Genomic DNA, 185,831 nt, shown 5'->3' on the forward strand with positions numbered 1-185,831 from the left:
CAACACTGTTGTATCGACGGAGAAACATAACTGATTGTTCTTGAGTTCTTCGCCGTCGGTGATTAACCCACAGCATTTATTTTTTGACCTGTCAAGGATGGCGGCAGGATGGCGATAACCTAAAACATTTGGGGCTAAACCCATAAGAAAAATGATTGACCCGAAACTGTTCGCATTCGCCGTGAGCATGATAACCATTTATGATATCATCATCGCTCCAGCCCAGATTGGTCCATATGGTATTGCACTCGATATCCGGAACCAGAAGAAACTGCCCGTTTTTATCGGTTGTTCGTTCAATCACCTCATATACAATGCGCATGGTAATGGTTTTTGATTCTCCTTCGGAATCTGTATATGCTACATCTTTCCATGAAGAACCAATGTAAACAGTTTTACCTTCACGGGGATTGCGGATGTCCTTACAGCATTCCTTTACTTTGGAAATCCAATCTTCTTTGGATTCGCCTCTACGAAGATTTCTTTTTACAATAAACCATGAGCCATCTTCGATAAGAATGCCCAGATTTTCAGCAGCATCATTACCTGCATCCATACGAACCAGCAGTTGCTTATCTGTCAGTTGATGTCCGAGCCTAAGTGTTTGCTTTAAAAATGCAGGTGTATTACACTGGCAATGCTGACTTCCTTCGCGTAGCTCTGTATTGGCAAGAAAACCCTCTGTGCCAATGTATGCCATCATTGGTGCATAACCATCAAACCCTTTGTAGGTATGTGCAACTCCTTCCTTATGAATTTTTGAATTATCCATAGGAGTGACATCAAGATCCAAGGGTACTAACTCAGACTCTAATGCTGAAGGCTGGACATTGAAGGTATTAAACATGTCAACATTTGCATTCAGGATTTCTTCTCTTAATGAAGAGCCTATGTCATCCATACGCTGACGTAAGGTCTCGGCAGATGGAATCGCCCTTGTGATACCAAGAGCAAGCCTGTAATACTCAGGATCATCAGACATCTCATTGATAGAATCATAAGAAGTCTTGCCCTGACAAAGAAGTCCTATATAAGAAAGAAGAATATCTCCATTTTTGATTTGGCTCTGGGAACGTTTGCCATCAACTTTCATGTTATTGCACTTCTTAATGAAGTTACTTTTGCCAAGCAGCTGTCCCACAAGAGATAATCCGCTGGGAGTAATTAGTCTTTCATTGGAAAATTCGATTACAAGCTTTTTCATAAGTATCCACCTCATATATTGATACTTGTATTATACTATATGAGGCTCGAAAAACATAGGAAATATAGGGAATTTCATATGTTTTTTATCTTCACCCAGTGGGTGAAAACAGAAACCGGAAATGAAACCGTGTTACACCTAGTATTTATAGGATATACGCCCGAAATAAGGTTATCAAGTTTCACGGATTAAGGTCTCTTCTAATTTTGTTGAAATCAAGTGTGTCAATAGCTGAGGTGTCAAATGATTTATTAAGTGTATCTGCTGAAATCGTCATATAAAATAAAAAGCATTTTCTAAACAAATCACGCTGTTCTTCAAAGAGACCCTCAGACAACATATTACACCAATCATACAAATCCCTGGCCGCAGCTCTTGTAATAAGAGCATTGCCTTTAGCTGCAAATATTTCCATAGGATTTACCATTCGTATTTTCAATCCATCATCAAATGCTGATGGAAGAATGCTTCTGTACACCGGTTCAAAGATATGCGCCCTCAAGGAATAGGTCAAACTCAGTCTGTGCATTAGCAACTTCATTAGCTGAATACACGCAAACCTTTACATCAACATCATAGTCCGGATAATCTTCCACAAATTTTTTATATGCTCTACAACACTGTTTTGTTGATTCTCCTACCGGATTAGCTAATGAACCTCCGAAGATTCCTGAACTAATCAGTGGAAAAGAAATACTATGATATCCGTTGTCCATCATTACCTTTAATGAATTGTAATATGCATCAAACAGTTCTTTAAATGCCTTCGGTGTTATTCCAAAATTTGGTCCAACTGCATGGATAATTGCCTTCGCATTTTTCATGTTAAAAGCAGGCGTAATAACTGCATCCCCATCATTTAGCGGAGTCTTATGCTTCTTGCAAGCAGCTGTAAGTTCATTCATCCCTGCCTTTCTGAATATTACTCCACATATTCCACCACCGGCCCAGAGACCGTCATTAGCTGCATTAACCACAACATCAACTTCCTGATCTGCACAGGAATCATTTATCAATTCAATCTTGCTCATATGGCTACTCCTTGAAAATATTGTTATTCGCTCGTCCCTCGGCTAAGCATCAAAAGATATCCCTCAAACTCAATAAGAATCACTTCAAATATCATTCCTATATAAAACTTTGAAAGGATATCATACCCCTTTGTTGCTCTGTAAAAGCCAATTGGTTTTCCCAAATAGTACTCGGTTCCTTCACAAAACAAAGCAAATGCATCGTGCCCCTTTCTTCCATGCATGTATTCAGGCATATGTTCATACATGCTCATGATAAATCCAGGTGCTTGGAAACTCTTAAAATCAGTCTCCTTTTCGAATTCAATTTTCATTTTATTTATTTTGTCTTCGATAGCTCCAGCATCTCCACCAATTGATTGAAGATATTCCTTCAGTCTAGCTGCAATGTATTTGTTAAAATCTTGGGATTCATCTATTTCAAATAGATCTGCCTCTACAATAGTGTATTGCGGGCACGCACTTACAAGGTATTCATCGCAAATTGTATCAACAACTCCAACCAAATATGCAGTTTTTCCGTTTATATTTTCAAATGTATATGCTTCTTTTGACAATGTAATCAGATCCTTTCTACCACAGGTATCAAAGTCAAATCAAAATACTTTCCATCTTAAAAGACATATCCTACTTTATTGATTCCAATTATGCCTCTTCTAAGTACATTGATATCAATAGTCTCATATTGCGATGTTTCAATACGATTTACTGTGTCTGTTATCTCAATCTCAGTCCTATTAACATCAGTTCTAGGAACTGGTATAGTATGAACCCCCATAGGTCATTTAGCAATCTCCATTCTAAGATTTAAAAATGCTTCATCTATTGTCAGCGAATCATCCGCTTTCGCCTGAGCTAATCCTGTTGCCATCATTTTATTAAACTCAGCTTCGGTTATACTATCCCTTGTCGCTATCTTTTGTGGTATTTCTAATGAAAACGGAACACCATCATGCATAATAACCTGTCTGTAGGTCATATCAATAAATACTGATACTGGTATTCCAAGCCTCTCTAATATCGCCTCTGCTGATTCTTTAATATCCGGTTGAATACGTGCTGTTACATTTGCTGTTTTTGCCGCTGCCATATAAACACCACCTCTCTGTTTTTCTTTATTGTGCCACTTTGTATAGCAATATGCAATACATTATTATTCTTCATCTGTTTCCCCATTTTTATTCCTCTTCTGCTTTTTCATTTTCTCTCCCAAATCATCAAATTCACGCTTCTTTAACTCTTTCGTCACATCCGTATAAATATCCATGCTTAAGTTCTTTCAGCAGATTATCTGCTATGTTTATTCTCATATAGTTTTCCTCAACTGCCAATGTGAATACCTGATACACTGCTCACAAAGACCTAGCATGAACTCGCCTTTTTCTCTTACCATTCCCTTGGAATCATTCAGATCAAGGCTCCATACATCCATCTCCAGCGGATTCACATAGTTATCCGTGTAAGTAGACATATTTACTACAGTTCCACCATAGGTCTCAGCAATATCAAAGTATTCGTTCATTGGATCTATGACGATTATTTCATCATCTCCCGACAATAATACGCTGCCCATTTCCATCTTGCAGAAGAAGGATTTACCGGAACCCGGCACACCAAATACAAAGCCATTTCCATTGATGAGCTTCTTTAATAACTTAAATCCGTCTGTAAATAAACCCATGTTTCTAACCTCGCTTTCTTTTTATCATGAATGCCTGCATTCATGCTGCGAAATGCACATCATGCAACGCATGATTTTCCTCTGTGCATTTCTGCAATCCTGCGGAGCATCTGCTCTGATTTTTCAGAGCACTGAAGCCCGCCGGGAACTTCACCCTGCGGGCTGTGTTCCCGACCTTACGGTCAGATACATATGAATAGTTGTGTTTATCCTGCTAACACTAATGGTATATCCATTGACTCCATAACAAAATTTGTGTATAATTTTGTTATCAAATGAGGAGGTGTTTTTATGCCAACAATCAAATCAAGTGCTGATTTAAGGAATAATTACAATGAAATTTCTACATTCTGTCATAATTATCCTGAACCAGTTTTCATCACGAAGAATGGAAAAGGCGACCTTGCCGTTATGAGCATTGAAGCCTACGAAGAACTGACCAGCCGCTTTGAACTTTACAGCCAGATCAAGGAAGGAATGGACGATATTGCCACAGGCAACACCAGACCATTTTCCGAAGCTATGGCTGATATCAGGAGCCGCCGCAGTCGATGAGCTATCATGTTCATATCACTTCCACCGCAGAACACGATATTGTGCGTGCTGCGGATTACATCGAATTTACCCTCAAAAATCCTGATGCCGCAGATAATCTGTTAGATGCTGCGACTGAGCAGATAGGCTCACTAGCCGACCTGCCACAGAAGTTTCGTCTGTTAGATGATCCGGTACTGGCAAGCTGGGGCATTCGTTTTGTAATAACCAATAATTACCTTGCCTTTTATACGATTGATGAAGAAAAGCAGACTGTAATCATAGTCCGATTTCTCTATCAGAAAAGTAACTGGACTTCCATTCTTCGACAGGGATTTTCCCTCATTTAAGGAATCTGTTTTTATGCAGGTTCCTTTTTAGTGCATTGCTTTATAAGCAGCCACACCCGCTACCGCCAGCACAAACACGGCTGCCAGTCCAAACATCATATTTCTTGTCTTTTTCTTCATTTCTTCAAATTCCTCCTGTTTCTTTACTGCCGACTCAGATGTTGTAATCTCTGATTGAGTTTTTTTCCATATACTCGTAAAAATTCATTCCATTAAAAGAATAAAATCCTCCAAGTGCTATCGGAGCTACACACGGAATTGCCACATAAGCAGAACCCGTAAGACCGATATACTTGTAAAGAAGAAGGACGATACCGCCACCGACTACTACGCTTGCAATGGAAAATATAAGCTGCCTTGCTTGTAAGTGTCTGTGCCCAGTCAGCATAACTTCCTGTAAATGCCGGAACGAATCTCTTCTTAAAGTGAATGAATCTGTTCTTCATGCCTTTCTCCTCCATCTGATTATTGTTTGTCGTAATAATCTGTTCTTTTCTCATGTTGTTTGTCTCCTTTTTGATAAAAAAATAAGCCAGCAGGGATAATCCCTAACCGGCTGTTGTAATGATTAAATCGGGCTTTTCCCGATGTGTTTAGCTATTACCACCTCCTTTCAAGGCGCAAAAAAGCACCTTAACCTTTATTAGCTAAAGTGCTTGTATTAGTTTGATATTAAATTGTTGTGAGTCAGCCAAACTTGAATTTGGTTATTAAAGATTTGCAAAATATTTTTCTAATGAATTCACAAACTCACCAATATGAATTCCATCTACAAAAGAGTAATACACCTGTACATATATTGGCAAGTTTTTACCTGAATTTCTTTTGGAAATATGTGTATATGTTATCCACAACATAGGGTAACAATGGGAAACTATCATTTCATAGTAATACTGTAAAAATAGGTTTACTGTTCATTTGTAACTTTCTTAGTGTCGACACAGTATTCTCAAAGTTTATTCATCATAGGAACATACACCACTTTGTCTAAATTCTGATAAAACGCATTTACTGATTTATTTTATAACCGGTCAGGATTTTCTCTCATAAAAATAAATTCCGCTACAGAGCGGTCATATGTTTTAATGTGTCCAAATAGCCAATCGATTACATTTTTCTGTACAAGTTCACTAAACTGTTCAGTTGGTCCTTCATAATCCTGAAGGTATTCTTGCAGTTCCTGAATTGTCTTTTTAAACTCTTCATGTTTTTCGTGATGTTTTTCATACTCTGGATAACCAGCATTTTCCTGAAGCTTTTCCTCTTCTTTGAAATGAAAGTTAGTATACTCATCCAGATAATCCAGCATTTTGATTGCTTTTACCTTGCTGTCGCCATTTTGACAGGCAGTTAAAAAGTTCTGGATACGGTCAATCAATTCTTTATGCTGTGTATCGATTGTTTTATTTCCTGTTATTAAATTGTCATCAAAAGTAATATTTAAATCATAAGTCATAATCTGGTCTCCATTTCTTTTATATATTCTCTTGGAATTATTTGTGTCTATCAGTTTCATATTAGCATTATCTGCTTAGTCTTCTACAGGAACAAAAACATCTTTTCACAATCCACAGAGTGGACAGACCCAGTCATCTGGAATATCCTCAAATACAGTTCCTGGAGCAATACCTCCGTCTGGATCTCCTACTGCCGGATCATAAATATAGCCACATGGTCCACATTCATATTTTTTCATAGTCATTTTCTCCTTTTCCTGTTGATTTATTTTTGTTATTAGATTTCCACCGTATTTTTCAGTGTTTTGTCTCTTTGTTTTCTACATATAGATTATATATAATAATTTCACTATTTTCAATAACAGTAATTGTTATTATTTTATGTTTTCAGATTTATTCATGTCTGCATCAACTATTACGCAACAAGTAGGTTCTACACGATTTCTGAAAACATAGCAGTGCATTGCTCTTTCTCATGCAGCATCATTTATTACCATATATTCATCCAAATTCCGTTCGGTAAAACATTCATTTCACATAGGCACAGTATACCACATTTTCTGTGCCTATGCTATATCATTTAATGCTTCTTCCGATATGAACTCATCCTAATCTTTTTTTGACTATGCCAAAAATTGGTCAAATCTTGGTCAAAACCCCTTGACCAACTATATATTTTAGTACATCCAAGCTCTGAAACCCTTGATTTTCCTGCATTCCTACTTATCAATAGACTTCATCGTCGGGAGCTTTTTTGGAAGTTTATCTTATCCTTTCATATCCTTGTAAACCCTTGTAAAATGGACTTTTCCGGATTTCATACTCTTAGTCACTCTTAGACGATTTTTTAACTTTTGTACGTCCAAAAGATGTCTTTCGAATTAAAATACGTCTTTTTATTTTGGTGCATGTATTGTTATGTCTAACACAACAATACATAAGGATTATATCATATTTTTTCAGTCTGAATAGGGCTATCTTTCAATCTTCAAAAGTTTCCAATCACAGGACTCTTTTCTAAAAAATATCCATATTCTTTGATAAGTTTTCAATTACTGATTTGGTAACATCGGGATTAGCTTCTGCATAGATATTCATAGTTGTTGATACATCTGCATGTCCCATTACCTCTTGAATTACTTTGATGTTGGTCTCATTCTCGCAAAACCTTGATGCGAACGTGTGCCTGAATATGTGGCAAGAGAATCTTGGAATCATAATCGGTTCTCTCTTCTCCTTCTTTGCAGCTACCTCTTCCTCAGAATTGTGTGTATCAACAATTCTCTTAATTGCTCGATTGACTGCTGCCGGATTGTGTGGCATACCGAAGCGATTTGTAAAAACAAAATTCGTCATACCATCTACATTCTCCACACAAAAACCTTCCTGCTTTTGCCTATCATATTCTTCCTGAAGTACATCATATACCTGTTGCATCATTGGTATTTTGCGATTTCCTGCTTCTGTCTTTGGCAACGACACTCTAAACTCACATCTATACGAATCATCTGCTCTCTGATAATAAGTTAAGCTGTGGTTGATATCAATAATTCGATTATCCAAATCAATATCATCCCATCGTATTCCGATTGCCTCTCCTATTCGGCATCCGGTTCCCAGTAAAAATACAAAAAATGGATACCAATGATAGAAAAACGGATTCTTCGCTACATATTCCATGAATTTTCTCTGTTGTTCCACAGTTAATGCCCGACGTGTTTTCCTCGCACCGCCATTACGTTTCTTCACTTCGCAATATGCTCCGTCTACTGGATTCTTCCTTATTATATCGTCTCGCACTGCAAGTTGAAATGTTGGTCTTAATACCGTATTGATGGTCTCAAGTGTATTAATCTGCAAACCCTGATTGTTAATCAAGTCCGTATAAAAGAATAATACATCTGAATACTTCACATCTCTTACTTTCTTCTTGCCAAATGTATCACGAATAAAGTGATTCCATGTATATAGATAATTACTGTAAGTAGTACTACGCAATTCTGTTTTCGTTGATATATATCTATCAAACAGAAAGTTCACATCCGCTTTTCCTGCAACATAGACATCAAGTCCATCCATCTGGTCTCTTTGCAATTGTTCTTCTCTTTCTCGAAGCTTCACTAAAGACTTTGCATAAATGGTTCTCTTCTTGCCTAATGGATCAATATATACATATGAGTATCTTCCGTCGCCTTTTCTGTAACCCTCACCCTTTCTTAATACTCTACCTTTACCATCTTTTCTACAAGCCATCTTTCTCTCCTTTCTGGAGAAAAGAGCCCGTTCTACTGATTGGACTGATGTTTCAGCTGTAACTCAACACCCAATCTAATCAATTGCGAAATGGATAGATTATGAGATTCAGCATACTCAACCATTATCTGATATTCCTCTTCTTTGAATTTAACAGTCACCTTATGATCAAAAGGTTTCTCTGCTTTTGGTCTTCCAGTTCTAGCCATTTGTATGCCTCCTTCATATCTTGTCTATATTATACTTTTGGTCTGACCGAAAGTCAATACATTTTTTCGTTTTAGACTCATTTTTCTCCATACCAATTCATATTTCTTCTATATAAAATGCGTCCTTTACTCAATTACTTGTAAAACTCGTCATCTACAATATGAAAGGTCTCAAGGTATTCATCAATGATATCCAAATTTACAAGCACAAGCTGATTGACTTTATAACAAGCTTTTGCATCCTTCGCCAGCTGCATGAATTTTGATACGCTCATAGAATACATCTCTGCACCTTCCGAATAACGAACAAATCTTTTGTTATTTGTTTTCTTAGTTCTGTTGTCCATTTGCCAGTTCCTCCATTACCATCTTACGAGCCACAGGTAACAGATCAAACTGTTTGATTAAAGCTCTATCAATTTCTTCTCTCATTCCAGAGTTTTCAATGACTGTTCCGCTTTTAGCTCTAATGCAGCTTTTTGAGATTGTCTGAGCATCCTCTGGCATAAAGTCTGACATTTTGCTAATTCCAAACCCACTAACATCCTTAGGATTAAGTATTACATGAACCGGAATGTCCTTTAACTTAGTACTTAACGGAACAACTGATACCTGTGGTGCCCCATCATGGTTGCTTGCATCACACGAAATGATTACGCCTGGTCTTATTCCTCCCTGGATACCATGCGGATTTCTTCCAAAATCTGCATACACTACATCAAATTTATTGTATTTACCATATTTTCTCTTACCCATAATTAAGATACCTCCTTAATATGCATATCCAGTCTTCCCTCATCTACTGTCGCAACAACTCCACCTGCTTCAATAATCAAACCAACCTTGTAATATGCATCTGCTAAACTACTTGATACTGCTGCCATATTTGCTACGACAACTCCACTAATCTGCTTTTTACGAATCATATTCACAATCTGCATCCACTGACGGTCAACATCTCTTTGCGAGAATCCATTTCTTCTAATCTTCCCGACAATATGAAATTCTGATTTCTTTGCAAAATCGTGTATATATCTACTCTGCTTATCTTCAAGCATATTTACTTTTTCTAATGGAGCCTGCACAGAAAGGTACTCGATGCAGTCCAATTTTTTTATTTTTCTTCTCATATTCTGCCTCCTATGCAGACTGCAAAGCCTGCTCTATCATAAAATCAAATGTTTTCCTTAAATACTCCTGCTTATCTACAGGCAATTCTCTTAACTTTGAATCTAACGAATCAGATGTAGTATCTATTGCTAACAGTGTATTTGCATCTGTATTATATACATCCATAAGCATATAAAGATTCTTCATACTTAAATTTCTTCCACCCTGTTCTACCTGTCCAAGTGTTGAAACACTTATTCCAGTTTTAGTCGCTACCTCATCAAGCAGAAGTCCTTTGCCCTTACGAACATTACGAATCACCGGACCAATTTTATATCCTTCATATTTCATCACTGTGACCTCCAATATCTTGTGCCATTTCTCGAATCATTTCCACAGCTGCATCTTCAGTTTCATACTGACCGAGCCACTTCCCACTTCGATCATGTACAACTGTTCCAAATGAAGTCTGTGTAAATCTACAATCTTTCACAGCCGGGACTTGCTTGTCCCGACCAGAAAGATTTCCAGCTTCCTCATCAATGTGGATTTCATATCCCCATTTTTTCAGAATATCCGTTAGCATCTGAACTCCTCTGCATGAGAAACTGTTATAGGCACTGGACCAACTTCAAGAAAATACAGCCATATTCCCATATCATTGATAGTTCTCACGAATTCCTCAAGATCCAGGATGTCGTCTGTGATATCGTTGAGGCTTTTTACTACAACAACCTTAAAATCAGCATCTTTCAAAACATCAAAGAGCCAACCAATTTCCTTTCTGTCATAATCACCTTCACTGGATGTATCTGCATACACCGTATCTATCATGACTCCGTTAGGAATTGTCTTTGCATTCATTTCCATAACCATCTGAGCTACATTTAATGGTGCTCTACGGGACTTCACAAAAGCAATGCCCTTTACAAGTTCCTGATTCTCGTTGTTTCCTACTACATTAAAATTTGCTTTGTTCATAATGTTGTTCTCCTTTACATTGTCTGTATTGGAGAGTTTTGGCGCCGCACTCTCGTGGTGTGCTGTTCTCAAGCACATGTTTATTGTAGCCTGTGCACCACCAAATGCCGACCGTGTGCAGACGACAATTGTGTCGTGTCTACACGACATTTATTTGGAATAAAAAAAGAACAGTAACAGACCTTTTATAATCTATTACTGTTCTTATGTTTTATAGAGTTACAATAATCCATCTGGATTAGGATGTGTTTTAAAGTAGATATGTAAATTAGTATGCCTCTCCAAAGAATGTAAACCTTCTTTGATATACCTCCATGATGCGCCCATATTATCAGGTACTTCATTTACAACATCTGACTCCAAGAATGCTGGAAATAGATATTCTTTTCCTATAAATTTCTCATAAAATTCATCCGCATATTCTTGCTTTAAATCTTTGTCTAAATTAATCTCATTGTACAAGGCATGATCCAGATTACAAGACATAAAATACATTTCATATGGAAATGATTTTATCATCGTCTGATTCAATAAATATTCCAATATATCTCTCTTACTTTTATTTCTTTCTATTGCACGCTGTGGGTAAGTACAGCTAATATTGGCAGTTGAATATTCAAATGCATATGTTGGTCCATTTACGATAGCGGAATCTGGAATATATGCTCCATCCATATCAAATATTTGAACAATTTGTATAACGTCCGAATTTTTTAATTTCTTATCTTTAATTACTTCTTGAACAGTTTCATATATTCTATTCTCAACATTAGCTATAGTTACCGTTGGATCACTTGTTATATCTCCATTTGTAAATCCAAAGTCAATTTCCTTATTCCTTCTGTATATTTTTTTGAAAATATTTTCCAAAGCCGCCTTATCCGACGAACCTTCAACAATAAAGATAATCGTTTTTTTCTCTTTTGCCATAGTTACCCCCTATTCTCAGACTCTTGAAGTCTCTTCTCAAAATCAGGGGAAAATGTCAATTTACCTTGTTCTGTTCCAACTTTTCCAGCTTTTCGGAATGCATATCCCATCGCAAGCAGATCATCCTCATCGTACAGCTCTTCGTTTTGTCCTCCCACTGTAATTGCGCGAATATAAAAATCTCTCTTATTATGATTCTTTTCAATCCCCTTCAATCTGATATAGCGATTTTCCGGATTGACAGTTGAACATACAATATTTTTTGCATCTAACTTTTCCAGTATACGCAGATTATGTGATGTAAATATCAGCTGACCTTTCATCTCGCTATGCATCATACCCAGCAATTCTCCAAGCAAATATTCAAATATTCCAGAATCCAGTTCATCAACAACCAGACAAACACCCTCATTATTGTATACAGATATAAGATAATTCAAAATAGATATGATACGTTTAATTCCTTCAGATTCATATCGCAACAAAAATTCTTTTCCGTCTCTAACAGAGTATACCTCTACCTGAATTGCCTTTGTTCCATCAGGACGTTCTAATTCCATTTTCTCTTTCAATCGAATCTGTAAATTAGGTATTACTGATTTAATTGCCATATTAATTGCATCAACAACTATCTTCACCTGTACATAATCTTCTTGCGGTATTTCTGTTACACCCGAAATGGCAAGTGGCATAATCGCCTGCATAATCTCTGTTTCGGTCTCTTTGTGCACATTGATTGGGATAATCTGATTATTATTGATAGTCCCTAACTGGTTAACTTTAATCACATTAAAGTCAACATAAGCAAACTGTAATATGCCTAAAATAACATTTCTAAAATCTCTAACTTCCATACTGTCTTCTAGTTTTTCAATATTGGCCTTTACAAGTTGATTAAAAAAAACAGAAATATTCTTCTGTGCACAAATAAGTGCTAAATTCTGCATATTTGTCAAAAAAGGAATAGCTCTTAAACTTGATAAATGATTAGATGTTACACTTATATTATGTGTTTCTAAAACATCCGTATTTCCATAATAAGGATTACAAAAAGAAATATCCCGTTCCGATTTCCAGGACGCCCCTCGCTTCCAATACCGCAATTCCTCCATATAAATTTGAATTGCCTTTTCTTTCTCATCTACCCGTAAATAAGCTTGATAGACCACCTTATATTTTTCTTCTCCAATCCAAACAAAGAATTCCGTACGGATACAGCTAGAACCATCTTTTGACAAAATGCCTTCATACATCTCGTAATTTATAGGACTTCCTGTAAGAATCTGTCTTAACATATCTAATGCTTCTACTAATGTTGTTTTCCCGGAACCATTCTGTCCGTAAATGCCTACAATGTCTGTTTTATCACACATCGCCTTTTTATTGATGCTTCCATAATTCATATACATAACATCTCCGTACGCAACGTTTTTTATATTACGTATTTCAGAGCGCATAATTCTTACTTTATATTTATTTTCCATGGTTATTCTCCTAACACATAAGCACTTTTACTTGCTCTACTATTTTATACCAATTCCGACATTTTGTCCATACTGATTATTGCTTTTCTTTCCTTTTAAATATTATTATATGTATAATCATACAAAATATTCATTTTTATCTGTTCCCTTCCATTTTTTCCATTTTTATTTCTTAATTTAATCAGTTATTTGAACATTTTTTAAAGCTCTCATCATTGCCAGACACTGTTGAATTTGAAGTTCACTCATATTTGAAAGAACATTAACTGCTTCCGATATTAATGAAGCTTTTGTATCCTCAGCTTTTCCATGCATAATATACTGTTCTGACACATCCAAAGATGAGACCAGACACTCTAAAGTTTGAACCTTAAACTCACCACCATTTTCAATAGCAGATAACGCCTGTCGGCCAATTCCTATACGATCTGCTAATTCATCCTGAGTTAACCCCAATTCTTTTCGCCTATCAGCTATACGTGTTCCTCTATCATAATCTTTAGCCTTTTCAGCCATCTGGTCTCACCTCCTTCCTTTTTCACGAAAAAACGCCCAACGAAAATATACTTGTAACCTGCATTACAAACATATCCTCGTCAGGCGTTGGTAGCTATAGAATCCTATGCTCCGATTTGCTCAGTACGATTCTCTTCTATAATTTTATTACTTGATGCTCGACCATCATGGAGGGAAACTGCCACAACGGATTTGCATATAGGACATTTTATTGAAACGATGCCCTTCGATCCTCGCAATAAATCAAACAATCGCTTGTTCTTACAGCAAGGACAGGCAACGTGAATGTACTCATCTTCCACACTTGCACCTCCTCTTGCGACGTAAGGCAACTGTTATTTTCCTGCTAAGATAGCGTAATTTAATTATAGAACATATGTTCTGTTTTTGCAAGTATAATTAATCTTTTTTCATTTTTTAAACTACAAAAAGCCGAAGCAGAACTCACGCATTCTCAAATGCATGTGCACTACTCCGGCTTTGTTTTCTTACAGTGTATACCTAAGAACTAGCTCGTCCAAGTATAAAATATTCTATTTGTTTGTCATATATCTATCCAGACATTCTCTTACTTGACTGCTAAGCGCATCTATATCGATATAATCAAGATGTCCATGTCGTCCATATATCAGTACAGCTTTTCCATCTCTTACACCAGGGGTTCCAATAAATAATCCATTTTCAGAACCTCCGTGTGTATATATTCTATCCTTTAAAGTAACATCTTCCATATACAATAGAATCCCTCCTTACATCTCAGCAGCATCAAGCTTACTTGATACTGCTGAAAGAATTGCTCCCCACTGGGATTCTAAATTATCAAACAGTAATCTATTATTTTCTGTATCTTTCATTGCTGCTCTTGCCTTCACATAACTTAAAATCAAAAGCATAATAGCATCTCTTGCCTTGGCTTTATCTACTGATTCGTCAGCCGAATCAGCTTTAAGAGCTTCTCCGCACAATGGTTCAATCACTTTTTGATAATATGGATGATTTGTATTCAATTTGATTACCATTTTATCCCCTAATAATGTTTCTGTTTCAAAAAGAACCGATGCGGGATAAGCAACAGTAAGAATCGAATACATATTATTATGAATTGATTCCTTGCGAGCTTCTCTTGAAGCAGCTGATTCTTCACCATTTCCAGCTGTTTCATCCAAAATCTGCTCAATTTTTGCATCTTCTTCCTCTTTTGTCATACCTTTCTTTGTCTGATTCATAGGAAGAATATCATCTAAATCAGTCATAATTCCAGCGACATTATCAAAATGATTCTTTGCCTGGTTTTTCTTTGCCTTTTCAATTGCACGATCTTCTTTTATTCGTTTTCTAAGTGATGTTATTGCACCTGTCAACTCAGATTTTAATCGATCCTTCAAGGCGCCTATTGGCTCTGCTCCTCTTTTAATATATCTTACCTGGAAGCATTCATCTAACTCTGGCGGGAAAGAGATCTCGCATCCCCACCATCTATCATTGTCCTGATATGAAAACTGACCTCTTTTCAGACCAATTAAATATGGAATCTTATCATACAAAACTTCTCTGTTAGCTCTAAGAATTGACACGCCTTCATTTTGATCAATTTTTCTTTTTCTTGCTTCAATATTTCCACCATCACCAATATTGGTACGCCATTCTAATGGAAGTAATGACAGTTTAATTCGAATGGTTGCTTTTTCCCCGGGTTTCCCAGGTATTTCCCAATCAAATGAATGTTCACTATATAGCTGTGCTTTTGGATCTTGCGATTCTTTTGTATCGAACTGTGTTGGTCCCGCCATATATAATGGATCATGTAAATATACAATTCGTCCATCAAGATAAATCTTAAGCCCAGCTTCAATAAACTTTCTGTAAGTTCTACCTAAATAATTTGCAATAAGTCCATTGAACTCATTCGGATCAACACGTCTTCCTGTTCCATCCATACGATCACAATTTGATAAAATCACAAGTGTTCCTGTATTTCCATCATAGAATTCTTTATATTCATCCGGAATCTCTTTTTTCTCAGGAGCGGATATGATAATCTTACCTGCTTTGATCTCATCCAAATCAATATATGTATAGAGGAAATCAGCCACCTCGTCCTCTCTGGAATACACTTCGATTCTTCTAGCAAGTGAAATTCCTCCCAAAGTCATTCCAACTCCAAATTTACCTATTCCAAGACGACCATTTTTATGGTCTCTCATAGAACACCCCAGCACTAAGCATCTTGCCAAAATATCCTCAGACATACCAACTCCATTATCTGCAACAGCAATTCTCTGAATTTCTTCAATCTGTTTTTTACCAACTTTTTCAGTTTTCTTATCAAAATCAATTCGGATTTCTCTTGCTCCAGCTTCTACTGAATTATCAACAATTTCGCCCAACCCATTTTCAACTGAATAATCATTGTATCGCAATGACTCATACATATGCGAGACATCAATAAGATCCGATCCACTCGGCACTTCAAACTTGTTACTAATAATTTCTACTGACATATAAACGTCCTCCTTAATTATATTTTCGGGCATAGAAAAAGACCTTACACCAACAAGTGAAAGGTCTCATTTATATCATTACACAATATACCAATAGAAATCTAACTGAAAATAATTACACTTATAGACTATTCCCTAGAATAATCCTATTTCCAATACTATTCGATTTACGTACACCGTCCTGATATCTTTTATTCCCACAGCATTTACCATGAGACTTTCCATCTTGTCCGATTCTTACATTAAATCATAATATAAATTGTTTTATTTGTCAAGCCATATTCGTTCATATTTATTCATATTGATTCACATATCGCTTTTCTGTTTTGTCTATCCATATAATTTTTGTTTAAACGCCTAGTCTATAATATATGATATCTGCTAATATCATGTTTCCAGCAAATAAACTTTATATATTTCCAAATATGCTCTTACAGCTTTTAGGTCTTTATTATCGGATTTACTGTACTTCCATCCCGACTACAAAAGCACTGTTATACTTATTCATGCTCTTCATCGCAATCTTCATTACGTGAACAGATTCTTCCATATTTTTTATCTGAACCTTTAGCTGTTTTTTTTCTTCCCTGGAAGCAACATTCTCCTTCAGTTTCAGCTCGACAAGATCTTTTTCGATACTTGCAATATTCCTTACATACTGCTCATATATAGTATTGGAATATTCTACATCCTTTTCATCATTTAAGAAGATTTCCCTTACAGATACCATCAGCTTTGCAGACTGTGAAATCGTTGTTTTCTTACCCATAAGTCCAACTGCTGATACTGCTCCGCCTGCTCCTATCCCGACTCCGGCACCAAGTATGGCACCACCACCCACAATAGCCATTGTGCCACCAGCCATTCCCAGTCCTCCAGCTGCTATTGCACCACCGCCAAGATATGCCAAACATGCATTTGTTAATGCTGCACCACTTAATCCTGGAAAACTTGAACCAACAAGTGCAACTGCAATTGTCGGTGCAAATGCTCCTGCTGTCACAACAACCGCGATGGTAATTCCAGCCGCTACTACAATACCCGTAATCGCTGTCTTTAACACTTCACTCATTTCTCTTGTTATTTTATCGTAGGTTTTCCTCAGTCTCTTTATATACCCCGACTGATAGTATTTACTTCCAAAGTTTTCTTCCAAATATTTGTCACCACGGGATTTGTTGTAACCATTAATTTGTAGTTGCAGTTCCTTATATTTTTTACTTGGAACATCATTTCCCTTTTTGTCTTTTTCGAGTGACAATGGATAATATGGTTCAAATAGCATTGTTTCCAATAATACTAAGCGAAACCATATGCCTGCAGGGTTCTGTTCTTTAATTTTTTCTTCCAATTCTTCCTCTGAATACCAGTGAAGGATAACATTTTCTTTTTCAATAAACCCAGAAAATCCCAATGACATATATTCTTTCCATTCATCAATCCAATCACTTTTTAAAGATATAATCTTTCCCTTCATGACCGGATTCACTGTACTTTCCATATCATTTATGGTTTTATATAATTCCAGATTATATAGAATCTCTGTCTGTTCTAACGACAAACCAAATTTTTCATAATCCATCGATTCTCCCAACCTTTCATAAATTGCTTCATTAGTCCTTGTATATGTATTCTTATCGATTTTCTCATACATATCTCGAATCGCTTTTACATCTCTTATCTTGAAATAGTTAACCATTTCATTCCCAAGAGCAACCGTAAACCTGCCTACACCAATAAAATTAACTGAAACAAAATATTTCTGTGTAGCAATAGCTTCTGTCACATCAATTGTTGTAAATACTCCTGTTGCAATTGCAAGCATCCTACTAATCGTAGCATTTCCAAATGGTTTTACTTTCTCCCAATCAAGGGACCTTATATCATCAAAGTTTTTAGGAGATTTTCCCTTAATTTCTGTAATAAAGCGTCTTATAAAATAGAAAGTACGCACAATACATTCATTCGCCATAACAGGGATAGACTGTCTTCCAAGCTCTACTACCGCTCCTAGTTCTCCTCTAAAGTCTAACTTGATTTCTGTACCCTTTATAATCCTTCCAGCTTCATCATGCTGTGCAAAAAAAGTACCATTAAACAACTTTGACAGAAATTTTGATAATGGCTCATCCTTAATTGTCATCTTCTGAAATATTGGTAGAGCAGACATTTCCTTTGCCATCGCTAGTATCGGTCCTGGTATACCTGTTCCACCAGACAGCCCTGCAGTAGAGCTTGAACCTGCAATATCACTGACCAGATGAAAAAACCATATGACAGTTCCCTTTAATAATTTATCGGGAATATCCTTACCGATAAACTGTTTGCTCTTCTCCGGTACCGGAACTACTATAAAATTTCCTAATGTATCTGTACCGTAAGACATACCGGTAAACTGTGTTAAAACAGAAAAAATTAGTCCTACAATAGTTGGATGATGTGCAAAATCCCTTAAATGATGCTGCAATCCACCACCAAAATCAGATGTATTTCCATCTGCTGCAAGCGGAAACATCTTCTCAAGAAATGCAACCGATCCCTTAAGACCATCATCCTTACATCCCAATACTTTGGCAACCCTTTTTACGAATTCTCCAACTTCCTTATCCGTTAATTCTCTTCCTCTGACAAGACTAAACTCACCCACCCACAGAATATCCATTAGTCCACACAAAACACCTGAAGAAACAGCGACAAAATAATCGAACTGATCTGCTTCACTTTTCATTGCTTCTATTCTATTGTTTAAATCAAACAGTGATTGTTCTATATCCAATCTTGCCATCTGAGACTTATCAATCACTGATACACTGATATTCTGCATTTTGTCAACCACCTTTCAGAAATATACACTTTCGTTATTCAACAGATATAAAACATTATTCGTCGTATATTTTATCTACCTCAGCTTCATAGACTAACTCTGTATTTGAATCAAATAATACCCATTCCACCAAGTCAAAACTATCTGGATTATCCTGCAAAAATCTATTAACTGTTCGAACAGCAATCTTAGCCGCCAGTTTTACTGGAAAACTATACACTCCTGTGGATATAGATGGAAATGCAATTGCTCGGATTTCATTATCCATTGCCAACTTCATAGAATTAAAATAACAACTTGCAAGAAGTTCCTCTTCCTTACTTTTGCCACCATTCCAAATCGGACCCACAGTATGTATCACATAATCGCATGGTAGATTATATGCTTTTGTAATCTTTGCCTGACCAGTCTCACAACCATGAAGTGTCCTGCACTCTGCTAAAAGCTCCGGCCCTGCTGCACGATGTATTGCACCATCAACACCGCCACCACCGAGTAGAGAGTTATTCGCAGCATTTACAATTGCCTGCACGTCTGTTATTTGAGTAATGTCACCTTTTAGCGTCTTTATTAAATACATTATTGCCATCCTTTCCAGATCTCTGGCTGATAACCGAGAGTAGACTTTTTCCCATTTCTGACTACTGGTGTCTTAATCACCTGCGGATTATCAAGCACTTTTTGTAGTTTATCCTCATCTGCTATATACTTGATAAGTGCCAGTAAATCCTTGTCCTTGCCATCCCAGTTAATCATATTTTCAAGACCGCCATTAGTCTGTGCAACAGAAGTAAACTCCCCCTTACTCATACCTTTTTCTTTCATATCAATAAACTGATATTTAATGCCACGCTCCTTGAAGAAGCGTTCTGCTTTCCTTGTATCATTACATTTCTTTGTTCCAAATATCTGTATATTCATATCAATATTCCTTTGTTATTTCTTCATTTATTCCATACATGGTCTTAAATTTTTCAAGATCTGACGGGCTCTTTATCAGCATTACCTCTTCTATCTTCCCTGTATGGATATCTTTAAAACCTGCAACCTGCTCACCATTACAGATACTTGCTTTGATTACCGGTTTCTTATTTTCCATATCATAAGACTGTGTTACTATTTTCTTTTTAAACAGTTCCATCATGTCCACCTTCTTTCGCCTGCACCATCAATACAAGCTTTTCAAATGACTGTGCAAAGCGTTTATCATCTTCTTCCGTCCGCTTTTTCGGTCCCTTAACATGATTCTTGTGAGAGCCTCGTCTTGCTTTCTTATTAAGGTGCCTCTCCATTAACATCTGGTCAATATTTTCATTCGTATACCACTTGCCGGATTGATGAATTGCATACGCCCCTTTGCCAAGAGCCATAGCTGCAACTCCATAATCCTGAGATACCACAACATCATCCTTATGACAAATGCTAATCAACTTATAATCTACTGCATCCGCTCCTGCTCCAATCACTATCACATCACTGTAATCTGAATATAACACGTGGTTTGTGTCACAAAGTAACGTAACTGGAATATTGTATTTTTCAGCAATCGACTCGACAATGTCCACAACCGGACACGCATCTGCATCTACAAATATCCGCATCATTTTCTCTCCAGTTCTTTTTGAATCCAAGTCATGATTACATCCACAAGATACTCCTGCTGCACTTGGCTCAATTCCTTGCCGGGTTGCATTTTATGCCACTTCCGTATGCACTCCCTACAACAAGTTGCAGTCGCATGTTGAGCAATAAATACCGGATGCCCCTTGGTCGGAGTCTGCTTTCCATCATTCGGGATAACTGCCGGGGCTTCCCTTTTTGCAATAAAGTCTCTTGCATGTTGTCTGATGGTATCAAGTCCCTTGTCATTTATGTAATCAATATCTTTCTGTTTCAAATGAAAACCACTTCGGAACTTGGAATTACCAAGTCTTTCAAACAGTTGTTTATACCACTCATCTTTAGTCATTAGAACTTCTCTACTTCCGGTTCATGTGTAAATGATGAAAATGTAGCGGTTGCATTTTTAAAATAAAACACCTCTGTATTACCATCATCTGCAGAATACATCTTCTGCAGTGATGGATATGCGTCAAGCATAGACTGTCTTGCTTCTCTGCGGTCATCTGGGATAAGTTCGCCAGCTACACGAAGCCACTCACCATTCTTAAATGCACATATTTCAGCCTTTGGATTGGCATGTAGTTGCCTTGACACATCCTTCACCTTACCTGTCTGTATATAAAGTTTTCCTTCAAAAATGTGAGCAGTTCCAAAAGGTCTTACTCTTGGCTGGTCTCCATCAACTGTTGCTAAATAATATGTTTCTGCATCTTTTAAAAATTTTACTACTCGTTCCATGATATAATCCTCCTGTCGTCTTATTTGATTAAATCAAAAATTCTGAAACTCGTCCTCTTATAGATTTTATTATAGGCTATTTTCCTTAAAGTACTGATTCAACCTATCAATTGCTTCAATGCTGACTACCTGACCAGTCCTTCAATCCACTAATTCTTGCATAATGCCACATTCTATTTAATAAATCCTGCGAATATCCCTCAAAGTCTTTTTGTACAACTATGTTATCCACAACTTGAATGTTCTTGTTACGTTTTTCTATTTTAATAAGAAAATTCCTGTCCGGAAGCTTGTTACTCTTTCGCTCATTACATGATGCACACGATAGAACAAAATTCCATAATTTATCATCTTTCACAAAAGACCACGGAATGAAATGATCCACATGTGTCACTTTTCCAAGCTTCTTTCCACAGTAGAAACAGGTATTCTCTTCAAATTCCTTTCTCAATATCTCTCGATATATAGACAGGTCTTCCCTCTTTGGTGTTGCTAATTCAAGCTTATCTATCACTCGAATCAAAACATTATCATCATTAATCTGTTCAAGAAACCGTGCCCATGCATAATAATTCAGCTTTTCTAGCTCAGCCTTATATTTCAGCATAAAATCATATACACAAGGATTAAGCACCAATTCAGCTTTTTTCGAGTCAAAAGAATATATTATTCCATCAAAATCATCATATAACGCGCCGATCACGTACCGTTTGCATTCAGCAGTAATTTGCTTGATCACAGCATCCTTTTTTCTAGGCTCTACAGCATCAAATTCCAAATTGCCCAATATCGAATCCTCTACAAGCGCTGATTTTAAAATCAGTTCGACCCGAGAGTATTCTGACTTACCATCTTTTCTCATCTGCCGCAAATTATATTTCACAACCAGATTCCAGTAATTGTATGTAAAGCGACTGAATAATTCCTCATAGCTATATCTGATACCAGCTTGTGTTATTTCTCCACTAAATGCGCTATCAAGCAGTGCCTTTATTAACCCAAATTTATATGTATTTCTCTTTTTACATGCGTCTGAAAACACAAAATTGAAGAGTGACCAAATTCGATCTTCGCTTACGTCATATTCAGTTATTGTTCCATTTTTTAGGTTCCACCCTGCCATAAGCGATATCCTTTCCTAATTTGCTCTTTTACTGTCGCCGGTAGTATAATCAATTTCTATACCTGGCTGAACATTAAATACATATGCACAAAAACATACTCCAGCTCCGGCATCTTCAACAGAATACGCTTCCATCAATACACCACTAGCCAATAAATTTTCTCCTTCAAAAATCGGAGTAACTCTATACATTACATGATTACCAGACTTCTTAACATAAGTTGCAACCTCATTTTCAAAAGGCAACATACCTTCTATATTCATATAGCGGGTACCAGTAATCAAATTTTTCTCGTTTGCATTTTCTCCCGCAAGTTGATAACCAATAAGGTGACAACGATTATATAAATAACAATCTTCTATGACTTCTGGATATTTTATTGTATGCCAACCAGTTGGCTTTATCATTCCAATTTCTTCTCTTTCAGCTGTTGGCATAAGATCTATGCAAATGTTAGCATATGCCACCCCACATCGACCTAACTCATCTAATTCACTATATGTCTCATAGACTTCTGTAGTAATCTCAGATGTATCCCAATACGGCTTATTCCCATTAATTTGTACATATGGAAGTCCGGTATACTTTGGAATTTCAAATTCTTCGTGAGATTCTACAATCAAAGATTGATTTTTTTCTTTGTATAATTTATCGCTGATTATCATTGCACTGATTGCAATAATACCAAGAAGAATAGATAAAATTATTTTCTTTCGATTCATCTGACACATCTCACTTTATTAAAGATCCAATTCAAAATTATCGTCATCAATGTCAATAATCTTTTTTTCAACTCGCTTCGGCTTTTTCTCCATATGTTCTGACACTTTCAAAGTTTTCTCTTCCTGCGCAGCACTTTCCTTAAATAGGCTATCCACAAGATTACTTAAATATGCTGAATCCTTCGGTTCCTCTTTATTATACTTTTCTGCATAGGAATCAGGTATTTTTTTTGCTCACATCTCTTCAGCACTACTATTCAAAGATTCCGCTAATACCATATTTTCTGTGGTATTTTTATTGTACCAACAAAACTTTTTAGGATTCCATTTCCACTTAAACATCTTAAGTGTTTCTCTCGTCATCTCATCCGGCTTTCCGTCAAAATACAGTTCTATTGAATTGTATTCATAATTGTTTTCTATCCTCATATAACTTCACCTTCTTCTGTCCAACACTTCATATTCCATATTTTGATTTCTTATTAAGTGAGAATCCAAGAATTCCACCAACAACACCGCCTAAAATATGCGCCATATTAGAAATGTTATCTTGTAATACAATCCCCTCATAGATTTGCTGTCCCAGATAAATCACAGCAACAAGTATGAATGTAATCGGAATTTCACCCTCTCGGAAACTTGTGAATGACGACATTAAGATAAATGCAAACACCACACCACTTGCTCCACATAGAGCTGTATTCCAAAAAAAGACATAGTTCACAACGCCGGTCACCAACGCCGTTACAACAATTACTTCTATCATTTTTAGAGCACCATGTTTTTCCTCTAGCATTGGACCCAGCAACAAAATGTATGCCATATTCCCGATAAAATGTTGCCATCCCTCATGTCCAAAAACATGTGTAAAAAGCCTTACATAGGTAAGAGGTGAAAATAATGATGAATGATATGTCATAAACACGACCTGATTACTTTTTCCACCTGTAAGATAATTTAACAATGTTGCCAAAAAACAAATCATAACAAAGCAGAGTACCACTGGGGAATTGAATGTTATTCTTATTTTTTTCTTCATCCGTAATCACACTCCCAACTTATCTGCTTCCTGCCTCCAGCAATGCACGCTTTAATTCTTCTTCGACTTTTACAAGTTCTACCTCAGCGTCCTGACGTTTCTTTGCTCCTTGTTCATGTATTTTTACAACTTCATTAATAGATGAAATGAGCTGTTGGTTACATCTCTTTAACGTTGCAATATCTACGACTGAACGCTCTGCTTCTTTTGCTGTTTCCACAGTAGCCACTTTTAATGTCTCTGCATTTTTTGTCAATAACTCATTTGTTTTCTCCGTTATCATGTTCTGTGCAGATAAAGCACGCTGTGTATGTTCAATACCAAGAGCCAATACCATTTGATGTCTCCAAAGTGGTATGGTGTTAATCAACGAGGACTGAATCTTTTCTAACATTTCTTGGTCATTGTCCTGCAATAATCTGATCTGTGGAGCTACCTGCATAGCAATTACTCTAGTAAGTTCCAAATCATGTAACTTCTTCTCAAAACGATTACACAGATTTACATACTTATTGTAGTTTTCAACATCTTCCTGCATCTGAGTCATTTCAGCTTTCTGACGTAAAACTTCAAGTTGTTCACCTCTTGCCTTATCCAACGCTTTTTTACCTGCAATTATATACATTGTAAGTTCTTTAAAATATTTCAAATTCAAATCGTACATCTGCTCAAACATTTCTACATCCTGTGTCAGTACAACTTGATGCTTTTCTAGATCTTTCTCAATTCTGGACACATTTGTTTCTGCTTTTGCATAATTAGCCTTAATAGAATCTATTCCTCTTTTTGCTTTCTGAAATATTCCTAAGAAACCTTTCTTTTCTGGTTCTGTTGTCGCATCTAAAGCAACAGTTAACTCCTTTAGTGCATCACCCACATCTCCCAATTCACTAGTTTTAACTTTTCCAAGTATATTAATAGAAAAATCAGAAATGCTTTTTTGTGCACTCGAGCCATACTGAATAACCTGCTTTGCATTAGAAATATCAATCTCATTTGCAAACTGCTCGACCATTTCTTTCTCATCGCTACTAAGCATACTTTCATCAATAGATCCTGCACTGTACTCACTCTGTGCTTGTACAACTGGCTGAACGGTTTGTCTTACAGGCATGGTTCCCTGTAAAATATCTGTTTTCTTTTCTTCATCTGGATTCAGTGTCAATGTTGGTTTTGTTTGATCTTCCATAGTTAGTCTCTCCTCTCAATTCACACATTAGTGCTTTAGCGGGCCGTCACCCTTTGTATATCCATCTTGTCCCATGATTTTTTGTAAGGCATTTGCTTTAGCAACTGTATCCATAGTTGCCACCTGATAAATATTATCAATCTTGTGTTCAACTGCAACTATAACCGTCTCAATTGATTCCATAACCTTATCATAAACCTTATCAATCTTATCTTTTGATACTCCAGCATATAAATATTGCTGGTATGAAAAAATTAATCTCAGTGTTTCAGGCAAATAATACGACGAAAATCTATGGGTGCCTTCAACTTTATCTGGATATTTTTCCAATGCTGCACTAAGCTTGTGCATCTTCTCTATGAGAATGCCTATTTGATTTTGCATCTCTTCGTCTATTTGACTATGCTGAACATCTTCGAAATAGAAAATATATGAATCAAGATCTGCTCCTTCAATCATCTCCTCTAACGTTGTCCCTGTCTGTACATAATCAACTTCACTACTATCTGTTAAGTTTTCTATGTTCTGCAATGCTTTGAACAAGATTTCTGTATTTGGAACTGAAATATAATAATTAGCATTTTCAGTAAGTATTTCAAGAATCTTTGGTGTGCCATCATACTCTAATACTGCTGCAATATCATCAATGAGCACCTCAAACACATCACTTCCGCCATAAAATCCTAACTTATTTGAAAAAAGATATACTTTTCCTTTTGTAGAAAGATACTGGTCATTGCCAACTTCCTTATAAAGAATCGAATGATCCACATAATGTATCAATTCATTTTCATCAATGGCTATCCCTAAATCTTCATGTGGAAATAAGGGTAGTTTACCATTCATAATAGTGGTAACGACTCCATCTGGTATAACACTTGAAATCTGTCTATCCATTCCAGAGTGCTCTGCAATATACTTATATAATTTTCTCGCTTTATCCATTACAACATCACTCTCCAATCCTAGTTGATTCTTTAGTGCTATCCTGACTCTAAAATATGGTCGACGCTTCTTTAAAACCATTTCATCTAAGTGAACCTTATTCGAACTATCCGAAAAACTCCACTCTTCAATTTCCAATTTGCTAAATCTTCTACAGTCTTTGAATGCCGATTTAGCTATCTCTGGCTCCTCTTCAAATTTAACTGTTTCCAAATAGATATCATGCATAAAACATTTATCTGGTATGAGGGTCGCTTTTTTCACAGATACAGATACTAATCTACTGCATAGCGCAAAGCTTTCTTCTTGCCAATTCTGTATAAATGCAATTTCTACTGTTTCAATACCTGATAACGTAAATGCATTTTTTCCTAAATAATCTAATTTTGAACGAATCTGTATGGTTTGCAACGATTCACATTCAGCAAATGCATTATCGCCTATGCTTTTTATACCAATTCCAAAATGAACAATCTTTAGATTACGGCATCCATAATAAGCATTATCCTTAATCGCTGTTACCGAATCAGGCAATTGAACATGTTCTAATATTAAATTGTCCGAAAATGCTCCCTCTCCAATCTCAATAACCTCTTGTCCTGAAATTTTTTCAGGAATCTCTACTCGATTGCTTTGCCCATTATATTTATCAATAGATATTTGACTTCGAGTAATGTTATGATAGGAGAACTCACCTGCATATGTATCGTTGTAATCCATTTAATTCATTCCTTTACTTAAAGCTAACCGCAAGTTTTGTTGTCATATTTTTATCTGTCAGCCAACTCAATACTACTGGAGTCAGATCATGAACACTTGCTTTTCCATCTGCTACCTTCTTGAGAAATTCTATGATTTGAGGTCCATCATCGCCAAGTCCCAAGTTATCAATAATTTCATCTGCTTCCTGCAACCCTTTTTTCATCTTATCCAGATTGTCTTGCTTAAACTCCCAGGATGCACCCATTTTAATTTTATTAGTAGCATAATCCACTTTTTCTCTCTCTGGGGCAATTCCCTTAACAGTCTGTAACATGTTAACTTTTTGTTCCGCTATCTTGTGGTAATGTTCAGACCATTCCTGTAAAATAGATTTCTTGATTGCCAAAACTTCTTTCTGTATGTAATTTGCTGTTGATTCCTGTACCATTCCACATGCTACTGCGTCACTTGATGATTTTAAAAGTCCAATGACTCTGCTTTTTGTTTCTGGCGAAACAGAGAAATCTAGCTGTAACATACTATTAGAAACTGCTTGTACAATAAAATGGCTCTCACTTACTGCTGTGGAATATATCTTGTCATTTTTTTCTTGCTTTTGAACATCATTTGAAGACTTCTCCAGCTCATGTATCTCCTTCATTGCGATGATACTCTGATCTAACAAATCTATCAGCATTACTTCACCTTCCAATCTGCAACTAATCTGCTATCAGCTTCAATCTTTTTACGCGACTCCTCGTATCTTGCACTTAAGTCTCCACCATTGTCTACAAAGATATTTTCTTTTCTCTTTGCAATGTCCCTGGCAACATACTCCACATCTTTCTGAACCGTCTGCAGTACCACAAGTAAACGTTCTAACTTGGATAGTGGGTCTTTTGAGAACATAAGTAACACATCTAATGCATCACCACTATCGATTCCTTTTTCAACTTCTCCAAATGCAACCGCAATGGTCTTAGCATCTTTCTTGATTCCATCCAATACTGGCATATTTCCATGAATATTGACGAGTGAAGAACTTGCCGTTTCATAAAAGTCTTTGATTTTATCAACAAGATCCTCAATATCCTCATCGTCAATATCTTCATAGTCCAGATAATTAGATATTTGCTTCAATAAACTATTCGCTTTTTCTTTTTCGGCATCTGCCACCTTTGGAATTCGTGTATATATTTTCTCATATATCTCTCGAATCTCTCGACGCTGTGGAATAGGATCATTCAACATAAGCTGGTCATCTGGAATAACCAACCTTGCCTTCTGCATTTTACGAACATCCGCATTAAACTCTGTTGCTCTTATAAATACCTGTGAAGATTTTAAATTACCCTGAATAATATTGTAATACTGAGTAATAACATCTTTAACCTTCTCATCATTATTGAGAACCATACTTACAAGAGAATTCCACTCTGAACAATGTGAATTCTGAACCGGCTTCTTCAAGTTCTTTGCCATCATGTTTGTTGCAGGGATTCCCTCTACCTTTGTTCCAGTGAATACTCCCTGAAGTATTTCTCTATACATCTCTGTTGCAAGTGCACAATCTTGATAATCAACTTGATGATTTTCAAACCGATTTACGGTATCAACAATAGTTTTTTTCCACTTTTCTACCCAAATCTGAACCCGGTATACCATCATTGAAGAGTTATCAAAATTCCAGCTTCCATTTCCAAGAGTAACATAAGCTAAAAATGCCTCTAATACTCCTTGTGTCTCTCTATCTGCCGGTAAAATTACTAGTGCATTCTTTGCTGCTCTTTTCTGACGCTCAAAACCAATAAAATCTTTTGTACCCTTGACTCTATTTAAATTATCAAGAGATACACCCTCTACCTGCCAATTTATTGCTGATATTAAGAATCTTTTATTAATCTCATCACGTGCTTTTGTGATATTCACTACATCCTTAGTTGTGGCACCAACATTTAAATCGCCACCATCGATCCATATCTGTAGAGTTCTCTGTCCCATTAAGAAATCTGCCATGGCAGGATCTACTGTAGGGGTAGAGTTTGGTGGTGTAACTGGCGGTACATTATCAGGAACATCATCAATTCCCACAGGTGGCTTAATCGTTGGCTTAATTGTTTTTTTACCACCTTTACGCCCTTCAAAAGTAGGTACTCCTAAATCTTCAAAGAATCCAATTGGCATTCCACCTAAATACTTAATACCATCTTCCTCATACTCTAAATCAGATGCGTCTCCCCATACTCTTATAAAACGTTCTACTCTATCAGCAGAATTTTCGTCAACATGCTGATGTATATAAGTACTTACATAGAGGCTTTCAAATGGAATATCATTGATTCTCTCGATTGTAAATTCTGGGAAACTATCCTTTTTAAAGAGATAATTTCTCATTGCTCTTTCAATAATATCTCTCAGCAAATATCTAGGTGTCCTATAATCAGGCTGTAAAATACACATATATAAATTAGTAATTGCTCGCTTAGTAAAAGGAAATAGTGATAATTCTTTTCCTTTTCCAACCGTGACTGTATCCCAATTTGCCTTTTCTTCGCCTTTATGTATTGGATATTCTTTCATTGAAGCACCATTTTTTGCCCATTCATCCAATACATCGCCACGCAAAGACATTGCGTTCAAATATCTTCCTACAAATTCATACAGAGAGTCTTGATTTTCTCCAAATACATCATTGGGAATATAGAAAAATTGTGTTACTCTATCTTTATGGTTATCCATAAAATTTACGTTAAAATACTTTTCTGTTGTTCCAACTATTGATGAAATCCTACATAACTCCTGACTTTCATACATTCCGGTATGCTCAGTTGTCAATACGTTCAACAGCGCTACATTTACTCCCGTAAATGCAGTAACATCTTCGATAAGTAATGTAAGATTTTTCCCCTGTCGTTTAATTTCTTTTCTAATTTCAACAAATACCTGTTCAAAATCGCCTGGCTCTAATCCTGCACATGTCTGAATAACCTTATTTACTAATGTATTCATATAATCTGCCAATCGCTCAGGCATTTCTTCATCCGCCAGTATAGCATTGGCCATTTTCATAGCATTTTTAGCAGCACCGTTAGTAATCATGTCATCGCAGAAATTAACATCCACCTCAAAGTCTGATGTTTCAAATAATGCCATAACATCTCTGCTATCACCAGTCTCATTTTCTGCAACTTTTTGATAAATACGATCAATAGCACCTTCTTCTCTCATAAGATTCGACTGAAACTGTTCATATTGCAGAAGCTCAACTAATCTCTTTTTCTCATTATTACTTAATATTTCATCATTTTCATCATTCTTTATTTCTACAATAAAGTTCTGATAAATCATATCCCTAAGCTTTTTATTATCTATTGTAGAAGTTGCTCGTACCAATCTATCATACACAGCCTTATTAGGAATGTTTGCAACTTCTGGAAGTTCAAGCAACTGTTTAATTGTCCCTTTTAAACTGTTATCACTTCTTCGAACAAAAAGGACAACCTCATTCTCTGGCACTGATTGCTCTAGTCGTGCTGCAAACCATCTTATTAAATGTGACTTACCTGCGCCACTCGAGCCAATGACTATAATGAACTGATGATTATTCTCGGAATTTAAAACATACTTATTAAATACTTGTTCCTCAGACATCACTTTATCTGATTTACTATCCCATTTTTTTCTTATATGTATATTATTTACTGGAACATGTGTAGCTAAAAAGTCAGCCTGTGTGCTTGTAACAGTATCTATACGAATCACTTCGCCAATTCTACTCTTTGCAATTTCCGAATTCATACGTTACCTCCTTACTGTGACATGTGTTACTGTCGATTTTATCGTATGTAATTCTGCTTCATATAAAAACCACATATCTCCACTATCCAATTTATGTGATAACTGAATAACGCCTTCGTCATGAAGAGCTCGTAATCCATTTGACATTGCCATATTAATTTTTTTATTACCATCAATGTCTGATAATCCAATTTCTGCATAAGGTTTAATCGCTAAAATGAAATCTGTAAAAGTATATTCTTCCCCCTTTTTTAATTTTGTAACAGCAAGCACTGATCTTAGGTATTGATGCATATTAGGCAGTAGTATCATGTCATGTAAATTTCCAAGTCCTAAATACGATGCCCAAAATCTCCAAGCACGCATATCATCCTCAAAAACCGGCACTCCTATTGTTTTAGACATATGTTCAACAAGTGAAGCTTCTGACACTGCCTTATATTTAAAAACCTGCTCATTCATTGATAAATACACTTTTGATACTTCAAAAAATAGTCCATCTGTGATTGCAGCAATGTTGCTAACAATATATTCTCTCAATGCGTCATATGATGCTACTTGTTTTGATTCAACAGCAAGAGAAATCTCTCCTTCTTTTACAGATATTAATCCTAGCTGTCTTGCTGCATCACGAACGGTTCCAAAATATTTTGTTGCACCTCCCAAATCTGATGGCTCTAACAATTCTCTCAAATCACTTTCCTGCATTGATCGACTTTTTACTGCTTGGCAAAGTGCATATACTCTTTCTGGTATTGCAGAAGTTTTCATTCTATCTTCAAACATATTATTACATCCTTTCAATCAAGTATTCTTCAATAACAGGTCCATCAACTATAGATGAAACTGTTTTATTTACTTCATTGCAATATATATCTTCTCGAAAGACATGCAATAAACGAACTTCTCTCGTTCCCAATGTCTTTCGTAATCTGCTCAGCTTTTTATAAATATCTTGTTCAGTATTTCCATATAAAACTACCGCATCTCCTGCAAAGTAATAATAATCACCATGTTCTACCAAACGCATAAACTCGTTCATACCTAATAAATTGACATCCGTCCATTCAGAAATACTATTTAATAGATTAAAATAACTGCTTTGCTCCTCATCGTTAATAATGACAGTTGAAAATCCTCTATTAATCACTCGTCCTATTAACTCGGTATTATCAATATCCGAAAATAGTATTGCTTCATTAGAACTTGCAAACATGTTATCCAGTTCAACGGAAAACTTACGAGTAGGTGCTGGTACCTTTTTAACCAACTCAAATCTCATAGGATCTGAATCAACAATATTTTTATGGTTATCACAGCCAGCACAATACTCTGAAACCATACTATATGTACTATTAAAGAACATCTCAGACCAACACATCCTTTTACCTTGCTTCACAGCACGACTCATGGTTTTAAAATCTTTTTCATTCTTGGTCCATTCTTTTGCGCGTACTTCCTCTATCAGTGCTTTTGTCTGATCTGTAATTTGCAACAATCTTTTATCTAAAATCGAAACTCTAATAAAATAAACCTGAGTTTTTGGATCAACTACCATATCGAGTATTTTTATTAGGTTGTATCTTCTTAATAATAGAATTACATATATATTCCATTTTTGATCAACCGTACTTGTATCCTCGGCATAATCTACGCTATTGTAATTTGGCTTTACTGATGTATCCAAAGTACAATAATCAATTCCTCTAGTAGATGTATGACTATTAAGCATACTATCCCATCTACCTAATATCTTGTCACTTCCTAAAACCTTATCTGTCATAACAAATGCAGATTCCAGATCTTCATCTGGATATACACACATTACACTCAAACAAGGGAGTCCATCTCTTCCACCTCTACCTAATTCCTGGTAATATGCATTCGGATTATCCGGCACATATAAATGCAATACGGTTCTTACATCGCTTTTATCTACACCAACTCCAAATGCAGATGTGGCTACAATGATATCAAACTCATTTTCGGACCACTCGTCAATGATCCTCGAACGCTCATCTGCTTTTGTTTTTCCAGTAAATGTTTCAACATTTGTGATACCGATCTCTGCTGCCATTTCTTTAACCTTTTCCGCTTGATCTGGTCTCATTACGTAGACAACCATTGGTCGAGGTAAACATCTCAGCAATTCTCTTGTCTTCTCATTTTTATCTCTAAAAGATGTAGCGGTAACAAGTTCAAATCTAGGTTCTCTTCTCAGTGCATCACATCTTATCTCAATCCACTTATCTCCCGTAGCGAACATACTCTGAAGAATCTTAACTGTATTCTTCTTATAAGTTGCAGAAAGCAATACTGTCTTTAGCTTAGAGTTTTTCTCATACAGATTGTTTCTCCAAGGCTCCAGGCATTGATAATCTACACGGAAGAAATTTCCCCACTCAATTACTATATGAGCCTCATCAATTATAAGATTTCTCAAATATCCAGAATCGTTAGCTACATCTATGACTTGCTTAAACACTTCGTTTTTAATCAATGCTTCTGGCGAAATAAAAAGCAGTCTAAGCTTTCTATTCTTGATTCTATCAATAATGCTTCTTTTTTCTTCTTTAGACAAATCACTATAATAGCATGCAATCTCTGATTCCATAGCCACTTTGATGTTGTCTTTTGCTACTCGTACCTGATCCATTGCAAGAGATACTGTAGGTACTACCGTAATTGTTAATCCATCCTTTTTTTGATATGCCATCGTTTGAGTAATCAAACTTTTTCCACCGCCTGTCGGCAACGACACTAACGCTGTATAACCTTCCGGCATATTCAATGCTCCATTAACCGCTAACTTCTGTCGTATAGATTTGAACTTTTTAAAACCTGTCAATCTATAGATGTTTGGGGTTACTCCTAAGAAATACCGTTCATCCTTTTTGGGTTCTATATAATCTTCCATAAATCCCTGTTTAATAATATCAGTATTCATATAGTCAGGCAGATTTAGAGTAGCATAACAAAGCCCTTCTGAATCTGTACGTAAACCATATGGATTATCTTTAATGTCTATGTCCTCTGGTAAATGTACTGATGTCTGAAAAACTAACAAATAATTTCTGAGTGAAATCAGCAAGTCATCTTTTGATATTCTTCGAGCTCTGTACATCTTTATAAATTTTGATAACCTGAATGCTGTCATGTATCTATATTTTTCAATACCATCCTTAGGGCAATTATCAGCACTGATTCCACCTAATTCATTATCTAATATTTTTTGTATGCACTCTTCAATCTGTTCCTTAATCATGTGTCTTCCTCACCATAACAAATGCTGCTGCCTCTAGCTCCACTTTTGTAGTTCTCAAAGCTTCCAATACGGTTTCATAGGTTTGTTTCTTTTGTTCTATTTCGCCCACATCGACTCCAAAGAACTTTGCTTGTGCCACTTCCGCATTTAATGTCTGTTCTATGCTTGCTGCTGCTAGTTTTAAATTATTGCTAGCTTTCATTTTTTCTTTTACTTGATTCTTTGCCATTTTCATAGAAATTGATACAAAGCTTGCCCACTTATCTTCCGGATAAACCTGTCTAAACCAATCTATATTTGCACATCCATATCTTTCCTTTATATGTAAAGAATCAGTTTTTGCTGTTCTTCGTCCAAGATGAACAACATCCTTTTGAATATGAGACGTAGACTCTTTTGAAATAGTCTCAAGCAATTTCAATACCTTATCTACTGGAACATGCTCATATTTTTGTGTGCTAATTGCAGTTGATATCTGATCAACTGATATATAACTTTTATATTGCCTTATTGCGGTAAGAGGAATCCCCTTTTCTAAAAGTATCTGTTCATTTGGATATAAGTTCCATGTATAAACAATTCCTCTCCATTCGAAATCCGCCTCTAGTGCAATCGCCGTACATGTCCCTTTGTAAGAATTCATTGCATTATCCACAATACAATCAAACACTTCATCACCAGGTGCAAAGAAATGCAGATAATCATTTTCTATTGCAATCTCACGGTTGAATGTACCAACGATTTCTCTGCTTCCCGTAGCATCCTTCTTACCGGTTCTTTCTTCGTACAATTCTCTTATTCTTCTTGAGAATGCATTTGAGGTACGATTAATATATTCCATCCAATTCGGTGGAATTAACATAGAATTCTCTGCTGACTTAATTGAAAATGAACTCTCATTAAATCGCACTATTCCATCTTTATTAAACTGACCTTTCAGACCTGCAAGACTTGCCCATCCCATCATTGTATTAGCAAATAACTCATTTTCATTTGATGTATAATAGCGCAATAATCTCTTCAGCTCTTGATTTAATGTTGCATATATGAATGCAGCTGAATCAAAATGCTGTTCCTCTCTTACCTCTTTTTCCATCTTCTGAGAAGACTCGATGATTTCAGATATCGCATTAGAAATTCCATATCTGAAATCGCTGGTTACTGCATGAATAATACTCTCATTGATTTCATTCATAATAATTTCTAGTCCACTTAGTGACTTAGTAAAAATATTAAGTCCTTTGTTCCAGAAATTATATAGTTCTTCTTCTAGTGTTTCCTTTGCATATATAACTACAGAACAAACATCTTTGTCCACCGGCCTTCCCAATCTATCGAGTCGTCCAATTCTTTGTTCAATAGCATTAGCATCCCAAGGTAAATCAATATGGATTACGAAGTCTGCACCTTGCAAATTTCGTCCTTCACCACCAGTTTCATCACAGAGTAGTATTTTACATTCATCCTCATTCTGGAAACGATATATGCTTAATTCCAATTCTTCTTCATCCATATTTTTATTGAAAAGCGCGATTTTTTCCTCCCCAAAATAGGTTTGTAATACATGTCCATATTTTTCAAAGGTCTCTGCATAGTTTGTAAAAACTACAACCTTTTCCCCATATATTTCCTGATCAATAAAATCGACAATACTGAGGATCCTGCTAGAATAGTTATATGGCTCTGCTAACACATTATCTAATTCTTTGAGCATCCATTCTTCTGCATTCAACCATTCCTTTGCATTTTCTTCTACATCTGGATCAACTGCTAAACCTTTATTCTTTTGCATCTGTATCTCTTTGTTAAACGCCCACGAAGAGCTAAAGAAAGCAGTCAATAAAGGAATGTAATACTTTTCAAAATCTACAGATGAAATTTCTTGTCCACTAATCCAATCTACAATTGCTTGATATGTAGTATGCTCATAAGTATTTTTATCAGGATCAAGTGTATACTCAATCTCTCTTACCGTTCTCTTAGGTAAATACTCCTCCATATACCTTCGTCTATTGCGAATAATATTTTTCTCTAACTGATAGTTCTCACAAATATAGAGCAGAGCTTCCTGAATCGCACTTTTTCCATAATCAGCACTATCAATATCTATCTCTGATAATATACTCTTAAATCCATCGTCTTCTATTAGTTTTGAAATTCTCTTTAGTCCGTTTATGACATCATCAAATAAATCTGTACACTCTTCATTGTGTGAAGGATTTTCACCATTTTCAATAGCATCTGCTATATTGTCGATATAATCATCAAAGTCCTGTAATACAAGATATGTACTTTTGGTAATGCTTTTCTGTTTATCTACAAGTGCTTGAAAATCATCAGGCGAGAACTGATCATACTTATCCGGCATAATCAACTGAAGTAATTCTAAATATGCTTCCTTCTTCTGCTGAACTGGAGTTGCAGAAAGTAATAGAATATTCTCCGTTCGCTTACTTAATGAGTGAAAATATGTATATAATCTTCTATTTGCCAGCAACTTGTGTGCTTCATCTGCAATAACAAAATCCCATCGAGTATTGATATGATTTTCGATATCTTCTTCTGCAATCAACTGAACATAATTATCGTTAATATTTTGTCCAGGAATTATTTCAAACTTGATTAATAATTCAGTTCTCCATTGTGCAACCAATGGACGAGGCACTGCTATAAGAATTTTCTTATTTGAATTATGAAGTAAATATACTTTTAATACAGATGCTGCTTCAATAGTTTTACCCATACCCACTTCATCTGCTAACATGACTCTGCAATTCTTTTCCTGAAGACATCTCATGATGGTCTTTAATTGATGCTCTTTCAAGAATATTTTGCATCCCGCTAACTCTTTAAAACCAAATACTGAATTATCTAAGACTTTAACTGTCTTACTTACTATGCTTCTGCCAAAGTACCATGCTGGATTTTGAAATTCATAACTTCTCAACTGCTCTGCTGGTGATATTCTTCCTCCATTAAACGGCGCATCTACAGCATCCTCTCTCACCTTAATTACCTTATCTGTAAATTCTTCTTTCAGATAATAGTAGTACCACTCATCTTCTTTTAGCGTTGAAAGAATTGTATATCTACCACCTCTATACATTACATATGACTCTCTATGTAATGTACATCTTTTTACATACTCATATGGTAACTCAGCTTTTTCCGGTATATTTTCATAGTAGTTTCTAAATCCAAATGGATCTAAAAATGCAACACTAACATTCTCTGTAAAGTCGTCAGTTTCTATAATTTTTCCAGTAATGAAGTTCCTTGGATCTTCAAAGTCTGCAACAGGACATCTGACATACATTCCTCTTTCCAAACGCTTCACCTCCATTAGATTTCAATTAATGATTTGTAGCTTTCGAGACATTTTTCTCTAACTGCACACCATTGACACCATATATTTGCTTCTTTACTATAATTTGCTTCTTTGAGATTTTCTGGAAGAAATTTCTTTTTCTCCGCTACTGTCAAATCATTAAATTTTCCTAGTAGTACATTCTCTTGATTCTCGTTCTCCAAATGAAGATATATAAATTCCTCCTTTTTTCTCATCATATCAGTATCAGTATCATCAAGTTTTGGAAACTGCTTAATTTTTCCATCTTTTAATGCTTGATGAATAATAGCGTTTTTTGTGTTTGTTTTTATATCTGTCATTTCAGATTCATTTAAGAACCTAAAATATCTACTCAAACGACTTGTTGCATCGTCCAATGCTTCATTCATAATTGCTTCTGTTGCAATTTGTCCTTCAAGTTTTCGCCGAACAATATTTGCCAACATTATTTCCATGTATTTAGACTGTAAAAACCTATCCTGATATATCGTTCCACCTTCTATCAATGATTCTAAAGCGAAACGATATCCACAGATTCTTCTTCTAAATCCATCTAAATCCACAAATTTACTTCTATTAACACCAAGATTCACCGTCAAGTCTAAATTCTGTTTTGTTGATGCTGTATTATGAATGTTTCTTTCTGTCTTAACACCTAATAACTTAAGGATATAGTACAACTCGTTTTGCTTATCATCATCATTTTTTATATAACTTAATTTAAAGTTGCATCTATTAAACTCTAGTCCATAAACCAGGGCATACCTCTTAAAATGCTTATATTCCTTTCTTGACTTAACATACACTTGATATTTCCAATCTAATGGCTCATATGCTTTCTCAAAAAACTCTATAGTAAGCGGCCACGGAAACTGATCTTCTCTTTTAACATTCATATCAGCGTCTGACACGCATGCAAAATGATAAATAATATCTGCTTCCTGGGTAGAACTTTTCAGTACATCACCATCTATTTGCTGAAAATCTCTGACTATCCAATTTGCGCTTTCACCTTTTTGACTTTCTTGCTTAAGATAATATGCCATCGTATCTTTTAGACAATCAAATGTGCTGGTTGTTTCTATTTTTTCTACTTCTTCTAATCTAGCTAACAGTCGTAGCAAAATGTCTTGAAACTCTGTTTCAGCATCAGCTGTCGGAAGAATTTGCGTCTCTACGAAATCTTTTATCTTCTCATAGAAATGTTTAAAATTATTGTTCTCATTTTCGAAATCTTCGTAAAACAATTTTGTTATCTTATTAAGAGTTTCCAATGCCTCAATCAATTCATCTATTGATTCTAAATCGACATTATAATAAGCAAGTCTATTTAATTGCTCTGCATATTCCGCTTTTCCCTTATTTAATTTTGAAATTTGTTTTCTCAATTTCTTCAGGAGGTCTATAACCCCCTCTGATTCATTGTCGCCCTCTAAAACAGTTGCTCTTGAAAAGTAGTTCTTAGTCGAATTAAAAGTTGTAATCAATGAACCTGGAATTTTCTCATACAAAGCACCTGAATATAAGCACTCTGCAATATCATTCATATTCTCAATTTTAATTCCGCCATTTTCACTATCCCACATATTGGTAACTGCCACAAAAAAATGTCCAATCGGATAAGCCAAGAAATGTCTCTCACCAAATTGTTCCGGGAAATATACCTTCAAAATATCATTCACTGAATTATTTGCAGAATAAAACTGTTCTCTCATATAAGATAATGCTGATCCTTTTTTATTTTCATCTTCGTGATATTTTCTAGATGCATCCTCAAATATCTGAGCAACATATGCAGAAAATTCAGTAATATTATTAAATTCTATTACACTTATATCATTAAGTACTCTACTCTTTTCCGTTAGAGTACCATCTGCCAGTTTACCAATTTGATCTGCTAGCACATTTCCTTTATAGCTTGCCTGTAATAACGTTGAAGGTATAAATTCATTATTGAACTGACTCTTTATGTTCAAATCAAAGCAAGAATACACATCAAGCCAAGTTTGATAGATTTCTTTGTACTGCTGCTGATAGTTAAATAGAAGTACAACCCTCTTGTATTTGGCAACCTCTTCAATCATTGACAATATAGTTGGAGTAAATTGGTGGATTCCATGAATCACTACCGTATTACAATCTATTTTTTCAACTGACTTTGCTTCTTTTCCTCTTCTTACATCTTTAGCAACTAATGCCGTTTTAACAGCTTGATCGATTTCTTTGTCACTAAAATTTCTTCTTAAAGTAAACTTTTTCGCATTCTCACCATTAAGAATTGCTTTGTAAGCCGCAACAAGATACAACTGTTCCTCTGTTATTTTCTTTATTTTAAGATTTTTTAGTGAAAGTCCCATCTCAGCCATCAACCGAATACTATCTAGTAAGCTGCTTTTGTTAAAACGTAATGACTGTTTTATTTTTTTCCATCTATCCGGTTCTATATTTGGTGTTACTGTATCCAGTGTATTTGTCAGTATCGTGTACTGTTCAATATACGTCTTTGTATCGAACCAATTCGGATATAAAGCTTCTACAAGTTCTTCTACAGTTGCCAATTGTCCATCATTCAGCTCACTATATACTGCTGACAATCCATTGACCATCGTCTGTGACACGCAAAAATGAGCGCAGTTTTTTATCGAATCCCAAAAGGGTTCGTTATTTATTTCATATGGATTGCTGTAAGTATATATTGATAAGGACATCTTATACCTCCATTAAATTCTGCCATGATATCTTACTCTTGGATTTTACGTCTTTCATCCAAACAACATTTCTTATGGCTCTGGTAAGTGCTACATATAATACTCTACTTTCTTCATTTACTCGCTCAGTTTGTTCCTGCGATATATCATAATTGGAATTATATTTTTTATTTGGTTCATCACCGATTCTGATTCCATATGCCAATTTGTCATTCTCAACATATACATCTAAATCCGCCTTCTTCATGGATGCAATATCCATACCCATATAAGGCATAATTACGCATCCATATTCCAATCCTTTAGCTTTATGCACAGTAGTGCATATCACTCTAATATCGTCGGTTTCATTTTCAACATTACGTGCTAATTCCTCTTGTTTTGTCACAATGTTAATATGCATACTGTGTTCAATTACATTTAGTGTCAAATAATCGACGCTATACGTTTTTATGATTTTCTCCAATACCAACTCATAATTTGCTTTATAGAATTTTTGTTCATTTTCATTATCTGAGTAACGGAACCATGGTTGGCAACCTTCATAAATATTTCTTAATAACATCAATATAGGTTGGATCTTGGTATCACTGATAATTTGTTCCCAATTTCTATTTAACTTGCCAATAAAATACTGATTTAAAACTTCTATTAATTTTGATACCTGATCTTCTCTGTCAAGTCCGTGTAATCCTTGTATATCTAAATCTATTCCTATATAATTTGAATCAATCAAATTAAACAAGCATACTGGATCTCTAGGATTCAATAATGCTAATACCAGCTTGTATAAATCCAACGCAGGTGTAAGTTGATACAAATCTCCACCTACTTGTGTTTCGATAAATTCACCGCGTACCTTTGCCTCTTCTAGAATGTCATGAATTTGCCAATTATCTCTAACAAGAATTGCAATCATCATATCCTTGCTTGTAAGTTTATGATGTGTTGAAAGATATTTGATAATGTCTTTCTGCCTCTCAATCTCTGCAAAAAGAACGTCCATTCTCTGTTCATCGCCTTCATACTCTAACTTAGTAATCAAATCATGTGCTGGAAGAAAAGTATCAATACTACTACTTAATGAATCTCGGCCTTGCAAGAATGGTAAATATCCTCTACTTCCCATTTTTGAGAAAATACCATCAAATTTATCCAACAATCTTTTATCTGTTCGATAGTTTATTGTAAGCGAAAATTCTTCCCACTGAGATTCATCCGTTCTGATTAAATCAAAAGCACTAATTGTTGCCCCTCTGAAACGATAAATACTTTGCTTTAAGTCTCCCACTACAAATAGCTTTACATTTTTTATTACATTTTGTAATTTCAAAAAAGAATCTATTTGTACATCATCTGTGTCCTGAAATTCATCAATAAACAAGTATTTATATCTCAAACCACATTTTTCCCTAAAAGCTCCATTCACCGCATCATTTAATAGCAACATGCTTTCTTTAAGATCAATCTTATTCTTAGAGAAAATTTGCTCTTCGTATTCTTTTTCTGCTGGTATCATAACTTCCATAATAACTTCATTGAAAAATGGCCATTCCTCAAAAGTACCTAAATTCTCAGCTTTTAATTCTTTTATTCCGTAGCTTTTGTTATAAAGCTGTTGTGAGAAATGCATCAGTAATTTTCGGAATTTATGTACTGGCATTCTTAGTTGTTGCGCAAAATTAGCTTCTTCTTTTTGCTTTCTTACTAAGAAATCATTCAAATATTTTTCATATACCTGCTCTTTAGCATATTCACTTGAAGAAATTGCAAATTCTGCACCCAATCCATACTCCATAGCTGTGCTTTGTAACACGACTTTTGCGAACTTATGTATAGTAGATATCTGCATCAAATCAACTGCTTCTATTTCATGCAATACCTTCTTATTCTTGGTGAGTATGTAACAATTCATAAAATATTGTTTTAGTCTCACCTTCATGTTATCAGCCGCTTCGTTCGTAAATGTTACCATTGCAATTTCATCTACAAGATTATTTACAAAGTGACTTCTACTTAAGCATAAATACGCAATGCGGGATACCATCGAATAAGTTTTTCCTGTTCCAGCACCCGCTTGAACAAGTATGTTTTTGTTCCCTTTAGCATGTTCTACTTTATATTGATCAAAATTCCAGTTTGTAGAATTTGCAACACCCTCAAGAACTGACTCCTGCTGTTCTGTGTATTGCCCCTCAACAACAATAAATTCATCCGTATCCAAATCAAGGTTGTGTATATATATTTCAAAATTAAATATTCTAAACGAGTTATCGTTACATAAAAACTCTGGCTGCACTTCATCAGCTTCGGCTAATCTAATATCTCCTTTATCAGATATAATACCTCTTTTTCGGAATCCATCTGCAATCTTAGAGGCAATCATGTTTAAATCATCTTCCTTCTTTACAAAGGCTATTACCTTTGTCCCCGAAAAATAGGAATTAACTAAATCATCTGTTTCTGATTCGGATAAATTTCCATTGAAAATTTTTAATATAGAATACGCATCAGCAACTTCTGTTATTTGTTCGTCTTTTGCTTTATATGACGGTTCAAAGTATTGTCTAACCACCGCCATTGCACCTTCATCAAAAGGCGTACTATTAAGAGGTTTCTTTTTCACAAATGCATTTGAAATCTTTTGTCCCAACTTACTAGCAGAACTTAAGTCGTCTGAAAAAATAGTAAAATCTTTTGAAGATACTACATCAAGTCTTACATCTCTGTACTCCTTCTCAGAAATAAACGGATAACAAACCATTGATAATACAACTGGACTGATTCCAAATTGATCATTAAGGAAATTCAACCAGTCAAATCTATATCCTCTTGCCTGTTTTTCCGGAGAACCGTATACTTTTGACTCTCCTTCAATAATGATTTCATCTGGGCTTTTTACATCAAAAATATACTGTGCCTGCCAGCCCTTAACTTCTATTACCATTATTCCAACATTTTTAATCAAAAGGGCAAAGTCAAACTCTCTGTCATCTACAACCTCGCGATGATTATATACAACGACATCGTTAGGCAATAATGAAGATAGTTTTTCCCATACTAATGCTTCACCTTTATATTCAGTTGGCTTATTATCCATCATTAGTGCCATAACGCATCTGTCCTCCTAAATTTCTGCTCTAAGTAACTTTATGAACTCATTTATATCACTTTCAGTCGTAAATTTATTGATTGAAACCCTTAACACCTTAGTAACTTTATCACCTAATCCCAATGCCTGAATTACATAGGAAGGCTCTCCGGCACTACAAGCAGATCCAGTGGATAACGCTACTTCTTCACTAATTTTCTTAATAAATCGTTCATTATGGAAATCTTCTTTCTCAACTACAAGACTAACAATTCCAGGTATACGCTTTGACTCATTGACCGTAGTATGGATTCCATCAATATTTGCAATTCCATGTAGCAATAATTCATCGAGCTTTTGAATATGAGTTTCATTTTTTTTCATGTCTCTAAGTGCAATCTCAGCAGCTTTTCCAAAACCAACTATATTATGCACTGCGTGTGTTCCTGCACGGTATCCAAATTCCTGCTCACCACCATGCATAAATGCAGTAATCGGAGCAATACCATATGCATCAGACTTCATATATGCTGCCCCAATTCCTTTTGGACCATATATTTTATGGGCAGAACATGATGCATAATCGATTCCTAATTTCTTCACATCGATTTCTAATTTTCCTAAAGCCTGCGTCAAATCAGAATGCAGTGCTATATTATGACTTTTACAAATCTCGGACACCCTACTCACATCACTAATCGATCCTATTTCGTTATTTACATAAAGTATAGATACGAGTGCAGTGTTTTCTTTTATAGCCTTTTCTATCTCTTCAACACTTATTTCTCCATTAGAGGTAACTCCAACAAATGATGCTTCAAATCCCCGATCTACCCTTTTTTTCTCTCCAAATAAAGATATGGTTGGATCATTATTTGAATACAATTCTCCATTTAAATACCTGCATGTATTCAGAGTCGCTTTATGCTCCACACGCGATGTAATTACATGATTTTTTCCATCACCATAATATTTTCTATAATCCAAATATCCCTTGATAATAAAATTGGTACTCTCTGTTGCTCCAGCTGTGAATATTATCTCCTCTGGCTTAGCACCAATGAGCTTTGCAACCTTTTCTCTTGCCTCTTCTACAGCAGCCTTTGCATTCGTTGCTTTACAATAATATTTACTTGAAGGGTTCCCAAATTCCTCACTAAGATATGGAAGCATTGCATCTCTAACTTCCTCATCAATCGGTGAGGTTGCACTATTATCTAAATAAATCACACTGTGTCCCCCTCTCCTAAAACTTGCAGAATGTACTTATCCATATTTCCCGCATGATTATACATATCTAAAAGGAGTTGGCTTCCTCTGTCTATATGAGCTTTGACATACTGTGGAAAATACTCTTCATCTGACAAATATCTTCCTTCTACCTGTTCAATAAGCACCTTAAAGTACGTATCGTTATCGCCAGTAATCGTCTGTCTATTCAAATCCAAACCATCTGAATCTGATTTATAATCTCCTACAGGTGTTTTTTCCATTAGAGACCAAGCTATTGCATGTTTTACCAATGTATAAGGCTTGTAATTTGTTCTTTTTTCTAATTCTTCAAAGATTTCTTGCGTTCTCTTCGATGTTTTTAATCTAAATATCATTGGCTACACCTCAAAAAAATAGTGATTTTCTATAGATGTTCTGTTCTCATTTTCATCATTTATCAACAGATACTCTTTAGATACATATGGTTTTACTATCTTGTAATACTCTTCATTAATCTCTTCATCAGTAGACAGAATAATTACTTGTTCACTGATGTTAGGGAAAAATTTTTCAGATATTTCTCGTCTATGATTTGCATCTATTCTTGCATATGGCGTATCAATTACAAATGGTATATTCTGACCAGAGATTTCAATAATGGCCCAGTATAATGCAAGAATGAAAATTTGACGTTCTCCCTTAGACAGTCTGCCTAGTTCAATCTTTTTATATAAATGAATCTGTTCATTGCCAATATCAGCTTCTGAAATATTTTTAAGTTCGTTAAGTGAAGACAATTTCAATAATTTTATAAGTTTCTTCTCTCCTTTTGCTCCTATCAAGTTTGTAAACTCTGAGTTTCCAAGATTTCTATATAATGTCAAAAGCTCCTTACTGCTGTAAGTTTCATCTTGATAGAGATTGAAATCAAAATTCTTGCCAATCTCTATATGCGTAATAAGATTATTCTTACGATAGATAGTCTTTAGTTTCTGAACTATTGCTTTTTCAAGCTGATTTCTTATACTAAGGGTCTTCTCTTCCAGGAACTGTTCCATCATCGTAGATATTCCAGCACTTAATTCATACACATGTTTATTCTGTGCGTTAGATTTAAGTGTCTGCATCGCCTTATCTCTAATCTGTTCTTTTATCTGTAATTCTCTACCAATATCTTCTAACCTATGTTGAGCTTCAAATAATTGTCGTGTCAGATCATCCTTCTTTTTGAGTATTTCATTCTCTTTTTGTGCAAAGGCATTAACATCTTCTTCACACATTGAATTTTTCAAAATACGATTTATTTCTGCTGTTCTTTCAGATGCTTCTTTCCGACGCTTGATTGTCTCTATCATAGTTTTGGCATCGAAATCTTCAAGTGCTGATACAATTCCATTCACTCTACCAATATCTTCTTTAGATAAATCAAACATCATTTCCATACCATCATGAAAACCTTTCGGTTTGAATGTATCAAGTAGGTGTTCTATAAGCTGATTAATTTTTTCATCTGATACATCATCTTTTAATAACTCTTCAATTGCATTTCTCTTCAACTTACTCTGAACATAATAAAATATCTCACCTTTTTCCTCTAAATCCAGCTGGGTCATAATTGGATCAGCAAAGTCTTTCAAGATATAAAAAGGCATCAATCCTTCGACAAACATTTTAATATTTGTCAATGTTTCCGTCTTGGTTTTTTCAGCCTGGCTATACTCGTCCTCAAGTTGTTTTTTCTCTTTTCTGGATATTCCTCCCGCATTTTTGAAAGAAGTCTCTAACTCTGTAAGCTGTACTTCCACATCTTCTAAATCCTTCGTCAGCTTACTTACATCCATTTCTAAATGTTCCTTTTCGGACTCCATTGACTCAATCTCTTTTTTTGCACACTCATATTCTTCAAACGTATTGTTATCCTCGCTTAAATTATTTTTTGATACATAACCATGTGTGTACTTTCTAATAATTTCAAACACATCCATTCCACACAATGTAAAAACAGCATTTTTTACATAAGTGTTATAGGCGCTGGTTGAGAATATATTTCCTACTTCCTCTCCATCGAATAAAAAGAACTCAAACAAATCCGGTGGTATTATGCTCTGTAAGTAGTTTTCAAAGTATGATAATTCCTGCTCATCTAGTTTTATGCCATCTTTTTCAACTGAATATTCTTCAGTCAACTTTTGAGCAGTATAATTCCACTTTCTAGTGATGATATAACTCTTAATTTCTCTTTCTATCTTGAGTTCCAGTGTAATCTGTACCTCTGCCTCTACAGTTTCCTGCTGAAATGCTTTTGAATTGATTAAATCCTTAATTTTTGATGTGTAGTGAGGATTTGCTCCAACATATCCATATGCCAGTGGACCATATAATGCAACCTTTATGGCTGTAAAAAGGGAGGTCTTACCTGCACCATTCTTTCCACCGATAAGAATAATATTTTTCTTTTTGTCCGTTACCTCAAAATCAAACTCATTATTGCCTTCATAGGAGCTGAAATTATATAATTTTACTTTATTGATTTTCATTTTCAATCTCCTCAATTATCTCATAATGTAACCACTGCTGATTAAGTAGCCGATCCATTCCATCCCTTAAAATTCTCTGGTTGGAATAGTTTTTATTTTGATAAACAGATAACAGCAAATTACGAACCAGCTCATTTGGTACATCATTTTTCTCTGCCAGCTTCTCTAATTCATTCACAGTTTCACTGTCAATCAATGGTTCTTTATAATCATACCACGGAAGTTTCTCTCCTGTGATTTCTTCATATAATTCTACTAACACCCTTCGTGACAAATCCAATTCCTGATCCCATATTTCATCAATTGCTTTTAATTCCTCCAATGTAATTAACTCATATCCCATCGTCTTCTGTGTTTCCAACAATCTTCTTAAAATCAGCTTTCTTGCTTTCCAATTAAAAGGTCCAAATCCCATATTGCCCTGCTTATCTTTATAAACAGTACCATTTCTTCTCTTTTTCTCGCGATATTCTTCATTATCACGAATACTCATCAACCAGCTTCTGAATTCTGCAAGTGGAATTAATTCTCTATGCCCACTTTTGATAAAACCATTTAAAGACTTATCTTCTTTTACTACAGTACATACCCAACATCCAAAACGTGAGTTACCACAGCTTTGTGTCTGTCCTCCAGCCTGCACGCCTGCAAAAGGACATTCACCACTATCTGCATCAGCATACAGTGAAACCAACTCACTATTATCTGATCCCCATGGAGTTCTGCCCCCATCACATCTAAGTAAAACATCCCATACATCATCTGTTGTTAACTCAACTATTGGATTGTAAACATATGCATCCTGAATTGTTTCATGGCGATTTAGAAGTCTGTTGGCTAATTCTCTACCTTCAATTCTTCTCTTTCTTGCAATACTTTCAGCCTTTCTTACTCCAAGAAGAACAACAACCTCTTTCCCTTCGTCGTCGATGACTTTCTGTATATACTCACCACTTGGATTTATTTTCAATCTATCTGTACACCATCTAAATGTTCCATTCATTCTAGGCGTTGGAAATCCCCTACCAATAACATTTGCCCAAAACGAGTTATTAGCTGGTGGTGTTACCATTGCAGATTTTATAGGAAGCCTATCTCTATCAGCAGCTTCCCCTAGTAATTCATTCATTTTACTCAAATAAATCTTAATAAGCGGATTTTCAATCAATGTATCTGAAGATACAATATACACATTTTTGTGTCTTTCTTCAGGACTTAGACCTAATAACATCTTATATACAAGTTCAACAACTGTTGTAGAATCTTTGCCACCGCTATATCCAATAACCCATGGTCTGTCGTCGGATTTGTATACATATCTAATTTCTTCAATCAGCTCCTCTAACGTATTTTCGTTAAAATAACTATTCGCCATCCTTATCACCTCTTTGTTGAGCCACTTCATTCAGCAAACGTAAGCTCAACTCTTTCTTTGTGTCGTCCATTGTTTCAACGACATTTAATATCTGCTGTTCATAGCTGCTTTCCTCAGTGATAAGTGTTTTCCTACCAACAAGTTCATCTAAAGAAATCTTGTATAAATCAGCTGCACCATGTAGAAATTCCACATCAGGTGCCGTGGTATTCCTTTCTATGTTACTAACAATTTGCTGAGACAAATTGAGAGCATCCGCTAATTGTTTTTGTGTGTATCCATTTTTCTTTCTCAGTTCAGATAATCTGCGTCCAATTTCCATAGAAATGCCCACCTTTCCAATTTTTTATTGTACTATAATTAGGCCATTTTTACAAATAAATTTTGTATTCTACCACTTGACTAACAATATTTTTGTATTATAATAGAAATACAAATATTTTGTTAGTTCAAAACAAATAAGGGAGGTTGAAAACAATGTTTGTTTGTAAAATATGTGACAAAGAATATGATGATAACATGCGTTATAGTCGTGATTCCCGCTATTGTAAGAAATGTGGTGCTGAACACGCTGAGTACCTTTCATATCGCCGTGATACTTTAGCCTCTTTGCGTGCAATGCCCCTCGAAGCCAAAATAATTCAGACCCAATTTCTTATCAATCAAGCTATAAGAACTTTCGGTGAAAAGCATTGTTATATTTCATATTCAGGCGGAAAGGATTCTACGGTGTTATCTCACATAGCCAAGCAGCTGTATCCTAATATCCTACATCTTTTTGCCAACACTACAAATGAATATCCAGAGACTCTTAAGCATATCCAATGGGAAATCAATGAGAACCATACCAATATCATCACGGTATTCCCTATAGATGCCAAAGGCGAGATGTGGAATTTTAAAAAAGTTGTAGAAAGATATGGATATCCTATGTTTTCCAAACGTGTATCAAATGCCATCAGAACCTATCAACATGCTAGAACCGAACAGACTAAACAAAACTCGATAGATTATATAAACAGAAATTTTAGAAATATGATAAATATAAAGAATTACCTATATCTGATAAATGCTGTGAAAAGCTCAAAAAAGAACCACTCCGCCGTAAAGCCAAAGAACTAGGAATGGAATGTGTAATCTTAGGTATTCTTGCATCAGAAAGTTATCAAAGAGAAAAAGACTGGCTTGAAAATGGTTGCAATGTATTCTTCAAATTCAAAGACAATCAATGTAAACCTCTCTCTTTTTGGACAGAAGGTGATATTCTTGAATACATTGAAAAGTATAATGTCAAGGTATCTGATTTGTACAATATGGGATACAAACGAAACGGTTGCATGTATTGCGGATTCGGTGTACATCTCGAAGATCCAGAATCAAATCGTTATAAAAAGCTTAAAGAAACACATCCCATACAATATTCCTATTTTATCAGTAATTTTGGTGGTTTGATGATTGAATGTGATGTAGCCGTATAGCAAAAAGCTTCCAGAGTGACTAACCATATATTGGTTTCTTTCTCTGGAAGCAATCCGTCAAAAACAAAACTCTCAATACTTATCTGCCTTTACTTTCTCTAACCTTTGGCATGCTCTTCTGTAATGTTTCCTGCGTCACATTCGTAGCACCCCTAGCCTCAAATGCATCCGCATTATACTGATACTCCTGCAGCTCGGCAACCATTGGAGCATACACAATCTCAGTCTCAACTCTCTCAGCTTTTGCTTTATCTGGCTCTACCTGTTCCTTGTCCTTCGTATTCTCCATACACTTTTCCTTATCAATCTGCACATTCATTGCAAGATTATCCAGCTTATCAATAGATGCATCCAAATGAAGTTTCATTGATACAAGCATCTTTTTTACTTCTTTCATTGGGCTAAGCACTACCTTTGTTATGATATGCCTCTGCTCCTTCTTTGCATAATCTACCTCTGGCTTATCAGCAAAAGTGCGGAATGCATTGGCTACTGTCTGTCCAGCCTCACGAAATCCTTTTGCAAGCAGTACAGTCCTTGCTATATCCTTGTCCGTAGATACAATCGCATCTTTTACAGACTCACGTACATTAAGAAGTCTTTTCTTAATCCCTAAGAATTCCGATACCCTGTATAATGCAGCTCTGCCTTTAACCTTCGCCTCGTCCACAATACTCCTTGCAGTAAACTTGACCTGTTCCTTTACCTCAAATATCTGTGATTTTATCTGCTCACATCTGGTATTAAGTCGCTCCTGTGCCTCTGATAATGCCTTTTTTGCATTATTGATAAGTGTATCTTCCTGCATCTCCTTGATCTGATTCTGCATATTGGTAAGTTCTTCCATCATGGAATCAATCTTTTTCTCCAGACCATCCACATAACTGCATATTTCAAATACATCATTTGCCTGCTCTTTCATGGTATTCTTTTTTAGTAATTCGAGAAGTTCCCTTATGACCTCCTCATTTGTAAGTGTCTTTTCTGCTTCCATCTGTTTTCCTCCTTGTATACGGGGCAGCACTGGCCGCCCCTTGTGTTTAATTATCGAAAGGGTGTAGCCTCTTTGTCCTTATCCTTGTCAGGATTACCATGATGTTTCTCTGCGCTCTCCCTTGCCTTTTCGTTGCTCTTATCCTTTGCTTTCTCATATTCGGAGATAATCTTGTTATAAAGCTTCTCTCTGAAATCTTTTGTCACCGGATAGCAGACATCCTGATAAATTGGCTTACCCTGCTCATCCATCTGCTTTGTCTTATACGAAGGCATTGAAACAAAGATTTTCTCTTTACCCTGAAGGATGTTGACATTATTTACAATGAAACTATTTTCAAAGTAAATTCGTGCCAGTCCCTTGATATTGCTGCCTTCTTTCTCATAAGGTGTCACAGTTACGGAAAACTCTGGCATTTCCTGTACTTTTTCCTGTTTCTGTGTCTCTTCTTTTTCCGGTTCCTTGATTCTTGCATAGGCATCAAGGATATTTGTGTAAAGTTCCTCTCGAAACTCTGCTGTGATAGGATTGCATACATCCTTATAAATCACACCATTGCTTTCGTCACGCTCATTGGAGCGGTATCTTGGCATGGATACGAAAAGCTCTCCCTTATCCTTATTCTCAAGGATTGCAATATTGGTAATCTTAAATGAATCCCCAAATACTACTGTTGCAAATCCCTTGACATTACTGCCCTCTTTTGCTCTTACTTCGTTTACCTTAATTGAATACTTCATATGCTATTCCTCGCTTTCTTTTTCCACTTTGTTTTGCTCAGGTATGATTAGCTCACACCAAAGTTGTTCTATTTGTCCGCCTGACAATCTGCCATTTAACCAGTTGCCAAGAGTAACAACAAATCCATCCTGCTCATAGTAGAGCCACTCCTGTGTCTCGATGTTTCCCTCATACACGATAGTCACATCAAAGTCAGGCATAAATAATCCTTCCTCTTCATCCCATATACAGGCTACTCCCTGTCTGAGAGAAAGGTTTAGACTTTCGATATACACATACCAGCCACTTATGACCAGCTGCATATCATCGTCAATCTCTGCAATATCATCATCTACATCTATAAGTTCATCCATCTCTGATACTGCTTCTTCCACATCACACAATCTGTATCTTTTATTCATCAGCTGCCTCCTTATATCTGCACTTGACCACAAAACGCATGGTTCCTTTCTGTGAACAGGTAAAAAGAGTTAATTCCTTTTCCTCGCCCTGCGTCTTGATGCTGTTATCATAAGGATTTACCACCTCAGTTTCTGCCACCTCATAGATATGTGTCTGTCCCTTTTTGTCGATTATTGCCACTTCATCACCTATCGAAATCTGATTAAGTTGTGTAAAAAATGTGCCATATCTGCTGCCATTGTGACCGCATAATACACAATTACCCCTCTCTCCAATTCCTGCTGTCTCAGGTATATGACCAATCCCTGCATTAAGAACTGCTGAACCCGTCCCTTCCATCACCGGGTATCTGATATCTATACTCGGTATCTCAATAATGCCGATGACATTGCCTTCTTCCAAAATGGCTTCATCCTCTTTACTAATGGAGGTTTGCTCTTCCTCCACATCTTTCTTTTCATCCTGATCATCCTCCAATGTCCGCTCAAACTCGCTTATAAGCTGTTCTGTCTGTTTTTCCCCGGTTGTACGCCAGAAAAAAGGGACTGCCATAATGGCAATCCCTGCTGTAATCAGTAGTCCTGCGACTACTTTTCTTATGCTCATATAATCCACTCTCCTATCGTATTCTGCCCTCTCTGTCGGCTGTATAAGTGCCTTTATCCTCTGCTACAATTCCTGCAGATTCTACCCTGTCATCAGCTTCTCTTTCCTCATCAGGTCCGCCAAGATCAGCATCCATAGCCTTTGCATTTTCAAGGTCAAGCTGGGCATTCAGCTCACATTGTCTTGCAAGCTTTTCCTCCAGTTCCTCGCTGTATGCAAATGGCTTGTCATACTCAGCCTTTGATGCTTCAAGGTCATTCTGGTACTGCTCAATCTTCTTTTCTAAGAAATCAATATTCTCATGAAGTCCATTGAACAGATTTTCAAGTTTCACCATACTGCCGACCGGACTTGTTGAAAGCTCAGCTTTATACTCTGTCTTTCCACGAAGCACCATATAATTGATGCCAAGGAAATTCTTTTCTACAAGCAACTCAAATCCATGAAACTTACCTATTGCAGTTGTCTCACCTGTCTTACACTTACTGATAGCTTCAAGCATCATGGTTCCGCCATCCACTCTTTCTGTGTAAGTTGCCTTGCCTATGGTAATGGCAAACTCCGGATTATCAATCAGCTCCTTATCCCTTGCCTTTACATCCTCTCTGACATTTGCAAGTTTTTCTGTTGCAGACCTTATAAGTTTTGGATACTTAATCATAAAGTTATCCTGCAAGCCATATCTCTGATTGTCATAAGATGCCTTTAAAAGCTTAAGTCTCTAGACATCATTATCAATCTCCATCTTTTCTTTGATTAACGGATTGCCAGTTGCAACCGCCTTAATCTCTGCATAAGAAAGAGTTGCCTCGTCGATATCCTCACAACTTCGGCTTACTGCCTTGCTGGTCATAACCTGACTAATAAAACGCTGCTTATTCTCCACAAGCGACCAGTTGTATGCATCAAAGGTTCCTTTGGTAACATATCTGTATATTGCAACTTCCTTGTTTTCATTACCCTGTCTGATGCCTCGACCTTCTCTTTGCTCGATAGATGAAGGTTTCCAAGGACAATCTACATGATGCATAGCAACAAGGTGTGTCTGTACATTAACTCCGGTTCCGCACTTGTCAGTCGAACCGATAAGTACTTTTTTCTTACCTGTCCTCATCTCCTTAAAAAGTGCGTCTCTCTGTGCATCCGTCTTGGCATCATGGATAAATGCTATCTCATCTGCGGGAATACCATACTGGATAAGTGTCTCCTTCAGATAATCATAGATAGTAAAGTCCTTATCCGGTCCCGGTGTGCCGATATCCGAAAAAATAAGCTGGCAGCCTATATGACCGTCAGCATTTCCTTTCTCATATTCTCTCCACACATTCTCCGCTACCTTGTTGAGCTTTCCATCCGGATTATTTGGAGCATCCTTATCAATCAGTCTTGCATCCGTTCCTAATAGTCTTGCCTCATGAGTGATCTTTAAAAAGTTGTCCTCACTCGGATCAACTCCACCACCTCTGATACGCTCTGCTCTTGCAACAAAGTTTTCCATGACCTGCTTTACATACCAGTCCGGCTCTGACTCCACAATGATAGGCTTACCGCCACGAAGATCCGGTACATCAAGGTCAAGCATGTCTGCTGTCTGCACATCGGCTACCTCACGGAAGATATTCATAAGCTCTGGCAGATTCGTAAATTTATTGAATCTGCTCTTAAATCTAAAACCGCTTCCCTCAACAGTAAGCTCCAATGCGGTAGTCACCTCACCAAAGTTTGCAGCCCATGAATCAAAGTGATAAATTCCCATCTCTTCAAGAGCCGCCTTCTGCAAGTAAAGCTGCATAACATACATCTCACACATTGTATTGGATATTGGTGTACCGGTTGCAAATACAATGCCTCTGCCATCATTTATCTCTGACAGATACTGACACTTAAGCTGCATATCCGTTGACTTCTTAGCCCCTGAGCTACTGATTCCCGACACATTATTCATCTTTGAAAATATGGCAAGATTCTTAAAATTGTGCGCTTCATCTACCATGATGGAATCTACACCAAGCTCCTCAAAGGTAATCAGGTCATCTTTTCTACTCTCATCAGTTAATGATTTTAGCTGTTCCTCCAGTTTTTTCTTCTGGCTCTCCATCTGCTTAACAGTCCAACGCTCTCCGTTACGCTCCTTCATCTCATCAATCGCATAACTGATTTCTTCAATCTGCTCATTAAGCATCCTCTCCTTTCTCTCTGCTGAGATAGGGATTTTCTCAAATTGCGAATGAGACATGATTATACAGTCATAATCTCCAGTCGCAATCCTTGATACAAACTGCTTTCTGCGGCTCTTTTCAAAGTCACGTTCCGTAGCAACCAAGATATTGGCTGACGGATAAAGCCTTAAAAATTCACTGGCTGTCTGACCGATAAGCGGCTTTGGAACTACCATGATTGTCTTATTGGCAAGTCCAAGTCTTTTCTGCTCCATACAGGCTGCCATCATCTCAAAGGACTTTCCTGCACCAACACAGTGTGCCAATAAGGTATTTCCTCCAAGAAGGATTCTTGCTACCGCATTTTTCTGATGAGGCTTTAACTCAATCGCCGGATTCATTCCCGGAAACTGCAGATGGCTTCCATCATACTCACGCAGGCGGATGTTATTAAATGTCTCGTTATAATACTCCACATACTTCTGTCTGCGTTCCGGCTCTGAAAACAGCCATTCCTTGAACTTTTCCTTGATCATGTTCTGCTTTTCCCTTGCAAGCATTGTCTCATTCTTATTGACTTCGTAATGATACCTTCCATCACCATCATCAATCCTGTCCCTGACTGTTACAGTTTTTAAGTTCAGTGTATCCTCAAAAATAGAATAAGCATCCATGCGGCTTGTACCATAAGTCTTAGTAGCTGCCACTGAATGCTTATCCATGCTTTTATTCTCAATGAACCATTCCATGCTCATTTTATTTAAGTGTACCTGAATACCCGAATTGTAATACTGGCTTCTGACAGCCCTTGCTCTCCTTGGTGTATTAAGCAGCTCATAGATAAACTGCTCATAATCAAACGGCTCAATCCAAGTCGTACCAATTTTTACATCAATATCCGAAGCTTCAATCCACTCCGGCTGCACTGACTCTAATGCTGCCACATTGCCTGCAAACCTCTCTGCCTGTGGATTATCGGTATCAGCCGCCATAGCCTTTGCTACACGAAGCTTATCCCTTACATTGCCCGACAGATATTCGTCCGCTGTCTCCCAGCCAATATCCGGGTTATTCTCGTTGTAACGGTCGGGATTAAGAAAAATCAGTCCTTCCAGTTCATTAACCAAAGCTGCCCTCTTTAATTCCATTGCAGCATCATCACTTAATGAAATCTCTTCCACCGGGTTACCGCTTTCCTTTGCCAGATTCTCCAATGCTTCAGATATATCCGGCTGATAGATAGAAAGCATATATGCAAGATTCACATACCCAAATTCATTGACTGACACATTTAAAGCCTCCACCGCAGTTTCCACTCTGTCTATGACAGTCTTTGCTTTAATCGTCTGCTTATAGAACATATCCGCCTTCTTCACCTCCCCGTCTTCGTTTACTTCCTCAAGACTGCAAAGAAGCGGGTAATCACTGTCATCTCGAAAGGCAATCCTATTTGCTTTTGAAGTAATGGCTCCATACTGCTTTACAAATGCATCATACTTTACATTAAGAAGTCTCTGTTTATCTGCAAGCTCTTCCTCGCTGCAGCCTTCCATCTGAATATCAATCAATTCTCTTGTTATCTGTCTGATTTCATCTAATTTTAAAATTCTCTCCTCAGCAGTCTGAGATACTTCTTTTCTTACCATCTCGGAATTTTCCCTGTAGTAGAGCTTTCCTTCAAAGAATGTGTAAGTATAATTTCTCACATCGGGATCTGCAGGAATGACTTCCTCAGCCTTTTCTTCACTATCTGCTGCCCTTTCAAAATCTGTCATCTGTGCTTTGGTATTGCTGATTGCCTTATTGAGTGCTTCATACATATTAAAGTTCTCATCATCATTCACACAGACTGTGTATCTGCTATCTTGTCCGTAAATTCTTGCATCATATTCCATATGACCAAGAATCATCTCCGGGTGTTCTGCAAAGTATGAATTGACTGCAATACCATCCTCAGTCACACCAAGGTGTACCCAGTCCGGCTCGATATCAATCTTTCTCTCCCTCTTCTGTAAGAACAGAATATCCGCAGTTACTTCGGTTCCTGCATTATCCTTAAATGCAGTATTCGGAAGTCTGATTGCTCCAACAAGCTCTGCCCTCTCTGCCAGATACTTTCTGATAGTAGGATTTGTTTTATCAAGTGTTCCCTTTGTGGTAATTACTGCTACCATGCCTCCCGGTCTTACCTGGTCGAGTGCTTTTGCAAGGAAATAATCATGAATACGGAAGTTATACTTGTTGTACTTTGGATCAAACACCTTGTAATCACCAAATGGCACATTTCCCACAACCACATCAAAAAAGTTATCTGGATATGTGGTATTCTCAAAACCTGTGATACTGATATTCGCATTCTGATAAAGCTGCTTTGCTATTCTTCCTGAAATACTGTCAAGCTCAACTCCATACAGTTTGCTTCGCTGCATAGGTACTGGCATACTTCCAAAGAAGTTGCCGATACCCATTGATGGCTCTAATATATTGCCACCTCTGAAACCAAACTGTACAAGTGCCGAGTTCATGCACATGGCAATCTCCGGAGAAGTATAAAAAGCATTATTTACAGTTGCCCTTGCTGCACTGTATTCATCATCAGATAAAATTTCTTTGAGTTCCTTATACTCTTTATTCCAGCCTGCATTGTTCTCATCAAATGCCTGTGATAATCCACCCCAGCCGACAAACTTTGACAAAATCTTCTGTTCCTCTGGTGTGGCAAGACGGCTCTCTGATTCTATCTGCTTTAAGGTACGGATTGCATCCATATTCCACTGGTATCTGGTCTTGGCTCCGCCCTTTTCCACCTCCCATAGGTTATAATGAAAGTTATGCTTTTCCTGCCCGGTAATATTCTTCTCAGTATCAAGGCTTTCTACTTGCTGTAATGACTCCTGCTTTGATGTTGAATCCACAGCTTCCTGCGATTCTATATCAGTCTGGATACCACCCGCAGATACTGACACTGTATGATCAGAAATTACATGTCCGTTCTCATCAATCTTAGTATTCCAGCCATTTGTAATCGCTCTTTCCCTGTTTTCAAGACGATTGGCTCTGACACTATCCTCAATATCAAAGAATCTTTTATAGACAGGATTCATCTTACTCCTGTCCGTCTGCTGCTTTGTTTCCTGATAATACTTTTTCTGATCTTCTCCACAGTAAAATGGCTGTTTTACCATATAGGATAAGATTTCATAAATTTCACGCCAGTCCAGTGAGCCTTCCTTACGCTCACCATTCCGGTTCTTATAGCTGAGCTTCACATAAGCACTTCTGATTGAATATTCCACAAGACCATACTTATTATTGGAATATGCTTTTCTTTCTGCATTATCTGCACCTAATGCTATATCCCTGATAAGGTCAAGTTTATTCGGCATAAATGCAAAGTCCGACTGCACCACATCCATTAGAAATGCCCTGAAAGGTGTATAACAGCTGCAATCTGATACCAGAATCTCTGCTGCATCACGCAGGTCTTCATCAAGTTCTGCTATTCGTTTGGCATAATCAATTGGTGTAATATACTGCAAATCAGACGGATCTTTTTTATTAGTCTCAGACTCAGCTTCAATCTCTGCACCATATTCAGCCATTGTAACCATACGTTCCTCATCATCAGCTTCCTGTGGTGTAATACGTTTGACTGCATAACTTTCCGGTTCATCAGGAATGGCATAATCATCAATCTCTGATTCTGCCTCTTCTGCTTCCCTGTATTCTGCATCAATGACATCATCATCTTCACGCAGTCCATCCATTGCAAGCTCGTCAATACGAGGTGTCTCCGGCTGATATTCTCCTGTAAGAATAAGAACTCCTAGCTCCTTTTCAATATCTTTCCATGAAACATATCCTTCAACCTCACCATCTTCATCTCTCCACTGAAAACGAAGTCCATTACCATGAAATGTGTCATATCCGTGCAGTCCCAGACCGTCAAGCGGCCAGCCTGCACCTCCCTGACCATACTCAGCTTTGATACGCTTTGCTCTGGTCCCTGCATCAATCTCTGTCTCATATATCTTACATACCCTGCTTTTGCCACCAATAAAGCCAGTTCCTCTCATAAGCACCTGTTTGATATACTCACTCGGAACTGTGGCTGACTTCTTAGGATTCAGATAATTATATTTACCAGCTAACGCAGCTTTTCTGTCCTGCTCGAACTGTCGCATAAACTGATTGCTGTTTTCATCCTCGGTATGAATAGCACCAAAGCTTGCCTGTCCATTCTGGTCGAAAAAAAAGGAAGCCTGTGTATATTCGGCTTCCTTACTAACACCCAATGAATTGATTTCATCAAGTTCTCTATTCAGTTCTTCTTTTGTTTCATCTCTTAGTGAAACTTCATTACTATCTGGTGGAGCACTACTTCCTCTGCCTGCATCTTCGCCTGTTCTCTCAGTTTCCACATCTCCATTGTCGAGGATGGATTCTGCGGCTTGTGCTTTTCCAGATACTGTTTCTCTAGCTGGTCGTACAGCTGATTCGCTTCCTCCTCTACCGCTGACATCTTCTCGTACATCATCCCGAATCTCATCAGAGTCTTGTATCTTTCCGGCTCGTTCTCCTCCAGATAATGCATCGCCATCCTTCCGTACTTGCCCAGCTTTTTTAAATTCTCCGCCTCGTCCGGCATTTCTATATCCGGATACATCAGTCCGTCCACCTCTGTGTAAGTCAGTCCATCTACCATAATTCATTCTCCTTTCGTTCTCAATGGTCTTTAAGTTACGACTAAATTCTCTAAGAACACTACAGGAGACATCGCATACAATGGAACCAAGACGGTAAACTATCTCTTCATCCCTGATGTTTACGATCTGACTAAAATCCTGTTCTTGCATAGATAAGTCAAATCCGCATCTCGTCCCTACAGCATACATGACACTTGAATAAACAAGCTGTTCCATGTTCATTTCCTGCTGTAAGCCATTGCGTTTTTCGTTGAATTCCTTTATCACACTACCTGATAGCTGCATAAGCTCGGTCATTCTATCCCCGAACTCTTCCTTTATTATAGTCCAAACATTTGTTCCTGTAAACTGTTTTAGTGTGTTTTTTAGAGACTCCTTATCATCGTTATCGTACTGCTCAATCTGACCTTCTGAAACAAGAAAGTCCATATAATCCTTTAGTTTCTCTCCCTCCAAGTCCCATGTCAGCTTAACATTCTTCCCTCCGGTATCACTGATATCAAATATATACCTCATGCGTGGATTCAGTGCCCTTGACGGGAAGATAGCGCAGCCTTTCGCACCACGCTTTACATATCTTCCCACCTTTTTCCAGGTATCATAATCTGCCATAAGTGTACTTTTTTCCGGAGGTCTCTGAGCTGTTACCATAACGATATTGTCAAATTCATAGCGGTATAACTGACCCGCAATCTTTAACACATCCTTCCAGTTCTTTTCTGATCTGGTGATGTTACCAATTTCAGAATCGTATATCGCTTTGACCTTCATATCAACGCCCATACCTTTGTCCTCCTCTACTTAAACATCTCTGCAAACAATCCCTTAAAGAGCTTTAACTCATCCTTATCCAGCTCGATTGCAAATTCATTGTCGATTGCCTGTTTTTCGCATTTATCCTTTTTCTTTGCAATCTTACGCACCACACGAAGAAGCACATAGCACTCCTTGGACTTTGCAATGCTCTGTTTAAAGGTCAGCTCATCCTCATCGACTGACTTCTGTGTCTGATAGATAATCTCTTTTAACTTATCATTGATACCATCTACTTCCTCAAGGGAAATAATAACGGATGCCTTAGAAGCACCCGATCTGTCCCACTCCTTATGAAGTTCCTTTACTAAAAACTCCATGTTCTTAATTACTGTTGTTGAATCACTTTTCATCTTGCTCTTCCTCCGTTTTCTTTTAATGAAGAAGGGAGCTGACCTTCGCTGATAGGTGCAAAATCAACTCCCTTCATGTCCTCTGCTCCAAGGACTATCTGCTCTGCATAATACATATCCATTGCCTTATTGATGGCATCGTCAAGCGACTCTGCCTTTACTTTCTGTACTCGTGAAAGCACTTCTTTTATCTCAACATCAAATTCCTGTTCCATATGATATCGCCTCCTGTAAAAATCTCATCACCGGCTCTTTTCTTCCTTTACCTGTCCTTCCTTAAAGCCTCCATCGAACTTTCCATCTTCCAGCCTGTCGTAAAAACAGTCCTCTTCAATCGTTCCAAAATCCTCATACATCTGGTGAAGGAAGTCATTCTGCAGCTTCTTCGGTACATCATCATCCTTTGACATATCCTGATAAAAATAGAACTTCTGCTTTAGCTTTGCCCTGTAATCATAGATATCCTCTATCTTTTCCGGTGTGCCATACTCCCTCTTGTATGCCTTGAAATTCGTGGTTGAGAGTGTGGAACCAAGATAAATGCCATGCTCCCACGATACCCCGATTGTGGTATTGTCCTTTGTAGGCTTCTCATCCTTCGGATAACGCTTATACTCTGTCGCACCAAGGGCGATTGTAAGGGAACCTGACTTCATATCCATCACCACAAGATTTCTTGGTGATAATGCTTCAAGCACCATGTAATCATGATCATTGAAGTTATGGAATGTCTGTCCCCTTTCAAATAATCTGTCCACACTTTCATAATGCAGGTTAAAATCATCTACCCAGCCCTTATCGGTCATTCCAATCTCCTTAAGCTTTGCAACACATTCATAAGAACTGGCTTCTTTATCAAACCGAAATTCTTTGGAATCGTTATAAAATCCCTGAAGAAAATGTCCCAGCTGAATATCATCCAGACAGAATCTCGCAGATACCGTTACATTTGCTGCCCTGTAATACTCTGCGAAGTTATCAGCATCACCAAGCGTCCTTCCCAGCTGCAACAAATTGTCTGCAAGCTCTGACATGTCATCAATTGCAATAAAACTCTTATAATCATCCAGAGTCATCAGCATATTTATCTCTGTTCCCCTGTCGTTTTCTGTTACCAGTATCATATCTTTTAATTCCATTCTTACCTCCAGTCTCAGAGAGGGACTATGCCCTCTCTGCAAATTTCCTGTTATGGTCTTCCTATCACAACAATCTTTCCTGTGCTTGCCACATCCCTGTAGACCACACCAAGACTTTCATTAAGTGCCTCTACCACCTTGCCATTTCCGACATATACTGCCACATGGCTGATGTTCTTATATCTTCCGTTGCTTGTAAAACTGTAGAAGATAAGGTCTCCCGGCTGTAACTCATCAAAGGAGACAGTCTTTCCGGCTTCATCAAGTCCTTGTGCCTCCGCTGCCGCTGTGGTTGCACCGCCATAACTAATATCCACGCCTGCATCTTTCCATGAGTAATATGCAAGAGAACTGCAATCATAATAATTGCCGGAATCTCTCATATCCTGACTGTATGGAAAACCAACTCTGTGAAGTGCATAGGAGCAGACTGTTTTCTGCCTGCTGTCTGTAATTTCGTTTAGGATGGCATTGATTTCATCCTCAGTCATGGAGCTTACTCCCGGACTTCCGCCTCCGCCGCCACTTCCGCTTCCGGCATATCCAAGCTGTCCCATAAACTCTGTGCTCATGATCTGCTCAAGCATTTCCACCTGATCAGAATTAAATCAATAGACCGAAATCATATCCCTGTACGATTTTAGTGTGACATTCACATACAGAACCGATTTTGTGACAGTAGTTACATTGCCATCTGCATCCGTTTCTTCCACATCCTTTGTTCCGGTGCTTGTGGTGTATGAACACATATCATTTACTACTGCCTGCAGCCAGCCTTTTGAAGTGTCATTCATGACTGTTGCAGTATCTCCGACACCATGCTTGACCATATAGACAGCCATGATGTCATAGTAATTGCTTGGGTTTTCTTCCATACCTTCATAATCCACATATACAAGCTCTCCAAGGTCATATCCGGTATGCTCATTCACTTTCGTGTTCACATCCCGGTTAAACTCCTGCACATAAGCACTCGTTACTGTCTGTACTGTATCTCCTGATTCAAGTGGTGGCAGAAATAAAGCAAATGGAGAATTATAAAGGATTGCTATCACCGCAATAACCGGAACCGCAATCATGGCTACTACAAGAACAAGTAATAAAAGCACCAATCCAATAATCGGTGCCGCTGCCTTTACCCAGGTAATCGCTTTTCGCACAATCAGATCCTTTACCAGCTTTGCCACGCTGTCTGTCTGATTCTCCTGTGCTTTCATCTTATCCAGAAAGAACTTTATCTTCCTGCTCCGGTTGGTCATCTTTTCATCCTTAACCTCTATGGACACACCTGCAGCATATCCGGCTGCCATGCCGATTGCAGTACCTACTCCCGGTGCAACTGCTGTTCCTGCCGCTGTAGCAGCTGCCTTTGTAGCAGTTTTTGTTGCAACCTTGGCAGTAGTCTTGGCTGTTTCTTTTGCCGTCTCTTTAGCTACCGTCTTGGCTGTATCTTTGGCAGCTTTCTTTGCTGTCTTTTTTGCCAGCTTCTTTCCTGCCTCTACCTTCTTGATACGCTTCTTTGCCTCTGCTGCCGCCTTTTTCCTGAAAAGTGCTGCACCCTTGGAAGCAGTTCCGGTAACAGGTCGGCTAGCTTCATATGCAAGATATGCTGCCTGCGATACCTCATGCCCGCCTTCCACCTGCTCTGTTACAGCTCCGGCTGCAAGTGCACCTGTTCTTCCTACTATGTGAAGATTGGTATTCTTGGTCTTGATGGAAGTGTTGGATTCTCTATAGTTTCGCTTGAATCTTGATAATCCCTTATTCTTCGCCTCTGACTGATGAATGGTGCTCTTGCGATAGGACTTCTTTTTATCATCAGATACCTTTGCACCGATAGTCTTAGGACCTCTCTCTACTGTATAGATGTTGCTGCCTTTAATCTTGGCTCCCTTTGGTTCGTGGGCATGAATCTTGGCTTTCTCCTTGGTGTGAATGACCATAGGCTTATCATCCACCTTTTTTATCTTCAATGTTCTCACCTTCTTTCTACATCCATTACCCAAAAATGGGTAAAAAAATAGCCATCTGGATGATTAGTCCAAATGGCTTATGTAAAAATCTATTTAATTCTATTGTAAAGAACTGTCTCTATTCTGGTTGATAAATCAATCTTTTTCTTATAAAGAAGTGTCCACGATGCTTGATTTTTTGAATAATCCATCTTTTCCTCTGGAAAAAATGAACGACAGAAATAATTATCTCCTTCATCATTAGATAAAAACAAAAATAGATTCCTGCTCTCCACGTTGTTTTCCATAAGATAATCAGCCTCAATCATTGAATACATATTTGCTTTCTTATTATACTTAAACACAGTATCATTACTATCAATCATTTGTTCAAGCAATGGCAGGAAATGAACTCTTTGCTCTATCTTATTATAAAAATCTGATGACTCTATTTTTTCAATTGTAATTGTTCCATCTGCTATCTCATCAAATACTCTGCCTCTGTCTCGGCTCAATTCAGGTCTGTCTACCAGATATTGTAATCCCATAAGATGAAAACAATCTTTTTTATCAAATGAAATTCTTAATGTAACTGAAACACCTTTTCTCCCTAGTACAAGCTCATATTCGGTTGATAATAGCGGAATAAATGCATTTATGCAATCTAAAACATTCCTCATTACAGTTCTCCACTACATCCTTAGATTAAGAAAGGCTCTGCATAAGCAGAGCCCTTCTAACATTTTCTTTCGAGGATTAACCTCTAGCCAGATTGTGGTAAATGTCAAACCCTTATAAAGCTCATAAGGCACTGCTCTCTGGCACAACACCTTACTTTGCCGCTTGGCAGACACTCAAGTTGCCTGTCTTTAATATTATATTACCTGTCATATGAAAATATGTCAATCCAAAATTCATGACTTCATAAAGAATTAACATTTTTCATTTGCATGCTTTTTCATCTCAATTATCTCGTGAATGTTGGTATTGTACAGCTTGTACAAATCCGTATCCTTACTTATCTGATTATCAAAAGGAATCACCACTGAACCACACTTGATAAGTCCCATTCCCGATGCGGTATTGGTTACAAATCTAAGCTGTGCCGCTGAGACTCCGATAACCTCTGCCATCTTGGAACTATCCGTATTAGCCTGCTTTAAAAGTGCCACAAACTCTGAGTTTGCAAGCATTGTGGTTGCTGTGTAATTCTGCAACAGATCGATGACATTCTGCGTGATACCGGTACAAAGACCTCCCTGCTTTCTTACTTTCTTCCAGAGCTGCTGTAAATATTTCGCAGAATACTCTGAATTAAGTAAGACATGGAACTCATCAATATAGAGCCATGTTGCCTTGCCTCTCTTACCATTCTCAACAATTCTGTTCTGAATGGACTCCATCATTACAAGCATTGTGATAGGACTAAGCTCCGTGCCTAAGTCCCTGATACCATAGACTGTAAATCTGTTATCTACATCCACATTTGTCTGGTGGTTGAAGATATTAAGTGAGCCATTTACGAAAAGCTCCAAAGATAATGCAATGTCCTTTGCTTCGTCCTCCGGCTGTGCCATAAGAATATCGTAAAAATCGCTCATTACAGGGATATACTTTTCCTTGCTCCTTGCAATGTCGATATACAGTTTTCTCACACATCTATCAATAATTGACTTCTGTCTTGAATTTAAGCTGTCACCGATACACTGTTCACAAAGACCAAGCATGAACTCGCCCTTTTCTCTTACCATTCCTTTGGAATCATTCGGATCAAGGCTCCATACATCCATTTCAAGCGGATTCACATAATTATCCGTGTAAGTAGACATATTTACTACAGTTCCGCCGTAAGTTTCAGCAATATCAAAGTATTCATTCATAGGATCTATGACAATTATCTCGTCATCGCCTGATAAGAATACACTTCCCATCTCCATCTTGCAGAAGAAGGATTTACCAGAACCCGGCACACCGAATACAAAACCATTACCATTAATGAGCTTCTTTCTGTTGCCGATATTCACATTCTTACTAATCTGGTTGATACCATAATAATTGCCAGTACTGTCATTAAGCTCCTGCACATTAAATGGCATAAGTACCGCAAGCGACTGGGTAAGAAGTGTACGCATTGTCTCCACCTGTCTTACGCCAATCGGAAGTGCTGTATTAAGTGCTTCCCTCTGCTTTAAGTAGTGCGTATCAATCGTGCAGCTGTTACGCTTCCCGATTGTCTCTACTGTCTCACATACACTTTCAAGCTCCTTCTTGCTCTCTGCCATAAGAATAATAGTAACTCCCACGAAGAAAAGGCACTGGTCATTCTCACGAACATCATCCATGATTTCTTCAATTTCCTTTTTCTCAGTTCTCTTGGCATACGAGATTTCCGTAGAGAAGTCATTATTCTTATTACGGATTCTCTGCTGCTTTATAATATCGGACTCAATACCAAGATACTTTTTCTGAAGGACCTTAGTGGTCAAATCTTTTGGTACAGGCACAACATCAATGCTTGTAATGGAATGAACCGGAAGAGAGGTAATCTCATTGATAAATCTGTCTGATAAACTGCTTGGGTACTTCTTGATAAAAAGTGCCTTACAAAATTTACTCTCATCCTCAAAATGATCTGGAAAATATTTCACCATTCCATTACACAGATCATTCTTAAAATCTGCTCCGACCTTCTTTGCCTTCTTAATATCAAAATCAAAGCTGCCCTCATCTCCAAGATGATAATAGTCATAGAGCACTTTCAGTCTCTCATTTCCGCTAAGAGGTACAATCTCTGCACCAAGCTCTATGAAAGCCTTGTGTATCGTTGCCTCAAGTGTGGCAAACTGTGCCTTTGCCTCCTCGAAATTCTTTCTCTCGATTGTAATTGTCAGGTATCTTTCCTGCTCAATTCCCTGTCTGCCCTCAATAATCTTCTCCTCAATGATGTCATTGTAGATTCTACGATAATTATTGAAGCCATCGCTTTTTTCAGCAATCAGAACCTTATCTCGAAGATCATCCATGTTTTTGTTCTTATTGTTAATCGTAATCTTGTAATTACAGTCCAGCGAATTTAAGAACTTGCAGTATCGCTCAAATATTCCAATCTGCTCATCCTCTGTTGCTGTAGTGTAATTGATGTCGCAAAAGCGGTAGCACTTGGAATACTTATTCTTGCTTATTTCAAAAATGCCGTTTTCAGCCACCGCCATAATCTCTATGGTTTCCTGAATGGATTTAGGTGTCTTATACAAAGGCTCACTTGCCTTCTTTAAAAGCTTAAATCCGTCTGTAAATAAACCCATTGTCTCTAACCTCGCTTTCTTTTTAATCATGAATGCCTGCATTCATGCTGCGAAATGCACATCATACAACGCATGATTCTCCTCTGTGCATTTCTGCAATCCTGCGGAGCATTTTCTCTGATTTATCAGAGCATTGAAGCCCGCCGGGAACTCACCCAACGGGCTAGTTCCCGACCTTCCGGTCAGATACTTCTCTTAGTTACTAATGCATTGCCTTGTATGCCGCAATTCCTGCCACAGCTGTTACAATCACAGCTACAAGCCCAAGCAACATATTTCTTGTCTTTTTCTTCATTGCTTCAAATTCCTCCTGCTTCTTTACTGCCGACTCCAAAGTAGTAATCTCCGTCTCAGCCTTTTTACTTTTCTTCTTTACCTGTTCAGTCTGTTCCAGTTGAAATACCTTAATCGTCGGCTCTCCCTCTGTCGATACATAGGTTAGTGCCCTATTTGCAAACATAAAATACAGCTTTTTACCCATATACTCATAAAAGCTCATACCATTAAAGGAATAGAACCCTCCAAGGGCAATCGGTGCTACACAAGGTATCGCCACATAAGCTGAACCCGTAAGACCGATATATTTGTAAAGAAGAAGTACGATACCGCCACCAACTACTACACTGGCAATAGAAAATATAAGCTGTTTTGCTGTAAGCCCCATTGCCACAGATTCCTGATAGCGGTCAATGTCTTTATTAATCTCGATAACCATTGTCCTTACCTCCTATCTTGATAAATCCTTAGTTTTCGGTTGACGTGCCATACCGATATTCGCTTCATACATATCCATTCCATCCGGACACAGTTCTCTAAGCTTATCTACATTGAACAGATAAAGAGGATATTCACAAAAGCCACTCCTCTGTGTAAATCCTGTAAACTCTCCAATGTCATTGTCTGTGATAAACTTTTCAACATCCGGCATGTCATTCACATTCAGATATCCACAGTAATCAGGTGCTGCAACTGATAAATTCACAGTCACATCACCAAACGGCTCATCATATCCGTCCTCATTGCACATAAGTCCGATATACATTGCCTTGCCATTCATATACTGCTGGATATCAAGTGTCACCTGCGTTTCTCCGGTAAAACTGGAATTATAAGTTACCTTTTTCTTTTCGCTATCCATATATGCCTCCTTCTACAATCCAAATGCCTTGCTTGTAAGTGTCTGCGCACCCTTCACACTTCCAACAGTCATTGCGATAGTAAATGTCATTTCACACAGATAGATAAGTGTCTGTGCCCAGTCAGCATAGCTTCCTGTAAATGAAGGTAATCCCGCATTGATAAATGCATTACATACCACAATCGCAAGTGCCATCGTTACTGCCTCAAATACGCACGACAGGAAATACTTGCAATAGGTAGCCATTGTATGACTGACCATTCTGTTTCCTGCCATCGTAGAACATGCAATCGCTCCAAGTGGAACGATGACCAGAATCTTTAGGAATCTGAAATATACTGTGTAAATAATAAAGAAACCACAGATAATAATGATGATTGCAAGTAAAGCCGTAAGTATCAGCATTACCAAGCTCTCACCAAAGCCAAGTCCCTTAATGATGTCTGCCTGTGTACTATCAATGGCAAGCTGCGTTGTAGTTCCAGCAGAAATGAGTCCTACCAGATTTCCTATGGAAGTAAAAAATGCCTTCATAATGGTGACATTGTTCGCAACGAACCATTCTGCAAGTCCTAATCGGATAAGCATACGAAAGATTGATTCAAACCTCATCTCGTCTTTTACATCTATACTTTCCGAGCAGAAACCGATAACAAAGAACAGTACTACAAGGGATGAGCCAACCGCTACAAAGACTGGCTCAATTCCCTCAATGACTGCCCAGGGACCTCCGCCCTTGAAACTGACCGGTGACTGTCCAAGCATTGCAAAGACCAAGGATATCTGATTGTTCCAAAATCCAAACACTGCCTCAAGAAGTGCCAGGATCTTGTCTCCAAGCTTGAAAATATCCATACTTGTAATTCACCTCTTTCCTTTTATTTAATTGGGGAATTGCATTTTCCCCAATCTTAGAAACCTAAGAATGTCAGTACTGTTGAAATACCAGCCATCATTACACCTGCTACAATACCTTTTAATGCAGAGTTCATAGTAGATGAATCTTGCTGCTGATAAGCCTGTGCAAACTCCATAACATTCTTTGCAAGAATGATGACACCAACAGCACCGATGACTGCAATAATAAGTGTCTTTAAGTTCTCAAGTGGCTGTGTTACTGCGGAAGTTCCTGTTCCTGCTGCAAAACAAGTAGTGCTCATAAGCATTACTCCCATAAGTGCTCCGGATACCGCCGGAACAAATCTTTTCTTAAAATGAATAAATCTTTGCTTCATGCCCTTTTCCTCCATCTGATTGTTGTTTGTTGTTGAAATAACCTGTTCTTTTCTCATGTTGTTTAATCTCCTTTTTGAAGTGACAGAAGCGGAAAAAGCCAGAAAGGAATACACATATTCCAATCCGGCTAGCTTTCCGAACGGAATATATGCATTCCTTTCTGTCCTGTTAATAGTAATTCTATGATAATCAGGCAATGCCTGTTGTAATGGTTAATCGGGCTTTCCCCGATGCGTTTTTGCTGTGACCACCTCCTTTCCAGACGAAAAAAGCACTTTAACCGTAATTGGCTAAAGTGCATAAAACACGAAATTATTTTCTTTTCTCTCTTCGCAATTTATATTTTACTCCATATTTCTGATAGTATAGTTTTCTCAATTCCTTATCTTTCATAACATCTTTTGCTACACTCCAAGTTAATTCAGACTGTATTTGCTTATTGTTTCTATCTATTTTGGGAAAGCATTCTTTTATAGTTTGGACATCTCCCGCCCATATTGCCTCATTAACTTTTCTGTGTAGTATATCTTCTTCGCTTTCTTCCGTATCTTCATATAGTTCCGGATGTTCAGCATAATATTCTGCTTCTGCCTTCGCACGTTCCTCCCATTGCTGAATATATTCATCTGAAAAAAGATAAACTTCATTATAATATATATCATCTAAATGAGATTTAATCCTTTTATTTTCGATTTCAATTTTACTTGACATAAAATCAAATATCCTTACTAATCTATTGATAAATAGGAACATAACATGCATTAAATGAACAGTTGTTTTATACCTTTCTAATTCCGTCAAGTCCATATTATTCAAAATATTAAGACATCTATTACACTCATTTACCAATTCAAAATGCTTCAACTGATCGTATTCATCTTGTGTAATAATCTTTTCTATTACAAGGCTTTCAAAAGGTAACGCTTCATATTGACTTATTACCTCTTTGAAAAATGACAATGAGATAGTTGAAAAATCATCGTATTTTGATTTTATCTCTTCGCTATCTATACTTTCAAAATCAACTTCTTGCATCTTCTTAAAGAACTCAGAAACTTCTTTTGTATCCTTCATTGGAAGTAAGAACGAACTTCCTATTTCTTCACGCACTCGATATTCATTAACATTAAGCACTATTTGAACATATAGCTTATCAACTGCGTCATTCAATGGATTTAATAACATTCTCTTGAACTTTTCCACTTTTCTCTTCTCTATCTTTGAACTTATCAATTCAAGATACAAAGTAACTAAAGCAGATGTAACTACACCTGTTCCAAGTCCTACCGCAATATTCTTTGCATCACTATCACATATAAAATATGATATAACTAACACAGCAACACCTATAAAAATAATGACAATAATTGCAATATATTCCCAATTTGGTTTTTTCACCGTCGCGAGTAATTTTTTTACTTTACTAAAAATACCATTATTTCTTTTTCTCTTTCTTTTCATCTAAAGTTCTCTCCATTACGTTTATCATATAATATAGATTTTAATGCTCAACTCCAAATTTTCGTATGAACATTATACCATTCAAAACATGTCTACGCGACTTTTTGAAGCAACAATGACTAGATTACTTTCCCTGTAGCACAAAACGCTTTAACTTAATTTAGCTAAAGTGCTTTATACTACATATACTTTTATAATTTCTTAAACATATTAGTATTCATGCTATCTTTCTTAATCACCTCAATTCCCAATTCTTTCTGATGATTATATAATTTCACACCCAAATTTGACGGTGGAGTATCCACCAAATCTCTCAATACAAACGTTTTTTCAGATGGCATACTTTTTATTTTCTTTGTTACCGTATTCCAAAGAGTTGCATATGTTCTTTGATTTAGTACCACATCCTTACAATAGCTTGGTACATCTGGATATCCTTCTTTAGTTGCTTTTAATTGCAAATCATTCCATTCCATTTGACTAACTGTAAACTGTATCCGCATAATTGATCCTCCTTTAATGGGTTTGTTCACTTCCCTTACAATAATAATATAATATTTTCCCACTGTCAAGGGGTTTGCTCACTTCCCTTATTATTTCTGTAAGAACTCATCTTCTCCACAGTAACCTCCGGATAGAAATACGTCAGAATCGTTGACTTTGGAACTCCTGCGGCAAGTGCTTTCTTCACTTCCTCTTTCTGCTCCGGTGTATACGACCAGTGCAGCATTCGATTTGTGATGGTATCCTCCCATTTAGGCTTTTCCCTCTCAGGATTCCTTACAGGTTTAGCACCAGCACTTCCACTAGAAGCATTGGCACTTTCTGTTGCTTCCGACTTCTGCGATTCATCGACATACTCAAGCTCATTTGCCTGTTCCCTGTCAATCTTTGCTTTCTGCTCTGCTTCATCCTGCATGGAGAATCTTCTGCTTAATTCCGCATCACCAAGCATCATAAACTGCTCATAGGTAAGAGAATCTATATACACATTCTCGCCCTTATCCTTCAGCTTTTCATAATACTTAACTGCCTTGTCTGAAAGAATCTCAAATGGCGGACCGATAAGATTATCTGCTCCCCTTATCTGATGAACATAAGGCTCTCCCTTGCCATCTGCTGTCTGGTTAAACATCGGATGATTGAATGGTATGAACTTATTGTCCATGATTGGATCAAATCCACGGATAAAGATAATACACTTTTTGTTATCCAGCTTTCTGACTTCATCCGGTGTAAACAGTTCTCTTCCTAATACATCATAATTCCTTGAAGAGCTTCCCTGTCTGCCCTTTGTCTCTCCGCTTGACTTCTTATCAATCGTACCTTTTCCAAGCAACTCAGACACATACTTATGTGTACTCTGCTCATTTCCACCAAGATATATGAAAGTATCGCAGTTGCCGGGAATTGTCTCCCAGGTATCTTTAAAAAGCGCTTTTAACTGGGCAAAGTTCTGAATAATGATAATACTTGAAATCTCACGGCTTCGCATTGTCGATAACAGTGAACAGAAGTCATCTGGCAATGCGACATTCGCAAATTCATCTAACATAAATGTCACATGGATTGGCAGCCTTCCACCACAATTAAAGTCTGCCTGATAGTACAATTCCTGAAATATCTGCGTGTATAACATACCGATAATAAAGTTATAGGATTTATCACTATCCGGGATTACACAAAACAGTGCTGTCTTTGTCTCACCATCCCCATTTACTCCAATACCGATATCGGACAGATTAAGCTCATCTTTTGAGAGTAGTCGTAAAACCTGCTTATTCTCAAGAAATGCAAGTCTTGAGTTGGCACTGATGATAATGGAACGAACTGTATCTCCTGCACCTCTCATACATTTGTTGTACTGCTTGACTGCCGGATGATTGGCTCCAAGTGGGGAACTCTCCTCTAAAAACTTCATACGCACATCCAGCTTTGATGCCTTACCCTGCTCTGTAACCTCTGCCTCTCCAAGAAGTTTCAGTACTGTCTCGAAGTTTCTCTTTGCCGGCTGTACCTCCAGCCACACATAATAAAAGATAGACTGCAAGAACAATCCTTCCGCTTTTTCCCAGAACGGATCACTTGGTGTCGCTCCCTTGGGTGTCGTATTGCTGATAAGGTTTGTAATCAGCTTGACCACATCTGTTTCCTCTCTGATATAGGAAAATGGATTGTAACAGTCTGATTTATCCATCTCTAACAGATTAATGACTTTCAGGTTATATCCGTTATTTTTTAACATCTGCCCGCAGCTTCTAAGGATTTCTCCCTTTGGATCGGTACAGATAAAGGAACAGTTATGCGGCATCTGCATAAGATTCGGCTTTACTTCATAGAATGTTTTTCCTGCTCCGGAACCACCACAGATAAGGATATTTCCATTGAGCTTGAGCCTTCTGAAATCCAGCGACATCTTCACATTCTGGCTGAGTATCCGGTTGAAATTTTCATCCTTATCTGCAAGTATCTTGTTGACCTGCTTTGGATTTCCAAATCTTGCCGTACCAAATTCCTTACCCGGCATATAGTTTCTCTGACTGGTGAAATACATGACAATAGCCATCGCATAGATACCTAATGCAATGGCTACTGCTTTTACTGTATTGGAATTGTAATAATTGGCAAAGGGAACAGCACATACTTCATTGAATCTGTCCATAAATTCATTAAAGGCAATCCCTTCCGTCCACGCACCATTTATCAGATAACCAAGATAACCGGCTAACACTGCACCCACAAGGATAAATATCAGTGATGGCTTTTTCTTCGTTGTCTGCATAGGCTATTACCTCGCTTTCTTGGTAGTAACCGTTTTCTTCTGTGTGGTCTTTTTCTGCTGTTTCTGAGCTTTCTCGTAACGCTCTCTGACAGAGGATTCCACCTTATCATAATGTGTATAAAGCTCTGTTCCCTTCTGTGTTGCTATCACACAATTCTGCTCATCATAAAGTTTGTAATCCTTATTGGAATCAAGAAATGTGAGCATTGTCTTTCCACTATGAATATCCATGATGTTCTCCTTACGGAGCCACACATATCTTGCCTCCTCTCCCCAAGTTCCTGGGATTCTTGTCTTAACGGCATGCTCATTCTCCTCGACAATGAGCTTTTTACTGATAGTCACATCTGAAAGATTCGCATTCTTTGATGCTGCAACAGCTCTCATTCTATCCGCAAGGTCCTGATATCCCCTGACACGGTTGATAAAGGCATCCTTATCCATCATGACTGCATGAGTACCATCCTCATTTCTACTGCCAAGCACTCCTATAGTCTCAAGTTGCTTGATAACATTCTCTGCCTGCTCTCCATTAATACTAAAATTTTCCTTAACTTGATCCACACTGATAGCTTTCTTTTCCATAGCAAACATACCGACCTTTTCAATCAGACCATCTATAGCGGAATTTACCCTATCCCCTTCTATCGTGTGGCTTTTCTCGTTTCCCTGCTGTTTTCTTAAAAAATCCATCAGCTTACCGAGGGATTTCTCATCTCCATTCTTCAGATAATCGTCAAATGTGGCTATCTTACCAAACTTAAGCTTCTGTATCATCATATTTACACGAGGAACCGCTTCTGTATGAAATATAATCTCGCTCATGCCATCCTTCTTGTTACAATCCGGAAGTACCGAATACAGAATTCCATACTTCTTTGCCATCTTTTCAACCTTTTTCATATCTTCGGACTTAAACTGTAGCACCTGTAAATCTCCGCCCTTTAAGAGCAATTTTCTCATGGATGTCTTTCCAAGGGATTTCTCATAATCAAGCATCCCTTTCAAAAAATCGATTGCCTTCTGCATGGCAGATATACCGCCACTGCCTACTTTCATAGCAATTTCTATACCATCATATGCGACACGGATAATCTGTACCGCTTCCTGAATCTCTTCTGCCATTATCGCACCTCCACCTTTTCTCTGACTGTTGTTTTAAGGACTTCCGTTTCTGTACTGCGAATCTCATCTGCTGATACATCAATACCATAGGCAGTTAATATATCTGCAAGGTGATTGATTGCCTTCTCCTCTTCAATACGGTACATCTCAAGTGCCACAAGCAGATTTTCCACCTGCTCTACCCACGCAGGCTTCATATCATACTTTGCCCTGTATGTGACCATAATCTCATCGGATTCTGTCTTATCAGATGAATGTGCCAAAGCCTCGACAAGAGAAATCGTGTCTTCCTTGCTCCCACTTCTGAAAGCGAACTGAACTACAAAGTTTTTCTCGTCCTCCGTAAACTTATGCTCAACTCCATTCATCTCTGTTACTGCTTCATTAACCACTGCTAAATTCATAAGTTCCTCCTAATCTGCCATACTATTTTCAAGTACTGCTATCTCAATGATCTCTTTCATCTTTTCCGCTGAAATGTTGTTATTGATAAGTTCAATAAGTTGCATCTCGGTAAGTCCCTTTTCTATGGCACTTTTAATCTGAACAAGCTGTGCAGGAACAAGATCCCCTGTAGCAACAAGCTTTACAATGTCTGCTCTGGATTTCTTCTTGAAACAAAGTTTCGCAAATATTCCTGTCATCCCATTGCTGCTCTTTCTGACATTCCTATCAACAGGAAGTTTCTGTACCACATGACCAGTAACATCCATAACTGGAATCTGATAATACACGGGTATTCCATTCTGAATAACTGGTGCTGTCTGTGACACCGTCACCGTATCTACCATGTTTTTATCAGCCAAAGTTTCCACGGCTTCAGACTGTTTAGGTGTTTCCTCACTCTCTGCCTCTTTCTTGTTCTCTGATGCTACGCTTATTATCTTATCTTCAAGCGATTCAATTCGACTTCTCATACGCTCCATCTCCTTATCCTTTTTCTCGATGTCATCTCTAAGCCTTGCAATCGTACTGCTTGCCTTATTAAGCTCGTCCTGCTGATGACTTATCATGGCATCTTTATCCTGATTCTCTTTTACAAGTCGCTCCCTGACTTCCTCATCATCTTTGGAAGTCTCAAGACTTGCTAACTTCTCATTTAACGCATCATATCTCTTATCCTGATGGTTTATTTTCTCAACCACTTCCTCCATCTGCGAAACAAGAGCCTTCACATACTCAGCTTCTGCCGAAGACTGTTCTTTTGCTTTCGCAAGGCTTTCTAATATTTCCTCATATAATCTTCGCATGACCACAGGCTTTTCACCTTTATCCATAACTTCCTGTATCGCTTCAATGGGTACGCCTTTTTCATAGAAATCTAAGGACACCTGCATCTGATGACCAGATAACTTACTTTCTTTAAGCAGTCTGGTCATATCTTCTGAAATACCCTTATGCAGGCATTCCGATAAGACTTTCATCTGACCGATATTGTAATTCTTATTCAAATACAGACTGACTTCATCTTCTGTAAGCCCATCCTCATAATCGCTCTTCACAAGTGCAATAATCTCTTCACTTACATGCTTATTACGAAGAAGCTGCACTTTCTTTTCTATTGCCATAGAGCTTAATGGCTGTCTGTTTTCTTCCATATATGCCTCCTAACCACTAAAAAAACAGCCTATCGTACTGGCTGCTCTTTTCTGTCTCGTATTGTTTCTTTGTTGTATTCTGTATCTTTTCCATTTGATACATTATCTGAAATAAGACTCTTCCAAATGGATTTACCAATATTCAATTCCTTGAATACCGCCCTCTCTTTAGCACAGGCTTGCGAGTATTCTTCTTTGTAGTGCTTTCTTAAAGCTTCTACTTCATCAAGAGTGTATCCCTGTGATAATAGTTTTTGTTTAAGCATCTCCCACTTAATATGCTCATCCTCAAAGAACTCATCACCCTGTATATAGGACTGCTCAGCAGGTTTTAGCTCTTGCATCTCATCCGCAATATCAAAAAGCTCACGACTTCTCTCTCTCGCTTTATAGATACGACTTTTCTCCGAAGATACCTCTTTTCTTTTATCTGTAAGTGAACTAATTACACTCACCAATTCCTCGGCTGAATGAATATCATGATTCGCAAGAAACAGGTATTCCTTCTGCAGCTTATGCATTCGTCGGATATCATCCTTATACTTCCATGCCTGACTATATGGTCGCTTCTTAAGTTTACCTATCCGATAGAGCTTTGCATAATATCGTTTTTGGAGGCCTGACATCTTTGCCTTTCGATATCTCTTCACCTTGCATCTGATAAGTACAGGCTTGATTTCTTCCTGTTTTTCTCTGTAAAACGATATATCCTCATTGCTAATTCGTTCTCGTATTGCCTCATCAGAATACATATCTCCTAATGTCTTACACCTACGGAATCGTGTCATACCCTGTGGCTTAACTGCAAGATATTTTCCCTGTTTTATCGTATATCCCTTGTCTGAAAGTAAATCGAGAAACTGCTGATAATCACCAGCCTGTAATATACAGGCATCCAAGTCCCGCTTAATCATATCCGCCCACACGAAACTGCCTTCACGATATTCGCTCCAGTCCTTATAGCTCTCATGCTGCTTTTCTTTACTACCATCATCAACATCAATGATAGAAAGACCATATTCCTCACATAGTCGGTTTGTAATAGGTTGAATATACTTAGCCCAATCCCCTTTTTCATAGCGATATTTTTTCCCATCTACAAAGCTTACACTGTTAAATACGATATGCGAATGTACATGCTCCGTATTATCGTGTACAACATATATAGCCTCATAAGACTTACCAAGATATTCTTCCACAAACCTTTGTGTGATTTCAAATGCTGTGTCAGGATTCACTTCATTCTCCTTAAACGACAAAATGATATGATACCCCTGCCTCTTATCGACTTTACCAAACTTACGCTTGGTCTCTTTCATCTGCTCAAATGCTGCATCTGCCTGACAGTTAATTGCACCCACAAGCCTTCCATCCTGTGTTTTCTCCGGATTCATTACATAATCAAGCGAACGCTTAAGATGCTTTCCATGAAAATGACCTCCACAGTCCTTCATATTTAGTATCTTACTGATTGCCAATCTGACTCACCGCCTCATCAACCTTCTGATTCAATTTTCGCATATATGCAATAAGCTGCGTTTTATCATCTTTTGAATATAAACCTGCATTGTTATTAAATACAATCTGATTGATATTAATTCCAATACGATTTATCTCATTGATAAGTTCCTTTAGAAGTTTTCGCACCTCTGGATAATCATTGGGTTTCTGACTGATAAGAAGCCTAATATACTCAGCCTCATTCATGCCATTCCCCTTCGCTTTCTTTGCAAGTTCTTTTGCTTCCTCCGGCATTAGACGAAGAGTTTTCCTTACACTATGAACCTTATCTGCCATCAGATCACCTTCCTCTCTTACCCGTACTATATTCCTTTACACCTTCAGCTACTGTAACAGCTGCTTTTTCCAAGTTCTCCTTATTACCTAACTGACTGATGACTCTGTCTGCCAATTTTGTTGCTACTTCAATAATCTCTTTCCCATAACAGGTCTTGTCAAATAATCTATCAAGCCTTTTTTCATCAGCCTTTAGACTTTCATACTTCTTCTGATATTCACTATAATCCTGAAAATCTTTTGGATCTACTCTACGAGCATCTGCATCAAGTATTAGCTCATAGTTCCACTCGCAGACAGTATCAATCACATCATCTATCGGATACAGCTCTATCTCTCCATTTTCTTCTGCTATGTCCTGTCTGTACATCTTTCCATCAGAATCAACGCCTATTGCATAATCATGATCTTCCATATAGTTAAGAAGAATTGCAGCATCTTCTATCGAAGGGTTGAGTAGTATATCAAATGTGTCTGCCCAAGCAATCAGTTCTTCCGGTTTTGAAAATAGTGTAATTTCCATATCCATTGCTGCCTTGCACCTCCTTATCCGTGTTTAGTAAATATTCACCATAGCTCCAGTCTTCGGTTAGTCCCCGGCGACTGCTAGATACGCATCAGAGACATCTCTGTCCTGATGCCATCTAGTTAGGGGAAATTTTCCCCTAAAACCCTTTGTTTATATTAGTGGGGGCGCTTTTTGCCCCCATTTTGATACTTTGGTGGCACTTTCTGCCCCCACTTTGATACTTTGGTGGCACTTTTTGCCCCCACTTTTATATTGAGCATCATCTGAATTTCATCATGTCCAAATTGCGGGGGCGCTTTTCGCCCCCACTTTGACATTTTGGTGGCGCTTTCTGCCCCCACTTTGCTGTTTTGGAGGCGCTTTCTGCCCCCACAATTTAAAATGCAGTTAATCATGCCCTTGCATGGTTAATTGCTTTCTTCCCTGGTCCGGAAAGATTAAGTTTTGTAGCGACAAGCCACTCATTATAATCCTTATATCCTGCTGGTGGTGGACAATCCTCTACATCATATCCGAGTTCATAGTACTTCTTCATAAGTTCAGATGCCGCCTTTCTTCCCGGCTCATCAGCATCAAGACAGAATCGGATGGAAGCAATCTGTGGATGTTCTTTAAGGAATGTTTCAAGTGGTGCATCCGCAAGCATTCCAAGAGCCAGCTTATTTGATTCATAATCCGTGAATATATCCACATAACTCATAAGATCAATTGCAGCTTCAAATACGACAAGCTCTGTGCTTTTTACATTTACCACATTAAATCCATATTTTTTATCATTGCCTACAACATCACACTTGAAAGGTTTTCCCTGCTTATCAAACACACCTCTCATACTGGCAAATCTGGTCACTCCATTCTTATCATTTCCCTTAAACACTACATTGTGATAATGTCTGCTCTCATAAATCAGTCCACCTTTTAAAAACAAATCTATAACAGTTCTACTGATTCCACGCTCATTATTAAGATAAGAAATCAGATAAGAATTATCTCCTGCCGGTTCCGGGAGCACAAAAGACTTCCTCTCCTCAGTTCGTTTCTGTGCTACCTGATGGATGAGTGGTTGCTTTTCCCTGCTTTCAATTCTTCTATATCCAGCGAAGTCTAGAAGCCAAAATACAGCATCTTTTACACTCATTCCACAGAACACTCTAAGGAAGTCTATCTGCGAACCACCGTTACTACCCTTATCAAACTGCCTTGACCATCTGAACCAATGACTGCGGTTATAAATACGGATAGAGTCCATCTCCTTTAAGGTATGATACTTTCCAATTCGCCTTACTGTATATCCAAGACTTTCTGCTACTGCACAAAGATCAACACTTTTTGCAATGGCAAGCTCTTCATCCGTAAATCTTCCATCCATTATCTTCACCTTGCCTTTCCCTGCTCTGCAACAAGCGGTGACTTAATATCAAGCGTCCTGTAATCGGTGCTAAGTGTAATCTTAGGATTGTCAATCATGCCCTTTTCCCTAAAACTAAAGAAAGTACGATTATCTCCTCCGACAATGATATGATCCACAAGCGGTATTCCCATAAGTTCACACAACTTATTCATCCTGTCAGTCATCATCGTGTCTGCCTTGCTTGGAAATACGTTGCCGGAAGGGTGACAATGGATTAGCATCATACTTGCAGCATTACTAAGGATACTGGACTTAAACAGTTCCCTTGGATGTGCCATTGCTTCATTCAAAGAACCTACACTTGCAAAATGCACATTGATAGGCTTTAGGTCTGACCGCAGATTCACAACACAGACCACTTCTCTGTCAAACTGACACATACACTCTCCCATTACAGCAGCTATATCTGTCGGATTGTTAAAGGTATGCTCCGAATAAATCGGGGCATCCTTTACAAGTCTTACCGACACAACATCAAGTTTGAAGTCGTTCTTCTTTGGCATCACGCTCATCACCCTCTCCAAACTCGATACAAATAATAAAGTCATCTTTCTGGCTGTTTATGAGAGCAATGAATTCTTCCATTGTAAGTTCCTGCTCCATAAACTCCTCCTATCTTGACTTATCCTTTGCGTCATATACAAGTGGCGATTCTGCCACGATACCATCAAGTCTCTTGTTTGGTGTGTCTGTAGCAAGAGTGAGCTTTCTTAAATCCTTGTCATAGTGATATACCTGATTGGAAAGCCTCTCATCTAAATCTACTGCCTCCATATTCACCTGCACTACCATTTCTGCAAGTTCTTCTGGACTTCCCATATCTGAAGAAACTGCAATAACCTCATGCACACTTGAAGGCAAAATATAGAGGTCACTTTCAAGGTTTTCTGCCAGATCATGAAGTTCATTCTCATAAAGCATTGACACAGCACCATTGACACCCGTTTTATTTGAGATTACCCACATCGTCTGCTCTGGTGGAATCTCACCAATCATCATATCTGCCATCTCCGGTGGCATTCCATCCTTTAAGAACATATCTCTCATCACATCATTCATACTTCTTACAGTAGGCGGAAAGATTCTTCTTGTATTCTCTGCAGCATACTTAAAAAGTTGCTCCTCATTCATTCCAATTCTTTCGGCAAGCTCATTTGTAACTTTTGTACTCTGCACACCATCTGCATCAACTTTCATGACAAGCCTGTACATAATGGAAAGATCCTGGAATTCTCTGTGTGGCACCTGTTCCAAAAGAGATTTATTCTGTTCCGTATTGATAATCTGAAATACTACCTTCTCATTCGCACCTTCATACAGACTATCCACGCTGATTGGTGGAATCTCCTCGTATGCTTGTGCCATAGTGTCACATGCTGACATAAGTGTTTCTTCAAGATCTCCGCAATTCTCATATCTCTTATACATGTCATTGATATAAATGGTAGGAGACACGTTCTTACCAGCTTCTCTAAGGCTAAGACCATCAAATGTCACATTTACCTTTTCCACAGGAGCAATCGCAATCTCCATTCCCTTAAACTTTTCTGGCATATAATCCAGAAACTTCTCTTTTACTACTTCCTTAAAAATCTCATAATTCATCATAATGTTTATCCTCCAAATCAAAAAAATTGGGGAACATAAGTCATTGGCTTACATTCCCCGCTGGGTTATAGTTGTTGTTATGGACTATTTAATCAAGAATATATCCCTTCTTCTGTAAGAGGGATAGGCTCTGTGTTCCGTGCTTATCCACTCTTTCAGTGAATTATTTATATTTTATGCACGAAACACTTAGGACTGTCCCGTATTCTGTGCATTGTAGTCTCCTTTCATTATATCAGCTCTCTTAATTTAAAGAAATACTGCATAAGTCTTCTGCTTTTCTTATAACTTAAGAATAATCCCTTTACCTGCATATCCTCACCTCCTTCAAAATGTTCCCATTCTTACGAATGAAAGAAATACTCTAGCCAACATACCGAATAGAAGAAGAACTAACTTGGCAAGTCCTAAGACCAGCTTCAATGCACCAAGTATAATTCTAAGTATCCACTTGAGTATCTCTAATACCACTGTTCCTATGGCTTCCATAATTCTTCTCATAATAATCAGTCTCCTTTCGACATCCAGCTCATTGCAAGTCCTGCAACATCTGCATCATCCATTACATCCTCTGTAGGTTCTTCATCTTTGTTATAAGTACTTGGTCTGACAACCGACTGACCTACATTCATTCCAGATATCACCCCACCAAGTAGCTTGATTACTTCTTTTCTTGCCTCATTCATTGCAACTTCAATAAGTTCTGCTTTGATTTCATCAATATCTTCCACAGATATAAACGATTCTCTTTTTCTCTCTTTCTTCTCCATGAACTGCTCTTCACCATAATGGTCAATGTAAAACTGGCAGGCATCTATAATGAACTGATTCTTGGATTTAAATATATTCGGATCAAGATTTTGAAGTACATTGTTAATCTTTACATGCTGAGGATTGTTCATATTGAGACGAACGGAAGTCTTTACTTCATATTCAAGTCTTCTTCCCATGTTAAGCACCTCCTACGATAATCTCTTAGCACTCTTAAGTCCCATCGTTGCAAGTTGCTCATACCCTCTTGCATTTGCTTTAATATCAAGGATATATGAGATATTCTTTGCATCATAATTGCTAAAGTTCTTCATTACAACTGCTCCACCACCAACGAATATGATTGGAGTTGTCTTTAAGTTATAGCCAAACTCACGGATTGAGTTATAGACCTTTTCGACAAAATCCTCTATCTCCACTTTGATGATTGCAAAGTAATCATCGTCAATATCGGACCTGCCATAACGCATAATATTCTGGATTTCAGACTCATCTACTTCCCCATTCAGCTGTCTTACACACTGTTCATTGATAGAACGCATACAGGTAATAAGACCTCTTGGAACTGTCACACACTTTGATTCATCCGGTGACTTATTTATTACCGGCATAATATCAATCGTCCAGCTTCCAATATCAACAATCAACGTTTTCTTTGCCATCGTCGGTATCTTATCGACTACCGCTGCATAACACTGGGGGAATACTGCAACATCATCAATTTCAATATGATAAGCTTCATCTTCAAATCTGAAATTCACTTGCTTATTCTTTGTCAGATATTTGATAAAGTCAGTTTTTTCGGCACCAAACCTTGTAAGTGGAAGTCCTACTGCAAGAAATACCTTTGCCTCTGCAAGTCCTCTTCTCTTCAGCTCCTTTGCAACTGCTGCAAGTGTGAGAAGATAAAAGCTGTCATCTTCTACCTTGGTATCCTTTACTTCCTGCCTTACAGTTCCAACCTTGTAATACTTGCCTTCATACTCAAGCACATCACCAAAAAGTGCCGGAGTCGTTGTAATCTCCTTAACACCTGTGACAAATACCTGAGAAATTGTTTTCATCATTGACCAGCCATGATCAATGCCGATGACTTCTAATTTATTGTTCATGTCTTTCGCACATCCTTTCTTCCTAAACAGCCATTCAAACACGTCATCACCTACTTTCCAATCAACTTACGCATACAAGGAAAACAATAGCCATTTCCTTGATAATAAGAGCAACCAACACATTCTGACGGAAGCTTCGATTCCTTTTTCTTGGATAGTTTACAACATGTTCCATTGGCACATCTGTTGTTATGTCCCCAAAAAATCTGCAATTCATACAGTCTTTTAATTCTCCCTCAAGTTTTTTCTCTGGAGACACATATCTGCTATTCTTATACTTATCTCTTTTTTCAACTGTTCCCACCTGAGCTATCCTCCCTTCCAAGGAGTGATTGCTGTCTAATTCGTTCCAATACTCTGTCAGACTCGCCTGCCGTCCTTGCTAATGAAAACAATACGATAAGAACAATTATTACTAATGCTATACTAAATCCAATCATCACTTCGTCCTCCTTCTAATTAGTGCCATATAGACAAAAATAGAATTTGGAAGTGATATAGTCTACATGGCTATGCTTAATGCTTAAGCATGTAGGTACACGTCAGTCTTCTAGACTCCTATATCGCCCCGTGTACAAAGAGGTGTGCTCACCTCCGGGAGTTACAGACGAGCCACTAAACGTGTTTCACGACGCCCTTCTGAATTATCAGAAGCACTATCTCCTCTCTTAGCCTTGTGAGGATAAGGACGACCTTCTCGCCCTCCGTGGGTGATTATCCTTACGCAACATGCCGGTCTACGCTTCGCTTCGATCTGCGTAGAGCAGAGTTCCACTGGACCTCTTGCGCCCTTTTACCAGATTTCCATCCAACTTCTCGTCCTTCATCTCTCGATCCATCAGACTACTAATATGATAGCTGTGACTTTCATCCTCCAGGTACATGCCCCGTAATTTTACTACCTATGAATTTCTTCATAGTGCATATAAAATGCAAATCTGTAACTGAGTATTCAGTTGTACAGTCCAATCTCTCTTGGACAATTGATATTCTACTATGAGCATCTTTTTTACGGAAGTGACACCACTGGTGTATTTTCACTGGTTTTCACCAGTTTTTGGTGCATTTGTGTTCTCCTTCAATTTATTCCACAAATGTTTCGGCAATGACCTTGCTGGTTCTCTGAATTGCTCAAGGTATTCCTCGAATAACTCCGTGTTAATCAAAGCAGAGTTTCCTACTTTATAAACTGCACCTGCCTCTCTTGCAATTACGATAATTCGAGATTTGCTAATTCCATAAATAACAGCACCTTCTTCAGCATTTACATACTTCTTCATAAAATCCTTCGTATCTGAATAGCACTTATATGAATATCCCATTTCAATCATCTCCCTTCATATTTGGTAATGGATGCTTCATCTTTGTTGGAGGCTCTCTGAACTGTTCCATATATTCATCAAACACTTCTAAATTAATTAGAATAGTATTTCCTTTTGCAGTACCTATCTTATATACTGCTCCTGCTGCTCTTGCCATTTCGATAAATCTGTGATGTCCTATGCTATATGTCATAGAACCTTCACCAATTCTAACAAATTTTTTTTCAACTATTTTGTTTGAACTTGGGACTTTTGTGAAATGCTTCATAAATTCAACCAACCTTCCCTTATGTATCAATGTAATTTTTGAGAGCTTATATCTCGCTCCGGCTGCTAGCGCTATCTCAAGTGCCTCTTCTTTTGATACATTCAACATTGACATTACCTCTTCTATACGAATATACCTTTTATTTATTTGTTCATTACGATACGCACTAACTGAACCACTTAATGTATTTACCATTCCATCACCTACTTATAAAAATCTGAATCAGTAATATGATACTTTTCAAGGTATTTATCCAATATTTCTGTATTAACAAGTACCAGTTGTCCGATTTTATAACACGCCTGTGCTTCCTTGGCTAATTCCTGAAACTTTGTCTTCCCCATGCTATACATCTTTGCCCCATCAGCATATCTGACAAATTTCTTCATATCCTGAAATCTTCCACCATTTACTTTTTCTCCATTCATAATAATCACCTTTCTTGTATTCACCACAGCTATAAATGACGTATTTCTCCATAACGCAAAAAAGAGGACATCTTCTAAATTTCTTTAGAAAATGTCCTCTTAGTAGTTCATATTTGATTGAATTTATTTCTTTTCAGATTGTATACTCTTTCATACTGATGTATATGACTATGCCAAAATGCGTCCTAAAATACGTCCTCTGACGCATCCACACCCTTCAAACCCGCATAAATACTAGGTTTATTTATCGAGTGACTTCATCGTCGGGAACAGTAATACGTCCCTGATTGCCTGGCTATCTGTCAGAAGCATCACAAGACGGTCGATTCCGTATCCGATTCCACCTGTTGGCGGCATACCGATTTCAAGCGCATTGAGGAAGTCCTCGTCTGTGTGCTCTGCCTCATCATCGCCTGCTGCTGCGTTGGCATCCTGTGCTGCGAAACGCTCACGCTGGTCGATTGGGTCGTTGAGCTCTGAGTATGCGTTACACATCTCCCATGTATTACAGAACAGCTCAAAACGCTCTACCTTTGTAGGGTCGCTTGGTTTCTTCTTGGTGAGAGGTGATATCTCGATTGGGTGATCCATAATAAAGGTTGGCTGGATAAGCTCTTTCTCACAGTACTCCTCGAAGAAGAGGTTTACGATGTCACCCTTCTTGTGACGCTCCTCATACTCGATATGATGCTCGTCTGCAAGCTTCTTTGCGGCTGCATCATCAGGTACCTGGTCGAAGTCTACGCCTGCGTATTTCTTGATTGCGTCTATCATTGTCATTCTTGCGAATGGCTTTCCAAGGTCGATCTCCACGCCGTTGTATGAGATTTTTGTCGAACCGCATACCTTCTCAGCGAGGTAACGGAACATTGACTCTGTCAGCTCCATCATGCCCTCGTAGTCTGTGTATGCCTGATAAAGCTCCATAAGTGTGAACTCAGGGTTGTGACGTGTATCTACACCCTCGTTACGGAAAACTCGTCCGATCTCGTATACTCGCTCAAGTCCTCCGACGATGAGTCTCTTTAAGTAAAGCTCAAGGGAAATACGAAGCTTTACATCCTCGTTCAATGCGTTGTAGTGTGTCTCGAATGGTCTTGCTGCGGCACCTCCTGCGTTTGAGACAAGCATAGGTGTCTCAACCTCCATGAAATCACGGCCTGCAAGGAAGTTACGGATTTCCTTGAGTATCTGTGAGCGCTTGATAAATACCTCTTTGCTCTCCTGATTCATGATAAGGTCTACATATCTCTGACGATATCTGGTATCTGTGTCTGTCAGTCCATGGAACTTCTCCGGGAGTATCTGGAGTGATTTTGAAAGCAGTGTTATCTCCTCTGCATGGATTGAGATTTCGCCTGTCTTTGTTCTGAAGGCGAAGCCCTTTACACCGTAGATATCACCGATGTCTGATTTCTTGAAGTCTGCGTATGAGTCTTCTCCGATATTGTCCCTTGCCACATATACCTGGATATTGCCCTTTAAGTCCTGAATATTGCAGAAAGAAGCCTTACCCATGACACGCTTGAACATCATACGTCCTGCGATGCTTACCTCGATTGGCTTTGCATCCATGATTTCTCTTCTCTCGTTGTAATCATTGTTGATTACCTCTCGCTTTGCAGCGTCATCCAAGCCCTCAACATCCGGAGCCTTTCTGTCACCGAGAATCTCAGCCTCATGAGCATTGTAAAGCTCCTTTACATCGCTGCTATGATGAGTGACATCGTACTTTGTAATCTGGAAGGGATCCTTTCCTGCTTCCTGTAAATTCTGTAATTTTTCACGGCGGACCTTAAGGAGCTGGTTTACGTCCTGCTGCTGTCCACCCTTGTTATTATTCTGATTTACCATTTTTTACCTCTTTTAGTTCTCTTCTGCTCTCTGGATCTCGAGTACCTTGTATGTGAGCTCTCCTACCTGAGTCTCAACAGTTACAGTATCTCCGACTTTCTTTCCAAGAAGAGCTTTACCTACAGGTGACTCGTTTGAAATCTTGCCCTTTAAGCTGTTTGCCTCTGTTGAACCAACAATTTTGTACTCAAGCTCCTCATCAAACTCACAATCTAAGATGCGGATCTTACATCCGATAGAAATCTTGTCAAGGTCAACCTCCTCCTCAACAACAACCTCTGCATTTTTAAGGATTTTCTCGATTTCCTCAATACGAGCCTCGATATCGCGCTGCTCATCCTTAGCTGCATCATACTCAGCATTCTCAGATAAATCACCCTGCTCACGAGCCTCCTTGATCTTCTGGGAAACCTCTTTACGCTTAACAACCTTTAAATGCTCAAGCTCATCCTCAAGCTTCTTAAGACCTGCATATGTCAGAATATTTTTCTTGTTCTCCATGATTCTTACCCTTCTATCTTCCTTTTCTTTTATTTTATTATGTTGATTTGCTAAAATGAAACTTCCCACTTCAAAGACTTAATTTACCGGAAAGTATACAGTATATTCCGAAGAAAAATATGAACTGCCACGGGTTTCCATAACCCTCGGCAACGGAAACCCCGCAGCAAAGAAAAACCCTCTATCCGCGATTCGTTCCCGTGGCTAACTTCATATTTTTCTGAGGAATAAACTGTATGCTACGCCGGTAACCACGATACCCTAAATGTGGGAAGTTTGTTTTATTAAATCGTAAAGCCTATTTTAACGCGTGTATTATAATTGAAAATCCCCACGCTGTCAAGGATTTGGCCGATTTCAATTTTGAAGCTTTTCCTTATACAAAAGCTCCTCAAGCTGTTCTAAGCTCTCCACCGTATTCACCGCCGCGCGCAGCCTTGATGAATGCGGATATCCTGCCGTATACCACGCTGTGTGCTTTCTCATCTCGTGTATTCCCGTGTACTCGCCCTTGAACTCTATCATCATGCGTGCATGGCGCAGTATCATCCGGCGTACTTCCTCAAAGGATGGCTTTTCCTGATGCTCGCCGGTCTCAAAGTAATGCAGTATCTGTGAGAAAATCCATGGATTGCCCTGCGCTCCCCTGGCTATCATAAAGCCGTCGCAGCCTGTCTGCTCCTGCATTTTTATGACATCCTCTGCGCAAAGCAGGTCTCCGTTTCCTATGACAGGTATTGAGACAGCCTCTTTTACCTGCCTTATGATATCCCAGTCGGCTTTACCGGAGTAGTACTGCTCTCTGGTCCTGCCATGCACTGCGACTGCGCTTGCGCCACTTTCTTCAGCCACATGCGCCAGCTCTACTGCGTTGATATGCTCATCATCGAAGCCCTTTCGTATTTTTACGGTGACCGGCTTATCTATCGCTTTTACTATGCTCTCTATAATCTGACCTGCAAGAATCGGATTTTTCATGAGTGCTGAGCCCTCACCGTTGTTTACGATTTTGGGCACCGGGCATCCCATGTTGATATCCAGTATGTCAAACGGTCTTTCCTCTATCTGCTTTGCTATCTGAGCCATTATCTGCGGGTCTGAGCCAAACATCTGCAGTGAAACAGGCTTTTCTCTTTCATCTATTGAAAGAAGCGACTCTGTATTTTTGTTTTTGTACAAAATTGCCTTGGCGCTGACCATTTCCATACATAAAAGGCCGGCTCCCTGCTCCTTGCACAATAAGCGAAATGGCAGGTCTGTCACGCCTGCCATAGGTCCCAGTATCAGGTTATTTGGGAGTGTCACACTTCCTATCTGAAGCTTTCGTATCTGATGAATATCCATACTATTACTTCACTCCCTTGCGGTTCTGCTTGCGATACACGAGGTTTATGCCCTTTAATGTCAGATCCGGATCGTATACATCCACGTTTTCTGTCTCATTGGATATTATTCTGCCGAGTCCGCCGGTCACTACAACCTTTGCATCGTACATGCCTGTTTCTTCCTTTACCTTGTTGATGATGTACTCTGTCTGTCCTATCTGTCCATACACAAGTCCCGCCTGCATGCTGGTGATAGTGTCCTTTCCGAGGATATTATCAGGCTTTTTAATCTCTATCTCAGGAAGCTTTGCCGCATCCTCCCAGAGTGCCTTGGCTGAGATACGTATGCCCGGTGCTGTGATTCCTCCCATGAAGGTACCGTTTTCATCGACCATATCGTAGGTGGTTGCTGTGCCAAAATCTATGACCAAAACAGGTCCTCCATATAATTCATATGCAGCTACGGCGTCTACTATACGGTCTGCGCCAATTTGCTGCGGATTTGGTGTGGCGATACGGATGCCTGTTTTGATGCCCGCCTCCACGATTATCGGCCTGATATTAAAGTATTTTATTAGGCCATTCTGCAGTGAATGCATGATATTCGGTACAACGGAGCATATGATTGCATCATGTATGTCGTCCATGCCTACCTGATTTCTTTCAAGCAGATTGCTCAGAAGCATGCCGTATTCATCTGATGTACGTGGCATTTTAGTTGTAATTCTAAAGCTCGCTTTTATCCTGTCACCATCAAATACGCCGCATGTTATGTTTGTATTTCCTACGTCCAGTGCTAAAATCATCTGTTATTCCTCCTCGAATCCTTCTCCCAAAAATACTATGCGATAATACGTCTCTATCGACTCGAGCAGCTCTCTTCGCTCGTTGCGGTACTGCTTTATCTTTAGCACGCTTCCTATCTCATCATAGAAAAAGTCATTTTCCTTGCAGGATGTTCTGAAATCGAGGTTTCCGTCCTCATCAAACACCAGCTCCAGTATGCCTCCCACATCCTCTGTATACAGGACGCACATGATTTTGAGCTCGTCCCTTATAGTCTGTGGAAGTCCGTTAAAATTCTCGTTCAGATAATATTTTTTCTGATATGCGTTTGACACGCAAAGTACTACCTCTTTAGACATATCCGTATATTCCTCTCACTGATACTTCTCCGCTTGAAACCAGCTTACGCGATTCCCATGTGTCCACGATCAGCTCGCCCTTAGGCGTGATGCCCATTGCCTTTCCGTCAAACGGCTCCTTCGGGTCCAGTACCCTTACTGATTTGTTCCTGTTGACCAACAGCTCATCATACTCCCTGACGAGGGCTGAAAGGTCCTGCGTCTTTAAAAATGTATCATAATACTGCTCAAAGTATGACATGGTCTCTGCGATTATCTGCGCACGGTGGAATCTTTTGCCACCTGCTTCTATCATGAGTGAGCTCGCCATCTGACTGATTTCCTCCGGAAAGCTCTCATTGTGCACGTTGATACCGATGCCTACAACAATATGGTTGATGTAGTCAAACTGCGCATTCATCTCTGTGAGTATGCCGCACACCTTTTTGCTGTTTACCACAATGTCGTTTGGCCACTTTATCAGGGCTTCCTCGCCGGTTACGCTTGTTATGGCCTTTGCGACAGCAAGCGCAGCCACAAGCGTGAGCATGGATGCATTGTTTGGATTGATATCAGGCTTTATCATAAGTGTCATGAAAATACCTGTGCCGGACGGCGATACCCAGCTGCGACCGCGGCGCCCCTTGCCTGACTCCTGCTTGTCCGCTACGACTAAGGTGCCGCTCGGATAGCCTTTTTCGGCAAGCTCCTGAGCCTTGGTGTTGGTGGAGTCTATTGTATCAAAATACAGCACTTCCTTTGCCACCCATTCTGTGTGCATGAGGCTTTTTATCTCCGCCTCTGTCATCAGATCCGGCGCTGCCATGAGCCTGTAGCCCTTATTCTGTTGTGCCTCTATCTCATATCCGGCTTCCTTTAGCTGGTTTATGGCCTTCCACACGGCTGTACGCGATACTCCGAACCGGTTGCATAGCTCCTGCCCTGAAATATAGCCGTCAGCGCTGCGTAGAAGTCTAAGTATTTCTTCCTTCATGCTTTATTCCTTAGCTTTTAATCGAATTGTAACTATTCACAAATATCCCGCAGACAAATTTCCGTCAATCTTTTGTTGCGGTCATTGCTTGCCGTACTAATCAGCAAGTGTTGCACGCATGATAGCCTTGATTGAGTGCATACGGTTCTCTGCCTCATCAAATACCACTGAGCGCTCTGACTCAAATACCTCGTCTGTCACCTCAAGCTCGCTCAGTCCAAACTTCTCATAGACCTGCTTGCCGATAGTGGTCTTTAAATCATGGAATGCAGGCAGACAGTGCATAAAGATTGCGCTATCCTTTGCATTTTCAAATGCTTTTGCATTTACCTGATATGGCTTTAAGTCGTTAATTCGCTCTGCCCATACCTCTTCCGGCTCGCCCATTGATACCCACACATCTGTGTAGATGACATCTGCGTCCTTTGTGCCCTCTGCCACATCCTCTGTGAGTGTGATAGATGCGCCGGTTGTTTCTGCAACGTCCTTACAGTATTTTACAAGCTCATCATTTGGGAAATATTTCTTGTTTGTGCATGCCACGAAGTCCATGCCAAGCTTTGCACATGTGACCATGAGTGAATTTCCCATGTTGTATCTTGCATCGCCCATGTATACAAATTTCACGCCCTTGAGTCTGCCGAGGTGCTCACGGATTGTAAGCATATCTGCTATCATCTGTGTCGGGTGGAACTCATTTGTCAGGCCGTTCCATACCGGTACGCCTGCGTATTTAGCCAGCTCCTCCACGATTTCCTGTCCATATCCACGGTACTCGATTCCGTCAAACATTCTGCCGAGCACGCGCGCTGTATCGGCGATGCTCTCCTTTTTACCTATCTGTGAACCGCTCGGGTCAAGGTATGTGACATGCATTCCAAGGTCATGTGCCGCTACCTCAAAAGAGCAGCGAGTTCTGGTACTGGTCTTTTCAAAAATCAGCGCTATATTCTTGCCTGTGAGGTCATCATGTCTGATGCCTTTTTTCTTCTTTTCCTTCAGCTCCTGTGAGAGGTCAATCAGATAAGTAATCTCTTCCGGAGTGTAATCCATAAGTTTTAAAAAGTTTCGTCCCTTTAACTGCATTGCTCTTGCCTCCTGGGTTTTATTTGCATCGTTTATAGATGCAGGTTACTATAATTTATATCTGTAGTTTGCTATAATGATGTCATTTTACTCTATTTTGTGGTATGTTGCAAGAGGTTTGAAGCATTGACGCTCTGACTGTAAAACCACGCCGGACAAATAATTAAAGAGGCTGCAAACCAACAAGCTTTGTTGATTTGCAGCCTCTTTGTTATTTCTTTATATCAGCTGTATATTATCTGAACTTCATATTTCCGATTGATATTCCTGAGCCGTGATCATTGAAGGATGTACATCCTCCTGTGTTGTCCACTCCGGACATTGCCTCCTGTGCTGCACTGTAGCATGAAGAAGAAATGCGTCCGCTAAGCTTTCTTGCGAGCTTTCCTGATGATGCCGGTCCAAACTGGCCTTTCTGGTAAATAACACCTGAGATGCTGTTTGGATATGAGCTGCTCTTTACTCTGTTGATGACTGCCGCTCCTACTGCGAGCTGACATTCATAGCTCTCTCCGCCTGCCTCGCACTCGATGATTGCTGCAAGCAGTGTCAGGTCATCTGCTCCTGCACTTACTGCCTCGCCCTGTGTGGTCTCAGCCTTCTTTGATGAAGTATTTTCTGATGTATTTTTCTGTGCTGCTTTGGCTGCCTCTGCGGCTGCCTTTTCTTCTGCGGCCTTTCTCTCAGCCTCTTTCTGTGCTGCTATCTGTGCCTGTTCCTCTTCAATGGTGATACCCACCCTTGTGTTGAGGGAACGTGTCGCATAATCTGCTGCGATATATCCTGTCTGTGAATCACATACTACTGCGATCCAGCCATCTGTCGCCTGCACTGCGCGGTCAACCTGATAGGTCTTGCCCTGGTCTGCTACCGCTAAGACCTTGCTGTTTGTATCTGCTGCCTCTCTCACACGAAGTCCATCTGTATTTACTGTGGCGATTTCTCCGCATGTGTCGTAAGCATAGCTTAGTGCGTCAGTTCCGGTCACACAGTAAGAAACATTAACGTATCCGTCTACATTTCCTGACTTGATGTGAGCCCATGTGCCATCGTTTTCTACGATGTCTGCCACACTTCCTTTATATAATTTTCCAACAATATCTGACTGTTCATCGGCCTGTGCTCTTACGTTGAGTGATTCTTCAACGTTTGGCATAAGCTTTGTCTGCCATTCCTGCTGCTCCTGTGTGAGCTGCGGCTGCGCCTCCTGCTGCTGCACTTCCTGCTGTGTATCCTGTGCTGCTGCCACCATCTCAACATTTTCTTTTTCTACTGTAACAGCATTCTCTGCTGTGAGGCTCTTCTCATAATCAAAAAGAGTCGCTGCTACGCCGGCATAACTATTATAACTCGTATGCTCTAAACTAGTGTTTGCTAGCACCTTATCCTCTGCTTTGACCTCAGAGCGTCCGCTGTTAGTAACCGCGGTAATCGTCAGCATAGCGCACAGTCCACAGACCGTAATGCTCTCGATTACTTTTTTGTTTAGCTTCATATAATCCTCCATATGGTGTAGTATATGTTATTTTTGTTACGTTTATTACACCTATGTTGCATTTGTTACAACTTTGTTACAATTGGTATAATATCACAGTAATACCATTTTGTCAAATTTCATGGAAAAATCTCCTGCAGCACCGATGAAATCACCCCATCCTGATGTACCTTATGCTCTATCTCCAGCTTGTCGCTTTCGCTTCTCGACAGCTCGTCTATGTAGTCGCTCACCTGTTTTTCTATTTTATAAATCTCATTGCTCAAAATTCTTATCCTATGTGAGAGTGCAATCAAGGTCACTATGACTGTCAGCATGAAAAGTGCAAGCATTATCGCAAGTATGCCTCCTGCCATGATGTCCATATTGTCCATTGATAATTCCATATTAATGTGTCCTCCCTACTATTCTTTTTCCGATACATCATTCAAAATTTAACTTAACCTTTAACGCAGGATGATGTACTATTGATTATTATAACCAATTCACTTGAACTTAACAGTTCCTATCGGTCGCAAGTTTCGACATTTGTTTGGTATTGCAGGGCAAACTTTCGCCGGCAACTTGGTATTGACTTTTATTGTGTTGAGTATAATATAAAAAGGTAACTATTCAAAACCGTTAAAGAATATAAAGCAGTAATGCAAGAAAGGATACATATATTTATGAAGAAAATAGTTATGACAGGTGGCGGCACTGCTGGTCATGTCACTCCAAATATCGCTCTTATGCCGGCACTTAAGGAGGCCGGATACGATATCGAATACATCGGCTCAGTCAACGGAATGGAGAAAGGTCTTATCGAGGCCCAGAAGATTCCTTATCATGGCATTTCATCCGGAAAGCTGCGCCGATACTTTGACTGGAAGAACTTTACAGATCCTTTCCGTGTGTTAAAGGGCTACGGTCAGGCTGTAAGCCTCATGAAAAAGCTCAAGCCTGATGTAGTATTTTCTAAGGGTGGCTTCGTTTCCGTACCTGTCGTGCTTGCAGCAAAGCACTGCCACGTGCCTGCTATCATCCACGAGTCAGATATCACCCCTGGACTTGCCAACAAAATCGCCATAAAGGGCGCCAAAAAGGTCTGCTGCAATTTCCCTGAGACCATGAAATATCTGCCTGCTGACAAGGCCGTGCTCACCGGCTCACCTATCAGACGCGAGCTTTTTAGTGGCGTTGCCGAAAATGCCATAAAACTTTGTAATTTTCCTGACCACAATAAGCCTGTCATCCTCATCATCGGAGGAAGTCTTGGCTCTAAAAAGGTCAATGAAGCTGTCCGTGAAATTCTTCCTGAGCTCCTTAAGGATTTCTACGTGATTCACCTCTGCGGAAAGGGCAATCTGGACAACAGGCTTGCCGGAATCACAGGCTATGCACAGTTTGAGTACGCAAATGCTGAGCTCACCGACATGTTTGCTCTGGCTGACATGGCTATTTCAAGAGCCGGAGCCAACTCCATCTGCGAGCTGCTTGCTCTGCACAAGCCAAACATTCTGATTCCTCTTTCTGCTGCTGCCAGCCGCGGAGACCAGGTATTAAATGCAAAATCCTTCAAAAAGCAGGGCTTTTCGTATGTCATCGAGGAGGAGGAGCTCACAAAGGATTCTCTGCTTAGCGCAGTAAAAGAGGTGTACGGCAACAGGGATAAATATAAGGATGCCATGGCAAAGAGCGGTCAGATGGATTCCATCGCCACCATAATCGATTTGATTAACTCTCAGGTGAAGAAGTCGTCATAGGGTCAGAGTCTGTTTAAAGCGTCATTGCATATCATAAAAAAGAAAAAGCCCGGATATGAACTACATTTGCATATCCGGGCTTTTTGTTTTTTAATAATGTGCAACTATTAGCAGCTATTACATGCTCATCTCGTCACAGATTTTCTTCATCTCATCATCAGTGAACTCCTTATGGTTCCACTCTATGACATTCTTGTTGTCATCTGACTCATATCTTGGAATCAGGTGCATATGGAAATGGAATACTGTCTGGCCTGCCACCTCGCCATTGTTCTGTACCAGGTTGTAGCCTTCACAGCCAAGCACATCTTTCTCATGTGTCATAATCTTCTTTGCAAGCTTTGCCGCCTTGGCAAGTGTCTCATCCTCAATCTCGAAAATATTTGCATAATGCTGCTTCGGGAGGATAAGTGCATGTCCCTTTGTGGCAGGACTTGCATCAAGTATTACCTTGAAGTCATCATCCTCATAGATTGAATTGGTCGGGATATCCCCATTTGCCAGTTTACAAAAAATACAGTTATCGTCTTTCATCCTTGTCACCTCATATATATTATAATTATTATGCAACCATTCAAAACCACTTTTGCGATTGTACGTAGGATAATCCTGAATACTTACATTGTTGTAATTAAAAAGTTGCTGTAATTCAAAAGTTGTTGTAATCCAAAAGTCAGTTAAAACGGAAATATCTGGTCGAGCATGCGCAGTGTCTTGAAATTACCCTTTGCCGTCATCTCTCCGGTCATAAATGCTCTCTGGAATGTCATGTGACCATCTATTATCGATTCGATAATGCTCTGGGACATCTTCATATATACGTCAACCGGATCCTCCTCGCCATAATGTATATCAAGCTTATCCTGGTCGACCTTTATATATAGCGGCTTTTTGATGCCCTCTATAGTAAAAGAATAACATGCCGTAAAATCGGCCAGAGGAATAAAATGTGCCTCAAACTCTTTAGTATATGGCATATCACTTTCATCGTCCTTTTGTCCAAGCATATCCTTGAACATAGTGGCAAGTTCCTCTATATCCTCTTTCTGCTGCTTTACATAGGTATCATCTGACACATACTTTGAAAGCTGCTCACTCTCCTGCGGAGTCAGATTAAGCTGCTGCGTCCTGAGTACACTCTGTTTTACTGCCTGATTGCTGGTCGGAAGACTCTTAATCTTTTGAGATATCGTCCTGTATAGATTTTCTGCGCGCTTTTCTATGATAAGATTATACTCCTTATTGAGCTGAAAAGCGGAAATATCCTCCACATATCCACAAAGTCCGGAGCACGGCAATCCTCCAAGTATCTCCCATGCATTTGCCAGTGTCGTCTCTGCCTCACGCTCTCCATATGTAGTTGACATGACAATCGGCTGCATATATGTCGTACTTATCTTTTCCTTGTCTCCATACAGCCAGCACGCATCAAGAAACTGCTGCATATATCCGCCTATGCCCAGCCATTCAACTGTCGTAGCCAGTATAATACCGTCAACATCCTTAAAGGTCTGAGGAAGTGTTGCAATCTCATTCTTGTGCTCATATATATTATATCTCTCAACCTTTACCCGAAGCTCCCGAAGCACATTTTCCATCTTGCCTATTACATACAATGTAGGGTCATCTAACAGCCCTCTTCCACCATAGTAAATATTTATTTTCATATTGTATTCTCCTATTCAAGAATGATATTTTTATTATATCTCTTTTTTCTATACAATACAATTGAAATGATAAATCCACCTGCAAGTCCACCCAGATGATCCCAATTGTCTACACCCGACGTAGAAACTCCGTAATATATCATCAGAATAACCATAAATATAACCTGCTGTCTGCTGATTCCCTCATAAAATCCTCTGTTGGCAATCACAATCCAGACTAATGCCCCAACCATGCCAAATATTGCCCCTGAAGCACCTGCCGAAACAGCATAATCATTATTGTGCAGCATAATTGCATATGACAAAACACTTCCGCATATTCCGGCCACAATATATGCAATCAAAAATCTGACATGCCCCATCGCAATCTCCACAATACGCCCAACCGCACCTAACATTATCATATTATTTAAAATATGCATAAGACCAAAATGCATAAACATAGACGTAAACATCCTCCAGTACTGGCCATTTTCTGCCACATATGGTGGATACATTGCTCCATGCTCAGCCATATATTGTGCATCCAGCGTATTTCCGAAAATACTCATCACCGCAAATACTATGATATTCGCCGCAATAACAGCCGTCGTGATATAAGGTTTTGAATCGTAATAATTTTTATTGTGCAAGTCTGTAATCTACTCCCTGTTAAATAATTATGATAAGCTGTCCATTATTAATAACAAATATAAGTATGACCATAAGTATAGGTACAATCATAAATTCATATATGACCATAAGTATAGGTATAATCATAAATATAAATATAGATATAATTATACTTATATCCGCAGGCCTTTTCAAGGATACATATCACACAAACCTGTACTTCACATCAGCAAATCTGACTATATCATTTGATTTAAGCAGCTTTTTTTCTTTATAGGCCAATACTTCATCATTCACAAAGGTTCCATTTGTGGAGTTCAAATCCTCAATATAGAATTCCTGATTTTCCTTATTAATTACAGCATGAAAACGACTTATGGTATCCTTGCCTATCACTGCATCAGACTCATCAGTCTGACCTATGCGGGTGCATTCCTTGTCTATTATGATATTATTTCTATTCTCCATTCCTTCGTACAAGAGCATTCCCTGCGGATGCTCCCTGTAATCACTTAAACATACCGTAGGATGCACCTGACGCGGCATCACCTCTGCTTCCTCCCCCGGCTGTATAATAACAGCCTCATCCTCCGGCTCTATGGTTCTTTTCCTCCGACTGTCTTTTTGAGGTTTGAGCTTCATTCTCTTTGAATTTGATTGTTTTGAATTTAATTGTTTTGAATCTGATTTATTTGTCTTATCCGCCTTTTTTATTTCAGGCAGTTTAATATCCAGCCGCTCCAGCAAATATATCCGAAGCTTATCATAAAATGATGGAGCCTGCTCTATCTGCTTTGGTTCCTCCTGCTTTGGCAAAGGCTGTGAAATTGGAGCAATTATCTCATCCACAGGCTTTTCTGCCACTTTTTTCTGTCTTTCCTCTATTATGGCATTCCTTATGTCGGAAATGCTATAATTCCCATTCAGCGTTTTCTCATATATGCCATACGCAATGTGTATTGCCTCAGCATCACTGTGATCAAGCTTTGTCAGCATAAATTCCATCAAATTCTGAAATGACGTGTAAATTGTCTTCATCTCAGCCGGATACGCCGTAAAATATATTTCTTCCGCTTTTGTATAGATAAGTTGAGGGGCAAAAAGCATGCATTCCGGCTTTACCAGATGGTTCTCCAAAAGCTCCATTTTATTGCAAATGCTGACCACGAGCTTCTCCAAAAACTCAAGCTTGATGTCATTATACTGACACCTCATCTCCAACGACTGCATACCTGAAATATCATACCAGTACTGTCCTTCATTGTTCACATAACACTTCTCCATGGATAAAAATCCGGGGATAGTGTTCTTAAGTAAAATCTTTTCATCTAACGGCTTTACTCCGTCACATCGTAATTTCATAAAGCTGCCTGTCATTCTTCTCTCATATACTATTTCATTGCAGTTCATCTACTACCTCCTTTACCACCTGATAATTATAAAAGTCATCAACCAGCCACATATCTGTAGCCGTCTCATATGATGTATCTGTCTTTATCTCCTGATATAACAACAGTCCCATCTTCATCACAACAGCCATCATAAAAATAAATATAGGTATAATAATTTCACCCTCAACGGTATAACTACCATTCAGAGAGTATAATAAATCTATATTTAATTTTTGTTTATCTGCAATATTATCTGGAATTTCATATATATCTGTATTTTCATCTATACCTGCATTTTCGTATATATTTTCATATATATTTTCATCTGCATTTTTTACTGCATTTTTATCTTGTTTTTTCATTATAAAAATACTCCTGTCAATCCATATCCCAATAGCAGAAAAGGGGTAAATGCAATCTGTTTTTTCCTGTCTGCTCTCTTAATAACTATATAAACGACAGACACTATTCCTGCTATCGTAAGTCCCATAACCAGGGAGCTGCATACTATATCCACCGATACAAATAACCCCATAAGTGTCACAACCACTGCATCTCCATAGCCTATCTGCTCCTTTGTAAAAAAGGCCATCATAAGCAGTATTCCACCTGGTATTATTGAAATCACTGTATTTATGACTGATTTATCACATGATATGATATATACCCCACCTGCAATCCCCATAATAATCAACAGTATAACCGGTATTTTTTTGGTCGAAATATCAATTATGCTTATTATTCCAAGGAAAATGATTAACTGTATCACTTTTATTCTCCTTTACATTTATTACACATAGTTTTACCCTGCACCTGCGATTTATGTATCATGTGCACTGTTCTCTTAAGCTTGCTGCACCCCAGTCTGCTGTGATACTGTGTGCCATAATCTGTAATAAAAACCGTTGATGCGTCCGTTTTTTTATCCGCTGCACAGTAACACGCGCTGTATTTATTACCATCTTTATTCCTATAGCTCCCAATATTTATCCATTTGACGCTTTTTATACTTAAATCCAGATAATTGCACTGGTCTGACAAATGGTAAACATTCCCATAGTCAGTATAATAAACATACGGGTCTGTCTGCTCATCCGGATTTTTGCCAATCCATTTTCTATGGTTACTGTGATTCTCTATCCAGATTCCATTAATATCAAAAAAATTGATTGGAAGCTTAATCTTATATTTAGCTTTAAGTGCCACGTCATCTCCATCAAGACTAGAGCCCAAAAGCGATATTCCGCCATATCCTCCGCTTACATATGTATCCACAAGCTTTGAATCAGATAGTCTGCTTCTAAACAAGGCCTCAGCCGTTGCCACAGTAATAACCGTTGAATCATTGGCGCTGCTTGCAAGAGCACTCATTCTTCCCGAATAATACAGCGCAGCTTTAACCTGTGCCTCGACCTGTATCACTCTGAAAAACAACATGATAAATACAAAGAAGCATGCCACTAACGGATATATCACTGCCGCTTCAAGGGTATAAGAGCCTTTGAGACAGATGCATGATGGTATCTTTTGTTGTTTACCATCGTCGCCTGGGAGTTTTGACTTGATATTACATTTGTTAATTTTGTTTGCTATTCCAAAAGACACCAGCATACACCTGCCCCCTTTATTACTCACTGCAATACGAATACCTTGCTTTATTTTTTATGGAAAACTCATTGTCTGCACCCTCCAGGAGATTCACAAAGCATAAAAACAATCCATGATATTTATATGTAACATCTATGCTCATCTCACATATGCTGTTGTCCATCCTAAAGCTTTCATAGCCCTGTGTCTGACGTACTGTTGCCTCCTGTACATCCATTGCGCGATATGCCATCGCCCTCTCACTCTTAAAGAACAAAAGCATACCCAGATATGTTTTGTAGCTCACCCCTGTACTACAGCTTTTAGCTTTTGCTTTACCTGTCAGCATCGTAGTCATTCCCAGAAGCTTAGTGGTCCAGGTCGAATCACTTTTCATCATCACAACTTTGTCTCCGGCAAGTAAAGCCCTTACATCCAGCACGCTCTCACAATAAGCCCAGGCTGCCAGTATACCTATTTTCAGAGCTTTGATAACCTCAGGATTCAATGTGATTGCTCCTATTACCGTAGCAAGTGCCGCCGCTTCAGCCTGTTTGGACTGATCTGTTGCCAGATATGCAGCATTACATGCCGCACGTATCATTAATATTTCTGTCACAACCTTCTTTAAGTTATCCTTATCATTTGATTTTCCACCAATTATATATTCCACCTCATAATTCATGGCATGACTGCTTCCGCTATCCGTGTAATTGGATAAATAAGTGAGAAAATACTGCTGCAGCAATATTTTCGAATACCAGTCCTCATCATATGAAAAATCACCCGTACCCTGATTAAGCTTTCGGTGAGATACACATTCATTTATATCTATACTGTTTCCGGACACATTTGCTTCATTGACCACCTGCGACAGTATCCCTGTCTTCCTGACCTGCTGTACCTTAACCAGCGGATTTTCAGTCTCTGTACCCTTTGAATTATTTTGTGAGCTGCTTTTATTCTTCGCTGAACTACCTGGTGTACCCCGCACTGCAGATGGCCTTGCGGTATTATTATTATCGCCCTTTTCCTGTGCATTCAGTGCATCCATTGCGTTATCCACACTACTGTCATCATATTTACTGTTATCTACAGTATCCTTAATTGAACTGTATTTGCTGTACAGCTTTCTTGCTGTCTCATATGACAAATTGTTCTTCATATATGAAACAACCTGCCTCGTATACACATCACCGTTGTCATCTGTGATGAGTGCATACTTCACCGGGTCAAGCTCGTCCATGGAAAGACGCAAAACACTCGTCCCAGCTGAAATGCTCCCATCTGTACCTGTCTTAAAATTATCAGCGGAAACATTTTTCATATATGCCTTTATATTTTGAATATCAACATTCCCCGCTGAATCGCTTCCGGCATCGTATGTCAGGATGCGGTATTCATCCCAGAGGGGGCGGCAGTATTGTGCAAATACCGATTCCGCTACCGCCTCCGAGTTCATTTTTGCGACATTTTTGAGCTCCAGATTTCTGCCGGCCTCAAGTACCGTAAACAAAAACTGAGATACCAGCATCAAAAGCATTGTAGCAAATACTGTTATGCTGCCTTTCACACCTTACCAGCCTGTTTTGTTATAGTTTTAAATATATTATTCACAAGCTTTGTGAGCTGCTCCTTAAAAATCAGCACAAGGCCTATCAAAACGACAATAATTAGTATCATTTCCACTACTCCAGCTCCATCCTCATCCAACAAAAAATTCTTAAATCCTAACATAATTTTTCCTTTCTACATCTTAAAATCAATGATTGCGGGTGCTATAACTATTGCTATTACTATAACCATCATAAGCATCATCGGCACAAGCATTTTCGTTCCGGCTTCCTCGCCCATTCTCAGTGCCAAAAGCCTTCTTTCATCAAATGCTTCCTCCGATTCTTTCTCCAATGCCTCGCATACACCCTTGCTTCCTTTGTGAATACTCTGCAAAATAATACGAACAAACTTCTGATAGCACGGAATATTTATTCTTTCCGCAAATCCTGCATAGGCTTTTCGCCCCATCTCACCATCAGAAATCTCCCTTTCCGTAATCAGCATTTCTTCATATGCAGGCAATATATATGCCTTATTTTTTCTCCTCTCGTCGCTATAACGAGCGGTAATTCTATTCCATGCCTGTTCAACAGTCATTCCTGCCCCCATTAAAACAGCCATTTTACTCACTATTTCCGGATATTCAAGCTGCAGCTTTGTATTTCTGTCCTTTATGGCATTTCTTTCTTTTTCTTTCCTTGATAAAAATAAAAGAACAATTACAACAGCTTCAAGTAATGCCACCTTCATGACAGAACTGCTTTTTTCTTTAGACCAGTTGAGCTTTTTCCCGTCGATTTCATTTGGAAGCACAAGCTCCTTCGTCCCCGGCTGTTCCATTTCCTTTTGAAGCTGCCTGTTGATATCCCTGATCAGCCTCTGCCCGGAATCCAGCTTATCCGGAAATACTAAAAACGAAAATTCATACATCTGCTTATATTCGCCACAGCTCAATGAGACACTTGCAGTTATAAGCTTTCCTGACGTTTCATCTTCATCACCGGTAAATGCCTCCTGCAATACATTTCCCTCATAATCTACGATATCATAATCACTGAGATTCCATTCGGCTTCCACACTTCCTGACACATATGAATCATTCATATTCACATGCCCCATAACATGCTCCAAAGTCTGATCATCCTCACAAAATGTCTTATCTATCTGCTCCTTTGCCTTTTCAAAAAGTTCATTTGCCTGCTTTTCGGATGGTATCGCCTCTTTTACATCAAGCTGATATTTATAATTTTTATCAAGCCCATCTGCATTTAATATCAAATCGACCGACTCATCGCCATCACCGGTTTTATTGCGCATAAGAGTATTATCTGCCACATTATTTGATGATTTGTCCATCGCAAATGCAAGCAGTAAAAAGGCTATACATGCCACCACAATTTTCAGATTTTTCTTTTTATCCATATGTTCATTCCCATTAGATTATTTTGATATACCGATATTTACACTCAAAATCCTGTTTGCCAGCTTTATCGCCATCGCGTATGCGCCTAAACATACCGTCATAAAAATGATTCCTGTGAAATTTCGATATAAGGCTGACATGTAATCATATGAGGCAATTTTCAGAAAAGCCAAAAGCACTATAGGAATATAGTTCATAGTCTTCTGCTCAAGCTTCTTGGCAGATACTGAGACCTCAATCTGCCGGTTTGTATCATATTTTGTCCACATTCTGTAGGTTGTAGACTCAATGATATCCACAAAGCTTCCTCCGCTCCTCTTTGCGAAAGAAAAAATATCGGCAAAATTGACTATATCCTCCACCTCTGTCCTGTCTGCAAACTCCGAAAGCACCTGCTCAAACGTCTGATTCAGCTTGATTTTCCTATTCATATCCCTTATCTCTGCAAGCATAAGCGAGTTTTCGCCATACATCATATGCATTTCACCCTCTGCTTCCCTCCAGGCATTTTCGACAGAATATCCGGCAAGCAGATTTGCACTGAGTATCTTTAGCACATTCATAAACTCTTCTGTAAGCTTTTGCTTTTGTTTTATGACAGCTTCCACTTTGTATTGCCTGAAAATGTAAATAAATATCAATGGAAAAATAATAAGAGGAATGATACTATCGTAAAACAGATATGCTATGACCAGCGTAACCGCTGCACTTTTCAACAAAACAAAGCCCAAATCCTTAAAGCTCATGGTATATTTGCTGTAATCCATATATTACCCTTTCTACGCTCTAAATTTTAAGACCTGCTGCGCAAAGCTTTTGCGTATGTCGTAATGTACCTGTTTTAACAAGCTGCCCCAATATTCTTCCATCATCATCCACCCCTGATTCCTCAAAATGATATAATGAATTGAGCATTATTTCTCCGTCTGTAAAGCTATCAATCTCCGATATTTCAAGAACTCTTCTGCTTTTATCCCTCAGCCTGCCAAGCTGTACTATGATATCAATTCCCGATGCGACCTGCTGCCTTATTGCCTTTAATGGCATCTCCTCTGCTCCCATCAATGTCATAACTTCTATTCGCGATATGGCATCAGCGGGTGAATTTGCATGTCCGGTGGACAGTGACCCATCATGACCGGTATTCATAGCCTGCAGCATATCCAAAGCCTCCGCTCCTCTGCATTCTCCAACGATTATTCTGTCCGCCCGCAATATAAAAAAGTGAAAGTAAATTTACGGAGGTGTCTTTATGAATGTGATCTATCGTGTACACGGTGCTGGTGGATTCTATATGGAAACGCAGAGCCAGGACCAGGCTTTCCGAGCTGCCAGGCAGGAAGCTGCGGCATCCGGCCAGATGGCTCTGGTATCTTTTACATGGGCTGGCCGGTACCAGATGCGCCGGTTCTTTCCGGACGAAAGTGAGGCCATCAAAAAAGAAGCCAGAGAGGCTTGACCTCCCTGGCTTCTGTCTATGCTTCCGACATTGATGTCGGGAGCATCTTATCTCATAAGTCTGTTGACTTCCTTCTGGACTGCATTGTAGTCGTAACCAGCCGCCTGCAGTTTCTTCTTTCTGGCATCTCCGTTTCCCCACTTGCCTGCGAGGACTTCCTTGGCCACTGTGGTCACGCTTTTCTTTGTGGAGCTTCCGCCTTTGGCCAGGCGATTGACTTCCGCCTGCACTGCTGCATAGTTATATCCTGCTGCCTGGAGCTTCTCCTTGCGATCATTGCCGTTTCCCCACTTGCCTGCGAGGACTTCTTTCGCGATTTCCGTCGTGCTCTTTTTGGGAGCTGAGGCTCCGCTTGCGAGGCGATTGACCTCTGCCTGCACTGCTGCGTAATCGTAACCGGCATCAGTCAATCTGTTCTTTCGCTCATCACCGTTGCCCCACTCGCCTGCGAGGACTTCCTTGGCCACGGTAGTGACGTCTTTCTTTCCGGATTCCGAAGCCTGGGACTCTGCAGCGTATCTGAGGACGTTGGTCCATGGATAGTTGCGGTAGCTTCTGATCAGGAACTCTTTACCTGTCTGGTCGCCAGGTTTGCCGCCTGTTGCGGTTCCTTTTTCGTTGATGCTTGCCTCTACCTCTTTGCCGTTGCCGCAGTACATTGCTGTGTGGTGTAAAGTGTTCAGGAGAACGTCTCCACGGAGAAGCCCTGCGCCGGTCGAGCGATTTACCTTGCTGGTAACGTCAACGAATCCGCATTTTTTGAATACCGCGAGCATGTTGCCGGTGTAGGTTGCGCCTTTGCTCTTGACTGGTATCCCTGCGTTCTCGCATGCCTGGATCACTGCTGCAGAGCAGTCAAAGTCTCCACGCTGCCCCCATCTGTATGTCTGGTCATATCCATGTGAGTCATCTCTGGCCCATGCTTCCATCTGCTGTACTGCCTTTTCGATTTTGCTCATAGTGTTATCCTCCTTAAATAAAAATGGCAGCCTGTTGGCCGCCCTGGGTGATGTGTTTCTTATTTCTCTGAATCATCAGAGAACGGATCGTCGGATCCGATGTTTGCGGAGTCGGTGAGTCCTTCTCCGATGATGTAAGCCACGACTGAAGCTCCGGCCATGATAAGAGCTGTCACCTGTGTGGCTGTGTTCTCTGCGCCTCCTGTGGCTACGATCATCATTGATACGAATGATGCCACTGCTGTCCAGAGCTTTCTGCTTGTCAGTTTTCTTTTCCAGTCGATGTTTTTCATGATGTTTGTTCTCCTTCCTCGATGATATGTTTCAGTGCTTGCTCGTTCAGAAAGTTCTTTTGTTCGTGCTTGACCTTCTGAGCGTATTCCAGGGCTGCGTGCATGTCTCCATTGCAGTGTGCATCCGGGATTCTCTGCACAGCTCTGGCTGTAGCCTCTCCGAGCGCTATGGCTGCGTTCACGCTGTTGATGATGCAGAGCTCATTCTTCTCTCTGATCTGTTCGCGTTCGTCCAGCTGTTTCTGGCGCTCCTCGCGTTCCTCTTTTTCATTGTCCGCACGCTTCTTGAGATTCTGCTCGATGAGCCAGAAACAGAAGCCTGTGAACGCGGACGGAATGCTGGCGGCCACGATAATTGCTGTCACGTCCATTGGTTCCTACCTCCCTCCTGGTATATTCAGATTCGTGCATTTGCTGCACGGGTACTGTCCTGCTGGTATAAAATAAGCCACGCACTCGCCGCAGGAGCCGAAGCTCCGGCAGCTTTCTGTGCATGGCTTGTATGTTCTTCTGCAGGTGTTATCAGGATTCCGGTGTTGACACTGGAACCTCTGGCTCTTTCTTTGAGGCGATGATCTCCTGCATTTCTTCATCTGTGATCCATCCTCTCTTGACTGCGTTCTTCAGCATTGCTTCGGACGCGCGTCCTTCCTGGTATAATCTTTTCAGTCTTTCATACATTTTACTCACCTCCAAGAATCGCGAGCGTGATGTCATCGACGCTCTGGTTGATCGACTCGATCTGAGCCTGCTGCTTTGTGACGGTCTTTGTCAGGATTTCCAGCTCTGATGGCTGTTCTCCGGATGCTTCCGCCTCCTTGGCATTCTGGATCCAGGTCTCTGTGTCTGCTGCGACTGCTGCAGCGAGGCCTTCTCTGTAGATCGTGTCTACTGTGTAGCGGTCAAATGTGAAGTATTCCTGTGGCTCCTGGTCCTCTCCTGAAGCCTGGCGTGTGAATGGTCCCTGGATATTGTCATATAAAATGACGGTGCAGGATCTTCCTTCGATTGGCGGGAGCGCCTCAATTTCAAACTGCGACGCAGGCCTGATGTTGCTTTCTGTCTTCATCTGCGATTACTCCTTTCAGTTGTTTTATATTCACGAACGGCCGCACCCACTTCTCGTAGAAGCGCTGGCTGTCTGAATTCACGATATATCCGATGTATGAAACCATGGCGTGCGCGTTCCGGATGGATGCGTATGCAGCTCTGGCGATCGTCCTGGCTTTCCGGCTGATCCTTAGCATGATCGACTTCCGGATGGTTGTCTTGTTCGGATGGAACTTGAAACCTAAGAAGTCAAGCGGGCGCTTGCTCAATATAAAAACCTGCCAGTTATCCTTGACGGTCTGCTTTGTGGCCTCCACTTCGGTTCTGATGAATTCGAGAGCCTTGTGCAGTCGTCGTTTGCTTGAATCAAACAAGACCATGTCATCCACGTATCTCACGTTGTGCGCGGTTCCGGTTTTCTCGGCGACCTTGTGGTCGATGTCCTGAAAGAAAAAGTTGCAGAACCATGGCGAGGTAAAGAGCCCGACTGGGATGCCTACCGCATCGGTCTCCGGCAGCAGTCTTTCGTGCGTGGCCATCGGCTGTTGAAAGCTCGCGATGATCCGATCTGCCAGGCGCAGGAACTTCTTATCTTTTATCCTGCGTCGCAGCTTCTTCCGGAGTTCTTCGTGGTTCATGGTTGGATAGCATTTTCGGACGTCCAGCTTCAGGACGTACTTGGTGTGCTTCGGATCCTTCCTGATCCACTTCTCGATCGCGGTCTTTGCTCCGTGCGTTCCTTTTCCCGGTACGCATCCGCAGCTGAACGGATAGGCGCTATGCAGAACGATCTGTTTGAAAATGCGAACGAATGCGTGATGCACGCACTGATCTGGCCAGAATCGCGGGATTGCGATGTCTCTGGTCTTCTTCTGAATGCCATCGTTGATTCGTCGCATCGTGTACTTGGCCGGTATGAATGTTTCATCATCCAGCATCTTCTGAAGCTCTCTCGCGTGTCCATCGATGTCCTGGAGCACCCTCTGTACCTCTTTGCGCTTCCTTTTATGCTTCGCTGCGTCCTTGATCGCCTCCTTCAGGTTATCAATATCACGGACGTGCTCGAATAAATGACCGACTCGCTTTGTGAATTTAATCGGTGGTAGCTTGTCTTGCTTTTGTGTATCTTCCATGAATGGCATCTCCTTTCAGATTCTCTTTGTTAGCCTCGCTGGCTTTCCAGCTACATTTCTGTCGTACTAACCAGCGCCATTCGCGGCTCATTTTCACCAAGTGGTGAGGAAGCGCACCTGCGGCATTATCTTAACGAATAAATCGATGATGCCATAAAAATCGAGAATCTAACAAAGTGGGCGACCGCCGATGTTCCAGTTCGTATTACCCGTACCGTTGTTACAGTTCCGGTAGAAGGGACCGGCATTCGTGGTGTTGTTCACGTTCCCGCCGGAGATCACCAGCCGCGCGCAGTTACGCTCCCTGTGTTTAGTTTTATTCAGCAGGCGCCTTCGTCCTTGCGCCTGCTTATTTTTCATATTATGCCGCCGTTAGTTCCGGGGGATATGTCCCCCGGTCCCCCTTAAATGGCAGCCTTGCGGCAATGAGGGCGACCGCCGATGCCCCAGTGCGCATCACCCGTACCGCTGATACAGGTCCGGAAGAAGGGACCGGCACTCGTGGTGTTGTCCACGCTCCCGCCGGAGATCACCAGCGTTCCTCCTTCGCTCTGGTAGTAGTAATCGCCGATATATGCGTCGGCTCCACCACCCATCTCCACTGGCATCTCGTACTCTGGATGCAGGCTGTCGAATCCCATCTTTTTAATGTATCCATCACTTGTCTGGCATACATAGCCGATCTTCTCGTAGTCCCCAGTGTATGTGTCGTCTGCGTAGCTTGCTCGCTTATTGCAGCAGAAGTGCTGACGATTCTGGATATTGACTCCGTCGCGGAACTGCCACATGTTGCCGAACCAGTCCTCGATCCACAGGAATCTGACAGCGCGTCTTCCGGAGAGTTTGATTCCGGTAGGCCCTTCGGGATTTTCCAGGCATCCGTTCGGGCATTTCATTGCGGTGGTCTCGCCTGTCTTCTGAACGCATGACCAGATTACGTTTCCTTCCGCAATGTCGACCGGATCTCCGTCGAAGTAGATTTCTGTCGCTGCCTCCACCTCTGTTGATGCCTTGAATGCTGTGATCGTTCTGCCCCATACGACGTTGTGTAACCACATTCCTGTTCCGATGGCGATCTGCTGTCCTACGAAGAAGTAGGCAGCTTTATCTGATGCGATCGTGATGCAGTTTGTTGATTTCTTGGTCTTCAGAGCTTTGTCGTTTTCGCTCTCTCTGAATTCGGTACGTCCGGCTCCGAGGATTCTCTGCGCCTGGGTTCCTGCGAACATGATTATAAATAAATGGTCGAGCAGGAACATGTTCCATACGTCGTCAAGCTGCCAGTTCGCTCCCTTGTTGCGGCTGCGGGTTCTGAATGTTGCCCTGGTTACCTCTGTGAGCGGTGTTGCTCCAGCGATCGAACGGATGACGTCCTTTTCTCCTACGTCGCTCTTTCCGGCGGATCCGTTGAAGATCGGGATGTAGATCTTCTCGCTGATGTTGCTTCCATCTGTGAATGCCGGGTTTACATGCAGGCCATCCACCGGTGCGGATGATACCCATCTGTATTCCCACTCTACGCCATCGCTGTCTGTCTCAAAGTAGCGGGATGTGTAGCAGAGCGGCATCTCCAGCATGACGTCTCCGTTGGATCCGTCCCAGGAGAAGTTTGCATCTCCGAGGTAAGCGGTCACGGTTCCGTCTTCTTTGATGTTGCACGGTCTGCAGGCGTTGTATGGATATACCGACTTCATGAAGTCGTTCTGGACGTCTCCGGTTCCGACCGCTGCCTTGGCTGTAAGGCCGACAGCTCCACCGAGTCTCTCCCAGCTCTCTGCGCCGCAGCTCTGCTGGGCGACTTTCTTTCTGGCTCCGTATTTCTTCACGGCTGCCTGCTCGATGATGGTTACTCTGTCTGCCAGGGCTTCCAGGTCGCTCTGAAGTGCCAGACCTCCTGCGGTCACGATAGTGACGCTTGATGCGTTGGCTACCTCCAGGTAGTAACTCATGGAAATGACGGACGGGATCACGCCATTGTATGCTGGCATGTAGTCGCTGGTGCTTGCGGTTGCGATGCTGTATAAGATCTCGCCATCGTCCGGATCCTGCGCGAAGATACCGAACTCACGGATTTCATATCCTGATTCCAGGACGTCCGTGTCGCTGGTCTTATTTGTGATCGCCACCTTCAGAACGAGTGTACTTCCGTTCTGTATCTCTTTGCTGTGGATCGGCAGCGTCTGCACCGGTGTCTTGAGTGACGTTCTGGTGTCTGTTGCCTCTCCGGAGCTGTACTGACCGGATCCAGTCTGCGCCTTCGTGATCTTGATTGTGCATCTGCCCGCCTGGGCCTTTGCCAGGAGCACTTTTCCTTTCGTGGTCAGTTTACTTGGATTCCAAATAAGCATTGATTTATTCCTCCTTTATGACTGTTGTTGTCTGGTAGTCGATGTTTGCTCTCATGGCAGCTCTTTCGCTTTGTGAGAGGTCTGCTTTGCCGGTTTCTGCATTCAGCGCGTGGGTGCTTTCATCTGATGCATTGACTGGCCCGACATCGATGGTGCCGGATGCCTCCGTGGCTCCCTGATTATCATTCAGGACGTATGTGCTTCCTTCGGTTCCGGTTGCGCTTGCGATAAATGCTCCGGCCGTAGCCTGGACGTCTCCTGCTGTGGTATTCAGAGCGTAGGTCTCTGTAACCGGTGCGGTGACTGCTGCCACGTTCATTCCTTCGGTTGCGTCTGTATTTGATATCTCGTGATTGCTCACGGTGCATTCATTTATTGCTGTGATGCATGTGGCCATGGTTGCTGCTGAGTGGAGTTCTCGCAGCACGGTCACCCTTCGGATGTGGGACTTTGAATTCTTGACCTTTTTAATGACTGAGGTTAGCTCGTTGATGATGTCTTTTGTCATCAGAGCCTCTGTTTCCACATCGAATGTGTTCGCTTCGATCGGCGGCTCGGTGAAGTCGAACCACTCGATCAGTCTCGCATCGCCTCCGAACACCGAGGCGATCAGTTCCTCTGTTGCTTTTACCGTTCCGGCTTGCGTGTACCACTTGAGCGTGTTCTTTATGATTGAGCGCTTTGTCTCGATGTCTGCGCTCTGGTCGTAGTACATGGATCGCGTTTCCACGGCCAGGTAGTCCAGCGTGGATTCCGCCAGGTGATCGATGTCGCAGGAGCTGCCTACGCCTGCAGCTTTTTCCAGCATTCTAATGATTGCCATGTGCAGCGCGTAGCTTATGCTCTTAAATTCCGGACTTGTCTCATCCGGCCAGAGGTCTGCGAGCTCTCCGTTTCTAATATCAATCATCCTCAACACCTCCGTATGTCACGTTCTTGCTTGTGCAGTACGCGATGGAAGTGCCGCCGATCTTCTGGAAGACCGGACTCTTGATTTCTACTCTCTTAGCTCCCGCTGCAGTCACTCTCTTGATCAACTCAGAGCTGTTGATGTCTCGGCCGATCTTGGACTGCTGCCAGGTTACGAAGTCGTCCACTGCCTGAGCGACCTTGCTCTGGATTGTAGCCACGGATCCTGAATCTGAAGAATTGATATAATAGATCAGGTCGATGCTGTAATTTACCGCGGTCGGTGCTTTCACGACGACCTTGTCAGTCAGCGGCCGGATGTTTGGATCCGTGATGTACTTCGTCAGCCCTGTGATCATCTCCTGACTTGGGATTCCGTCGTCCATCAGGAATACGATGTCTACCTCGCCTGGGTTGTCACTTGAAACCTTGACGTCTGCGATGGTGCTGTTGTAAGTCTTTACCCAGTAGATATATGCTTCCTCGGTTCCTGCTGTTGAATAGCGGGACGGTGCGATGTAGATTCTGTCCTTCAGGGATTCGTCGCTCTCCGGATCCGCGCCGCCATCTGTTTCCGTGATGTTGGTCACGCTCTCTATGTACGGGATTGGATCCACGAGTGTCTGGATGGCTCCCTCATGGATTCCATTCAGATCTACGCCGGTCTCGATGGAAGTGCAGGCCACGTCGACTGTGGTCTCTCCTGCTTTAATCTCCGCATACTTATCGGTCGTGAAGTATGCCTCGCCATCCGTGACTCTGGTTCCGGCCGGGATTGCTATTGCTCCGGTCTGCGCCTCTGAAAGTGTGAAGCGCATCGTCACGGTCGCTGGCTTGGCAGCAGTTCTCTCGATGCCCTTGAGCGCTGCCAGGTTGTCCAGGAAGGCTCCGAATGCGTACTTGAGAAGGTTCTGCTTTCCGGCTCTATCGACGTACATGTACATCTGGTAAATCTGCACGCTGCAGGCGTATAAGATCAGGGCGATCGGTTCGCCTCTGTCCAGCACGGTTTCTTCTCCGGTTTCCTCCATGTATTTGTCCTGGTAATCCTGGAGCATCTGCTTCTGGATTCCATCCAGGTTGATGTCGTCATCGATGAAGCTGACGTCCGGGAGTCTCTCGATCTGTTCGATTGCCATGCTCTTTTTACCTCCTTCCTAAGTAAATATCTAGCTCCAGCACGCCTTCTTCGTCCTGGGTTCCTTTTATGTCTTGAAGCTCCAGGCTTGGTATATATTCGTCCATCGCCTCTGCGAGCTCCACTGTGATCATGTTGATTGCGTCCGGCCCTGGCATGTCAATGAAGATCTGTGTCAGACCGTATCCCCGGCTTCCAGGGATAGATCCTTTTCTTGTGATCATCATCGCTTCGATGATGTCGTTGGCCAGTTCCAATTCATCCGGTTCGATGGAACCGTCCGCGTCTTTGATCTGGTTAATTCTTATAAAAGCCACTTAGATTCCCTCCCTTATGAATATTCCATGAATGTGACGTCCATCTTGGCTTTCACAAGCTCGCCCTTGTTGTAGATCTCGTTCCAGGCCTCCGATGTCGCTGTGATTGCCATTTTATTGGATCCCATGATTTTGCCTCCAATAACCAGGTATTCCACCTGTCCGCTCCGGTTGGCTTTCCGGATCTTCTCGACCATGCTTCTTGGCTTCACGCCATGCTCTGCAGATAACGTGATGGTAAGAGTGACGCCCATTGTATCCGGGCCGCTAAATTCCCCTCGCGGCACGTTCTGAAGGATGTTGTGCTTCGTCCATCGGGAGTCCTGCGATACCTTGATATCTTTAGCTGTCAGGATCTTCTCGCTATTGACCTCGAATATCAGATCTGTGCCCCAGCAGCCGAGCGTTCCTTTTGCTTTTGCACGGTTCTTTGATTCATCGGTCTTCTTCTTAGTATCTGTTTTCTTTTTGCTGTTAGCTTTTTTTGTCTTTGGCTTTTTGGCCGGTTTCTTCTTGGCCGCAATGCTGGCCACGGTCTTCTTTTTCTCTGCGACCGTTTTCAGGTATTGGCCATAAGACCAGCCCCATCTTCCTTTGTATTTTACGTGGTACCATCCGCCTTGCTTTTTCCCATCTCCGGATACTGTGGTTCCGTATGGCATTGCTGTCAGGATGGTTCCGTTCGGCTTGCTTCTCACGCGGAGCCCCGACCTCGCTGTGACTTTGTATGTCGCCATCTGAATACCTCCTATCCTTTGATGTGGTTGATGATTTCGGCCACGGTGATGCTTCCGCTCTTTGTGGCCAGTGTGATCCTTGAAGCGTCGAGAGTGATTGCTGGTGCATGAATCTGCAGCGAGCTTCCTGAATACTGCAGGAAGGCTTCACCGATTGCCTGCGCCAGGTCTTTTCTATATACGCCTTTGCCGCTGACCGGTGGTCTGTGGCTGCTGTTCCAGTACGTTCCGGCCACGATTCCCATCGCGGATCCGTTGGAAAGATGAACGACCAGCACGCTGGCTCCGACCTTCGGCATCTTGTATTCATCATTGAATGTTAAATAAGGGAGGTCGTCGGTCACGGAATTATCGAGATCCGGATATGTGACCTTGATCATTCCGCTTCCGTAATCAACGGACGAGACCTTCCCGATTCTGATGGTTCTGTCTGCCATGATATTTACCTCCTAGTCAAATGTTCCCTCGTCTACCCATCCGTAAACGTTCGACGAGCTGTCTACGTGTATCAGGTGCCATGGATGTGCGTGGCCATTTCCTCTGCAGTCAGGTCCGAGCGTTATCCTTGCTCTGCCTGCTCTTGCGCTGTAGCCTCGCGCTCCTGGATATGAACTGTAGTAGTGTGTTCCGCCATGGAAGTTTACAATGTCGCCGACCTTGTACGTCTTCTTTGCTGGCGCCGGTGGTGCTGGTGGTGCTGGTGGCGGATCTCCTTTGAGCTGCTTCTGACACTTATGCAGCTGAATCTCTTGTGTGGTTCCGCTGTCTGATACTTTGGTCTTCACTTCGTCCACGAAGTATTTTCCGTCTGCTTTGCCGAGGTCTTTCACGGTTACGCAGATTCCGGCCACGATTTCTGGCCTTGCGAATATCGTTCCTGTGAGCACGGTTGCTTTTTCGTTCTCCAGGTTGACCTTGGCAGCAGCCTTGTATCTGGCGTCGTTTTCGCTGTCGCTCTGCTCGCTGATTTTCAGCGTCCGGGCTCCTTTTGATTTTTCTCCAACCAGTCCGACATAGATGCTGATTTCCTTGCTGTCATTGCCCTTTTTATATGACGTCCGGGCTCCGGTGTACGTGCCTTCCAGCGTGTCCGTGTAGTCCCAGTCGTCCCCGATGAAGTCTGCGCGTTTTATGGTTGCTGTGGCTTTTTTGCCTTCGTACTTGCTTTTTCCCCATATCACGATTTTGCTCTTGTAGACTTTCATTCCGAGACCGTAATCCTTGCACAAATCATATAAAAATGAGCTGTCGCTTTTGTCTGTCTGCTCTATGGATTTGATGGTGTAGTTCGGTCCATCAAAGATGAGCTTCAGACCGTATCTCTTTGCGATCTCCTGGGCGATCTGTTTAATGCTGACTTTCTTCCAGGTCTTTGTTCTGTTAGTTGACTTGATGGCCGAGTTTGTCGGGATTGATATTCCTCCAAGCGTGGCCACGAGCGGACCTCCGGTCATCTTCATCTCATCCAGGAGAAAGTCTCCGCATGATAGCTTTTTGTCTGCTCCCTCTTTGGTCCAATTCTTAAAGGTGAGGCTGGCCGTGATCCGGTCTCCCTTCTTCGGCAGCCAGCCTTTTAAGAATTTCATGTCTTTGTTGAAGACCTGAATGGAGAGCGTGTCGCTGGCTCCGGATGCCACGTCGTCGTATTCGATCTGTTCCGTGAGACCGTCCAGCGACTTCTTTGCGCTTTTCCCATTGAAGTCTATATCCGGGATCACGCGTCTTGCTTCTGCCATTACTCCACCTCCGATTCGTCTTCATCTGCAGCCGGTATTCCATCGTCTCTGTCTGAATCAGATCTCCATACCGGTGTGTCGTCGAGTTCATCGTCGGGGATATCGGGGAGGATGATTTCCTCCCCGTCGGAGAATACAAGCACGTCCAGTTTGTCCCAGTTGGCCAGGATTAGCTGTTGCATGAACTTTTCGGATCCATACTGGTCGTATGCGATCTTATCCCATGTGTCTCCTGCTTCTGTGTAGTAAACGTTCGCCACTTATATCCTCCTTTCTATGCGAATGCCCGGCGGCCTTCCGTCCGCAGGTATTCTTTCATCATTTTCTTAAATTCTGCCTGGCTCATTCTGTTCGCCTCTACCATGTCCTCCTTGGACGGTGTGCCCGCCTCGAATCGGTACGTTGGACTGAATACGAACTGCTGGCTTGCAGATTCATTGCTGTTACCATTCCCGGACTGCTTCTGTCCAGTAAATGCGCTCACGGTGTCTCCGATCACGCTCGACCGGTTCTCAAACTGTGGAGCCTCCAGCGTCTTGGATCCTGCGTTCATTACTGGCTGCGCGAGTGATTCGTTGGCTGCCTTCTGAACGAGTGCTCCGGTCTTCTGGATACCTCCTGCGAGACCTTGGCCTGCGTACTGTCCTGATTGATCCATGACTCTTGATGGAGAGTGAATCTTCAGTGCGCTGTTGACGGTTGCTGCTACCTGGTTGGCTATGCTTCTCGCCTGGGCGATCGCTGCAGCCCCACCGGCTGCGATACCGTTCCTGAGTCCGGCCATAGCGAACGATCCGGCGCTGTACATGCTTCCTGAAAGTCCGGAGAAAGCTCCGACCATCTGGCTGCTTGTGCTTCTGCATGCTGCCACTGCCTGGCTTCCGCCTGTTCTGACCGCCACCACGAACATGGTCATGCTGTTTCTGGTCACGGCCACGATGGTTGTCATTCCGGTCTGCGTTGTTGTCCGCATCACGGTGATTCCGGTTACCACGGCCTGGTTCGACTGTGTCATGGAGTTTCTGATGGCCACTGTGACCATATTCATGGCTACTGTGGTTAAAGCTCCGAGCGTTCCAAGTGTTACCATTGTCGACCGCAGGGATACGGCCAGCGCGGTTGCTGAAGCTGCCGCTACTGTGATGCCTCCTGCAAATACGACCATGGATGCTGATGTTGCCATCATCGGTCCGGCCAGCGCTGTGATCGCTGCGGTGAACGGTGCCACTGCCACTGCCATCCTTGTGAATGCTGCAGCTGTTGGCATTGCCACTGCGTTGATTCCTGCCGCGCTTGCCTTGAATGCTGTTATTGATGCGCTGCAAAGCGTCAGCGCTCCGGCTGTCATTGTGATTCCCGCTGCCAGGAGCATGATTGCTGCTGCCGCCGCTGTACTTCCTGCCGCTAAGGCCAGGACTGCCGCTGCCGCTGCTGCCGCTGCGACTGCGAGTGGTGCCAGGGCTGCCGCGAGTGGTGCGGCTCCTGCAGCTATGATTGCCATCTTGGCCGCGGTTCCTGTTGCACCTTTGGCCATTGATTTAAGCGCCGATCCAGCTGCCTTTGCACTGGCTCCGATGATTTCCACCGATGCTGCTGCAAGTGCCAGGGCTGCTGCAAGTGGTACCATGCCGACTGATGCGGCTAGTGCTCCGGCTGCCAGTATCAGAAGGGCTGCGCCTCCTGCCGTTGCTCCGGCTGCCATCGCAAGTGCGGCCGCCGCGAATGGCAGCATTGCCGCTGTAAGTGCCAGGATTGGTGCTGTTGCTGATAGTGCTGCGGTTCCGAATAAACGGACCATTGTTGCTAAAAGCATAAATGAAGCCATGCTGGCTGTTGCTCCGGCTGCGATCATTGCGATTGCTGCTGCGAGTACCACGGCTCCAGCTCCAACCATTAAAACGCCCGCTCCGGCCGCCAAGGCTCCGGCTGCCATTGCGAGAAGTCCTGCGGCTGCCACTAATGCTCCGGCTCCGCATACTGCTGCAGATGCTGCGAATGCTGTTAGTGCTCCGCTAAGTGTCAGGATTGCCGATGCTCCGGTCGCTCCGTATGTTGATAAAAGCGGAAGCGATACCGATATAATGGCCAGCGCTGCTGCTCCCAGCATGGCCGCTGTTGCCACTAATGTGAGCGCTGCTCCCAGCGCTGCGATCGCTGCAGCTCCTGCCAGGAGTATTGGCGCCAAGGCTCCGGCTACTGCTCCGAATGCGATCAGTCCCGCCGCTAAGAGTGCGAGGGCGATCTGCGCTGCCGGTCCTGCGCTTGCGATCTGCGTCGCCGCCTGAACCATGATCAGGCATCCTGTTGCCGCCAGAACGATAGAAGCTCCGAATGCAATCAGTCCGACTGATGCTGCTGTGAGTGCAGGTCCGAGCGCTCCGGCTACTGCCATCATTGCGATCATTCCTACTTCCATGATTGTGAGTGCTGCGATTGCCATCGGTCCGGCTGCCGCTACCTGTGTTGCTGCCATCGCCATGAGGCTCATTCCGGCCGCTGCCATCAGAACTGCTCCGCCGAATGCGAGAAGTCCCGCAGATGCTCCGGCGAGCTGTGGTCCCATTGTTCCTGCGACTGCGAGTAATGCAATGATGCCGCCTTCCATGAGTGCCAGGCTTGCGAATGCCATAGGTCCTGCGGCTGCCACCTGTGTTGCTGCCATTGCCATCAAACTCATACCGGCTCCGGCCATTAAGATTGCACCTCCGAATGCCAGGAGACCTTGCGTGCCTGCCTGCAGCTTCGGTGCGAGCTGCGCTGCTACTGCCATTAATGCGATAATGCCTCCGGCCATCAGGACGGTTGCTATCTGCGCTCCTGGTCCCGCTGCAGCGAGTTCCTTGGCTGCTTTTACTAATATCCACACGCCTGCGGCTGCGGCCGCGAATCCGATTCCGAATCCGAGCGCATTCTTGGCTGCTGCGGACATTACACTGCTTCCTTCTTTGAGCGGTGCGCTCATGCCTTTAGTTTTCTTTCCGATGCTTCCGATCGCTTTTCCAACCTTGCCAAATGTTCCCACCAGGGATCCGGCCACTTTGAACAGTCGGCCGCCGATCAGCAGGACTGGTCCGGCTGCGGCTGCAATGCCTACCCATTTCACGATGTTCTTCTGCATCGACGGATCCAGGTTGTTGAATTTGTCGATCAGCCCGGTCAAATTATCCACGAAAGGCTTCAGGACTTCGCTGGCGATTCCTCCGACCGTATATTTCATAACGTCAAAGGATGAATTCAGTTTTTCCATGGATCCGCCCATTCCGGATAGGAGTGCGTCTGCCATCTTCTGCGAGCTTCCGGCCGCTCCTTCCAGCGAGCTTGCGTATTTCTGTACCTGATCCGGTGATGCATTGATCAGCGTCATCCACTTGGCCATCTGGTTCTTTCCGAAGATTGCGGCCGCCGCACTCATCTGTTCCTGGCTGGTTAAGCCCTGAAAGCTATCATGCAGCTGCTTCTGCACGTCGACCATACTTTTCATGGATCCATCTGAATTGAATATCTCCAGGCCTAGTTTTTTAATCCAGGTAGCTCCGTCTTTGGCCGGGCTTGCTAATCTGGCCAGACCTGTTTTCAGTGCCGTGGCTCCTTCAGCGCCACTGATTCCGGCATCGCCGAAGATATCAGTAATTGCGGCCAGATCGGACATTGACCATCCGACTGAGCTGCAGATCGGTCCTGCTGTTGCCATGGCGTCGAATAAATCCGTGACAGTCGTGTTGGCCTGCGCCTGGGCTGTCGATAGGATATCTGCTGCTGTCGCTGCATAGTTTGAGTCCTTGCCGAACATCTTCAGGGCGTTTCCAAGGCCACCGGTTACGACTGACAAATCCGTCGCCGTTCCTGCTGCCAGGTTCAGTGCGGGCGTCAGCATGTCTCCTGCCTGCTTTGCATTGAAGCCCTGGCGCGCGAAGTTCAGCGTTGCGTCTGCCGCGTCCTGCATTCCGAATACGGAATTTGCCGCTGCTTTTTTCATTGTTGATTCAAGCTGTTTGGCCTGGGCGTCTGTTGATCCCATGGTTGCCTGGACGAGCTTCATGGACTTATCTACGGATCCGAACTCCTTCACGGATGTGGCACCGAGCGCGATTACCGGCATCGTGACTCCTGTGGTGAGCGCTTTTCCGGTACTTTCCATTGCATTTCCGATACCGGTCAATGCGGAAGACAGGCCGCCTTTTCCAAGGCTGCCGAGCATCTTCTGTGCGCTGCTGACTGACGTCTGCAGTGATTTATCTAATTTTCCGGCGATTCTAATCGCTACTTCGAATTCGCTCATTTCTTAGGTGTCACCTCCTTCAAATCGGCGCATAAATCAATAAGGTCAAAGATGTTCATTTGCAAAAAATAATCTAACCCTGTGCTGAGGTTCAGCGACAGGGTTAGACAGCATTTCCGCAACTCTGAGAAGTCCGCAGGATTTATTCCTCGCCGAATAAAAAAGATGTCACTCTGTTCTTGAGCGCCATGGCGTCCTTTGGCTTCAGCTGCTTAAAGAACTCGATCGGCATCTTCAAAGCTCCGGCTGCGATGATGAGGTCGTATTCCAGAGTTGTCTCCGGAAGAACCGACACGGTTCCGTTGTTTGTGAGGACCTTGTTGGCCTGGATCATATCTGCAGCAGTCAAATTGTCGAGCCCGCTGAGGTCGATCTCGCCGATCTTCTGTCCTTCGAAGTCATACTCTTTACTGAGCTTGAGCTTCATCTCGTTATCTTCTGGCTTGTTGATTTCTGTGACTTTTTCACTCATTTTGCGTTCCTCCTGTTATTTAGCACTGGCTTCTGATCTGCGCCAGCATGTCTTTTCCGTTTAATACGAATACGAAGTTCAGTTTGTCGAGCTCTAAAACGACGGCGTTGTTGATCTCTACTTTGATGTATAAAATCTCAAGTTCGACCTCTGATTCCATCTTCTTTCCTTTGGCTACCTTGCCGAGTGTGGTTGTCTTGGCTTTGCCTCGTACCACGACTCTGATCGGATAGTATCCGGTTGCTCCGGTCTTTGGATCCGTGCACTGCATAGATCCTCTGAGTGTCAGGAGCGGCGGTTCTGTGGTGTTTACGATGGAGAACATATCGCTGTATAAAACTGCGAATGGGATCTTGATTGTGGCGCTGGAGAACTGTCCAGTTACCGGATCCTCGATCTCGCCGAGCACTCCGGTGCCTTCCACGGTATCCGTGATGGCTTCAAGCTCCGGAAGCTCCACCTCGCCGGATACTCCGACGAGGGCATTGGCGCCGTTATAAATGTTGAAGTGGTTTAATACTTCAGGAATAATGCTTGCCATAATTAGTTACCTCCTACTGCTGCTGCCAGCGTGTCTGTATCGTAGTCGATGATGTCCACGATTTCCTGCGCTGGTGTGTACGGTGCAATGTGCTGTCTGAACTTCATCGTTCCGGCCAGGATGGCAGTCTTTGGATTGTCATCTGACTTGTATTCGATGGAAGCTCCGGCCCAGTATTTAGGTGCGTATGCGCTGCAGCGGATGTTCTCGCTGTCTACTACGCTCTGGACCAGGACGTTGTTCATCGGATCGTCTACCTCATCGAAGTATGTCTGAATGAAGTTATTTCCCTGCCAGCTGAACATGCGGCGAACTGCGAACCAGATATCTTTCGCGTCTGAGCTCGCTGGATACGCTCCGGTGTAGTTACCCCATAAGCGATAGCCGTTCTGGTTGATCGCTGTGGCCACTCCGTAGCCATTGACCGTGTTTGCCTGGTCCTGGTCGAGATATACTTCCGTTCCATCTTCGAGGCACTGGCCTCCGACTCCGAGTAAATGGTTGGACGGTGACTGGTTTGGTACGTCCTCGTTATCTGATGCCATGTACTGGATCATGGCGCCTGCCACTGCAGATTTTGCGAGAATGTACTCGCCGACTCTGTCGCATGGCCAGAGCGGATAGCAGAATGGGCTTGTGTATCCGGATTCCTCTTTCACGCTCTTGGTGTCTGTGTATTTCTTTGCCTTGGCTGTATCAAGGTCAAGAAGTGCCATTGCGCTGTATACGCCATTGATCTTGGCCGCCTTGGCTGCAAGTGCAAGACCGACCTCCGGAATCTGTGACCAGCCTGGCGCGAGAATGAGTCCCGGAACGATGCCGAGTCTTGGGTATACCTGTCTAATGACCTGCGCTCCTGTCTCAGCTCCTGTGGATGGATCCACGGCTCCGATGACGTCCTCCTTCGTAACCTTCGACGGATCGATGACTTTTCCGCTTACCTTGATGGCTGTTGCTGCTGCGCCTTTTCCGCCTGCGAGCATTGTGATTGTGAGGAATCCAGTTGTGCTGTCAAATGCAGCACTGTAATCCTCGCCAGCCTTGAGCTCTGTATCGCCGGTTGAATTCTTGACGGTGAGCCCTTCGAGGATGATGCCTTCTTTCTCGATCACTGCCTGCTTCTGGTTTACCTGGTACTCTGCCTCTGCGAGTTCCTTGTTGTGCTTTGCCGGATCCAGGACGTTGATGTAAACGACCGGACTAACCTGGAACAGGTTTGATGTTGCGAACATCGTCTGGCAAAGTGTGAAATTCTTAAAGTCTACGGAATATCCGAGTGCTGCCATGGCTTCAGTTCCTGAATTCGCAAGAATTGGAACGTTCACGGCTTCGCTTGGATTCTCGGCCATATTGACCGGAGCTGTTCCGACGACTACCTGGACGGAGCTGTTGCCGGTCTTTGGTACCTGAACGGCTGTAGCTTCTTCCTGGATGTAAACTCCATGTCTGATGCTCATTAGTTCTTACCTCCTCTTTCAAGTTTGAATTTCTGCGCTTCTGCGTAAGCGCTGTATATGTATCCTCTCTTTTCTCTGATCATTCTCTCGGCCTCGCCGTATTCTCTGATCGGAATGAAAAGGTTCAGGATCATTGGTGCATCCGCTTTGGCTGCTTTTGCTGCCTCCGGGATTGTCGTGTAGACTGTGCCGGTGATGGCGATTCCGCTGATTGTTGGTCCTACGTAGAGGACTGCTTCAGTCTTTGCCTCCGTCACTGCCTGTGTCTTTTTTGCCGGTGCTTTTGTCTCCGGCGCCTTTACTGATTCGCTCATGACCAGTCATCGCTCCTTCCTATTTTTGGTACGTAGAATTTGATATCTATGGCTCCGAAGTAAAACGGATATGTGTCCTCATCCTGAAGCGCAAAGCTCACGTTCTGGTTCGCTCTAAATTTGCTATCCAGGAGCGGTCTTTCCAGAAACCTGTTTGTAATCTTTGTGATCATCTCCAGGATGGTTCTGTGTCCGTTCGTTTCTTTGTCGTAGTCGCAAATTCCGAATAATACCGTGGTTCCGACGAGCCATGGCTCATCGTCCGTCGGTGTGTTGCCTTCTTCGATTCTCACGATGAAGTAAGGGAAGAACTGCGACTGGTCTTCCTCATCGTCTGTGATCTCCGGCAGCCTCTGTTCGTAGCCTTTTACTCCGAACACGTCCTCTCCTGCAGCATTTTTCAGCTGCATCTGTGCCAGGAGTTCCTCGATTTCAGCGATTAGCGATTTCTGAAGGTCCCATGGTGTCATTGCCTTCCTCCTACTTTGTGAGTAATTCTATTTGCTGCTCCACGTAATGCTGCAGGTTCCGGTCGATGGATGGCTTCACGACTCCGTATACCTTTTCCTCGTTACCGATCATCTTCGGGATTGAGTTGGAGTAAAGCTGTTTTATTGGAAGTCTCGCCGATCCTTCTCTCTGGAAGATTCCCTTATGTTCATTACCCATTTCTCCGCGAAAGGCTTTTATATTGCCTTTGATTAACTGCTTCAGGCCTCCACCCTTTATGATGTTTGCCTTGGCTCCGGATTTCTTGGCAAATGTGGTATGAAACTTATCAATTGTGAGCGGCTTGCCTTGTGAATGGATCACCGCTTCCAGTCTTCCTGCGGACGCTTTCCGGATCGTCATGTCCTTCTTAAAGCCTCCGGATTTTACCGTGTAGGTCGCCTGCGCTTTATTTGCGAGATCTACTCTCGCTGTGACTGCTACTTTATTCAGGGCCCGCGATATTACCGTTGGCGCTTTTCGGCTCATTTCTCCGAGCTTCGCCTGCACTTCCTCCAGCATCTGTTCGTCTACCTGGTATTCGATCATGCTCTGTTCGCCTCCAGTGTGATTGAATAGATACCGTCCTCTGAAATAGCATCAGCCACCTTGTATGGCTTTTTGTCGAACTGGATCAGGGATCCTTGCTTCGGCATCGGGCCATAGTCGGTGGCTGCTACGTAGATCAGTTTTTGGTTCTTATAAATTCCATCCATGTGCTGGTTGAATCTCTTTTCACGCTCGATCTGTTCGTTGGAGTCTACCTGAACCGGCATCATCTTTCCATTGAGGTCATGCATGTCTGAGAACTCATCCGCGTTCATGAATGTGTCGTGCACGTCCGACGCGATTACGTCTTTGAAACTCATTTTTTTCGGCTCCGGGTTGGTTTCTTTACCGGATCAGCGGCTCTTTCGATGCTCTTTGGGATTCTTCCAGCGAGGTCATCTTCGTTGCCACTATTGCTGATTCCAATCTGTCCTGGCTGAGCTGTCAGCATCTGCGCTCTTGGAGCCGGTGCCTCTGGCTCATCCTCTACCAGGGTGGCGGTTCCGGCATCCAGCCAGGTCTGCTTCATTTCTGAATCAGGAAGCTCATCTCCGACCTCATACTGACGTGCTCTGTATAAGATCGGATAAACTGCCACGAGCTTCATTTAGGCGTTGATCTTAATTGATACGACCGCGTCCGATGCGGCTGCGTCTGCGATAGCGTAGCCTGCGAGGATGTTGGACTCGGCTGTTGCGGTGATCACTCCGTTTGTGTTGTCCCAGTAGACATCTGCTCCGGCTGTGATTGCCTCGCTTGCCTTCTTTGGGAAGCTGTAAACGCCTACGACGTTTACGCTATATTTCTGTCCAGGTGCTGCTTCCATCGCTACGACTCCGATTCTCTTGCCGATAGCCTGGATGGTATTAGCCGGAATGGTTTTTGCTGTGTCATTGATGCGATCAATAGTCTCGCCTCTCTGCCAGAATGTTGCTGTTGCCATGATTTATTCCTCCTTCCTCTTAGACGAGCTTCAGCTTCGTGTCGACTTTGATTCCTGGGTTCTTAACAGCTCCACGGTAATCCATAACGCTGATGCCCCAGTCGAGATAGATATCCCAGATGAATCCAAGCTGTCCAGGAGCTTCCATTCTTCTGATGTTCGGGATCTCCTGTCCGTTCAGGTAGTCGACCTCGATGAAGTCTGCGTCTCCAGGATCGCCGATCAGGAACCATGGCATCACGTTGCCAAGTCCACCGCAGAGTGCATTGATTGTAGGATCTTCGACTACCTCGATGCTGTCTCTGTACTGGTAGAGTGGGTTCACTGCCTGTGTGTTGTCGCTGGTGTTGATTGTCGGGCTGTAGAACAAAGTGTACATGTCGAACTTCATTCCTGAAGGAACCACGATTGTTGCAGGATTGATGATGATGCTGCCTCCGAACTGGTCCTTCTGATTTGCGAGTGCCATGATCATGGTCTGCATTGCATCCTGGGTTACGCCGGTGCCGGTAGCAAGGAGGTTTTTGTGCTCCTTACCAAAAAGCGGAGCTCCGTCGTAAATGTTGGAGTTGTTAATCAGGATCTGGTATACCTGCTTGTTGATCGTCTTTCTTGCGGCTGCTGCGTATCTTGCAGGAATGCTTGTTACGAGACCGATGTCGTCATCGATAAATGCCTTTCTTGAAAGAGTGAACTGTCGGCCGTATGTCTTCAGTTTTCTGGTAGGCAGCTTTTCATCCTTAAAGATGTCATGCTTTAATTCGCCGTTCTCCGGTACCTCCAGGAACTCTCCAACAGGTCCAGCTACGTAGTAGTTGTCGTGTGTCTTGAAGTCCTTCAAAGATCCCTTCTTTGTGAACTTGTCAAATGTTACGGAAACCTTGCGGTATCCTTCTTTGTATGCCTTCTCGATTGTCTGGTCGAGGATTGCAGGGAATGATGCTTCAGGGTTGTAGAAACCTCTGGCCATCATTGTGTAGAGCTCATCGGAGCTTCTGCGGTTCAGATTTGTCTCTGATGATCCATCTCTCTGGAGACACTCGATTGCGAGGTCTCTGAGTGACATTCCCATGAGGCTTCTAGCTCCATCTTCAGGTCGCTCCAATGTCATACCGCTTCTCATAAGGAGTGAATCAGCAGCTGCGCGTCTGAACTTATCCTCCTGTGTATCTGTTACCTGGATGCCGGTCGCTACTGGTGAGTGCTGGCTTCTCAAGTGTTCAATGACTGCGGCTCTTACCTGCTCCTCGGTAGATCCGTTGTCGATGTAAGATCTGGCATCAAGACCGAACTCTGTACAGAGGTCCTCAATGCTGCGGATTCTCTGTCTTTCTGCCTCGATGGCTCTCTGTGCGTTCTGTGGATCCTGTCCACCGTTTCCACCTTCGCCTGCAGCAGGTGTCTGCTGTCTCTGGCCTTCCGGTGTGTTGTTTGCTGGTGCAGCAGGAGTGGAACTCTGGCCGCCATGGGCGATGCCAGCACCAGCTGCTCTAGCTGCGTCGATGCTTCTCTGCAGGGAGTCAAATTCTGCGGCTTCCTCGCGTGTCATGTTGCGACCTGCGGATCTGGCAGCGTTTAATAATTCCTGCTGACGTGCGATCATCTGTTCAATCGTCATTTTCTTTTACCTCCATTCGGTTTTTGTTTATTTGAAGTTGCCGCTCATAGATATCGAGTGGGATGTCCTGTGTTCCGGGTTCGGATTTTTCCTCCATTTCCCTTCCCACACCTACGGTTGGATCTGCTGGGACACTAACGATGCTTATCTCGTAAGGCGCCCACTTCTTAGCGATCGAGCATGGTCCCATGAATCTGCCATCCGTCGAGGTCTTGTTTGGCATTACTTCCTCCCAGTCGTCTACCAGGTATCCTACGGATACGCCTTTGAGGGTTCCGCCTTTTACTTTCTGGTAGATCACTTCGGACGCTTCGTCTGAATCAAATTCGATAGTAGCCATTCCACGTCCGTTATCTATCCACGCTTTGGTGATCTTGCCGATCACTTCGTCGCGGTCATGGTTGAAAAGCACGCATCCGATCTCATTCAGCCTGGTCAGATCGACGCAGCCTTCTGAATGGTCGAGAATCTCCTGTCCGAACCATCTTGTATATGGTTCTTCAGATGAGAAGCTCAGCTCGAATGTTCGCTCGTTGCCATCTCCTTCGAGTGCTCTGATCGAACCTCTAAGTTCTCTCAGGCCTCTATTCCTGTCCTTCGTCTGATGCTGACCGGCCTTCTTTTCCGTCTCCGGACTGTGTGCCCTTGTCATCACCGTTGGTTCCTTCCTCCTGGCCGTCTCCGGTTTGATCATCCGGTTTTGGCGGCTCTGGCTTCGGTTCTTCTTTTTCTGATCCGAGTTTGCCATCGAATATCACACCTCCTAAGTCATAGCCTTTCTTTTTCGCATACTCGATTACTTCCAGGTTGTCATCGATCTGCTGCTTCCAGTCGCGGCCGTTCTCGGCAGCGATCTCTTTGTACGTTTTCTGGCCGGTATTCAGCGCGGTCTTGTTTGCGCTGGATTCCTTCAGTGGATCAATCCACTTCTTAGGGCTCTTGATCCATCCGTGCTCCAGGTAGTCATCCTTCTTTGTCCAGAAGTCTCCGTTTACCTTGATCAGTCCTGTCAGATAACAGCTGATTACGAATGTCTCATAGATCTCATCGAGAATGGCCAGAATTGCTTCTTCCTCCTCCTGGTAGGTCATCTCATCCTCGATGGCTCCCTGTCTTGCGGATGCGTAGTTGGTCTCGCTCATGTCGCGGGATGTCGCCTCGTATGAGAGTCCCTGACCGGCTCCGATCATACGCTGCTGCAGCTTCGTGAAGGATGTAGCATCGCTTCCCTGGCCGGTCGGATTTACGACCTGGACTTCATCTCCTGCATTGAGCTCTTTGATCATTCCAGGTGTCAGCGTCTTTCCATCGTACTCATGCTTTCCGACGTTTTCCGTCGCTGCATTTCTTCCGATGCCGACTGTCGGCAGCTGCTTTTTTATGAAAACAGACAGGCAGGCTGCGATTCGTTCCTTGACGGATACTGCAGTCATGAATTCGTTTGTGTCACGGATTCTGGTTGCTGTCTGGCTCATATCGGACATTTCTCTGATCTGAGAAGGGCGGCGCTTCGTGTAATAAAAAATCACATCGTTTGCATCGATTCTTCTTGGCTGTTCCAGGGAGAATCCGTCGATGCCGTACTGCCTGATCCAATATGCGACCGGTTTGTTGTACTTGTTATACTCAATGCCTCCGACGATTCGGTTTCCTCCGGCTGTCTCCCCAACCTGGAGAGTGTCGAGCTCATCAACCTCGATCATCTGAAGTTTGAACGGGATCATTCCGTCGTTGGTGTAAACCTTCACGAATAGAATTCCTCCATCCACCTTCTTCCTGGTCACTGCCATTCGGAGTATCTGGTTCAAGGTCTGCGTTCCGGTCACGTCGCAGTTCCTTGCCTTGCACCATTTTTTCCAGAGCTTCTCGATGTCTGCATTCAGCTTTGCGTTCTTCGTCTTGGCCTGCAGGTTATATCCTGCGCCGATGACGTTTCGCTTGTATGCTGATATCAGTGAATTCGCGATGTCGGAGTTTCTTTCCAGGTCTCGCGCTCTGGCTCTGATGGTGTCTCTGGATGTTCTGTCCGTCATTTCTGCGGAGTAGTTCGCCGCTCTCCATCCTGCATTCAGTCTGGAGTTGTTTCCTGCGTCATAGTTACGCAGTTCGTTGTACGTTGCACGCCATGCCGCACGCTTTGCTCCCGCTTCCGGGCTGATCCATGCGACGACGTTATCTAGCCAGCTCATTTGGTCCATCACCTCCCATCAAAAAAGGCGACGTATGTGTTGTCCAGGAGACTGGTGTCGCCCTCTGCGGCTATCTCTGCCTCCAGTTCCTCTTTCAGCTTCCTGAGCTGGTAGAGGTCGGCTCTTGTCAGCTTACGGCTACCGATCTGATAAGACTGGCCGCCAATCAGAATTTTTCGGATTGCTGTTTTGACTTCTCCGAGCAGCTCGGCAGTGCTGACGTTACCGTCGAGCTCTTTGCTTTCTTCACTCATGTCGTTCCTCCTATATCCAGTTCTCGTTTTGCTTGATCCATGTTTCCTCCGGTGCATACTCCGGTTCAGGACGTTCAGCTTTTGCCTTTGCATCTGCCTCATCCTGCAGATGCAGTGTCCGGACGCCTTGTATGTCAGCTGCTGCCAGCGCATATACCTCTGCATCCAGGTAGTGGTTGTCGATGTGGCTGCGCTTTGGTACCCATCTCTGAACGGTTCGGTTTCCGGATTTGACGTTGACCTTGTGCTCTGCGGTTACCTGCTCGGCGTATTCTCTGTCGCATCCATCAAAGACCATCCAGCTTCCGCGTCCGTTCGGCTTCTTCATTCGACCGGCGATCATGTCCTTGTACTTGTCGCCATCAACCAGCACCAGGTTCATTCCGTATGCCTGGCTTCCTTGCTTGTTGATCTTCGATAGCTTGAAGTGTGACAACATCGGGTTGTTGGAACCCTTGACCGGCAGCGCCCATTCTGAATTCAGGGCGCAGAAGTCATACGTGCTGTCTGCGTCGTATCCGGAGTCAATCAGGCACAGTGCCACGATCAGCTGGTCTCCGTCTTCTGTGAAATACGGCGTATTCATGATCTGCTCGATATCCTGGAAGGATAACGCCTGGCCGTGCGCGATGTTCTGACTCGTGATGTAGCTGCCCCACGCTCGGATGGTCCAGTAGAGTGACGTCTCCTGAACGTCCACTCCCGCGGTCAGGAACTTCGTCCAGCTTGGTGCTGTGAATTCCGGCCGCTCTGTCTGGCGTTCCAGTACGGTGTCGGCCGATGTCTTCAGTTTGGTGTCTTCCCATGGTTCTGCGAGCCATGAGTTCGTGAAGTTCTGCAGCTTGTCCGGATCGTCCTTGCTATCCAGGAATTCTTTCACGATTTCTGAAAATCTGACGAACGGACTATAAAGCGTGTTGATCCAGAATCCTACCTTGCGGTTGTACTTTGAATTCTCACGCACGGTCTTCCACTCTCCGTACCGGAGCATCTGTTCCTTGTCCTGGTCTGTGATGTCTCCACCGCATTCCTGACACCGGTAGACCGCCATGTCGGCTCTGTCCTGGTTGCTCAGGTCGTCCCCGGATGGGAACTTCAAATTCTGAAACGTGAGCTCTATCATGGATCCGCAGTGCGGGCACGGTATGAAGTAATGCTTTTCGATATCCGCATCCATGAGTGCCTTCCAAATATGGCCGGTGGCCAGAGTTGGTGTTGACGTCATGTAGATCTTCCTGTTTCGGAAGGTCTTGGTTCTCTCCATCGCCAGTGAGATTGGATCCGACTCTTTCTTGGATGATCCTGGGTATTTGTCCACCTCGTCCAGGAACAGGTACTTGATCGCCTTCGATGCCAGGGACGATGGCGAGTTGGATCCGGCCAGCGACAGGTACATTCCATCAAATTGCAGCTCCAGCTGCGATGATTCGTTTTTGTTGTAAAGCGATTTCAGCGTCCTGGTTGCCATGATCATTGGTTCCAGTCGGTTCTCGCTGATACTCTTGGCCAGGATGTCTGTTGGGTAGACGATCATGGTCGGGGATGGATCCTGCTGGATAACGTATCCGAGCATGTTCTGAAGGGCTTCGGTTCCTCCGACCTGTGTCGGTTTTACGAAGATAATTCTTTCCGTGTCGTAATTGATGAGCTCATCCATGATCTCCTTCAGGTACGGCGTCTTGTCATTTCGCCATGGTCCTGGGAGGGCGGATGTCTTGGAGTCTAGGACTCTGTAGTTTTCCGCCCACTCTGAAACGGTTATGTTCTCAGGCGGGCAGAGCTGCTTGAGTGCGTCTGCCTGGTATTGTGTGACTGGAAATTTACGAATCTGTATTCTTTTCTTCTTTAAGGGTGCCATCTTTCTTCACATCCTCTGGTCCCACTATTCCGGCAATGACAAACGCTCCGAGCAGTCTGTTTACTTCCGCGGCTATCTCCTTTTCGCATCGCCTCAGTTCAGACGGTTCCATCTGTCCTGAAAGCATCCCGGTTACCCTGGCTGGTATGCTCATAGCGAATTTTTTAAATACAACAAAAAATTTAGCGTAGTCGAGTTTTACTTCTTCTACGCTGATGTACTGACCGGCTGCTATCTCGGTCTTCAATCTATGCAGTTCTCCTTGGCTCTCCTTCAGGGCGATGTCGGCCTGCATCTTCTGTTCCCTGAGCTCGATCTCCTTATCGGTACGGTGCTGCTTTCCGTATGCCTTGTCCGATAGGTATTTGACGTATGCCTGGATCGTAGGCACGAGGTCGTATCTTCGGACGCTCTTTCCATCTTCCAGGATCTTGGTGGTGGATATGATGCCTTCCTGGGTGAGCTGCTGCACGCGGCGGACGGTCACTCCGAAAAGCTGCGCGATGATCTCTGTCCGATAAAAGCTGCCTTTTACTTCTCCATCACTCATATGAGCGTACCCCCCCCCGCAAAATTTCGGCCATGATTTCATATTGGTTCATCATAGGCTCACCTCCAACTTCCCGGCTCTTACAGCCTTCTTTCCTGTGAATTCTTCCCATCGGTGGACGATTACGTCGCAGAACTTCTCATCAAGCTCCATCAGAAACGCCCGGCGGCCGATCTGCTCTGCTGCCATGAGTGTGGATCCACTGCCTCCGAATAAATCGAGGACGTTCCATCCTGGCTTGCTGGAGTTCCGCATCAGTCTTCCGACCAGGTTTACCAGCTTCATTGTTGGATGCACGTCGTTCTTTGTCGGCTTCTTCTCAAAGAGGACGGTCGTCTGGTCTTTGTACTGGGCGATGATCTGATTGATGTATGTGATCAGGTCTTCCTTCTTCATGGATTCCAGGTCGAGTTCATCTTCCAGGAGGATTGTGTCCTGGCTTCGGTCATCGATGAAGTAATGCGCAGCGCCTTCTTTCCATCCGTAGAGGATTGGTTCGTGGCGCCATTGGTAATCCTGGCGGCCGAGCACGAAGGAGTTCTTTTCCCATATCAGACACTCTGCCAGCTTGAATCCGGCATCTCTGAATGCACGCCTGAATGCCAGGCCTTCGCTGTCTGCGTGGAATATGTACGCTGCGGCTCCTGGTTTCATGTTCTCGAACATGGCCAGGAATGCATTCTGAAGGAAATCCTCAAAGGATCCCTCGTCCATGTTGTCGTTTTTGATGGATCCGTCCTTGTAGTTGACGTTGTACGGCGGATCCGTGATCACGAGGTCTGCTTCCTCGCCGCCCATCAGGGTGTTGACGTCGCCGAGGTCGGTGGAATCTCCGCACATGAGTCTGTGGTCTCCCAGGATCCAGATGTCTCCGCGCTGGGTGACCGGTTCCTCGATGGATTCATAGTCTGCGTCGGCATCGAAGTCGTCATCTTCGGCTTCCACGTCCTTGTCGAGTCGGATCACGAGGTCTTCGACCTCTTTGGAACTGAAACCGGTCGCTGTCAGATCGTAATCATTGAGATCGAGGTCGAGCAGCAGGTCTTTCAGCTTGATCTCATCCCATTCTCCTGTGATTTTGTTCAGTGCAATATTGAGCGCCTTCTCATTATTCTTGTCCAGATCGACCACGACGACCTGCGCCTCGGTATATCCGAGGTCCTTCATGACGTTGTAGCGCTGATGGCCTCCGATGATGGTTCCGTCCTGGTTTACGATGATCGGATCCACGTATCCGAAGGTTTCAATGCTGCGCTTGATGTTCTGATATTCTGGATCGGCTGGCTGCAGCTGGACTCTTGGGTTGTATTCCGCCGGGCGCAAGCTGGCCAGGCTTCGTGTCTCCATTTTCATTTCTGTTGTCATCCGGTCTGCCTCCAATCTGTTATAAATTCCTTGATGTACCGGGCTGGGCGTAACGAAATGTGAAAAAAAATTAAGGTCATATCCGGGAAAGCATCGGGCTTTCCTCGCCCCGCTGTAAATATAAACAAAAGTAGTACCTACGATTTGTGCATTACTGACAAAGCAAAAGAGACCAGCTGCTGTGCTGATCTCTTTCGATGTAGGACTGTTTACTTTGCATAGAGCGCCAGACTGTTCGCTCTGCCTCTCGGCTGGTTGTCTCTCTCATCCGCCTGCTTCGATGCTACTACTATACCACATGCAAGTGGTGCATGGAGTCGCATCTTTCATCTGATGCATGTTTGCTGCTTGCCTTGGTGCCTTGGCCGCCCTGTGCTGTGCGTGCTGCGCGCGTGGCTGCTGGGTGTGTGAGTGATCCTGGCCTTGCTGTGTGCCATGCCTCCTGGTCTGCCTGTGTCCCTGTGGCCTGGTGCTGTGGGGCTGTGCTCTGCCCTGCTCCCTGGTGTGTGGGCCTGCTATGCCTGCCCTGTGAGCTGGGCTTGTGCGTGGGCCTTGTCTATGGGCCTCTTATAAGCCCCTGCTATATGGGCCTATTTTGCGGCCTTGTATTTCGGGCCTTATATGGGCCTCTGAAAAAGTGCTTTATTTTCGCCTGGTTTTTCGGCTATGTATTTCTGTGCTTTTTCCGGGCTTTGTTTTCGCCTTAAAATTTCCGGCCAGATTTTCCGGATTTCAAAGGCTGGATTTTTTTCTCCGGATTTTTTCGCGTAGATTTTTCCGGAGAAAATTTCCCGGATATTTTTTCCGGGTTTTATTTTCCGGCATTTTTCCTGGCCTGATTTTCGCGGCGGTATCTGGCTTCCTCTTTTTTCTCAATGTAATATTCATACGATTCCCGGTTCTCCGTGACGAGTTCTTTCACGTAGTTAAATTCCAGGAGCTCGTACATGGCGGCCTTGTGGATTCTGTAGCACTGGCTTTTTGACATCGGGATTCCCTCTGCGATCTCTCCCCATTCATGACCATCGATGTGGCGGAGCTCGCAGATCTCGCGCTCCATAGATTCCTCCGGTAAAAAATTCAGGATCGTTGCCACGTTGACCATGGATTTATCGGCCTTGGCTTTCTGCTCGTAGATCCTGTCTTCAATGTCGGCCAGCTTCATGAGGATTCCGGCTGCGCCTTCGTTGTTGCCTCCACTTCTCGGCAGTGGATCATATCCCTGTCCTCCGATCGGAGAGTCACGCTCGGCATTGATCTCAAGAAGCCGGACCTCTAGCTGCTTTTTTCGGCGTTTCGCCCGGACATACTGGCCGAGCATCCATTCTAATACTGATCTATCGTTTTCCAATTCTTCGTTGATTTCCTGCATCGCATTTCTCTCCTTTTCTTTGATTTCCGAGCTTGTTACCGGGGAGATTCCCTGGCTTTTACGCGCTCGATGATTCTTAACGTCTGCTTTGCCGACAGGTATCCTTGAATCGATCCATCGGCCCATATTTCTAATAAGTTCATGATGCTTCCATAGCTGCACTGGTGTTCTATGACGGATATTTCCTTCGTTGGTTCCGGCAGCGGGACTATGATCTGATATCCGTCGTATAAGTCGTGCTGCTCATGCTCGATCTTTCTCTCCTGGAGCATCTGCTCCAGGAGAATGATTTCACTGTATTTTTCCGACTTATTCATCGTCGTCGCTCTCGATCTCGCTGCCTTCTGGATTACCTTCCTCTTGCTGGTTCTGCGCTGCCTGTTGCATCATGGCTCCAAATAATGCCGCCATTGGATTGATCTGCGGCTGTGCTGGCTGCTTCGGTTCGTTCTGCGCATCGATCGTTCTTAAAACCATAGTGACACCCATCGCTGTCTGAATGGCAAGATCTGGATTGTGTGTCTTGTCCAGTGCTCTCAGGTAGCTTTCCAGGTATGCATCTGTGTATTCGTGAATTTTATCGTTCTCCATTCCTTTTCCTCCTTATCCTGCAAATATTGACCAGATCAGCATGATTGCTCCGCCTATCACGATGATTGGAACCATGGCTATCATTGCTAAGACTGTGATTAGCCCGATTGCCGTTGCGATGGCCTCTCCGACTCTGGTTTCGTCGCAGATCTCGACGCTTGGACACATTCCGGTGCTCCAGTAGCATCTTCCGTCGCATCCGTACTTCTTGGCTCTTTCCTGCTGTTTCTTCAGTTCTCTACTCTGTCTGCTCATCTTCTGCCTCCCAGTTCCATAATCCCTGCCTTCCCCTTGCCGGTATTGGTTTTTCAAATAGCACCGGATTTTCAAACACCCACGCGTATCTTCCTATCCGGTAGTCTCCGAACGCATACTCTGCGGGATTGCTTCTTTTCAGGTGATCTCTGAACTCCTTATTGATGTGGATGCAATTTACGAGGGTTGCTTTTCCGATGATTGATCCTCTTGGCAGCTCCTCGAAGTTATTCGGTGTGATTCCAGCTTCCTGGAAATGTCGGCCATCCGGATCGTCAATGTAGAATCCGCTTGTATAGTCCTTCGGGTTCTTCCCTGCGTGGATTAAAACTTCCCCGCGATAGTTGGTTTTCCAGGATCTCGTTTCGTTCATTTTGTGACCACTTGCGATCAGTGTCGCCCATGGCTGTATAATGGTTAGTGCTTTCATGACTGCTCCTTTCTGAAAAGCTCGGCCAGACGTTCCTTGATTCTGTTCCACACGACCGGCCCGATGCCCTTGACATCCTGCAGTGCTTTTTCCACGTCCTGAAGCTCTACTCCGGGCACGGATTCTTTTCCGTCTGCGTATCCGTTCTTGTAGACCTCTGTCAGAAAGTCTTCCATCTGCTGATGGTCGTATCTCTTGATGTCTTTGTATCTGGTTCGGTTGATCAGGTATCTATCTTTGGCTTTTTTCATATTCTTCCACCTCTCTGATTGCTTCCTCAGGCCAGCAGACGAACGCTGCGGTTCCGCCTGCGGCTTGGATCATTCTGGCTGTCTGCTCCTGCAGCTTGGATCTGATTCCGACGACTGGACGCTTGACCTCAAATCCGAAGTAGTGACCGTCCTTTATGAACATGACGTCCGGGATGCCTGCCTGGCTGTATGCTCCCTGGGAGATCTTGGCCACGAAGGCGTCCGGATATCGTTTCTTCAGAGCTTCCTTGATTTTCGTCTGATAGTATCCTTCCTTCTTGATCAGCTTCCGAAGCTCAGCCAGCGCCTGCTTCTTAGTGCTTATCTGCTTTCTTTCCATGAAGGAACGCATGAATTCGTTTTCGTCGAAGTCCTTTTCGTATTTTTCTAGCACGCTTCTTTTCCTCCTTTTCGGCCATCATCTTTCTGATTGCCTCGATCTGCTCTCTGTCGTCTCTTTCTGTGTTCATGGCTGTCCTCCTGTTAGATAGGCTCTGCCTCTGCGAATTCTTCCGGATCCTGCGCTGCCGGTTCTGTTCCGAGGTAGACGTCTTCCGGCTTCTTATTTCCGTTGTTGTTCTCCAGGTAGCTTGTGGCCATCTGGTCTGCCATGTGCGTGAACAATACCAGCGGGTATTTCTCTGCTGCCTGGCAGTATGTCTGGATGTTATTTGCCTCACTCATTCCCATGTGCCATCTGATTGCGTATCTCTCCTGCATTGTCAGATGGATGAACTCTGAAGCCATCATGACTGATTTTTCTCCGTGGCCGTATGGGTTTCTGTCGTTGACCGCGTATACCGGGTACTGCTCCCACTTGTTATTGGCATCCTTGCGCCAGCGCATCTCTGTGGCGTAAAAGTTCACCTTGCAGAGGTCATGTAGCAGCGCCACGATGATGATGGATTCCTGCGGTATAGAGTCTAATCTCATACCTGCAGCCTGGAATTCCTGAACGTCTCCGGTCGTGGTTCCGAGGCCGGCCAGGCAGTCGTAAACATTGAGCGAATGCTGCAGCAGTCCTCCTTCGTAGCTGGAGTGGAATCTGGTTGATGCCGGTGCTGTGAAGAAGTCGGTCTTCTCCAGGAAGTCGATGAGCTTCTCGATTCCTTCTCTCTTGGTGCTTCTTAATAATTCGATAAATCTTTCCTTGTTGGTCATCTGAATATTTCCTCCGTTTCTTTGTCTTTGAATGCGATCCTGTTCTCGATCGTAAGTCCGTATGCTCCGGCGATTGCTCTGATTGCTTTCATGGCTGCTTTGATGTCATACTCCCTGGCTGCCCGCTTCTTTGCTTTCGCAGCTTCCTTTTCTTCCCTGGATACGATTCCTACTGCCTGGTTGGCTGTCGGATCCGGATATCCTTCCGGGTTGTTTCCCTGGTAGCTCATTCCTGCCTCACCTCTTTCAAATATTTTTTGAATCTCTCCGTGTCTTCCTTATGCTGCGCATCGATTCCTGCCTGGGTGGGCGGCATCATCAAAGTGAACGATGGCTCTGAAAAGGAAACCCACACGCCCGCTTCCGGGTGCCACGTCATGCCTGGCAGCAGGTCGCTTGTCACTTTTTCGTCCGGTTCCTGGTGGATGTGCTCCATCCAGTATGGTGCGTATATTTCATACTTGACTCGGTCTGTGTAATATCCGCATGCCAGGTTCTCTGCTTTTGTCAGATTGAATTCTTCAAATACTGCACGCGTGACTTCCTTCTGGTGCCCTGCTGCCTTTTCATCATCGATTATTTTCTGAATCTTATCGACCATGCTTTTGGCTTTCGCTCCGGTTAGATCCGGACCGGTTTTCAAAATTCCGAGCACGATGATGTGTTTCATGTAAATCTCAAATTGCGCACGGATTTCCTCTTTCAATTTTGCATAAGGCTTTTTGTATTTGGTTTTCAGGAGTTCCAGCGGCACGTTTTCCCTGTTTTTACGCAGGGTTGCGATGTCCTGGTTCAGTTTTTTTAGGTCTAATTCCACCGTTCCCACTCCTTCCTGTTCCCACTTCTGCATTTTGTGAGTGGGAACGCGACAAACCCTTATTTTACGCGGGTTGCGCTGGGTGTTCCCACTGTTCCCACTTTTTTGAAATACACACCATGTTTTTATGGAATTTTGCATGTGATGCATAAAATTCGTGCATCGTGTGCAAAATTTTCCACGAAGCAATATATAAGTGGAATTAGTGGGAACAGTGGGAACATATCTATTAAAAGCCGCGTGGTTGCTGGGTTTCTTGCGTTCCCACTCGCGTTCCCACTTGCGTTCCCACTTTTTTGAGTGGGAACATTTTCAGGCGATTTTTGCTCCTGTTATTTGAATGGTAATTCTTCTTCCATTCCTTCCGTTATGCTCATGAATCCATCTGAATCCGTGAATGATTCCTGCTCGTATTTATCAGCTTCAGATTCGATGTCGTCATCCTTTTCGCTGAACTGTCCGATCTTGAATTCCACGAACCTGCAGCTTCTTCCGTCAAACCGTCGTTTTACTGAGTATCGCTGCTTTGAGTCAGATCCTTCGTTTGCTGTGGCGATAAGTCCGTTGTCTGCCATGTATTTGAGCGTCTTCCTTGGACTGTATCCTGCCTTGGTCAGCGCCTGGTTCAGTGTTGATGGGAAGATGTACGCCACGTTCCCGGATTCGCTCATGGTTCCGAGACATGTTCCGATCGCCTTCTCTCCAAAGTATGCCTTGTTGGAGATTACCCAGTCGGTGATGAACTGCACGGCGTTTTCGTTTACGTCTCCGGATGCTGCTGCGATCTGTTCCTGAAGGATGGACGCTGCCATCCTCTTGGCTCTATCCCAGGACTCCTGGTTGATTGTTATCTGTTTTTCATCGTCTTTCCCTTCTTCCTTTTTCGGATCCGCTTCGGGCTCCGGTGCATCCTGGCTATCAAAGAACCAGGTATCTATCATGGCATCGGCCAGGGCGACCGCGCTGATTCCGGCCACATGGCTTCCGCTCTTTCCTTTTGCTATGCTCATCACATATCGCAGCATCTCATCGTATTTATCGCAGATGCTTTTCTCTGAAACCTTCAGGACGTGTTCGATGAATTCCGGGCCCGCCCATCCGAAGTTCTGCGTTGATTCCTGGTGCATGAGGCTGGCCTGTTCTTCTGTCTCAAATGGTCCGCCGTAGATTTCCAGCACACGGGTACTGACACCTGTCTGTGATGTATCTGTGGAGAGTGGTTCCTCTCCGGTTGCCATGGCTACGGTTCTCCATTGTCTCATTGTCTGCAGACCGCCGCCCTTTGCGCCTCTGATCTTTCCGGTACCGGATGCGATCATGTAGATTGTCTTCTCCAGTCCTTCCTGATTCTTTCCGGCCAGCTGTCTCTCATCGATGCCGAGTGGCAGGTCGCAGTAAAATGCAGCGGTTCGCTCCAGACCGACCTGGGTGGCGTTAAAGTTTACCATGAGTCGTTCCGGATCTCCCCAGGCTGACAGCGCTGCTTTTAATCCGGCGGTCTTTCCTCCTTTACTGGATCCCCAGTTGTACACGAAGAATATTCTCTGCTTAATGATCCGCAGCAGGGGAGCTGCGAACGCTGCGGCCAGGATGAACCGGAACTTGTCGCGTTCTCGGTGCGGCCGCATGGTGTCTTTCCATTTATCAAAGGATCCGGTCTGGCAGTATGCCGCTGCCATTCCCTTCTGTGATGGATCGATGTCCAGAACGATGTCTTTGTCGTGTCCTGGGATGAATCGCTTCCCTGGCTGCCATCCGAAGCTGGACGTTGCATCCGCTTTCGTGATGATGTCGATGTTCTCTGCCTCCAGGGCGGATAAAAACCGGACGACCTGCTTTGCGTTTTCTGATGTTACCGTGCATCCAAGGTCTGCCAGGACAGTGATGCCTCTGGCTGTGAAGATCGTTGATCGTGGGTAGATTGCTCTGTGCCATTCATCGTCTCTCTTGAATGCGATTTCTATTTTTTCTTCTCCGGTTTCCAGGCTTCGGAGTCGCTGCGTCAGGATGATCGGTGTTCTGCAGACCATGACCGGTCCGTATGTCTTCTCATCGATGTGGCTGATTCCTTTGTCTGAATAGATCCAACCTTCCGGCTGGCGGAGATTGACCGGTGCTCCTTTGATGGATTCCGGTATCACGTCTGGTTCTGCCAGGTCTATTTCTTCTGCCCGCTCCAGGAGCTTCTGGATCTTGGCTGCGCCTTCCTCTTTTCCGAATTTGATGAAGACGTCGCTCGGATCCTTGATTCCGCCTAGTGTGCTGCAGCTGAATTTGTAAACCTTGCCAATGAATCCACCTTCCCGGAGTCCCTGGATGACTTTCCGCATGAACGTTTCGCCGCCCTGGTCCGGTTCCTGGTGGATGTATAGCTTTAAGTCCTGGAGCTGGTCGCTCATGTTCGGCTTGAACATGGATGCTCCCGGTACTCCGAGAGTGCTGATTCCCATGTACCACATGCTCTGCGTGTCGGACTCTCCTTCGACCAGGCAGGCGTATCCGCTCTGTCGCATCTGCGAGAGCCTCCATTCTCCGTAGAGGCATATCTTTCCACTGCTGCCGTATCTCCATCTGAATTCCTTACCTGCAAACCTCTTTCTGTAGGTTGCCTCGGTTCCGTCTTCCTTCAGATACGGGATTTTCATGTATGTGGTCTGGTCTTTTCTTTCTTTGTCATTGCTGATGTGGCATGTGTCCCGGAGGAATTCCACCGGGAGCCTTTTTTCGAAGGCGTACTGCTCCATTGAATAGCTCCGGCGAGATGCTGCAGGTTTTTCTTTTTCTGGCATCTCCACATGGTAGTCTTCCATAATTCGCTTGTATGCGTCCTTCGTGCTAATGCCATTCATCTTGGCCACGAAGTCCACGTAGTTGCCGCCGATGTCCTCGCTAAAGCAGTGCCATCTTCCTGTCTTCAGATCTACTGAGAAGCTGTTTTTTGAATCGTCATGGAACGGGCAGAGTCCTATCATATGATCTCCGGTAACCTGCGCCCTTTTGACGACGCTTCTGTATTCTCTTTCATAATCGACCAAACGGTCGAGATCGACTTCTGCCGTGTTCATGGTGTTACCTCTTTTCTTTGCCTATGTATATGAACTGCGGCTCGATTCCCATCTTTGCCGCAGCAGCGATTTCAGCCTGCATTCCCTGACTGATCCATTCTTCTTCCGGACCTTCCTGTCTGATGATTACGATCATCTCATCGCATCGCTTCAGTGCTTCCAGGCCTGCTGCTATTCCGTAGTCGCGATCCTGGGGATCGTTGTCATCCAGGAATCTTGGCCAGTAAAGATGCGGCGCGATTGGTATGTTTCCTCTTTCGTGCACCTTCCGGCATGCTTCCACGGCGTCCCTGATGTGCTGCTGCAGTTCCACTTCGTTTTTTGCTCTGTATTTGCTGCAGACGTATGTTGTCTTGGCGTGGATCGGCGCGAGGTTCTTATCTTTTCCTGCTGCGCACAGTCCGATGTATTGCCATGGGTGGTCCGGGCTCTCTCTGTAGATAGTTTCATAGACGCCCTCTCCTCCGATGATGTCTTCCACGATGCGGCTCTGTGTGATCTCAAACTCCTGATCCAGGCATCCGTCAGCGTATTCTTCCTGGCCGACGATCTCCCAGGCGAGCTCCTCTGTGATGATGTCTCCGTTCTTCAGGTATGCGGGATCCCTTCCGCACTGTATAAATTCCTTTAAGTTCTTAGCCATCGTTTACCTCCAATTCTGCAAGGCGGCCGTGGTGACCGCCCTGCGCTGTGGCTTAGTCAAATGGCAACTCTCCGTCCTGGATGTCGCCTGCCTGCATGAATCCGTCAGGGCCGACTTCCGGAGTTGCTTCCATTGGTGCTGCTTCCTTGCAGTCGTCTGTTGTGATCGCTACGCTCTCATAGCTCTGCTTCATTGCCTTGCGGAGCTCTGCGGTTGTCTTATAAAGAGCTTCTGGCAGCAGTCCTGTCTTTTCCAGCGTCACCTTGGAGTATTTGATTTTGTCCGCGTTCTCTACCACGTTCAGTTTGAATGTCACGATCATGCGGCTGTATGGGATATGCTGCTGTCCCATGATTTTCTTCAGTGCCTTATTCACGTCCTTGATAGATGTTGGCGGCACTGTCAGAAGATAAATGTCCGGGCGATTGTCCATCATGATGTAAAGGCGGCGCATGTTCTTGCAGGCCTTGCCTTTTCCGTCGGATCCGAACTGGTTATAAGGGCAGGTGTCGCAGGTGCGGATTTCTCCGGTTTCTCTGTTGACGCCCTGCTTTCCATCCATGGAGCTGCAGTCCGGGCTCTTATTGATATTGCCATCCTCTCCTGCTTCTCCGAATTTCTGCGCCCAGTATGCGTTCATGCGATGCGTGAAAATAATCACGCCGGTTACTTCCTTCATGACCTCCGGATCGTCCGGATCGTCTGTCTCGACCTCGAAGGCTTTTCCTCCGCCAGACGGGATCTTGATGTGCTTGGCATCGATGCCGCCATCATCGTCCAGATCGTCGAGCTCATCTTCCAGCTCTGCTCTGAGCTCCTCATCCATCGCCTCCATGCCGGTTACGATCTTGAAGTTTTCCACGGTTGTCAGTTCTGCTTTTGCCATATTCTTATTCCTCCTCATCTGCTGCATCTACGGATGCGTTCTTTACTACTTTGGATTTCTTGATGCTCTTGACACGGTAGCGGTTTCTGATTCCGTCCTCGCACGTCTCTGTGATGAAGTATCCGCTTTCGATTCCTTTGAATACGCAGAGGATGTCTTCGGTGTCAATTCTCAGGACGATAGTGTCTCCCTGGTTCATTGCGTTGCCTTCTGAATCTGAAACTCTCACCTGTGTTACTTCGTGTACGGAGATTCCGCAGTTTACTTCACTCATTACTCAGCGTCCTCCTGTTCTTCCTCTGCTTCAGCTTCTGGATCCGCTTCTGCGTCCTCGAACTGTCCCTCCAGATAATCTTCCACCGGTGTGGTGTAGTTGCTGACTTCATCGTATAAGTCGTGCATGATTCTGTCTGCCTGCGCTGCGAGCTTTGTCGCCTGGAGTACAAGTCCGGTTGCTGCATTCTTCAGGCTGCTGGCTGCCTCGACTGCCTTGGCATCATCCTCTGTTGGAAGGATGCGCAGGAAGTCTTTCATGCTTTCATCTACCTTCTTCTGGTCGAGCTTCATGCCTGTGTAGAATTCTGAAGCGATACCGTATCCGTCGTGGCGGTTCGATACCTTCGACTTGCTGGTTTCCTTGACCTGCTTGCAGGCAAATTCCAGGGCTATGTTTACGTTTTCCTCAAGCTCGCGCTCCGATTCGAGGCGACAATCAAATTCTAATTGTTCCATGGTTTATTCTCCTTTCGCTCTTTTGAGTGCTTTATTGGTTGACTTGCGTCTTGAGATGTCTGTCATCTCGTAGCTGCTCACGATTTCATCAAGCTCTGGAGGGAGCTCTCCATCGTTCTCATCTGCGACTGCCTTCATGGTACTCTGCAGCGTATTTGCATTGACCGTCTCTTTGATGATATCTCCGAATCCCTGCTCACGGAGAACCTCGAAGAAGTCCAGGCCTTTTTCCTGAAGCTCTGCTTCTCCACGCTTGGAGTATTTGATCTTGTCCTGGAGGCTGTATACGTAGTCTCCATATCCCTGTGATGGGATATCCTCATCGATCATGGTCTCGGCGATCTCTGCCTTCAGCTTATCGATGGCTGCATTGTTGTCCTTTGTGTCCTGTGCCAGTTGGTCCTTCTTATCAAGAAGCACCTCGTACTGGGCGAGCATTTCTGTCAGTTTCATGTTTAGTTCCTCCTACTTTCTATTTTGAGTCCACACTCTGTGCAGGCTGCTTTCATTTTCTTCTGCCGGATCTCCTGTCTTGACATTGGTCTCCAGCACTCCTGTCCGCAGATTGGGCATTTCACCAGGCTCCATTCCGGATGTCCTTTTGGGATGTTTTTCTTCATCGGCATCAGCAGGATGCCTCCGGTTTCGTTTTGGCCTCGCGGCCAGATCTTAACTTCCGCCATTGCTTTTCTTCTTTCCGTATAGTTTGTATTTGATACTTGATTCTGACCGGTTCATCTTCTCTGCGATCTCTCTGATTGTGAATCCCTGCTGCCGGAGCATCTTCATCTGGCTTACTTCGGTCTGCGTCCAGTTGTATTTGTGTGATATGTCATTCTTCCTTTTTTCTTTAAACCAGGGGTACTGCATGAACAGTGTGTCATCGGTTACTCTGGCCGCATTCCAATCTTCCGGATGCTCTTTCATGTATCTGATGATGTCCTGCTGCCGGTACATCACGTATGGCTTCTTCCGGACGCTTTTCAGTCCTTTGCGTTCCCAGTATTGGATCGTCCGGTTCTCAACTCCCAGGATCCGCGAGAGGGTGTTCCTGGTCAGCATGTCTGTGTTCGCCATGAATCCTCCGATACCGGTCCTCTGCCTTTTAAGAAAGACCGCATTTTCCGACCGGTTCAGCTTCCTGGCTACCGTGGCGAGCGGATATGTTTCTGTTAATTCTTCGAGCCGGATCAGTTCCTCCTGGCTCCATGCCCTTCCGCCCATCTAGGCACCTCCTTCTTCTCCTGAACGATGCAGGTTTTCGATGCATCGGCAGACCGTGCATCTTGCGCCAGTTGTTTGTCAGGTGGCTTAGTGGCTTTGGTTTCACGCCTGCAATGATCACTGATCTGATGGCGTCCGCTGCTTCATCTGCCCTGAATCCGGCCTTCACCATTCCTTCTGTTAGCTGGTCGATTGCATCTTCCAGCGATGTGACCGACATCTGCGCCAGTTGCACTGCAGTCTCTGGATCCGTCTTCGGTCTTCCTTCCCAGGACTCGCGCATCTTTGATTCCTGGAATGCTTCAGGATCCATGTTCCTTGCAAAGTTTTCGAGCTTCTCTGCTGTGTTGTCTAGGCGTTCACAGATCGCATCGGTCACCGCTCTGTCTGCGCCTCTGATGAAGCGCCTTATCTTTTTAAATAATTTCATGTCATCCTCCTATTCAAAGTACGCGCGCCAGTCATCCACGACCGTCTTGGCCATGTCTTCTTTTCTGGCCAGCGCCTTACCGATCATCTCATCAACGGTGCCTTCGGTCTCCAGGTCGATGTATGTGCAGGTGTTCCTCTGACCGATTCGGTGGATTCTGGAGAGGCTCTGCTCGTACGTGGCGTAGTTGAAGTTCTTTGAATAATAGACGCATGTGTCTGCAGCTGTCAGGGTAACTCCGACACCGAGGGTGTCGATCTGGCCGACGATGATCACGGTGTCCGGATCTTCCTGAAACTGTTTGATGATCGGTCCACGGTCTTCCTTCTTAATCGCTCCGTAGATGGCCACCTGCTTCTTTCCTGTCTTCTGGAAGGTCTTATCTATCATTTTCATGATGGCGGTTACTTCCGGGATAAACCTTGCGAAGATCACCAGCTTCTTTCCTGCGCCTAGTACGTAGTCCTCGATGATATCCTGGAGCGCATCCAGCTTCGCTGTGTTGACGAGCTCCGGCTTGTCGCTGTCGTCTGTGACCAGGAATCCTCCGGCCAGCTGCTGCAGTCTCAGGAGCCTTGTCAGTACGGTTGTGGCCGTGATCTTGTCTCCGTTAGATAACTCTGCATAGCTGCTTCGCTTGATCTGGTTGTATAAGTCTTTTTCCTTTTTGCCGAGCTGGACCTTCCTCTTGATGAACGTCTGCTCCGGCAGGTCGATTGCTTCTTCCTTCGTGATTCTGAATGCGATCGAGTGCTCTTTTCGGATCAGACCGTCCAGGTCCTTGTATCCGACGATCTGCTTTCGGTTGAAACCTCCCATGATCGCGTACCGGTTTCTGAATTGGTAGAAGTTCCGGCCGAAGATCGAAGCGTCCAGGAACCGGTATTGACTCCAGATGTCGATTGCATCATTCTGTACCGGTGTTCCGGAGAGAATGAGCTTGTACCTCGCCTGGTCTCCTAGCTTATGTATTGCTTTGCTCTGTTCTGCGTCGTGCGTCTTGATTCGCTGGCTCTCATCGCATATAATCAGGTCAGCGTCGTATTCCTGGAGCTTCTCAAACAGTCCATCTCTCCAGGTTGATTCGTAGTTGATCACGGCGACCTTGAGCGCTTTGAACGGGAACGCCTGCAGGTCTTCAATCATTCGGATCCTTTGTTGCTTCGTTCCCAGGAGCGCCTTGCATGTCACTTTGAAGTCTGCGACCTCTGCGATCTCTTTTGGCCAGACCGACACGACGGACGTTGGTGCGATTACCAGGACTCTCTGGATCGCGCCTTTTTCATATGCGGCTCCTGCGATGGCGATCGCAGTTCTAGTCTTGCCACAACCCATCCCTTTGCTACTCGAAAAGAAGCCCGAATCCTTTATGTATAGATTTCTGTTCTTCTTTTGTCATTTAGATCACCCCTCTTTCTTTTGCCATCTGCCAGTGAAGTTTCAGATGGTCACTATGGTTCATTATTTGTAAGTTTTCAGGTCGGTTATCATTTCTGATTCCGTTTATGTGATGGACGTCCTCATAGGCTTTCAGCTTCCTGCCTATAATTCTTTCCATGGTTCTTCTGTGTTTCTTTGATTCGTATGTCCCGCGTATCACTGCATCCGGCTCGACAGCCAGCTTTGGGTTGCGCTCCCTGTTGAGCCTTGTAAGATGCGGAGCTTTATGTCCTTTGCTATGGCCCTTTACATTGAGCTCCTTGCTTCTTTCTTCTGCCAGCCACGTCTGTCTGCATTCGTTTCCGCAGAAATGCTTTTCAAATTTCAGCTTTGACGGCGGGACTGCAATTTTCTTTTTGCATACGTAGCATTGCACTTCTACTTTTTGGCTTTGCGCTTCGTCGTGGCAGGCTTTGGAGCAGTAAATTCTCTTTCTACTCGGCTTGTCTTCAAACTGTCGACCGCATTGCTTGCATGTATACTCCATCATTCTCACCTACTTCCACCGGCTCCAGCTCCTGGAACTCGGCGCCATCCATCAGCTCTCTGTCTTTCAGGATGTCTTTTCCGCTTATGCTTCTGATTCCCTGGTATTCGTAGTCCTCATTCTGCCCGCGGTTGTATCGTTTGTTGTATTCCGGATTCTGCAGCCGCTCGTATTTTCCACGCGTGGCCAGCGCTGTCCGGTTCAGCTTCTCTGCGATCAGTGTGAAATCGTAGCCTTCGTCTACCATGCGGCACAAGGTTTCCACTTCGTCCTCCGTCCATTTTCGGGGGGGGCACCGCACGGGCTTCTTATTGATTCCAAGGTCTAGGATCCTGCGCTTGATGGCTCCTTCTGAATGTCTCAGCTCTGCTGCCAGGTCGCTGTATGTATATGTCCCTTTGCTGAGTAGGTACCGGAGCTTGTCGTCTTCCGTCTTCGTCCATGCTGCGTTGTGTTGGCCGTGAAGCTGCAGCTTTTTATAATCCGCCTTGCGCTTCACATCCACCCAGTCCGGTTCTGCTCCGAGACTGTATTTCTCGAACCGGGAGAAGTCCAGGACGCTCTTGTTATCCTCGGCCCATTTCCAGAATGCATCGATGTCGATCACCCTGAAGCGATTCTTCTTCACTACGTGCCATTTGACAGGCAGTCCGTACCGGATCAGCTTGTCGCTGGTGTAGCCGAGCATGTTCTTTCCGTAAATTGCAAGCATGAGCTGGTTCAGGGATATCCTTGTGTCTCCGGCCAGGTGTGCGCCGCATCCGAGACGCTGTGCTCTGACGACTACTGCGTTCTCTGATCTGCCGAGTGCTTTGGCCAGACCTTTTATTGATACCGTTCCCCATTTATCCTGGAGATAGTTTTCCTCGGATTTTGTCCATTGTTTCTTTTTTCTAGGTGCCTCGACGAGTGTTCGTTTTCCAGGATCGGCTCTTTCCATATTCATGAATCAGGTTCTCCTTTCTAATAAATAAATTTTTCATCATTGTATTGTTCAATGCTTATTGCTCCGATTTCGTATAACCAGTCCTTGATTTCCATCTGGTCTGGATCCCACTTTTCATCAATCCACCACCTGAATACCGATTTACCATTTTCCCAACCACGCATTTTCTTGAGGCCTTTGGCTTCTCTGATTTCCAGCATCTTGTCAAATGCCCGGATGTATGCCTGCTTGTATTTTGGGTATCTCTCAAATTCGAAGTATCTATGCTTCCCGGCCATCGGGCATCCAATGCATCCGACTCTGTCCCAGCCGCATCCATACAGTGGATTGAGTTCGATTTCTTCTCGCTTTATGTACCATTGCAGGTATTCGTCGTCCCAGTCGATCAGTGGATTTATCAGGACTTTCTGTGTTCGGTAGCAATTTTCCACAATTCTGCGATTTTCATCGTTGTCAAGATTTAGGACTACCACCCCCCCCTGTCGGTTAAGTGAAAATTTTCATCATCCACTAAGTCTTTTATATTTTTCTTTGGCTTTGGAAAAGTTGCGACGCCTTGGTTTTTTCTCCGGTTTGCGCTTTCGGCCTTCCTTACTCCAGTCACGAGCTTTTCGCCAATTCCATGGTTTTCCTTCAACTCGGAGCAGCAATATCGCATCTTCCTTGTTGGGGGAGTCCCATTCCTGACGATTAGCTGCCACATCGTTTCCTTTGGATACCGGATCTCACATTCGATTCCCATGCTTCGCATTTTCTCGAATTTTCTTCTGATAAAGTAGACTGTCTCCGGTGCATCCACAGTTGTATGACAATGCTGCACCTTGAACTTGCAGCCGCTTTTCAGAGCTATGTGCGTAAGAACGGACGAGTCTTTTCCTCCGCTATCTGCGATCGTGAACGGTGAGTTTCCAGCGAGCATCTGAAGGATATCTATTGCTTGTTTCTCATAGTCCACGTCTCCTGCCTCCCTTCGTGCTCATATGTGGGTAGTCGCGGTCTGCGTATGCTTCTCTGTCCCAGGAGAGCTTCTTTCCGCACCAGTGACAGTGCGTGTGGCCGACCTGTGTTCTCTTGCCGCAAAGCGGGCAGGTGTAAAGCCCTGCTGCACGTCTGACTGCCATTGCTGGCTGTTCGTACTTCTGGCTCATCTCTGATGCCTGAGCTGTTGCTTTGCTGTAGTCTGCGACGATGTCCGCTGCTTCTGTCAGCGCATCCAGGTCGTCGTTCCATGACTCTCCACCATATTCGTTCCGGGCGATCTCTTTGATTTTGCTCTTGGTGATCTCCAGCTGTTCGATGATTTCATCGTATGTCATAGTTGCCTCCTATTCTGATTTCAGTACCTCTTTGGGATCCGCGAGTCCGAACGTCAGGAGCGCCATGTTTGCTGCTCTCACCTGGTGTTCGTAAAGGCTGCCCTGCACCGGGTATTTGACCAGGGCCTCCGGTTCCTTCTCGACTCGCATCTTATCTACGGCTCGTTGTGTTTCATCCAATCGCTGCCTGTAGCTTTCTATGGCCGGTGGCAGTCTCACGATTTTGGAGAGCTTGTCCAGCAGTTCCTTGCTGCAGTCTCCGATCATCATGTTCTTGCGCCGGTCGTACTTCATTGAGTTCCAGGATTTTATGATCGCCATCTGTGTGTTGTCCACTTCGATCAGCATGATCTTTCCATCCTTCATTGCCATCTTCAATCTTCGTTACCTCTTTTCTGCTTCCGATCTGAGCCAGGCACGCACTTGTGAAGCGCTGCTGGTACCCATCCGTCAGCTTGACTTCCATTCTGATTCCCATTGTCCTCACTCTTTCTCTGTGTAGAAGGCGTGCGCTCCGTGTGTGAATAACTTCTTCAGGTTCCTGCTATGCCAGGTGCTTTCGTCGCTGGCCTTTTCAAAGTAGAGGGCTCCTTGGCTTTCATCCCAGTGCTCTACTGTGATCAGCTCCATTGCCTTCATGCAGTCGGCATCCGGCTCCACCTTGTCATATCTGCCATTGCTCACCGGTGTGAATGCTCCGTCCTGCATGATCACTTCTTCGATCGTGTCCGGGAATCTTGTATCCCATACTCGATTCAGAACCACCAGCATGACCAGCGCCTTGCCTTCGGTGTCCTCTGATTCAGCTTCAGCCATTGCGATCTTCTCTAACATGTAGGCGTCGTTTGCATCAAAGTCCATGCTATGTATCAGCCCTGTCCGCGTTTGCTCCTGGTAGAGCTTCCACTCTGCTTCCTGGTCCTTCTGGTACTGTTCCTGGTAGTCTCTGATCATCTGAGCTTCCTTCTCTGCTTCCTCACGCTCCCGCTGATGGTATGCATCTCTTTCTCGGCTCATCTGTTCGTATTCTTCCTTGGTGTACCATTGACCGTTCTCTGCTTGGAATCGGTAGGGCTCATAGTCGTCTGGATCCGGGAATGGAGCTGCTATGCACCAGGCTCCCATGCCTGCGATAAGTACTCCGATGCAGATTCCTGGCACTGCCTTCTTCAATCTTCGGATGATTCGTTTCCGGCGTCTTCCTCTCTTTATTGTTTTATTGATCTTAGCTCTCATTGCTTTCCGGCGTTCATCCTCTGTCTGATACCTCTGCATCTTACTCACTTCCTTCTTATAAATTCTTTAATTTAGTAGTTGACTTCCGGAGCTGTTTATATTGCTCTCTAGGCTTGGCTGGGCCCGGCAGTCTGTGACAGGTTCTCCATAGGGTTGAAGAAGAACCTGTCCGCTGTTTGCTCCCTGAGTATTGTGTGGGGTAGCCGTATAGCTGTTGCCTGCAGTGCGGTCTGTTTCATCGCCGCCATCCGGGTGTATTACGCACCCACCAGTCCATGCTCCGGATGTTCTCTCTCCTGGTGTTCTCATCTGCCTCCTAGCCGCCATTGTTTTACTTGGGCTCACGCTACCTCTCCCAATTACGACGGTTGGCCGCAGGCTCCGGTTATCCGCCGAGCGGATTTATTGCATCGGCTCCGCCAGACCAGACAGTTTTTATTGAGGTGTCATGCTTCCTCTCGTTTCTTATTCAGTTGTGTTTAGGCCATCGCTGCTGCTTTGGCTGTATCGTCAATGGCTTTCTGTGCTTCCATTCCGGCCATGAATGAGTTTGTCATCATTATGACGAGGGTTCTCTTTTCCTCCGGAACGTTCGCGAGGGTTGCTGCCATCTTCTCAGCGTCGCTGAGCTGCTCAGCTGTGTATCTCTTAGCTTTTGCCATGGTGTTTCCTCCTTCCGTTTGGTGCTCTATTTTTGTGCTTCTGGGACTATTATACGTCCTATCCGCACAATCGTCAAGCATTTTTTGTTGATTGCGTGACTTTTTGTTGACTAACGCACTTTTTTGCTGTATAATCATTCATGAAAGGTGGTGAAATCGTGAAAGACCGAATTAGAAAAATCCGGCGCGATCTTGATTTGACTCAGCAGGAGTTTGCTGATCGTATCGGAATAAAAAGAAATACTATCGCTAATTACGAAACTGGAAGAAATGAACCGATCGATTCTGTGGTCTCTCTTATCTGTAGGGAGTTCGGTGTGAATGAAGAATGGCTCCGTGATGGAACCGGCGAGATGTTTGCTCCGGATGCCAGCGATGAATTGGAGGCTCTGGTTAAAAGGTACGATCTTTCCAACGCCGACCAGGTTCTGATTGAAAAATACATAAACCTGAAGGCTGGCTCACGCGAGACGATTATCGACTTCATTACTGATGTCGTGGCTGCTCTTGAAGACCTGGATCCGAATGCGAAGGCTTTTCCTTCGGGTTCTGCTTCGGAGTTGGATATCGATGCAGAAGTGGAGGCATACCGGCAGCAGCTTGAGCTCCAGAAAAAAGCGGCGGCAGGATCATCTCTCTCGAATGGTGGAAACGGAGGAGCAAATAAAAAGGAGGCGTAGTCGTGGGATTTTTTAGTAGAATTTTCTCGCGGCAAGTCGAAGCCAAACCGTCGGCTCCAATTGTGAAGCTGCCGGATGATCGCATCCTTCGGTATAAAATAACCGGAAAAAACACAGGAACCAGAAGACGCAACACGAGGCGCGTTCTTTGTGGATCCTGGGAGGCGATCTCCGACGTGGAAACTCGTACAGGCTTGCTTCCTCCGTTTACTCATGAATTGGAAATGCCAGAAGTTACGGAGGCTCAGCTTGAGCTTATGAAAAAGTTAGGAGTTCCGATGCTTGATGGGATGTATCGTTCTGATGCGTCAGCTTTGATCCAGCACGCTCTTGACGGAGTGCCACTGTTTCCTGATCGTGGCCTGCCGCGGCCAATACTTCAATTTTTAATCGAAAACAAATCACTTTCGTCTTCCTGGCTGACGTTATCAGATTTGGAAGATTTAGCGGAAGACTCCCCTGAATTGCGGGCATTGATTAAAAATTGTAAATAAAAAATCGCCCAGTGCTGCGAACACCAGGCGACCTGTTCCTCCTTGCGGAAGCTGTAAACTCTGCAATTAAAATCTTACAGCATTTTCCGTAAATCCGCAAGGGTTTATTTTTTATACTCTTTTTTTGGAGGTGGGACGATGAGGTTCTTTTCCTACGGACGAAAATCCGTATTTTCTGATAAATCAGATTCAATCGATAATCAGTTCCGGATGAACCGGGAATACTGCGAGTCGAAGTTTTCCGGCCAGGTGGATTCCTGGCAGCAGTTCTCTGATGAAGACTTCACTGGTGCGAATACGTCCCGGCCGGATCTGCAGCGTATGCTGTCTTTTATAAAGGGTGGCTTCTGCGATGTCCTGGTGGTCTATCAGCTGGATCGTCTTTCCAGGGATGTCCGGGACTTTGCGAATATCTACGCGCTCCTGGAGGAGCATGGCGTGATGTTTATTTCCATAAAGGAAAATATCGACACCACGACGCCGATCGGGCGCGCCATGATGTATGTCACAGTGGTCTTTGCTCAGATGGAACGCGAAACCATCGCGGCCCGTGTTACGGATAACATGCTGGGCCTTGCTAAAAAGGGATACTGGACCGGCGGTAATCCTCCGGTTGGCTACGTCAGGAAGCATATTGTTGTGAATGGGAAGAAGCACTGCTCCATCGATGTGGATCCAGACGGGGCTCGCTACGTGACGCAGATCTTCGATGCCTTCCTGTCTTATAACTGCAGCCTGCAGGGGATGGAGACGCGATTCAAAAACCAGGGCATCCGGACGCAAAGCGGGAAGTTCTTCTCGACAACGCAGCTGCATAAAATCTTGACCATGCCTTATTGTGTCGAGGCAACTCCGGAAGTGTACGACTTCTATGCCGCGAAGGGCTGCATCATGGATCCTGGCTCCCCGCGTGAAATGTGGGACGGATCCGTCGGTGTGATCATCTATGGCCGGTCAACCGAGAAAAACAAAAAGCACCAGGCGCAGCCGCCGGAGAAGTGGACCGTGTGCCTTGGAAAGCACAAGCCCTTCATGCCTGCTGAGAAATGGCTCGCGGTGCAGTCCCGGTTTACTCAGAATAAATGCATCAAGGATGCAAAGTGGCCGGTGCCTCTCCTGAAGGGCGTGCTCCGGTGCAAGTGCGGAAACCTGATGCAGGTCTCCAGAAAGAAAAAGGTCGACGGTACCTGTTCTTCCTGGTACTACTGCAGGAAGCGAATGAGGCAGGGTGTGGACGCCTGCGATATAGGGCAGATCAAATGCGATCTGCTGGACGAGAAAGTCCTGGAGCTGTTTCGTGGCATCGCTGCGGATCCTGCCTTGATTCAGAAATTCGTCAAAGCGGAAGCTCCGGCCGATGTTCCTGATCTGAAGGCTGCACAGGCTCGCGTGTCTGCCTGTGAGCGCAAGATCGGCCGCCTGGCTGCATCGTTAGCTCTGGCCGAGGATTCCGCTGCATCAAAGTATATCATCGCGGAAATGGAACGCCTGGACGTTGAGCTGGGTGCTCTGAAGCGTGAAGCCTCACTGGCCGAGATGGAAAGCCACCGGGCTGCTGCCAGTGCGATGGATGCCAAGGCCACGGCTGCGGAAATAGCGAAGCTGATTCATGGCCTGGATGGCTTCGACGACAAAGAAAAAAACGCGATTGCTCGCGCTGTGATTCAGGAGTGTACTTGGGACGGGGAGCGGCTTTTTATTACGCTCTAAACCTCACTATTTCATAATGGTGGGGTTCCGGTCTCATTCGAAGAGCAGTCCTTATCAGGTCTCTTATTGTAATGGGTGTCACTCCATCGGTATTTGAATTTCTTGTCTCAAGCCTCACAATATTTTTAGCCCCGACAAGCTGAAGCTCCGCCGAATCTTCAATAGTAATAATTCTCTCATCGTCCGGAATATACTGGGAAAGGGCGTTCAAAAATGTTGTTTTACCGGAACCTGTTCCACCGGATATAAATATATTGTATTTCGCCTGCGTCAGAATCTGTAAAACCCCAGCCGCTTCTGGTGAAATCGACTCTATATCTATAAGCTTTTCCATGCTCATGGGATGCTCAGGAAATTTTCTTATGGAAACGGCCGAGCCTCCAATGGAAATCGGATTTAAAACTATATTGACTCGCGAACCATCACTAAGCCTGGTATCAACTATAGGCGAAGCCTGATTGACTACTCTGTTATGGCGCCCAACAATCTGCTGTATAACGTCCTCCAGCTTTTCCTCCGATGAAAAATGACCATTAAACTCATATATTCTGCCTGCCTTTTCATAAAAAATCTCATTAGGTCCATTTACCATTATCTCCGTAACATCCTTATCATCGACAAGCTCCTGTAATATATCCAGTTTGCGCAGTGAATTAAATATAATTCGCTCCAAATCAGCGCGCTGTCGCAAAGTCATGGGGATTTCTCTGGCCTCTTTTGATACAGCCATACCGATGAGATCACAGATTTCCTCATCACTTAGCTCCTTTGACAGGTCTATTTCTGACAATACAACGTCTCTTATTCTAAGTCCAAGCTCATCCAGCACACGAAATACCCCGCGTCATATTTCTTATGACATCACCAAATTCATTCCACTTCCACATTTCAACCAGCTTTTCACAGGTGGAAACAGGTACTGCAATTACAGGTGGCTCGATTATTTTTATCCTCTCAACCACATTGCTAAGACCCCTTTCCATCAGCTCCTCTGTAAACTCGTATTCTCTCCACTGGCTTATTCCGCATTTTTTCTGTACCAGGTAAATTTCATCACTTCTGTCCAGAATATCAAAAAAGCCCTTAAATCTGGTTCCCATATTGAACACTATACAATCATAGTGCATTTCTTTTCCCAGCATCTGAAGAAGATTATTGCATATCACAGTATTTATCTCGCAGAGATTCTCTGTATTATCAATCGGATATACATAATCAAGCTTCTGGGAGTGGCCTATACAACTGTTTATCCTGTTGGTTGAATACCTTCCTGACTCAGCCATGACAAGCAGCTCATCAAGATTATGCTCCTTGCTTTGTTCAAACATCCTCGACAATCCGCTGTTTTCCTGAAAATCAATGAACAAAGCCCTCTCATTTTCGCTTAGAATGGATGCCAGTGTCATTGCAAACGGCATCTGATACTGATTATCTGCCAGCGAATATACACTGATTAACCTGGTCTGTCCCATCAATGAGCCATCCTTCTTCAAATCTCTTACTTCTCCTGCGACATGCTTTAAAATCTCATCAACTATGAAATTTACCTCCTGATATTTCTCCACAAAATATATTCCTTCCTCACTTTCAATAGGCGTCTCCTCCACAATCTGTATAAGAGGAATACCTCGGTTATTCCATTCATTAAGCTCACTTGAGAGCATTATATCTATCTGTCCGCTTAAGTTATTAAGCTCTTCCTGCCGTGTATACATATGTATTTCAAACTGGTTGTTAAAATGGTTCATGAAATAACATGTGAGTCTGTCCCCATATTCCTCATCATCAATATAGATTCCTAATCGTATTTTTTTCATCTAAAGTTTTTGTCTTCTCCTTTCCATTACCGCAGACCATAGAAATATATATCTGCAAAAACGGTCCCCAAAAGTACGTACACAGCAAAACTAACAGCTTTCCCCTGTCCCTGATAACGCACAAACCGTCCGCAAAATATACCGCTTAGGTACAAAAAGCCATCTCTCATACGACAGAACAGCTCTTTTTGCCGTACCATACTTATCAGGCCATATCCCGCTGCTGCTATGAACGCTGCAAAAATACATATCACGGTAAATTTTAAATTTGTAAATCCACATACTACTGAAAATAACTTGATATCTCCGGCCCCTAAAATACCGGAAAGATATAAGAAATATAAAATGACAACCGGAAAAATTATATCTGGAAGAAACCAGATGATGCTCGCTACCTTGCCCCCCACCAAGCGAAATAGAAACGCAAAACCAAGTCCCGTCAGAATCAGCCGGTTACTGATTCTAAAATTTTTAAAGTCCCCAATTGCTGCTACTGTAAGCAGTACATACAGCATGAGGTGTGATATCAATTTCACAATCACAATATTTTCATCACCTCTCCTTTCGTGAGACGAATTATAGCAACGTCAAATATATCTGTCTATAGGTTTTTGCAAATTAATTGTTTTTTGTAAGTTATCCACAAAATTCGACACTCACCGACATGCTAATCCACATTCAAACCCTTTATTTTACTGGTTTTTCACATGTCAAAAGCACTTTTTACAAAATCTGTGAATAGAAGAAACTCTTTTGCTTATACTTGTATTAAGACTTAATTTGTTGGAGGAATTCATGAAATTATTTAAAGCAACGCCTGTCAATTCCGGTTATAAAACCCTGCAGGATGATATTAAGAAAACCACAAATGAACTTCAAATAGTTTACAATAATCTGGAAAATGTCGTGGATCCAGACCTGATTGATTACTACATTTATCAGGCCAAGGCCGTTTCAATGCGATACAAGTTTCTCATAAACTGCGCAAAGCAACTAGAAAACATATAACTTTGTGAAAAAATTCAAAAAAACAGAGACCTCCTACGCAAGGAAGCCTCTGTTTTCGTCATTCATAAAATTTTCTGTAAGGTCTGTGCGCCCATATGTCATGCCCGCATAGACCTTCTGTGCATTTCCCATAAGAGGTGCAGATTTATCCTGTCCGGCAGCAATTTCAAAGCTCTCCCGAAGCTTTTTCATAATACCGTCTGCTTCATCCACAACAGCCACCTCAAGTGAGTATAAAGCTGTGGAAAAAAGCCTTTTACAGTATGAGTACAGTGGATAAAGCTGTCTGGCAACAGGATACTTAAAATCCAACGCTCCCATCAGCTCATCTAAAGCCGCCTGCACATCAGCTACCCCCTTTTTCAAAGCTGCACTATCACCTGAACCAAGAGCATTTCTCACATCCAGGGAAAACGCAAAATAAATATCATACAAAACTAACACAAGCCCACCGTTATTGCATTCGCACAGCCTGCGTGTGAGCTCCTGCTTCATCTCATTTTTCATCACATATTACCTCGACAATAATGAAAGCACCTGCTGCGGCAGATCGTTCGCCTGTGCCAGCACTGAAATTCCGGCCTGATCAAGAATATTTTTTGATGCATATTCCGTCATTTCTGTCGCCATATCAGTGTCCATTATGTTTGAATATGCACCTGTCATGTCCTCAGATGTCTCTGCCAGACTGTTCTCTGCATACTCCAGGCGGTTCTGGAAGGCTCCGATTCTCGAACGCACTCCAGTGACAAATTCTATCGCATCATCAAGTGTACTTAAAGCCTTCTCTGCTCCACCCTTTACAGTTACATCAACCGTATCCAGATACAGTGACTCTGTTGACACCTCAGGTATTTTAATCTTCATTTCCTGACCTTCATTGGCACCTATCTGTATAGCCATATTTCCAATATCTGAAATATCAATCTGCAGGTTTTTACTTCCCGCAGTCATATCAATATCACTGCTCAGCAGAAAATCCATCGAAAAACCGCTGTTTCCGACAACATAAACCCTGTTTCCATCAGCTCTTATGGTCTTATCCGACAAATTGCTTCCACCTGTCACAACCGCATCTGTACCATTATTTTTTGATTCAACATTGCCACTGCCGTCTGTGGTGATCTTATATCCTGCTCCTGCAAGCGCTGAAAGTGAGGCTGAAAGCGTGATGTTTACATTGCTGTCACTGCCATAATCCTTTGATGTAAACCTGATGCCTGACTGACCAACCTCCATCGTCGTGCCCGCCTCTGTTGCCGCCTGCTGCAGTGCCTGAATATACTCATCCTGCGTCATATCGGCTTTTACATTGACACTGACACCGTTTATGGAAATTGTTCCCTCTGCAGATGGCTTTACTGCCGAAGAAATGCTTCCTGATGCCTGCGTTGCCAGACGGTTAACGGTAAGCTCATATTTTCCCGCATCAACGGTATCTGAAAAATTCGTTCTGGTGATATAGCTGTTTACCTGTGTCATATTTCCGGCGGCATCCTTTTCCCTGATATAGACACGCTGGTCGCTTGAACCGTCAAGCAGTGTTTTGGTATTGTACTCTGTGTCACCGGATATACGGTCAACCTCTTTGGTGAGCTGATTTATCTCAGACTGCAGGGCCTGCTTGTCTTCTGTCGAATAAATATCACTGGCTCCCTGCACTGCAAGCTCCCTGATTCTTTGAAGCATGCTTGTAACCTCATTTAGTGCGCCATCAGCTATTCTCATGACATTCTGGGCATCTGACGAATTTGATTTTGCCTGGTCAAGAGCTGCAATCTGGGCCTTCATCTTGTTGGAAATTGCCATTCCCGCCGGATTATCCTCTGCCGAATTTATTTTATATCCGCTTGAAAGTCTCCTCATTGACTGTGATAATCTGTTTTCGGTGCCAAGAAGCTGTCTGTTTGCTCTAACGGCACTCATATTTCTATTTATCTTCATTCAAATTCCTCTCTATAATCCTAAAAGCATCCCTGCTGTTATATTAACAATCCTTGTCATGTTAAATATATCGAACATATCAAAAAAATTCTTAATAGTATAATTTGCATTTAACTGCAAATCGTATTATAATAGGCACATTAAAAGACTAATAGGAGGAAACAATAATGGCTAGAGTTACCAAGGACACTATGATTGGCGATCTTCTTCAGATTGACCAGAACGTGGCACCATTACTTTTAAATATCGGCATGCACTGTCTTGGATGCCCATCATCACAGATGGAGACAATCGAAGAGGCTGCCATGGTTCACGGACTTGACCCTGATGATCTTGTTGTTGAAATCAACACATTCATCGATCACGATTTGGGTTAATTTATCACACAAAAACGGCTTGCGCATGTGCAGGCCGTTTTTTATAGCTATTAATTAAATTAAATTTTAAAGTGCCTCTAATACCTTAAGCGCATTCTCCTTCAAAATCACATTGCCATGCTCCTTGAAAAAAGCCTCGGCAGCCTGTGTATAATTCCTCTGATATGCGTATTCTGACACTATGTTACATACCTTGTTGAACTCCTGAGGAGTGTGCTCTCCCTTGTGGGCGACAAGATAATATTTATTTTCTGAAGCATTCTTGTACAAATCATTTCTGCCCTTGTAAAAGCCTGAAAGCACATGTGCCATTCTGCAGACCTCTTCAAATCTGTCAAATTCAAACATCTTTACTATATCTGTCTGCTCACTGACTTTTGCAGTTGCAGTGTCATTCTGCTCCTCTTTTGCTTCATCCTCAGCCTCTTTCTTAAGCCTCTCAAACAAATCCAGAATATCATCTGCACCCTTTATAACAGGCGCCTTCTTCGCATCCGGTATTGCATCAAAATCTTCATCCGACTCCGAAAACCTGGAAAATCTTGTATCCAGCTCTTCAGGATATTCAACCTTTGTGATAATAAGGACTATAGATTCTGACGGCAGCGGAATCGCCTCCACCATCAACGGAATATCGTTTGTCTCAAAGCCAAATTCATCATTTGCCTGTTCTATCATATCTCTGAAAAGATTTTTTGCTTTATCTGAACCATAAGCCAGTTCGCTTAATTTAATATGTCTGTCCGCCAAATCCTCACTGGTCAGCGTACAGCGAATCTGATTATCATTTACTTTCTCGATTTTCATTCAAATCATATCCTTCTCTGAAAATTTTCTATAATTTGCAAAACTATTATAATAAACAGTCGTCATAATGTAAAGCATACAGGCTATTAAAAAAAAATAAAAAAGTTGTTGCAAAATTGTTACAGGTATGATATAAGTTAACCATGAGATGTGCGCCCGACCCCAAAGGAGCGTATGAATTTTAACAAACAACTTTTGTTTGGCAAGTATGAGCTCATAAAGAGCTTGGGTACCGGAAGCTCCGGTAGTGTTACACTTGTCAGACACATATCTATGGATCAGGACAGAGCTTTAAAAACTATCCCTAAAGACTCAGCTTTCTCCTCATCCGCTTTATCAGAGGCAAGACTTCTTAAATCTCTCGACCATCCGTCTGTGCCACATATTTATGATTTCGAGGAAGACGAATCATTTTATTATATTGTGGAGGAATATATTGACGGCGAGACTTTAGATGCATTTTTGCTTCATCAACAGTTAATTTCCCCAGGTTTATTTTTTAATATTTGTGAGCAGCTATGTGATGTATTTATATATCTTCACTCACAGACACCGGTTCCTGTAATATACAGGGATCTTAAACCGGAACATATTATAGTATGCCATAATCAGCTTAAATTAATTGATTTTGGAGTATCATCATATGTTTCCAATACAGGAAATAACTTCAATCACTATGGGAATATAGATTTTTCTGCACCGGAAAGCTTTACTGACGATACAATTACAACGGCGGCAGATATTTACAGCCTTGGTCAGCTTCTGCAACATATTCTGACCTTTACCCCCAATAATTTTTCCCATAAGTTCCAACATATTATCCAAAAAGCAACATCATCTGATGTGCCCCTGCGCTACTCCACTGTTGCCGGGCTATATCAGGACTTAAAAAAAATAAAAGAAACCATTGGTCAGCCACATCTCATACACAAAATAGCAGTTTTAGGCAGTAACAGAGGCTGCGGTACCACACATGTGGCCATATCGCTGGCTTGTGAGCTGAATTTTCTTGGTTATCGCGGAATATATATTGATTGTGTCCATGACGGCATCCTCTGCGGTAACCGCGACGAACTAAATATTTTTAATCAAAAAAACGGATATTATTATTACAGAAGCTTTCAGGGCATACCCGACTACTCGGAGGGTATACAATTTGATGTCCCGGACGATGCTATTCTGATATATGATCTTGGCACTGATGTGTGCAACGAGAAAATCTATGATATGGATCTCGTACTATACGTATGCAGCGGCGGGTTCTGGCATCTGAATGATATATTTAAAAATCATTCATTCCTTCAAAAAACAACAGCTACCCTTAAGGTGATATGTAATATGTGCAGCAAAAAAGAAGCCTCAGCTATTGCATCACTTCTTAACTGCAGTGTTTATCATTTTCCTTTTGACAGTGATTTATTTAAAAACACCTCTCAGAAGGAGGCACTAACATTAAAACTGCTTAAACTAAAAGGAGGAGCTTCGCCATCAGATATATTAAAAGGGTATTTAAAAAATTCCATACTTCACCACAGGTAATTGGGGTCTGTGGCATTGAACACAATGTAGGCACCACTCATATATGCCTGGCTCTCTGTAATTATATGAGAAACAGATACAAATATAGAACCGCTTACGTTGAACTAAATGGTACGCATGAGATCTGCGCACTGGCACCGTGTAACGACAAAGAAGTATTTACATATAAAAATGTGGACTTTTATCCTCACGCAATCATTCCCACACTTACAAAGGTTCTAAATATGAACTACGATCGCGTGATAGTTGATTTCGGCATAATAAACATAAATACCTTAAAGGAATTTATGCGGTGTGATGTAAAGCTTTCAGTGTGTACACACAGCAAATGGAATACCGGCACCTTAAGCGATACGCTGAATTTCTTTGAATCAAATAAAATAACAAATTCAAAAGGGCCTAAGCTATTGTTCAATCTCGTGGAAAAGGAAAAAACAATACCAAACCATAATATTAAATACCAAACGGCAGGCTTTCCTTATTTAGAGGATCCGTTCCTCATTAACAGCAGCCTTTTTGGCACTCTGGACAAGATATCAGAAAGGAATTAATATATCACGATGAAATATGACGTCTTAAACCAGTTGTTTATTGATTTTATGTCAGAGGGATTTAGTGGATTTGTACTTATAATCCCGGCCATTTAACCTTGTATTTTTCAGATTATCGGGAGGTGTTTATTTAAGAAAATAGTTTTATTATTGATATTTTGCAGAAACTTATAGATTAGTGAATTAAATTGGGTCAGAGGGAAGCGTATTCATATACTTTAAGGAATTGATGTCAGCTTTACGAATAATTTTATCCCTCTCCCATAGACAAATGCTACAATTAAAACATTATTAAAAGACATATTTAAAAAGAAGATTTATGTGCGCGGATATATTATTTACATCCGCGCCATAAATCATATTATGATTTTCTTAAATTATTACAAACTTATTGCATATTGTTTGAATATGGATTACCACAATGGTATAATAAATGTAATGTAATTATGTAATTATAATTAAGAAAGGATTTCCACACATGAAAAAAAAGATTTTACCGGCAGCCATTATTGTCGGATTGATTATTCTTATTCTAGGAATTATTGGAATTTCGTCACTTATAAGGAAATATACGCCTACAAAGGAAACAGAGGATTTAAATAAGTATTTTAATATTTCATCTGAAGATGAATCAGCACTTATTGTTGATAACACAGTCTCTGACTCGAAGGCTAAACTAATAGATGGTAAAATATACGTGGATTACAATTTCGTTCACGATTCATTAAATTCACGCTTTTACTGGGATGCAAACGAAAACGTATTACTTTATACTACAGCAGCAGATATTGTTTCTGCCGCCGCTGACAGCAGTACTTACACTGTGACAAAGCAGGCCAATGACTTTGGTTATCCTATTGTAAAGGCTACATCGTCATCAGCTCTCATTGCGCTTGACTATGTAAAGCAGTTCTCAAATATAACCTACAAATCATATGACAAGCCTTCCCGCACTGTTATTACGACAAGCTGGGGAAAGATTGAAACTGCATCCACAGCTAAATCCACACAGCTTCGTGTGAAGGGTGGCATTAAAAGTCCTATCCTTAAACAGGTTAAAAAGGGCGAATCGCTGACCATATTGGAAAAAGGCACAAAATGGGATAAGGCTGCCTCCAAGGATGGCATAGTTGGCTATATAAAGGCGAGCACTTTATCAGATATCAAAACCACCGAGCTAAAAAACAATGATTATACAGAGGAAGCCTTCACCCATATAAAGAAGGACAAGGATATATGTCTTGCATGGCATCAGATAACCAACAAATCGTCCAATTCAAAGGTAGCTAATGTCATATCATCCACCAAGGGTGTCAATGTCATGTCACCTACATGGTTTTATCTGAATGACAACAATGGAGGTCTCGCAGATCTGGCAAGCAAGGATTACGTAAATTACTGTCATTCACAGGGCATTGAGGTATGGGGCCTTTTCAGCAATCTTGAGAATAAAAATGTTGATGCTGCATCTGTACTCACACACACATCTACCAGAACCACTCTCATCAATCAGATTATGTCTGCCGCATTCAACTATGAGCTTGATGGAGTAAATATTGATTTTGAAAATATCACTAAGGAGGCCTACGGTGATTCGTATATTGAATTTATCAGAGAGCTTGCTATTAAATGCCATAACAACGGAATCTCACTTTCTGTCGATGTGACTGTTCCTGCAAGCTACAACAAGTTCTTCAACAGGGCTGATATGGCTAATTTTGCAGACTACGTAATCATCATGGGCTACGACGAGCATTATAACGGCTCTGACGCTGGCTCTGTTGCCTCTCTTCCATGGGTTACAACAGGATTAAATGACACCCTGAAAGAGGTGCCGGCTGACCAGGTTATCCTTGGAATGCCACTGTACACAAGGATTTGGGAGCTGACTCCAAAGGATGCTGATAATCCTGTTACAGATACCGCTGACCAATCGCAGTACAATATAACCTCATCTGTATATGGCATGGACGCGGCTGCTGCACAGGTGAGTGGCAATAATGCCACAGCATCACCGGATGAGGAAACCGGACAAAACTACGCTGAGTGGAATGCCAACAATAAGCTCTACAAGGTCTGGCTTGAGGATAATACTTCTCTGGAAAAGCGCCTTGAACTCGTTGACAAAAATAAACTTGCCGGCGCTGCCTTCTGGAAGCTTGGATTTGAAAACTCATCTATATGGGACATTGTAATCAAATATCTTGATTAATGCGGTTACCAAAATAATATGAATATCTGCATAATCTGCACATATAATTTACAAAAACACCCGATGCAATTAATTGATTTAAATGTATCGGGTTTATCTTTGGTTATTGTATGGAATCATCTATTAATTTTTTTAGAAAAAATCGTTACTGTCTGATCCTTGCCCTGTTTATTTTATCTTTTTATTCCGGAAGAAGCATCTGTGCTCTTGCCAAAAATCATGCTGTTACGGCTGATTCTCCAACTATTGTCATAGATGCCGGCCATGGTGGTATAGACCCGGGCAAAATCTCAGCATCCGGTATTGAGGAGAAGGATATTAATCTGAGTATAGCTCTGTACTTGAAGCAGTTGTTTGAAAATCACGGATATAATGTTGTCATGACCAGAACAACCGACTGTGATCTGTCCTCAAAAAACTCTAAGCATCCCAAAACTGAGGATTTATCAAAAAGAACTGCTCTCATGTCACAAAACAATGTGGCTGCCAGTGTGAGCATTCATCAAAATAGCTTCGAGGATTCCTCTTCCTACGGTCCTCAGGTATTTTATTTTTATTCATCTGCGTCAGGTAAAGCCCTTGCCGGTTCTGTCCTTTCTGCTTTAAACGCTTCTCTTGGAATAAAGCAGCCCCGGCAAATCAAAGCTAATAAAGATTATTTCATATTAAAAAAATCCACATCCCCTTCTGTTATTGTGGAATGTGGATTTCTCAGTAATCCGGACGAAACACTGCTGCTTTCTGATAAAACATATCAAAAAAAGCTTGCTCAGGCTATATATATCGGAATTACGGACTATCTTAATCAAGCATATCCGAAATATTTACAATAAACTGCTCTGCAATATTATAAAGACGGCTGGTTTGAACATTGTATGACTTGTTTTCATTTCCATCAAGTGCTCCATGCTCTGCAGTTTTTTTGCTGTTACCGCCTGTGATAAAATTCTCTGCTGAAATATCCTGCATACATACCACCCGCAAATCAGCCGGCTCATTTTCAGCATTTCCGATATTTTCGTCAAATGTTGAAATATTTTTTTCGAGTAACGCTCTTGTGCTGTCCTCACTGGTTATAATTGTACCGGATACTCCATTTTCCTTTGCCTCAAAGGTTGCGGCTATCCTACCCTTTAGGTTATCCTCCATGAATATATCGACAAAGCCTTTTTTATCCTCACCTCTTACTATGCGAAGATTTACTCCGGTCACACCGCCATCTGAATTCTCAACCGGCACTATGTAGTTTTCCTGCTTTGCCATACCCGATGCTATCCTTAGCTGGCTGCAGAGCAGCTTCATTTGTCTGATATCTAAAGAACCTGTTTCTTTGTTCTCTATTATCATATTATCCATGACATGCGCCGCAGTCTCCGCCAGCTCCTCCTGCGCCTTTGCCAGCTCCACCGGTGTCTTCACTGCCTCTGAAAATTGTTCAAGTGTGTCATCTAAAAGCTTTCTGATTACTGCATTGTCTCCCCTTTCCCAAAGCTTTTTTACAGTCTCGGAAGGGTTTTTTATGATTCTCGTTGCCGCCATAAGGTTTGATGCCGTAGTCTTGAAATCATACTTTTCCAAAAAGGCATATGCATTTTCCGGTGATGAAACTGCCTCCTTAAATTGCCTGATCTGTTCTTGTGCATAACGCTCTGACAGTACCTTGTCCTCTTTTGCATCCCAAACTGCCTGCTTCAGCTGCTCCGGTGTCATATCCAGCCATCTTTCATCCGTAGCAAAATCCATCTTTTCAGGTGATATTACATCCATTATATCTCTTATACAGTTTGTATTATACGCAGTCTCTATCTGGACATCTATATGAGTACTCTTGCTTGTGCTGTCTACTCCCGAAAATTCATCGTCTATCTTATAATCCATCCGGTTTTTACCCTTTGTACGGACCGCTGTAAGAAGATTTTTCATGGTAATATCAGCTCCCTGATTTATGAGTGAGCCTATCACTGCACCATCTGACATTTCCACCTGTGTTATCAACCGGTATATTCCAATGTAAGACTCACGTTCCTCATTGGTTATGCCATTTTGCTTTTCAAGCTTCCATAAAAATTCGCTGTATTTTTGTTCCTTTTCATCAGGATTTTCTGATTTTATCTGTCTGGCAGTATCGCTTATTTCCTGCATCGTCATTTTCAGGGGAGAGATGCCTTTTTTTATCATTTCCACCGTTACCGCAGGCGTCATATCCTTAAATGCCCTCTGCACCTGTTCGTCTACGGCCTTTATGCGCAATATATTCTGCTCTGTAATATCTGTATTATTGTACGCAAGTATTCTGACTGCCCTGCGATTTTCATCAATGGTATCCATTCCGATATCCTTAAGTATATCATCCACATTTTGAAATGCTTTGGATATGCTGTCGCCCATGTCTGCTCTCGGTGCTGTCATAAGCGTTTCATAGCCCTGCGATGCCTTCTCAAAGGACTGCTGCAGCTTCTGTCCGTCTGTATATATTTCATTTACGGTTTTCTGATTGGAATCCGGCTGCAGTACATATGCCGGCTGAAGCTTTAACTGTTCAAAAACCTCCGTGACATTTTCATATGCACTCACCCGCTCATCAGCCGCTTTTATGCTGTCATCCGAAAAAATTGCCCTGTAATATTTATTTTCCTGCTCCCTGAGCTGCTCAACAACTCTCTCTATCGGCTCTGTATCTATAGAAATTCCTTTCTTTAACAGAGATAAATTTGCCTCCGCCGTCATATATAGTCTGGCTTCCTCAAGCTTTCTCTGAGCTCTTATCATATCCGGTGAGCTGTTATAATGTTCATTATCTCGTGAATTGTCATTGTTGATATATTTTGTGCTGCCTGATTTATCAGACTGCGATTTCCTCGTTTCTATAGCTATCGCCAGATTCTCTATAGTGACAGGCTCTTTCTCTGTCTCTAGAGAAATCACATCCTCCGGTGTGGCCTCCTTTAAAACATTCTCTGCCTTAATAGCACAGTCTGTTACAAGTCCATCCCGTGACATTGTTGCATCAATTGCTTTTCCACCCAATGCAATAGCCTCTGCCACTGATTTTGCATAGAATGTATCATCAGTTTTTCCTGTATTTAGAGCAATCCTGTCTATTTTATCCGCCAGCAATATATTTTCCGGTGTCACATCAAGCTGATTGTTCAAAAGCCATCTGCACTGATTAATATTTTCTTCATTCTGCTCTATTTTGGCATCATTCAATATCTCATCTATCTGCGGTTTCAGATTCTCAAACTGTGCATCAGATATCTCATAATTTGTGTTCTGCTGCACTGCGGCCCCCTGCATGCTGCTGTAGGTTGCCTTGTATACATTTGAAATCGTAGGCTGCATAGCGTTTTTTACCATATATGCCTTTGTGTCCTGTGATATGTTTTCCAGTTGCTTTGCCTGCATAATGGCATTTTGACAATCACTTATATTTTCATCGGTTGCCGGTACATCATATGTCTTTAGCTGATTTGAAATCATCGTGGCTACCGCTGCATTACCTGTAATATCCGATATCTGCTCCTCACTCAGACTGTCACCGTAAATAGAAATGTCCACTCCGGCCTTTGCAAGCACTACTTTTATTTTATCTGTCTCTGTGACTATCACATCATAGCCATCATCCTTTGCAGAATTATAGTCATCCGTTGTTGTGGTATTTGCCACCACAACCATCTCATTACGTCTGTTTTCTGTAGATTGGCTGCTCTCATCAATCATTCCTTCTGCTATATTTTTATCCTTTGAATCCTTCTTATTCTGTGGCTTTCCATATATAGTGTCTGACATATCCACTGAATTTGAAGTACTGACTGTGGCGGCCTTTTTTTCACAATCTGACTTTACATCGTCCCTTATATAATCAGAAATACCAACACTCTCTGTCTGGGCATTTCCATTTCTTGCATCTATATTTTTGTTGACTACATTTTCTATCTGCATTATTACACTCCGTTTTGCAGCCATAATCATGTATTTGATTCCGGCTTAATATCAGTTTAATGATAACTATTTAATATTATTATCGACAAAAAACGTGCAATAATAAAGACCGCACCTTAAATTGGTGCGGTCCATGTCATGCTTTGACCCTATTATATTATAACAGCATATCTGCAGAGCGATGTACTAATATTTAAATACAGCTACTCCATACGGTGCAAGCGGATAAGCAAACGAGAACGGTCTGCCGTCGCACTCTGATTTTACTGCTCTGTAATCCAGCTTTTTGTAAGACTGCTTCTTTGCCTTTCCCCTGCCCTTTGATGATCTCTTTACGTGCTCATGTGCAACCTTTTCGCCGGTAAACTTTGGATCCTCACTGTCAAGAACGAGCTGATATGTCTTGTGCTTTGGCACTCCGACTCTGTAATCAGGTCTCTCTACCGGTGTGAAATTGATGACAAATAGCATATTATTTTTGCCATCCCTGCTCTTTCTTATAAAGCTGAAGATGCTTCTGTCTGCATCGTTGGCATTTATCCATTCGAAGCCTTCCCAGCTTGAATCCAGCTCGTACAGACAGCGATTTCTTCTGTAGAGATGAAGCAGCTCCTTCACCCAGTTCTGAATCTTTTTATGCTCCGGATTCTCAAGCAGATACCAGTCGAGCTCTCTTTCCTCGCTCCACTCCTGCTTCTGTGCGAACTCCTGTCCCATGAACAGAAGCTTCTTGCCACAGTGTCCCATCATAAATGCATATCCTGCCATGAGGTTTTTGAATTTATCCGCCTCAAGGCCCGGCATTTTGTTGAGCATAGAGCATTTCAGATGCACAACCTCATCGTGAGACAACACAAGGATATAATTCTCACTCTCGTTGTAGCTCATCGCAAATGTCATCTTGTTGTGGTTATATTTACGGAAATATGGATCCAGCTTCATATAATCAAGGAAGTCATGCATCCATCCCATGTTCCACTTGTAGCTGAAGTTCAGTCCATCTTCCTCTACCTTGCCTGTTACTTTTGGCCATGCGGTAGACTCTTCGGCTATCATTACAGTTCCGTGATTTCTTCCAAGTATGAGTGTGTTGATATGCTTGAAAAATTCCACTGCCTCAAGATTCTTATTGCCACCGAACTGGTTTGGAACCCACTGTCCATCTCTCTTTCCGTAATCGAGATAAAGCATTGAAGCAACCGCATCTACTCGAAGTCCGTCTACGTGATAATTTTCTATCCACATCAGAGCGCTTCCAATAAGGAAATTCTTTACTTCATTCTTTCCGTAGTCAAATATCTTTGTGCCCCAGTCAGGATGCTCTCCCTTTCTTGGGTCTGCATACTCATATGTAGCTGTGCCATCAAAATTGGCAAGTCCATGCGCATCCTTTGGGAAATGTGCCGGTACCCAGTCGAGTATTACTCCGATATTATTCTTGTGGCACTGGTCCACCAGATATGCAAAGTCCTCCGGTGTTCCATATCGTGATGTCGGCGCATAGTAACCTGTCACCTGATAGCCCCATGAGCCGTCAAACGGATACTCTGAAATTCCCATCAGCTCAATATGTGTATATCCCATGGTTTTAACGTATGACACAAGTGATTTTGCCAGATCTCTGTATGTATAAAAGCCCTCATCCTCTCTGCCCGGATGTCTCATCCATGAGCCCGGATGACACTCATATATAGCCATAGGTGAAGCATATACTTCTGACTCTGACATTGCAGCTCTTTTGTCCATCCACTCCCTGTCAGTCCATGTAAAATGGTCAATATCCGTGATTATTGAGGCTGTTCCCGGACGCAACTCTGCATAGTTGGCATATGGATCTGACTTGTACAGCTTATCTCCATGCTCTGTTACAATTATAAACTTGTACATCTGCCCCTTTGCAGCACCGGGAACAAAGAGCTCGTACACACCCATTGTCTCCGGCTCAACACGCTTCATTTCATGGCTGGTCTCATTCCAGTCATTGAACTCTCCAAACACATATACTTCCTTTGCGTGTGGTGCCCATACATCAAAGCACACTCCTTTTTTCCCATCCTGCTCAGCCAGATGCGCACCCATTTTCTTATATATATCATAGTGCGTTGCCTGACCAAACAAATAGCAGTCCATTGCTGTAAAATTACACATATATATACCCCCATCAGTATTTTTATTTTTCATAAGATACTATTCTTACAAACAATTACTATTTTTCTTTGAAATGATCCTCTCTGAGGACAATTCTGTCATCATCGGTATATCTCTTGGCAGTGAGTATACTTATTGCCTTCTTCAATCCACTGTGAGCCTCTCTGTCTATGGCCTCATCTATGATTTCCTTTACCTCTGTCAGAGTAGTGGCCTGGTCTATTCTCTCAATATTGCTGATTCTGTTGTGCAATGCCAGTATTGCCATCTCATCTATCTTGTATCCAAGCTCTGTCGAATATGACTTGGCAAATAATACCAGCTCATCATTGGTAAAAATAGGCACAGATATCTTTTCAGTAAATTTTGCGGCAAAGCCTTCATCCATAGATAACGCTCTTTTGATTCCCTTGGATGTGTCCTCTAGAATATAAAGAGTGCCTGTTATATCATGATCCATCAAAAATGACAATTGCACTGCGGTATTACGGTCAATATCTCCGGCTCTCTCTATTATCAGACATCCTCCGGCTATTTTACGCAGTATCTGCTGCGCATCCTTTTTATTAAGTGCCAAGGCATCTATCTTGCCAAGCTTTCCTGTTGACTGCTGTCTAACCTTTTGCAAAACCTTCACAAAGCTTGTGGCCAGCATTGTCTTACCACAGCCCTGCTCACCCTGTATTATAAGGTTACCGCTCGATGCATTACCTTTTTTATTAAGGTGGTCTATAATACCATTATAAGCCTTACAAATCTGATTTTCCATACCTTTTACAGGTATAAAATATGAAAATATTGCTCTTTGTTCATTTGTAAGCTCGTTAATATGTTTACTCTCAATCACTGTTTTGTCATCTTCTTCACTATCTAAATCCTCCGGTAATGAAAGATTAGGCATTTTCCTTGTTTTTGCCATCTCAAGCTTCTTTTCAATTCCCGGATTTTTTGCCGCCATTTTGGCTATTTCCTGCTCTATAAATGATGTTACATGTTCAAAATCTCTTGGTTTTTCCGGCTCTTGTTCCGGTTCTTCATCTGCCTCCTCATTCTTAAGCATATCATCTGTTATTTCCGGCATAAGCATTGTCGGCTGCGCAAGTATCTCAGCTTCCTCTGACTCCTCAGCCACTACGACATCCTCCGGCTCACCGTCAAACTCTTCCACAGCCTCTGGTATTTCAGACTGTGGTTCTTCCACAATCTCCTGTGTTTCAGGCTGTGGCTCTTCTACAATCTCCTGTGTTTCAGGCTGTGGCTCTTCCACGGTCTCCTGTGTTTCAGGCTGTGGCTCTTCTACAGATTTCTGTACAGGTTCCTGTACCTTAGGTATCTCAATGCCCTGCATATATTCATTCTCAAGCAGCTCCTTCGGTGTCGCTCCTGCATCCAGCTTAGGTATAACATCATTGAGTCGCTCCATGATATCCCCGGCCTCCTGAAGTGCTCTCGCCTTCGCAGATTCCAGCTTCTGCTGATTAGCTTCGTTTAATGCTGTTTCAGCAGCACGTTTTGTCTTTTCCCACTCATCCAGCACATCCTGTATAGACATCTGTCCTGTAATCTGGTGCTCAAGCTGGGTCTTTTCATTGATCACCATGGACATCTGTCCATCTGAGTCCTCACCCAGCAGCTCCTTAAAATTCATCCTGAGCGAACTGTCAATTTCCTCATCTGTTGCTATATGCTGCTCCTCGTCGGAAGGCTGTTCACTCTTTTTATCATCATCCTTGTCCTTCAGGAACTTGAGAAATGGAATTTCCTCAACTATTTTTTTAATATTATCCATGGTATCAGCAACTTCATTTTTGCCCTTGGCATCCATAATCTGCTTCATTCCCTTGGCAATCTCTTCCTGAAGATTCACGGTATTAAACTTTTCCTGATTTACTGTAATCTGCGGTATTTTCACATCATCGTGAACTATCTCACCGCCCTTTACCATTTCCATGGCTCCAATCTCAGTAAGCTCGTCTTCATCAGTCTCTGATTCCGGCTCCGCTTCTTTTTTATTCTCCATGGAAATGTTTTCCTTTTCAAGCTTGAACTGTCTGTATTTTTCTTCCTGAGTTTTTGTCAGTGGCTGATAAAGCATTTTCAGCTCTAAAGCACGCTCAACATACGGCCCATCTCCAAACCACAGTATAAGCTCATCACAGGCTTCAACGCATTTGTCCACTTTTCCTGCCTTGTGATAGAGATATGCGAGCTCATAAGCCCACTCCTCCGTATATTCTTCTTCTTTTAATTCCTCAAGAATAGCAATAAGCTCATCAAATGAAGCTCCCTGTCCCTTTTTGATGGCATATCTTAATACATACTTCATATCATCATGAGGTGCTATCTCAACAAACTCATCATAATACTCTGTAGCAGCATCATAATCACCCATCTTGATGGCGACCTCAGCCAGTCTGTATATGATCATCCTGCCGATTGGTGAACGATCATAGGCCATTAAAAGTATGTCCCTTGCATCCTGGTATCTTTCGGCCTTCTCGTATATTTCGCCGATTTTAACGAGTGTATTTACATTTTTAATTTTGTTCCAGTTTATGCTATCTGCAATCTCTGCTGCGCTCATATAGCCCTCCTCGGCGCTTAGGACTTTTATCTGATCCAGCTTGAGATTGTATTCGTATTTATCCACTTATTTCACCTACTCGTATTTAAGCTTATTATTTTTTGTATCTACACCTGTTGTCTTTGTATAATCCCTTGTGTCCTCAGGAAGATTCTTTTTCCTGAGTGCATAATTAACAACTCTTCTCACAATATAGTATATCACAGCAAAGGTTGGAACACCAAATAACATTCCAAGAAAACCAAACATTCCTCCGCCGATTAGTATGGCAAACATAACCCAGAAGGTCGAAAGACCGGTAGATGAGCCAAGTATCTTAGGTCCTATGATATTGCCATCCACCTGCTGCAGCACGACAATAAATATCAGAAGATAAAGCGCATGCCACGGACTCTGAATTACTACTATGAGTAACGATGGAATTGCACCGATAAACGGTCCGAATACCGGAATCACATTTGTGACACCGATAATCACTGCAACAAGCACCGATGATGGAATCCTTAAAATCAGACATCCGAAATATGCAATCACACCGATAATCAGTGAATCTATTATCTTACCGCTTATGAAACCTCCAAAAATCTCATTTGTCTTTCTGATCGTCTCAATGATGATATTGCCTGTCTTTGGCTTGCAGACAGCATATATTATCTTTTTACTCTGTCCTGCGAGAGTCTCCTTAATACTCATCACATAGACCATCACGATTATTCCGATAATAAAATTAAATAAGCCTCTGACTACCGAAATCACACCGGTTGTAATCTGTGCAACATATTTCTGTGCCTCAGGAATCAGCTTTTCTGTGGCATAATTCTCAATGTAGTCGGTTGCATTCTGTAAACCTGTGCTCGCGAGCTCAGCAATTTTGCTGTCCCCGAAATTGCCGTTCTTTATCATGTTGATGAATGCCGCAACATCATTTGGCAGTGTCTTCATAAGTCCCGATATACTTGCTATGACAGAAGGAACAATAGCCGCAATGAGGAGCGAAATAATCGCTACAAGAATAATAACCGAGCCTGTGATTGCAAGAGCTCTTGAAACCTTTCGCAGCTTGCTTTCGCTTTTCATTTTTTTGGAAAGAAGCTTTTTAAAGCATCTTTCCAGCCACAACATGACAGGATTCATCAGGTATGCAAGCACAAGTCCCATTATAATAGGCATTGCTGCCGCAAGCAGCTTGCTCCATATGCCTGCAAAGCCCTCAAATCTGTACAGTGCAAAGAAAAACAGTATACTGACTGCAAACGTGACAAATACCATGACACCTATTCTGATCAGATGTGGCCATTCCCCACGCCCCGGGTGCGAATTCTGCTTCGCACCCTTATCTGCATTTATCTCAATGTTTGATTTTTTACCAGCTTTTCCGGTTTCTTCCATCGGATTAGACTCTCCTTATTTACGGTTATAGTTGATGAGACATCCCTTTAATATTATCTCTCTTTCATCATCTGTGAGCTCACCCATCTTCAGTGTAAATGGCTTTAATTCACCATCCTTGACAACATATGCCTCAAACTCCGTCTTTGCATCCTCGATTTCCTTCCTGATTCCCGGAAGGAAGATATAGTCGAGGTTGTGGAACGGAAGCTCTCCCTCATCGATGATGAATGGAAGCATTCCCCAGTTAATAAGGTTTGAACGGTATCTCTTTGTGGCATACTCGTTTGCGATATTTGCCCAGCCTCCGAGTACCTTCTGGCAGCTGGCAGCCTGCTCTCTTGCTGAGCCGTCACCCGGCTTAACAGCAAAAATTGTGCTTCCGAAGCCCATATTCTCATGGCTTGCCTCAGGGAATTTTTTCTTTACTACTCCCATGATTTCAGCAACCTCAGGAACAGCCTTTCCTGCGCACTCACCACTCTCTATAGCCTTCTGGGCCTTCTGGATTTCCTTTGCTCTGCCTACATACTCAGGATCCTTTCTTGAAAGTGCGAACTCTGCAAGTCCAAGAGGGTTTGAACGATATGATGATGTCTCTCCTGAAGGAATGAGCTCATCTGTTGTAGTAACAGGATCATGAATCTCTGAAACCACCTTAAGGAGCATATTCTCAGGAAGCGCGCTCATTGTCGGCCAGTCCTTGATGTTTGGTCCGAACTGGATTTCAACTGAAGGATCTGCCACTCCGTGGCTGTCAAATACACGATTCTCATATATAGTCTTGTCAAAGAAATATTTTGGCTTTGTAAAGTTGACATCAATATCCGCTGCTGATGTAAGGAAGCCCTTGTTTGCTGCTGTTGCAGCGATTGAACGTGCATCCATGAGTGCCACTGAGCTGATCTGTCCGTTCTGTACCTTAGAACCCTCTCTGTTAGGGAAGTTTCTTGTTGAATGACGGATAGAGAATGCGTTGTTGGCAGGTGTATCTCCTGCACCAAAGCAAGGTCCGCAGAAAGCAGTCTTTACGATTGCACCTGTCTCAAGAAGCTTTGCTACAGCTCCGTTTTTCACAAGCTCCATGTATATTGGAGTAGATGCCGGGTAAACACTCAGTGTAAACTCGTCTGCTCCGATTGAATGTCCGTTTAATATGTCAGCCGCATCGCAGATATTCTCAAATCCACCGCCTGCACAGCCTGCGATGATTCCCTGGTCTACATACAGTTTTCCGTCTCTTACCTTACTCTTTAAATCAAGCTTCACCTTGCCGTCAAAGCTTACCTCAGCTCTCTTCTCACAGTCATCGAGAATATCCATGAGGTTTGCATTGAGCTCATCGATAGTGTAGGTATTGCTTGGGTGGAATGGCATAGCTATCATTGGGCGGATCTGGCTTAAATCAATCTCAATAAATCTGTCGTAGTAAGCCACCTCACCCGGATTAAGCTCCTTGTGATCCTCAGCCCTACCGTGAATCTCAAAGAATTCCTTAACCTGGTCATCTGTTCTCCAGATAGAAGAAAGACATGTAGTCTCTGTTGTCATAACATCGACACCTATACGAAAGTCAACGCTCAGATTAGACACACCCGGTCCTACAAACTCCATAACTTTGTTCTTTACGAAGCCGTTTCCGAATACCTCTCCGATAATTGCAAGTGCGACATCCTGTGGTCCAACGCCCTTGATTGGCTCTCCTGTCAGGTAAATACCTACTACCTCAGGCATATCAATATCATATGTCTGTTCGAGAAGCTGCTTAACAAGCTCAGGTCCACCCTCGCCGACTGCCATAGTACCAAGTGCACCATAGCGTGTATGTGAATCAGAACCAAGTATCATTTTTCCGCCGCCGGCAAGCATCTCTCGTGCAAACTGATGGATAACTGCCTGATGAGGTGGTACATAGATTCCGCCGTACTTCTTTGCACATGTGAGACCAAACATGTGGTCATCCTCATTGATTGTTCCACCAACTGCACAAAGGCTGTTGTGACAGTTTGTAAGTACATACGGGATAGGGAATTTCTCAAGTCCTGAAGCTCGTGCTGTCTGGATGATACCTACAAATGTGATATCATGCGATGTAAGCTTATCAAACTTAATCTGAAGCTTGTCCATATTGCCGGATGTATTGTGCTCCTTTAAAATACCGTAAGCAATTGTCTCCTGCTTAGCTGTCTGTTTGTCGATGTCCATGCCGGTCTTGCTTTTGACAGCTGCCTGAGCCTCTGGTCCATCAATTATTACTTCCTTACCTTTTAAAAGGTAAGCACCATTTTCATATAATTTCACTTATTCTACCTCCGTATGTGTATTTCAAAATTCTTTTATTTACTATTATATAATATTATAGGTAATTGTGGCAATAAATAAATCACCATCTACCTTAATTTCGAATTTTCCTCCCATTAAATGGGTCAGATTCTTTGCAATCGAAAGTCCAAGTCCACTTCCTTCAGTGGTTCTCGACCTCTCTCCCCTCACAAAACGCTCTGTCAGGTCCACATTTCCGTCGCTTACTATGTCAAGCTCGTTCTTTGACACATTCTTTATTGTAAAAACTGCCTTTGTATCTGCCTTTTCAAGCTCTACATATACTCTGGTATTTTCCAGTGCATATTTTGCGGCATTAGTATACAGATTTTCAATAGAGCGGTAAAGCTGACGCCCATCCGCATAGATAAATATCTGTTCTGATGGAATTTTTGTAACTATTGTCAGATTTCTCGACTCAAAGCGCTCATTGAATTCACCTCCGGTCTGGTATAAAAGCTCAACCAGATCAAGCTTTTGCATATTGAGCTTCACATTTCCCGAGGTAATCTTTGATGTCTCTACCAAATCCTCTGTAAGCTGCTTTAAGCGCTGTGACTTTTCCTCCAGCACATGTATATAGTATTTGGCATTTTCATTTTCCAGATTTTCCCTCTTAAGCAGGTCAACATAGTTGACTATTGATGTCAGAGGTGTCTTTATATCGTGTGATACGTTTGTTATTAAGTCTGCCTTTAATTTTTCATTCTTAAGACTCTCATTCACCGAGCTCATAAGACCCTGGCGTATATGGTTGACAGCCTCCGCCACCTTTTTCTGCTGCCCATGAAACTCATTGACATTGAGTGTAGTGTCAAGCGCTCCTTCCGAGATAGCTTCAAGTGCCTCCTGTATGCGCATTATCTCTTTGGTTTTTTGTGTGTGGATATCCTTTTTCTCAATAACTCTTTTCAAAAGCTCATAGCCCTTATACATCAGGCTGTGTGTGCAAAGTATATTGCCTTTTATCTTCCTTACAATGCTCTGGTATAAAATAATAAAAGCCAGATCAAACAAAAAAGTAAATGTGCCTGTCGTCATAATAAGTGATGCATAGTCAAAGTGCTGGTTTTTTACGCCTGAAATCACTTTTCCCATAAATACCATGAGCAGTGTAAATATCACTAGCATCACATCAGAGTATACCTTGTCAATCGGTAAATAGTATATTGTGTAATCATCCTCTGATTTTCTGCCGGCCACGTTTGCCATATATGCCAGGCTCACAAAGCTGCCTACCAGACCCGCAAGCGATATTAGTGCATATATATCAATATTTTCATGCGCATCGTGCCTGAATGCATAGCCTGTGGCAAACACTCCTGTCACCATAAGTATCATGCATAGCTGATGTAAAACTATGACCGCTACTTTTTTTCCTATCGTATACTGCTTCATTTGTTTTCCTCTATCTTATAGCCTACTCCCCAGACCACCTTCAGATAGCGTGGCTCCTTAGGATTTATCTCTATTTTTTCCCTGATATGTCTGATGTGCACTGCAACTGTATTGTCGGCGCCTATCGCCTCCTCGTTCCATATGCTCTCATATATTTCGTTTATGGAGTAGACCTTTCCCTTATTTTTAAGGAGTAAAAGCAGGATATTGTATTCAATCGGTGTGAGCTTTACCTCCTCGCCATCCACAGTCACCTTTTTTAAATCATCATTTACCAAAAGACCTCCGGCTTCATAAACCTTGTCTCCGGCTGCATCATTACTTGACAGAGTGGTATATCTGCGAAGCTGTGACTTTACCCTTGCCACAAGCTCAAGCGGATTAAAAGGCTTTGTGACATAATCATCAGCTCCCACATTGAGTCCGAGAATCTTGTCAGCATCCTCTGTCTTTGCCGATAGAATGATTATCGGCACCCTGCTTTCCTTTCGTATCTGCAAAGTGGCTCTTATTCCATCGAGCTTTGGCATCATGACATCTATTATCATGAGGTCTATTTTTTTATTCTTCATAATTTCAACTGCCTGTATGCCGTCGTAAGCCTTCTCCACGTCGTAGCCCTCCTGCATCAGGTAAATCTCAATTGCCTCAACTATTTCCTTGTCGTCATCACAAACTAATATTGTCATATTATCCTCCTTCTATGAATTTTGATTAGAAACCTTCTCCTGCCGTTAGTCAGCTATATTTTATCAGATTATCCACTTTGTTTTTCTTAAAATCTGCTTAATATTACCCACTTTTAAATATAAGCCAAAAAGCAGCCGTTCTATTTTGAACTGCTGCTTTATAATTTTAATCAGATTTGCTAATTATTTCTATTGCCGGTGATGCTCTGCCACATCTTATGTATTCCGTCTGTGAGCTCCTTGCCCTCCTTTGTGTTGATGACAGGTGGCTTTCCGGCCCGACCGGCAGATGATGTCCTGTAATCCTCCGGCGAAGAGACCTCCGTATCCGATTTTGATGTTTCTTTATTATTGCTTTCGGAATTAGCTGCTGAGTCCATTGTATTGTCTACAATCTTCACATCACCTACTACTCCGTCTCCCAAATCGCCATCATACACTCCGTCTCCATCAAGCATTCCACGCTTTCTGAAATAATCCATATTTACCTTAATTGCAGTCTGACGATTAGCATATATTGACTTTTCTTCGTTGTCAATAGTACGCTCCTCTGCAGGCTTACCTGCATTTTTCTGACGTTCTATCTCCTTATTTCTGTCATCGATAATCTTAAGATACTTCTCCGTATCGGACAAATCCTGAAGCTGTCCCTTGAGCTCATACTGGTTAGTTTTAACTATCTTCTCCTGCTCTGCAATCCTATCCTTCATATTCTTGCACAGCTTTTCAAGTGACTCGTTGGTATCATTGATGATATCACGCACTCTTGAAAGCGCCTCATCCGTATAGATAACCGATGCTGCATACACATCCTCAGCCTTTCTGCTTGCATCCCAGACTATCTTATCCCCCTTCTTTCTGAACTCTCTCTCTGCGTGATTGCGACTCTGCTCAGTAAGCTCATACTCATCCTGCATTGCATATATACACTTATTCAGCTCAGCAAGTAAATCTATCATTTGCTGCTTGTTTATGATCACCCTGCTCGGCTCCGGCTTATACGGCTCTGCCTTTGAGAGCATGATATGAATTTCTCTTAGTACCTTTTCTGTTTTATCGTTCGCATTCATTTTCTATTTCCTCGGATTTAGATTAACAGTAACTATTCAGAACCACTGAGAACAAAAAAGCTGATGTGTCATGCTAGCATGTAAGCAGCAGATTTTCTTGTTCTCAAGGTGGCTCGAATAGAGCCACCCCCACATATATGAGCAAAATTAGTTGCGTAGCAACGAGAAAGCACGAGTATCGTGCGTTTTTGCGAATGTATGTGGGGCGGTTCTGAATACTCACCACTTACCCATATTTTATATGAAAATCCGCTTCTCGTAAATAGCCAAATGAATAATAATGATATGAGGGTCAAAAGGTATTCTGCCCCTCATTTATAATTAAATCAATCCCGCTGCCGCATTTCTCAGTTCGTCTGCCGCATGCTTTATCTCGGCAGCCTGCTCTTCGCTCACATTTCCGGGCTTTATCCTTGAAATAAGCTTCTTCACATATGAAAGTGACGATTTCACACTCTTTTTCTGTACGCTGTCCATAGCCTTTCTTTTTTCCTTGTCAGACATGACATTTTCCACCTGTCGCACAAGCGTATCAGCCTCACTTCTTGCATCAATATAAGCCTTTCTCTGTCCGTCTGTTGCCTCATACTCCTGTGCCTCGCGGATTGCCTGCTCAATCTCAGAATCAGACAAATTTGAGCTTGCGGTAATCGTAATCTCCTGATGCTTTCCTGTGCCCAGGTCCTTTGCAGAAACCTGCACAATGCCGTTTGCATCTATATCAAACGTCACCTCTATCTGCGGCACACCTGCCGGAGCCGGCTTGATGCCCTTTAACCTGAAGTTTCCAATCAGCTTATTGTCCCTTGCAAACTGCCTCTCACCCTGCAGTACCTTTATATCCACAGAGGTCTGGAAGCTTCCTGCAGTTGTAAAAATCTGGCTGTATCTCGTAGGAATAGTCGTATTTCTGTCAATAATTTTGGTTGAGACACCACCAACTGTCTCAATTCCGAGTGAAAGCGGTGTGACATCCATCAGTATAATCTCTGCCGCACTGCTGCCTGCGACAATTGCTCCACCGAGCTTGCCACCCTGTACTGCTGCACCGAGTGCCACGCACTCGTCAGGATTCAGGTTGTGTGAAGGCTCTTTTCCTGTAATTCTTCTGACCTCCTCAACAACAGCCGGCACACGTGTCGAGCCTCCTACCAACAGCACCATTCCAAGCTCTGCTGCAGAAATCCCCGCATCTGAAAGTGCCTGATTTACCGGAATGGCCGTTCTCTCCACCAGATCCTTTGTTATCTCATTAAACTCAGCCCTTGTGAGGTTCATCTCCATGTGAACCGGCTGTCCCTTTACAGTGGTGATAAATGGCAGGTTGATAGTGGTTGAGGATGAGGATGAAAGCACCTTTTTTGCCTTCTCAGCCTCCTCCCTGACACGCTGCATAGCAGTATTATCCTTTCTCAGATCCACATTCTGCTGTCTGTAAAACTCTGTGACAAGATAATTCGTGATTCTCTCATCAAAATCATCTCCACCCAGATGATTATCACCGGCTGTGGCAAGCACCTCTATCAGATTGTCCCCTATTTCGATAACAGACACATCGAAGGTTCCTCCTCCGAGGTCATAGACAAGAATTTTCTGCTGCTGTCCGTGGTCCAGTCCGTATGCGAGTGCCGCAGATGTTGGCTCATTTATGATTCGAAGCACATTAAGCCCCGCAATCCTTCCTGCATCCTTAGTTGCCTGCCTCTGCGCATCCGAAAAATATGCAGGAACTGTGATTACAGCGTCTGTCACTGCCTCACCAATATAGTCCTCTGCATCCTTTTTCAGCTTTCTGAGAATCATAGAAGAAATCTCAGGAGCTGAATACAGCTTTCCGTCCACTTTTGCCCTGAAATCGCTTCCCATCTGTCTCTTTATTGAGAAAAATGTCCTGTCCACATTGACTGCTGCCTGCCTCTTTGCAGCCTCGCCAACCAGTCGCTCTCCATTTTTTGTAAAAGCCACTACAGACGGAGTTGTTCTCTGACCTTCGCTGTTAGTTATGACTACCGGCTGATTGTTCTCCAATACAGCCACACAGCTGTTTGTTGTTCCTAAATCTATACCTATAACCTTGCCCATGATTTTCCTCACTGTTTTTTATATTTAAGTCTCATAAATAATTGATTTTTTTGACTTACTATTTCATCCTAATACTACTTTAAGCTTGGAAAATTCACTCGTCAAGGCATGAGGCTGTTATTTCAGAGAATGTTTATACTTTTAATTTTTAATACACAACATAACAACAAAGGCACCGCCGAAGCAGTGCCTTTGTTGATTAGTTTATAGGTTGGATTAAATGATAATTTAGGATTGCTTATTCACTTACTTTCTTTTTGAGTAATCCGAGTAATCCACATGCAATGAAAGATCCGATTACCAATGCAACAAGATACATTAACGGATTTCCGATTGTAGGAACTACAAAGATTCCTCCGTGAGGTGCCATGAGTGTACATCCAAATGCCATTGAAAGTCCACCTGCCACTGCTGAACCGACTACACATGCCGGAAGGACATGAAGCGGATCAGATGCTGCGAATGGGATTGCACCCTCTGTGATAAATGATAATCCCATGATAAAGTTTGTAGGTCCTGCCTTTCTCTCCTCTGCTGTGAACTTGTTCTTGAATAAGATTGTTGCAAGAGCGATTGCGAGTGGTGGAACCATACCGCCAATCATAACTGCTGCCATGATATTGTAGTTTCCGGCAGCGATTGAATCTATACCAAATACATAAGCGGCTTTGTTTACAGGGCCACCCATATCTACCGACATCATTCCTCCGAGAAGTACTCCGAGCACTACTGCGCTTGCACCGTTAAGTCCATTAAGACCATTGTTGATAGCTGTATTTAAAGCTCCGATTGGAGGCTCAACTACAAACTGCATTATAACGCCTACCAGGAATATACCAAGCAGCGGATAAAGCAGAACCGGCTTCATACCATCAAGACTCTCCGGAAGTTTAGAAAATACCTTCTTTAAGAGGAGCACAATATATCCTGCAACGAAACCTGCTACAAGTGCTCCAAGGAAGCCTGATGTACCGTTTGCTGCGATTGAACCGCCTACAAAACCAACTGCAAGACCCGGACGGTCAGCAATACTCATGGCGATAAAGCCTGCAAGAATTGGAAGCATAAATCCAAATGCTGTTCCACCAATTCCCTTAAACAGCGCTGCGGCCTGCGTAATAGTACCGAAATTTGCTCTCTGCTCAGCCGGCAGTGAATTAAGGTCAACACTGAATCCATCTATAAGGAATGCGATTGCGATAAGGATACCACCACCAACTACGAATGGAAGCATATGTGAAACACCATTCATCAGGTGCTTGTAAATCTGATGTCCAATGCTCTCTTTTCCACCAACTGATGAATGTGAAGCCTCCTTTTTACCTGATGCCTTAAATACAGGAGCATCACCGGAAGCAATTCTCTTTATGAGCTCTTCTGCCTTATTGATTCCGTCAGAAACCTGACACTCAATAACCTTCTTTCCGTCAAAGCGGTCTGTAGGTACATTTGTATCACAGGCAACTATAACACCTGCAGCCTTTGCGATTTCATCATCTGTGAGCACATTTTTGGCTCCGCCTGAGCCTCTTGTCTCAACCTTTATCTGATATCCAAGCTCCTTGGCCTTTTTCTCGATAGCCTCAGCAGCCATATAAGTATGGGCAATTCCTGTTGGACAGGCTGTAACTGCAACGATAAATACATCGTCCTTCTTCACCTCAACAGACTCTTTCGCCTTTGCCTCTTTGGCAGCCTCTTTCTCATCCTTTGCTTTTTCAGCACTATCGATGATATTTAAAAACTCATCAACTGAACCGGCATTGATAAGAGAATTTGTAAACTGCTCGTCCATCAGCATAACAGAGAGCTTGCTAAGCACCTGAAGATGCACATTATCCTCTGTGTTTGGTGCAGCGATAAGGAAAATAATCTTTGCAGGTGTACCATCGAGTGATTCAAAGTCAACCCCATCCTTTACAACCATTGCCGCAAGACCTGCTTTAGTAACAGCATCAGACTTACAATGAGGAATTGCTATACCCATTCCAATTCCTGTTGTGCCTTCCTCCTCTCTTGCAAAAACACCCTTGCGATACTTTTCCACATCGGCTATTTTGCCACTTTTTGCCATCAAATCAATACACTGATTCAATGCTTCGGTTTTTCCGGCAGGCGTACCATTCAAATTGATACTCTCAGCTGCCAATAAATCCCTAATTGTCATACATCATTCCTCCTAATAGAATGTATTAATTATTTATATCAACCTTTTTGATACCGTTTGTTTAATTGGAAGCACTGTCCCATTTATCAATAAGTGCTTCAACCTCAGGCTTTGTAGCAAGCTCCTCAGAAAATGCACTTGCACTTCCTGTACATACTCCATAAATAAATGCCTGCTTATAATCATTTGATTTGAGGTATCCGTATACAAATCCGGCTACCATCGAATCACCTGCACCTACAGAGTTTTTGAGCTTTCCTATAGGAGCCTGTGCCTTAAATTCCTGTCCGTTCTCAGTAACAAGCACCGCTCCGTCACCTGCCATAGAAACAAGCACGTTTCTTGCGCCCTGTTCCTGAAGCTTCTTTGCATATTTTATCACATTGTCCTTGTCTGTAATCTCAACCCCGAATATCTCACCGAGCTCATGATTGTTTGGCTTGATGAGGAATGGCTTATATGCAAGCACATTTGTGAGCAGATTTCTTGTCGCATCAACCACAATATTTATTCCACGGCCATCAAGATGCTTCATGATATCCATATACATTGATGAAGGCATCACATCAGGAATACTTCCTGCGAGCACAAGCACATCAGACTCCTTTAAACAGTCTAGCTTCTCATAGAGTTTTTTAATGTTCTCCTCAGTGATTACCGGTCCCTGACCATTAATCTCGGATTCCTCATTTGAGCGAAGCTTCACGTTGATACGTGAAATACCATCCTCCACCTCTATAAAATCAGTATCAACACCTTTTTTTTCTAGAAGTCTTTTAATTTCATTTCCTGTAAAACCCGCTGTAAAACCAAGTGAAGTATTGCTCATTCCAAGATTCTTAAGAACCATGGAAACATTGATGCCCTTACCACCTGCAAAAATCTTCTCTCCAGTCGTTCTATTGACTACTCCTGTCTTAAAATCTGTTACATCAACTATATAATCTAATGATGGATTAAAAGTAACTGTATAAATCATGTTAGACCTCCTTAATATTTTTATATTTCTTATAGTTGTCATTGATTAGTGCATTTGTAATAATTACAGCATCTTCAAAATCTGCAAACTTGATACTTGATACCTGTGAAAACTTACTGTCATCCGCAAGAATGTATTTCTCCTTGCTATTCTCCATGGATTTCTTTTTAACCATGGCCTCCTTTATCTCCGGAGTCGTAAATCCATTCTTCACAGTAATTCCGTTGGTTCCCCAGAAGCCCTTCGTAAAATTATATTTATCGAGCGTCACAACGGCCTCATCTCCGACAATAGCCTCAGTAGTAGACTTGAACTCTCCACCCAGAATATATACTGTATATCCCCTATTGGAAATTCTCTTGGCATTAGTCAGAGAGTTTGTCACAAAAACCACATTCTTTGCAGTAATATAATCAATCATGACTGCCGTTGTAGTACCGGCATCTATATAAACAAAATCATTATCCACAATAAGTGATGCCGCATATCTGGCAATCTGTTCCTTTTCGCTGCGATTCTGCTTAATCCTGTTGATAACCTTCTCATCCTGAGTATGGATATTAGTGTTATTTGCAATCGCACCACCATGTACCTTGGTGAGATAACCCTTCTTGTCCATTGCAACCAGATCACGTCTGATTGTTGACTCGGATGTATCAAGCTCATCCATAAGCTGCTGAACAGTCACACTTCCCATCGAATCTAATATATCGAGTATTTTTTTGCATCTATCTTCCGCCAGCATCTAATCACCCCCGTTTATCAAATTATTCAAAGACTTATTATATAAGCCATTTATTTAATGCTCATTTTCAAATTACTGTATTAAACATTTCTGTTTGTGATTCCTTATCTTGTCCAAATTCAGCTCTCATTTTTGTCCGGCAACTGCTCATTTCATTGCCACAATTAAGATTACATTTCCGGGGCTTTCTGCCCCGGATTTA

193 protein-coding genes and 4 pseudogenes are annotated in these 185,831 nt (G+C 42.3%); 14 read left to right on the top strand and 183 right to left on the bottom strand.

Annotation, left to right across the window (positions count from 1 at the left end; all coding sequences use genetic code 11):
* Positions 1–163 precede the first annotated feature (163 nt).
* The 6 genes and pseudogenes from ACTQ1L_RS04610 to ACTQ1L_RS04635 form a co-directional block, all read right to left on the bottom strand.
* Positions 164–1,219 (bottom strand): annotated as a pseudogene (locus ACTQ1L_RS04610) (IS1380 family transposase); the annotation flags it as partial.
* A 166-nt stretch (positions 1,220–1,385) separates the two neighbouring features.
* Positions 1,386–1,682, bottom strand: a complete 297-nt coding sequence (locus ACTQ1L_RS04615) for a nucleotidyl transferase AbiEii/AbiGii toxin family protein (protein ID WP_441365646.1) — start codon at positions 1,680–1,682, stop codon at positions 1,386–1,388.
* Positions 1,683–1,686: 4 nt separating this feature from the next.
* Complete coding sequence (locus ACTQ1L_RS04620; protein WP_441365648.1) at positions 1,687–2,235, bottom strand: macro domain-containing protein; 549 nt, start codon at positions 2,233–2,235, stop codon at positions 1,687–1,689.
* 23 nt (positions 2,236–2,258) lie between these two features.
* Positions 2,259–2,792 (bottom strand): hypothetical protein, encoded by a 534-nt coding sequence (locus ACTQ1L_RS04625; protein ID WP_441365649.1) that lies wholly within the window; start codon positions 2,790–2,792, stop codon positions 2,259–2,261.
* Between the two features lie 224 nt (positions 2,793–3,016).
* Positions 3,017–3,325, bottom strand: a complete 309-nt coding sequence (locus ACTQ1L_RS04630) for a type II toxin-antitoxin system RelB/DinJ family antitoxin (protein ID WP_441365651.1) — start codon at positions 3,323–3,325, stop codon at positions 3,017–3,019.
* 219 nt (positions 3,326–3,544) lie between these two features.
* Positions 3,545–3,883, bottom strand: a pseudogene (locus ACTQ1L_RS04635) (helicase HerA domain-containing protein); the annotation flags it as partial.
* A gap of 324 nt (positions 3,884–4,207) precedes the next feature.
* On the opposite strand from ACTQ1L_RS04635, the gene ACTQ1L_RS04640 reads away from it, so the two are divergent.
* A complete protein-coding gene (locus ACTQ1L_RS04640) occupies positions 4,208–4,471 on the top strand; it encodes a type II toxin-antitoxin system prevent-host-death family antitoxin (protein WP_022352516.1) in 264 nt (87 codons plus the stop codon).
* Positions 4,468–4,800: a type II toxin-antitoxin system RelE/ParE family toxin gene (locus tag ACTQ1L_RS04645; protein ID WP_441365653.1), complete on the top strand. Its 333-nt coding sequence runs from the start codon at positions 4,468–4,470 to the stop codon at positions 4,798–4,800. The genes ACTQ1L_RS04640 and ACTQ1L_RS04645 overlap by 4 nt, the downstream gene beginning before the upstream one ends.
* Positions 4,801–4,954: 154 nt before the next feature.
* Here the strand turns inward: ACTQ1L_RS04645 and ACTQ1L_RS04650 are convergent, their stop codons facing one another.
* From ACTQ1L_RS04650 to ACTQ1L_RS04850, 41 genes are all read right to left on the bottom strand, one after another.
* Entirely contained in the window at positions 4,955–5,188 is a 234-nt protein-coding gene (locus ACTQ1L_RS04650) for a PrgI family protein (RefSeq protein ID WP_441365655.1), read from the bottom strand.
* Between the two features lie 633 nt (positions 5,189–5,821).
* Positions 5,822–6,256 (bottom strand): bacteriohemerythrin, encoded by a 435-nt coding sequence (locus tag ACTQ1L_RS04655; RefSeq protein ID WP_441365656.1) that lies wholly within the window; start codon positions 6,254–6,256, stop codon positions 5,822–5,824.
* Between the two features lie 105 nt (positions 6,257–6,361).
* Positions 6,362–6,496: a rubredoxin gene (locus ACTQ1L_RS04660; protein WP_441365658.1), complete on the bottom strand. Its 135-nt coding sequence runs from the start codon at positions 6,494–6,496 to the stop codon at positions 6,362–6,364.
* Between the two features lie 778 nt (positions 6,497–7,274).
* On the bottom strand, positions 7,275–8,510 hold the full coding sequence (locus tag ACTQ1L_RS04665) for a tyrosine-type recombinase/integrase (RefSeq protein WP_441365659.1): 1,236 nt from the start codon (positions 8,508–8,510) through the stop codon (positions 7,275–7,277).
* Positions 8,511–8,542: 32 nt separating this feature from the next.
* Entirely contained in the window at positions 8,543–8,719 is a 177-nt protein-coding gene (locus ACTQ1L_RS04670) for a CopG family transcriptional regulator (protein ID WP_279207235.1), read from the bottom strand.
* A gap of 134 nt (positions 8,720–8,853) precedes the next feature.
* Positions 8,854–9,066: a DUF6462 family protein gene (locus ACTQ1L_RS04675; RefSeq protein ID WP_279207236.1), complete on the bottom strand. Its 213-nt coding sequence runs from the start codon at positions 9,064–9,066 to the stop codon at positions 8,854–8,856.
* Complete coding sequence (locus ACTQ1L_RS04680; RefSeq protein ID WP_279207238.1) at positions 9,050–9,475, bottom strand: type II toxin-antitoxin system PemK/MazF family toxin; 426 nt, start codon at positions 9,473–9,475, stop codon at positions 9,050–9,052. Before ACTQ1L_RS04680 ends, ACTQ1L_RS04675 begins: the two co-directional genes overlap by 17 nt.
* 2 nt (positions 9,476–9,477) lie before the next feature.
* Complete coding sequence (locus ACTQ1L_RS04685) at positions 9,478–9,849, bottom strand: resolvase (RefSeq protein WP_279207239.1); 372 nt, start codon at positions 9,847–9,849, stop codon at positions 9,478–9,480.
* Positions 9,850–9,859: 10 nt separating this feature from the next.
* Positions 9,860–10,180, bottom strand: coding sequence for a helix-turn-helix domain-containing protein (locus ACTQ1L_RS04690; RefSeq protein WP_279207245.1), 321 nt, complete (start codon positions 10,178–10,180; stop codon positions 9,860–9,862).
* Complete coding sequence (locus ACTQ1L_RS04695) at positions 10,170–10,415, bottom strand: terpene synthase (protein ID WP_279207240.1); 246 nt, start codon at positions 10,413–10,415, stop codon at positions 10,170–10,172. Before ACTQ1L_RS04695 ends, ACTQ1L_RS04690 begins: the two co-directional genes overlap by 11 nt.
* The gene (locus tag ACTQ1L_RS04700; protein ID WP_441365662.1) at positions 10,409–10,810 is read right to left on the bottom strand and encodes a recombinase family protein; all 402 of its coding nucleotides are present in this window, start codon (positions 10,808–10,810) and stop codon (positions 10,409–10,411) included. The genes ACTQ1L_RS04695 and ACTQ1L_RS04700 overlap by 7 nt, the downstream gene beginning before the upstream one ends.
* A 219-nt stretch (positions 10,811–11,029) precedes the next feature.
* On the bottom strand, positions 11,030–11,740 hold the full coding sequence (locus ACTQ1L_RS04705; protein WP_441365664.1) for a hypothetical protein: 711 nt from the start codon (positions 11,738–11,740) through the stop codon (positions 11,030–11,032).
* A 2-nt stretch (positions 11,741–11,742) separates the two neighbouring features.
* Positions 11,743–13,224: an AAA family ATPase gene (locus tag ACTQ1L_RS04710; protein WP_441365666.1), complete on the bottom strand. Its 1,482-nt coding sequence runs from the start codon at positions 13,222–13,224 to the stop codon at positions 11,743–11,745.
* Positions 13,225–13,401: 177 nt separating this feature from the next.
* The gene (locus tag ACTQ1L_RS04715; RefSeq protein ID WP_441365668.1) at positions 13,402–13,740 is read right to left on the bottom strand and encodes a helix-turn-helix domain-containing protein; all 339 of its coding nucleotides are present in this window, start codon (positions 13,738–13,740) and stop codon (positions 13,402–13,404) included.
* A gap of 533 nt (positions 13,741–14,273) precedes the next feature.
* A complete protein-coding gene (locus tag ACTQ1L_RS04720; RefSeq protein WP_441365670.1) occupies positions 14,274–14,471 on the bottom strand; it encodes a hypothetical protein in 198 nt (65 codons plus the stop codon).
* A gap of 18 nt (positions 14,472–14,489) precedes the next feature.
* On the bottom strand, positions 14,490–16,241 hold the full coding sequence (locus ACTQ1L_RS04725) for an ATP-binding protein (protein WP_441365671.1): 1,752 nt from the start codon (positions 16,239–16,241) through the stop codon (positions 14,490–14,492).
* 460 nt (positions 16,242–16,701) lie between these two features.
* Complete coding sequence (locus ACTQ1L_RS04730; RefSeq protein ID WP_441365673.1) at positions 16,702–19,026, bottom strand: hypothetical protein; 2,325 nt, start codon at positions 19,024–19,026, stop codon at positions 16,702–16,704.
* 94 nt (positions 19,027–19,120) lie between these two features.
* Positions 19,121–19,645, bottom strand: a complete 525-nt coding sequence (locus ACTQ1L_RS04735) for an O-acetyl-ADP-ribose deacetylase (protein ID WP_441365872.1) — start codon at positions 19,643–19,645, stop codon at positions 19,121–19,123.
* The gene (locus ACTQ1L_RS04740; RefSeq protein ID WP_441365674.1) at positions 19,645–19,986 is read right to left on the bottom strand and encodes an arsenate reductase family protein; all 342 of its coding nucleotides are present in this window, start codon (positions 19,984–19,986) and stop codon (positions 19,645–19,647) included. Before ACTQ1L_RS04740 ends, ACTQ1L_RS04735 begins: the two co-directional genes overlap by 1 nt.
* Before the next feature lies 1 nt (position 19,987).
* Complete coding sequence (locus tag ACTQ1L_RS04745; protein WP_441365873.1) at positions 19,988–20,206, bottom strand: aspartate dehydrogenase; 219 nt, start codon at positions 20,204–20,206, stop codon at positions 19,988–19,990.
* Positions 20,193–20,666 (bottom strand): YaiI/YqxD family protein, encoded by a 474-nt coding sequence (locus tag ACTQ1L_RS04750; protein WP_441365875.1) that lies wholly within the window; start codon positions 20,664–20,666, stop codon positions 20,193–20,195. Before ACTQ1L_RS04750 ends, ACTQ1L_RS04745 begins: the two co-directional genes overlap by 14 nt.
* Entirely contained in the window at positions 20,666–21,034 is a 369-nt protein-coding gene (locus ACTQ1L_RS04755; RefSeq protein WP_441365676.1) for a DUF4186 domain-containing protein, read from the bottom strand. The genes ACTQ1L_RS04750 and ACTQ1L_RS04755 overlap by 1 nt, the downstream gene beginning before the upstream one ends.
* Positions 21,034–21,426: a pyridoxamine 5'-phosphate oxidase family protein gene (locus ACTQ1L_RS04760; protein ID WP_441365678.1), complete on the bottom strand. Its 393-nt coding sequence runs from the start codon at positions 21,424–21,426 to the stop codon at positions 21,034–21,036. The genes ACTQ1L_RS04755 and ACTQ1L_RS04760 overlap by 1 nt, the downstream gene beginning before the upstream one ends.
* 115 nt (positions 21,427–21,541) lie before the next feature.
* Complete coding sequence (locus tag ACTQ1L_RS04765; protein ID WP_441365680.1) at positions 21,542–22,549, bottom strand: HNH endonuclease domain-containing protein; 1,008 nt, start codon at positions 22,547–22,549, stop codon at positions 21,542–21,544.
* Positions 22,550–22,564: 15 nt separating this feature from the next.
* Positions 22,565–23,272: a DNA/RNA non-specific endonuclease gene (locus ACTQ1L_RS04770; protein WP_441365682.1), complete on the bottom strand. Its 708-nt coding sequence runs from the start codon at positions 23,270–23,272 to the stop codon at positions 22,565–22,567.
* Between the two features lie 234 nt (positions 23,273–23,506).
* Positions 23,507–23,701, bottom strand: coding sequence for a hypothetical protein (locus tag ACTQ1L_RS04775; RefSeq protein ID WP_441365684.1), 195 nt, complete (start codon positions 23,699–23,701; stop codon positions 23,507–23,509).
* Positions 23,702–23,729: 28 nt separating this feature from the next.
* A complete protein-coding gene (locus ACTQ1L_RS04780) occupies positions 23,730–24,311 on the bottom strand; it encodes a rhomboid family intramembrane serine protease (RefSeq protein ID WP_441365686.1) in 582 nt (193 codons plus the stop codon).
* A gap of 19 nt (positions 24,312–24,330) precedes the next feature.
* Complete coding sequence (locus ACTQ1L_RS04785) at positions 24,331–25,500, bottom strand: toxic anion resistance protein (RefSeq protein ID WP_441365688.1); 1,170 nt, start codon at positions 25,498–25,500, stop codon at positions 24,331–24,333.
* 27 nt (positions 25,501–25,527) lie between these two features.
* A complete protein-coding gene (locus ACTQ1L_RS04790; protein WP_441365689.1) occupies positions 25,528–27,165 on the bottom strand; it encodes a leucine-rich repeat protein in 1,638 nt (545 codons plus the stop codon).
* 13 nt (positions 27,166–27,178) lie between these two features.
* Complete coding sequence (locus ACTQ1L_RS04795; protein ID WP_441365690.1) at positions 27,179–27,844, bottom strand: hypothetical protein; 666 nt, start codon at positions 27,842–27,844, stop codon at positions 27,179–27,181.
* On the bottom strand, positions 27,844–30,945 hold the full coding sequence (locus tag ACTQ1L_RS04800) for a hypothetical protein (RefSeq protein ID WP_441365692.1): 3,102 nt from the start codon (positions 30,943–30,945) through the stop codon (positions 27,844–27,846). The genes ACTQ1L_RS04795 and ACTQ1L_RS04800 overlap by 1 nt, the downstream gene beginning before the upstream one ends.
* 3 nt (positions 30,946–30,948) lie before the next feature.
* The gene (locus tag ACTQ1L_RS04805) at positions 30,949–31,731 is read right to left on the bottom strand and encodes a hypothetical protein (protein ID WP_441365694.1); all 783 of its coding nucleotides are present in this window, start codon (positions 31,729–31,731) and stop codon (positions 30,949–30,951) included.
* A gap of 4 nt (positions 31,732–31,735) precedes the next feature.
* Positions 31,736–34,210, bottom strand: a complete 2,475-nt coding sequence (locus ACTQ1L_RS04810) for a helicase-related protein (protein ID WP_441365696.1) — start codon at positions 34,208–34,210, stop codon at positions 31,736–31,738.
* A complete protein-coding gene (locus tag ACTQ1L_RS04815; protein ID WP_441365698.1) occupies positions 34,203–37,538 on the bottom strand; it encodes an SNF2-related protein in 3,336 nt (1,111 codons plus the stop codon). The genes ACTQ1L_RS04810 and ACTQ1L_RS04815 overlap by 8 nt, the downstream gene beginning before the upstream one ends.
* 14 nt (positions 37,539–37,552) lie before the next feature.
* Entirely contained in the window at positions 37,553–40,267 is a 2,715-nt protein-coding gene (locus ACTQ1L_RS04820) for a hypothetical protein (RefSeq protein ID WP_441365699.1), read from the bottom strand.
* A gap of 1 nt (position 40,268) precedes the next feature.
* On the bottom strand, positions 40,269–43,379 hold the full coding sequence (locus tag ACTQ1L_RS04825; protein ID WP_441365701.1) for a UvrD-helicase domain-containing protein: 3,111 nt from the start codon (positions 43,377–43,379) through the stop codon (positions 40,269–40,271).
* A gap of 15 nt (positions 43,380–43,394) precedes the next feature.
* Positions 43,395–44,588, bottom strand: a complete 1,194-nt coding sequence (locus tag ACTQ1L_RS04830; RefSeq protein ID WP_441365702.1) for a cysteine desulfurase family protein — start codon at positions 44,586–44,588, stop codon at positions 43,395–43,397.
* Entirely contained in the window at positions 44,585–44,965 is a 381-nt protein-coding gene (locus ACTQ1L_RS04835; protein ID WP_441365704.1) for a DndE family protein, read from the bottom strand. The genes ACTQ1L_RS04830 and ACTQ1L_RS04835 overlap by 4 nt, the downstream gene beginning before the upstream one ends.
* A gap of 3 nt (positions 44,966–44,968) precedes the next feature.
* A complete protein-coding gene (locus ACTQ1L_RS04840) occupies positions 44,969–47,107 on the bottom strand; it encodes an AAA family ATPase (RefSeq protein ID WP_441365705.1) in 2,139 nt (712 codons plus the stop codon).
* A complete protein-coding gene (dndC, locus tag ACTQ1L_RS04845) occupies positions 47,094–48,482 on the bottom strand; it encodes a DNA phosphorothioation system sulfurtransferase DndC (RefSeq protein WP_441365706.1) in 1,389 nt (462 codons plus the stop codon). Before dndC ends, ACTQ1L_RS04840 begins: the two co-directional genes overlap by 14 nt.
* Positions 48,472–48,804 carry a helix-turn-helix domain-containing protein gene (locus ACTQ1L_RS04850; protein ID WP_441365707.1) on the bottom strand — a complete coding sequence of 111 codons (333 nt, stop codon included), beginning with the start codon at positions 48,802–48,804 and terminating at the stop codon, positions 48,472–48,474. Before ACTQ1L_RS04850 ends, dndC begins: the two co-directional genes overlap by 11 nt.
* A 155-nt stretch (positions 48,805–48,959) precedes the next feature.
* Between ACTQ1L_RS04850 and ACTQ1L_RS04855 the strand changes: the two genes are divergently transcribed.
* The gene (locus tag ACTQ1L_RS04855; protein ID WP_441365709.1) at positions 48,960–49,604 is read left to right on the top strand and encodes a phosphoadenosine phosphosulfate reductase domain-containing protein; all 645 of its coding nucleotides are present in this window, start codon (positions 48,960–48,962) and stop codon (positions 49,602–49,604) included.
* Positions 49,541–49,960: a phosphoadenosine phosphosulfate reductase domain-containing protein gene (locus tag ACTQ1L_RS04860; protein ID WP_441365877.1), complete on the top strand. Its 420-nt coding sequence runs from the start codon at positions 49,541–49,543 to the stop codon at positions 49,958–49,960. The genes ACTQ1L_RS04855 and ACTQ1L_RS04860 overlap by 64 nt, the downstream gene beginning before the upstream one ends.
* A 79-nt stretch (positions 49,961–50,039) precedes the next feature.
* On the opposite strand, the gene ACTQ1L_RS04865 is transcribed toward ACTQ1L_RS04860, so the two are convergent.
* From ACTQ1L_RS04865 to ACTQ1L_RS05090, 46 genes and pseudogenes are all read right to left on the bottom strand, one after another.
* A complete protein-coding gene (locus tag ACTQ1L_RS04865; protein WP_441365710.1) occupies positions 50,040–50,954 on the bottom strand; it encodes a DUF6674 family protein in 915 nt (304 codons plus the stop codon).
* Between the two features lie 50 nt (positions 50,955–51,004).
* Entirely contained in the window at positions 51,005–51,694 is a 690-nt protein-coding gene (locus tag ACTQ1L_RS04870) for a SpoVG family protein (protein WP_441365712.1), read from the bottom strand.
* Between the two features lie 3 nt (positions 51,695–51,697).
* Positions 51,698–52,096, bottom strand: coding sequence for a hypothetical protein (locus tag ACTQ1L_RS04875; RefSeq protein WP_441365714.1), 399 nt, complete (start codon positions 52,094–52,096; stop codon positions 51,698–51,700).
* Positions 52,089–52,703 (bottom strand): class D sortase, encoded by a 615-nt coding sequence (locus tag ACTQ1L_RS04880; RefSeq protein WP_441365716.1) that lies wholly within the window; start codon positions 52,701–52,703, stop codon positions 52,089–52,091. The genes ACTQ1L_RS04875 and ACTQ1L_RS04880 overlap by 8 nt, the downstream gene beginning before the upstream one ends.
* Before the next feature lie 13 nt (positions 52,704–52,716).
* Positions 52,717–53,364, bottom strand: a complete 648-nt coding sequence (locus ACTQ1L_RS04885; RefSeq protein ID WP_441365717.1) for a hypothetical protein — start codon at positions 53,362–53,364, stop codon at positions 52,717–52,719.
* A gap of 60 nt (positions 53,365–53,424) precedes the next feature.
* Positions 53,425–60,351 carry a helicase-related protein gene (locus ACTQ1L_RS04890; protein ID WP_441365718.1) on the bottom strand — a complete coding sequence of 2,309 codons (6,927 nt, stop codon included), beginning with the start codon at positions 60,349–60,351 and terminating at the stop codon, positions 53,425–53,427.
* Between the two features lie 14 nt (positions 60,352–60,365).
* Complete coding sequence (locus ACTQ1L_RS04895; RefSeq protein ID WP_055062784.1) at positions 60,366–60,734, bottom strand: hypothetical protein; 369 nt, start codon at positions 60,732–60,734, stop codon at positions 60,366–60,368.
* Positions 60,731–60,949: a DpnD/PcfM family protein gene (locus ACTQ1L_RS04900; RefSeq protein ID WP_117715684.1), complete on the bottom strand. Its 219-nt coding sequence runs from the start codon at positions 60,947–60,949 to the stop codon at positions 60,731–60,733. Before ACTQ1L_RS04900 ends, ACTQ1L_RS04895 begins: the two co-directional genes overlap by 4 nt.
* Before the next feature lie 27 nt (positions 60,950–60,976).
* Positions 60,977–61,873, bottom strand: coding sequence for a hypothetical protein (locus ACTQ1L_RS04905; RefSeq protein WP_441365720.1), 897 nt, complete (start codon positions 61,871–61,873; stop codon positions 60,977–60,979).
* Between the two features lie 50 nt (positions 61,874–61,923).
* Positions 61,924–63,816, bottom strand: a pseudogene (locus ACTQ1L_RS04910) (C40 family peptidase).
* Between the two features lie 119 nt (positions 63,817–63,935).
* Positions 63,936–64,505, bottom strand: coding sequence for a PBECR4 domain-containing protein (locus ACTQ1L_RS04915; RefSeq protein WP_006859616.1), 570 nt, complete (start codon positions 64,503–64,505; stop codon positions 63,936–63,938).
* A gap of 252 nt (positions 64,506–64,757) precedes the next feature.
* Complete coding sequence (locus tag ACTQ1L_RS04920) at positions 64,758–67,130, bottom strand: VirB4-like conjugal transfer ATPase, CD1110 family (protein ID WP_441365878.1); 2,373 nt, start codon at positions 67,128–67,130, stop codon at positions 64,758–64,760.
* 202 nt (positions 67,131–67,332) lie between these two features.
* Positions 67,333–67,845, bottom strand: coding sequence for a PrgI family protein (locus ACTQ1L_RS04925; protein ID WP_441365721.1), 513 nt, complete (start codon positions 67,843–67,845; stop codon positions 67,333–67,335).
* 12 nt (positions 67,846–67,857) lie between these two features.
* Positions 67,858–68,268, bottom strand: a complete 411-nt coding sequence (locus tag ACTQ1L_RS04930) for a DUF4313 domain-containing protein (protein ID WP_441365722.1) — start codon at positions 68,266–68,268, stop codon at positions 67,858–67,860.
* A gap of 12 nt (positions 68,269–68,280) precedes the next feature.
* A complete protein-coding gene (locus ACTQ1L_RS04935; RefSeq protein WP_441365723.1) occupies positions 68,281–69,123 on the bottom strand; it encodes a hypothetical protein in 843 nt (280 codons plus the stop codon).
* Between the two features lie 56 nt (positions 69,124–69,179).
* Positions 69,180–69,560 (bottom strand): electron transporter RnfA, encoded by a 381-nt coding sequence (locus tag ACTQ1L_RS04940; RefSeq protein ID WP_441365724.1) that lies wholly within the window; start codon positions 69,558–69,560, stop codon positions 69,180–69,182.
* Positions 69,561–69,816: 256 nt separating this feature from the next.
* Positions 69,817–70,965: a hypothetical protein gene (locus ACTQ1L_RS04945; RefSeq protein ID WP_441365725.1), complete on the bottom strand. Its 1,149-nt coding sequence runs from the start codon at positions 70,963–70,965 to the stop codon at positions 69,817–69,819.
* 191 nt (positions 70,966–71,156) lie between these two features.
* Positions 71,157–71,468 (bottom strand): hypothetical protein, encoded by a 312-nt coding sequence (locus ACTQ1L_RS04950; protein WP_441365726.1) that lies wholly within the window; start codon positions 71,466–71,468, stop codon positions 71,157–71,159.
* Positions 71,469–71,533: 65 nt separating this feature from the next.
* Entirely contained in the window at positions 71,534–73,747 is a 2,214-nt protein-coding gene (locus ACTQ1L_RS04955; protein WP_441365727.1) for a VirD4-like conjugal transfer protein, CD1115 family, read from the bottom strand.
* Between the two features lie 6 nt (positions 73,748–73,753).
* On the bottom strand, positions 73,754–74,872 hold the full coding sequence (locus tag ACTQ1L_RS04960; protein WP_441365728.1) for a PcfB family protein: 1,119 nt from the start codon (positions 74,870–74,872) through the stop codon (positions 73,754–73,756).
* Complete coding sequence (locus ACTQ1L_RS04965; RefSeq protein WP_441365730.1) at positions 74,872–75,276, bottom strand: hypothetical protein; 405 nt, start codon at positions 75,274–75,276, stop codon at positions 74,872–74,874. The genes ACTQ1L_RS04960 and ACTQ1L_RS04965 overlap by 1 nt, the downstream gene beginning before the upstream one ends.
* A 9-nt stretch (positions 75,277–75,285) precedes the next feature.
* Entirely contained in the window at positions 75,286–76,470 is a 1,185-nt protein-coding gene (locus tag ACTQ1L_RS04970) for a hypothetical protein (RefSeq protein ID WP_441365732.1), read from the bottom strand.
* Between the two features lie 29 nt (positions 76,471–76,499).
* Positions 76,500–77,948 (bottom strand): relaxase/mobilization nuclease domain-containing protein, encoded by a 1,449-nt coding sequence (locus tag ACTQ1L_RS04975; protein WP_441365734.1) that lies wholly within the window; start codon positions 77,946–77,948, stop codon positions 76,500–76,502.
* Entirely contained in the window at positions 77,935–78,267 is a 333-nt protein-coding gene (locus ACTQ1L_RS04980) for a plasmid mobilization protein (protein WP_441365735.1), read from the bottom strand. Before ACTQ1L_RS04980 ends, ACTQ1L_RS04975 begins: the two co-directional genes overlap by 14 nt.
* Positions 78,268–78,271: 4 nt before the next feature.
* Entirely contained in the window at positions 78,272–78,790 is a 519-nt protein-coding gene (locus ACTQ1L_RS04985; RefSeq protein WP_441365738.1) for a multidrug transporter, read from the bottom strand.
* 397 nt (positions 78,791–79,187) lie between these two features.
* Positions 79,188–80,165, bottom strand: a complete 978-nt coding sequence (locus tag ACTQ1L_RS04990) for a DUF3991 domain-containing protein (RefSeq protein ID WP_441365880.1) — start codon at positions 80,163–80,165, stop codon at positions 79,188–79,190.
* 5 nt (positions 80,166–80,170) lie between these two features.
* Positions 80,171–80,710 (bottom strand): JAB domain-containing protein, encoded by a 540-nt coding sequence (locus ACTQ1L_RS04995; RefSeq protein WP_417301188.1) that lies wholly within the window; start codon positions 80,708–80,710, stop codon positions 80,171–80,173.
* Complete coding sequence (locus tag ACTQ1L_RS05000) at positions 80,682–80,810, bottom strand: hypothetical protein (RefSeq protein WP_417301189.1); 129 nt, start codon at positions 80,808–80,810, stop codon at positions 80,682–80,684. Before ACTQ1L_RS05000 ends, ACTQ1L_RS04995 begins: the two co-directional genes overlap by 29 nt.
* Before the next feature lie 9 nt (positions 80,811–80,819).
* Positions 80,820–81,815 carry a DUF5688 family protein gene (locus ACTQ1L_RS05005; RefSeq protein WP_441365740.1) on the bottom strand — a complete coding sequence of 332 codons (996 nt, stop codon included), beginning with the start codon at positions 81,813–81,815 and terminating at the stop codon, positions 80,820–80,822.
* Positions 81,816–82,142: 327 nt separating this feature from the next.
* Entirely contained in the window at positions 82,143–82,316 is a 174-nt protein-coding gene (locus ACTQ1L_RS05010; RefSeq protein ID WP_441365742.1) for a hypothetical protein, read from the bottom strand.
* Between the two features lie 5 nt (positions 82,317–82,321).
* Entirely contained in the window at positions 82,322–82,765 is a 444-nt protein-coding gene (locus ACTQ1L_RS05015) for an ATP-binding protein (RefSeq protein WP_441365743.1), read from the bottom strand.
* A 12-nt stretch (positions 82,766–82,777) separates the two neighbouring features.
* Complete coding sequence (locus ACTQ1L_RS05020; protein WP_441365745.1) at positions 82,778–83,698, bottom strand: ParM/StbA family protein; 921 nt, start codon at positions 83,696–83,698, stop codon at positions 82,778–82,780.
* 61 nt (positions 83,699–83,759) lie between these two features.
* A complete protein-coding gene (locus ACTQ1L_RS05025) occupies positions 83,760–84,002 on the bottom strand; it encodes a hypothetical protein (RefSeq protein ID WP_441365747.1) in 243 nt (80 codons plus the stop codon).
* Positions 83,989–84,138, bottom strand: coding sequence for a hypothetical protein (locus ACTQ1L_RS05030; RefSeq protein ID WP_441365748.1), 150 nt, complete (start codon positions 84,136–84,138; stop codon positions 83,989–83,991). Before ACTQ1L_RS05030 ends, ACTQ1L_RS05025 begins: the two co-directional genes overlap by 14 nt.
* 597 nt (positions 84,139–84,735) lie before the next feature.
* Positions 84,736–84,978, bottom strand: a complete 243-nt coding sequence (locus tag ACTQ1L_RS05035; protein WP_441365750.1) for a DUF6462 family protein — start codon at positions 84,976–84,978, stop codon at positions 84,736–84,738.
* 43 nt (positions 84,979–85,021) lie between these two features.
* The gene (locus ACTQ1L_RS05040; protein ID WP_441365751.1) at positions 85,022–85,483 is read right to left on the bottom strand and encodes a DUF6462 family protein; all 462 of its coding nucleotides are present in this window, start codon (positions 85,481–85,483) and stop codon (positions 85,022–85,024) included.
* Between the two features lie 8 nt (positions 85,484–85,491).
* Complete coding sequence (locus tag ACTQ1L_RS05045) at positions 85,492–85,716, bottom strand: DUF6462 family protein (protein WP_273747028.1); 225 nt, start codon at positions 85,714–85,716, stop codon at positions 85,492–85,494.
* 240 nt (positions 85,717–85,956) lie between these two features.
* Positions 85,957–87,570: a lysine--tRNA ligase gene (gene lysS / locus ACTQ1L_RS05050; RefSeq protein WP_441365753.1), complete on the bottom strand. Its 1,614-nt coding sequence runs from the start codon at positions 87,568–87,570 to the stop codon at positions 85,957–85,959.
* 12 nt (positions 87,571–87,582) lie between these two features.
* On the bottom strand, positions 87,583–88,071 hold the full coding sequence (gene greA / locus ACTQ1L_RS05055) for a transcription elongation factor GreA (protein WP_118370657.1): 489 nt from the start codon (positions 88,069–88,071) through the stop codon (positions 87,583–87,585).
* A 357-nt stretch (positions 88,072–88,428) separates the two neighbouring features.
* Positions 88,429–89,415, bottom strand: coding sequence for a tRNA dihydrouridine synthase DusB (gene dusB / locus ACTQ1L_RS05060; protein ID WP_148872507.1), 987 nt, complete (start codon positions 89,413–89,415; stop codon positions 88,429–88,431).
* 4 nt (positions 89,416–89,419) lie between these two features.
* Positions 89,420–90,202 carry a type III pantothenate kinase gene (locus ACTQ1L_RS05065; protein ID WP_118392514.1) on the bottom strand — a complete coding sequence of 261 codons (783 nt, stop codon included), beginning with the start codon at positions 90,200–90,202 and terminating at the stop codon, positions 89,420–89,422.
* Positions 90,203–90,205: 3 nt separating this feature from the next.
* The gene (locus ACTQ1L_RS05070; RefSeq protein ID WP_441365756.1) at positions 90,206–90,541 is read right to left on the bottom strand and encodes a DUF6145 family protein; all 336 of its coding nucleotides are present in this window, start codon (positions 90,539–90,541) and stop codon (positions 90,206–90,208) included.
* Entirely contained in the window at positions 90,534–91,514 is a 981-nt protein-coding gene (locus ACTQ1L_RS05075) for a biotin--[acetyl-CoA-carboxylase] ligase (protein WP_441365758.1), read from the bottom strand. The genes ACTQ1L_RS05070 and ACTQ1L_RS05075 overlap by 8 nt, the downstream gene beginning before the upstream one ends.
* A 96-nt stretch (positions 91,515–91,610) precedes the next feature.
* Complete coding sequence (argF, locus tag ACTQ1L_RS05080) at positions 91,611–92,600, bottom strand: ornithine carbamoyltransferase (RefSeq protein WP_015517510.1); 990 nt, start codon at positions 92,598–92,600, stop codon at positions 91,611–91,613.
* A 235-nt stretch (positions 92,601–92,835) separates the two neighbouring features.
* Positions 92,836–94,095: a cell wall hydrolase gene (locus tag ACTQ1L_RS05085; RefSeq protein WP_441365759.1), complete on the bottom strand. Its 1,260-nt coding sequence runs from the start codon at positions 94,093–94,095 to the stop codon at positions 92,836–92,838.
* Between the two features lie 119 nt (positions 94,096–94,214).
* A complete protein-coding gene (locus ACTQ1L_RS05090) occupies positions 94,215–94,481 on the bottom strand; it encodes a hypothetical protein (RefSeq protein WP_321110448.1) in 267 nt (88 codons plus the stop codon).
* 279 nt (positions 94,482–94,760) lie between these two features.
* On the opposite strand from ACTQ1L_RS05090, the gene ACTQ1L_RS05095 reads away from it, so the two are divergent.
* Positions 94,761–95,837: an undecaprenyldiphospho-muramoylpentapeptide beta-N-acetylglucosaminyltransferase gene (locus ACTQ1L_RS05095; protein ID WP_321110447.1), complete on the top strand. Its 1,077-nt coding sequence runs from the start codon at positions 94,761–94,763 to the stop codon at positions 95,835–95,837.
* A 117-nt stretch (positions 95,838–95,954) separates the two neighbouring features.
* Here ACTQ1L_RS05095 and ACTQ1L_RS05100 read toward each other — a convergent pair whose 3' ends face one another.
* The 72 genes and pseudogenes from ACTQ1L_RS05100 to ACTQ1L_RS05455 form a co-directional block, all read right to left on the bottom strand.
* Positions 95,955–96,371: an HIT family protein gene (locus ACTQ1L_RS05100; RefSeq protein ID WP_012740982.1), complete on the bottom strand. Its 417-nt coding sequence runs from the start codon at positions 96,369–96,371 to the stop codon at positions 95,955–95,957.
* A gap of 143 nt (positions 96,372–96,514) precedes the next feature.
* A complete protein-coding gene (locus ACTQ1L_RS05105; RefSeq protein WP_441365761.1) occupies positions 96,515–97,504 on the bottom strand; it encodes an SCP2 sterol-binding domain-containing protein in 990 nt (329 codons plus the stop codon).
* An 11-nt stretch (positions 97,505–97,515) separates the two neighbouring features.
* Positions 97,516–98,136: a rhomboid family intramembrane serine protease gene (locus ACTQ1L_RS05110; protein WP_321110444.1), complete on the bottom strand. Its 621-nt coding sequence runs from the start codon at positions 98,134–98,136 to the stop codon at positions 97,516–97,518.
* 184 nt (positions 98,137–98,320) lie between these two features.
* Complete coding sequence (locus ACTQ1L_RS05115) at positions 98,321–99,526, bottom strand: DUF6382 domain-containing protein (RefSeq protein WP_441365762.1); 1,206 nt, start codon at positions 99,524–99,526, stop codon at positions 98,321–98,323.
* Positions 99,513–99,869, bottom strand: a complete 357-nt coding sequence (locus ACTQ1L_RS05120; RefSeq protein ID WP_441365764.1) for a hypothetical protein — start codon at positions 99,867–99,869, stop codon at positions 99,513–99,515. Before ACTQ1L_RS05120 ends, ACTQ1L_RS05115 begins: the two co-directional genes overlap by 14 nt.
* Positions 99,869–100,276 (bottom strand): prepilin peptidase, encoded by a 408-nt coding sequence (locus ACTQ1L_RS05125; protein WP_321110441.1) that lies wholly within the window; start codon positions 100,274–100,276, stop codon positions 99,869–99,871. The genes ACTQ1L_RS05120 and ACTQ1L_RS05125 overlap by 1 nt, the downstream gene beginning before the upstream one ends.
* Positions 100,277–100,278: 2 nt before the next feature.
* Positions 100,279–101,118, bottom strand: coding sequence for a hypothetical protein (locus ACTQ1L_RS05130; protein WP_441365765.1), 840 nt, complete (start codon positions 101,116–101,118; stop codon positions 100,279–100,281).
* Positions 101,119–101,134: 16 nt separating this feature from the next.
* The gene (locus ACTQ1L_RS05135) at positions 101,135–102,667 is read right to left on the bottom strand and encodes a DUF5702 domain-containing protein (RefSeq protein WP_441365767.1); all 1,533 of its coding nucleotides are present in this window, start codon (positions 102,665–102,667) and stop codon (positions 101,135–101,137) included.
* The gene (locus ACTQ1L_RS05140) at positions 102,664–102,831 is read right to left on the bottom strand and encodes a Flp1 family type IVb pilin (protein ID WP_321110438.1); all 168 of its coding nucleotides are present in this window, start codon (positions 102,829–102,831) and stop codon (positions 102,664–102,666) included. Before ACTQ1L_RS05140 ends, ACTQ1L_RS05135 begins: the two co-directional genes overlap by 4 nt.
* Positions 102,832–102,843: 12 nt before the next feature.
* Entirely contained in the window at positions 102,844–104,073 is a 1,230-nt protein-coding gene (locus ACTQ1L_RS05145; RefSeq protein WP_441365769.1) for a secretion system protein F, read from the bottom strand.
* An 18-nt stretch (positions 104,074–104,091) separates the two neighbouring features.
* Positions 104,092–104,841 carry a type II secretion system F family protein gene (locus ACTQ1L_RS05150; RefSeq protein WP_441365770.1) on the bottom strand — a complete coding sequence of 250 codons (750 nt, stop codon included), beginning with the start codon at positions 104,839–104,841 and terminating at the stop codon, positions 104,092–104,094.
* A gap of 19 nt (positions 104,842–104,860) precedes the next feature.
* Positions 104,861–105,289: pseudogene (locus ACTQ1L_RS05155) on the bottom strand (ATPase, T2SS/T4P/T4SS family); the annotation flags it as partial.
* A gap of 291 nt (positions 105,290–105,580) precedes the next feature.
* A complete protein-coding gene (locus ACTQ1L_RS05160; RefSeq protein WP_441365772.1) occupies positions 105,581–106,492 on the bottom strand; it encodes an NlpC/P60 family protein in 912 nt (303 codons plus the stop codon).
* A 59-nt stretch (positions 106,493–106,551) separates the two neighbouring features.
* Positions 106,552–106,785, bottom strand: a complete 234-nt coding sequence (locus ACTQ1L_RS05165; RefSeq protein WP_441365774.1) for a hypothetical protein — start codon at positions 106,783–106,785, stop codon at positions 106,552–106,554.
* Positions 106,782–107,156 (bottom strand): serine/threonine protein kinase, encoded by a 375-nt coding sequence (locus ACTQ1L_RS05170; protein ID WP_441365775.1) that lies wholly within the window; start codon positions 107,154–107,156, stop codon positions 106,782–106,784. The genes ACTQ1L_RS05165 and ACTQ1L_RS05170 overlap by 4 nt, the downstream gene beginning before the upstream one ends.
* Before the next feature lie 151 nt (positions 107,157–107,307).
* The gene (locus tag ACTQ1L_RS05175) at positions 107,308–107,466 is read right to left on the bottom strand and encodes an XkdX family protein (RefSeq protein ID WP_441365776.1); all 159 of its coding nucleotides are present in this window, start codon (positions 107,464–107,466) and stop codon (positions 107,308–107,310) included.
* 1 nt (position 107,467) lies between these two features.
* Positions 107,468–107,854, bottom strand: coding sequence for a hypothetical protein (locus ACTQ1L_RS05180; protein WP_117689814.1), 387 nt, complete (start codon positions 107,852–107,854; stop codon positions 107,468–107,470).
* Complete coding sequence (locus ACTQ1L_RS05185; RefSeq protein ID WP_441365779.1) at positions 107,814–108,968, bottom strand: reverse transcriptase domain-containing protein; 1,155 nt, start codon at positions 108,966–108,968, stop codon at positions 107,814–107,816. The genes ACTQ1L_RS05180 and ACTQ1L_RS05185 overlap by 41 nt, the downstream gene beginning before the upstream one ends.
* Before the next feature lie 404 nt (positions 108,969–109,372).
* Positions 109,373–111,316, bottom strand: coding sequence for a phage tail-collar fiber domain-containing protein (locus ACTQ1L_RS05190; RefSeq protein WP_441365781.1), 1,944 nt, complete (start codon positions 111,314–111,316; stop codon positions 109,373–109,375).
* A gap of 4 nt (positions 111,317–111,320) precedes the next feature.
* Positions 111,321–112,226, bottom strand: a complete 906-nt coding sequence (locus ACTQ1L_RS05195) for a phage tail protein (RefSeq protein ID WP_441365783.1) — start codon at positions 112,224–112,226, stop codon at positions 111,321–111,323.
* On the bottom strand, positions 112,219–113,364 hold the full coding sequence (locus tag ACTQ1L_RS05200; RefSeq protein WP_441365784.1) for a baseplate assembly protein: 1,146 nt from the start codon (positions 113,362–113,364) through the stop codon (positions 112,219–112,221). The genes ACTQ1L_RS05195 and ACTQ1L_RS05200 overlap by 8 nt, the downstream gene beginning before the upstream one ends.
* A 7-nt stretch (positions 113,365–113,371) precedes the next feature.
* Positions 113,372–113,680 carry a hypothetical protein gene (locus ACTQ1L_RS05205; RefSeq protein ID WP_117689809.1) on the bottom strand — a complete coding sequence of 103 codons (309 nt, stop codon included), beginning with the start codon at positions 113,678–113,680 and terminating at the stop codon, positions 113,372–113,374.
* 14 nt (positions 113,681–113,694) lie between these two features.
* On the bottom strand, positions 113,695–114,417 hold the full coding sequence (locus ACTQ1L_RS05210; protein ID WP_441365786.1) for a phage tail protein: 723 nt from the start codon (positions 114,415–114,417) through the stop codon (positions 113,695–113,697).
* An 11-nt stretch (positions 114,418–114,428) separates the two neighbouring features.
* Entirely contained in the window at positions 114,429–114,854 is a 426-nt protein-coding gene (locus ACTQ1L_RS05215; RefSeq protein WP_117689807.1) for a hypothetical protein, read from the bottom strand.
* 12 nt (positions 114,855–114,866) lie between these two features.
* The gene (locus ACTQ1L_RS05220; protein ID WP_441365787.1) at positions 114,867–116,153 is read right to left on the bottom strand and encodes a phage late control D family protein; all 1,287 of its coding nucleotides are present in this window, start codon (positions 116,151–116,153) and stop codon (positions 114,867–114,869) included.
* Entirely contained in the window at positions 116,153–116,413 is a 261-nt protein-coding gene (locus ACTQ1L_RS05225) for a tail protein X (protein WP_117689805.1), read from the bottom strand. The genes ACTQ1L_RS05220 and ACTQ1L_RS05225 overlap by 1 nt, the downstream gene beginning before the upstream one ends.
* A 14-nt stretch (positions 116,414–116,427) precedes the next feature.
* Positions 116,428–120,432 (bottom strand): phage tail tape measure protein, encoded by a 4,005-nt coding sequence (locus ACTQ1L_RS05230; RefSeq protein ID WP_441365788.1) that lies wholly within the window; start codon positions 120,430–120,432, stop codon positions 116,428–116,430.
* 142 nt (positions 120,433–120,574) lie between these two features.
* Positions 120,575–120,904, bottom strand: a complete 330-nt coding sequence (locus ACTQ1L_RS05235) for a phage tail assembly protein (protein WP_278853001.1) — start codon at positions 120,902–120,904, stop codon at positions 120,575–120,577.
* 19 nt (positions 120,905–120,923) lie between these two features.
* Entirely contained in the window at positions 120,924–121,445 is a 522-nt protein-coding gene (locus ACTQ1L_RS05240) for a phage major tail tube protein (RefSeq protein ID WP_117689802.1), read from the bottom strand.
* 2 nt (positions 121,446–121,447) lie between these two features.
* On the bottom strand, positions 121,448–122,902 hold the full coding sequence (locus ACTQ1L_RS05245; RefSeq protein ID WP_441365790.1) for a phage tail sheath family protein: 1,455 nt from the start codon (positions 122,900–122,902) through the stop codon (positions 121,448–121,450).
* Positions 122,902–123,216 (bottom strand): hypothetical protein, encoded by a 315-nt coding sequence (locus ACTQ1L_RS05250; protein WP_441365791.1) that lies wholly within the window; start codon positions 123,214–123,216, stop codon positions 122,902–122,904. The genes ACTQ1L_RS05245 and ACTQ1L_RS05250 overlap by 1 nt, the downstream gene beginning before the upstream one ends.
* Complete coding sequence (locus tag ACTQ1L_RS05255; RefSeq protein ID WP_118531372.1) at positions 123,213–123,686, bottom strand: hypothetical protein; 474 nt, start codon at positions 123,684–123,686, stop codon at positions 123,213–123,215. Before ACTQ1L_RS05255 ends, ACTQ1L_RS05250 begins: the two co-directional genes overlap by 4 nt.
* Positions 123,687–123,696: 10 nt before the next feature.
* The gene (locus ACTQ1L_RS05260; protein ID WP_278852995.1) at positions 123,697–124,254 is read right to left on the bottom strand and encodes a phage tail protein; all 558 of its coding nucleotides are present in this window, start codon (positions 124,252–124,254) and stop codon (positions 123,697–123,699) included.
* Positions 124,251–124,505: a hypothetical protein gene (locus ACTQ1L_RS05265; RefSeq protein WP_306747804.1), complete on the bottom strand. Its 255-nt coding sequence runs from the start codon at positions 124,503–124,505 to the stop codon at positions 124,251–124,253. The genes ACTQ1L_RS05260 and ACTQ1L_RS05265 overlap by 4 nt, the downstream gene beginning before the upstream one ends.
* A 65-nt stretch (positions 124,506–124,570) precedes the next feature.
* The gene (locus ACTQ1L_RS05270) at positions 124,571–124,861 is read right to left on the bottom strand and encodes a hypothetical protein (protein ID WP_441365793.1); all 291 of its coding nucleotides are present in this window, start codon (positions 124,859–124,861) and stop codon (positions 124,571–124,573) included.
* Positions 124,862–125,197, bottom strand: a complete 336-nt coding sequence (locus tag ACTQ1L_RS05275; protein ID WP_441365794.1) for a DUF2190 family protein — start codon at positions 125,195–125,197, stop codon at positions 124,862–124,864. It abuts the gene before it with no gap.
* A 19-nt stretch (positions 125,198–125,216) separates the two neighbouring features.
* Entirely contained in the window at positions 125,217–126,815 is a 1,599-nt protein-coding gene (locus ACTQ1L_RS05280) for a phage major capsid protein (protein ID WP_441365795.1), read from the bottom strand.
* The gene (locus ACTQ1L_RS05285) at positions 126,805–127,467 is read right to left on the bottom strand and encodes an HK97 family phage prohead protease (RefSeq protein WP_441365797.1); all 663 of its coding nucleotides are present in this window, start codon (positions 127,465–127,467) and stop codon (positions 126,805–126,807) included. Before ACTQ1L_RS05285 ends, ACTQ1L_RS05280 begins: the two co-directional genes overlap by 11 nt.
* Positions 127,400–129,013 (bottom strand): phage portal protein, encoded by a 1,614-nt coding sequence (locus ACTQ1L_RS05290; protein WP_441365799.1) that lies wholly within the window; start codon positions 129,011–129,013, stop codon positions 127,400–127,402. Before ACTQ1L_RS05290 ends, ACTQ1L_RS05285 begins: the two co-directional genes overlap by 68 nt.
* Positions 129,013–129,258 carry a peptidylprolyl isomerase gene (locus ACTQ1L_RS05295; protein WP_151198867.1) on the bottom strand — a complete coding sequence of 82 codons (246 nt, stop codon included), beginning with the start codon at positions 129,256–129,258 and terminating at the stop codon, positions 129,013–129,015. The genes ACTQ1L_RS05290 and ACTQ1L_RS05295 overlap by 1 nt, the downstream gene beginning before the upstream one ends.
* Before the next feature lie 10 nt (positions 129,259–129,268).
* Entirely contained in the window at positions 129,269–131,116 is a 1,848-nt protein-coding gene (locus tag ACTQ1L_RS05300) for a phage terminase large subunit family protein (RefSeq protein ID WP_278852986.1), read from the bottom strand.
* A complete protein-coding gene (locus ACTQ1L_RS05305; RefSeq protein ID WP_117689978.1) occupies positions 131,079–131,666 on the bottom strand; it encodes a hypothetical protein in 588 nt (195 codons plus the stop codon). Before ACTQ1L_RS05305 ends, ACTQ1L_RS05300 begins: the two co-directional genes overlap by 38 nt.
* Positions 131,667–131,717: 51 nt before the next feature.
* Positions 131,718–133,031 (bottom strand): site-specific DNA-methyltransferase, encoded by a 1,314-nt coding sequence (locus ACTQ1L_RS05310; RefSeq protein WP_441365801.1) that lies wholly within the window; start codon positions 133,029–133,031, stop codon positions 131,718–131,720.
* Positions 133,032–133,842: 811 nt separating this feature from the next.
* Complete coding sequence (locus ACTQ1L_RS05315; RefSeq protein ID WP_441365803.1) at positions 133,843–134,403, bottom strand: hypothetical protein; 561 nt, start codon at positions 134,401–134,403, stop codon at positions 133,843–133,845.
* A gap of 35 nt (positions 134,404–134,438) precedes the next feature.
* Positions 134,439–134,720 carry a hypothetical protein gene (locus ACTQ1L_RS05320; RefSeq protein ID WP_441365804.1) on the bottom strand — a complete coding sequence of 94 codons (282 nt, stop codon included), beginning with the start codon at positions 134,718–134,720 and terminating at the stop codon, positions 134,439–134,441.
* On the bottom strand, positions 134,713–134,994 hold the full coding sequence (locus tag ACTQ1L_RS05325; protein ID WP_441365806.1) for a hypothetical protein: 282 nt from the start codon (positions 134,992–134,994) through the stop codon (positions 134,713–134,715). Before ACTQ1L_RS05325 ends, ACTQ1L_RS05320 begins: the two co-directional genes overlap by 8 nt.
* A 12-nt stretch (positions 134,995–135,006) precedes the next feature.
* Entirely contained in the window at positions 135,007–135,249 is a 243-nt protein-coding gene (locus ACTQ1L_RS05330) for a hypothetical protein (RefSeq protein WP_151198873.1), read from the bottom strand.
* The gene (locus ACTQ1L_RS05335; protein WP_441365807.1) at positions 135,233–135,679 is read right to left on the bottom strand and encodes an ASCH domain-containing protein; all 447 of its coding nucleotides are present in this window, start codon (positions 135,677–135,679) and stop codon (positions 135,233–135,235) included. The genes ACTQ1L_RS05330 and ACTQ1L_RS05335 overlap by 17 nt, the downstream gene beginning before the upstream one ends.
* Positions 135,676–135,930, bottom strand: a complete 255-nt coding sequence (locus tag ACTQ1L_RS05340) for a glutathione peroxidase (RefSeq protein WP_441365808.1) — start codon at positions 135,928–135,930, stop codon at positions 135,676–135,678. The genes ACTQ1L_RS05335 and ACTQ1L_RS05340 overlap by 4 nt, the downstream gene beginning before the upstream one ends.
* Entirely contained in the window at positions 135,911–136,324 is a 414-nt protein-coding gene (locus ACTQ1L_RS05345; protein WP_441365810.1) for a VRR-NUC domain-containing protein, read from the bottom strand. Before ACTQ1L_RS05345 ends, ACTQ1L_RS05340 begins: the two co-directional genes overlap by 20 nt.
* 89 nt (positions 136,325–136,413) lie before the next feature.
* Entirely contained in the window at positions 136,414–136,863 is a 450-nt protein-coding gene (locus ACTQ1L_RS05350; RefSeq protein ID WP_441365811.1) for a hypothetical protein, read from the bottom strand.
* A gap of 224 nt (positions 136,864–137,087) precedes the next feature.
* Entirely contained in the window at positions 137,088–137,321 is a 234-nt protein-coding gene (locus ACTQ1L_RS05355; RefSeq protein ID WP_441365813.1) for a hypothetical protein, read from the bottom strand.
* Positions 137,318–137,908, bottom strand: coding sequence for a hypothetical protein (locus ACTQ1L_RS05360; RefSeq protein ID WP_441365815.1), 591 nt, complete (start codon positions 137,906–137,908; stop codon positions 137,318–137,320). The genes ACTQ1L_RS05355 and ACTQ1L_RS05360 overlap by 4 nt, the downstream gene beginning before the upstream one ends.
* Before the next feature lie 332 nt (positions 137,909–138,240).
* Positions 138,241–140,973, bottom strand: a complete 2,733-nt coding sequence (locus ACTQ1L_RS05365) for a DUF927 domain-containing protein (RefSeq protein ID WP_441365817.1) — start codon at positions 140,971–140,973, stop codon at positions 138,241–138,243.
* Positions 140,974–140,977: 4 nt separating this feature from the next.
* Positions 140,978–141,616, bottom strand: coding sequence for a DUF7768 domain-containing protein (locus ACTQ1L_RS05370; protein WP_278852971.1), 639 nt, complete (start codon positions 141,614–141,616; stop codon positions 140,978–140,980).
* Positions 141,617–141,668: 52 nt separating this feature from the next.
* The gene (locus ACTQ1L_RS05375) at positions 141,669–142,502 is read right to left on the bottom strand and encodes a hypothetical protein (protein WP_441365819.1); all 834 of its coding nucleotides are present in this window, start codon (positions 142,500–142,502) and stop codon (positions 141,669–141,671) included.
* A gap of 4 nt (positions 142,503–142,506) precedes the next feature.
* Positions 142,507–142,776, bottom strand: a complete 270-nt coding sequence (locus ACTQ1L_RS05380; RefSeq protein WP_441365821.1) for a hypothetical protein — start codon at positions 142,774–142,776, stop codon at positions 142,507–142,509.
* Positions 142,776–143,234, bottom strand: coding sequence for a hypothetical protein (locus tag ACTQ1L_RS05385; RefSeq protein ID WP_441365822.1), 459 nt, complete (start codon positions 143,232–143,234; stop codon positions 142,776–142,778). The genes ACTQ1L_RS05380 and ACTQ1L_RS05385 overlap by 1 nt, the downstream gene beginning before the upstream one ends.
* A gap of 3 nt (positions 143,235–143,237) precedes the next feature.
* A complete protein-coding gene (locus tag ACTQ1L_RS05390; RefSeq protein ID WP_441365823.1) occupies positions 143,238–143,687 on the bottom strand; it encodes a gp33 family protein in 450 nt (149 codons plus the stop codon).
* Between the two features lie 12 nt (positions 143,688–143,699).
* Complete coding sequence (locus ACTQ1L_RS05395) at positions 143,700–143,822, bottom strand: hypothetical protein (protein WP_441365824.1); 123 nt, start codon at positions 143,820–143,822, stop codon at positions 143,700–143,702.
* Positions 143,823–143,903: 81 nt separating this feature from the next.
* Positions 143,904–144,458, bottom strand: a complete 555-nt coding sequence (locus ACTQ1L_RS05400) for a MerR family transcriptional regulator (protein WP_441365825.1) — start codon at positions 144,456–144,458, stop codon at positions 143,904–143,906.
* Positions 144,340–144,888, bottom strand: coding sequence for a hypothetical protein (locus ACTQ1L_RS05405; protein ID WP_441365826.1), 549 nt, complete (start codon positions 144,886–144,888; stop codon positions 144,340–144,342). Before ACTQ1L_RS05405 ends, ACTQ1L_RS05400 begins: the two co-directional genes overlap by 119 nt.
* 9 nt (positions 144,889–144,897) lie before the next feature.
* Entirely contained in the window at positions 144,898–146,223 is a 1,326-nt protein-coding gene (locus ACTQ1L_RS05410; RefSeq protein WP_278852961.1) for a DEAD/DEAH box helicase, read from the bottom strand.
* Positions 146,224–146,287: 64 nt separating this feature from the next.
* Positions 146,288–146,818: an HNH endonuclease gene (locus tag ACTQ1L_RS05415; protein WP_441365827.1), complete on the bottom strand. Its 531-nt coding sequence runs from the start codon at positions 146,816–146,818 to the stop codon at positions 146,288–146,290.
* On the bottom strand, positions 146,778–147,761 hold the full coding sequence (locus tag ACTQ1L_RS05420; RefSeq protein ID WP_441365829.1) for a hypothetical protein: 984 nt from the start codon (positions 147,759–147,761) through the stop codon (positions 146,778–146,780). Before ACTQ1L_RS05420 ends, ACTQ1L_RS05415 begins: the two co-directional genes overlap by 41 nt.
* A 17-nt stretch (positions 147,762–147,778) precedes the next feature.
* Positions 147,779–148,234, bottom strand: a complete 456-nt coding sequence (locus tag ACTQ1L_RS05425; protein WP_441365831.1) for a phosphoadenosine phosphosulfate reductase domain-containing protein — start codon at positions 148,232–148,234, stop codon at positions 147,779–147,781.
* Entirely contained in the window at positions 148,228–148,716 is a 489-nt protein-coding gene (locus ACTQ1L_RS05430) for a phosphoadenosine phosphosulfate reductase domain-containing protein (RefSeq protein WP_441365833.1), read from the bottom strand. Before ACTQ1L_RS05430 ends, ACTQ1L_RS05425 begins: the two co-directional genes overlap by 7 nt.
* Positions 148,706–149,077 carry a hypothetical protein gene (locus tag ACTQ1L_RS05435; RefSeq protein WP_441365835.1) on the bottom strand — a complete coding sequence of 124 codons (372 nt, stop codon included), beginning with the start codon at positions 149,075–149,077 and terminating at the stop codon, positions 148,706–148,708. The genes ACTQ1L_RS05430 and ACTQ1L_RS05435 overlap by 11 nt, the downstream gene beginning before the upstream one ends.
* Positions 149,078–149,086: 9 nt before the next feature.
* A complete protein-coding gene (locus ACTQ1L_RS05440; protein WP_243278978.1) occupies positions 149,087–149,449 on the bottom strand; it encodes a hypothetical protein in 363 nt (120 codons plus the stop codon).
* 111 nt (positions 149,450–149,560) lie between these two features.
* Positions 149,561–150,352, bottom strand: a complete 792-nt coding sequence (locus ACTQ1L_RS05445) for a cell wall hydrolase (RefSeq protein WP_441365836.1) — start codon at positions 150,350–150,352, stop codon at positions 149,561–149,563.
* Positions 150,353–150,379: 27 nt separating this feature from the next.
* The gene (locus tag ACTQ1L_RS05450; protein WP_158421690.1) at positions 150,380–150,622 is read right to left on the bottom strand and encodes a hypothetical protein; all 243 of its coding nucleotides are present in this window, start codon (positions 150,620–150,622) and stop codon (positions 150,380–150,382) included.
* 170 nt (positions 150,623–150,792) lie between these two features.
* The gene (locus ACTQ1L_RS05455; RefSeq protein WP_441365838.1) at positions 150,793–150,975 is read right to left on the bottom strand and encodes a hypothetical protein; all 183 of its coding nucleotides are present in this window, start codon (positions 150,973–150,975) and stop codon (positions 150,793–150,795) included.
* 158 nt (positions 150,976–151,133) lie between these two features.
* Between ACTQ1L_RS05455 and ACTQ1L_RS05460 the strand changes: the two genes are divergently transcribed.
* The 3 genes from ACTQ1L_RS05460 (at position 151,134) to ACTQ1L_RS05470 (ending at position 153,859) form a co-directional block, all read left to right on the top strand.
* The gene (locus tag ACTQ1L_RS05460; RefSeq protein WP_195566555.1) at positions 151,134–151,655 is read left to right on the top strand and encodes a helix-turn-helix transcriptional regulator; all 522 of its coding nucleotides are present in this window, start codon (positions 151,134–151,136) and stop codon (positions 151,653–151,655) included.
* Between the two features lie 2 nt (positions 151,656–151,657).
* On the top strand, positions 151,658–152,149 hold the full coding sequence (locus ACTQ1L_RS05465; protein WP_441365839.1) for a hypothetical protein: 492 nt from the start codon (positions 151,658–151,660) through the stop codon (positions 152,147–152,149).
* Positions 152,150–152,287: 138 nt separating this feature from the next.
* Complete coding sequence (locus ACTQ1L_RS05470) at positions 152,288–153,859, top strand: recombinase family protein (protein ID WP_441365841.1); 1,572 nt, start codon at positions 152,288–152,290, stop codon at positions 153,857–153,859.
* On the opposite strand, the gene ACTQ1L_RS05475 is transcribed toward ACTQ1L_RS05470, so the two are convergent.
* From ACTQ1L_RS05475 to ACTQ1L_RS05485, 3 genes are read right to left on the bottom strand one after another with little or no spacing between them, the layout of a single operon-like run.
* Positions 153,849–154,649 carry a CpaF family protein gene (locus ACTQ1L_RS05475; RefSeq protein ID WP_441365843.1) on the bottom strand — a complete coding sequence of 267 codons (801 nt, stop codon included), beginning with the start codon at positions 154,647–154,649 and terminating at the stop codon, positions 153,849–153,851. The genes ACTQ1L_RS05470 and ACTQ1L_RS05475 overlap by 11 nt on opposite strands.
* A 28-nt stretch (positions 154,650–154,677) precedes the next feature.
* A complete protein-coding gene (locus ACTQ1L_RS05480) occupies positions 154,678–155,676 on the bottom strand; it encodes a hypothetical protein (RefSeq protein WP_441365845.1) in 999 nt (332 codons plus the stop codon).
* Between the two features lie 26 nt (positions 155,677–155,702).
* Positions 155,703–156,212 carry a prepilin peptidase gene (locus tag ACTQ1L_RS05485; RefSeq protein WP_441365847.1) on the bottom strand — a complete coding sequence of 170 codons (510 nt, stop codon included), beginning with the start codon at positions 156,210–156,212 and terminating at the stop codon, positions 155,703–155,705.
* Positions 156,213–156,471: 259 nt separating this feature from the next.
* On the opposite strand from ACTQ1L_RS05485, the gene ACTQ1L_RS05490 reads away from it, so the two are divergent.
* Positions 156,472–156,684, top strand: a complete 213-nt coding sequence (locus ACTQ1L_RS05490; protein WP_321110432.1) for a DUF2508 family protein — start codon at positions 156,472–156,474, stop codon at positions 156,682–156,684.
* Positions 156,685–156,717: 33 nt separating this feature from the next.
* Here the strand turns inward: ACTQ1L_RS05490 and ACTQ1L_RS05495 are convergent, their stop codons facing one another.
* Together ACTQ1L_RS05495 and ACTQ1L_RS05500 are read right to left on the bottom strand one after the other, a co-directional pair.
* On the bottom strand, positions 156,718–157,191 hold the full coding sequence (locus ACTQ1L_RS05495; protein ID WP_441365848.1) for a flagellar protein FliS: 474 nt from the start codon (positions 157,189–157,191) through the stop codon (positions 156,718–156,720).
* 6 nt (positions 157,192–157,197) lie between these two features.
* Positions 157,198–158,628: a flagellin N-terminal helical domain-containing protein gene (locus ACTQ1L_RS05500; RefSeq protein ID WP_441365850.1), complete on the bottom strand. Its 1,431-nt coding sequence runs from the start codon at positions 158,626–158,628 to the stop codon at positions 157,198–157,200.
* Positions 158,629–158,795: 167 nt separating this feature from the next.
* On the opposite strand from ACTQ1L_RS05500, the gene ACTQ1L_RS05505 reads away from it, so the two are divergent.
* A complete protein-coding gene (locus tag ACTQ1L_RS05505) occupies positions 158,796–159,005 on the top strand; it encodes a DUF1858 domain-containing protein (RefSeq protein WP_012740965.1) in 210 nt (69 codons plus the stop codon).
* 66 nt (positions 159,006–159,071) lie between these two features.
* Here the strand turns inward: ACTQ1L_RS05505 and ACTQ1L_RS05510 are convergent, their stop codons facing one another.
* Positions 159,072–159,812 (bottom strand): adaptor protein MecA, encoded by a 741-nt coding sequence (locus ACTQ1L_RS05510; protein WP_441365852.1) that lies wholly within the window; start codon positions 159,810–159,812, stop codon positions 159,072–159,074.
* Between the two features lie 174 nt (positions 159,813–159,986).
* Between ACTQ1L_RS05510 and ACTQ1L_RS05515 the strand changes: the two genes are divergently transcribed.
* The 4 genes from ACTQ1L_RS05515 to ACTQ1L_RS05530 all read left to right on the top strand — a co-directional run bounded on the left by ACTQ1L_RS05515 (position 159,987) and on the right by ACTQ1L_RS05530 (position 164,947).
* On the top strand, positions 159,987–161,351 hold the full coding sequence (locus ACTQ1L_RS05515; protein WP_441365854.1) for a serine/threonine protein kinase: 1,365 nt from the start codon (positions 159,987–159,989) through the stop codon (positions 161,349–161,351).
* Between the two features lie 224 nt (positions 161,352–161,575).
* Entirely contained in the window at positions 161,576–161,902 is a 327-nt protein-coding gene (locus ACTQ1L_RS05520) for a hypothetical protein (protein ID WP_321110427.1), read from the top strand.
* Positions 161,903–162,380: 478 nt separating this feature from the next.
* Entirely contained in the window at positions 162,381–164,114 is a 1,734-nt protein-coding gene (locus tag ACTQ1L_RS05525; RefSeq protein WP_321110426.1) for a glycosyl hydrolase family 18 protein, read from the top strand.
* A 110-nt stretch (positions 164,115–164,224) separates the two neighbouring features.
* Entirely contained in the window at positions 164,225–164,947 is a 723-nt protein-coding gene (locus ACTQ1L_RS05530; protein ID WP_441365856.1) for an N-acetylmuramoyl-L-alanine amidase family protein, read from the top strand.
* Here ACTQ1L_RS05530 and ACTQ1L_RS05535 read toward each other — a convergent pair.
* The 12 genes from ACTQ1L_RS05535 to ACTQ1L_RS05590 form a co-directional block, all read right to left on the bottom strand.
* Positions 164,916–168,056, bottom strand: coding sequence for a DUF6240 domain-containing protein (locus ACTQ1L_RS05535; RefSeq protein ID WP_441365857.1), 3,141 nt, complete (start codon positions 168,054–168,056; stop codon positions 164,916–164,918). The genes ACTQ1L_RS05530 and ACTQ1L_RS05535 overlap by 32 nt on opposite strands.
* Before the next feature lie 186 nt (positions 168,057–168,242).
* Complete coding sequence (gene glgB, locus ACTQ1L_RS05540) at positions 168,243–170,204, bottom strand: 1,4-alpha-glucan branching protein GlgB (protein ID WP_321110423.1); 1,962 nt, start codon at positions 170,202–170,204, stop codon at positions 168,243–168,245.
* 58 nt (positions 170,205–170,262) lie between these two features.
* Complete coding sequence (locus ACTQ1L_RS05545) at positions 170,263–172,854, bottom strand: tetratricopeptide repeat protein (RefSeq protein ID WP_441365858.1); 2,592 nt, start codon at positions 172,852–172,854, stop codon at positions 170,263–170,265.
* A 9-nt stretch (positions 172,855–172,863) separates the two neighbouring features.
* Complete coding sequence (locus tag ACTQ1L_RS05550; RefSeq protein WP_441365860.1) at positions 172,864–174,177, bottom strand: AI-2E family transporter; 1,314 nt, start codon at positions 174,175–174,177, stop codon at positions 172,864–172,866.
* A 15-nt stretch (positions 174,178–174,192) separates the two neighbouring features.
* The gene (locus ACTQ1L_RS05555) at positions 174,193–176,478 is read right to left on the bottom strand and encodes a hydratase (protein ID WP_441365861.1); all 2,286 of its coding nucleotides are present in this window, start codon (positions 176,476–176,478) and stop codon (positions 174,193–174,195) included.
* Between the two features lie 45 nt (positions 176,479–176,523).
* Complete coding sequence (locus ACTQ1L_RS05560; RefSeq protein ID WP_441365862.1) at positions 176,524–177,897, bottom strand: sensor histidine kinase; 1,374 nt, start codon at positions 177,895–177,897, stop codon at positions 176,524–176,526.
* A complete protein-coding gene (locus tag ACTQ1L_RS05565; protein ID WP_321110418.1) occupies positions 177,894–178,586 on the bottom strand; it encodes a response regulator transcription factor in 693 nt (230 codons plus the stop codon). Before ACTQ1L_RS05565 ends, ACTQ1L_RS05560 begins: the two co-directional genes overlap by 4 nt.
* A gap of 179 nt (positions 178,587–178,765) precedes the next feature.
* Positions 178,766–179,656, bottom strand: coding sequence for a hypothetical protein (locus ACTQ1L_RS05570; protein ID WP_441365864.1), 891 nt, complete (start codon positions 179,654–179,656; stop codon positions 178,766–178,768).
* Positions 179,657–179,977: 321 nt separating this feature from the next.
* Positions 179,978–181,738: a molecular chaperone DnaK gene (dnaK, locus tag ACTQ1L_RS05575; protein WP_441365866.1), complete on the bottom strand. Its 1,761-nt coding sequence runs from the start codon at positions 181,736–181,738 to the stop codon at positions 179,978–179,980.
* Positions 181,739–181,976: 238 nt separating this feature from the next.
* Positions 181,977–183,905, bottom strand: a complete 1,929-nt coding sequence (locus ACTQ1L_RS05580) for a PTS fructose transporter subunit IIABC (protein ID WP_441365867.1) — start codon at positions 183,903–183,905, stop codon at positions 181,977–181,979.
* A gap of 61 nt (positions 183,906–183,966) precedes the next feature.
* Entirely contained in the window at positions 183,967–184,884 is a 918-nt protein-coding gene (gene pfkB, locus ACTQ1L_RS05585; protein ID WP_441365868.1) for a 1-phosphofructokinase, read from the bottom strand.
* 1 nt (position 184,885) lies between these two features.
* The gene (locus ACTQ1L_RS05590; RefSeq protein ID WP_441365870.1) at positions 184,886–185,629 is read right to left on the bottom strand and encodes a DeoR/GlpR family DNA-binding transcription regulator; all 744 of its coding nucleotides are present in this window, start codon (positions 185,627–185,629) and stop codon (positions 184,886–184,888) included.
* Positions 185,630–185,831: the final 202 nt, after the last annotated feature.

Source organism: Agathobacter sp. LCP21S3_B2, from assembly GCF_052118705.1.
Taxonomy (GTDB): Bacteria; Bacillota; Clostridia; order Lachnospirales; family Lachnospiraceae; genus Roseburia.

Excerpts from the sequence above, each read along its gene's own strand:
- ACTQ1L_RS04620 (WP_441365648.1), bottom strand. The coding sequence starts at position 2,235 with ATGAGCAAGATTGAATTGATAAATGATTCCTGTGCAGATCAGGAAGTT.
- ACTQ1L_RS04630 (WP_441365651.1), bottom strand. The coding sequence starts at position 3,325 with ATGGCAGCGGCAAAAACAGCAAATGTAACAGCACGTATTCAACCGGAT.
- ACTQ1L_RS04640 (WP_022352516.1), top strand. The coding sequence starts at position 4,208 with ATGCCAACAATCAAATCAAGTGCTGATTTAAGGAATAATTACAATGAA.
- ACTQ1L_RS04645 (WP_441365653.1), top strand. The coding sequence starts at position 4,468 with ATGAGCTATCATGTTCATATCACTTCCACCGCAGAACACGATATTGTG.
- ACTQ1L_RS04650 (WP_441365655.1), bottom strand. The coding sequence starts at position 5,188 with ATGCTGACTGGGCACAGACACTTACAAGCAAGGCAGCTTATATTTTCC.
- ACTQ1L_RS04655 (WP_441365656.1), bottom strand. The coding sequence starts at position 6,256 with ATGACTTATGATTTAAATATTACTTTTGATGACAATTTAATAACAGGA.
- ACTQ1L_RS04660 (WP_441365658.1), bottom strand. The coding sequence starts at position 6,496 with ATGAAAAAATATGAATGTGGACCATGTGGCTATATTTATGATCCGGCA.
- ACTQ1L_RS04665 (WP_441365659.1), bottom strand. The coding sequence starts at position 8,510 with ATGGCTTGTAGAAAAGATGGTAAAGGTAGAGTATTAAGAAAGGGTGAG.
- ACTQ1L_RS04670 (WP_279207235.1), bottom strand. The coding sequence starts at position 8,719 with ATGGCTAGAACTGGAAGACCAAAAGCAGAGAAACCTTTTGATCATAAG.
- ACTQ1L_RS04675 (WP_279207236.1), bottom strand. The coding sequence starts at position 9,066 with ATGGACAACAGAACTAAGAAAACAAATAACAAAAGATTTGTTCGTTAT.
- ACTQ1L_RS04680 (WP_279207238.1), bottom strand. The coding sequence starts at position 9,475 with ATGGGTAAGAGAAAATATGGTAAATACAATAAATTTGATGTAGTGTAT.
- ACTQ1L_RS04685 (WP_279207239.1), bottom strand. The coding sequence starts at position 9,849 with ATGAGAAGAAAAATAAAAAAATTGGACTGCATCGAGTACCTTTCTGTG.
- ACTQ1L_RS04690 (WP_279207245.1), bottom strand. The coding sequence starts at position 10,180 with ATGAAATATGAAGGATATAAAATTGGTCCGGTGATTCGTAATGTTCGT.
- ACTQ1L_RS04695 (WP_279207240.1), bottom strand. The coding sequence starts at position 10,415 with ATGCTAACGGATATTCTGAAAAAATGGGGATATGAAATCCACATTGAT.
- ACTQ1L_RS04700 (WP_441365662.1), bottom strand. The coding sequence starts at position 10,810 with ATGAACAAAGCAAATTTTAATGTAGTAGGAAACAACGAGAATCAGGAA.
- ACTQ1L_RS04705 (WP_441365664.1), bottom strand. The coding sequence starts at position 11,740 with ATGGCAAAAGAGAAAAAAACGATTATCTTTATTGTTGAAGGTTCGTCG.
- ACTQ1L_RS04710 (WP_441365666.1), bottom strand. The coding sequence starts at position 13,224 with ATGGAAAATAAATATAAAGTAAGAATTATGCGCTCTGAAATACGTAAT.
- ACTQ1L_RS04715 (WP_441365668.1), bottom strand. The coding sequence starts at position 13,740 with ATGGCTGAAAAGGCTAAAGATTATGATAGAGGAACACGTATAGCTGAT.
- ACTQ1L_RS04720 (WP_441365670.1), bottom strand. The coding sequence starts at position 14,471 with ATGGAAGATGTTACTTTAAAGGATAGAATATATACACACGGAGGTTCT.
- ACTQ1L_RS04725 (WP_441365671.1), bottom strand. The coding sequence starts at position 16,241 with ATGTCAGTAGAAATTATTAGTAACAAGTTTGAAGTGCCGAGTGGATCG.
- ACTQ1L_RS04730 (WP_441365673.1), bottom strand. The coding sequence starts at position 19,026 with ATGGCAAGATTGGATATAGAACAATCACTGTTTGATTTAAACAATAGA.
- ACTQ1L_RS04735 (WP_441365872.1), bottom strand. The coding sequence starts at position 19,645 with ATGTATTTAATAAAGACGCTAAAAGGTGACATTACTCAAATAACAGAC.
- ACTQ1L_RS04740 (WP_441365674.1), bottom strand. The coding sequence starts at position 19,986 with ATGAATATACAGATATTTGGAACAAAGAAATGTAATGATACAAGGAAA.
- ACTQ1L_RS04745 (WP_441365873.1), bottom strand. The coding sequence starts at position 20,206 with ATGGAACTGTTTAAAAAGAAAATAGTAACACAGTCTTATGATATGGAA.
- ACTQ1L_RS04750 (WP_441365875.1), bottom strand. The coding sequence starts at position 20,666 with ATGCGGATATTTGTAGATGCAGATGCGTGTCCGGTTGTGGACATTGTC.
- ACTQ1L_RS04755 (WP_441365676.1), bottom strand. The coding sequence starts at position 21,034 with ATGACTAAAGATGAGTGGTATAAACAACTGTTTGAAAGACTTGGTAAT.
- ACTQ1L_RS04760 (WP_441365678.1), bottom strand. The coding sequence starts at position 21,426 with ATGGAACGAGTAGTAAAATTTTTAAAAGATGCAGAAACATATTATTTA.
- ACTQ1L_RS04765 (WP_441365680.1), bottom strand. The coding sequence starts at position 22,549 with ATGGCAGGGTGGAACCTAAAAAATGGAACAATAACTGAATATGACGTA.
- ACTQ1L_RS04770 (WP_441365682.1), bottom strand. The coding sequence starts at position 23,272 with ATGAATCGAAAGAAAATAATTTTATCTATTCTTCTTGGTATTATTGCA.
- ACTQ1L_RS04775 (WP_441365684.1), bottom strand. The coding sequence starts at position 23,701 with ATGAGGATAGAAAACAATTATGAATACAATTCAATAGAACTGTATTTT.
- ACTQ1L_RS04780 (WP_441365686.1), bottom strand. The coding sequence starts at position 24,311 with ATGAAGAAAAAAATAAGAATAACATTCAATTCCCCAGTGGTACTCTGC.
- ACTQ1L_RS04785 (WP_441365688.1), bottom strand. The coding sequence starts at position 25,500 with ATGGAAGATCAAACAAAACCAACATTGACACTGAATCCAGATGAAGAA.
- ACTQ1L_RS04790 (WP_441365689.1), bottom strand. The coding sequence starts at position 27,165 with ATGGATTACAACGATACATATGCAGGTGAGTTCTCCTATCATAACATT.
- ACTQ1L_RS04795 (WP_441365690.1), bottom strand. The coding sequence starts at position 27,844 with ATGCTGATAGATTTGTTAGATCAGAGTATCATCGCAATGAAGGAGATA.
- ACTQ1L_RS04800 (WP_441365692.1), bottom strand. The coding sequence starts at position 30,945 with ATGAATTCGGAAATTGCAAAGAGTAGAATTGGCGAAGTGATTCGTATA.
- ACTQ1L_RS04805 (WP_441365694.1), bottom strand. The coding sequence starts at position 31,731 with ATGTTTGAAGATAGAATGAAAACTTCTGCAATACCAGAAAGAGTATAT.
- ACTQ1L_RS04810 (WP_441365696.1), bottom strand. The coding sequence starts at position 34,210 with ATGATTAAGGAACAGATTGAAGAGTGCATACAAAAAATATTAGATAAT.
- ACTQ1L_RS04820 (WP_441365699.1), bottom strand. The coding sequence starts at position 40,267 with ATGTCCTTATCAATATATACTTACAGCAATCCATATGAAATAAATAAC.
- ACTQ1L_RS04825 (WP_441365701.1), bottom strand. The coding sequence starts at position 43,379 with ATGGCACTAATGATGGATAATAAGCCAACTGAATATAAAGGTGAAGCA.
- ACTQ1L_RS04835 (WP_441365704.1), bottom strand. The coding sequence starts at position 44,965 with ATGATATTTAGATTAAAAACATCGAAGAGAACGCAAGAAATCTTTGAA.
- ACTQ1L_RS04840 (WP_441365705.1), bottom strand. The coding sequence starts at position 47,107 with ATGAAAATCAATAAAGTAAAATTATATAATTTCAGCTCCTATGAAGGC.
- dndC (WP_441365706.1), bottom strand. The coding sequence starts at position 48,482 with ATGGCGAATAGTTATTTTAACGAAAATACGTTAGAGGAGCTGATTGAA.
- ACTQ1L_RS04850 (WP_441365707.1), bottom strand. The coding sequence starts at position 48,804 with ATGGAAATTGGACGCAGATTATCTGAACTGAGAAAGAAAAATGGATAC.
- ACTQ1L_RS04855 (WP_441365709.1), top strand. The coding sequence starts at position 48,960 with ATGTTTGTTTGTAAAATATGTGACAAAGAATATGATGATAACATGCGT.
- ACTQ1L_RS04865 (WP_441365710.1), bottom strand. The coding sequence starts at position 50,954 with ATGGAAGCAGAAAAGACACTTACAAATGAGGAGGTCATAAGGGAACTT.
- ACTQ1L_RS04870 (WP_441365712.1), bottom strand. The coding sequence starts at position 51,694 with ATGAAGTATTCAATTAAGGTAAACGAAGTAAGAGCAAAAGAGGGCAGT.
- ACTQ1L_RS04875 (WP_441365714.1), bottom strand. The coding sequence starts at position 52,096 with ATGAATAAAAGATACAGATTGTGTGATGTGGAAGAAGCAGTATCAGAG.
- ACTQ1L_RS04880 (WP_441365716.1), bottom strand. The coding sequence starts at position 52,703 with ATGAGCATAAGAAAAGTAGTCGCAGGACTACTGATTACAGCAGGGATT.
- ACTQ1L_RS04885 (WP_441365717.1), bottom strand. The coding sequence starts at position 53,364 with ATGATTAAGTATCCAAAACTTATAAGGTCTGCAACAGAAAAACTTGCA.
- ACTQ1L_RS04890 (WP_441365718.1), bottom strand. The coding sequence starts at position 60,351 with ATGGGCGTTGATATGAAGGTCAAAGCGATATACGATTCTGAAATTGGT.
- ACTQ1L_RS04895 (WP_055062784.1), bottom strand. The coding sequence starts at position 60,734 with ATGAAAAGTGATTCAACAACAGTAATTAAGAACATGGAGTTTTTAGTA.
- ACTQ1L_RS04900 (WP_117715684.1), bottom strand. The coding sequence starts at position 60,949 with ATGGAACAGGAATTTGATGTTGAGATAAAAGAAGTGCTTTCACGAGTA.
- ACTQ1L_RS04905 (WP_441365720.1), bottom strand. The coding sequence starts at position 61,873 with ATGGAATTAAAAGATATGATACTGGTAACAGAAAACGACAGGGGAACA.
- ACTQ1L_RS04915 (WP_006859616.1), bottom strand. The coding sequence starts at position 64,505 with ATGAGGAATGTTTTAGATTGCATAAATGCATTTATTCCGCTATTATCA.
- ACTQ1L_RS04920 (WP_441365878.1), bottom strand. The coding sequence starts at position 67,130 with ATGGGTTTATTTACAGACGGATTTAAGCTTTTAAAGAAGGCAAGTGAG.
- ACTQ1L_RS04925 (WP_441365721.1), bottom strand. The coding sequence starts at position 67,845 with ATGGTTATCGAGATTAATAAAGACATTGACCGCTATCAGGAATCTGTG.
- ACTQ1L_RS04930 (WP_441365722.1), bottom strand. The coding sequence starts at position 68,268 with ATGGATAGCGAAAAGAAAAAGGTAACTTATAATTCCAGTTTTACCGGA.
- ACTQ1L_RS04935 (WP_441365723.1), bottom strand. The coding sequence starts at position 69,123 with ATGGATATTTTCAAGCTTGGAGACAAGATCCTGGCACTTCTTGAGGCA.
- ACTQ1L_RS04940 (WP_441365724.1), bottom strand. The coding sequence starts at position 69,560 with ATGAGAAAAGAACAGGTTATTTCAACAACAAACAACAATCAGATGGAG.
- ACTQ1L_RS04945 (WP_441365725.1), bottom strand. The coding sequence starts at position 70,965 with ATGAAAAGAAAGAGAAAAAGAAATAATGGTATTTTTAGTAAAGTAAAA.
- ACTQ1L_RS04950 (WP_441365726.1), bottom strand. The coding sequence starts at position 71,468 with ATGCGGATACAGTTTACAGTTAGTCAAATGGAATGGAATGATTTGCAA.
- ACTQ1L_RS04955 (WP_441365727.1), bottom strand. The coding sequence starts at position 73,747 with ATGCAGACAACGAAGAAAAAGCCATCACTGATATTTATCCTTGTGGGT.
- ACTQ1L_RS04960 (WP_441365728.1), bottom strand. The coding sequence starts at position 74,872 with ATGGCAGAAGAGATTCAGGAAGCGGTACAGATTATCCGTGTCGCATAT.
- ACTQ1L_RS04965 (WP_441365730.1), bottom strand. The coding sequence starts at position 75,276 with ATGAATTTAGCAGTGGTTAATGAAGCAGTAACAGAGATGAATGGAGTT.
- ACTQ1L_RS04970 (WP_441365732.1), bottom strand. The coding sequence starts at position 76,470 with ATGGAAGAAAACAGACAGCCATTAAGCTCTATGGCAATAGAAAAGAAA.
- ACTQ1L_RS04980 (WP_441365735.1), bottom strand. The coding sequence starts at position 78,267 with ATGGCAGATAAGGTTCATAGTGTAAGGAAAACTCTTCGTCTAATGCCG.
- ACTQ1L_RS04985 (WP_441365738.1), bottom strand. The coding sequence starts at position 78,790 with ATGGAAATTACACTATTTTCAAAACCGGAAGAACTGATTGCTTGGGCA.
- ACTQ1L_RS04990 (WP_441365880.1), bottom strand. The coding sequence starts at position 80,165 with ATGGATGGAAGATTTACGGATGAAGAGCTTGCCATTGCAAAAAGTGTT.
- ACTQ1L_RS04995 (WP_417301188.1), bottom strand. The coding sequence starts at position 80,710 with ATGCCAAAGAAGAACGACTTCAAACTTGATGTTGTGTCGGTAAGACTT.
- ACTQ1L_RS05000 (WP_417301189.1), bottom strand. The coding sequence starts at position 80,810 with ATGGAGCAGGAACTTACAATGGAAGAATTCATTGCTCTCATAAACAGC.
- ACTQ1L_RS05005 (WP_441365740.1), bottom strand. The coding sequence starts at position 81,815 with ATGATGAATTATGAGATTTTTAAGGAAGTAGTAAAAGAGAAGTTTCTG.
- ACTQ1L_RS05010 (WP_441365742.1), bottom strand. The coding sequence starts at position 82,316 with ATGAGAAGAATTATGGAAGCCATAGGAACAGTGGTATTAGAGATACTC.
- ACTQ1L_RS05015 (WP_441365743.1), bottom strand. The coding sequence starts at position 82,765 with ATGGGAAGAAGACTTGAATATGAAGTAAAGACTTCCGTTCGTCTCAAT.
- ACTQ1L_RS05020 (WP_441365745.1), bottom strand. The coding sequence starts at position 83,698 with ATGAACAATAAATTAGAAGTCATCGGCATTGATCATGGCTGGTCAATG.
- ACTQ1L_RS05030 (WP_441365748.1), bottom strand. The coding sequence starts at position 84,138 with ATGATTGGATTTAGTATAGCATTAGTAATAATTGTTCTTATCGTATTG.
- ACTQ1L_RS05035 (WP_441365750.1), bottom strand. The coding sequence starts at position 84,978 with ATGAAGAAGTATGTAAATGCTGAAGAAGGTGCTGTTATTTATGGAATT.
- ACTQ1L_RS05040 (WP_441365751.1), bottom strand. The coding sequence starts at position 85,483 with ATGGTAAATACATTAAGTGGTTCAGTTAGTGCGTATCGTAATGAACAA.
- ACTQ1L_RS05045 (WP_273747028.1), bottom strand. The coding sequence starts at position 85,716 with ATGAATGGAGAAAAAGTAAATGGTGGAAGATTTCAGGATATGAAGAAA.
- lysS (WP_441365753.1), bottom strand. The coding sequence starts at position 87,570 with ATGGTAAATCAGAATAATAACAAGGGTGGACAGCAGCAGGACGTAAAC.
- greA (WP_118370657.1), bottom strand. The coding sequence starts at position 88,071 with ATGGAGAACAAGAAAAATATTCTGACATATGCAGGTCTTAAGAAGCTT.
- dusB (WP_148872507.1), bottom strand. The coding sequence starts at position 89,415 with ATGGATATTCATCAGATACGAAAGCTTCAGATAGGAAGTGTGACACTC.
- ACTQ1L_RS05065 (WP_118392514.1), bottom strand. The coding sequence starts at position 90,202 with ATGATTTTAGCACTGGACGTAGGAAATACAAACATAACATGCGGCGTA.
- ACTQ1L_RS05070 (WP_441365756.1), bottom strand. The coding sequence starts at position 90,541 with ATGTCTAAAGAGGTAGTACTTTGCGTGTCAAACGCATATCAGAAAAAA.
- ACTQ1L_RS05075 (WP_441365758.1), bottom strand. The coding sequence starts at position 91,514 with ATGAAGGAAGAAATACTTAGACTTCTACGCAGCGCTGACGGCTATATT.
- argF (WP_015517510.1), bottom strand. The coding sequence starts at position 92,600 with ATGCAGTTAAAGGGACGAAACTTTTTAAAACTTATGGATTACACTCCG.
- ACTQ1L_RS05085 (WP_441365759.1), bottom strand. The coding sequence starts at position 94,095 with ATGAAGCTAAACAAAAAAGTAATCGAGAGCATTACGGTCTGTGGACTG.
- ACTQ1L_RS05090 (WP_321110448.1), bottom strand. The coding sequence starts at position 94,481 with ATGGAATTATCAATGGACAATATGGACATCATGGCAGGAGGCATACTT.
- ACTQ1L_RS05095 (WP_321110447.1), top strand. The coding sequence starts at position 94,761 with ATGAAGAAAATAGTTATGACAGGTGGCGGCACTGCTGGTCATGTCACT.
- ACTQ1L_RS05100 (WP_012740982.1), bottom strand. The coding sequence starts at position 96,371 with ATGAAAGACGATAACTGTATTTTTTGTAAACTGGCAAATGGGGATATC.
- ACTQ1L_RS05105 (WP_441365761.1), bottom strand. The coding sequence starts at position 97,504 with ATGAAAATAAATATTTACTATGGTGGAAGAGGGCTGTTAGATGACCCT.
- ACTQ1L_RS05115 (WP_441365762.1), bottom strand. The coding sequence starts at position 99,526 with ATGAACTGCAATGAAATAGTATATGAGAGAAGAATGACAGGCAGCTTT.
- ACTQ1L_RS05120 (WP_441365764.1), bottom strand. The coding sequence starts at position 99,869 with ATGAAAAAACAAGATAAAAATGCAGTAAAAAATGCAGATGAAAATATA.
- ACTQ1L_RS05130 (WP_441365765.1), bottom strand. The coding sequence starts at position 101,118 with ATGCTGGTGTCTTTTGGAATAGCAAACAAAATTAACAAATGTAATATC.
- ACTQ1L_RS05140 (WP_321110438.1), bottom strand. The coding sequence starts at position 102,831 with ATGTTAGGATTTAAGAATTTTTTGTTGGATGAGGATGGAGCTGGAGTA.
- ACTQ1L_RS05145 (WP_441365769.1), bottom strand. The coding sequence starts at position 104,073 with ATGGATAAAAAGAAAAATCTGAAAATTGTGGTGGCATGTATAGCCTTT.
- ACTQ1L_RS05150 (WP_441365770.1), bottom strand. The coding sequence starts at position 104,841 with ATGGATTACAGCAAATATACCATGAGCTTTAAGGATTTGGGCTTTGTT.
- ACTQ1L_RS05160 (WP_441365772.1), bottom strand. The coding sequence starts at position 106,492 with ATGAGCAAAATCGAAAAGGCAGTACAGCAGATGGAAGCATGGGCCAGA.
- ACTQ1L_RS05165 (WP_441365774.1), bottom strand. The coding sequence starts at position 106,785 with ATGAAAAACATCGACTGGAAAAGAAAACTGACAAGCAGAAAGCTCTGG.
- ACTQ1L_RS05170 (WP_441365775.1), bottom strand. The coding sequence starts at position 107,156 with ATGGACGTGACAGCAATTATCGTGGCCGCCAGCATTCCGTCCGCGTTC.
- ACTQ1L_RS05175 (WP_441365776.1), bottom strand. The coding sequence starts at position 107,466 with ATGTATGAAAGACTGAAAAGATTATACCAGGAAGGACGCGCGTCCGAA.
- ACTQ1L_RS05180 (WP_117689814.1), bottom strand. The coding sequence starts at position 107,854 with ATGAAGACAGAAAGCAACATCAGGCCTGCGTCGCAGTTTGAAATTGAG.
- ACTQ1L_RS05185 (WP_441365779.1), bottom strand. The coding sequence starts at position 108,968 with ATGGAAGATACACAAAAGCAAGACAAGCTACCACCGATTAAATTCACA.
- ACTQ1L_RS05190 (WP_441365781.1), bottom strand. The coding sequence starts at position 111,316 with ATGCTTATTTGGAATCCAAGTAAACTGACCACGAAAGGAAAAGTGCTC.
- ACTQ1L_RS05195 (WP_441365783.1), bottom strand. The coding sequence starts at position 112,226 with ATGATTGATATTAGAAACGGAGAGCTCGCAGACCTCTGGCCGGATGAG.
- ACTQ1L_RS05200 (WP_441365784.1), bottom strand. The coding sequence starts at position 113,364 with ATGGCAATCGAACAGATCGAGAGACTCCCGGACGTCAGCTTCATCGAT.
- ACTQ1L_RS05210 (WP_441365786.1), bottom strand. The coding sequence starts at position 114,417 with ATGGCGACATACAAAGTCACAGCGAGGTCGGGGCTCCGCGTGAGAAGC.
- ACTQ1L_RS05215 (WP_117689807.1), bottom strand. The coding sequence starts at position 114,854 with ATGGCAGACAGAACCATCAGAATCGGGAAGGTCTCGTCCGTTGATTAC.
- ACTQ1L_RS05220 (WP_441365787.1), bottom strand. The coding sequence starts at position 116,153 with ATGGCAGAAGCAAGACGCGTGATCCCGGATATAGACTTCAATGGGAAA.
- ACTQ1L_RS05230 (WP_441365788.1), bottom strand. The coding sequence starts at position 120,432 with ATGAGCGAATTCGAAGTAGCGATTAGAATCGCCGGAAAATTAGATAAA.
- ACTQ1L_RS05235 (WP_278853001.1), bottom strand. The coding sequence starts at position 120,904 with ATGAGTGAAAAAGTCACAGAAATCAACAAGCCAGAAGATAACGAGATG.
- ACTQ1L_RS05240 (WP_117689802.1), bottom strand. The coding sequence starts at position 121,445 with ATGGCAAGCATTATTCCTGAAGTATTAAACCACTTCAACATTTATAAC.
- ACTQ1L_RS05245 (WP_441365790.1), bottom strand. The coding sequence starts at position 122,902 with ATGAGCATCAGACATGGAGTTTACATCCAGGAAGAAGCTACAGCCGTT.
- ACTQ1L_RS05250 (WP_441365791.1), bottom strand. The coding sequence starts at position 123,216 with ATGAGCGAATCAGTAAAGGCGCCGGAGACAAAAGCACCGGCAAAAAAG.
- ACTQ1L_RS05255 (WP_118531372.1), bottom strand. The coding sequence starts at position 123,686 with ATGACACCATGGGACCTTCAGAAATCGCTAATCGCTGAAATCGAGGAA.
- ACTQ1L_RS05260 (WP_278852995.1), bottom strand. The coding sequence starts at position 124,254 with ATGATCGAATACCAGGTAGACGAACAGATGCTGGAGGAAGTGCAGGCG.
- ACTQ1L_RS05265 (WP_306747804.1), bottom strand. The coding sequence starts at position 124,505 with ATGCATGACCTCAATGGAAAGATGATGCCGGTTCAGGTAGACTCCAAC.
- ACTQ1L_RS05270 (WP_441365793.1), bottom strand. The coding sequence starts at position 124,861 with ATGAAGCTCGTGGCAGTTTATCCGATCTTATACAGAGCACGTCAGTAT.
- ACTQ1L_RS05275 (WP_441365794.1), bottom strand. The coding sequence starts at position 125,197 with ATGGCAACAGCAACATTCTGGCAGAGAGGCGAGACTATTGATCGCATC.
- ACTQ1L_RS05280 (WP_441365795.1), bottom strand. The coding sequence starts at position 126,815 with ATGACGATTGAACAGATGATCGCACGTCAGCAGGAATTATTAAACGCT.
- ACTQ1L_RS05285 (WP_441365797.1), bottom strand. The coding sequence starts at position 127,467 with ATGACAAGGGCACACAGTCCGGAGACGGAAAAGAAGGCCGGTCAGCAT.
- ACTQ1L_RS05290 (WP_441365799.1), bottom strand. The coding sequence starts at position 129,013 with ATGGACCAAATGAGCTGGCTAGATAACGTCGTCGCATGGATCAGCCCG.
- ACTQ1L_RS05295 (WP_151198867.1), bottom strand. The coding sequence starts at position 129,258 with ATGAGTGAAGAAAGCAAAGAGCTCGACGGTAACGTCAGCACTGCCGAG.
- ACTQ1L_RS05300 (WP_278852986.1), bottom strand. The coding sequence starts at position 131,116 with ATGGCACCCTTAAAGAAGAAAAGAATACAGATTCGTAAATTTCCAGTC.
- ACTQ1L_RS05305 (WP_117689978.1), bottom strand. The coding sequence starts at position 131,666 with ATGAGTGATGGAGAAGTAAAAGGCAGCTTTTATCGGACAGAGATCATC.
- ACTQ1L_RS05310 (WP_441365801.1), bottom strand. The coding sequence starts at position 133,031 with ATGACAACAGAAATGAAAATGGAGACACGAAGCCTGGCCAGCTTGCGC.
- ACTQ1L_RS05315 (WP_441365803.1), bottom strand. The coding sequence starts at position 134,403 with ATGCAGGAAATCAACGAAGAATTGGAAAACGATAGATCAGTATTAGAA.
- ACTQ1L_RS05320 (WP_441365804.1), bottom strand. The coding sequence starts at position 134,720 with ATGAATAAGTCGGAAAAATACAGTGAAATCATTCTCCTGGAGCAGATG.
- ACTQ1L_RS05325 (WP_441365806.1), bottom strand. The coding sequence starts at position 134,994 with ATGGAGAACGATAAAATTCACGAATACACAGATGCATACCTGGAAAGC.
- ACTQ1L_RS05330 (WP_151198873.1), bottom strand. The coding sequence starts at position 135,249 with ATGAGCAGACAGAGTAGAGAACTGAAGAAACAGCAGGAAAGAGCCAAG.
- ACTQ1L_RS05335 (WP_441365807.1), bottom strand. The coding sequence starts at position 135,679 with ATGAAAGCACTAACCATTATACAGCCATGGGCGACACTGATCGCAAGT.
- ACTQ1L_RS05340 (WP_441365808.1), bottom strand. The coding sequence starts at position 135,930 with ATGAAAAAAGCCAAAGATAGATACCTGATCAACCGAACCAGATACAAA.
- ACTQ1L_RS05350 (WP_441365811.1), bottom strand. The coding sequence starts at position 136,863 with ATGAGATTAGACTCTATACCGCAGGAATCCATCATCATCGTGGCGCTG.
- ACTQ1L_RS05355 (WP_441365813.1), bottom strand. The coding sequence starts at position 137,321 with ATGAGCTACCAGGGAAACAACCCGGAAGGATATCCGGATCCGACAGCC.
- ACTQ1L_RS05365 (WP_441365817.1), bottom strand. The coding sequence starts at position 140,973 with ATGAACACGGCAGAAGTCGATCTCGACCGTTTGGTCGATTATGAAAGA.
- ACTQ1L_RS05370 (WP_278852971.1), bottom strand. The coding sequence starts at position 141,616 with ATGGCTAAGAACTTAAAGGAATTTATACAGTGCGGAAGGGATCCCGCA.
- ACTQ1L_RS05375 (WP_441365819.1), bottom strand. The coding sequence starts at position 142,502 with ATGGCAAAAGCAGAACTGACAACCGTGGAAAACTTCAAGATCGTAACC.
- ACTQ1L_RS05380 (WP_441365821.1), bottom strand. The coding sequence starts at position 142,776 with ATGAGTGAAGTAAACTGCGGAATCTCCGTACACGAAGTAACACAGGTG.
- ACTQ1L_RS05385 (WP_441365822.1), bottom strand. The coding sequence starts at position 143,234 with ATGGAACAATTAGAATTTGATTGTCGCCTCGAATCGGAGCGCGAGCTT.
- ACTQ1L_RS05390 (WP_441365823.1), bottom strand. The coding sequence starts at position 143,687 with ATGAAACTGACAGAAATGCTCGCCCAGTACGAGGTGCTTCTTGATAAG.
- ACTQ1L_RS05395 (WP_441365824.1), bottom strand. The coding sequence starts at position 143,822 with ATGGAGCCTGGTGAAATGCCCAATCTGCGGACAGGAGTGCTGGAGACC.
- ACTQ1L_RS05400 (WP_441365825.1), bottom strand. The coding sequence starts at position 144,458 with ATGGGCGGAAGGGCATGGAGCCAGGAGGAACTGATCCGGCTCGAAGAA.
- ACTQ1L_RS05405 (WP_441365826.1), bottom strand. The coding sequence starts at position 144,888 with ATGAAATTATTTAAAAAGATAAGGCGCTTCATCAGAGGCGCAGACAGA.
- ACTQ1L_RS05410 (WP_278852961.1), bottom strand. The coding sequence starts at position 146,223 with ATGGGTTGTGGCAAGACTAGAACTGCGATCGCCATCGCAGGAGCCGCA.
- ACTQ1L_RS05415 (WP_441365827.1), bottom strand. The coding sequence starts at position 146,818 with ATGATGGAGTATACATGCAAGCAATGCGGTCGACAGTTTGAAGACAAG.
- ACTQ1L_RS05420 (WP_441365829.1), bottom strand. The coding sequence starts at position 147,761 with ATGAATATGGAAAGAGCCGATCCTGGAAAACGAACACTCGTCGAGGCA.
- ACTQ1L_RS05435 (WP_441365835.1), bottom strand. The coding sequence starts at position 149,077 with ATGACATACGATGAAATCATCGAACAGCTGGAGATCACCAAGAGCAAA.
- ACTQ1L_RS05440 (WP_243278978.1), bottom strand. The coding sequence starts at position 149,449 with ATGGCAATGAAGGATGGAAAGATCATGCTGATCGAAGTGGACAACACA.
- ACTQ1L_RS05445 (WP_441365836.1), bottom strand. The coding sequence starts at position 150,352 with ATGCAGAGGTATCAGACAGAGGATGAACGCCGGAAAGCAATGAGAGCT.
- ACTQ1L_RS05450 (WP_158421690.1), bottom strand. The coding sequence starts at position 150,622 with ATGAGAACACCAGGAGAGAGAACATCCGGAGCATGGACTGGTGGGTGC.
- ACTQ1L_RS05455 (WP_441365838.1), bottom strand. The coding sequence starts at position 150,975 with ATGGCAAAAGCTAAGAGATACACAGCTGAGCAGCTCAGCGACGCTGAG.
- ACTQ1L_RS05470 (WP_441365841.1), top strand. The coding sequence starts at position 152,288 with ATGAGGTTCTTTTCCTACGGACGAAAATCCGTATTTTCTGATAAATCA.
- ACTQ1L_RS05480 (WP_441365845.1), bottom strand. The coding sequence starts at position 155,676 with ATGAAAAAAATACGATTAGGAATCTATATTGATGATGAGGAATATGGG.
- ACTQ1L_RS05490 (WP_321110432.1), top strand. The coding sequence starts at position 156,472 with ATGAAATTATTTAAAGCAACGCCTGTCAATTCCGGTTATAAAACCCTG.
- ACTQ1L_RS05495 (WP_441365848.1), bottom strand. The coding sequence starts at position 157,191 with ATGAAAAATGAGATGAAGCAGGAGCTCACACGCAGGCTGTGCGAATGC.
- ACTQ1L_RS05500 (WP_441365850.1), bottom strand. The coding sequence starts at position 158,628 with ATGAAGATAAATAGAAATATGAGTGCCGTTAGAGCAAACAGACAGCTT.
- ACTQ1L_RS05505 (WP_012740965.1), top strand. The coding sequence starts at position 158,796 with ATGGCTAGAGTTACCAAGGACACTATGATTGGCGATCTTCTTCAGATT.
- ACTQ1L_RS05510 (WP_441365852.1), bottom strand. The coding sequence starts at position 159,812 with ATGAAAATCGAGAAAGTAAATGATAATCAGATTCGCTGTACGCTGACC.
- ACTQ1L_RS05515 (WP_441365854.1), top strand. The coding sequence starts at position 159,987 with ATGAATTTTAACAAACAACTTTTGTTTGGCAAGTATGAGCTCATAAAG.
- ACTQ1L_RS05520 (WP_321110427.1), top strand. The coding sequence starts at position 161,576 with ATGAACTACGATCGCGTGATAGTTGATTTCGGCATAATAAACATAAAT.
- ACTQ1L_RS05525 (WP_321110426.1), top strand. The coding sequence starts at position 162,381 with ATGAAAAAAAAGATTTTACCGGCAGCCATTATTGTCGGATTGATTATT.
- ACTQ1L_RS05530 (WP_441365856.1), top strand. The coding sequence starts at position 164,225 with ATGGAATCATCTATTAATTTTTTTAGAAAAAATCGTTACTGTCTGATC.
- ACTQ1L_RS05535 (WP_441365857.1), bottom strand. The coding sequence starts at position 168,056 with ATGCAGATAGAAAATGTAGTCAACAAAAATATAGATGCAAGAAATGGA.
- glgB (WP_321110423.1), bottom strand. The coding sequence starts at position 170,204 with ATGTGTAATTTTACAGCAATGGACTGCTATTTGTTTGGTCAGGCAACG.
- ACTQ1L_RS05550 (WP_441365860.1), bottom strand. The coding sequence starts at position 174,177 with ATGGAAGAAACCGGAAAAGCTGGTAAAAAATCAAACATTGAGATAAAT.
- ACTQ1L_RS05560 (WP_441365862.1), bottom strand. The coding sequence starts at position 177,897 with ATGAAGCAGTATACGATAGGAAAAAAAGTAGCGGTCATAGTTTTACAT.
- ACTQ1L_RS05565 (WP_321110418.1), bottom strand. The coding sequence starts at position 178,586 with ATGACAATATTAGTTTGTGATGACGACAAGGAAATAGTTGAGGCAATT.
- ACTQ1L_RS05570 (WP_441365864.1), bottom strand. The coding sequence starts at position 179,656 with ATGAATGCGAACGATAAAACAGAAAAGGTACTAAGAGAAATTCATATC.
- dnaK (WP_441365866.1), bottom strand. The coding sequence starts at position 181,738 with ATGGGCAAGGTTATAGGTATAGATTTAGGAACAACAAACAGCTGTGTG.
- ACTQ1L_RS05580 (WP_441365867.1), bottom strand. The coding sequence starts at position 183,905 with ATGACAATTAGGGATTTATTGGCAGCTGAGAGTATCAATTTGAATGGT.
- pfkB (WP_441365868.1), bottom strand. The coding sequence starts at position 184,884 with ATGATTTATACAGTTACTTTTAATCCATCATTAGATTATATAGTTGAT.
- ACTQ1L_RS05590 (WP_441365870.1), bottom strand. The coding sequence starts at position 185,629 with ATGCTGGCGGAAGATAGATGCAAAAAAATACTCGATATATTAGATTCG.